The 230,686-nt window shown below is 39.4% G+C and carries 211 protein-coding genes and 2 tRNA genes (1 of these 213 running past the window's edge); 87 read left to right on the top strand and 126 right to left on the bottom strand.

What is annotated here, in order from left to right; all coding sequences use genetic code 11:
* The 3 genes from EHQ52_RS14850 to EHQ52_RS14840 all read right to left on the bottom strand — a co-directional run.
* Positions 1-585: the beginning of a hypothetical protein gene (locus EHQ52_RS14850; RefSeq protein WP_244244909.1), read on the bottom strand. 11,748 nt of this gene lie to the left of the window's left edge; 585 of the gene's 12,333 nt are visible here — the first part of the coding sequence; it begins with the start codon at positions 583-585; the stop codon falls past the left edge of the window.
* Entirely contained in the window at positions 582-1,397 is an 816-nt protein-coding gene (locus EHQ52_RS14845) for a hypothetical protein (protein ID WP_135615964.1), read from the bottom strand. The genes EHQ52_RS14850 and EHQ52_RS14845 overlap by 4 nt, the downstream gene beginning before the upstream one ends.
* A 183-nt stretch (positions 1,398-1,580) precedes the next feature.
* The gene (locus EHQ52_RS14840) at positions 1,581-1,928 is read right to left on the bottom strand and encodes a hemagglutinin (RefSeq protein WP_244244908.1); all 348 of its coding nucleotides are present in this window, start codon (positions 1,926-1,928) and stop codon (positions 1,581-1,583) included.
* 213 nt (positions 1,929-2,141) lie between these two features.
* Between EHQ52_RS14840 and EHQ52_RS14835 the strand changes: the two genes are divergently transcribed.
* From EHQ52_RS14835 to EHQ52_RS14825, 3 genes are read left to right on the top strand one after another with little or no spacing between them, the layout of a single operon-like run.
* A complete protein-coding gene (locus EHQ52_RS14835) occupies positions 2,142-2,843 on the top strand; it encodes a lipoprotein (protein WP_135615962.1) in 702 nt (233 codons plus the stop codon).
* A gap of 27 nt (positions 2,844-2,870) precedes the next feature.
* Entirely contained in the window at positions 2,871-4,292 is a 1,422-nt protein-coding gene (locus EHQ52_RS14830; RefSeq protein ID WP_244244907.1) for a TolC family protein, read from the top strand.
* A gap of 14 nt (positions 4,293-4,306) precedes the next feature.
* Positions 4,307-5,680, top strand: a complete 1,374-nt coding sequence (locus tag EHQ52_RS14825) for an efflux RND transporter periplasmic adaptor subunit (protein ID WP_135615961.1) — start codon at positions 4,307-4,309, stop codon at positions 5,678-5,680.
* A 2-nt stretch (positions 5,681-5,682) separates the two neighbouring features.
* Here the strand turns inward: EHQ52_RS14825 and EHQ52_RS14820 are convergent, their stop codons facing one another.
* From EHQ52_RS14820 to EHQ52_RS14790, 7 genes are all read right to left on the bottom strand, one after another.
* Entirely contained in the window at positions 5,683-8,904 is a 3,222-nt protein-coding gene (locus EHQ52_RS14820; RefSeq protein ID WP_135615960.1) for an efflux RND transporter permease subunit, read from the bottom strand.
* A 2-nt stretch (positions 8,905-8,906) separates the two neighbouring features.
* Positions 8,907-11,993: an efflux RND transporter permease subunit gene (locus EHQ52_RS14815; RefSeq protein WP_135615959.1), complete on the bottom strand. Its 3,087-nt coding sequence runs from the start codon at positions 11,991-11,993 to the stop codon at positions 8,907-8,909.
* 10 nt (positions 11,994-12,003) lie between these two features.
* Complete coding sequence (locus tag EHQ52_RS14810) at positions 12,004-13,569, bottom strand: Ig-like domain-containing domain (RefSeq protein ID WP_244244906.1); 1,566 nt, start codon at positions 13,567-13,569, stop codon at positions 12,004-12,006.
* 25 nt (positions 13,570-13,594) lie between these two features.
* The gene (locus EHQ52_RS14805; RefSeq protein ID WP_135615957.1) at positions 13,595-15,190 is read right to left on the bottom strand and encodes an Ig-like domain-containing domain; all 1,596 of its coding nucleotides are present in this window, start codon (positions 15,188-15,190) and stop codon (positions 13,595-13,597) included.
* A 26-nt stretch (positions 15,191-15,216) separates the two neighbouring features.
* On the bottom strand, positions 15,217-15,891 hold the full coding sequence (locus tag EHQ52_RS14800; RefSeq protein ID WP_135615956.1) for a tetratricopeptide repeat protein: 675 nt from the start codon (positions 15,889-15,891) through the stop codon (positions 15,217-15,219).
* The gene (locus EHQ52_RS14795; protein ID WP_244244905.1) at positions 15,891-16,472 is read right to left on the bottom strand and encodes a hypothetical protein; all 582 of its coding nucleotides are present in this window, start codon (positions 16,470-16,472) and stop codon (positions 15,891-15,893) included. Before EHQ52_RS14795 ends, EHQ52_RS14800 begins: the two co-directional genes overlap by 1 nt.
* Positions 16,473-16,562: 90 nt before the next feature.
* A complete protein-coding gene (locus EHQ52_RS14790) occupies positions 16,563-17,123 on the bottom strand; it encodes a tetratricopeptide repeat protein (protein ID WP_135615954.1) in 561 nt (186 codons plus the stop codon).
* A 338-nt stretch (positions 17,124-17,461) separates the two neighbouring features.
* On the opposite strand from EHQ52_RS14790, the gene EHQ52_RS14785 reads away from it, so the two are divergent.
* Complete coding sequence (locus EHQ52_RS14785) at positions 17,462-17,971, top strand: MORN repeat-containing protein (protein WP_244244904.1); 510 nt, start codon at positions 17,462-17,464, stop codon at positions 17,969-17,971.
* A gap of 310 nt (positions 17,972-18,281) precedes the next feature.
* On the opposite strand, the gene EHQ52_RS14780 is transcribed toward EHQ52_RS14785, so the two are convergent.
* Together EHQ52_RS14780 and EHQ52_RS14775 are read right to left on the bottom strand one after the other, a co-directional pair.
* Complete coding sequence (locus tag EHQ52_RS14780) at positions 18,282-18,809, bottom strand: hypothetical protein (protein WP_135615952.1); 528 nt, start codon at positions 18,807-18,809, stop codon at positions 18,282-18,284.
* Positions 18,810-19,377: 568 nt separating this feature from the next.
* On the bottom strand, positions 19,378-19,707 hold the full coding sequence (locus EHQ52_RS14775; protein ID WP_135615951.1) for a hypothetical protein: 330 nt from the start codon (positions 19,705-19,707) through the stop codon (positions 19,378-19,380).
* A gap of 258 nt (positions 19,708-19,965) precedes the next feature.
* On the opposite strand from EHQ52_RS14775, the gene EHQ52_RS14770 reads away from it, so the two are divergent.
* The 5 genes from EHQ52_RS14770 to EHQ52_RS14750 all read left to right on the top strand — a co-directional run bounded on the left by EHQ52_RS14770 (position 19,966) and on the right by EHQ52_RS14750 (position 26,320).
* Complete coding sequence (locus EHQ52_RS14770; RefSeq protein WP_135615950.1) at positions 19,966-21,852, top strand: PAS domain S-box protein; 1,887 nt, start codon at positions 19,966-19,968, stop codon at positions 21,850-21,852.
* Between the two features lie 89 nt (positions 21,853-21,941).
* Complete coding sequence (locus EHQ52_RS14765; RefSeq protein ID WP_135615949.1) at positions 21,942-23,819, top strand: alpha/beta fold hydrolase; 1,878 nt, start codon at positions 21,942-21,944, stop codon at positions 23,817-23,819.
* Positions 23,820-23,879: 60 nt separating this feature from the next.
* Positions 23,880-24,455, top strand: a complete 576-nt coding sequence (locus EHQ52_RS14760; RefSeq protein WP_008592198.1) for a bifunctional nuclease domain-containing protein — start codon at positions 23,880-23,882, stop codon at positions 24,453-24,455.
* A gap of 97 nt (positions 24,456-24,552) precedes the next feature.
* A complete protein-coding gene (locus EHQ52_RS14755; protein WP_135615948.1) occupies positions 24,553-24,906 on the top strand; it encodes a phasin-related domain-containing protein in 354 nt (117 codons plus the stop codon).
* 97 nt (positions 24,907-25,003) lie between these two features.
* The gene (locus tag EHQ52_RS14750) at positions 25,004-26,320 is read left to right on the top strand and encodes an MFS transporter (protein WP_135616048.1); all 1,317 of its coding nucleotides are present in this window, start codon (positions 25,004-25,006) and stop codon (positions 26,318-26,320) included.
* Here EHQ52_RS14750 and EHQ52_RS14745 read toward each other — a convergent pair.
* From EHQ52_RS14745 to EHQ52_RS20095, 7 genes are all read right to left on the bottom strand, one after another.
* Complete coding sequence (locus EHQ52_RS14745; RefSeq protein WP_135615947.1) at positions 26,317-26,925, bottom strand: hypothetical protein; 609 nt, start codon at positions 26,923-26,925, stop codon at positions 26,317-26,319. The two genes, EHQ52_RS14750 and EHQ52_RS14745, sit on opposite strands and share 4 nt — an antisense overlap.
* Before the next feature lie 165 nt (positions 26,926-27,090).
* Positions 27,091-28,311 carry an Lsa36 family surface (lipo)protein gene (locus tag EHQ52_RS14740; RefSeq protein ID WP_135615946.1) on the bottom strand — a complete coding sequence of 407 codons (1,221 nt, stop codon included), beginning with the start codon at positions 28,309-28,311 and terminating at the stop codon, positions 27,091-27,093.
* Positions 28,312-28,345: 34 nt separating this feature from the next.
* Positions 28,346-29,476 carry an acyl-CoA dehydrogenase family protein gene (locus EHQ52_RS14735; RefSeq protein ID WP_100709626.1) on the bottom strand — a complete coding sequence of 377 codons (1,131 nt, stop codon included), beginning with the start codon at positions 29,474-29,476 and terminating at the stop codon, positions 28,346-28,348.
* Positions 29,477-29,490: 14 nt separating this feature from the next.
* Positions 29,491-31,641: a cAMP/cGMP-dependent 3',5'-cyclic-AMP/GMP phosphodiesterase gene (locus EHQ52_RS14730; protein WP_135615945.1), complete on the bottom strand. Its 2,151-nt coding sequence runs from the start codon at positions 31,639-31,641 to the stop codon at positions 29,491-29,493.
* Positions 31,642-31,673: 32 nt separating this feature from the next.
* Positions 31,674-31,988, bottom strand: coding sequence for a thioredoxin (trxA, locus tag EHQ52_RS14725; RefSeq protein ID WP_086446488.1), 315 nt, complete (start codon positions 31,986-31,988; stop codon positions 31,674-31,676).
* A gap of 53 nt (positions 31,989-32,041) precedes the next feature.
* Entirely contained in the window at positions 32,042-32,851 is an 810-nt protein-coding gene (locus tag EHQ52_RS14720; RefSeq protein WP_135615944.1) for a hypothetical protein, read from the bottom strand.
* Positions 32,852-32,856: 5 nt separating this feature from the next.
* Positions 32,857-33,024 (bottom strand): hypothetical protein, encoded by a 168-nt coding sequence (locus EHQ52_RS20095; RefSeq protein WP_167492217.1) that lies wholly within the window; start codon positions 33,022-33,024, stop codon positions 32,857-32,859.
* 117 nt (positions 33,025-33,141) lie between these two features.
* Between EHQ52_RS20095 and EHQ52_RS14715 the strand changes: the two genes are divergently transcribed.
* The 4 genes from EHQ52_RS14715 to EHQ52_RS14700 all read left to right on the top strand — a co-directional run bounded on the left by EHQ52_RS14715 (position 33,142) and on the right by EHQ52_RS14700 (position 36,592).
* A complete protein-coding gene (locus EHQ52_RS14715) occupies positions 33,142-33,387 on the top strand; it encodes a Sec-independent protein translocase subunit TatA/TatB (protein WP_135615943.1) in 246 nt (81 codons plus the stop codon).
* A 56-nt stretch (positions 33,388-33,443) separates the two neighbouring features.
* On the top strand, positions 33,444-34,241 hold the full coding sequence (gene tatC, locus EHQ52_RS14710) for a twin-arginine translocase subunit TatC (protein ID WP_135615942.1): 798 nt from the start codon (positions 33,444-33,446) through the stop codon (positions 34,239-34,241).
* 1 nt (position 34,242) lies between these two features.
* Positions 34,243-35,343 (top strand): Arg-Lys translocation region protein phosphatase RktP, encoded by a 1,101-nt coding sequence (gene rktP, locus EHQ52_RS14705; protein WP_135615941.1) that lies wholly within the window; start codon positions 34,243-34,245, stop codon positions 35,341-35,343.
* A gap of 202 nt (positions 35,344-35,545) precedes the next feature.
* Complete coding sequence (locus tag EHQ52_RS14700; RefSeq protein WP_135615940.1) at positions 35,546-36,592, top strand: NAD(P)-dependent alcohol dehydrogenase; 1,047 nt, start codon at positions 35,546-35,548, stop codon at positions 36,590-36,592.
* Positions 36,593-36,715: 123 nt separating this feature from the next.
* On the opposite strand, the gene clpX is transcribed toward EHQ52_RS14700, so the two are convergent.
* From clpX to EHQ52_RS14660, 8 genes are all read right to left on the bottom strand, one after another.
* Complete coding sequence (clpX, locus tag EHQ52_RS14695; RefSeq protein WP_135615939.1) at positions 36,716-37,987, bottom strand: ATP-dependent Clp protease ATP-binding subunit ClpX; 1,272 nt, start codon at positions 37,985-37,987, stop codon at positions 36,716-36,718.
* A 12-nt stretch (positions 37,988-37,999) separates the two neighbouring features.
* Positions 38,000-38,593: an ATP-dependent Clp endopeptidase proteolytic subunit ClpP gene (gene clpP, locus EHQ52_RS14690; RefSeq protein WP_008592146.1), complete on the bottom strand. Its 594-nt coding sequence runs from the start codon at positions 38,591-38,593 to the stop codon at positions 38,000-38,002.
* Positions 38,584-39,972, bottom strand: coding sequence for a trigger factor (tig, locus tag EHQ52_RS14685; protein WP_135615938.1), 1,389 nt, complete (start codon positions 39,970-39,972; stop codon positions 38,584-38,586). Before tig ends, clpP begins: the two co-directional genes overlap by 10 nt.
* Positions 39,973-40,009: 37 nt before the next feature.
* Positions 40,010-40,081 (bottom strand) — tRNA-Gly (locus EHQ52_RS14680).
* 62 nt (positions 40,082-40,143) lie between these two features.
* Positions 40,144-40,755: a molybdenum cofactor guanylyltransferase gene (locus tag EHQ52_RS14675; RefSeq protein WP_135615937.1), complete on the bottom strand. Its 612-nt coding sequence runs from the start codon at positions 40,753-40,755 to the stop codon at positions 40,144-40,146.
* On the bottom strand, positions 40,742-41,179 hold the full coding sequence (locus EHQ52_RS14670) for a molybdenum cofactor biosynthesis protein MoaE (protein WP_135615936.1): 438 nt from the start codon (positions 41,177-41,179) through the stop codon (positions 40,742-40,744). The genes EHQ52_RS14675 and EHQ52_RS14670 overlap by 14 nt, the downstream gene beginning before the upstream one ends.
* Before the next feature lies 1 nt (position 41,180).
* Complete coding sequence (locus EHQ52_RS14665) at positions 41,181-41,423, bottom strand: MoaD/ThiS family protein (RefSeq protein ID WP_135615935.1); 243 nt, start codon at positions 41,421-41,423, stop codon at positions 41,181-41,183.
* The gene (locus tag EHQ52_RS14660; RefSeq protein WP_135616047.1) at positions 41,424-42,368 is read right to left on the bottom strand and encodes a radical SAM protein; all 945 of its coding nucleotides are present in this window, start codon (positions 42,366-42,368) and stop codon (positions 41,424-41,426) included.
* 79 nt (positions 42,369-42,447) lie between these two features.
* Here EHQ52_RS14660 and EHQ52_RS14655 point away from each other — a divergent pair, with 79 nt between their 5' ends.
* A complete protein-coding gene (locus tag EHQ52_RS14655; RefSeq protein WP_135615934.1) occupies positions 42,448-43,506 on the top strand; it encodes a HesA/MoeB/ThiF family protein in 1,059 nt (352 codons plus the stop codon).
* Here EHQ52_RS14655 and EHQ52_RS14650 read toward each other — a convergent pair.
* Positions 43,503-44,093, bottom strand: coding sequence for a DJ-1/PfpI family protein (locus tag EHQ52_RS14650; RefSeq protein ID WP_135615933.1), 591 nt, complete (start codon positions 44,091-44,093; stop codon positions 43,503-43,505). The two genes, EHQ52_RS14655 and EHQ52_RS14650, sit on opposite strands and share 4 nt — an antisense overlap.
* 101 nt (positions 44,094-44,194) lie before the next feature.
* On the opposite strand from EHQ52_RS14650, the gene EHQ52_RS14645 reads away from it, so the two are divergent.
* The 4 genes from EHQ52_RS14645 to EHQ52_RS14630 are packed head-to-tail and all read left to right on the top strand — an operon-like array spanning position 44,195 to position 45,944.
* On the top strand, positions 44,195-44,575 hold the full coding sequence (locus EHQ52_RS14645) for an ArsR/SmtB family transcription factor (protein WP_135615932.1): 381 nt from the start codon (positions 44,195-44,197) through the stop codon (positions 44,573-44,575).
* Position 44,576: 1 nt separating this feature from the next.
* Entirely contained in the window at positions 44,577-45,086 is a 510-nt protein-coding gene (locus tag EHQ52_RS14640) for an SRPBCC family protein (protein WP_135615931.1), read from the top strand.
* Positions 45,087-45,091: 5 nt separating this feature from the next.
* Complete coding sequence (locus EHQ52_RS14635; RefSeq protein WP_135615930.1) at positions 45,092-45,487, top strand: hypothetical protein; 396 nt, start codon at positions 45,092-45,094, stop codon at positions 45,485-45,487.
* Positions 45,488-45,491: 4 nt separating this feature from the next.
* Positions 45,492-45,944: a VOC family protein gene (locus tag EHQ52_RS14630; protein WP_135615929.1), complete on the top strand. Its 453-nt coding sequence runs from the start codon at positions 45,492-45,494 to the stop codon at positions 45,942-45,944.
* Positions 45,945-45,986: 42 nt separating this feature from the next.
* Here the strand turns inward: EHQ52_RS14630 and EHQ52_RS14625 are convergent, their stop codons facing one another.
* Positions 45,987-48,101, bottom strand: a complete 2,115-nt coding sequence (locus EHQ52_RS14625; protein ID WP_425269399.1) for a molybdopterin-dependent oxidoreductase — start codon at positions 48,099-48,101, stop codon at positions 45,987-45,989.
* A 139-nt stretch (positions 48,102-48,240) separates the two neighbouring features.
* Positions 48,241-48,921 carry an arylesterase gene (locus EHQ52_RS14620; protein ID WP_135615927.1) on the bottom strand — a complete coding sequence of 227 codons (681 nt, stop codon included), beginning with the start codon at positions 48,919-48,921 and terminating at the stop codon, positions 48,241-48,243.
* A gap of 105 nt (positions 48,922-49,026) precedes the next feature.
* Between EHQ52_RS14620 and EHQ52_RS14615 the strand changes: the two genes are divergently transcribed.
* Positions 49,027-50,811 (top strand): glycoside hydrolase family 3 protein, encoded by a 1,785-nt coding sequence (locus EHQ52_RS14615; protein ID WP_135615926.1) that lies wholly within the window; start codon positions 49,027-49,029, stop codon positions 50,809-50,811.
* Position 50,812: 1 nt separating this feature from the next.
* Positions 50,813-51,985 carry a radical SAM family heme chaperone HemW gene (gene hemW / locus EHQ52_RS14610; protein WP_135615925.1) on the top strand — a complete coding sequence of 391 codons (1,173 nt, stop codon included), beginning with the start codon at positions 50,813-50,815 and terminating at the stop codon, positions 51,983-51,985.
* Here the strand turns inward: hemW and EHQ52_RS14605 are convergent.
* The 4 genes from EHQ52_RS14605 to ilvB form a co-directional block, all read right to left on the bottom strand.
* Positions 51,982-54,057: a methyl-accepting chemotaxis protein gene (locus EHQ52_RS14605; protein ID WP_135615924.1), complete on the bottom strand. Its 2,076-nt coding sequence runs from the start codon at positions 54,055-54,057 to the stop codon at positions 51,982-51,984. The two genes, hemW and EHQ52_RS14605, sit on opposite strands and share 4 nt — an antisense overlap.
* A 122-nt stretch (positions 54,058-54,179) precedes the next feature.
* A complete protein-coding gene (locus EHQ52_RS14600; protein WP_135615923.1) occupies positions 54,180-56,255 on the bottom strand; it encodes a methyl-accepting chemotaxis protein in 2,076 nt (691 codons plus the stop codon).
* A 226-nt stretch (positions 56,256-56,481) separates the two neighbouring features.
* Positions 56,482-56,961 carry an acetolactate synthase small subunit gene (gene ilvN / locus EHQ52_RS14595; RefSeq protein WP_135615922.1) on the bottom strand — a complete coding sequence of 160 codons (480 nt, stop codon included), beginning with the start codon at positions 56,959-56,961 and terminating at the stop codon, positions 56,482-56,484.
* Positions 56,958-58,667, bottom strand: a complete 1,710-nt coding sequence (gene ilvB, locus EHQ52_RS14590; protein ID WP_208653512.1) for a biosynthetic-type acetolactate synthase large subunit — start codon at positions 58,665-58,667, stop codon at positions 56,958-56,960. Before ilvB ends, ilvN begins: the two co-directional genes overlap by 4 nt.
* 249 nt (positions 58,668-58,916) lie before the next feature.
* On the opposite strand from ilvB, the gene EHQ52_RS14585 reads away from it, so the two are divergent.
* Complete coding sequence (locus EHQ52_RS14585; protein WP_135615920.1) at positions 58,917-60,035, top strand: tetratricopeptide repeat protein; 1,119 nt, start codon at positions 58,917-58,919, stop codon at positions 60,033-60,035.
* A gap of 44 nt (positions 60,036-60,079) precedes the next feature.
* On the opposite strand, the gene EHQ52_RS14580 is transcribed toward EHQ52_RS14585, so the two are convergent.
* On the bottom strand, positions 60,080-60,994 hold the full coding sequence (locus EHQ52_RS14580) for a metallophosphoesterase (protein ID WP_244244903.1): 915 nt from the start codon (positions 60,992-60,994) through the stop codon (positions 60,080-60,082).
* A gap of 98 nt (positions 60,995-61,092) precedes the next feature.
* Here EHQ52_RS14580 and EHQ52_RS14575 point away from each other — a divergent pair, with 98 nt between their 5' ends.
* Complete coding sequence (locus EHQ52_RS14575) at positions 61,093-63,639, top strand: methyl-accepting chemotaxis protein (protein WP_135615919.1); 2,547 nt, start codon at positions 61,093-61,095, stop codon at positions 63,637-63,639.
* A gap of 86 nt (positions 63,640-63,725) precedes the next feature.
* A complete protein-coding gene (locus EHQ52_RS14570) occupies positions 63,726-63,998 on the top strand; it encodes a hypothetical protein (RefSeq protein WP_010515454.1) in 273 nt (90 codons plus the stop codon).
* A gap of 139 nt (positions 63,999-64,137) precedes the next feature.
* Here the strand turns inward: EHQ52_RS14570 and EHQ52_RS14565 are convergent, their stop codons facing one another.
* Positions 64,138-66,141, bottom strand: coding sequence for a helicase (locus EHQ52_RS14565; RefSeq protein WP_135615918.1), 2,004 nt, complete (start codon positions 66,139-66,141; stop codon positions 64,138-64,140).
* Positions 66,142-66,335: 194 nt separating this feature from the next.
* Between EHQ52_RS14565 and EHQ52_RS14560 the strand changes: the two genes are divergently transcribed.
* From EHQ52_RS14560 to EHQ52_RS14535, 6 genes are all read left to right on the top strand, one after another.
* Positions 66,336-67,637, top strand: coding sequence for an ABC1 kinase family protein (locus EHQ52_RS14560; protein ID WP_135615917.1), 1,302 nt, complete (start codon positions 66,336-66,338; stop codon positions 67,635-67,637).
* Entirely contained in the window at positions 67,634-67,867 is a 234-nt protein-coding gene (locus EHQ52_RS14555) for a FeoA family protein (protein ID WP_135615916.1), read from the top strand. Before EHQ52_RS14560 ends, EHQ52_RS14555 begins: the two co-directional genes overlap by 4 nt.
* A 3-nt stretch (positions 67,868-67,870) precedes the next feature.
* On the top strand, positions 67,871-70,012 hold the full coding sequence (gene feoB, locus EHQ52_RS14550) for a ferrous iron transport protein B (RefSeq protein WP_135615915.1): 2,142 nt from the start codon (positions 67,871-67,873) through the stop codon (positions 70,010-70,012).
* Between the two features lie 2 nt (positions 70,013-70,014).
* Positions 70,015-71,970, top strand: coding sequence for an LTA synthase family protein (locus EHQ52_RS14545; RefSeq protein ID WP_135615914.1), 1,956 nt, complete (start codon positions 70,015-70,017; stop codon positions 71,968-71,970).
* 76 nt (positions 71,971-72,046) lie between these two features.
* Positions 72,047-73,060, top strand: a complete 1,014-nt coding sequence (locus EHQ52_RS14540) for an N-acetylneuraminate synthase family protein (RefSeq protein ID WP_135615913.1) — start codon at positions 72,047-72,049, stop codon at positions 73,058-73,060.
* Between the two features lies 1 nt (position 73,061).
* The gene (locus tag EHQ52_RS14535; protein WP_135615912.1) at positions 73,062-74,168 is read left to right on the top strand and encodes a M23 family metallopeptidase; all 1,107 of its coding nucleotides are present in this window, start codon (positions 73,062-73,064) and stop codon (positions 74,166-74,168) included.
* Here EHQ52_RS14535 and EHQ52_RS14530 read toward each other — a convergent pair.
* Both EHQ52_RS14530 and EHQ52_RS14525 read right to left on the bottom strand, forming a co-directional pair.
* The gene (locus tag EHQ52_RS14530; RefSeq protein ID WP_135615911.1) at positions 74,165-75,046 is read right to left on the bottom strand and encodes a DUF4349 domain-containing protein; all 882 of its coding nucleotides are present in this window, start codon (positions 75,044-75,046) and stop codon (positions 74,165-74,167) included. The two genes, EHQ52_RS14535 and EHQ52_RS14530, sit on opposite strands and share 4 nt — an antisense overlap.
* A gap of 30 nt (positions 75,047-75,076) precedes the next feature.
* Positions 75,077-75,817 (bottom strand): TrmH family RNA methyltransferase, encoded by a 741-nt coding sequence (locus tag EHQ52_RS14525; protein ID WP_135615910.1) that lies wholly within the window; start codon positions 75,815-75,817, stop codon positions 75,077-75,079.
* 243 nt (positions 75,818-76,060) lie between these two features.
* Between EHQ52_RS14525 and fliF the strand changes: the two genes are divergently transcribed.
* From fliF to EHQ52_RS14485, 7 genes are all read left to right on the top strand, one after another.
* Positions 76,061-77,761, top strand: a complete 1,701-nt coding sequence (gene fliF / locus EHQ52_RS14520; protein WP_135615909.1) for a flagellar basal-body MS-ring/collar protein FliF — start codon at positions 76,061-76,063, stop codon at positions 77,759-77,761.
* Positions 77,761-78,729, top strand: a complete 969-nt coding sequence (locus EHQ52_RS14515) for a FliG C-terminal domain-containing protein (RefSeq protein WP_135615908.1) — start codon at positions 77,761-77,763, stop codon at positions 78,727-78,729. The genes fliF and EHQ52_RS14515 overlap by 1 nt, the downstream gene beginning before the upstream one ends.
* 1 nt (position 78,730) lies before the next feature.
* The gene (gene fliH / locus EHQ52_RS14510; protein ID WP_008592071.1) at positions 78,731-79,654 is read left to right on the top strand and encodes a flagellar assembly protein FliH; all 924 of its coding nucleotides are present in this window, start codon (positions 78,731-78,733) and stop codon (positions 79,652-79,654) included.
* Between the two features lie 198 nt (positions 79,655-79,852).
* Positions 79,853-81,217, top strand: coding sequence for a FliI/YscN family ATPase (locus tag EHQ52_RS14505; protein WP_135615907.1), 1,365 nt, complete (start codon positions 79,853-79,855; stop codon positions 81,215-81,217).
* A 3-nt stretch (positions 81,218-81,220) separates the two neighbouring features.
* The gene (gene fliJ / locus EHQ52_RS14500) at positions 81,221-81,793 is read left to right on the top strand and encodes a flagellar export protein FliJ (RefSeq protein ID WP_135615906.1); all 573 of its coding nucleotides are present in this window, start codon (positions 81,221-81,223) and stop codon (positions 81,791-81,793) included.
* A gap of 157 nt (positions 81,794-81,950) precedes the next feature.
* The gene (locus EHQ52_RS14490; protein ID WP_135615904.1) at positions 81,951-82,592 is read left to right on the top strand and encodes a periplasmic-type flagellar collar protein FlbB; all 642 of its coding nucleotides are present in this window, start codon (positions 81,951-81,953) and stop codon (positions 82,590-82,592) included.
* A gap of 4 nt (positions 82,593-82,596) precedes the next feature.
* Positions 82,597-82,992 carry a TOBE domain-containing protein gene (locus tag EHQ52_RS14485; RefSeq protein WP_135615903.1) on the top strand — a complete coding sequence of 132 codons (396 nt, stop codon included), beginning with the start codon at positions 82,597-82,599 and terminating at the stop codon, positions 82,990-82,992.
* Between the two features lie 120 nt (positions 82,993-83,112).
* Here EHQ52_RS14485 and EHQ52_RS14480 read toward each other — a convergent pair whose 3' ends face one another.
* The 19 genes from EHQ52_RS14480 to EHQ52_RS20090 all read right to left on the bottom strand — a co-directional run bounded on the left by EHQ52_RS14480 (position 83,113) and on the right by EHQ52_RS20090 (position 100,318).
* On the bottom strand, positions 83,113-84,147 hold the full coding sequence (locus tag EHQ52_RS14480; protein WP_135615902.1) for a DUF3089 domain-containing protein: 1,035 nt from the start codon (positions 84,145-84,147) through the stop codon (positions 83,113-83,115).
* Positions 84,148-84,217: 70 nt separating this feature from the next.
* Entirely contained in the window at positions 84,218-84,751 is a 534-nt protein-coding gene (gene gmk / locus EHQ52_RS14475; protein WP_135615901.1) for a guanylate kinase, read from the bottom strand.
* A 14-nt stretch (positions 84,752-84,765) separates the two neighbouring features.
* Positions 84,766-85,047 (bottom strand): DUF370 domain-containing protein, encoded by a 282-nt coding sequence (locus EHQ52_RS14470; RefSeq protein WP_100709579.1) that lies wholly within the window; start codon positions 85,045-85,047, stop codon positions 84,766-84,768.
* A complete protein-coding gene (locus tag EHQ52_RS14465) occupies positions 85,047-86,255 on the bottom strand; it encodes a hypothetical protein (protein WP_135615900.1) in 1,209 nt (402 codons plus the stop codon). The genes EHQ52_RS14470 and EHQ52_RS14465 overlap by 1 nt, the downstream gene beginning before the upstream one ends.
* Before the next feature lie 63 nt (positions 86,256-86,318).
* On the bottom strand, positions 86,319-86,684 hold the full coding sequence (locus EHQ52_RS14460; protein WP_135615899.1) for a hypothetical protein: 366 nt from the start codon (positions 86,682-86,684) through the stop codon (positions 86,319-86,321).
* Positions 86,685-86,689: 5 nt separating this feature from the next.
* The gene (locus EHQ52_RS14455; protein ID WP_135615898.1) at positions 86,690-88,672 is read right to left on the bottom strand and encodes a FapA family protein; all 1,983 of its coding nucleotides are present in this window, start codon (positions 88,670-88,672) and stop codon (positions 86,690-86,692) included.
* 101 nt (positions 88,673-88,773) lie between these two features.
* Positions 88,774-89,574 (bottom strand): RNA polymerase sigma factor WhiG, encoded by an 801-nt coding sequence (gene whiG, locus EHQ52_RS14450; RefSeq protein ID WP_086446535.1) that lies wholly within the window; start codon positions 89,572-89,574, stop codon positions 88,774-88,776.
* A gap of 282 nt (positions 89,575-89,856) precedes the next feature.
* Positions 89,857-90,342, bottom strand: a complete 486-nt coding sequence (locus EHQ52_RS14445) for a hypothetical protein (RefSeq protein ID WP_135615897.1) — start codon at positions 90,340-90,342, stop codon at positions 89,857-89,859.
* Positions 90,339-91,244 (bottom strand): MinD/ParA family protein, encoded by a 906-nt coding sequence (locus EHQ52_RS14440; RefSeq protein WP_008597222.1) that lies wholly within the window; start codon positions 91,242-91,244, stop codon positions 90,339-90,341. The genes EHQ52_RS14445 and EHQ52_RS14440 overlap by 4 nt, the downstream gene beginning before the upstream one ends.
* 41 nt (positions 91,245-91,285) lie before the next feature.
* Positions 91,286-92,563, bottom strand: a complete 1,278-nt coding sequence (flhF, locus tag EHQ52_RS14435) for a flagellar biosynthesis GTPase FlhF (RefSeq protein ID WP_135615896.1) — start codon at positions 92,561-92,563, stop codon at positions 91,286-91,288.
* Between the two features lie 39 nt (positions 92,564-92,602).
* Positions 92,603-94,720 (bottom strand): flagellar biosynthesis protein FlhA, encoded by a 2,118-nt coding sequence (locus tag EHQ52_RS14430; RefSeq protein ID WP_135615895.1) that lies wholly within the window; start codon positions 94,718-94,720, stop codon positions 92,603-92,605.
* A 15-nt stretch (positions 94,721-94,735) separates the two neighbouring features.
* On the bottom strand, positions 94,736-95,935 hold the full coding sequence (locus EHQ52_RS14425) for an EscU/YscU/HrcU family type III secretion system export apparatus switch protein (protein WP_244244901.1): 1,200 nt from the start codon (positions 95,933-95,935) through the stop codon (positions 94,736-94,738).
* A 20-nt stretch (positions 95,936-95,955) separates the two neighbouring features.
* Positions 95,956-96,735, bottom strand: coding sequence for a flagellar biosynthetic protein FliR (gene fliR / locus EHQ52_RS14420; RefSeq protein WP_135615893.1), 780 nt, complete (start codon positions 96,733-96,735; stop codon positions 95,956-95,958).
* A gap of 9 nt (positions 96,736-96,744) precedes the next feature.
* Positions 96,745-97,008 (bottom strand): flagellar biosynthesis protein FliQ, encoded by a 264-nt coding sequence (fliQ, locus tag EHQ52_RS14415; protein ID WP_086446542.1) that lies wholly within the window; start codon positions 97,006-97,008, stop codon positions 96,745-96,747.
* Positions 97,005-97,781, bottom strand: coding sequence for a flagellar type III secretion system pore protein FliP (gene fliP, locus EHQ52_RS14410; protein WP_135615892.1), 777 nt, complete (start codon positions 97,779-97,781; stop codon positions 97,005-97,007). Before fliP ends, fliQ begins: the two co-directional genes overlap by 4 nt.
* A gap of 144 nt (positions 97,782-97,925) precedes the next feature.
* On the bottom strand, positions 97,926-98,714 hold the full coding sequence (fliO, locus tag EHQ52_RS14405) for a flagellar biosynthetic protein FliO (protein ID WP_135615891.1): 789 nt from the start codon (positions 98,712-98,714) through the stop codon (positions 97,926-97,928).
* Entirely contained in the window at positions 98,711-99,787 is a 1,077-nt protein-coding gene (gene fliN, locus EHQ52_RS14400) for a flagellar motor switch protein FliN (RefSeq protein ID WP_135615890.1), read from the bottom strand. Before fliN ends, fliO begins: the two co-directional genes overlap by 4 nt.
* 160 nt (positions 99,788-99,947) lie before the next feature.
* Positions 99,948-100,148, bottom strand: a complete 201-nt coding sequence (locus EHQ52_RS14395; protein WP_135615889.1) for a DUF2283 domain-containing protein — start codon at positions 100,146-100,148, stop codon at positions 99,948-99,950.
* The gene (locus EHQ52_RS20090; protein WP_167492216.1) at positions 100,145-100,318 is read right to left on the bottom strand and encodes a hypothetical protein; all 174 of its coding nucleotides are present in this window, start codon (positions 100,316-100,318) and stop codon (positions 100,145-100,147) included. The genes EHQ52_RS14395 and EHQ52_RS20090 overlap by 4 nt, the downstream gene beginning before the upstream one ends.
* A gap of 278 nt (positions 100,319-100,596) precedes the next feature.
* On the opposite strand from EHQ52_RS20090, the gene EHQ52_RS14390 reads away from it, so the two are divergent.
* The 7 genes from EHQ52_RS14390 to ilvA all read left to right on the top strand — a co-directional run bounded on the left by EHQ52_RS14390 (position 100,597) and on the right by ilvA (position 105,989).
* The gene (locus EHQ52_RS14390; RefSeq protein ID WP_135615888.1) at positions 100,597-100,956 is read left to right on the top strand and encodes an ArsR/SmtB family transcription factor; all 360 of its coding nucleotides are present in this window, start codon (positions 100,597-100,599) and stop codon (positions 100,954-100,956) included.
* 62 nt (positions 100,957-101,018) lie between these two features.
* Positions 101,019-102,578 carry an MFS transporter gene (locus EHQ52_RS14385; protein ID WP_135615887.1) on the top strand — a complete coding sequence of 520 codons (1,560 nt, stop codon included), beginning with the start codon at positions 101,019-101,021 and terminating at the stop codon, positions 102,576-102,578.
* A gap of 30 nt (positions 102,579-102,608) precedes the next feature.
* Positions 102,609-103,064: an SRPBCC family protein gene (locus EHQ52_RS14380; protein WP_135615886.1), complete on the top strand. Its 456-nt coding sequence runs from the start codon at positions 102,609-102,611 to the stop codon at positions 103,062-103,064.
* A 68-nt stretch (positions 103,065-103,132) separates the two neighbouring features.
* Positions 103,133-103,603, top strand: a complete 471-nt coding sequence (locus EHQ52_RS14375; RefSeq protein WP_135615885.1) for an SRPBCC family protein — start codon at positions 103,133-103,135, stop codon at positions 103,601-103,603.
* A 132-nt stretch (positions 103,604-103,735) separates the two neighbouring features.
* On the top strand, positions 103,736-103,957 hold the full coding sequence (locus EHQ52_RS14370) for a hypothetical protein (RefSeq protein ID WP_135615884.1): 222 nt from the start codon (positions 103,736-103,738) through the stop codon (positions 103,955-103,957).
* A 32-nt stretch (positions 103,958-103,989) separates the two neighbouring features.
* Complete coding sequence (locus EHQ52_RS14365) at positions 103,990-104,424, top strand: DoxX family protein (protein ID WP_135615883.1); 435 nt, start codon at positions 103,990-103,992, stop codon at positions 104,422-104,424.
* A gap of 32 nt (positions 104,425-104,456) precedes the next feature.
* Positions 104,457-105,989, top strand: coding sequence for a threonine ammonia-lyase, biosynthetic (gene ilvA / locus EHQ52_RS14360; RefSeq protein ID WP_341867185.1), 1,533 nt, complete (start codon positions 104,457-104,459; stop codon positions 105,987-105,989).
* Between the two features lie 48 nt (positions 105,990-106,037).
* Here ilvA and EHQ52_RS14355 read toward each other — a convergent pair whose 3' ends face one another.
* From EHQ52_RS14355 to asd, 3 genes are all read right to left on the bottom strand, one after another.
* Positions 106,038-106,445, bottom strand: coding sequence for a hypothetical protein (locus EHQ52_RS14355; protein ID WP_244244900.1), 408 nt, complete (start codon positions 106,443-106,445; stop codon positions 106,038-106,040).
* A 185-nt stretch (positions 106,446-106,630) separates the two neighbouring features.
* Positions 106,631-106,960 carry a DUF971 domain-containing protein gene (locus tag EHQ52_RS14350; RefSeq protein WP_135615882.1) on the bottom strand — a complete coding sequence of 110 codons (330 nt, stop codon included), beginning with the start codon at positions 106,958-106,960 and terminating at the stop codon, positions 106,631-106,633.
* Position 106,961: 1 nt separating this feature from the next.
* Entirely contained in the window at positions 106,962-109,184 is a 2,223-nt protein-coding gene (asd, locus tag EHQ52_RS14345) for an archaetidylserine decarboxylase (protein ID WP_135615881.1), read from the bottom strand.
* Between the two features lie 63 nt (positions 109,185-109,247).
* Here asd and EHQ52_RS14340 point away from each other — a divergent pair, with 63 nt between their 5' ends.
* Positions 109,248-110,183, top strand: a complete 936-nt coding sequence (locus tag EHQ52_RS14340) for an LIC_11366 family protein (RefSeq protein ID WP_244244899.1) — start codon at positions 109,248-109,250, stop codon at positions 110,181-110,183.
* Between the two features lie 11 nt (positions 110,184-110,194).
* On the opposite strand, the gene EHQ52_RS14335 is transcribed toward EHQ52_RS14340, so the two are convergent.
* From EHQ52_RS14335 to EHQ52_RS14310, 6 genes are all read right to left on the bottom strand, one after another.
* On the bottom strand, positions 110,195-110,833 hold the full coding sequence (locus EHQ52_RS14335; RefSeq protein WP_135615880.1) for an START domain-containing protein: 639 nt from the start codon (positions 110,831-110,833) through the stop codon (positions 110,195-110,197).
* 107 nt (positions 110,834-110,940) lie between these two features.
* A complete protein-coding gene (locus EHQ52_RS14330; RefSeq protein ID WP_135615879.1) occupies positions 110,941-113,112 on the bottom strand; it encodes a 7TM diverse intracellular signaling domain-containing protein in 2,172 nt (723 codons plus the stop codon).
* 87 nt (positions 113,113-113,199) lie between these two features.
* Positions 113,200-114,381, bottom strand: a complete 1,182-nt coding sequence (locus EHQ52_RS14325; RefSeq protein ID WP_135615878.1) for an acyl-CoA dehydrogenase family protein — start codon at positions 114,379-114,381, stop codon at positions 113,200-113,202.
* A 203-nt stretch (positions 114,382-114,584) separates the two neighbouring features.
* Entirely contained in the window at positions 114,585-116,813 is a 2,229-nt protein-coding gene (locus tag EHQ52_RS14320) for a hypothetical protein (protein ID WP_135615877.1), read from the bottom strand.
* A gap of 718 nt (positions 116,814-117,531) precedes the next feature.
* Positions 117,532-118,716 (bottom strand): sterol desaturase family protein, encoded by a 1,185-nt coding sequence (locus EHQ52_RS14315; RefSeq protein WP_135615876.1) that lies wholly within the window; start codon positions 118,714-118,716, stop codon positions 117,532-117,534.
* Positions 118,717-118,734: 18 nt separating this feature from the next.
* Entirely contained in the window at positions 118,735-119,517 is a 783-nt protein-coding gene (locus EHQ52_RS14310) for an SDR family NAD(P)-dependent oxidoreductase (protein ID WP_167492221.1), read from the bottom strand.
* 177 nt (positions 119,518-119,694) lie between these two features.
* On the opposite strand from EHQ52_RS14310, the gene EHQ52_RS14305 reads away from it, so the two are divergent.
* Together EHQ52_RS14305 and EHQ52_RS14300 are read left to right on the top strand one after the other, a co-directional pair.
* Positions 119,695-120,348 (top strand): glutathione S-transferase family protein, encoded by a 654-nt coding sequence (locus EHQ52_RS14305; RefSeq protein ID WP_135615874.1) that lies wholly within the window; start codon positions 119,695-119,697, stop codon positions 120,346-120,348.
* Between the two features lie 120 nt (positions 120,349-120,468).
* Positions 120,469-120,705 carry a hypothetical protein gene (locus tag EHQ52_RS14300; RefSeq protein ID WP_135615873.1) on the top strand — a complete coding sequence of 79 codons (237 nt, stop codon included), beginning with the start codon at positions 120,469-120,471 and terminating at the stop codon, positions 120,703-120,705.
* A gap of 5 nt (positions 120,706-120,710) precedes the next feature.
* Here EHQ52_RS14300 and EHQ52_RS14295 read toward each other — a convergent pair whose 3' ends face one another.
* Positions 120,711-122,675, bottom strand: a complete 1,965-nt coding sequence (locus EHQ52_RS14295; RefSeq protein WP_208653510.1) for a M3 family metallopeptidase — start codon at positions 122,673-122,675, stop codon at positions 120,711-120,713.
* Positions 122,676-122,766: 91 nt separating this feature from the next.
* Here EHQ52_RS14295 and lsa23 point away from each other — a divergent pair, with 91 nt between their 5' ends.
* Complete coding sequence (gene lsa23, locus EHQ52_RS14290) at positions 122,767-123,366, top strand: surface adhesion protein Lsa23 (protein WP_135615871.1); 600 nt, start codon at positions 122,767-122,769, stop codon at positions 123,364-123,366.
* Positions 123,367-123,440: 74 nt separating this feature from the next.
* A complete protein-coding gene (locus tag EHQ52_RS14285; RefSeq protein WP_135615870.1) occupies positions 123,441-124,616 on the top strand; it encodes a MaoC family dehydratase in 1,176 nt (391 codons plus the stop codon).
* Between the two features lie 144 nt (positions 124,617-124,760).
* Here the strand turns inward: EHQ52_RS14285 and EHQ52_RS14280 are convergent, their stop codons facing one another.
* The 3 genes from EHQ52_RS14280 to metK are packed head-to-tail and all read right to left on the bottom strand — an operon-like array spanning position 124,761 to position 127,236.
* Positions 124,761-125,075, bottom strand: a complete 315-nt coding sequence (locus EHQ52_RS14280) for an ATP-dependent Clp protease adaptor ClpS (RefSeq protein ID WP_135615869.1) — start codon at positions 125,073-125,075, stop codon at positions 124,761-124,763.
* Positions 125,076-125,116: 41 nt separating this feature from the next.
* Positions 125,117-126,076, bottom strand: a complete 960-nt coding sequence (locus tag EHQ52_RS14275; RefSeq protein WP_135615868.1) for a transketolase family protein — start codon at positions 126,074-126,076, stop codon at positions 125,117-125,119.
* The gene (gene metK, locus EHQ52_RS14270) at positions 126,076-127,236 is read right to left on the bottom strand and encodes a methionine adenosyltransferase (protein WP_100709548.1); all 1,161 of its coding nucleotides are present in this window, start codon (positions 127,234-127,236) and stop codon (positions 126,076-126,078) included. The genes EHQ52_RS14275 and metK overlap by 1 nt, the downstream gene beginning before the upstream one ends.
* 195 nt (positions 127,237-127,431) lie before the next feature.
* On the opposite strand from metK, the gene EHQ52_RS14265 reads away from it, so the two are divergent.
* The 3 genes from EHQ52_RS14265 (at position 127,432) to EHQ52_RS14255 (ending at position 130,952) form a co-directional block, all read left to right on the top strand.
* Positions 127,432-127,830, top strand: coding sequence for a ParB N-terminal domain-containing protein (locus EHQ52_RS14265; protein WP_086446566.1), 399 nt, complete (start codon positions 127,432-127,434; stop codon positions 127,828-127,830).
* A 235-nt stretch (positions 127,831-128,065) separates the two neighbouring features.
* Positions 128,066-128,872 carry a major surface lipoprotein LipL32 gene (gene lipL32, locus EHQ52_RS14260; protein WP_135615867.1) on the top strand — a complete coding sequence of 269 codons (807 nt, stop codon included), beginning with the start codon at positions 128,066-128,068 and terminating at the stop codon, positions 128,870-128,872.
* Positions 128,873-129,197: 325 nt separating this feature from the next.
* Positions 129,198-130,952, top strand: coding sequence for an acyl-CoA dehydrogenase family protein (locus EHQ52_RS14255; RefSeq protein ID WP_135615866.1), 1,755 nt, complete (start codon positions 129,198-129,200; stop codon positions 130,950-130,952).
* On the opposite strand, the gene EHQ52_RS14250 is transcribed toward EHQ52_RS14255, so the two are convergent.
* Complete coding sequence (locus tag EHQ52_RS14250) at positions 130,944-131,705, bottom strand: SDR family NAD(P)-dependent oxidoreductase (protein ID WP_135615865.1); 762 nt, start codon at positions 131,703-131,705, stop codon at positions 130,944-130,946. The genes EHQ52_RS14255 and EHQ52_RS14250 overlap by 9 nt on opposite strands.
* 281 nt (positions 131,706-131,986) lie before the next feature.
* Here EHQ52_RS14250 and EHQ52_RS14245 point away from each other — a divergent pair, with 281 nt between their 5' ends.
* Entirely contained in the window at positions 131,987-134,275 is a 2,289-nt protein-coding gene (locus tag EHQ52_RS14245) for a PP2C family protein-serine/threonine phosphatase (RefSeq protein WP_135615864.1), read from the top strand.
* Between the two features lie 7 nt (positions 134,276-134,282).
* Here the strand turns inward: EHQ52_RS14245 and EHQ52_RS14240 are convergent, their stop codons facing one another.
* Positions 134,283-134,972, bottom strand: a complete 690-nt coding sequence (locus EHQ52_RS14240; protein WP_135616043.1) for an oxidoreductase — start codon at positions 134,970-134,972, stop codon at positions 134,283-134,285.
* A gap of 166 nt (positions 134,973-135,138) precedes the next feature.
* Here EHQ52_RS14240 and EHQ52_RS14235 point away from each other — a divergent pair, with 166 nt between their 5' ends.
* Positions 135,139-136,482: an adenylate/guanylate cyclase domain-containing protein gene (locus EHQ52_RS14235; RefSeq protein ID WP_244244897.1), complete on the top strand. Its 1,344-nt coding sequence runs from the start codon at positions 135,139-135,141 to the stop codon at positions 136,480-136,482.
* Positions 136,483-136,487: 5 nt separating this feature from the next.
* Here the strand turns inward: EHQ52_RS14235 and amt are convergent, their stop codons facing one another.
* The 3 genes from amt to EHQ52_RS14220 form a co-directional block, all read right to left on the bottom strand.
* Positions 136,488-138,761 carry an ammonium transporter gene (amt, locus tag EHQ52_RS14230; protein WP_135615863.1) on the bottom strand — a complete coding sequence of 758 codons (2,274 nt, stop codon included), beginning with the start codon at positions 138,759-138,761 and terminating at the stop codon, positions 136,488-136,490.
* A 218-nt stretch (positions 138,762-138,979) separates the two neighbouring features.
* On the bottom strand, positions 138,980-139,315 hold the full coding sequence (locus tag EHQ52_RS14225) for an Mpo1-like protein (RefSeq protein ID WP_135615862.1): 336 nt from the start codon (positions 139,313-139,315) through the stop codon (positions 138,980-138,982).
* A 79-nt stretch (positions 139,316-139,394) separates the two neighbouring features.
* The gene (locus EHQ52_RS14220; protein WP_135615861.1) at positions 139,395-140,906 is read right to left on the bottom strand and encodes a cryptochrome/DNA photolyase family protein; all 1,512 of its coding nucleotides are present in this window, start codon (positions 140,904-140,906) and stop codon (positions 139,395-139,397) included.
* Between the two features lie 340 nt (positions 140,907-141,246).
* On the opposite strand from EHQ52_RS14220, the gene groES reads away from it, so the two are divergent.
* Both groES and groL read left to right on the top strand, forming a co-directional pair.
* Positions 141,247-141,534, top strand: coding sequence for a co-chaperone GroES (gene groES, locus EHQ52_RS14215; RefSeq protein ID WP_100707090.1), 288 nt, complete (start codon positions 141,247-141,249; stop codon positions 141,532-141,534).
* Between the two features lie 18 nt (positions 141,535-141,552).
* Entirely contained in the window at positions 141,553-143,193 is a 1,641-nt protein-coding gene (groL, locus tag EHQ52_RS14210) for a chaperonin GroEL (protein ID WP_135615860.1), read from the top strand.
* Between the two features lie 65 nt (positions 143,194-143,258).
* On the opposite strand, the gene EHQ52_RS14205 is transcribed toward groL, so the two are convergent.
* The 5 genes from EHQ52_RS14205 to lipB form a co-directional block, all read right to left on the bottom strand.
* Entirely contained in the window at positions 143,259-149,633 is a 6,375-nt protein-coding gene (locus EHQ52_RS14205) for an LA_1737 family protein (RefSeq protein WP_135615859.1), read from the bottom strand.
* Between the two features lie 65 nt (positions 149,634-149,698).
* Positions 149,699-151,288: a murein biosynthesis integral membrane protein MurJ gene (murJ, locus tag EHQ52_RS14200; RefSeq protein ID WP_135615858.1), complete on the bottom strand. Its 1,590-nt coding sequence runs from the start codon at positions 151,286-151,288 to the stop codon at positions 149,699-149,701.
* A 37-nt stretch (positions 151,289-151,325) separates the two neighbouring features.
* The gene (locus EHQ52_RS14195) at positions 151,326-152,030 is read right to left on the bottom strand and encodes an STAS domain-containing protein (RefSeq protein WP_135615857.1); all 705 of its coding nucleotides are present in this window, start codon (positions 152,028-152,030) and stop codon (positions 151,326-151,328) included.
* Between the two features lie 6 nt (positions 152,031-152,036).
* On the bottom strand, positions 152,037-153,014 hold the full coding sequence (locus EHQ52_RS14190) for an LIC_12071 family protein (protein WP_135615856.1): 978 nt from the start codon (positions 153,012-153,014) through the stop codon (positions 152,037-152,039).
* Between the two features lie 65 nt (positions 153,015-153,079).
* Entirely contained in the window at positions 153,080-153,769 is a 690-nt protein-coding gene (gene lipB / locus EHQ52_RS14185; RefSeq protein ID WP_135615855.1) for a lipoyl(octanoyl) transferase LipB, read from the bottom strand.
* Between lipB and EHQ52_RS14180 the strand changes: the two genes are divergently transcribed.
* The 4 genes from EHQ52_RS14180 (at position 153,747) to EHQ52_RS14165 (ending at position 156,102) form a co-directional block, all read left to right on the top strand.
* A complete protein-coding gene (locus EHQ52_RS14180) occupies positions 153,747-154,280 on the top strand; it encodes a type II toxin-antitoxin system antitoxin SocA domain-containing protein (RefSeq protein WP_100709536.1) in 534 nt (177 codons plus the stop codon). The genes lipB and EHQ52_RS14180 overlap by 23 nt on opposite strands.
* Positions 154,281-154,286: 6 nt before the next feature.
* Positions 154,287-154,643 carry an aspartate 1-decarboxylase gene (gene panD, locus EHQ52_RS14175; RefSeq protein ID WP_008592788.1) on the top strand — a complete coding sequence of 119 codons (357 nt, stop codon included), beginning with the start codon at positions 154,287-154,289 and terminating at the stop codon, positions 154,641-154,643.
* A gap of 186 nt (positions 154,644-154,829) precedes the next feature.
* Positions 154,830-155,678: a hypothetical protein gene (locus tag EHQ52_RS14170; RefSeq protein ID WP_135616041.1), complete on the top strand. Its 849-nt coding sequence runs from the start codon at positions 154,830-154,832 to the stop codon at positions 155,676-155,678.
* A gap of 220 nt (positions 155,679-155,898) precedes the next feature.
* Positions 155,899-156,102: a type II toxin-antitoxin system HicB family antitoxin gene (locus tag EHQ52_RS14165; protein ID WP_244244896.1), complete on the top strand. Its 204-nt coding sequence runs from the start codon at positions 155,899-155,901 to the stop codon at positions 156,100-156,102.
* 36 nt (positions 156,103-156,138) lie between these two features.
* Here the strand turns inward: EHQ52_RS14165 and EHQ52_RS14160 are convergent, their stop codons facing one another.
* Both EHQ52_RS14160 and EHQ52_RS14155 read right to left on the bottom strand, forming a co-directional pair.
* Positions 156,139-156,381 (bottom strand): hypothetical protein, encoded by a 243-nt coding sequence (locus EHQ52_RS14160; protein ID WP_135615854.1) that lies wholly within the window; start codon positions 156,379-156,381, stop codon positions 156,139-156,141.
* A gap of 150 nt (positions 156,382-156,531) precedes the next feature.
* Positions 156,532-156,819, bottom strand: a complete 288-nt coding sequence (locus EHQ52_RS14155; RefSeq protein ID WP_135615853.1) for a hypothetical protein — start codon at positions 156,817-156,819, stop codon at positions 156,532-156,534.
* A 114-nt stretch (positions 156,820-156,933) separates the two neighbouring features.
* Between EHQ52_RS14155 and EHQ52_RS14150 the strand changes: the two genes are divergently transcribed.
* Both EHQ52_RS14150 and EHQ52_RS14145 read left to right on the top strand, forming a co-directional pair.
* On the top strand, positions 156,934-158,415 hold the full coding sequence (locus EHQ52_RS14150; protein WP_135615852.1) for an HDOD domain-containing protein: 1,482 nt from the start codon (positions 156,934-156,936) through the stop codon (positions 158,413-158,415).
* A complete protein-coding gene (locus EHQ52_RS14145) occupies positions 158,402-159,202 on the top strand; it encodes an ABC transporter ATP-binding protein (RefSeq protein WP_135615851.1) in 801 nt (266 codons plus the stop codon). The genes EHQ52_RS14150 and EHQ52_RS14145 overlap by 14 nt, the downstream gene beginning before the upstream one ends.
* 278 nt (positions 159,203-159,480) lie before the next feature.
* On the opposite strand, the gene topA is transcribed toward EHQ52_RS14145, so the two are convergent.
* From topA to EHQ52_RS14120, 5 genes are all read right to left on the bottom strand, one after another.
* On the bottom strand, positions 159,481-161,325 hold the full coding sequence (topA, locus tag EHQ52_RS14140) for a type I DNA topoisomerase (protein WP_135616039.1): 1,845 nt from the start codon (positions 161,323-161,325) through the stop codon (positions 159,481-159,483).
* Positions 161,326-161,363: 38 nt separating this feature from the next.
* On the bottom strand, positions 161,364-162,212 hold the full coding sequence (locus EHQ52_RS14135) for an oxygenase MpaB family protein (protein WP_135615850.1): 849 nt from the start codon (positions 162,210-162,212) through the stop codon (positions 161,364-161,366).
* A 368-nt stretch (positions 162,213-162,580) separates the two neighbouring features.
* Positions 162,581-163,510 (bottom strand): cysteine synthase A, encoded by a 930-nt coding sequence (gene cysK / locus EHQ52_RS14130; protein ID WP_135615849.1) that lies wholly within the window; start codon positions 163,508-163,510, stop codon positions 162,581-162,583.
* 123 nt (positions 163,511-163,633) lie between these two features.
* Positions 163,634-164,704, bottom strand: coding sequence for a hypothetical protein (locus tag EHQ52_RS14125; protein WP_135615848.1), 1,071 nt, complete (start codon positions 164,702-164,704; stop codon positions 163,634-163,636).
* 51 nt (positions 164,705-164,755) lie between these two features.
* Positions 164,756-165,313 carry a gamma carbonic anhydrase family protein gene (locus EHQ52_RS14120; RefSeq protein WP_135615847.1) on the bottom strand — a complete coding sequence of 186 codons (558 nt, stop codon included), beginning with the start codon at positions 165,311-165,313 and terminating at the stop codon, positions 164,756-164,758.
* A 101-nt stretch (positions 165,314-165,414) separates the two neighbouring features.
* On the opposite strand from EHQ52_RS14120, the gene lepB reads away from it, so the two are divergent.
* The 8 genes from lepB to EHQ52_RS14080 all read left to right on the top strand — a co-directional run bounded on the left by lepB (position 165,415) and on the right by EHQ52_RS14080 (position 172,424).
* Positions 165,415-165,972, top strand: a complete 558-nt coding sequence (gene lepB / locus EHQ52_RS14115; protein ID WP_135615846.1) for a signal peptidase I — start codon at positions 165,415-165,417, stop codon at positions 165,970-165,972.
* Positions 165,973-166,109: 137 nt separating this feature from the next.
* Complete coding sequence (gene gap, locus EHQ52_RS14110; protein ID WP_135615845.1) at positions 166,110-167,117, top strand: type I glyceraldehyde-3-phosphate dehydrogenase; 1,008 nt, start codon at positions 166,110-166,112, stop codon at positions 167,115-167,117.
* Between the two features lie 3 nt (positions 167,118-167,120).
* A complete protein-coding gene (locus tag EHQ52_RS20280; RefSeq protein ID WP_135615844.1) occupies positions 167,121-168,305 on the top strand; it encodes a phosphoglycerate kinase in 1,185 nt (394 codons plus the stop codon).
* Between the two features lie 24 nt (positions 168,306-168,329).
* Entirely contained in the window at positions 168,330-169,082 is a 753-nt protein-coding gene (gene tpiA, locus EHQ52_RS20275) for a triose-phosphate isomerase (RefSeq protein WP_135615843.1), read from the top strand.
* Positions 169,083-169,216: 134 nt separating this feature from the next.
* A complete protein-coding gene (secG, locus tag EHQ52_RS14095; RefSeq protein WP_135615842.1) occupies positions 169,217-169,597 on the top strand; it encodes a preprotein translocase subunit SecG in 381 nt (126 codons plus the stop codon).
* Between the two features lie 43 nt (positions 169,598-169,640).
* A complete protein-coding gene (gene lenA / locus EHQ52_RS14090; protein ID WP_135616038.1) occupies positions 169,641-170,297 on the top strand; it encodes an endostatin-like outer membrane lipoprotein LenA in 657 nt (218 codons plus the stop codon).
* Between the two features lie 5 nt (positions 170,298-170,302).
* The gene (locus tag EHQ52_RS14085; protein WP_086446598.1) at positions 170,303-171,427 is read left to right on the top strand and encodes an LIC_12097 family sensor histidine kinase; all 1,125 of its coding nucleotides are present in this window, start codon (positions 170,303-170,305) and stop codon (positions 171,425-171,427) included.
* 1 nt (position 171,428) lies between these two features.
* On the top strand, positions 171,429-172,424 hold the full coding sequence (locus tag EHQ52_RS14080) for a response regulator transcription factor (protein WP_135615841.1): 996 nt from the start codon (positions 171,429-171,431) through the stop codon (positions 172,422-172,424).
* 183 nt (positions 172,425-172,607) lie between these two features.
* Here EHQ52_RS14080 and EHQ52_RS14075 read toward each other — a convergent pair whose 3' ends face one another.
* From EHQ52_RS14075 to rpsF, 14 genes are all read right to left on the bottom strand, one after another.
* The gene (locus EHQ52_RS14075; protein ID WP_135615840.1) at positions 172,608-173,696 is read right to left on the bottom strand and encodes a hypothetical protein; all 1,089 of its coding nucleotides are present in this window, start codon (positions 173,694-173,696) and stop codon (positions 172,608-172,610) included.
* Positions 173,693-174,949, bottom strand: a complete 1,257-nt coding sequence (locus EHQ52_RS14070; protein WP_135615839.1) for a CinA family nicotinamide mononucleotide deamidase-related protein — start codon at positions 174,947-174,949, stop codon at positions 173,693-173,695. Before EHQ52_RS14070 ends, EHQ52_RS14075 begins: the two co-directional genes overlap by 4 nt.
* Entirely contained in the window at positions 174,946-176,712 is a 1,767-nt protein-coding gene (argS, locus tag EHQ52_RS14065; RefSeq protein WP_135615838.1) for an arginine--tRNA ligase, read from the bottom strand. The genes EHQ52_RS14070 and argS overlap by 4 nt, the downstream gene beginning before the upstream one ends.
* An 18-nt stretch (positions 176,713-176,730) precedes the next feature.
* The gene (locus tag EHQ52_RS14060; protein ID WP_135615837.1) at positions 176,731-176,988 is read right to left on the bottom strand and encodes a hypothetical protein; all 258 of its coding nucleotides are present in this window, start codon (positions 176,986-176,988) and stop codon (positions 176,731-176,733) included.
* Positions 176,981-177,754 (bottom strand): DNA repair protein RecO, encoded by a 774-nt coding sequence (gene recO / locus EHQ52_RS14055; RefSeq protein ID WP_135615836.1) that lies wholly within the window; start codon positions 177,752-177,754, stop codon positions 176,981-176,983. Before recO ends, EHQ52_RS14060 begins: the two co-directional genes overlap by 8 nt.
* The gene (ybeY, locus tag EHQ52_RS14050; protein ID WP_244244919.1) at positions 177,727-178,128 is read right to left on the bottom strand and encodes an rRNA maturation RNase YbeY; all 402 of its coding nucleotides are present in this window, start codon (positions 178,126-178,128) and stop codon (positions 177,727-177,729) included. Before ybeY ends, recO begins: the two co-directional genes overlap by 28 nt.
* Before the next feature lie 82 nt (positions 178,129-178,210).
* On the bottom strand, positions 178,211-180,619 hold the full coding sequence (locus EHQ52_RS14045) for an HD family phosphohydrolase (protein ID WP_135615834.1): 2,409 nt from the start codon (positions 180,617-180,619) through the stop codon (positions 178,211-178,213).
* Complete coding sequence (locus EHQ52_RS14040; protein ID WP_135615833.1) at positions 180,619-181,587, bottom strand: PhoH family protein; 969 nt, start codon at positions 181,585-181,587, stop codon at positions 180,619-180,621. The genes EHQ52_RS14045 and EHQ52_RS14040 overlap by 1 nt, the downstream gene beginning before the upstream one ends.
* Before the next feature lie 4 nt (positions 181,588-181,591).
* Entirely contained in the window at positions 181,592-183,397 is a 1,806-nt protein-coding gene (gene aspS, locus EHQ52_RS14035) for an aspartate--tRNA ligase (protein WP_135615832.1), read from the bottom strand.
* Between the two features lie 121 nt (positions 183,398-183,518).
* A complete protein-coding gene (dnaB, locus tag EHQ52_RS14030; protein WP_135615831.1) occupies positions 183,519-184,841 on the bottom strand; it encodes a replicative DNA helicase in 1,323 nt (440 codons plus the stop codon).
* Between the two features lie 12 nt (positions 184,842-184,853).
* Positions 184,854-185,318, bottom strand: coding sequence for a 50S ribosomal protein L9 (gene rplI, locus EHQ52_RS14025; protein ID WP_135615830.1), 465 nt, complete (start codon positions 185,316-185,318; stop codon positions 184,854-184,856).
* A gap of 10 nt (positions 185,319-185,328) precedes the next feature.
* A complete protein-coding gene (gene rpsR, locus EHQ52_RS14020; protein WP_135615829.1) occupies positions 185,329-185,643 on the bottom strand; it encodes a 30S ribosomal protein S18 in 315 nt (104 codons plus the stop codon).
* A 14-nt stretch (positions 185,644-185,657) separates the two neighbouring features.
* Complete coding sequence (locus tag EHQ52_RS14015) at positions 185,658-186,098, bottom strand: single-stranded DNA-binding protein (protein ID WP_135615828.1); 441 nt, start codon at positions 186,096-186,098, stop codon at positions 185,658-185,660.
* Positions 186,091-186,366, bottom strand: coding sequence for a 30S ribosomal protein S6 (gene rpsF, locus EHQ52_RS14010; RefSeq protein WP_100709504.1), 276 nt, complete (start codon positions 186,364-186,366; stop codon positions 186,091-186,093). Before rpsF ends, EHQ52_RS14015 begins: the two co-directional genes overlap by 8 nt.
* Before the next feature lie 316 nt (positions 186,367-186,682).
* Here rpsF and EHQ52_RS14005 point away from each other — a divergent pair, with 316 nt between their 5' ends.
* On the top strand, positions 186,683-186,961 hold the full coding sequence (locus tag EHQ52_RS14005; RefSeq protein ID WP_135615827.1) for a FitA-like ribbon-helix-helix domain-containing protein: 279 nt from the start codon (positions 186,683-186,685) through the stop codon (positions 186,959-186,961).
* A complete protein-coding gene (locus tag EHQ52_RS14000) occupies positions 186,945-187,349 on the top strand; it encodes a type II toxin-antitoxin system VapC family toxin (RefSeq protein ID WP_135615826.1) in 405 nt (134 codons plus the stop codon). Before EHQ52_RS14005 ends, EHQ52_RS14000 begins: the two co-directional genes overlap by 17 nt.
* Here the strand turns inward: EHQ52_RS14000 and EHQ52_RS13995 are convergent.
* The 4 genes from EHQ52_RS13995 to purU all read right to left on the bottom strand — a co-directional run bounded on the left by EHQ52_RS13995 (position 187,346) and on the right by purU (position 192,477).
* Positions 187,346-188,554: a CapA family protein gene (locus tag EHQ52_RS13995; RefSeq protein WP_135615825.1), complete on the bottom strand. Its 1,209-nt coding sequence runs from the start codon at positions 188,552-188,554 to the stop codon at positions 187,346-187,348. The two genes, EHQ52_RS14000 and EHQ52_RS13995, sit on opposite strands and share 4 nt — an antisense overlap.
* A gap of 47 nt (positions 188,555-188,601) precedes the next feature.
* A complete protein-coding gene (locus EHQ52_RS13990) occupies positions 188,602-190,041 on the bottom strand; it encodes an SBBP repeat-containing protein (RefSeq protein ID WP_135615824.1) in 1,440 nt (479 codons plus the stop codon).
* 127 nt (positions 190,042-190,168) lie between these two features.
* A complete protein-coding gene (locus EHQ52_RS13985; protein WP_135615823.1) occupies positions 190,169-191,575 on the bottom strand; it encodes an SLC13 family permease in 1,407 nt (468 codons plus the stop codon).
* 38 nt (positions 191,576-191,613) lie between these two features.
* Entirely contained in the window at positions 191,614-192,477 is an 864-nt protein-coding gene (gene purU, locus EHQ52_RS13980) for a formyltetrahydrofolate deformylase (RefSeq protein ID WP_135615822.1), read from the bottom strand.
* A 266-nt stretch (positions 192,478-192,743) separates the two neighbouring features.
* On the opposite strand from purU, the gene EHQ52_RS13975 reads away from it, so the two are divergent.
* From EHQ52_RS13975 to EHQ52_RS13965, 3 genes are all read left to right on the top strand, one after another.
* Complete coding sequence (locus EHQ52_RS13975; RefSeq protein WP_135616037.1) at positions 192,744-193,151, top strand: Hsp20/alpha crystallin family protein; 408 nt, start codon at positions 192,744-192,746, stop codon at positions 193,149-193,151.
* A gap of 11 nt (positions 193,152-193,162) precedes the next feature.
* Positions 193,163-193,558, top strand: a complete 396-nt coding sequence (locus tag EHQ52_RS13970) for an Hsp20/alpha crystallin family protein (protein WP_135615821.1) — start codon at positions 193,163-193,165, stop codon at positions 193,556-193,558.
* 87 nt (positions 193,559-193,645) lie between these two features.
* Positions 193,646-193,987, top strand: a complete 342-nt coding sequence (locus EHQ52_RS13965; RefSeq protein ID WP_135615820.1) for a DMT family protein — start codon at positions 193,646-193,648, stop codon at positions 193,985-193,987.
* Here EHQ52_RS13965 and EHQ52_RS13960 read toward each other — a convergent pair whose 3' ends face one another.
* From EHQ52_RS13960 to EHQ52_RS13905, 12 genes are all read right to left on the bottom strand, one after another.
* A complete protein-coding gene (locus EHQ52_RS13960) occupies positions 193,988-194,596 on the bottom strand; it encodes an SCO family protein (protein ID WP_135615819.1) in 609 nt (202 codons plus the stop codon).
* On the bottom strand, positions 194,593-195,612 hold the full coding sequence (locus tag EHQ52_RS13955) for a multicopper oxidase domain-containing protein (protein WP_135615818.1): 1,020 nt from the start codon (positions 195,610-195,612) through the stop codon (positions 194,593-194,595). Before EHQ52_RS13955 ends, EHQ52_RS13960 begins: the two co-directional genes overlap by 4 nt.
* 16 nt (positions 195,613-195,628) lie before the next feature.
* On the bottom strand, positions 195,629-195,943 hold the full coding sequence (locus tag EHQ52_RS13950; RefSeq protein ID WP_135615817.1) for a PLDc N-terminal domain-containing protein: 315 nt from the start codon (positions 195,941-195,943) through the stop codon (positions 195,629-195,631).
* A 51-nt stretch (positions 195,944-195,994) separates the two neighbouring features.
* Positions 195,995-198,001: a right-handed parallel beta-helix repeat-containing protein gene (locus tag EHQ52_RS13945; RefSeq protein WP_135615816.1), complete on the bottom strand. Its 2,007-nt coding sequence runs from the start codon at positions 197,999-198,001 to the stop codon at positions 195,995-195,997.
* Positions 198,002-198,189: 188 nt separating this feature from the next.
* Positions 198,190-199,638: a Na+/H+ antiporter NhaC gene (gene nhaC / locus EHQ52_RS13940; protein ID WP_135615815.1), complete on the bottom strand. Its 1,449-nt coding sequence runs from the start codon at positions 199,636-199,638 to the stop codon at positions 198,190-198,192.
* Complete coding sequence (locus tag EHQ52_RS13935) at positions 199,635-200,624, bottom strand: pseudouridine synthase (RefSeq protein ID WP_425269397.1); 990 nt, start codon at positions 200,622-200,624, stop codon at positions 199,635-199,637. Before EHQ52_RS13935 ends, nhaC begins: the two co-directional genes overlap by 4 nt.
* Entirely contained in the window at positions 200,599-201,816 is a 1,218-nt protein-coding gene (locus tag EHQ52_RS13930) for a PilZ domain-containing protein (RefSeq protein WP_135615814.1), read from the bottom strand. Before EHQ52_RS13930 ends, EHQ52_RS13935 begins: the two co-directional genes overlap by 26 nt.
* Positions 201,817-202,025: 209 nt before the next feature.
* Positions 202,026-204,290, bottom strand: a complete 2,265-nt coding sequence (locus EHQ52_RS13925) for an alpha-hydroxy-acid oxidizing protein (protein ID WP_135615813.1) — start codon at positions 204,288-204,290, stop codon at positions 202,026-202,028.
* The gene (mnmA, locus tag EHQ52_RS13920) at positions 204,287-205,441 is read right to left on the bottom strand and encodes a tRNA 2-thiouridine(34) synthase MnmA (protein ID WP_135615812.1); all 1,155 of its coding nucleotides are present in this window, start codon (positions 205,439-205,441) and stop codon (positions 204,287-204,289) included. The genes EHQ52_RS13925 and mnmA overlap by 4 nt, the downstream gene beginning before the upstream one ends.
* On the bottom strand, positions 205,434-206,453 hold the full coding sequence (locus EHQ52_RS13915) for a retropepsin-like aspartic protease (RefSeq protein WP_135615811.1): 1,020 nt from the start codon (positions 206,451-206,453) through the stop codon (positions 205,434-205,436). Before EHQ52_RS13915 ends, mnmA begins: the two co-directional genes overlap by 8 nt.
* 108 nt (positions 206,454-206,561) lie before the next feature.
* Positions 206,562-206,792: a hypothetical protein gene (locus EHQ52_RS13910; RefSeq protein WP_100707036.1), complete on the bottom strand. Its 231-nt coding sequence runs from the start codon at positions 206,790-206,792 to the stop codon at positions 206,562-206,564.
* 65 nt (positions 206,793-206,857) lie between these two features.
* On the bottom strand, positions 206,858-207,922 hold the full coding sequence (locus EHQ52_RS13905) for a sensor domain-containing diguanylate cyclase (protein ID WP_100709759.1): 1,065 nt from the start codon (positions 207,920-207,922) through the stop codon (positions 206,858-206,860).
* A 198-nt stretch (positions 207,923-208,120) separates the two neighbouring features.
* Between EHQ52_RS13905 and EHQ52_RS13900 the strand changes: the two genes are divergently transcribed.
* Positions 208,121-208,193 (top strand) — tRNA-Met (locus EHQ52_RS13900).
* 118 nt (positions 208,194-208,311) lie between these two features.
* Here EHQ52_RS13900 and proC read toward each other — a convergent pair.
* From proC to EHQ52_RS13885, 3 genes are read right to left on the bottom strand one after another with little or no spacing between them, the layout of a single operon-like run.
* Positions 208,312-209,091 (bottom strand): pyrroline-5-carboxylate reductase, encoded by a 780-nt coding sequence (gene proC, locus EHQ52_RS13895; protein ID WP_135615810.1) that lies wholly within the window; start codon positions 209,089-209,091, stop codon positions 208,312-208,314.
* Entirely contained in the window at positions 209,088-209,753 is a 666-nt protein-coding gene (locus EHQ52_RS13890) for a YggS family pyridoxal phosphate-dependent enzyme (protein ID WP_135615809.1), read from the bottom strand. Before EHQ52_RS13890 ends, proC begins: the two co-directional genes overlap by 4 nt.
* Before the next feature lie 2 nt (positions 209,754-209,755).
* Positions 209,756-210,448, bottom strand: a complete 693-nt coding sequence (locus tag EHQ52_RS13885; protein ID WP_244244894.1) for a hypothetical protein — start codon at positions 210,446-210,448, stop codon at positions 209,756-209,758.
* Positions 210,449-210,547: 99 nt separating this feature from the next.
* Here EHQ52_RS13885 and EHQ52_RS13880 point away from each other — a divergent pair, with 99 nt between their 5' ends.
* Positions 210,548-211,288 carry a flagellar filament outer layer protein FlaA gene (locus EHQ52_RS13880; RefSeq protein WP_135615807.1) on the top strand — a complete coding sequence of 247 codons (741 nt, stop codon included), beginning with the start codon at positions 210,548-210,550 and terminating at the stop codon, positions 211,286-211,288.
* On the opposite strand, the gene EHQ52_RS13875 is transcribed toward EHQ52_RS13880, so the two are convergent.
* On the bottom strand, positions 211,260-211,877 hold the full coding sequence (locus EHQ52_RS13875) for an HAD family hydrolase (RefSeq protein ID WP_135615806.1): 618 nt from the start codon (positions 211,875-211,877) through the stop codon (positions 211,260-211,262). The two genes, EHQ52_RS13880 and EHQ52_RS13875, sit on opposite strands and share 29 nt — an antisense overlap.
* Before the next feature lie 6 nt (positions 211,878-211,883).
* On the opposite strand from EHQ52_RS13875, the gene EHQ52_RS13870 reads away from it, so the two are divergent.
* Together EHQ52_RS13870 and nadE are read left to right on the top strand one after the other, a co-directional pair.
* Entirely contained in the window at positions 211,884-213,119 is a 1,236-nt protein-coding gene (locus tag EHQ52_RS13870; protein ID WP_135615805.1) for a 3-deoxy-D-manno-octulosonic acid transferase, read from the top strand.
* Between the two features lie 145 nt (positions 213,120-213,264).
* The gene (gene nadE / locus EHQ52_RS13865; protein WP_135615804.1) at positions 213,265-215,154 is read left to right on the top strand and encodes an NAD(+) synthase; all 1,890 of its coding nucleotides are present in this window, start codon (positions 213,265-213,267) and stop codon (positions 215,152-215,154) included.
* A gap of 121 nt (positions 215,155-215,275) precedes the next feature.
* On the opposite strand, the gene EHQ52_RS13860 is transcribed toward nadE, so the two are convergent.
* A complete protein-coding gene (locus tag EHQ52_RS13860) occupies positions 215,276-215,908 on the bottom strand; it encodes a TetR/AcrR family transcriptional regulator (RefSeq protein WP_135615803.1) in 633 nt (210 codons plus the stop codon).
* Positions 215,909-215,983: 75 nt separating this feature from the next.
* Between EHQ52_RS13860 and EHQ52_RS13855 the strand changes: the two genes are divergently transcribed.
* A complete protein-coding gene (locus tag EHQ52_RS13855) occupies positions 215,984-216,862 on the top strand; it encodes an alpha/beta hydrolase (RefSeq protein WP_135615802.1) in 879 nt (292 codons plus the stop codon).
* A 172-nt stretch (positions 216,863-217,034) separates the two neighbouring features.
* On the opposite strand, the gene EHQ52_RS13850 is transcribed toward EHQ52_RS13855, so the two are convergent.
* Positions 217,035-217,754 (bottom strand): LIC_20245 family lipoprotein, encoded by a 720-nt coding sequence (locus tag EHQ52_RS13850; protein WP_167492215.1) that lies wholly within the window; start codon positions 217,752-217,754, stop codon positions 217,035-217,037.
* A 77-nt stretch (positions 217,755-217,831) separates the two neighbouring features.
* Between EHQ52_RS13850 and EHQ52_RS13845 the strand changes: the two genes are divergently transcribed.
* From EHQ52_RS13845 to recJ, 6 genes are all read left to right on the top strand, one after another.
* Complete coding sequence (locus tag EHQ52_RS13845) at positions 217,832-218,539, top strand: LIC11073 family putative lipoprotein (protein WP_167492220.1); 708 nt, start codon at positions 217,832-217,834, stop codon at positions 218,537-218,539.
* Complete coding sequence (gene rsmI / locus EHQ52_RS13840; protein WP_135615800.1) at positions 218,536-219,285, top strand: 16S rRNA (cytidine(1402)-2'-O)-methyltransferase; 750 nt, start codon at positions 218,536-218,538, stop codon at positions 219,283-219,285. The genes EHQ52_RS13845 and rsmI overlap by 4 nt, the downstream gene beginning before the upstream one ends.
* A gap of 12 nt (positions 219,286-219,297) precedes the next feature.
* The gene (locus EHQ52_RS13835) at positions 219,298-219,621 is read left to right on the top strand and encodes a flagellar biosynthesis anti-sigma factor FlgM (RefSeq protein WP_008592868.1); all 324 of its coding nucleotides are present in this window, start codon (positions 219,298-219,300) and stop codon (positions 219,619-219,621) included.
* A gap of 82 nt (positions 219,622-219,703) precedes the next feature.
* On the top strand, positions 219,704-220,873 hold the full coding sequence (locus EHQ52_RS13830; RefSeq protein WP_135615799.1) for an iron-containing alcohol dehydrogenase: 1,170 nt from the start codon (positions 219,704-219,706) through the stop codon (positions 220,871-220,873).
* Between the two features lie 73 nt (positions 220,874-220,946).
* A complete protein-coding gene (locus EHQ52_RS13825; RefSeq protein ID WP_010515397.1) occupies positions 220,947-221,267 on the top strand; it encodes a bactofilin family protein in 321 nt (106 codons plus the stop codon).
* 2 nt (positions 221,268-221,269) lie between these two features.
* A complete protein-coding gene (gene recJ, locus EHQ52_RS13820) occupies positions 221,270-223,174 on the top strand; it encodes a single-stranded-DNA-specific exonuclease RecJ (protein ID WP_135615798.1) in 1,905 nt (634 codons plus the stop codon).
* A 6-nt stretch (positions 223,175-223,180) separates the two neighbouring features.
* Here recJ and pcnB read toward each other — a convergent pair whose 3' ends face one another.
* The gene (gene pcnB / locus EHQ52_RS13815) at positions 223,181-224,656 is read right to left on the bottom strand and encodes a polynucleotide adenylyltransferase PcnB (protein WP_135615797.1); all 1,476 of its coding nucleotides are present in this window, start codon (positions 224,654-224,656) and stop codon (positions 223,181-223,183) included.
* Positions 224,657-224,715: 59 nt separating this feature from the next.
* Between pcnB and EHQ52_RS13810 the strand changes: the two genes are divergently transcribed.
* Entirely contained in the window at positions 224,716-225,732 is a 1,017-nt protein-coding gene (locus EHQ52_RS13810) for a M23 family metallopeptidase (RefSeq protein WP_135615796.1), read from the top strand.
* Between the two features lie 71 nt (positions 225,733-225,803).
* Positions 225,804-226,766, top strand: coding sequence for a prolipoprotein diacylglyceryl transferase (locus EHQ52_RS13805; protein WP_135615795.1), 963 nt, complete (start codon positions 225,804-225,806; stop codon positions 226,764-226,766).
* Between the two features lie 147 nt (positions 226,767-226,913).
* Here the strand turns inward: EHQ52_RS13805 and EHQ52_RS13800 are convergent, their stop codons facing one another.
* Together EHQ52_RS13800 and EHQ52_RS13795 are read right to left on the bottom strand one after the other, a co-directional pair.
* Positions 226,914-228,320, bottom strand: a complete 1,407-nt coding sequence (locus tag EHQ52_RS13800) for a cytochrome c biogenesis protein CcdA (RefSeq protein WP_135615794.1) — start codon at positions 228,318-228,320, stop codon at positions 226,914-226,916.
* Between the two features lie 230 nt (positions 228,321-228,550).
* The gene (locus EHQ52_RS13795; protein ID WP_244244892.1) at positions 228,551-230,398 is read right to left on the bottom strand and encodes an alginate export family protein; all 1,848 of its coding nucleotides are present in this window, start codon (positions 230,396-230,398) and stop codon (positions 228,551-228,553) included.
* Positions 230,399-230,686 lie beyond the last annotated feature (288 nt).

Here is a 230,686-nt window from a genome sequence, read left to right as displayed (position 1 = left end):
TTTGTCTATATTTTCAAGAGTATCTTCAAGACTACCAGAGGCTACTTTAGCCTTCCATTGTCCTTTTCTGTTCTCGATTTCTTCTTGAACATCTTCTTCCCACTCGCTCCTAACTAAAGCTTTCTCTTGTAGAAGTTGATCCTTTAACGCTGTATTGGAACTGCCCCCGTTTTCTAATAAGTTTTTCTCAATCGCTCGATCTGCGGATGCTTCCCAATCAGCTCGTAATAATGAAAATCCTTTGTTTACTGAATCATTCCAATCTGCTTCTGAACCTGAGTTATTCGCTCTTTCATACTGTCTTTCTAATTTACCATCCGAACCATTCTTCCAAAGATCTCTGAAGATAGTTGGATCAGCGCTAAGAGGCGCTATTCCAATCTCGAGCATTATAATAGTAACAAATATTTTCTTAAGACTCGAAACCGCAAAACGAAGTATAAACTTAAATAAAATTCTTCTTGTTTTAATATTACGCGATCTTTTCAGAAATTTTGAAGCTAAAGATTGAAATTTTTGAAAAGAAAATTCCAACTTCTTAAGATTTAATTTATTGAGAGCTTCTTGAATTTGTTGATTCATCATGTGTGTTCCCTTTGTTCTAAAGGCAGAATTAAAATAGAAAATTGCGAGAGAGGCGAAATCACTGATACGCCTATAGATTGCCCTACTATAGAGCAGGTCTTATTAAGATGTGGAAGTTGTAAGATTGAAAAAGATTGGAAGAAAAAACTTAAATCTAAGTGGGAAAAATCGAAAAGATCAGAAACAAATGATAAATATTTTTTATCACTATCTGGATCAGAATGAGTTAGTTTAGCCAAATACCTTCTGAACTTCTTTATCGATCTTAAGTTTACATTTGTTTGCCAGTAAAATTTCAAATCAGAAGAAGAAAGAGAATCAGGATATACATACCCAATTGACTGATCTAATCTGTCCGAACTTTTATCCTTAAAATATTCCCCTGAAAACCATTCGAAAAATAATAAATTAAGAGTCTCGAAATCGCCTATTCCACCTTTGGAGGACTTTTCAGGTCCATTAGGATTATGTAATGAAATAGTATCGAAAAAACCAATTGGACGAAGACTAATTTCTCTTTCTCTTTCAAGAAGTAAATTTAACTCAAACGCCTCTTCTGCAAACAAGATAGCAAGAGAAGCAGAATTTTCAATTTCAGATATATCATTCTTTCCAAGACGGAAAGATATAAGATTCGAGTTCTTTTTCTGATTAAATGATACTTCGATTCTCTCTTGTGCATCGTCTTCCCAGGATACGCGAAGTGGTCGAGAGTCGTTTACAATATCTGCGGATAATTGCCATAATGAAGGGATCAAAAAGGAAATGAATACAAAAATGGATAAAATATTTATCCGAAAAATCCATCCCATTTGTCCCAAAGTCATATAAAAATAGAAGAGTCCTATATACTTAAGCTTTTGTTGCAAACGTGGCAAAAATATGCAAGGAAAAGTTCATTCTGACCGATATATTTATTGGAATATCCAAAATGGAATATGCGTTCCGTTTACTTCGAAACGTTACCTTAGGGATGATTTAGGGGTGAAAATAACTTAATTACAAAGAACAATAACGCTAGTAACGTTAGCTCCTTGTATTGAGCCGTTTTGATTTGCTAATGAACAAGTTTGTCCGACTGGCTGGCTGGTAACGGAAACAGCATACGTTACGTGATTTTCATACGAAAATGGGAAAGAAAAAGGACCATTAAAAACGAAAACGGAAACTTCGAATAAATTATTCGCAAGGGTAATCGTCTTTCCTCCATCCATGCCAGAAATTGTTCCACCAACTGTGTAAAAGGAATTATTGCCGTCGGAAGAACCACTGGATGATGGAGTAGCGACTCCATTTACGAATTCTTTTAGAAGTTTATCCGTTGAGTTGCTATCGTCTTTCAATTCACACCCAAGGCTAAACGAACACACGAATATGATTATTACCAATTTGAGATATATCACAACTCGGTTGGCTGACCTTAAGGCACAAATTTCCATACAAATATACTATCTAATATTTATTTTCGAATGCAAAACAATTTTTCAATAAGAAAAAAGGCAAGCTTCCGAAAATTATAAAAAGACAAAGAGGAAATACTCAAATAACGGACAATTATGGCATCATTAATTTCATTCTCTAAACTTTGTATTTTTTTCGTTTTACTTACAATTTCTTGTTCAAGTTATCAAATAACTAAAGTGCGCTTCGCATCTGAAATTATAGAGGCCAAAAATCCTTCTGAAAAATTTCCAAACATTAAGCGAATTGCAATTAATCGGATCCAAACTAAGCCGAACTCCTTTGCCACTTTTGCAGGTGAGAACTTTACAAATAATCTCCGTTTCTACTTACTTAAAGAAGGGATTGAGGCTTTCATCCAAGAAATTCCTTCCGAAACAAAACAAGTTTTGCAAAATACGAATGATACTGTTGGAAACACAATTAGCCCCTCTCCCACCGCTACTCCCACTATGTTTTCATCAAACTTAGTTCTTGAAACTAGTGATAAACCAATCGAGCCCAAACCTGAATCTATTCAAAAAGCATGCACTTTATCAAAATGTGATATATATTTAGATGGATATATTTACGAAAAGAAATTGGGAAATATTTTAGACGAAGAGATTACCACCGGAATTTTCATTCGCATCTATTCACAAGGTGGCAGCTTAATAGGTCAACTAAAGCTTAGCTCTCCTGTAACGACAGAAATCTTTTTAAATAATTCAACATTAGCAGAAATGATGGCGAGAAAAATTGCAACAACTGTTGGCTTCTCAAGCAAGTCCGGATTCAATTGGAAATTTTGGGAATAATTTAATCACTAATCTTATATCCAAAATATGAACAAAGAGAGAGATACTTCATTTAAAATAGAGTGTATTATTGTATATACACTAATTTGTTTTTTATTTGGGCCAGTATCTGTTCTAGGAGAAAATGAACTTTTAATACTCGATCAACAAAAAGCAGAAGATATAGCTATTGAAAATAGTCCTGATCTAAGATTACTTGGTGGTCAGCAAAAAATCAAAGCCTTGCTTGTTAAGGAAAATTGGAGATCTTATTTCCCTACAGCTTCCGTCTCCTGGTTTAGAAATGCAAATGTAATCGAAAACGATTCAGAAAGTAGATCCCAAAGATTAGCCCTCACTTTAGACCAAGTAGTATACGACGGCGGAAGAAGACATTTGGCTCTCCAAGCCGCTTTAAACGATTTAAACTTATCGAAATACGATTTCTTGTTAGGTATTAACAATTTAAAGTTTAAAGTACGTTCTGCTTACTATACTCTCTTGAGCAATAAAGCTCAAATGGAGATCCAAAAAAGATCTATTGATAGACAAAAAGAACAACTTCGATTTGCAAAAAGAGAAAAACAATTAGGCGACTCTACGGAACTTCAAGTTCTTCAAATTGAAAACCGGTTAAATGAAATTCAATTGCAGTATAAACGAACCGAAACATCCTTCTTAAGTGGGATAGAAGAATTCAAAATACAATTAAGACTACCGAGTACAACAAACATCTTACTCGCTGCTGATATTCTTAACGGTATTACTTTTTCTTTTAAAGAAATACCTCTTGATCAATTAATAAGCATAGCTTTTCAATCCAGAGTAGAGTTCGAAAGAAATAAGGCGGCGGAATTACAGGCCCTTTCTGAATTTGAAATAGCAAAATCTTTTTACATTCCCACCTTATCAATTGGTGGATATTACGCTGGATCTGGAGATCGATTCGAACCCAAACAAAGAGAATACGGTTTTAATTTTAAACTTAGTATGCCAATCGGAGCAAATACTCTACAAGACACTTCTAATTATATTTCCAGAAATGATGATACGAATAAGTCCCTAACTTCTACAACTACAATGAATATTATGGATAATCTGCAATACAAAAGGAAAATCGCATCAACTGGAATAAGTGCAGAACAAGCCAAAATTACTCGAAAACAGCAAGACGATATAGTTAGAATAGAAGTTTTAAAAGCCATTCAAAACTATAGACAATGTTGGGAATCCATGATACTCGCTGACGATAACGCAAAACTTTTTGAAAAAAGATTAAAAATTAAAGAAAAAGAAGTTTCACTTGGAGACGCAAAACGAGTCGATTTAGCTGAAACAGAGATTTTTTATTTACAAGCGGTTAATACGATGATAACAAGCCGTGTTCAATATTTGACTGCTGTTTCTCAACTCGAAATGGCTACAGGCACAAGTCTCGATAGCCTAGAACTGATTAAAGTTAAAAAATAAGGTAAGTCCCTAAAATGACAAAAAGTAAAACCATTCTCGTAATTATATTAATTTCGATCCAAATATTAACCTGTGGAAAAAAGAAAAAAGAAACGGTAGAAGAAGATATTGCTCCGCCTTTCGAGATGACCCCACTTGAATTAAAAAAACAACAAATTATTGTAAGTCTTCTTGGAAGTGTTTCACACTTTCAAAAGGCGGAAATTTCCTCCAAAGTTTTGGGACGGGTGGAAAAAATTTTTCGGGAAGAAGGTGATCGTATTTCTAAAGGCCAATCGTTGGCTAAAATCGAAACTCTAAATCTAGAGATTCAGTTAAAAAAAGATTTAGCTTCTTTGGAAGTTCAAAACAAACAAATCGACCTAAGTCGTTCTAGATATATTCAAGCGAAACAAAGAGTAGAAAGGGAAATTTCCAATATTGAAAAAGCAAGAGCGGACGTAAACGATTCAAAAGCTACTATGGAAAACCTCCAAAGAACTTATTCAAATAAACAAGAATTATTTAAAATAGGAGCAGTTTCAGAAACAGAGCTAAAAGGAGTCGAAACTGGGTTAATCTCTGCACAAACAAATTATTTCAAGGCACAAAAAAGTCTAGATACGATCCAAATCGGATACAGACCAGAGGATCTAAAAAAGGCTGGAATGCAAATTCCAACTGATAAGAACAAATTAAATGACGCTCTTTTGGAACTAAATACGATCGTAGAAAAATCCGAATTAGACATTGCCATAGCTAACTTAAAAAGTATTCAGGCAAGTATTGATTCCACTACATTACTTATAAAGGAATCCACAATATTATCTCCTATTAAAGGGATCGTTGCTGCTCGTTCGATATTTGTAGGTGAGGCAGTAAAAGAAGGCCAGGCTATATATGTTGTTGTCGATGACTCGGAAGTTCTTTTGAAATTCTCAGTCAATGAATCGGATCTTAGTAGAATAACTCCCAACCAAGATGTCGATTTTACTGTAGATGCCTTTCCAAAAAAGAAATTTAAAGGAAAAATCTTGATAATCAGCCCACTTGTGGATCCACAAAGCCGAACTGCAGAAATCAAAGTAATATATAAAAATGAGAAAGACGTATTAAAACCTGGAATGTTTGCTAGGGCAGAAATCCAAGACTTACATCCCGTTCCCGCTTTCTATATCCCATCCAAGAGTATTCTTTCCGGTAAAGAAAAAGACGAAGGATTTATTTTCGTTGATAACAAAGGTTTACTCTTTAAAAAGAAAGTAAACATTGAAGGGGTAAGCGGAGAGCTATCTCGCATCTCGGGAGAATTATCCGTAGGTGAATTAGTGGCGACTGGCTCGGTTGGAAATATAAAAGAAGGCGAATCTACTCCAAAGCCAAAAGACAAAAGTATTCCTTCAAAATAAAATTAGGATAACGGAATAGTCCGAAACTGCTTTTGCTTGCGAAACAGGCGAATTATTCCCCCTCCTCCAACTATCGTCCTTCTTTGAAAGTGATAGAAGAGAACTGGGACAAAAACTAATGTTAATGCGGTAGAAATACTAAGTCCCCAAAAAACCGTAATTGCTAAAGGCCTCCATAACTGACTACCCTCCCCAAAATCCAACATAGTTGGAACTAAAGCAGTCGTGGTTGTAAAAGTAGTCATTAAAATCGGACGCAATCGTTCCGACGCAGATTGAATCGTCGCACGAAGTAATGCAAATTTTTTATTATCAATCTTACTATTTCTATATAAGTGCAAAGATTGATCTACGAGCATAATGGAGTTATTGATTGCAATTCCAGCAAGCAATATAAAACCAATATAGACTGAGATATTCAAACTCATCCTAAAACAAAATAAGATCAAAAGATCAGCGAAAATTCCTAGCGGAACTGAAATCATTAGTAGCCACGGTAACAGCAAATCTTCGAATAAAGAAGCCAATATGCAGAATATCAAGAATACGGCTAAAAAAATCATGAATAACATTTCAATTCTGTTCTTCTGTAATTTTTTAAAAGAACCTCCAAATTCAAAATAATAGTTATTTGGTAAATCAAGTGCAGTTAAAGAATCTCTAATTTTTTCTACAGCTGAACCGAGATCAAGAGAACCCAATTTTGCAGTTATAGTAACCATTCTTCTCTTATTTTTACGATAAATTTTTGTTTCGCCTTCCTTTTCTTTTTGAATAGAAAGTTCCGCAATGGAAATGGTAGATCTATCTCCTGGAATTTTATAGTTAGGAATTTGTTCGATATTTAATCGGTCTTCTTCTCGAAACCGAACCCTTATATCAACTTCTTTGGAATCTTCTATAAACTTTGTAGGTATAGATCCTTGAATCGCTGTACGAACATAATTTCCGACCTCCTCGGAAGTCAGTCCGGTTAAAGCCATCTTGTCTTGATGAATATCTAACAAAAACTCCTGTTTTCCATCTCTAAATCGTAATACAGTTTCTTGAATCCCTGGAATCTGCTGGATAGTTGAGGCTGCGTCTTTTGCTATTTTCTTTAATACTTCTGTATTATCTCCGATAAATTCGATATCCAATTCTCTACTGCTGTCCATAGAAGAATTTTCGACGTAGTAAACAAACACGTCTTTTAAAGGTGAAGTCAATTCCTTAAATTCAGCAATCAATACTTCAGAAGATTTACTCCTTTGATCTAAAGGTTTTAACTTTATATAAAGATCAGCATGCCACTTTTCAATTTTGGAATTTATTTTTTCAACTTCTGGAATCGTCTTAAGTAATTCTTCAATACGTTTGACATGGTGACTTGTTGCATCCAAGTGAGTTCCTGTCTCTAATTCGACGCTGGCACGAATTTCTCCTGCATCCACAGGATCAATATATTCTTGTTTAAGAAATGGCGTAACGCCTACACCTGCAATACAAAGAGATAAAAGAAGAGAATAGATCCATTTGGGATTACGGAAAAGCCAAACAAGACCACTAAGATATTTTTTTCGAACGAAATCTAATCGAAAATATTTTTGGAAGTTTATGTAAGTATTCTTAACGAAATAGAGCCGACCTTGAAACAAATTCAAATTGAGTCTGATAGGACTACTTTTTAAAATCGAATTTACACTCTTATAAAAATCGTTTAGGCCGGTATTTTCAAAATGTTCAGGCTTATTCAAAAATAATTTTGCTAATTGAGGTAAAAAGAAAAGTGAAACAACAAGAGATATTAAAATGGAAAAGCTTACCGTTAAAGCCATTCCTCCATATAATTGTTTTAACTCTCTAGAACCGAAGAAAAATGGCAAAAAAACTGCAATATTCGTCAAGGTAGAGGCTGCCAATTCCTTATAGAGACTTATAACAGATTCGTCAGCAATCGTGGATAGATTCAATTTGTTTGTATTTTTCGCATCACTAAATGCAGATTGGCGAATTCTAAAAATGCGATCCAAAACAACTATGGAGTTATCAATCAAAAGTCCGGCACCAAGAGCGAGGCCCGCCAAGGTCATCACGTTTAAACCGATTTTCCATATAAACATGAAGGCGAAAGTTACAATTATAGATAGTGGTATGGAGGCCCCTACGATCAAAGTAGCTCTCATATTTTTTAGAAATAGAAAGATAACGATAACTGCGATAATTCCGCCTGTAAATGCAGAACCCGCGACCCTATCTATAGATACTTGAATATACTCAGATTGATCGTATGTGATTTCTGATTTTACTTCAGGGAACGAAACTTGCGATAGCTCGTCTTTCAGACCTTCACATACGGAAATTGTGTTAGCATCACCGGCTTTCTGAACATAAATCGTGACATTTTCATTTCCGTTTTCCCGAGAAATATCCTCACGATCCCGGTGACCGTCATAAACACTTCCTAATTCTTTCAGCTTTACCCATTTGTTTTGAGAAGGAGATCTTATAATAATCTCCTCCATAGTTCGCATCGCAGAAAATTTTCCAAGAACGCGAACATTTATCCAACCGTTAGCTTCTGCAATTCTGCCTGCAGGAAGGTCAACGTTTGATGTACGTATACTTTCCATTACTTCCGATAATGAAATGCCTAAGAAATTTAGGACGTTACGATTAACCTCAACAAGAATTTCCCTATAACGGCCACCACCTACTCGTACTTCGCTGACACCATCTACTCTCTCTAATCTTTTTTTAATTTTATTTTCAGCGATTTCTCTTAATTCTTTCAATGAATAGGCAGAAGATTCTAATTTGACAATAAATATTGGACGATCACTCGGATCATAACGAATTACAGTAGGCTCTTGGACTTCTCTCGGAAATGTGTGCCTTATTAAATCTATTTTAGATTTTAGTTCAACGGACTTTAAAGTTATATCTTTAACATCGGAAAAGATAACGTTAATTCTCGATTCCCCTTCTTCCGAAGTAGAGTATATAGATTCCAAGCCTCCAACTCCGACTATCTGCTCTTCCATTGGTTTTGTAAGGATTTCTTCTATCCGAGAAGGGGCTACTCCGGGATATTTTGTTACAATGCTCAAGGCAGGAGAATCCGTTGGAGGCATTAAGGAAACCGGAAGAAGTTTTACTGAAAGAAGACCCCAAAAAAAGAATCCTCCAAAAATCATGAACGTAGTTATTCTTCTTCTCAAAAAGAAAGATAGAATAGCATTCATAATCACTTACTTCCTTTAAGAAAGCGGAGATAATACCATCGATATGCTAAAGGAACAAAAAGAAGTGTAAGAGCAGTAGAAACCAAAAGTCCTCCCATTACGGAAGCAGCCATTGGCCCTTGAGGAGAAGGTGGTCCAAATGTGATAATTAAAGGGAACAATCCGAAGATTGTAGTGGCAGTAGTACTTAATATTGGATTTAAGCGTCTTCTCCCGCCTGCAATAACAAGCTCATCAATACTTTTAAAATCCTTCTCATGCAATTGATAAAACTCTATAAGTATAATCGCATTGTTTACAACCACACCAGCAAGTAATATGATTCCCATTAATGAAATTATATTTAAAGTATTTCCCGTTAGAACTAACCCTAATCCAACACCGGCACCTGAAACAAATATCGAGAATAAAATTATGAAAGGAAGCCCTAAGTTTTCCATATTAGAAGCGAGGACCATATAAACTAAAACAATTGAAAGGATCACCGCAAACGTTAGAGACTGAATTGATTTCTCCATTATCTTTTGGGTTTCGCCAGGCAGTATGGATATATCTTTTTTATTTGAATACTTTTCTAATATTGGCTCAACAATCTTTAATGCTTCCGAATAAGTTGTCGAAACAAGCGGAGCCTTTACTAGACCAACTCTTTTCCCATCGTATCTTAAAATTTTTCTATTCGAATTTCCAGATACTATCGATGCAAAATCCTGTAACCGAATAAGAGATCCAGAAGAGATTTTAAAAAGTGTATTAGCTAAGGAATCTGTTCCGGAACGATCATTGAGTCTATGTCGAATTAAGACTGGTATCTCTTCGTCGTTTCTCTTAAATCTGGTAGCAGCTTCTCCTTTAATCACTGACCTCAAAGTTTTAGCTACCGCTTCTACTGAAAGTCCAAACGTAGCCATTTTATCTCTATCAATTAGAACACGAATTTCCGGAGTATCTTCTCCGAAAGAAGTCGTCGCTTCTCCAAACTTTCCTGTTTTTTGGATTTCTGATTGGATTTCCTTACATATTTCCCGAACTAAAAAAAGATCCTGCCCAGATACTTCTAATACCAATCCCTCATTGGTTTCCGGCAAAAGATCAGAAAGTAAATCTTTCGCAGGAACAAAGACCAATTGGGCCCCCGTTCTTCTTTCTATCTCCGAGATATCCTCTTTAGTAGATTCAAATAGATCTTCTGCGGCATCATATCGAATTAATTGCAGAAAAAGTTCGGCCCGATTCAACCCAAAATCTCCTCTCGGGTTAATTACAAGATCTCGTTCCTCGTAGCCTACTTTTAAGAAAGCATTTTCAACAAAACCTGATTTTTGCAAATCCTCTAAAACTTCTTTAGTAACTTCTTCAGTTCTCTGTAAAGAAGATCCAGGTGGAAGAATGATCTTCGCATTTAAATCGGCTTTTTGAACTTGAGGCATTAATTCTGTTGGAAGGAATTTGAAGAATACAACTGTAAAGAGAATAAGTACAGAGATAGAAAGTAGAATAACTTTCGGTCTTTTTAAAATAGTTTCGATCCCAAATACATAAAGCTTTTCTAAAACATTTAAGATCCTTTCTCGAAAAGCCCAGAAAGGGCGAAATATCGCAAGTCCTTCTGACTGCGAAGAGAACATCGGCAAGGTAGTTAATACAGGAATAAAAGTTACTGAGACAAAAAAGGAGGAAATAAGCGAGTAAGTAATAGAAAGTGCAAACTCTCGAAAAATTGAAGCTGCGATGCCTTCCAAGAATAGAATCGGTAAAAAAACTACAATACTTGTAAGTGTAGAAGCGAATAGAGATCCGAAGACGTCCTGAGTACCTTCTAACGCGCTTTCAAAAGCACTTTTTTTAGACTTCCTAAAACCATAAATGGACTCTAAGACTACAATAGAAGAGTCCACCATCATACCTACGCCGACGGACAACCCTCCAAGAGACATTGTATTTAATGTCATCTTTTGAAAGTAGAAGAAAACAATAGTCACTAATATCGAGATCGGAATTGAAAGGGTTACAATTGCCGACTCTCGAAAAGTACCCAAAAAGAAGGATAATACAAAAAAACAAATTATTATCGCCTGAAATCCCGCAGAAGCAACTCCTGTCACTGACTCGCGGATAAATCTGCTTTGATCGGAAACTACGATAAGTTTCACTTTGCTACCAAATTCTTGATTCAAAGAATCGATTAATTCTTTTGCTTCATCTGCAATGATTACGCTATTTTTTCCAGCTTCCTTTTTTAGGACTATAGCAACACATTCATCATTATTAAAATAACTGACACTCGTTCTTTCTTTATAAGAATCTAATACTTCGGCAACATTTCGCAGATAAATTGGGGCACCTTTTTCGGATAAATTAACTACAAGTTCAGAAATCGCGTCTACATTTTCATACGCGCCCATCGTTCTTACTAAAATTTCACGATCTTCTCTCTTTATATTACCGGCAGGAAAATTAAAATTATTTGAAGCAACACCTTGTACGATTTCCTGGGGACTCAAGCCATAAGCATTAAGCTTTCCTCTATCTATATTTACTAGAATTTGTTTTTCATATCCTCCTGTAATAGATACTGCTGCAATCCCATCCACTCTCTCAAAGTATGGAGATAGATTTTTCTTGATAAAACTACGAAGCTCTTTAGGATCAATTCCGGTTGAAATCGCTGCAATCTGAAGCAAAGGAGCATCATTTGGATCGAATTTCAGTACAATTGACTTTTTTGCATCAATGGGTAGACTTCCTTTTACAAGATCTACCTTCTCCCTAGTCTGAATAGAAGCTGTGTCCATATTTGTACCCCAGCGAAATCTAATTTTCACTAAAGATACACCCTCTAGGGATTCTGAGGTGATTCGATCTACCCCGTTAACTGATGAAACAATTTCTTCGATAGGCTTCGTAACAAGCGTTTCTATCTCGGAGGGAGATACGTTTTCGTAAACGGTAACGACAGTTAACGTAGGATATGAAATATCTGGCAAGAGGTCGATCTTAAGATCCCTCATGCTTACAAACCCGACGAGAAGGATCAGCAACAAAACGACTAGGGTAGTGATTCGATTCTTTAAAAAATAAAGTGTCATTTAATAAAGATCAAAATCTTACCCGAACTGTATAATCCTGATCCATAAGATTCCCATAGTTGTCAGTTATTCCGGAAGAACCACCCTTTACACGAATTAAGTAAGTACTTCCGATGTCCAAGCAAGCAGCTGTAGTACTGAATACTAAGACACTAGCCGGCGTATAAGCGACAGGAGTTACATCGGTAATATTACTAACGTATTCCAAACATCCGACTGAAGTTGGACCAAACTCTTTTTCGATGGAGACCTTAAGGGAACTCAAAAACAAAATTGATCCAGTTGTTAAAGTATAAGGTGAGCCAGGACAGCTGCTTGTTCCATCATCATAGCAAAAATGAAGATATAATTGCTGGGTACATTCTTGAGCATTGCATGAACTTGTATTCAATTGAGGAGCATTTGTATTGATTTGATTCGTAAAAAGTCCGTTAGAAAATCCAGAATCGGAAAAGATTGCTCGCATCCTTATTTTCTGGGAAAATGATCCGTCAATTTTAAAATAGTAACTATAGTTTTTATCTAGTTTGTTGTTCTGTAAATCGACTATAGAAGTAGTAATCTTGAAATTATAAACCTGGTATACATCTAAAGGTTCATCAAACGTAATAGAATAAGAACTTCCAGGGCCATTTAGTTGGTTCACGCGGTAGCTTTGCGAAGGAGAAATTGAAATAGCTTCTAAAAGAGATGAAGGACGGACTGGCTCAGAAAAATCCAGTATTATAGAATCAGTCTTGTTCATTCCGGAAATAACGTTAAACTCGTTAGTCAAATGATTTGTTGGCAGGCTTGAAAATTGTATCGAAGACAAAGTAGGAGTAGTAAAGTCATCCCCTACGGTAAAACTAATATTTGATGATTGAGCCATCTGGTTTCCCGAGGCATCCTTTACACTAGAAGGAATGGTTACAGTATAAACAGTCCCATATGCTAAGTCTGCGGCTGGGTGAAATTCGAATCTAGTATTATTATTAGAAATTACAGTAGCTGGTATTTGTAATCCCATATCTGGACTTGTACTTATCCCACTAAGGACTGAAGTGACATTCATTGGTTTATCAAAAATGATTGTAAAAAATGTGTTCGGAGCAACAGCGGTAGCATGATCAGCAGGTATTGTTTGGCTTATTTTAGGCTGAGTAAGATCCGAATTATAACTAAAATTAATCCTTAAATCATCTAGCAAATTTACTCCTGATATACTTTCCGCTCTAGATTTAGTTACTACATAAGTATATAAACCTGGGGAAGACAAAGGTTTTGCCGGTTTGAATACCATTGTATTTTCAACCCATTCAAAGATACCGTCAATCGTCTGCCCATTATTAGAAAGAGAAAATGAACTTTCGGTATAATTTGTATTCATCTCTTTCGAAAAAGTAATGATTACATGACTTGCTGGATCTACTCCTGTTGCTCCCTGTATTGGAGACGTAAATTTTACAGTTGGAGGATTAAAATCATTTAAAACATCAAAGGAAGGTAAAAATGCGAAAGGTCCGTCCGCATTATCCAATAGCTGAGAGCACTGAACTAATGATAATAAAAATAAAATTGAAATTCCCTTTCGCATACGAATTCCGGAGAATAATTTAGCTTTAGTTTCCATAAAATATAAATTGCAAATCCTTACTAAGATAATTTCCGTAAGCGTCTTGTATACCGCTAGACCCGCCCTTAAGTGTAAATTTATACCTTAGCCCACTACCTGGATTTCCGGATAAGAGAACCTTAAGTACCTGCGGATTAGGACTTGGAATATAATTAATTTGATAAATATTTAAAGCTGGGGATGCAGGACCTCCATACATATAATCAACTGAAATATTTGAGCTCGAAAAAACATCTCCATCACCGGAAGTTTTTAAGGCACCTCCTCCAGCTGTATTCACTCTAATCTCGAATTGGTAAACGGATGTACAAGCTACCTGTGGATTAATCACATTCTCTATAGATTGATTCGGAAAAGTCGGTCCTGAAATAGTAAGATCCGAAATTAAAGTTACACAATCTGATATTGAAAGTGTTTTCCCATCTACACTATTAAATGCAATAGGAACACTCGTGAAGGGGTCATCCACAACGAAATCAATTACATATCCGTATTGTAATAATTGGCCCTGGGATGATTTGGCCGTTGAATCTATTTTTAATCTGTAAGTTTTACCTTGAGTTAATGAATTGTTTGGAGTAAATTTTAATAAGGATGGTCCAATCCAACTATAAACACCTGAAATAGAAGGTTCGAAAGCTATAGCGTCAAGAACGCTTTGCCGATCCATTGTCTCTGTGAACTGAAAAGTAAAACTATCAAATTTAGAAACTCCGTGATAAGGAGAATTCACTGCTGGTAAGGGACTTGGAAGAGGAGAATTCCAAGAGGTCCCAACAGTTACGTCAGCCAGAACGTCTGGTCTCGTAAAAGTTGATCCAGTACTAAAAACGACTAAATATTCGGATGCCAATGCTATTCCGGCACTACTTTTTGCCGAAGTCCCTATTTTTAATGTATACGTAGTTCCTACTTCTAAGTCTGATTTTAACTGTAAGGTCAATTGAGTCCGATTGCCGTTCCACACTGGAACATATAAGGCAGCACCACCGCTCAAAGAAACGGCCGAATTCGTGGATGCTTCATCCATTGGTTCAGAGAAATTTATAATAATATTTCCATTTACTGCCCAACCAGTAACCACACTTCCGTTAGGCTGAGGACTAGAAGAAGAAATAGTTGGGACATGCCCGCCTCCTTCAGTATAAAAATGAAAATTATAGTTTTTAGGAAGGAAATTACCGTCTGAATCTTTTACTCCAGACCTATTTAAAGTAATCTCGTATCTTTTCCCTTCGGTTAATCCACTAGGAAATTCTAAAATTAAACGAGAATCAAAGATCCAAGCTGGATTAAATGTGGTGTTTCCCCCATTTGCAGCAACCGAAACCCCGCCTTCGGTAATGATTGTGTTCATCGATTTGTTAAAATCTATAATAATCCTTGAACTGGAAGACACTTCTAACGCGCCATTAGGCGGATTTGTCAATGTTATCTCTGGATATTGAAAAGAATCTGTCCATTGGAGGCCGAGTTTGGAAAGCATTTCTGTTTCATTTAGCCCGTCATGACAAGACACACAAAGAAATAAACTAAGGATCAAAAAAATAGGTATATTAAATTTATTGAATATTTTTCGCATTGAACTACAGAACCCTTCCTAACACCCTACTTAGAATTTTTTTTCTTTCCCTTCTTTTGATTCGATTCGACTTCATAATTCTCCTCAGGAGGTCCTGAAACAACGCGATCAGATAGAGATGTTGCTCTCAAGTGTTCTTGAGCCCTTTCATCCAAGCCTGCTTTTTTATAAAGAATTGCTAAATCCTTATGCACGCGACTCAATTGACCGCCGAGTTTAAGCGCATTGTTGTATTCTAATAAGGCGCTCACTACATCGCTTTCATACTCAAAAAGTTTAGCTAAGTGATAATGAGCGTCGGGATTTGAATCATCTAATTGTATTGCGTTAAATAAATGTTCTTTCGCTTCTTTAACTTTTTCTGCATTCGTATTCTCATACATTAAAATCCTTGCGATCCATACATGAGCAGAGGAATTACCTGGATAATCTTTTAGAAAGTTCTCATAAATCTCTTTGGACTCCTCAAATCTCTGGGTGTAATAATATGATTTTCCAAGCATAAGTCGGGCTGCTATATTCTTCTTATCCGAATCGACTGCCTTTTCGAAATTCTCAGTAGCTACCTTTAGATTTCTTTCAGAATATGCTTTTAGACCCGAATTATAAAATTTTTGAGCCTCTTCTTGAGAAGAGCAAGAAACGATTAAGAACAAAAACACTATGAGGCCAGCGCGATGAATGGGGTTAAATTTTATCATTATTCAGATCCTAACTTATTAAATTCGCCTTCCCGAATCAAGACCGTATGCCTTTTTCTTAATGTTCCCAAAATGTCTTTCTTCGAATCGTTTTTTAACTCATATAATTTTTTCCATTTCGCAAACCTGGCAGAATTGGAAATTCTCAACAAAGATTCTTTTTCTGACATTCCTTTAAACGAAGAGGCATGTTCTTTATAAAAAGCCTCTAATTCTTTTTCAGGAACACTTATATCTTCATAGTTATTATTTAGTTCGAAAACTCCTGACTTTTTATCCAAATAATATGACACTAACCCTCTGCGAATAAAGGGCCAAAGATACGCAGCAACTTCTGGATTATTCAGATCTAAATCGGATAACGCTTCATCGAGAATAACGGATTCTTCAACGTATTGGTCTAAATAACGTCGCAACTCTTGTGGAGGAGGAAAATCTTGCTTAGTTTCAAAATGACTTCTCTCAAAAAGAAGTTCTGATCTAAATGTCTCCGCAGAAAAAGAAGTTCCATCCAGTGAAAATAAATTTGGTTTACCTTCTCTGTTTTTGAGTCTTTTTTCCACAAATTCCTCTAAATTCAAACCTCCTTTACACCCAAACCCAACTGTAGATACTATTATTAGAAATGTATATATGATAAATTTATATTGCCTAAGCTTCATCCTAAACTATTAATCCTTTCCAAGTTCTATTAATTTTAACTTTGCATCTTGAACTGGACCTGAATATTCAGGAGGAGCGATTGCAATAAATTTCTTATAAGAAACGATGGCTTTTTTCTTGTCTCCTACTCGCGAATAAACTATTCCTAAGTTATAAAGCGCTTCCGGCCAGTTCGGTGAAAGTGAAATTGCTTTTTCATAACTTGAAATTGCTTTATCATTCTCTCGAAGAGCCTGATAAGCTACTCCAAGATTATAATAGGGACGAGGTAAATTCGGCTCAACTTCCGTTGCCTTGGTAAAGTAATCAATTGCAGGTTTTAGCTGACCGGCATTCAAATATGTCACGCCGATATTATTCACATATTCTCCCACTACAGGATCCGCCTTGGCTGCCTTTTCGAAATTTTCCCTGGCGGCTTCAATGTTTTTCGCCTGCAAAAGCTGAACTCCTTTCATGTTCAATTCAGAGGCCTTCGTTCTATCTTCCATACTAGGTTGTGATTGACTGAAACAATCTACTCCAAAAACAATCATTCCGACTAACGCAAATTTTTGATAAAAACCCAAACTTTCAATCCCCCAAAGGTTTATTAATTCATTCTCTATATCGAATTAGTAATTACAAAAAACTATAAGAACATACAATAGCACAATTGAAGCGCGGCAAATTAATTATATTATCGAAACATCTTAACCTGAGTTTGAATAACATGAAGGAAATATTAAATAATTCTCTTAACAAATTAGCATCACTTTTCAGATTGCTTGGTTCATTATCGTCGAAACAGCAAGGCATTTTATTTTCTAGCCTTTCCGTAATTGTATTTTCCATTTTAATAGCCCTTGCCTATTGGAAATTTAGTCCCGAATGTATTTATGGAAATTGCCATACTGGTTTCGGAGCATTGAAATATTCGGATGAAACCCTTTATACTGGAAACTTTTATAAGGGAAAATATCAGGATTTTGGAATATTGCGCTCGCCTGACGGTCTCTTCTACGAAGGAACCTGGAAGGCTGGAAAGAAACATGGTATAGGAAGACTTCATAATATAGATAATAGCTCTTTCGAAGGAAATTTCATAGATGACCAAGTTGAAGGAAAGGGAACTTATACTTGGCCGGATAAATCGATGCTCTCAGGCATATATGTTCACGGAAAAGCAGAAGGTAAATGCCTTCTCGTCCTTGGAAATGGGATCTCCCTACTCGGAATCTATAATAACGGGCGAATTGTTGAAGGAGGCGGCTTGTATATTTTTGAAAATGGAAGCAAGTATATAGGCCAATGGAAATTAGGAAAAAGAGAAGGAAAGGGTACTCTTTTTGATTCTCGCGGTGCAATAATATCCGTTGGGGAATGGAAAGAAGATCGTTTAGAAAAAAGCTTTGCCGAGCAGTTCTTTCATAAGTAAAATTTATTTCAGCTTGCTGATTTAGTTTCTTTTTCACAATTTTCAATCCATATAACGATCAGATTATACATATGGGATATTTCGTATCCTCTAGGTAACGTTATACTTTCTTACTTACTTAGCCAGTTTCATTCTGATAAAATGAAAGTCAAATTAATTCATTTTGAACGAAGGCAATTTATAGTCATTTTTGACATTTTTTGTTTAATCAGCTTCTTTGAAATTCTTATCCCTAAAGTGTACCAAAACCTATACATTTCTTCTTAAAGAGCATTATGTCTAAAAAGCTGCGTAAGCTTTTTAATAGATCTTATTTACTTTTCTTTAGTTTTTCAAATAATTCGTCTTCGATTCTTATCGCTTCTTTTAATAGAGCCTTCTGATCTTTAGCAGGAAGTAGAGATACAATAGAAAAAAGACTTCGAAGAATTTTAGATTCCGGATTATTAATTAAAGAATTTGCTACCTGAATTATTAGCTCTTGATCTGCAAACTCCATTAGGTTTGCTTTATGATCTATCCTATTTAACTGGAGATTCGACAATAATAATGACTTATCAAATCCCAATTGTAAAAGTCTTTGGAACACTCTTAAAAATTCTTCTTCTGAAGCTTCATGTCCCCCTTCGCCTGTTCTGACATAGTCTATAGATAATCCCGTTGAAATTAAAAGAAGTATAAGTTCAGGATCTGGAATACTTAGTTCCCCTACTTTCCATCTCCGAACAGTAGAAAGAGATGCACCAGTAATATCTATTATATCTTGAGGGGAATATCCTAATTTTTTCATTCCTTCGCTGAATCTTACAGCTTCTTTTATTAGATCATTTTGTTTCATTATATCGATTAATTCCCTATTGCACCGAAACGACTATTTATTACTCAAGTATTTCCTTTTTGGGTATTTCTTGAGTAGACATTGTCTGTTTTCTATAAAAAAAATCTCAAAATTCCTGCCAGACCGCAATATGGGATAAAGATTTATGGAGATCAAGCCTTTAATCGTGAATATGTGAGAACATCTTTTGAAGTTTATGTTTGCTTAAAGTGGAAATCTAAGCAGAAAACAGCTATTAGAACATGTGCTTTGGATGCGAAGAATAGAAAATCTGTATGCTTTAACCTATCGGGATAATTTCTATCTTACTTGTAATAATCATCTGAAGTAAGTATTTGGCTTAAAAAGAGAGTCATAAACACATTAATTGAATAAGACTCTCCATACCAAATGAGAAATATATTAATCTATTTGATATATTCTACTTTTATGCATTTCTAATAACAGCCGAGCTAATTTCTGGATTATCCAATATCGGTTAACTTCAAATCAGAAATTTCAGCTCGCATCAATGAAAGTAAATGGTGTCGACCTAAAACTTTCCCCTGCGTAATTGACATCTATAATATTACCCACCCACTCCATGATCCAAATTCGTTCTCAAAAACCAATCTACTCCAAAATACAAAAAGATACTTCCTGCATAGAATAGAAGGAAGAAGATCCATTTCAATCTGGAACCATACCCTAATCCAAAGTAGATGAACACAAACACATTCAAAATATGTTGAATGCCTACGATTAGATAGAGCCAAAGAAATGCGTGATCTAGATCAGTGAGATGTCCGTCTGGAAAACCGATCAGTGATCTTTCGTAGAAAAAATACACCGAGAGAAATATTGAGATACATCCAAGATAGATCGCTGTTGGTAAAATTTGTTTTTGGAATGTGTTCATGTTCTCCTCGAAATTTAGCGTGTAGGATCTTCGACGAATAGATCTCAAACAAGACATAAACTCTTTAATGAGACAGAATAAGGTGAAGAATTCTTAATATTATGTCTTTTACATTAGATTTTCCGAAGACCAAGTCTATTAGAAGCCAGTCTAAATTTTTCAGTTTTGCTTGCTCTCTTATTTGGGATAACGTAAATTGTGTCAGAATAACTAAATTAGTCAAAACTTTGACACAGTTTACGTTAGGAGAAATTCGGGATGATCCAGACTGTAGAGAAAATTTTTAGAGAATACTTCCCCATCCCGGAAGAAAGAAAAAAAACCATTCTTCTTGTGGAGGATGAGGCGATCATTGCGCTTTCCGAAACCCAAAGATTGAAAAAGAATGGGTTCAGAGTTGTCTCAGCTTACAACGCAGAAGAAGCGGTCCAAATAGCAACTAACGACTACACCATCGACTTGGTCCTCATGGATATTGATCTTGGACGGGACGAAGATGGAACAGATGCTGCCGTTCGTATTCTAAAAACAAGGGACATCCCTATCGTATTTCTCTCTAGCCATATTGAACCTGAGATTGTTGAAAAAACAGAGAAGATCACTTCTTACGGTTATGTTGTTAAAAATTCTGGAGAAACTGTTCTAATCGCTTCTATCAAAATGGCTTTCAAACTTTATGAATCCCATCTTCGTTTAAAAAGAAGTGAAGAATCCTTAAAAGAAAACCAAGAACTTCTAAAAGCAACATTAAGATCCATTGGAGATGGTGTTATCTCCGCAGATGAGTTAGGCAATATCACTGATATGAATTACGTTGCTGAAACTTTGACCGGTTGGACTAGGACTGAAGCGATCGGAGAACCTATAGAAAGAGTTTTTAAAATTGTTAATGCAAAAACCAAAAGAAGAATGAGAAATTCTGTAGATGCACTCACGCCTAATAAAGAAAAAAATATGGGCCTGGAAAACCAAGCACTACTCATTTCTAAATCAGGTTCCGAACATAGGGTCGCAGAAAGTTCCGCTCCTATTCGTTCTGAAAAAGGATACACTATAGGTTCCGTTTTGGTTTTCAGAGATATTTCCAAAGAATATAGTCTACTGGAGAATATTAAAGAAAGCGAAACTAGGTTTAAAAGTGTTGCGAACGCTGCTCCAGTAATGATCTGGGTTTCCGGCCTGGATAAAAAATGTAACTGGTTCAATCAAACTTGGTTGAATTTTACAGGAAGAAGTATGGAGCAAGAGATGGGAGACGGTTGGGCGGAAGGTGTGCATCCAAATGATCTAGAAGAATGTATCCAGATCTATTCCAGCCATTTCGATACAAGAGAAGCTTTCAGTATGACCTATCGTTTAAAAAACAAAAACGGCGACTGGAGATGGATCCAAGACAATGGTCTTCCGATTACTAACGAATCTGGGATTTTTACTGGGTTTATTGGTTCCTGCGTAGATATCACAGAAGCAAAAGAAGCTCTGGAAACATTGGCAAAAGATCTTCACGAAAGAGATTATCTATATAAGGAACTCCAACATAGGGTCAAAAACAGCATGAGTATGATCAGTTCTATCGTAGAGATAGAAGCATCCAGATCTTCTGATACTAGGCTTGGAAGTACTTTGGAGAATTTAGTAAATCGCATCCATTCCGTTGGAAATTTGTATGAGATGTTATATACTTCCAATAATTCCCATTCTGTTCGTTTAGATCGTTATATCCAAAAGATCACCGAAAATTTACTGAATGCATTCCAAGAAAAAACAAAAGAGATCTCTTTACAACTTGATCTGAATGATTTGGAGATAGATGTTAAGAGTGCAATTCCTCTCGGACTCATCTTAAATGAATTAGTCACTAATATTTTTAAATATGCATTTCCTAAAAAGCAGGAAGGTAAAATTTCCATCCGACTTTTTAAAGAAGATACTTTGGTGAACCTAGTAGTCTCAGACAATGGAGTTCCTTTTCCAAAAGGATTCCGCACTGATTATTCTCCAGGACTCGGACTTCAACTTGTAAATATGTTAGTTGATCAGTTGAAGGGAAAAATCCAATGGAAATTGAATGGAGAGAAGGAAATTTCTATTCGCTTCTGCAATAAAGAAGAACATTCAGATCAATTTACATTCGTAAAATCTTAGAAATTTCTTCCCGATTTTTCTAAATTTCGGGCCAAAATTAGCCAGAATTCCAGATTGCCAGAGTAAAGGGCGAAATGGAAACTTAAACAATGGACCAGACCCTAGCCCGAAAGGTCAACCCCAAGCCCCGCAGGAAAGGGGGCGCTTATACGGTGGGAGCGGAAGATATTTATATCTTTCCACTTTCTGAAAGTACGAACTTATTTCTCCAAAAAGTTTGGACTGCATTCGTAAACAAGATGGTCTCCATGACCCTTCCGAATGGAAAACCTGTATTCCAATATGCAATTTTCGAGGCGATCCAAGATAAAAACCTGAAGATCGTAGCATCTTCTACCCATTTCAGAATGAAACAGGTGACTGATCGAATCGGTCTCCAAAGTATCGAGGACTTCATCCGAAATACAATCCCGATCTCTATCCAAGATCCAGGAAATCTTTCTGCTAAGTATTTAAGAGAAGCAATTCTTTCTGTAGAAAAGAAAGCAAGGCCAGAAGTTTATTTCCATAGCCTTGACGATGAAAGGGTCCATCCCAACTTAAAACAACTTCTTACCAAAACCATGAACTATGCTGCGGGCATTCCATTGTTCGTTAAGGGTTTTCCAATCGGTATGTTATGGGGGATCCGCAGGGACAATATGAGTCCCGAACAGGAAGAAGAAGTTCGCCAGCAATTATACAGTCTTTACGATGTAGTGGACTTTGTGATCTCCAAGGAGATGGATCTAAAAGGAGATCCATATTACGCACGTAAGAATATCGAAAAGTCAGATCTTCATTCCAGAGCAAAACATCTATTTTACACCAGAGGTTTCGGCCAAAACGAACCTGTTACTACAATCGTATTCGATTCTCATACCTACCAAAGGTCCTACCGTTTGGACGCGAGTTTTCTAATCCCCTCTGGGGATGGATACTCTGTCAGTTTGAAACGTTTCGAACCTAAGGAAAGGAATGATACTGGTAAGAACCTTCTTCTTATCCCTGGTTTTTTTTGCAGAAGGTCCGTAATGGACAAGGTTGCCAGAGAGTTATCACTCCGCCATGGTTATAGAGTTTTCTCAATGGATATGCGGGGAAGATCCAGAAGGACCCTACCACTTTTCGGTATTCGAGAAGGCTGGACTGTTGATGATTTTATCCAAGAAGATTTTCCAGCAGTTCTAAACTGGATCAAAGAGAATTTTCCAAATGAACAACTTGTAGTAGTTGGACATAGTATGGGGGGAATGATCCCTCGCTTTTATTGCTCCGCTTACGAAGAGATCGTAAAACGTAAACCGAATCCTACAGTTCCACTTCTGGATCCTAAGGAATTGATCTCAGGGATTGTTTCTATCACTTCTCCGAATTTTGTGAGATTACAGGCTCAGATCCCCGGCCTGGACATTCTAAAGATGGGACTGAAATTGGTTCCTTCTAAAACGATCTCCGATTTTCTTTTTGATCTGACTTCTTTTTCTTTGCAGACAACTCTTCCCACTGTGGATCTAAATAAGTTTTTCAAATTTCTTTTAGGATTACATTCTTCTTTGAGAGCAGTTTCTTTTGATCTTCATGCAAAAGTTGTAAATTTAAGAGACTTCGTAGGATACAAACAGATCTCTCCTCCTGAATGGTATTTTTTGATCGAGGATATTTTCTGCGAAGAATCTACAAAAGTAGTTCTTCAATTTTTAAGATCTCAATTGAGCCAAGACAGATCTTTTCTTTCCTACGACGGAACTTTGGATTATACTGCGCTCCAAAAAAATCTGCAGATCCCACTTTTTTCAGTTTTGGGTTCCGTTGACAAAGTTGTTCCGAGTGAGACAATCGAGAATGATCTTGCTGCACTTCCTCACAAAAAAAATAAGATTCTTTCGTACGAGCAGGGTCACTTAGGTATCGTTTTCCACATGCCGGTGGTGAAAGAAATGTGCTCGGAAATTGACTCCTGGATCAAAGGATTGGACTCGACTTGAGCCCCAGGTTTAGAACGCTTGACATTTCGGGAAACGAAAGATAGGTTCAAATACTAGGAAATGGATCTTTTGGAAGCGACCATATATAATATCTCTCTCACGAATGTGGGCTTTGCCGTATTTTTGAAGGCGAAAGACGATTCGGATCAGAGAGTTGTTCCGATTTTTATTGGTCCTTTAGAAACACATTCTATCACTTCCGTTTTAGAAGGTACAAAACCTCCTAGACCGATGACACACGATCTAATGACAATTCTACTCACCACTCTGGGAGTGCAGATCGTAAAAATCGCAATCGAAGAAATTATAGATAATACTTTCTACGCAAAGATCACTCTACGTAAAGACGAGGAATTAATCGTTCTAGATGCAAGACCGAGTGACTCAATTGCACTTGCTCTTCGCGCGAATGCTCCTATTTATCTGGCAAAAAAAGTCATCGAAGAAGCTGGGATCGTAATGAAAGACGACGAGATCCCTGGTGAAACCATCGGAAAAGAAAAAATTTCTCAGCTTCCTAAGTCCCAGTTGGAGATCCTACAAGATTCTCTAGACAATGCTCTAAAAGCTGAGGATTACGAGACCGCAGCAAAGATCAGGGACCAGATCCGTAAACTTCTGGAAAACCCCTCCTAATTTCTTTTCAAATCAGTAAAAAATCGGATTTTTCCTCCGAACATACTGGACCTAAGTCCTTTCCTTCTGTATCCTTGGTTCCCTCGGAGCAACAATCATGGAAAAATCTCTAATGGACATCCTAAACGCCGGAATCGCATTATTTCAATCCGGAGAAGATAAACTAAAACAAAGCCTTACCGACCTAGACCATGCCTACCAGGACTTAAAGAGCAAGGGAGCACAGAACCAATCGGAACAAGCAAATAGGCTCAGGGACCTGATCCAGAAAACTGTAGGCGACGCTCAGGACAAACTGCTGAATGCAAACGAAAGTTCTAAAGCTGTGATCAATCAGCTCAAAGAGAATTTCGAAAAAATTTCAGCACAAATCGACGAAGCTCTTCCGGAAGATTTTAAAACAAAGGCTAAGTCCGCTTTAGAAGAGCTGAAAAAGCTTACTAAAAAGTAAAATTCTGAAAATTTGATAAAAGTCATCTCCTAGAAAAATTCGGGACAAACAAACAGGGTCCCGGATACTAGGCCTCATCTTATTCAGGCCACCCATGATGAGGAAACAATCCTTCATATTAATACTTACAGTCTTCATTGACATGATGGGATTTTCCCTCATCTTCCCTATCTTTCCAGAAACTCTAAATCATTTCTTGGCTCAGGCGGGAGATCCAGTCCTGGATCTTTTAGCTGGTTGGACTTCCCGCATTTTAGATGGAAGAACAAGCGACTGGAAACTTTTCGTAGCGCTCTTTGGTGGGATCGTAGCCAGTTTATATTCTATTCTTCAATTTTTGTTCTCACCTATTTGGGGAAAACTTTCAGATAGCACAGGACGTAGACCAGTTTTAGTTTTTACATGCACTGGTAGTTTTTTAGGTTACCTAGTTTGGTTATTCTCAGGAAGTTTTTCCTTATTCGTTCTATCAAGGCTCATCACAGGTCTTATGGGAGGGAATGTTTCCGTAGCAACTGCTGCGATGGCGGATTCCACTTCCGAACAAGATCGTACTAAAGGAATGGGAATGGTTGGAGCCGGGATCGGTCTCGGATTTATCGCAGGTCCATCCATCGGCGGAATTTTAGCTCATACCGATCCTTCTTATCTTCTTCCCTTTTTACCATTGGATAAGATGACTATCTTCCCTTCTGTTGCTCTAATGGCAACTGCTGCGTCTTTTGTAAATTTACTCTTAATACTTTTTAGATTCAGAGAAACTCTTCCTCATAATTTGCGTAAAAAATCTACAGGAAGAATTCATCCTGCATTAGGAGTTTTTGATCTAGGCTCCAAAGAGATCATGTATTTAGGTTTTCTAAATTTATACTTCCTATTGTTCTTCTCTGGATTTGAGTTTTCACTTAACTTTTATTTGGATCAGTTCTTAGGGTATAAACCGGTAAGTATAGGTTACACTTTTGTTTATATAGGACTCATCATCGTATTCGTACAAGGTGGAATTATTCGCAGAATTAGCGGAAAAGTTCCTGAAAAGAAGGTAGGACTTCTTGCTTCTGTATTTTTAATATTCGGATTTTCTTTCTTATATTTTTCGAGTACGTCAGTGATTGCTTCTGAACAATCTACATTTCTATTATTCGTAGCATTGACATTTTTAGCAATGGGAAGTGCATTCTTAAATCCTACTGTATCTTCTATCGTATCCTTATTCTCTTCTCCAAGTGAGCAGGGAAAAAATTTAGGGATCTTAAGAAGTTTAGGATCTTTCGGTCGAGGGATCTCTCCGATATTATTCAGTGTGGTATATTCCCAGAAAGGCCCTCAGGTTTCCTTTTTGTTATCAGGGATCTTAAGTTTTGTATTTTTAGGATTATTCCTGTTTGTAAAACAGCCTGCTCCTAAAAATTAAAGAACTGCGTTTAACGCTTCTTTTAATCTAATAAAATGAAGATCTTCATTCAGCTTGGATCCATTCTCTAGTCTAAGCAAGAATGTATCTCTTACCTGGCCTGAATCCGTTACTGCTTTAAAGGATAAAATATCCACTCCGAATAAAAATAAGATCTGAGAGATCTCAAATAAAATACCAGGTCTATCTTCCATTCTGAGGTCCATCACTGTGGAATCGCTGATCTCTGAATTGAACAGGAAAATTTCAGGAGCAATCTCCACCTTGGCTCTTAAACTTTCCATCTTTTCAGGATGGTTTGCTAAATAGTTCATTACGGACATTCCACCATAAAATAGGTCGTGAAGATCCGCGTGGATCGCATTCAGATGTTCGTCCGTCATAGGTGCGCCATCAATACGTTTCACTATAAAGATATCTTGGATATAACCATCCATGGAGGTTTCGGCAATTGCCTCTTCTATATTCCAACCATGGACATATAGAACAGCCGTGACCCTATAAATGATCCCTATCTCGTTTTTGGAAATATTGACCTTTAGAGCATAAGCCTCGCCCCTAGGGATACAAGAGAGATGTAGAGGTTTTCCTGGAGTAGTGATCATCGGATACCTTTGATGCTAAATGCTGAATTCCTGAACATTATATCTAGTTAAATCCAAGCTTTTGCATTCTACTGACAATATTGCAAAAGGCGTGCCTTTTTTCGATAAGCTTATAATAAAAATAAAAGAAATAGTAAGCCCGATTCCCCGGGCTTAGAACTATTTTTAAAGCGCGAACTTAATACCTAGGTTCGCAGAATAGATCTTATCATCAGTAGCCATAGCTTCTGCCAATACCTTGAACATCAATATGTTCAATTCGAAACCACCCACGAAATAGTTCATCTGAGTCCTAACATCAGCAGAACCACTGGTCCTTAAGGATAATGTACCACCTGCGTTACCATTCATCTGTTGGATAACCTGAGGAGGAAGACCGGATGCATTAGGATCCAGAGCCAGATAGAGAGGCCCACTTACTCCCAAGTTCAATTTGGTATATCCAGTATTATTAGAAATACCTGCTCCCGCAAATAAGGTTAAAAAATAGAAGAGGCGAACTCCAGTTCTAATATCTACAGGAACAGACTGAACTTTAGATTGATAAGCGAAATTAACATCCGCATCCCATTTACCAGTTGCAGGACCAAACTCAACTTTAACTGCATCTGTTCCACTTGGATGATAGTTCATATTGATCTCTTCCCATTTTCTGTGGAAACCGATCCCCAAACTAATTCCAGTAAATCCGAAGAAGTCTAACTTAGTATATCTTTCTCTAGCAATTTGGAATCTGACAGTTACACCGAAACTGTTTACATTCCCGGACATGGATAAGTCCTTGGAAGTTGAATCACTCAGAGATTTTATATCTCCGTTAGCAATATTACCCTGGAATCCGTGAGCATAAATATTGATCCTATGCAAGAAGGACCTATTAGAATCCTTATTCTGATCATTTTTATCCGGTTGGTCAGAAGGTCCCTGCCCAAGCAACCAGCCTAGGTTCACACCTACCATTGCTCCAGGGTTGATCGAAGCTCCTACATTCGGGAACTTAGGAATAGCAATATCACCATATTGAATATTGATATCATCTTTTTGGACTCCAGCGACTCCAAGGCCCGCTCCCACTTGGAAACGATTGATTGTCCCTGGTCCCATCATGGATGAGTTGATATTTGCGAGAACGGAAGCATCCGCCATAGACTTGGTGAGCTCATTCAGGTATTCTTTGCGAATGGTTTCTTCCAAACCGTTGAACTGAGACACTGTGGAGGCAGGAATTATACTACAGACATTGTTTCCGGAAGAAGGAGGTAAACATGTTACCTGTGCTTCTGCAGAAGAAACTGGGATGAAATATACAGAAGAAGCTAAAATAAGGAAGGCGGTATACCTAATACACCGCCTAACTATACTCTTTAAAGGAGCCATTCGATCCATTTTACCCTTGGACGATAGCTATTTCGAGTTTATTTCAGAGTCCTAAACTTCCACCAATAATTTCTTTCATGATCTCGGTGGTCCCAGCGTAGATCGTTTGGATCCTTGCATCCAAATACGCTCTTGCGATCGGGTATTCCATCATATAACCGTATCCTCCGAAGAACTGGAGACAAAGGTCAGTATGACGTTTTTGCATCTCAGTGGAATAATACTTAGCCATAGAAGCCTCTACAGTTAATTTTTTTCCAGCAAGGTGCTCCGAAACCACTTTGTCGACGAAGGTGCGGCACATTTCTAGTTCCGTAGCCATCTCCGCCATTTGAAATTTGATGTGTTGAAAACTTCCGATTTTTTTCCCGAAAGCCATCCTCTCTTTAATATATTTTAGAGTCATTCTCTGAACAAGTGCAGTGGCTTCAACCGCTGCAATTGCCAATACGAGACGCTCTTGTGCGAGTTTCATCATCAAATAACGGAAACCTTGTCCGTCTTTTCCGATTACATTCGTTTTGGGAACTACTACGTCATTGAAGTATAATTCCGAGGTATCCTGAGCTTTTAACCCGATCTTCTCGAGATTACGACCTCTTTCGAAACCTTTCATCCCCTCTTCTATCATAACAAGTGAAATCGTACCGTTTTCATGTTTCACGGCCGTAATTACTAAATTTGCAAGCTGTCCGTTGGAAATAAATGTTTTTTGACCGTTGACCACATAATGATCACCTTTATCCACGGCGCTAGTTCTGATATTTTTTAGATCAGAACCCGCTCCAGGTTCTGTCATAGCAACCGCTAAAATGCTGTCTCCGCTGCAACAACCAGGCAACCATCTCTTTTTTTGCTCATCGTTTGCATAAGCGCTGATATATGGTGCGATCACATCGTTATGAAGTGATACGAAAAATCCGCTGTTCCCTGATCTGGAAGATTCTTCTATTACAACAACGTTATATAGGAAGTCAGCGCCGGATCCACCGTATTCTTCTGGAACGTCTGGGCAAAGCAGTCCGCTTGCTCCTGCTTTTTTCCAAAGTTCTTTCGGAACCATTCCGACTTTTTCCCATTCATGATGATGAGGAGCTACTTCAGTTTCGAAAAACTTACGCGCCATATCACGAAAAGCTTCATGCTCTTCAGTAAATTGTAGGACTCTTTCCATTTATATCTCCCGTGTCAGTAGACGGTATTCATTCTCATGTAAACGCCGGGATTCCGTTTAATGTACTGGATGAGTTCGTTCTGAGAAATAGAGAACAATTCCGTTTCTGATTCTGCTTGGAACGTGTAATTGGACACCAGCTTTTTGGATATAGAGTAAATCTCTCCCACGAAATCTCCGTCGGTCAACTCAGCTAATTTTTTGCCGTGTTGATATACGCTTACTTTTCCATGACGAATAATATATGCCTCGTGGTAAAACGCTTTTTCCGTGATAAGCACTGAACCTTTGTTCACCTTAGAAAGTCTCATGATCATTTCTAATTGAGTGACCTGATGACTTGTAAGCCCTTTGAAATGGCGTGAATCTAACAGTGTTTTCCAAGAGTTACTATCACGAATGCTGTTCAGTCGGATCAAGTTTTGTCTCAGATCTGTATTTCTGATAAATTGTAAGAACTTATTCTTTTCTATTGTAAGAGCTACTACATCTGTTTCTGAAAAAACGTCTGCAGCTCTAGGAAGATCCAGAACGAGAGAAGCTTCTCCGAAATATTCATACTGCCCATATCGTTTAATAGGTGCTATATCGGAATCTCCAAGAAGCCCTTCAAACTTCACGTTTCCAGATGCGATGATATAAAATTTATCACCAGGAGTTCCCTTCTTGATGATCTGATCGCCACGTTTGTATTTTTCTTCGCGAACAATGAGTAGGAATTCCTTTGCCTTCTCTATTGGGAAACCGCTAAAAATATCAATTTGACTTAAGATATCTAAAAGGTTATAAGCCTCCATATGTTTAGGAGGAGTGATTTCTGGATAAACAGTGTTCTCTATTCCGAAACGGGCCAGTTTCAGTTTGGTATCTGCAGGCATATCCGTTTTTGCGATATGATATACAGTGATCTTTTCCTGGATCTCAGGAGGCAAACTTGCCAGATAACTAACTCTTGTGTGAAGAGGAGGAATTCCTGCTTCATGGTAAATAATCCTTCTGTCCCAAGGGAATTCTTTTAAAAATTTCCAGCGAGATTCAGGCAGAACTCCCTTTTCATACATCTTATCGTGAACTTCAGGCTCATTCAAATGATCAGAAGTATATACAAAAGATTGGTCTTGGAAGAAGAACTCGAATCCTACAGAAGGAATAGAATGTAACGCATAATGAAAATTGAATTCTCCACCGTTGATCATCGCAGGTCTTCCTATGATGATTTGTTGGAAATTGAAAAGTTCCAGTAATTCCTTACGAGGAATTTTAGTAAGAGCAGAATATTTACGGATAAAACTTTCCATCACTGTTGCGGTCGCGTGTATCGTGATCTTAGTTTCTTCCATAATTTTTTGGAAGGTCCCTGCGTCATGATCTGCGTGACAGTGAGTTAGGATCACATGGTTGATCAGTTTAGGATTTACGTTAGACATCCTAAGCCACTCTGTAGAGTTCACAGGTGGATCCACCATAATACCTTGGTGATTCAACCATATAATAAAACCGGAAGTGTTATCCTCGGGATCGAATCCATGAGAAGGTCCAAGACATGTAATTCCGAGTAAAGGAGCTTGAAAAGGTTCCTTTAGTCTATGACCGATCTCATATTTAATATTAAATCCAACTTCTCCAGGGATCTCAGTCTCTTTAGTTCCATCAGTAATCCTAAAATCACCAGAAGGAAGTTTACGGACCAAAACCTTTCCTAGGTTGACCATATTATCTTTATCGAATACTTGGAAGTCGACTACATCATCTAATCCCTTATACCCTCTGAAATAACCCATCTCGGCTTTCATATCAGGAAAGCCGAAAGATTCCGCACCATCCAAATATTCAGATTCTAAATTGATCTCTTCAGGACCCATTAAGGATTCTTTAAGTACTGTGATGAGCTGATCTTTTTGTTCAGCAGTACAAATGATTGTGGTCTTTTTTTGTCTTAAGAAGAAGTTAAAGTAAATTGGGAATTCAAGCTCTGCGGTGCTGATCCCTTTTTCAACGTGGAAAAATTTGTTAGGAAGTATAAATACCAGGGGTGTCTTTTTTTCGGCCATCGTGTCTTTGATGGTCTCGGGTGGAGAGCCGATCTGAAAGAAGCCCTCGCTTGTTTCTACTAAATAGCCGCCTCTAGGAAGCTCTATGTATCCCCTGGTTTGTTCTTTTAGCATGGAAAATTCCGCCGCAGTCGAGATCGAATTTTTTATTTATGTCTTTCGATGAAACTTTTGATTTGCGCCTTAGGAAGAGCTCCTATGATCTTATCCACCAATTGTCCGTCTTTGAAAAGTAGAAGGGTCGGCAAGGATTGGATATTTAATTTTTGCGCCGTGTCCTGGTTGTCGTCTACGTTTAATTTTTTAATTTTTAAGATATCGTTCATCTCAGATGAAAGCTCTTCCAGAACCGGGGAAACCATTCTACAAGGACCACACCATTCCGCCCAGCAATCTACTAGAACCATGCCCTTGTTGATCTCGGAACTGAAAGTTGAATCGTTTATTTCGGTCAATGCCATGTGCTAGATTTTCTCCTGTTTTTTTCCCACTCTTTATAACAAATTGGACGGGTCTATTTCTTCTTTTTCTTCTTTTCCTTCTCAGCTTCTATAGACTCTACCTTTTCTTTTAGGGATTCTATCAGGGTTTTTGTCTTCCCAAGGTCCTCAGTTTCGCCCGTGGTTTGCAGGATTTTACGGTTTACCTCCAAAAGGGATATAGATTTTTTCAGATCCCCGGCGTCCTGGGTGGATAAATCGAATTTGGCGCGATATTCCTGAGCGGCAAAGTTACAAAGTTCCAGAATTAAGTTATAATGTTCCTGTCTAGGATAGTAAAACGGATTCTCCAAGTCTCTTTCCTTCTCAAAAGCCCGGAAGTCAAAAAGATTCTTACTAAGTATGGCGATTTTGAAATGTATCTCAGGAAAGCTCCATTTCCATTTGGAGTTAGAACCAAATGCCTCGATTGTGTTTGTAGTGCAGTTCTTAAGCCCCTTTACGTAATTCAGTCTTTGCAAAGGATTAAATTCTAGGATTTTGGCGAGAAGGTCCTTATTTTCTGCCAGACCAGACTCGAAGTCGGTTCCGACTACCTTCTCCATAAATGAGATGGCACTATAAATTTCTTTCCTCCCTTGATTAAGGTAGGTATCCGATTTTAAATCCAAAATCGCTACAGAGATCTCATTGATAAGAAGACAGGTATTTATGTTTTTGATAGAATTTAAGGAAAGTGCTACGTTGAAGTAACCTTCCATTTTAGGATCTTTTCTGGATTGGGCTTTGAGAAGATTTCCTTCCTTCTTCAAATCTTCCAAAAATGCGCGAAAATCCGCCAGTTTCTCCTGGAATTCCTGCTTCTGTTCCTTAGTAAGAGCCATTCTAATTACACCTGCACGTTTATCAGACTTCCGACAGAAAGAGCATACATATAATCGGAATTCGGAGCATTATCTGCCTTTTTCCGATCTTCTTCTTTTTCTTCCTCTCCGCCCGGTTCTCGAACTGGAGGAGGAACGGAGATTGAATCTAAGGAGCTGGATTCTATTCTCATAAACTCGTCCGTTTTGCCTTTCTATTTGAACTGAAGTCCCAATAGAATTATCGGCTTGTTCCTACTAACTATTTGACATATATTACAGAGGCAAAATCCTAACTAAGGAGATAGTATATGTACGCACCACTCGCATTTTTAAATTTAGGCCCTTGGGAAATCTTTTTCATACTAGGTTTAGCTCTCCTGCTTTTCGGGGGCAAGCGACTTCCCTCTTTAGCAAAGGATTTAGGAGACGGAATCCGTCAATTCCGCAAATCTCTTTCCGGAGATGCTGAATCTGAATCCGCTAAAATCCAGGAACCAGAAACAAAGCCTGCGCCCCCTGCTTCTTCCACTAAAAAATCCAAAAAATCCGCTTAAGTAAAGAAGGGCCCTCGGGCCCTTTTATAACCGGGAAGGAATTCCAACCTTTCGATATGCCTTCTAAAAAAAAGATCCTCTCCAGTACTCCTCAGCCAGTAATCTCCGCACCAGAGGAAAGTCTTCCTCATGACAGAGAAAAGTTTATGACCCTCGGAGAACATTTAGAAGAATTACGTTCCGTACTGATCCGTTCTATCCTAGTGTTTACAGTTTTTTTCGTTGTAGCCTTATATTTCGGAGAAGAGCTTCATAAACTAGTTATCAAACCGTACAAGAATATTTTGGGAGAATCTGCAACATTCTACCAAATTAAACTCATGGCTCCTTTTATGGTTTATCTACGAACAGGATTTATGGTATCTATTTTGATCACCTTTCCTTTCGCGTTAGCTTTTTTATGGGGATTTGTTTCTCCCGCATTAGAACCTAGAACCGCAAGACTTGGAAAAGCGCTTATCGCATTTTCTACAGTTCTGTTTTGGTTAGGAGTTTGGCTTTGCTGGGCCCAAGCATTCGAAAGTTTTCTAAAAATATTTTTAGTCACTGTTCGACCTCTAGATATTGAAACTAGACTTCCTATAGATGAATACTATGATGTATTCTTCAATATGCATTTGATCTTTGGATTATCTTTCCAACTTCCAGTGATCATGGTATTATTAGCCGCAGTAGGAATATTAAAACTTTCCTTCCTACTCAAACATTGGAGAGAAGCATTCATAGGGATCGCATTTGCAGCTGCTGTATTATCTCCTGGACCGGATGTGATCTCCATGTTAATGTTATTTGTTCCATTATTGGTCTTATTCGGGATCTCATTGGTACTAATCGCAATTATAGAGAGGAAATGAGTTGTTTCCGAATCTTCAGTCCAAGCATAAATTAGCATTCGCTTCTTTTACCGCTTCTTTCGTATTATTTTTATCTTATCTACTCTTAGATGATTTTCTATTTGGAGAAGAGATCAGAAAAGAATTAAGAGCATTCGTTTGGATCAGGCTTGGAGTTGGACTTTTTTTCTCCGTTATACTTGGAATACTCACCTATTTTCTTTTAAATTTAAGTTTTAAATCTCTCAAATCTATTTCCCAGCTATTACAGAACTGGTCCCAGGATGTGTACGAAGATTCTGGAGAATCAGAAAGAACAGATGAACTGGGAGAACTTGCTAGACATTTCCGGATCGCTCTCTACCAGAAAAAAACAAAAGAAGAAACTGTTTCCCAAGAATCCTTAAACAAAAAAGAAAGAGAACTTTCTGACAAGATCCAAAAGTTTTTCCACAAGATCAGACTTCATAAAATCAAAAATCTGGATATCACTGTATTTCCCCGCTCCTCCGATAGTGGAGAAGCTGATTATGCAAATATCATTCCGACTGCAGACGGTTGTTTTGGAGTATTAGCAGGTTTCCCGAACCACGGAGCAATTGAATCTTCTCTTAAGGCAAGAATAGAAGGTATGATCTCACTTGCTCAGGAAACTACTGGCCTAAGGGGAGAAGATCTACTCTATAAAATAGATAGAGCTCTCAGATCCACACCTATCTCTTATCTAAACCTTACATTATTCTATTTAGAAACTAGAAATGGAGAAGCGGGTATCCTGCAGTTCCAAAAGTTACCTGCACTTGTTCATAAAACTGGAAAAACGAATATATTACCGATCTCTAAACAAGTATTCTACGATTTTAGAAGCACTACAAGAGAAGTAAAAAAGATCCAAGTCAGACCTGGAGAATATTTGGTTTTTTTGAGTGATAGACTGACAGAACTTACTAGCTCCGCAGGTGTTGCTCCACTTCTGATCCAACTCCAAAACTGGAGCGCAGGCAGAGATTATAAAAACTCCAGAGAACTTACCCTAGATTTCGGAAGATTTTTAGAAATGGAATCCGGCAAAAAAGGGCTATCTAAGGCAGCAATCCTGACCGTCGGCCGGGTTAGAGATTAAAGTTTCACACGGGACTAACGGAGCTTTTTCACGCCAAGGCGCTAAGACCGCGAAGGGTTTATGATATTAATAGAAGAATCTTCTTTTCTTTGCGCCTTTGCGTGAACTTTCCTGTCTAACTAGGGAAATTTTCAGACTGAAAATTTTCGAATTTCTCACCACTTGAAATTCATCCAATATTCCAAACCAAACGAGGAAAAAAATGATCCAAGCAAAAGGTTATGCTGCCGCTATTGCAAAGGCTCCTTTAGCACCTTTTCAATTCGATAGAAGAGATGCAAAAGAAGAAGATGTAGTCATCGATATTCAATACTGTGGTATCTGTCATTCGGACATACACCAAGCAAGAGACGAATGGGGAGGATCCATCTTTCCTATGGTACCAGGTCACGAGATCACTGGTGTTGTTTCCAAGGTAGGATCCAAGGTTACAAAGTTTAAAGTAGGAGATAAGGTAGGAGTCGGATGTTTTGTAGACTCTTGCAGAGAATGTGAACATTGCAAAGCAGGTTTAGAACAATTCTGCGAAACAGGAATGAGTGCCACCTATAACGGAAGAGAACAGGATAGAAAAACACCAACCTACGGTGGATATTCCAATAAGATCGTAGTAGATCAAAGTTATGTATTAAGAATTCCTGATAATCTTCCTTTAGATGCTGCGGCTCCCCTACTTTGTGCAGGAATCACTCTTTATTCTCCACTTGCCCATTGGAAAGCAGGTCCTGGCAAAAAAGTAGCCATCATAGGCCTTGGCGGACTTGGGCACATGGGTGTAAAAATCGCTCACGCACTCGGTGCAGAAGTTACAGTACTAAGCCAATCCAACAAAAAAGAAGCGGATGCTAAACGTTTAGGCGCAGATCATTTCTATGCTACTTCTGAAAAAAGCACATTCAGCAAGCTACGAGGAAGTTTTGATCTGATCATCAATACTGTTTCTATGCCTTTGGACTGGAATGCTTATCTAAGTCTATTAAGAGTGGACGGTTCTATGGTAGTAGTTGGTGTTCCAGAAGAGCAAGTTCCTATCGGAGCATTTTCTTTGATTGGTGGCCGTAAAAGCCTAGCAGGTTCTCTAATAGGCGGGATCGCTGAAACACAGGAGATGTTAGATTTCTGCGGTAAACATAATATTACCAGCGATATAGAATTGATCTCAATCCAGAAAGTAAACGATGCTTACGAAAGAGTCGTTAAAAGTGATGTCCGTTACAGATTTGTGATAGATATCGCTACTCTGAATTAAGAGATAATTTCGCACGGAGTTCGCGGAGAACACAGAGGGTTGGATAAGTAGGAATATTAAAAGTATTACTACTTTCTTAATTTCTCTGCGGCCTCGGCGTTCTCTGTGCGAACCCTAATCGTATTAAGCGATTTTTGGTTCTTTTTTCAGAATTAGTTTTGGAGGTTTGGTTCCGGTTACTGAATCTTCTGTGATGATCACTTCTTCTACGTCTTTGCGAGAAGGAATTTCATACATCAGATCCAGCATTAGATTTTCCACGATAGCGCGTAATCCTCTTGCTCCGGATGCCCTTTCGATCGCAAGCTGAGCGATCTTATCGATAGCGGCCTCTTCGAAGGAGAGTTTTACATTTTCCATTTCTAGGATCTTAGTATATTGGCGTAAGATTGCGTTTTTAGGCTCTCTGAAAATACGTTTGAGCATTTCTACACTCAAGTCTTGCAGAGTGGCGATCACTGGCATACGGCCAATAAATTCAGGGATAAGTCCGAACTTCATTAAGTCTTCTGGGATGACTCGAGCTAAAATTTCACCTTTGCTCTCGTCTCTTAAAACTTTACCGTCTTTCTCATCGCTACCAAATCCGATTGTTTTTACACCGGTCCTGGTTTTGATAATATTGTCCAGGTCAACGAATGCTCCACCTAGAATGAATAGAATATTTTTAGTATCTACTTGAAGATATTCTTGGTGAGGATGTTTTCTTCCACCCTGAGGAGGAACGTTTGCGACTGTTCCTTCTATAATTTTTAAAAGTGCTTGTTGTACACCTTCTCCACTCACGTCTCTTGTGATGGATGCACTATCAGACTTGCGCGCGATCTTATCTACTTCGTCTATGTAGATGATACCGATTTCCGCTTTTTTTATATCATTATCAGCGTTTTGGATCAGCTTGAGGATGATGTTTTCAACATCTTCTCCAACATATCCTGCTTCAGTGAGTGCGGTTGCATCTACGATCGCAAATGGAACCTTGATGATCTTTGCAAGAGTTTGAGCGAGCAAAGTTTTCCCGGAACCAGTAGGACCGATCAGAAGAATATTCGACTTTTCTAATTCGATATCCGCTTTTTTGTCTTTAAGATAAATTCGTTTGTAGTGATTATAAACTGCAACGGACAAAGCTTTTTTAGCATGGTCTTGTCCGATTACATATTGGTCTAGGATCGCTTTGATAGCGGCAGGATTAGGGACTTCTCCCAAAAGTTCTGTGCGTTCTTTTTCCTGCTCAGGCTCTTCTGCAATGATCTCATTACAAAGAGAGATACATTCGTCGCAAATATAAACACCTGGACCAGCAACCAGTCGTTTTACGGAGTCTTGTTCTTTTCCGCAGAACGAACAAAATAATTTTTGCTTATTATTGGTTCCGGTCGGTTTCTTTGCCACGTTGATCCCCTATCAGTTCTTTTGACGCTCTATAGAAATTACAGAATCAATGATCCCGTATTTTTGGGCTTCTTCTGGAGTCATGTAAAGATCCCTTTCGGTATCCTTTTGCACTTCTTCCACAGACTTGCCCGTGTGTTTAGCGTACAAACCGTTTAACACCTGCTTCAATTTCAGAACTTCCTTAGCTTGGATCGCAATATCAGAAGCCTGACCGGTAGCTCCTCCGGTTGGTTGGTGCATCATAATTCTGGAATGAGGAAGAGCAGATCTTTTGCCCTTTGCCCCGCCTGCCAGAAGTAGTGCTGCCATAGAAGAAGCCTGACCAATACAAAGTGTACGAACGTCGGCCTTAATATACTGCATAGTGTCGTAAATAGCAAGCCCGGAAGATACATATCCACCTGGGGAATTCAGGTATAAGTAGATGTCCCTGTCTGGATTTTCCGCGTCCAGGAACAATAGTTGCGCGATGATCACGTTTGCGTAATCGTCAGAAATTGCGTCACCTAGAAAGATAATTCTGTCCTTTAAGAGGCGGGAAAATACGTCATACCGCATTTCTCCGCGACCGGTTTGCTCTATAACTGTAGGAATTATTGCCATACTTCTCCAGTTTCCTTATTAGAAAGGAATTCCTTTAGCTGACGGATACTCATCTTCTCGTTGTATTTCTTTTCTACAAGCTGGAAGAGGGTATCGTCTATCTTTTTTGCTAAAAAATTGTCCCGGTAAGTTTCCAGAAGTTTACCTTTTTCCAATTCTTTTTTAAAATCGGCGTCAGGCATACCATATCTTGAGGCAAGGGTCGAGATTTCGCGGTCGAAATCCTCTTCCGTCAAAACAATATTTTCAGTAGAAGCCAGTTTCTGTCTGGAGAAATACCCTTTCAGTCTGTTTTCTGCGATGGTTTTGAAGGAATCTCTTACTTCTTCTAAAGGTTTCGCTACCATTTCTGCGTATTTTTCGATACTTGGGATCTGTTCTTTAGGAATTCTAGCCTGGCCTCTTCCTAAAACATCTTGCATCATATTTTGATACACATGCTCGGATTCTTCAGTAAGATAGGACTCAGGGAATATAAACTTGGAATCTGCTACCAGTTCCTTGTAAATTTCTTCCATCTTCTTATTTTTTACAGCTTCAGTATAATTCTTTTGTAGATCAGTTTTGACCTTATCTTTCAAAACTTGCAAAGAAGAAGAGCCATCATATTCGCTCGCAAGATCATCGTCCAATTCAGGAAGGACTTCTTTATAGATCGCCTTTAAGGTCATGGCGAATTCCATCTTCTTGCCAGCCAGATCTTCTCTTGGATAATCGTTAGGATATGTATAGGTGAAGTCTTTGGTCTCCCCTGTTTTGATACCGTAAAGGTTGTCGTCAAAACCAGGAAGATTATTAGCTTCTCCTAATTTATAATCACTTGAACCGTTCTTAGCGTTCTTAGGTTCCTGCCCGTCTTCCTTCACTTCGAATTCCATATCCACGATATCGCCGTTCTCGGCTCCTTCGCTTGGTTCTCTTAGAAGTTTTCTGGCAAGTTGTTTACGAACAAACTGAAGTTCTTCAGTGATATCCTCGTCGGTCACTTGTACTTCAGGAAGTTTGATCTTGATCTTTTTGTATTTCCCTAAGGAAACTTCTGGATCAGTATCATAGACCGCAGTTGCCACTAAACTTTTTTCCGGAACATAGTCCTCTACGGTAAATTTAGGGAAACGTACAATCTTGTGTTCCAGTTTCCCGGAAAGGTCACTTACAGTTTCTAATAATAGAAGATTGATTGCGTCGTTTGCTACCGAGTCTCCCAAATGGCGTTTTACCATTTCGATCGGTGCTTTTCCAGGGCGGAAGCCCGGGATCTTGAGATCCTTTTGTTTTTCTTTATAAGTCTTTTCGAACGCCTTTTCTAGATCGTTCTTATCAAAGGTTAACTTAAGGTCTACGGATGCGTTTTGATTTTTCTTAGTCTTGAATTCCATGGTCTCAGAAGACAGAAAGCGGAGGACGCCTTCTGTAAGCGGGAAACGGGATTCGAACCCGCGACCCCCTCCTTGGCAAGGAGGTGCTCTACCACTGAGCTATTCCCGCATGGTTGGTAGAACCATTTTTTCTCTCGGGGACCCCATGTAAATCGGTTTTTGATCAGAAACTTAGGACTTTGGAAGGTTTAAATCTTCGGGAGAATTCAGGTTGATAAAGGAGGATTTTTCCATTTCTGGAATATCCAAAAGATTAGGATTTCCGCTTTCGATCAGAGTTTTAGGAGAGACTGAATTTAAACTTCCTTTTTCGAATTCTTGGAATAAATACCGTACATACTCGGAAGAATAAAGACCGCATAACGGCTCGATCCCTTCTTCTGTTTGATAAAAAACTCCAGAGCCGATTATCTCTTTTTTGGAATATAGCCTAGCTAAAGTTTTGATCCGCATATACGGGATATCCACCGCAAGAACCAAAAAGTTTTTAATATTAGGATCGTTTTGAAAAAGAAGAAATGAACTAAAGATCCCTTGTAGTGGACCCGCTAAATTTGGAATGGAGTCTGAAACCAGAAACTCATTCGGCACATGTTTGGAGTATTCTTCTCTTTGTTCTTCTCGAATAGAAACTCTTACATTCTTGCATAAGAATTTTAGTTTTTTATAAGATTCTATAAGAAAAAATTTTTGGCTTTTTAAAGATAAGAAAGATTTATCCCTTCCCATTCTGGAACTTTTTCCGCCAGCAAGTATGATGCCTACTGAATCAATGGCTCTCATGAACACAGCCCTTCGACCACTCGGAAGAACCGTCAAAATAAAATTCTTTTTTCCAGATCGGTACCTCGTGTTTTACTCGGTCTATAATATAACGATTGGATTCGTAAGCTTCTGCCCTATGTATGGATCCTGTTTCCACGATCACCGCTATTTCAGAAATTTCTAATTTTCCAACTCTATGGATACAATTTGTATGAAGAAGATCCCATTTCTTTTTGGCATCCGCAAGAATGGAGCGGATCATTTCATCTGCCATTGGAGCATAAGCTTCGTATTCCAGATGAGTCACCTTCTTCCCTTCGTTTAGATTTCGGACAATCCCCGAAAATACTACAAGACCGCCCATTTCAGGAATATCAGGCAATTGAGAAGATACAAAAATAGGAGAAGAAGAAATATGTGAAGAAGTTTCTAATACTGACATATCAACCACCACTAGAAGGAGGAAGTACTGCGACGACTGAACCTTCTCTCAAAACAAAATCATCATTTACGATTGACTGGTTCACTGCGAATCTACTGACTTTTAAGATAGATGCTGAACCTGGATTTTTATGAGTAAGAATTTCACGAAGATCCAAAATAGAATCTCCTTCTGAGACTTCTATCTTTTTCAGATCTGGAAAATGATCTTTAATAGCGGCGAAAAATAAAAGTTGAATATCCATCTATCCGCCTATATATTTCATAGAAAGTTCACTTCCAGTAAACTCGTTTTTTTTGGTTTTCATAGCAAGATCTAAGGAATTCTGTAACTCCGATTCATCTTCCGAAACTGGGAAAGATCGGAAATCACTTAAGCATCCGTATATTTTTCCTAGATGGTCCATCCTAAGACGATTGCAACCATCACAGAAGGGTTCCGTATGATTTGCAATGATCCCGAATCTATAATTTTCTGAAGTGCGATAATATTTTGCAGTGGATTCAATCGGAGTGATCTCAGATTTAAAATCAAATTCAAGACTCAAATCTTCTTTTATCTTTGCAGCGGAGAAGAATAGCTCAGAATGTTTTGCTCTAAGAGGTCCCATCTTCATTAATTCCAAATAACGGATTGGAAGATTTCTTTCTCCCGCCCAGCGAAGGATGGGGCGGATCTGTTCTTCATTATAACCTTTTAATACAGTGCAGTTGAGTTTAACTTCTAATCCTTCCTGGATGGCTTCCTCTATCCTATTTAATAAACGAAATACTGGAAGATTTTTGCCGGAGATCAAAGAAAAGGATTCCTGGGAAAGTGAATCCAATGAGAAGTTCATTCTATCAAGACCTGCGAGTTTTAGATCTCGGATAAGACCATCTCTGAAAAACCCGTTGGAAGTAAGTGCAATATTTGGGATCTTCTCCTCTTTAGCGACTTGTACTAATTTAGGAAGATCCTTATGAAGAGTTGGCTCTCCACCTGTTAAATGAATTTCTTTAATAGAAATTTTACGGGAAAGAAGAAGTATATTTTTGCGAAGAAGTTCCGCGCTTAAGAAAGAACCATTTGTTCCTTCTCCATTTAACGCAGTACCAGGGGCACAGTAGACACAGCCGAATCCGCAAGAGGATGTAACACTCACTCTAAGCACTTCGAATTTTCGACCGTAAGCATCCACGATGTCCAAGCTTACCATACCCGGACACTTATGAAAGCCAATTAAAAAGTCTTGTCGCGCATGCAAAAATATAAGATGCTTTCTTTTGATGAGTCCGGAACAGAAAAAGTATTTTTCCAGACAAACTAAACTACCGTTTTTAGGAGAATCCGGCCAAAATGGACTTCTCCAAAAATCTGCATTGGTAATCGGCCTCGGAGGTTTAGGCTCCCCTGCTTCTCTACATTTAGCAACTTCAGGAGTGGGAAGGATTGGGCTTTGGGATTTTGATAGTGTAGAATTAAGTAACCTTCATAGGCAAACCGCTTTCACTCTTTCCGATATTGGCAGAAAAAAAACGGATACTACAAAGGAATATATACAAGCCAGGGTTCCAGGCATTCAATTAGAAACATTTACAGAAATTTTTTCAGAAAGAATAGATCCAAGTATATTCAAAAATTGGGATATAGTTTTAGATTGTACAGACCAGATCCAAGCAAAATATACAATCAATCGATTCTGCATCCAAAATTTTCGCCCACTTGTTACAGCTTCTGTTTTTAGGACAAGCGCACAAATCGCGATATTTTCTCCTCATGGAAAACCTTGTTATAAATGTTTGTATCCAAATTTAGAAGGATCAGAACTTCTTTCCTGTGAAGACGGAGGGGTTTTAGGAGTACAAACTGCAATCGCGGGTTTATACCAAGCATCATTTGCAATACAATATCTTCTCTTTCCAGAAAAATCCCCTACTCATTCTGCATTTCAGTTAGAATGGGAATCTCCTCTTCTTTATGAAACTTTTTTAGAAGCAGATCCGAATTGTACGGAATGTGGTTCAGGAAAAAGAGAAGAGGCGCTTAGAGATGAGATTGATCTAAAAGATTGGAAAGAATGGAAAAAGGATCCGAAATACATTCTATTAGATGTAAGAGAATCAGAAGAAAGAAAAGAAACTCCAATTGGTAATTCTATATTTTCTCCCCTTTCAGAACTTTCTGTAAATACTGCGCTCTCTTTATCGAAAGAAAAAATCTATATTACAATTTGTGAATCCGGGATCCGATCCAAAAAAGCAGCAAAAATCTTAAAAGAAGCAGGTCTTACTGCATATTCTTTACAAGGCGGAAGAAAAATTTTAGCTTTAGAAGAGATTATTTAAAGATAAGAATCAAATTCCATTCTTCTTGCAGTAAACTCTGCGATCTTTCTACCCACCAACTTCTCAACCAAATGTAAGGACATTAAAATTCCTCTGGAAACTCCTCCGGAAGTCAGAATATGTCCATGATCTATAAATTTTTCGTTAACTACATTTTTGATCTTAGGATAATTCTTACGTAAAGTTTCTTGGTCCATCCAATGAGTAGTGACTTCCATACCATCCAAGATTCCAGCTTCCGCGAGTAAGAACGCGCCAGTACAGATAGAAGCTAGAATTTTTACCTTAGGTTCCATTTCTTGGATCCAATTCAGAAGTTTCTTATTATGGATCTCTATCTCTTCTGCTCCGTATCCTCCCGGAATAATTAAAATATCAGGAATGCCTGCTTCTTCCAAGGTAAGATGAGGAAAAACTGGAAAACGGTTCCTTGCATGTAGTAGTTCCTTCTTTTCAGCAACTATAGAAACTTTGAATAATTTCTCCTTATTTTCATTCTCTGTGATTGAAAATACTTCGTAAGGACCGGAAAGATCCAAAACCTCCACTTCGTTAAATGCTAAGATATGAACTGAAATCTGCTCCATAATTCCTCTTTGTCACAATCTTAACTACAAACGAATTCGAAAATAATTTCCTAAAAAGTGCTTGCTTATTTCAAATATATAACCATATGGTTATATAAAATATGAATCATGCACTTAATCAGTCGGCTCGATTGGATGCAACATTTGCAGCCCTCTCAGACCCTACCAGAAGGGCAATCCTGGCACGTTTAGCGAATGGAGAGGTTTCCGTAATGGATCTGGCAAAACCATTTTCCATGAGCCAACCGGCAATTTCTAAACATCTAAAGGTTTTGGAAAGAGCAGGTTTGATCTCGAGGATCAAGGATGCCCAAAAAAGATTACGCAAATTAGAAGCCAAACCATTGGAAGAAGCTACTGAATGGCTGGAAAATTATAGAAAATTCTGGGAAGGAAGGTTCAATCAATTGGATTCACTTATTGAAGAATTAAAACTTTCTAAACAACCTTCCCTAAAACGTAAGAATAAAAAAGGAGAATAGAATGAGCAGCTTTGTTGGAACCTTAAAGGTAGAAGCTAAAGGAGACAGGGAAATCGTAATGACCCGTGAGTTTAATGCGGGGAAGGATCTGGTATTCGACTGTTTTACAAAACCTGAATTAATCAAACGATGGTTATACGGGCCAGATGGCTGGAGCCTAGATGTATGCACAGTAGATCTGAAAGTTGGCGGAAAATATAGATATGTTTGGAAATATTTAAAAGACGGCTCTACAATGGGGGCTGGAGGAACTTATAAAGAAATTTCAGGACCGGACAAATTAGTTCAGACTGAATCTTTTGACGAAGCTTGGTATCCAGGAGAAGCATTGCTCACTACTACATTTGTAGAAAAATCCGGAAAAACATATATTACGATCAATATTCTATACGAAACAAAAGAAGGAAGAGATACAGTAGTCAAATCCCCAATGGAAGGCGGAGCTTCTCAAAGTTACAATCGTCTGGAAATTTTACTCGATACTCTTACTGAAGAAGTAAAAGGAAAATAATAATCATGAATCCAAAAACAATTTCTATCCTCCAAAGTATAGGCGCAGTATTAACCGGAATTTTGATCAATGTGATACCTGCTACCGCGATTGATGCAGTATTACATGTTACCAATTGTTATCCGCCAATGGGAGAAAGAATGTCTGATGGTTTATTCCTTCTCGCAATCTCTTACCGGTTAGCTCTTGCGATCTTAGGAGGATTTTTCACAGCGAAACTTTCTCCACATAGTCCGATCAGTCACGTACTCGCATTAGGTATCATTGGTACTATTGCAAGCACAATGGGTCATATCAAAATGGGAGACCTAGGTCCTGCTTGGTATTCTATTGGACTGATCGTAATTTCTATCCCGCTTTCTTGGTTGGGTGGATTTATTTTCCTAAAACGTAAAGGATAAGAATATGCAAAAGGTAATCCCATTTTTAATGTTCGATCAAGGTTTGGAAGAAGCTCTCCAATTCTATTCTGGTATATTCAAAAATATGAAAATAGAAAATCTCACTAAATTAGGCGGAGGAATGGCTTCCGCCAAGTTTGAAATAGAAGGTCAAAAATTTTTGGCTTTTACTGGAGGACCTCATTTTAAATTTACTGAGGCATTTTCCATATATATCAGTGCGGAAACCCAAGCAGAAATAGATGATCTATATGAAAAACTTTCTGCAGGTGGGAGCAAACAACAATGTGGCTGGGTAAAAGATAAGTTTGGTCTATCTTGGCAGATCGTTCCTCCCATCTTGGAAAAATATCTATATGATAAAAACCAAGAGAAGGCCCAAAGAGTCACCCAAGCAATGTTACAAATGCACAAGATAGAAATATCTAAATTGCAAGAAGCTTACGATAAAAATTAAGTTTTAAATCCGCCTGGATCCCCGGGCGGATCTACTGAAAATTTAGGCAGATCTTTTACTTAAGGAAACCGGGATGCCGCTAAATGCCGCATTTCCGGAGAGTTCATCCAAGACCTGATCATCAGTTAGATCATTGATACTGGATCCTGCAAACTTAGAAGCAACTTGTAAAGAGACTCCTTCTTTTGCATGTCCGAATCCATGAGGAATACTCACCACTCCCCTCATCATCTCATCCGTAATTTCTGCAGGTAATCCAATCTTACCAACTCTGGATTCTACAAAAACTTCTTCTTCTTCTTTAATACCGAGTAAGTTTGCGTCTTCTGGATGGATCATGAGTGTACATCTATCCTTTCCAGTCATTAGTTTTGGAAGATTATGCATCCACGAATTATTATTTCTTAAATGTCTTCTTCCTATTAATAAGAAGGAACCGTTCTCTTGTTTATCTGAGAGAAGTTTTTGTCCGTATTTTGCCAATCGATCTAGATCTAAAACAACTTCTTTTGGTACAAGAGCAATCATCTTATCTTCCGTCCAAAGTCTGTCAGGAAAACAAGGTTTCAATGCTCCCAGATCTACTCCATGTGGACTGTTTTTCAGAAGTTCCAAACTCATTCCAAAGGAAGATCCTGATTTTTCTCCATAAGGTCCTGACTTCAAAGCATGATCTATGATCGCAGATGGAGTGATCTTAGTTTTGATCAGATCTTTAGGAAGAGGTTTTTCAGATTTTAGAAGTTCTATTCTTTTCGTAAGATCAGAGAAAATTTCCCAATCATGAAGCATTCCTTCTTCGGGTTCAAATGCAGGTTGGTTATACCTGACAGTATTTCTTACTGCAAAAACATTAAACACTAAATCGTAATGATCATGTTCCAAAGCTGAACTTGGTGGAAGAATATAATGTGCGTGTTTAGTAGTTTCATTCAAATAAAAGTCCACGCTGACCATAAATTCCAAACTAGAAACCGCCTTCTCCAATTGAGAACCGTTTGGAGTTGATAATAAGGGATTTCCCGCAGAAGTAACGAGTGCCTTAACTTGGCCCTGCCCAGGAGTTAAAATTTCCTCCGCAAGTGCTGCGACCGGTAATTCTTCATTAAATTCAGGTAAGTCTCTAACTCTTGAACCATATGTATGGAAACTTCCTGGAGAACTTTTCATCACTCCTTTAGGATCGATCATGTCTACTGCAGGAAGTGTGAACATCGCACCTCCCACCGAGTCCATATTTCCAGTGATACAGTTGATTGAATTGATAAGCCATTGACAAAGTGCACCAAATGCTTGTGTAGAAACTCCTACGCGACCATAACATACAGCACCATTCGCTTTAGAAAATTCCAGAGCAATTCTCTCTACCGTGTCTCCAGAAATTCCTGTCAGTTTCTGTGTTTCATTTGCAGGATACTGTGCAGCGATAGATTTAAGTTTTAGTAAATCTTCTTCTTTGATTAAAGAATTCTTTTTAGTTAAATTTTTCTTAAATAATACATCTATAATGGAGAGTAAGAAAAATGCATCTGTTCCTGGTAGAATGAAATGATGCTCGTCGGCATGAACTGCAGTTTCAGTTTTCCGAGGATCGATTACTACGTATTTCCCTCCTCTTTCCTGGATCTCTTTTAATCTTTTTTTTACATCGGGAACAGTCATTAAACTTCCGTTAGATGCAAATGGGTTTCCGCCCAAGATCAAAAAGAAATTGGTTCTATCTATATCAGGAATTGGTACAAGTAATTGATGACCGAACATCCAATAAGAAAGTAATTGGTGAGGAAGTTGGTCTACAGAAGTTGCAGAATAATTATTTTTAGTTCTTAAGCGCCCTATGAATCTTTGGCCGAATAACATGGAACCGTAATTATGAACGCTTGGGTTTCCGCTATAGACTGCGATGGAATCATTTCCGTATTTATTCTGGATCTCTACAAGTTTTGTAGCGATATCACTGAGAGCTGTGACCCAGTCTATCTTCTCCCATCCGTTCTCTGTACGTTTTAAAGGAAATTTAAGCCTGTCTGGATCTTCGTATAAATTTTTAAGTTCAGGGCCTTTGGCACATAGATGGCCTCTACTGAACTTATCCTCTTTATCTCCTCTGACTGCGACTACTACATCGTCCTCAATCTCTAGCCTGAGTCCGCACATAGCTTCGCATAAAGTACATGATCTATAATGTTGGCGTACCATTTCCTGCCCCTGTCCCAGGAAGGAGTTATCTCCTATCCGAAATCAGAAAGCAAGCATTTACGATATTAGAAGCAGTTTATATGATTGGAAGGTCCAACTATTTCAATAGTTTGTTCAAATAGGGAACCATATGTTTAGAGAGTATTTTATGGCCTTCTGCAGTGGGATGGATCCCATCGTCTTGGTTTAACCTTCTGTCTCCAGCGACTCCTTCTAGTAGGAATGGCATAAACTCAGTTTTTTCTTTTTTGGCAACTCTTGGAAATAGAGCCGCAAATTCTTTCGCGTATTGGGGCCCCATATTAGGAAGTGTCCTCATCCCAATTAATAGAATTTTAATAGAAGGATATTTGACTCTGGCTTCTCGAATGATCCTTGTTAGATTTTCTTCTGTCATCTTTGTAGGAAGTCCTCTCAAAGAATCGTTTGCTCCTAACTCTAAAACGAATACATCATACTTTGTATTCAAAACCCAATCGAGTCTAGCAAGTCCGCCTGAAGTGGTATCCCCACTCACGCCAGCATTTACATATCCCAAATCTGGATATTTTTTTTGGAGTTCTAAAAACGACAGATGAGCAAAAGATTCTTCTGGTCCATTCAAGCCATAACCAGCAGTTAAACTGTCTCCGAAAAATAGGATCTTTTTGCCGCTTGATTTTGTTTCCATTTTGGGAGAGACCTTTGGTTCTTCTTCGGAGCCTTCTTTATTGCAAGAAGTTACGAAAGAAAAGAGTACTAAAATACTAAAAAATCCATAATATGATAAACGGCTCATTTTTTCTCCTATCTACAATCCGACCCTTCTCTTACAAGCAAGGTCCCAAAAACTGGGGCTTAAGTTCTGCTTTACGAATACGCAACCGATTGGGATCTAGTAAGTATGTTCAAACGGTTACTAGTCGCAGGCATTACCGCCGCTTTCTTACTCTTCTTATACTTTTGGTTGGGCCAATTCAGAAGTGAACTCCAAGCCCAGGAAATCCAAGAAGGAATGCTTCGTCAAGCTGAGGAGATTACTTCTAAACTAAAGGCCGAAGAATTAGTAGGACAGGTCATCCATGTTGCAATCCCTGGAACCGTTTTAGATCCGATCGCTAAAAAAGAAATCGAGACCATCAAACCTGGTGGAGTGATCTTATTCGGAAGAAACTTGGGCTCTAAGTCAGAGATCAAATCTTTGAACAAGGATCTTCAAACAAGTGCATTAGAAAATACTGGATTACCGTTACTCATCTCTGTAGACCAAGAAGGTGGAAGAGTGATCCGAGTAAAAGACGGAGTGACTCAATTTCCTGGAGCAATGGCTCTCGGCCAAACCAAGGATAAGGACATGGCTAAAAAAGTCGGCTTTGTTACTTCTTACCAATTGAGAAAACTTGGACTTAATTTTTTATTCGCTCCTGATATGGATATTAATAATAATCCATTCAATCCTGTTATTAATACAAGATCGTTAGGAAGTAATTTAGAAACTGTATTAAACGCAGGAGTTTCTTATGAAGAAGGAGCAAGACTTGGCGGTTCTATTCCTGTAATTAAACATTTCCCAGGACATGGGGACACCAATGTGGACAGTCATTTAGGACTTCCTAAAATAGAAAAAACATTGGAAGAATTAAAAAGTTTCGAACTGATACCATTCCAGACTGCAATCCAAAATGGTGCGGATGCGATCATGAGCGCACATATCGTGTATCCAAAAATTGATCCGAACTTCCCCGCTACTCTCTCTTCTAAAATTTTAGGAGATTTACTTCGCAAAGAATTCCAATACCAAGGACTCATCATCACTGATGCAATGGAAATGGACGCGATAGACGAACATTACCAAAAAGAAGATCCAGGTGTTCTTGCTTTAATTGCTGGCGCAGACATTATCCTTATGACTAGCTGGGGTCCAACCACTCAATCCATGAGAGACCAGATTTTAAAGGCCTATAATAAAGGAACCTTAGTAAGAGAAGGAAAAGATCTTCTTAAAGAAGCAGTCAAAAGACAAATTTATTATAAATTAAAATATGGGATCATAACAGAGTTTGCAGAAGGTCCGAAAAACGGCAGAGCAAATTCACTTTTCCCGAAAGAACTACCTGAAGTATTAAAAAATCATTTTGCAGAACAAGATAAGAATAGAGAAAATTTATTCTCTCAATATTACCAAGATACTCTAAATAGAGATGTAAGCAGAAAGGCGATTGTTTCCTTTCCTAAAACATTTCTTCCAGAAAGTGTATCCATTGAAAACACTACGTTTTATTTAAAAGGAGAAGATTTTCTCTCCGATCTAAGATCTCGTACTATTTCAAATTCGGATCTTGCTACTTTACGTAAAAAATTAGAAAAGAAAGAAGTAAAACGTGCGGTTCTAAATTCATTCACACAAACTGAATTAGATTTAGCTCTTTCTCTGGCTCAAAAATTCCCAGAAGCAGAGATTGTTTGTCTACATTATGGAACTCCATTCTTGGATTTGCCGGATGCACCAAATCTAAAAATATTATTCTCCTTCTCTCCTACTCCAGAATCCAAAAAAGCATTATTATATTCAGTGTTAGACAGAAAAAATGAGATCCCTCTCGTAGATCTAATCTTAAAACCGAATCCTAAAAAATCTTCTGCGTTTACAGAAACGGAAGAAAACACAGTAAGTAAGAATATAAAATAATTTGGAAACAAGACTCCCGGTCATACAAAAAACAAACAGACCGGGAATCTATGTACATTATCCATTTTGCGTTCACAAATGTAGTTATTGCGATTTTTATTCAGAAGGTATCGGACTCGAACCTTCTCCCTTAGAAGAAAATCTATTCACTAAATATAAAGAAGAAGTCTTATTAAGGCTTAAAAATTTCCCCAATTACCGTGATCTTGTTTTTGATAGTTTGTTTTTTGGAGGAGGAACTCCTTCTAAAGCATCTTACACAAGATACGCAGATTTTATAAAATTTTTGAAAGATAATCTAAATCTTTCTCCAGATTCGGAGATCACATTAGAGTGTAATCCTGAAGATGTAACTCAAGAATATCTGCAAGGATTATATGAAGCAGGGATCAATAGAGTTCATGTTGGAATTCAATCCTTCCTCCCTAAAAACCTGAAATTTTTAGACAGATATTTTGATCCAGAAACCTATACTAGAACCTTAGAAGCATTACAAACTTCTAAAATAAAAAACTATGGTGCGGATCTAATGTTCGGAGTTCCCGGACAGACTGAAAAAGAATTTTACGAAGATGCAAATTCTGTTTTGGCCTCCGGAGTTTCTCATATCAGTATTTACGCTCTCACAGTTGAAAAAGGAACAGAATATAGCAGAAAAGTTTCTGCAGGAACAGTAGCCCCACCTTCCGAGGAAGTTCAGGAAAAAATTTTAGAAGATCTACCTGAGTTTCTAAAATCCAAGGGTTTTATTCAGTACGAAGTTTCTAATTATTCCAAGCCTGGGCTTTATTCTCGCCATAATATGAAATATTGGACCTACGAATATTATTTAGGGATCGGACCTGGTGCTCATGGATTTTTACCTTCAGGTAGATATTCTAATCCCAGAAACACTTCTGCCTATATTGGTGGCACAGGAAAAAATCCAACGTCATACGAGACTTCAGATCCATTTGATGAAATCTTAATTTCTCTTTTTAGAATATTTCTTCCGATAGATCTTAAAGATTTTTTGGATTATTTCCCTGATAAAAAGGAAACCATTCTCTCTAAATTAAAACAAAAAGCTTCCGAAGGAAAATGCACCTTGGATGGTACAATTTTTCAATGGAATCCCAAATCAGTTTTATTTTTGGATTCAGAAATTTTAGATCTGGCTGACTCTGAAACTTAGTCCACTTTAAACTTTTCTATCAATTTAGAAAGTTGTTCCGCAAGCATCTGGGTCTCACCTGAGAATGTGGTAAGATCATCTGCACCACCCGCGATCTCTTGGGTTCCTTCTGAAATGCTGATAATTGTTTTAGTGATCTCATTCGTAGCGTTTTTCTGTTCAATGACTGCTTCTTCTATCTGCATACTGAAAGAAGTTAAAGTATTGGAACTAGTTTGGATCTTACCAGTATTTGTTTCCTGCTCTTTTACAGAAACTAATACCTTATTCGCAGAGATCTCAAACTCATTTACACTTTGTTTCAGTTTTTTTAATATTTGAGAAGCTTCTTCTACTTTTGAGTTACCGTTCATCACTGCATCATTTGTGGATTCTACTAATTCACCAATTTCTTGGACTGAACTAGATGTTTGAGAGGCAAGTTTACCTATCTCTTCTGCGACTACAGCAAATCCTTTTCCTGCTTCTCCAGCTCGGGCTGCTTCAATCGCTGCATTTAACGCAAGAAGGTTTGTTTTTTCTGAGATCTCAGTGATAATAGATAAGATTTCCGTAATTCTAGAAGCGCTCTCTCCTATCTCACCCATCGCATTTGTGGAAGCAAACATTGCGTTCTCACCTGTCACAGCCTGCCTTTTAGATTCTACCGCAAGATTGACGAGGCCTTGCATCTCTTGGTTGATACTTACGATCTGTTCTTTCAAGCGCATGGAGTTACCATCTATTTCTTTGGTATTCTCGACTGCCTTTTCCATGGACTTACCAACGTTTTGGGCAGAAGCAGCAAGTTCCTCTACGGCCGCAGAAGACTCTTCAGCAGCCGAAGCCTGAGTTTGTGCGATGTCTGCAAAGTTTCTAGAAGAAATTGCCATCTCTTCCGACTTAGAACCCAATTTTTCAGAAGAAGATCTCATCTCCTTGACCACGTTCAGGAGATTCTCCCTCATCTGATCCATAGAGATAAATAATGTTCCAATCTCATCTTTTACAGGATAATCATTCTTAACCGTGAGATTTCCTTTTGCGATCTCATCTGAAAAACCGATCGCCTTCAATAGGCCGGAACTTACCAGTCGGTCGAATATTAAATTTAAAGAAAGTAATACTACAACTAAGATCAGGAATGAAGAAAGAACCGCTTTTAAAATAATCTGCCCAATACTTTCATAATATACTGAATTTGGAATACTCACCATCAAAGTCCAAAACTTAGGATCTTTACCTATATGGAATGGGAAATAATAAGCAGTGTTCCCACCTGACTCGTATACGAATCTTTTGCCTTCTTTTACATTTTCCAAATATTGTTTTAATTCATCCTCATCTGCGATCTTTTTGCCGAGTAATTCAGGATTTTCTCCATTGATCGCATACAAACCCATAGGAGAGATAAGAGCAATATGCCCCTTGTTCCTAAAAGGTTTTTTATTTCCGATTCTCTCTTGTAAGTTTTTCAGGTCTATGTCCATACCTGCTGCACCATAGAAATGGCCAGGCACACTGATCGGAACCACAAGAGAGATCATCAAAATACTTTTACCACTCACCGTATAATGGTAAGGACCAACCACTGTTGGTTTATCAGTCTTCTTGGTTACTTGATAAAAGTCCCCAGTCCCATCTGTATTATTATAATCTCTTAAAGCTTCTAGATCTACGACGTCCTTCGCGCGAGCCCGATTTAAATAAGGAATAAAACGACCAGATTCGTCATGCCCAGGTCTATTTCTATATAAAACATCCTTACCATCGTATGCATTTGGTTCATAACAAAGCCACATACCAAAATAGTCTTGGTTACGTTTCATAATTTCCTGCAAGGTCTGGATCACCTGCTCTCTTCCCGGAGAAGCATAGATCAAAGGAAAACGAAATCCACGGATCAAACCCATGAGAGTATTTAACTCTTCCATAATTTCGTAGGTCCATCTTTCCGCGGTGACATCAGAACTTTGTTCCACTTCCTCTCTTAGGTTCTGGTAAGAAGAATAGGAATTATAAGCCGCAAGCAGGGAGAATGCGGTGAACAGAACGATGGAAATATATAAAGAAATTCGGAGCCGAATACTCATAAGTGCTCCATTCTGAAATTGGAAAGAAATTTTGGAACGCTTTTTTACAAATTAAAACGGCTCATTCAGAAAGCCGCGATCTTAAATCGCGACTTTCTCATAGTGAGACATATCTAGCAAGATTAGCTAACTTTGAATTTTCCGATCAAATTGGACAGTTGCTCAGATTGACCATGCATATCTCCGGAGAATGTAGTAAGATCATCCGCTCCAGTGGCAATCTCCTGAGTCCCCTCAGAGATATTTACGATGGTTTTAGTAATCTCCTCTGTTGCTCTTCTTTGTTCGGTAACTGCCTCTTCTATCTGTAAACTGAAGGTCATCAAAGAATTAGCACTTTCTGCGATCTCTTTCGTATTGGATTCCTGGGTTTTGACAGAACTCAAAACTGCTTTTGCGGATTTATCGAATTCATCCACCCTTTCTTTGATCCTTTGTAGTATCTGAGACGCTTCGTCCATTTTTTTGTTTCCGTCTAAAACGGCGGTATTGGTAGAATTTACGAGTCCACCAATCTCCTGGACGGAGCTTGAAGTTTGGGAGGCAAGTTTTCCGATCTCTTCTGCGACGACTGCAAATCCTTTTCCTGCTTCTCCGGCTCTTGCCGCTTCAATCGCTGCATTTAATGCGAGAAGATTTGTTTTTTCAGAAATTTCAGTGATCAAAGAGAGTATCTCGTTAATCCGAGACGCACTATCACCAATCGCTCCCATGGCACGGTTAGAAGTGCTCATGGCAGATTCTCCAGTAACGGCCTCGTCTTTGGAAGAAGCGGCCAGACTTACAAGACTCTGCATCTCCGCATTGATACTTGCAATCTGCTCTTTTAATAAGATTACGTTACCGTCAATCTCTCTCATACTAGAGACTGCCCTTTGCATTGACTTACCCACATTTTGGGCAGAAGCGGCCAATTCTTCCACTGCGGCTGAACATTCCTCTGCAGCCGATGCTTGTGTTTGCGCAACGTCTGAGAAGTTCCGAGAAGAAACAGCCATCTTCTCCGCTGTTCCGGCTAACTTATTGGTAGAAGATCCAATCTCTTTTACCACGCCGAATAGATGTTCTCTCATCGTATTCATCGCCGATAATAATGCGCCTATCTCGTCCTTACGATGATAGTCAGAAGAAGCTAGTAAATTCCCTTTTGCGATCTCTTCTGAAAATCCAATCGCCTTTAATAATCCAGCGGAGATCAATTTTTGGAATATAAAATGAAGGACTACAACTATCATACTCACAATGAGTAAAGAAGAAACAGCATTTTGTAGAAGTACAGTAAGTAGTTCCTTCGCAAAAATAGAATTCGGAATGCTAATTTGCATCACCCATTGTTTCTGTCCCTTACCAATCTTGAACGGAAAGAAATGATGAGTATTACCATCAGACTCATACGTAAAACGTTCATGCTCTTCCGATTTAGTTTGGACTAGCTTTAATTCTTCTGCGTCAGGGATAACTTTACCTACTAAACTAGGATCACCACCATTCGCAGCATAAATTCCTTTAGGTGAAATAAGAGCAAGATATCCTAAACCACGAAATGGTTTTATACTTCCCATAGTTTCTTGTAGTTGAGCAGTAGTGATGTCTAGTCCAAGTACTCCCCAAAATTTCCCTGCATTACTTACAGGAACACAAAGAGAGATCATCTGTACTTGTTTTCCACCGGCGGTATAAGTGTATGGATCCGTCACATAAGGTTCCATTGTCTTTTTAGGGATCTGATAAAAGTCTCCACTTCCGTCAGTTGTATCATAATTGATAGAAGGTTCTATTACTGCGTCCGTAACTGATTTTACGGAATGAACGTAAGTGATAAACCTTCCCGTAGAATCATGGCCTTTTTTATTTTTGTATTGGGCATCCAAAGTATCGAAACCATTAGGCTCGTAAACTACCCACATTCCAAACCACTTCGGATTTCGATGTAGGATCTCCAACATAGTATTTATAACTTCTTCTCTTTTAGGATTGGAGAAGATAAGAAGCATTCTGAAACCTCTGGCCATTCCCATCGCGGAATCCAGATAATCTTTCACTTCAAAAGTATATCTTTCCGCACTTAATGCAGAACCGGACTCGATTTCGGAATGCAAACTACGATAAGAGATCACCGAATTGATCGCAGTAAGAACTGCAAAACCTAAAAATAAAACTAAGGAGAGATATAATGAAATTCGGGCCCTGATACTCATAGGAGGGAATTAGAATGTGGAAACTGTAAATTAGGAACAAAAAAATTTATTCCTGATACGAAATTGTAAAAAAGAAAAAGGAGATTTCTAACAATCTCTCGAAATAAACTTTCCAGTAGAAATTGTTAGTAAAGAAATTTCTGGGCGAGATTTCTATTCGTAATCTAATTGTAATAATTTTGTAACAATAGATTCCATTATAAGAATTTGCTATTTCTACACAGAATCAGTTAGATCTGTATTTTAAAGCAATCTGGCCAGTACGGGCGATTTCTTGTATCCCGTACTTCTGCATCATTTCCATAAAATGTTCCACCTGTCTAGTATTTCCGGAAAATTCTATGGTCATTGTGGTCTTAGTCAGGTCCGCAATCTTTGCCTGGAAAACTTCGCAGATAGAAATGATCTCGGTGCGATTTGAATCTTCTACCTTAACTACAACAAGTACAAGCTCTCTGCTAATGCAGTCATGATATGCAAGATCCTCTACTTCGATCACATCAGGCAATTTCAGAAGTTGGCGTTTTACCTGCTCTACTACTGAATCGTCTCCTTTGACAACGATTACCATATTCGAGATTTCAGGATCCTGGGTCATACCTACGGCGATGGAATCTATATTATAACTTCTTCTGGTAAATAGACCGGACACATGGCTCATCACACCCGGATGATTGTTTACCAAAATTTTCAGTATATGTTTCATTTTTTACCGGCCCGAACTGTGTCGGAAAATTCGATCATGTCTTTTTGGGATTTGCCCGCAGGGATCATAGGGAATACTTTTTCTTCCGCAGGGATCATTACTTCTAGGATCCTTGCATCATCATCTTCTAAGAAAAATTCCAAAGCCTTGTCAATCTCAGACTTATTAGAAATTCTTAATCCTTTTATGGAATAAGCCTCTCCTAATTTTACGAAATCAGGATTATAATTCCATTCAGATTCGGAGAATCTTTCCTCATAGAATAGTTCCTGCCATTGGCGGACCATTCCTAGAAAATTATTATTAAAGATAAGGATCTTAACTCCTTTCTTATACATCGCGATGGTTGCTAATTCCTGGATATTCATCTGGATGGAGCCGTCTCCGGAAACACAGATCACTGTTTTATTAGGATTTCCGAATTTAGCTCCGATGGCAGCTGGAAGACCATAACCCATGGTTCCTAGTCCTCCAGAAGTAAGCCAACGATTTGCTTCTTCAAAAAGATAGTACTGAGCGGCCCACATTTGGTGTTGTCCCACATCCGTGGAAACAATCGCCTTTCCCTTACTCTTTTCGTATAATTTCTGTAAGAACCCTTGCGGTTTGATTGTATCAGTAGTATCATCAAACTCTAGTGGATGGTTTTTCTTTAATGTATCTAAGAACCCGACCCATTCTGGACGATCTACCTTATTCACTTTTGGAATAAGAGCCTTTAGGACTTCTTTTAGATCCCCATGTAGAAGATAATCTACGGAAACCCTTTTATTAAATTCTGCAGTGTCTATATCGATATGAGCGCGTATAGCATTCTCTGCAAATTCTCCAGGCTTAGCAACTCGGTCATCGAACCTAGCTCCCAAGTTTAGAATATAATCACATTCTAATACAGCTTTGTTTGCATAAGCTGTTCCGTGCATCCCGAGCATCCCTACGGAAAGTTGATGAGTTCCAGGAAATGCTCCGATCCCCATAAGAGTTGTGGTAACAGGGATATTTCCCTTCTCCGCAAGCTCCCTGATCTCCTTGGAAGCATTTGCATTGATCGCTCCTCCTCCTACATAAAGAAGAGGACGTTTTGCTTTATTCAACGCTGCCGCGAAAGAATCCAGATCTCCACCGATCGGAGGCTTTTGATAATGTCTAGAATCTATTTTAAGTTTATCTACTTTACGAACTGAAGTAAGTTCAGTCTGAACATCTTTAGGAAAATCCAAAAGAACTGGTCCAGGTCTTCCGCCTAAAGCGACTAAGGTCGCCTCTTGGAAATGTCTAGCGATATCATCTGCAGACTTGATAAGTGCGTTGTACTTTGTGATCGGGATAGTGATCCCATAAATATCAGCTTCTTGGAAAGCATCTGTTCCAATCGCGTTGGTCGCTACCTGTCCGGTGATCGCTAAGATCGGAACCGAGTCTAGTTTTGCATCCGTAAGTCCAGTCACAAGGTTGGTAGCCCCCGGACCGGAAGTGGCAATACATACCCCAAGCTTTCCTGTTGAACGAGCATACCCTTCTGCCATATGGATTGCACCTTGTTCATGGCGGACTAGGATATGTTTGATTTTAGTACTTTTATATAATTCGTCGTAAAATGGCAGAATTGCTCCGCCAGGATATCCGAAGACGATATCCACTCCGTATTCTTCCAGGAGTTCGACCATCAAACGGGCACCGGAGATTTTTGCTTCGGTTTTCGGCATCTTTCCCTCGTTAGAATCCATTCCATGTGAAGTAAGGGCCCTGTCAAGAAGGAAGAATGGACTATAACTTTCGTATTATTTTATGCACTGCAAACCCAGATTTCTCTCTTTTTTTCTAATTTCAAATTTTCTTTACGGATTTAGTACCAAGGAAAACCTTTACTCATCCGTCAAAGTAATATTAAATAAAAAATTGAATGAAGGATCTCCCAGATCTTCTTTCTAAATTTAAAAAGGAACTTCGGTCCTATGAACGAGCCTATTGAAAAACCCCAAGCAGGAAAGGAAGAAGAAGATTCACATTTTGCTCAGATCAAAAGTTTAGCAAAAGAAGCCTACCGTTTTCTGGATAGCAGACAATGGGACAAGGCCGAATCTAAATTGAAGGAACTTCTGGCTAAAGAACCTAGTAATACCTATGGTTTAGTCGGAATGGGAGACCTTCATTTTAAACGAAAGGAATTCAGACAAGCTCTGGATTTTTATAACAGATGTATCAAAGAAGATTCATCCAATAAGTTCTCTTTAATGGGACTTATGAACTGCTATAGAGAGATGAACCTACTCAATCGGGTCATCGAAGTAGCAGAAGAATACAGGCATATTACTATCACAGACGCATCCATCTTAAGTAGAGTTGCGGACGCTCATAGAAAACTCAAAAACTTCAAAGAATCAGAAGTATATTATATGCAGGCTTTGCAGATCAATCCTAAGGATCAGTATGTGATCGTAGGTTTGGGGCATTTATTCTTTGCCTGCCAAAGATACAAAGACGCAATCAGCTGGTGGGAAAAACTTTTAGTGATCCAACCGGATAATATTAAGATCCTAACTGAGATTGGTAATAGCTACCGTAAGATCAAAGACTTTGATGAAGCGATCCGTTATTATCGCAGAGCTGCTGATCTAGATCCTAGGAATTTCTTCGCACTGTATGGTTTGGCAGAATCATATCGTGGTAAAAAAGATTTCCGCAAAGCAAATGAATTCTGGGAAAGAATTTTGGAATTCGATCCTGACAATAAACTTATCATCAATAGATATGCAGATAGTTTAAGAGGTATGGGAGAATTCGACAAAGCATTAGAATGTTTTAATAGAATTCTTTCAGAAGGTGAGGACTATTTTGCGCTTCTTGGAAAAGCTTCTTCATTGAAGATGAAAGGTGCAAGAGACAAGGCAGAGGAAATTTATGTGGATCTTCACAAAAAGTTCCCGATGGATCCTCGCCCTGTGGTAGAACTTTCAGAACTCTATTCCGATATGGGAAAAAGGGACGATGCTCTCAAGTTATTAAACGACTTCCACAAAAAGCAGCCTTTAAACGAGGAAGTAAAACAAAAGCTGGATTCTTTCTCGGAATAATTCAGTCTTTTATTTCTATCCGATTTTTCTCCCTCTCTATAAATTCAGGGAGGGGGAAGTTCCTCCACTCCATTCTTCAAATATTTCGCTTCTGCATCCCAAACGCCATTCTTTCTAACGAGCTCTAAATGATGGTGCCATATATTTCCTTCTTTATCTGAAAAGATACGAGGTACTCTTGCTGGATTTAGATACAGTGTACCTTCTTCTTTTCTTTTCCAGATCCTAGTCTTTACTCTTAATTTTCTAGAAGAATGGTGCATATGCCCTGCGATCACTACCTTTGGCTTTTTGCCTTGGTTCGAGATCGTTCTGATAAAATCGCCTAGGTCCTTGTCTCCAAAATCTCCTTCTTCTTTTTTGAAATCGCAGCCCCAAATATCATGAGCTTTGTCTCCAAGACCTGAAGGACCATTATGAGCCAGAATGATCAGATCTTGTTTTTGAAAGTCAAAATCCTGGACTAGTTCATGGAGTTTTTTCTCTGATTCTTCATAAGAAGAGATCCCAAACACAGACTTAATGAATAACTGAAAATTGAATCTGGCTCCCATAGAAAGAGGTCTAGCTCCTAAAATGGAAAGACCATCTCCTGCCCCTGAAAGATTGTACTGGCAAATCTGAGTATCACCCAGGTCCTTAAGCAGCTTTTTATATCTAAGTAAATGAAATATATGACTTAAGTAACCTATGTTAGGTGATGCATTCGTAATCTCCATTAGTAATTGAGGGATAGATGTAGTATCATGATTTCCTAAAATGATATACTTTGGTTTCCGAACTTTAGAGATCAACCGAGCGATCTTATTCGTATTCCCTGGTCTATTGTTCCCAAGATCTCCAGTGAATATCACAGAATCATAATTGCTTTTGGAAAAGTATTCTGTGTCGACCCAAGTCCAGAATCCATGTATATCGCCCACTACAGCGATCCGTTTATCAGAAGAATCAAATATCAATTTTGTTTTCCTAAATTTTAGGTTTCGTTCCTTCGCTCTTTTAAAACAAACTTTTTTAGATCATACTAGGTCGAAAAAAAAATCAACCAGGATCGTGCATGAAAAACATAAACAAAGAAATTTCCGTCTTCTCCGCAAGGTTCCTATTCTTAACAGAAGGTTTAGGTTATCTGATTGGAACTCCATTTGCGATCGTATTTCTGATCCATTTTATGGACCTGGACCTAAAAGGAGCAGACTCTCTTTGGTTTGTCATGGGAGTGATCTTTGTCCTGGGACTCATCACTAGTTCACTTTCTTCTTTTTATAAATTAAAACCATTACGAAAATATTCCAAACAATTTGCAGAAGGCGCAGTAACTAGAGAAACAGTCATGGGCGCTCAAAAAGCGGTATTCCGTCTTCCTGTTATACATGCTCTAGATATACTTGTACGAATCTGGATAGGAGGCGGGATCTTTGTAGTTTCACTCGGGATCTTTCTGCCTATCAGCAAAACGGATTATTCTATTCTTTTAGGACTGATCGTATTTGGAGGACTTGCGAGTGCTGTTTATTTTTATCTGATCACAGATTGGCTAAAGGATAATCTAACTAGAACGGATCTATTCGGCTCTATTTCCTTAGAATCCTTGGTGAAACTCAATCTGACTAGAACCTTGGCATTAATCTTCTTTTCTATTGTTCTAGTTCTGGCTATCGGCGTATCTTTAGTAGTTTATAAACTCAATTATGAATCTTTAAAAAACGCTTATACCAACCAAATGTTGAATGTGGCCCAAACCTTGGACCTTCTTACACAAGGAATTTATGAGGACACAGAAGAAGAAGCTGAACTCATTATTCGCAACAAAACCCTAGGATTTCTAGTTTCTCAGAAAAAATGGAAAGAGGCTGAGAACTTCTTAAATAATTTTTTGGGATCCAGCCAAAGATTCGAAGGAATAGCAGTCTGGAAAGAAGCGGGAGATTGGTTCTCTCATTCTGTTGGAACCGGAAGTTTAGCAAGTAGCGCAATAGTCCCCTTAACTTCCGCATTCCAACTTCCCGGAGCGGATGAAATTCGAAATACAAATAAGGAAAAGGCATTCTTTTTTAGCGAACCTTCTAATTCTACCCAAAATGCTTCTCCAGTCATTTTGTATATTAGAGAATTTGAATTGAATGACGGCTCTAAAGCATTTCTGGTATTCTCTGTTCGAATAGGTGACCTTACAAATAATATCGTTCAATCCATCAAGATAGGAAAAACAGGTTATCCTGGAATTCTCACTCCTAAGATGACCTTCTTAAATCATATTAGCGAAAATATGAGATTGAAAAAAATGGAAGATCTTCCTTTTGCTGAATCATTTGTAGGCGCTCAAGATGGAGTTCCTATCAAGTATGTAATGGACGGCGCTTACAAATCTATGGTAGTCCACACAAATAAAAAGTATGGATTTAGATCTTTCGTAACAATTGTAAATGAAGAAGTATCTAAAGAAGCGATTTCCACTATCTTCTATATGTTAGCGATCTCGTTTAGTGGATTGTTTGTGATTGGGTTTATCATTTATTTCATTCTATCCAAAAGTTTAAAACCATTAAGAGATAGCCAAAACCTGATCGAAAAAATGTCAGAAGGAGATCTGACACATAAGCTCACAGTTCTTTCCAGAGATGAGATCGGAGAAATGGCAATCAGTATCAATGAGTTCAGTCGTAAGGTGAAAGCAGTACTGTATAAAATTTTCGATGCTTCTCATAGCCTCGCAAATTCTTCCGAAGAAATGTCAGGCACCTTAAAAACGATCTCTGATAATGCACAAAACCAAGCGGCTGCCTCCGAGGAAATTTCAGCTTCTATTGAGGAGATTTCCGCAGGGATGGATGCGATTTCTTATAGAACAAAAGAACAGGTTAGTCTTTTAAACTCTTTGGATTCTGAGATGGTAGAATTTTCTTCTTCTATCCAAGCCACTTCTGAAAATCTGGAAAACACTCTAACCCATGTGAAAGAGATTACTGATGATGCAAGAAGAGGCGGAAAATCTTTGGAATTAACTGACCAAAGTATCCGTAAAATTTCCCAAAGTTCAGACCAGATCACAGGTGTGATCGAAATTATCACAACAATCTCTGAGCAAATCCATCTTCTCGCATTGAATGCAGCTATCGAAGCTGCAAGAGCCGGTGCCGCAGGAAAAGGATTTGCGGTAGTCGCAGACGAAATTTCCAAACTCGCGGATAAAACTTCGACCAGCATGAAGGAAATAGAAAATATCATCCAAGCAAACGAAACCGAGATTGGGATCGGAGTCAGCAATATCCAAGACACTGTAAATGTGATTGGTGGGATTATCCAGAGAATAGAAACAATCTATGTCCGGATGAATGAGGTATCTTCCGTAATGGGAGAACAACTGGTCCGAAATAAGGTAGTAAACAAAAAAGGCCAGGAAGTGAAAGAAAGATCAGAAGGTATCCAAACTGCCATCCAGGAGCAAAAACTGGCTATCGAAGAAATTTCGAAAACAATTTCGAGCATCAACGACCTGACCCAATCTAACGCGTCCTCCACAGAAGAATTGAGTTCCGGTTCGGTGGGTCTCGCCCATTTATCCGAGGATCTGAAAAACCAAGCCGAGTATTTTCATTTTTGAAAATGCTCGGGTCCGGAATTTCAAGAGAAAAAGAAGATTTCGAAACTTAGTTGCATTTTAGAGAATTTATTCTAATTTGCGCTTATATGGAATGGGAAAAGATCTTAAGGGACTCAGTAAGGGACGGTTCAATCAAGGAATTGTATCTCAGGAGAGTTCCCACCCTGAAAACCTGCGATGACTGGAATAAGGTAAAGGAAATAGGTCTGATCGATCATAAAACCAAATATGCCCATTATAAGGGTGGATTGGTTAAATTTGGGGAAGGTCTTTTTTTCGTGAGCGAAGAAAGGTTACAAGCCCTGGCTCCATTCCGCAAATGGGAATTCAAAACCAAAATCAAAGTCACTCCAGACTGAAATAAAATCCCGGGTATTTTTTCCATGCCAAGGCGCTAAGGAAAGAAGGTAGAACTCGAGATCGCGAGCCTAAATATCTTTATAAAAAATAGAAAGGAATCTTTTCTGCTTTGCGGCTTCGCGTGGAAACGCTTTCGAATTATCTAGTTAAATTGATGATCAGGTTCAGTTTTTCTGCAACTGTGATCACATCTTGGACACGGGTTTTATCCACAAGTACTGCGGTTGGTCCAATCTCGTCCAGAACGATCTTCTTGCCTTTGATCTGACCAAGTAGAAGTTCCATCACGTTCTGGTCTTTCGTGCGAACAAGAACACAATCTTCTGCGACTTCGACCACTGGCAGGTTTCCGCCCCAGTCTTCTAATAAGAATAGAAGGTTTTGGGCGAGTTCCGCTCTGCTAGAAGCTTTTAAGAAGTCTACGAACTCATTCGTTTTATATCCCAGAAGAATTCCCAATTGGTATGCTTCTTTGGTCAGAACGAAAGTATAAACTCTGTCGTAGTCTTTGAGTTCTGTGAAAGCTTTTAAAAGATGAATTCCGTAAATAGAAACTTTTTCAGGGAACGCGATCACGGAGAAGTCCGGGTTGATCGTGATTCCACCCTTCTCCGTAGCTCCGGCAAGCTCTCCAGTTTGGAAGAAATATTCTCCCAGTTTGGAAAGTGTGAGGAAACGGTTCGGGTATTCTACTTCTAATAATCCGAATAAATGCAGATAGAAGATCGCACTCATGATCTCTTTACGAAGATCCGCCAGATCGGTCTGGAAATTTTTAGTGCGGAAGCCAGGGCTGAAGATCAGATGTTCCCTGATAATATTGGAGAAAATAACAGAAAGATGGATACGTTTGGACTTGATAATCAAGTTCACACATTTGTCCAAGATCATCTTATCATAAAAAGGCATTTCCGTAGGTTGGAACACTTCCGGAGGATTGACTCTTTTCATTCTAGCCTCGTTCACCTCATGGATGACGAGTTTCATGATCTCGAAAATATCCTTACTTAGGAAACCGTCAAGGTCCCCTCTCAGAATAATATTTTCCCCTTTGATATCTGCCAGGTTCAGAAGTTTCAAAATAGGAAGTATAAGTTCCATTTGATAGATCTGGCTTTTTTCAGGAAAAATGCTGATGTCCGGATTTAATAATTCCTGCTCAGTTCTTTTATGATCCGCCTGTTTTACCTTGCCGGACTTTGCAAGAACCAAGCCCTTTCTGCTAATATAAGAAAGAAGCTTTTTGGTATTTAAGAAGAAGTCTAGCTCGTTAGTAGCGAGTTTTTCCTGTCTCTGGCGAGTTCCTTTTTTTACGGAAGGAAGGATCGGATTATTTTGGATATATTTTAAAAGTTCTTCAGGAAGAGCGAAAATTCTTACGAACTTCTCCTCTACAAAACAAACATCAGCGATCATTCCTTTTTCAACTAATGCAGGAATGATTGTCTCGTATTTGCCTCTGCTCATTACGATAAAACTTCTGATATCGTCCGCGTCAGCAGCTCCACCGCTTAGATAGATCCTGACTACAGTATCTCTTTCCAACTCGGATAAGGATTGAATAGCCGACTCATACGCCTCGTCAGAGGTCGCGTGAGTGATAAACTTGCGGATACTGTCGATCTTTGCAGGAGCCTTTACCGCCTTCTTCCATTCATTGGAAATATCAGTCAGTTTCTTGCGATCTAGAAGTTTTTCGACGGAGACTTTGTATTTGTCCCCTTTCAGGTTTTGGTCTAAAGATACAAGTTCAGCCAGCTCGTCATAAGCATGATACTTATCCAGGTTATTGGTAAGTCTCTCTCTGTTTTTTCTTTGGTATACGAGTTGGTATTTGCGGAGAAGGTTAAGTTCCATCTCCACGTTAATTGGAGGAATGTTTACTTTACGAGAGATCTCTCCCAAAGTGAGAACATTCTTATTTTTTAAGATAGAAGTATAAATATTAACTTGGAGAACAGTGAGCTTTTCCAGCACACCTTTGAGGTAGAACTCGTCCAGAAAACTATCGAAAAGGAACTTAACGTTCTTATTCTTTTCTTTGAACGGAAGCTTTGGAATATTCCAAAGAGCGGCTGTCTTCTTTAGGTCGTTCAGTTCGAGTTTTTCTAATTCTTGCAATAATACTGATTCGCCACTCATACTACTGACCGAAATTCTCGTTCGAAAGCCATACTCTAATTCTCGCCGCTCCCGTAAACCAAAATACAGTTTTCTCGACGGAACATGCTCAGGTAGACCCAAGTACCTTTCTTCCGGTTCCTTTATTCCATAGACGTTCTTTTCTCCCTGATTTGGATTGTGTTCCTTTCAAGTTCTCTTAATCTGGAGCTGAAATGCCAGGATTCCTAGACCAACTTCTGCAAGGGGTAAACAGCGCTAGTCGTATAGTGACCAGTAGTTATGTTTTTTCCACCAAAACCCTCCTTCTTTTAAAAGATTTGGCAACAGGGGGAACTAGTTCCCGTAATATTCCAGTTCGATTGAGAGAAGCGTTTGAAGAATTAGGCGCAACGTATATTAAATTGGGCCAGTTCATCGCTTCTGCCCCTTCTCTATTCCCTGAAGAGATCGTAACAGAGATGCAAAAATGTTTGGATTCAGTAAGACCCCTTCCCTTCTCTGATATCCAAAAAGTATTAAAAAAAGAACTGGGTAGAGATTACCAAAAATTATTCCAAAGTATTGACCCAGTCCCAATGGCATCAGCGTCTATCGCACAAGTCCATTCAGCAGTTACAAAAGATGGCCTGGATGTGGTTATAAAAGTGCAAAGACCAGATATAGAAGGCGCATTAGGAGCTGATCTCAACCTTCTATTCTTAGCTTCCAAACTATTCGAAATATTTGTGCCCGGTCTGAATAAATCAGGACTTTCAGAAATGGTGGGAATGTTCCAATCTTCCATCTTAGAAGAAATAGATTTTATAAAAGAAGCAAACAATTGCGAAGAATTTGAGAGATATCTTCTATCTTCTGGAGAAACCAGAGCAAGAGTTCCTAAAATTTACAGAGAACTAAGCACCAAAAAGGTTTTGGTCATGGAAAAATTCTACGGTGCTCCCATCACGGACGAGGTTTCTCTTCGAAAATTCAGCAAAGATCCTTCTAAAACACTTTCAGATGCACTTGAGATCTGGTTTTCTACACTTTCTAAATCTGGATTTTTTCATGCAGACGTACATGCAGGAAATCTAATGATCCTGAGAGATGGAACAGTGGGCTTTATTGATTTCGGGATCGTAGGAAAAATTTCATCCAAAGTCTGGGAAGGTTTGATGATCTTTTTAGAAGGACTTGCATTGAATAGGACCGACAGGATCGCAAATGGCCTGGTCCGTATGGATGGAACTGCCTCGGGCATAGATGAGAAAAAGTTAGCCAAGGATCTCGAGACAGTTTTTGACCAAATGAGCAAGATGGTCCTGGACATACAAATGGGAGAGTTGGACGCCTTCGATGAGAAGAAGATGAATACGATCCTTTTCGAGTTCAGAGACATTTCCGATCGAAATGGATTGAAGATCCCTAAAGAGTTTGGACTTCTCATTAAACAAATCTTATACTTTGATAGATATATCAAATCTTTCGCACCTGAATTAGATCTGATCCGGGACAGGGAAAAATTTATAAAATGAAATCCAAACTTTTCGAATTAGAAGAGGGAGAATCCGGAAAAATTACCGGAATTAAGAATGAATCTGGAAAGACGGGACTTGTCCGAAACCTTTTAGATATGGGTTTTCTTCCAGGAACTAAAATCACGGTGGTCCGAAAATTCCAGGACCAAAACAAAATGATCGTGAAATTGGGCCTTGTCCAATTGGCCATTCGAAAATTAGAAGCGGATCTTCTGGAATTGAATTAGTTTATGAAATTATTAAATACTGAAATAAAAACTCCGGAACACAAAGCTGAGAAGTTCCGAGTTTTACTCACGGGAAATCCAAACTGCGGGAAATCTACATTATTCAATAGACTAACAGGGCTCAGACAAAAAACAGGAAACTATCACGGTGTCACTGTAGAAAAAGCAGAAGGAACCATTCATACGGAAGATAGATCCGTTCACATAGTAGATCTTCCAGGAGCTTATAGCCTAGGCGGAGAATCAGAAGATAAACAAGTAACAACTCGCATCTTGCTCTCGAAAGAAACAGAAGATAAATTAATTTTTGTATTAGATGCAGTTGCAATCGAAAGAGGACTCCAATTTTTATTACAGGTATCTTTTCTCAAGATACCAATGATAGTTGCAGTCACAATGAACGATACCTTGGAAAAGAAAGGTGTTCATTTAGATCTTAAGGTTTTATCCAAAACATTCGGAGTCCATTTCTATTTTGTAAATCCAAGATCGGGAGAAGGTGTAGATATTTTAGAAAAAGTTTTAATAGACCCTTCTTCTTATAAGATCCCTGATCCAGATTTTTCCTGGGACAAAAAAAGGACCGCACTCATTGAATCTGTACTTTCTAAACTTTCAATAAAGGATCCGGATTCTGTTCGTTTCGTTTTAGAAAATAGTTTTAAGGAATTTAGCGGAGAAAGTTTACAAACAGGACTCCCTTCTTCTACTTTTTTCCCGGAAAAAACCAGAGAATTCATTCGTTCCGAATGGGAAAAATCTAAATTAGAATTTTCTTATGGAGAAGAACTAGTCCAAAGATCCATCTGGATCAAAAAACTTTTGTCTAAAGCAGTTTCCGGTTCTGAGATCACCGAAAAAGGGATTTTAGGATTCGCAGATAAAATACTTCTGCATCCAATCTGGGGACTTACGATCTTTTTAGGGATCATGGCACTCGTATTCCAATTCTTATTCACCTGGTCTGAAGTTCCCATGGATTGGATAGAAGGAAGGATCGGAGATCTTGCGGATTGGACAGGAAATTATTTACCAGAAGGTCCAGTGCGATCCCTTATCCAAGAAGGAATGATAGGTGGAGTAGGAGCAGTTTTAGTATTCATTCCTCAGATCAGTTTGCTTTTCCTATTCATAGGGATCATGGAAGAAAGTGGATATATCGCAAGAGCTTCCTTTCTTATGGATAGATTTATGGGAAGATTCGGGCTTTCTGGAAAATCATTCATTCCATTACTTTCGAGCGCTGCATGTGCAGTCCCTGCGATTATGGGGACAAGAACCATCGAAAACAAATCGGATAGACTCACTACGATCTTAGTTTCCCCTCTTATCACATGCTCCGCCAGATATCCAGTTTATATTTTAGTAATTGGAACAGTCTTCTCGGCGGAACCTGTTTTTGGGATCTTCTCCCCTAAAGTTCTAGCGTTATTTGGTCTTTTCTTATTGGGAATGTTTGCATCAATGGGGGCTGCATTCTTATTTAAAAAAACCTTTTTTAGATCTGAACCTGCTTACTTTTTGATGGAGCTCCCTAGATACCAATGGCCTTCTCTCAAAAGTTTATTTTTTACAGTTTATAAGAAGATCAAAGCATTCATTGAAAATGCAGGAAAAGTAATCTTATTTATTTCTATCCTACTTTGGTTCTTAGCTAACTATCCAAGGGTAGAAGGATCCAAAACCGAAAACCTTAGCGCTTCCCAAACAAAGTCCTTACAAATTTCTGAATCTTACGCAGGAAGAATGGGAAAAATGATGGAGCCGGTGTTAGAACCAATCGGTTTCGGCTGGAAGATGGGACTTGGGATCATCACTTCATTCGCAGCGAGAGAAGTAATGGTATCCACATTATCCATCGTATACGGAGTACAAGGAGAAGATTCTGAGGACGAAAATCTCAGATCCGCACTTAGAAAAGATAAGGATCCAGAAACAGGAAAACCGGTTTGGACAATTGCAAGTGCTCTTAGTTTACTCGTATTTTTCGCATTTGCCTGCCAATGTATGTCTACTCTTGCGGTTGTAAAAAAAGAGACAAATTCTTTGTTCTGGCCGGTTTTTATGTTCACTTACATGACAGTTCTTGCATATACTTCTTCTTTTTTAGTTTTCCATTTTTCTAAATTTTTAGGCTGGAATTAATAATGATCAGAAAACTTCCTCTAAACCTTAGGATAATTTTATTTTATTCTTTTTGTTTTTTGATCCTTCTCACTGTTTTTAGATTTGCCCTACTATTTATCTATTTTTCTAAACTGGCAAATTCTCCGATTAGCGAAGTGATTACCTCCTTTTTGATCGGAATACGTTTCGATCTATGTGTGATCTCTATAGTTGTAGGATCGTCTTGGATCTTATCTTCTTTTCATTATCTAAATCGTTGGAAAACCTACAGATATATTTGGGGAATTCTACCCATTCCATTATTCTTATGGATGACGGGACATTTGATAGGAGACACAATCTATTTCGGGGAAGCAGATAAACATCTAGGTTATGAAGGTTTTGTATTTTTAGGAAAAGATCTATTAATACTAATAGAAGCCGCAGTAAAAAATGACACTTTAAAAGTTGTCCTCGGGCTGATCGGAATATTCACGGGACTTCCCGCATTAATTTATCTTTTCATAAAGTATAATGGATACCAATATTCTCCTGAAAACAAAACAAAGGAATTGGCGCAAATCCCCATCTCCATTCTTTTACTACTGCTTCTTTTCCGAGGCGGGGTCCAACCAAGGCCATTAAGATCCACAGAAGCAATCCATTCAGAAAATCCTTTCTTAAACCAACTTCCTTTGAATGGCGTATTCACCACAATCATGGATCTAAAATCCAAATCCATTCTTCCAGAATTACAAATGTCTAAAGAAGAATCGATTCGGATCGTACAAAAAGAAATCGATTATCCAGGCGCGAATTTTATAGATCCTGAATATCCACTTTTAAGAGAAACTTCAGAAACTAGAAAAGAAACTCCTCCAAATATAGTTCTTATTCTTTTAGAAAGCTGGACTGGAAAATTCCTGAAACCAAACGGAGATGGAATCGTAGGAGGAAAAGAACTCGCTCCTAATTTTAATTCGCTTGTAAAGGAAGGTAGATATTTTCCTAGATTTTTTGCAACTGGCGGAAGAACTGTAAACGGACTCATGTCAGTTCTCACTGGAGTTCCTGATCGACCTGGCATCACAGTTGTGAGGACACATCAAGTTTTAGGAAATTTCGGAGGATTAGGCTCCTTGCTAAAAACTTTGGGTTATTCTACTTACTTCGTTCATGGTGGAGATGTAGGATTTGATAATATGAGTTTTCTTTTTCCTCATTGGGGGTTTGACACAATCATTGGAAAAGAGGAAATCGAAAAAACCAGAAAATATAAATCGGGAGCCTGGGGATTCTATGATGGAGATGTATTAGAAGAACTTCATGCAACCATCTCAAAAGCAAAACAACCTTTCGCAGCAGTTAGCTTAACTCTAACGACTCATTATCCGTATCAAGTCCCGGAAACAGGACAAAATCCATATCCGGAAACAATGAAGGATTCTGATTATTTTAATACTTACTCGTATTCGGATGAGTCCATCGGCAAATTTATGGAGAAGGCAAAAAAGTCTCCTTACTTCCAAAATACTATTTTTATATTCGTGGCGGATCATACTCACCATAGAGATCTGAATCCATTCGAAGATCGTAATATTCCACTTTTAATCTATTCTCCTAAATATATTAAACCAGGATTGGACTGGAAAATTTCCTCTCAATTGGATGTGATCCCAACTATCTTAGGGCTTGTAGGAAAGAAGATACAATTTTCTTCCTTCGGCAAGGATCTACTTTCTAATTCGTCTCAGGCCAGAACCGGCAGTTCTTATTTTGCGTTTTCTAGCGTAATCGGTTGGATAGAGAATGAATACGCTCTTTATAGATCCACGGAAGCTGAACTAAGAGAAGTTTATCCTATGCCTTGGAGCGAGAACAAGTCCAAGTGTGCATCCATCAAGGAAACCTGTGACGAGTATGAACAGAAGGCAAAGGCTTTTCTAAATCTAAGCTATGAACTTCTGAATACGAATCGGATCTTTCCAGAGAAGTGAACTTTAATCCTTCCCTTTCCGGCCAGGTATTCCGATCCTAGTCTTAAGGGTGCGCCCTTTTATTTCAGGAGAAAGAATGTCTTTTTCGAAAAGTTTTCGTTTGGAAGAAAAATGGGAAATTGGTCCAGATTTTTCCCCGTTTATAATCGCTGAGATCGGATTGAATCATAATGCAGATCTGGAATTAGGTAAAAAAACGATCCAGGCTGCGAAACAAGCGGGAGCGAACGCTGTAAAATTCCAAACCTATAAGACCGAAAATTTTTTAGATATTAAAAATCCTAAGGCGAAAGTCCTCGTAGATATTTTTCAAACTTACGAACTTTCAGAAAAACTACATATTGAATTCCAAAAAACAGCAAAAGAAGAAGGCCTCTTCTTCTTCTCCACTCCTTTAGACCAGGGAAGTGTAGATCTTTTAGTAAATATAGGAGTGAAAGCTCTTAAGATTGCGAGTGGAGATATAGTAAACAAACAACTTCTTCAAAAATGTGCAATGACAGGACTCCCATTATTTTTATCGAGCGGCGCTGCAGAAGGTTTCGAAGTCATTCGTGCATTAGAATATCTGGAATCTGAAAAAGTAAAAGATCTAGTACTATTCCATTGTGTTTCTCTTTACCCGACTCCTCCTGAAAAAGCAAATTTGCAAACCTTGGAATATTATAAAAATATATTCAATGGCCCTTTAGGTTTTTCAGATCATACCGCAGGAAGTCTCGCGGGTGCATTAGCAGTATCACTCGGTGCAAGCGTTTTAGAAAAACATTTTACTTTAGACAAAGCCCTTCCAGGCCCAGATCATACAATTTCAGTAGATCCTTCTGAACTAAAATCTTATGTAGAAAATGCAAGGATTGCATTTCAAATGAGAGGAGAAAAGAAGAAGGTTGTGCAACCTCAAGAATCAGGCGGCAGATTTTTTGGAAGAAGAGGATTATATGCAGACCAAAACGGAAATCCTATCTCACTTCGCCCTGATCTAAGCCAAGAAGATAAAAGATATTTTGATTCTTGGAAGTTAGATGAGGCAAATTCCCTCGTCAAACAAGGTAAAGGACCAAAACCGGGAGAATCTTTCTTATCTTAATATGATCCGAAAAATCTGTCTTTTATTTACAGCCCTTTCTTTCGGTATATCTGCTGCTCCTAGGTCTTATGGATCCTTGGGTTCCGAAGTAGATTTTTTGGATTTCGGAAAAGTAACTGTAGCGCCCTTTTCTTATTCAGTATCTTCTTCTTACGATGAGGAATACGGTGCATTCAATCTATTTGATTCCAACCCTAAATCCTATTGGTATTCTTCGGGAGAAAATAAACCTGAATGGATTATAGTAGATTTCGGTTCCAAAAGACTGATCAATTCGATCGAAGTTTTAGTTCCCATGTTCCGTGGCAAAAGAGCAACGGATGAATATGAGATCCAGGTTCTTCACCAAGAAAACTGGAAAACTATTTTCAAAAATGATAAAGTCGATCTGGTAAACCAACATAATCTTCCTCCAATTGATGCATCCATTCTTAGATTATATTTTCCTAAAAAAGAAGAAAAGAACATAGTAATCGGTGAATTTAAGATCTTGCTGAATGGAACTGTACTCAATTCAGTTTCCAATAAATTCACAGGATATCAATATCCAGTTCCAGATGGACTTCTTCCTGAAAAAGATTACCAACTTCCTGGAGCGCCCAGAGAATACAGAAATGGGATCCACAAAGGATTAGATATTTATTATAAACGAGAAAAGGTCGGACCGCCTAGACGTTTAACCTTCAACGATGTTTTGGTTTCTCCTGCGGATGGAACAATTATCCGCGCGGATCTAGATTATTCTCCAATGACACTTTCAGAATTCCAAAAATATTCTACATTAGCCCAGAAAAACGGGGTCACTTATGTAGAAAAAGATTTTGGAGGAAGACAGGTTTGGATCGATCATGGAAACGGGGTTATGACCTCTTTCAATCATCTTTCTTCTATCAAAAGAGGGATTAAACCTGGTGCAAAAGTAAAATCAGGCGAAGAGATAGGTAATGCAGGAAACTCAGGTCTAATGGGAGAAGCAAAAGGAAATGATGAAAATATCCATTTGCATTTCGAGATCTGGGCAGACGGAGAATATCTAGGAGCAGGAGTTCCTACCAACCAGATCCGAAAACTTTTGCAGTTTTTCTTTTCTAAATCGAACTTGAATTAAAGAATTCCCTTAGATCTTAAGTAAGCCAGGATTTTTACACCAAAGAACCAGGTGATCCATCCCCCTACTGCTGCAAATGTGTAGAGGAAAGAGAATAATAATCCGTATTTGATAGTCCACTCTAAGGATATTTTACATTTCTTTAAAAAAGTAATAAATCCTCCAGCGACTGCACCTGTTTCTTTTAATGTAAATTTGATCGTGCAAAATTCGTTCTCTTGATCGAATTCTCCTAACTTCACTCCTAGGTCTTGGATCTTACCTTCTATTTCTAAAATTTCTTTTTCTAAAGAAATCAATTCTTCTATTTTACCGTTTCTACCTTTTAAACTCAAAAGTCCTGCTTTAGATTTTTCTAAAGAAATCCTGGTAGCAGTGATATTTTTGTATTCGTTTGTTTTATCTGTTTTATTCACAGAAATTGAATCTATTGTGCCTATAGTCTGTATAGATTCTACCACAGAATCAAACTTGTCTGGGTTAACTCCTATACCCAACTGCAATGTTCTTTTGCCAGCAAGACCAGATCTTTGTTCGTATTGGATCACACCTTTTACATCTTCTACCATCTTACGAGTTTTCTTTTCGTTTTCATCAAACTCAGAAGTTTTGGAAGAAACTGCTGCTACCTTCTCATATTTTTGAGAAGATGCAGAAATTGGAGCCTTGTCCTGAGGCGCATAAAATTTTTCAGAAGCGTAATTCTTACGCCCATAATCAAAATTGATAGAAGAACCTTGTTCTTGGTTTATAATATTTGTTTCAGGACCGACTGCATAACTGTAGATAAGTCGAAATATAAATAGAAATGCAAAAATACCCGCAAATACGAGTGAAAACTTTTTAATAAATTTAGAAACGCTGCTGAATTGTTCCATCCTACCCTACTTTTTGACTGAAAGATCGATTTATTGGACCCTTGCTGCTTCGGATCTGATCCTTTGTAATAGGTCAGATTCTACTAAATTTCCTTTATATAGTACTTTTTTATAATAAGAATTTCGAATATGAACCTGTTCCTCTTCGGTTAAGGACCAGTTCGGAACTTCTTTCCTTAATCTAAATGCAAGGTGGGAAAGTACAATTGCCACTGTAACTGAAATATTATAACTTTCTGTAAAACCGTACATAGGAAGTTTAAGGAATACGTCTGCTTCTCCCATTGAGTAAGAAGATAATCCTTTTTCTTCTGATCCGAAAAGTATGGCACTAGGTTTATCCAAGGGTAAAGTATCTAATTCGTAAGAATTTTCTAATGTATGAGGAGAAGTTGCGATTACACGATAACCCTTCTCCTTTAAACCGCTTATACAATGTCTAGTATTATCGAAATTTGGCTTTTGGTATCGATGAATTTGGATCCATTTTTGAGCGCCTAGAGAGATACCTTCATTAGGTTTATAAGAGTTCCGATTTTCTACTACGTGCATTTCAGTTAAGCCTAAACATTCGGAAGTTCGTACGGGAGCACTAGCATTATAAGGTTGGAATATATCTTCCATTACAATTGTTAAGTACTTTGTACGAAAAGAAGCGACTTCTTGGATCTTGGAGACCTTCTCCGCTGATATTAAAGTTTTAAAATATTCTTCTAACTGTTTTGCCTCTTCTAGATTTATAAAATTTGAATGTTCTTGGGTGAGTTTCATGTTCAAAATGTTTTATTTCCTAGACAATTCCTGAGTGAAAATTGGAAGCAGTCAAAATTTCACTAAACATAAGAATAGCAATTATGTACAACAAGATTTATTTTTTGCTTCGAGGCTGTTTCTAAAAGAGTTAATATAAAAAATCCGGAGAAAATAAAAAAATTCTAAAGTTTTTTTAAAAAGGGATTGTACTTTGTTTCCGAAAATCTATTATGTCCCCTATCTTGTCGGTGGTGAAGGAAAATGCCCGAGCAATTACAAAAGATTCTGAATAATATCAAGGAGTTCTTCAACTCTTTAGATACGACAAAGAAACTGATTTTAGGTGGAGTGGCGATCACTGTGGTCGTTGCCTTAGGGCTTCTGACAACCGTTTCCTCTCAAAAGAACAAGACTATCTTGTTCCAGAACATGACTGCGAAGGATTTCGCAGAGGTTACCAAAAAATTGGACTCCATGGGCTATTCTTATAGCACTGGGGACACAAGTATCGTGAGTGTGGATCCGGAACAAAGGCAAGAGATCATCACTAAACTTGCCCAAGAGAACCTGATCCCTGCGGGTGTGCAAGGATGGGAACTCTTCAACGTGGAGAAATTCACCGAGACACAGTTCGACAAGGACATCAAAAAGTATAGGGCATTAAAAGGAGCCATCGAGCAATCCTTGATGACACTAAGGCCTGTAGACAAAGCATTCGTAAACATTGCAATACCGGAAGATGAACTGTTTAACTCGAATGCTTCTCCAGTAAAAGCCTCAGTCATTTTACATTTTATCCCTGGAGTCGAAGGGATTTCCAAAAAAGAAGTTAAAGGTATCGTAAACTTGGTTTCCAGAGCGGTCCCTAAACTCAAACCGGAAAACGTAGTAGTCGCAGATGCAGACGGCAAGATCATCTCCGACTTCGAAGAAGACTTAGAAAAAGAAAGATTAGAGCTTAGAGTTGTACAAGAAAAATTGAGGATCCAAGAAGAACAAAGGATCCAAAGATTGATCGATGTAAGAAACACTCTTCGTTGGTTTTTAGGCGGAGAAGATAGAGTAGATATCACTCGCTTTGAGTATATGTTGAATTGGGACAAGGAATCTTATAAAGATAACCAAGTTTCTCCAGTAATCGAAAGACCGGATGATCCAAATACTCCTTACTCTGAATTAAAGATCGTAGACGGTTATAGCTTAAAAGTTTCTTCCAAAGAAACCAGCGAACAATTCACAGGAAGAGGTTTCACTCCGGACGGACCAGCTGGAACAGAGCCTAACCTTCCTCCTGGTTATAAAGACACTGATTATCAAAAAGCAGATTATAAGAAAACTGAGAATATTAATAACTTCGAATTTAACAGAAGAGTAAGCGAAGTCCAAAAACAACCTTGGAAGATTGAAAAAGTAAATCTCTCTGTGGTGGTTGACGGTCAGTGGACTAAAAAAGAGAACGCAGACGGAACAGGTTACGACAGAACTTATATCCCAGTTTCTGACGAAGACATTAGAACTGTTCGTAAAAACTTAGAAGCAGCAGTAGGTATAGACAAAGCAAGAGGAGACCAAATCTCCGTAATCAGCATTGCTAAAGATCGCTCCGCTCAATTCGCTGCAGAAGACGAAGAATTAAGAAAACAGAAAGCGATCCGCCAAATGGTAATCGCATCGTTAATCATAGTATTATTCTTAATACTCACTATCCTCATCTACAGAGCGATCAAAAAAGAGATCGCAAGACGCCGCAGACTCCGCGAAGAAGAACTTGCAGCAATGCAGCAGATGATGAGAGAAGCAGCTCTCCGAGTCATGGACGACGGAAGCGCAGAAGTCGAACTCTCTCTGGACGAAAAACTCAGAAGAGAACTTCTCGAAAACGCGATCAATCTCGCCAGGGAAAAACCGGAAGAAGTCGCACAACTTCTACGCACCTGGTTATCTGAAGAGGAAGCGACCTAATGAGTATCCTGTCCGGAAAAAGAAACCGGGCGGGACAGCTCCTCCGAATCCTGGGGGAGCATCTTCCCCCGGAAGTGTTTCGCCACCTTGGGCCTCAGGACACATCGAAACTTTTAGAAAGTTTTCACAAGTCCAGCAAAGTAGAAGCGAAACAAGAAAGAGAACTTTTAGGTCACTTCTTAGAAGGACTCTCAAGCGTCCCGAAAGAAGGAATCGATCAAGACACCTTGGCTTTAATCCAAGAACTCGAAACGATCTTAAAAGAAGATTTGGTTACAGAGCCAGAATGGTCCGAGGAACTCAAATCTTATACCAAGGAAGGACTCTCCAAGATCGTAGCCGGAGAATCTGCAGACAGGATTGCACTCATATTCTGCTACGCGGATCCGGATACTTCTGCCAGAGTATTAGAAGAATTCCCGGAAGAGACCCAGGAGGAGATCCTACTTTCTATCCGAAATTTGGACCTTTCTTCTGCGGGACTTATGGACTCATTGGAGAGGTTTTTACGTTTCAAAAAGGAAGTCCTGAAATCCCCTCAGTCTGGAGTTCCTACCAGAGATAAGGGTGGCAAAAGAGCCGCGGAACTTTTGGGCAAATTGGACCCACAAGATTCCCAGAAATTATTCTCCAGGATACGCGAAAAGAGCCAGTCGTTTGCCGAAAATATAAATAAGCATTTCTTCCGAATGGAAGACCTAATGGATCTAAGCCGAGAGGCCCTAAACAGGTTTATGGGAGATATCCATCCAATCGTGACCGCGACAGCTTTTAAAGGCACCGAACCGGAAACGAAACAGGTTTTACTGGAAAGGTTAGATCCTTCTCTTGCCTCCTCCATTCGTTTGGAAGAAGATTCTATGGGCCCGGTTTCCCTCGCAGAGATTGAAACCGCTCAAAACGGACTACTTGAAATTTTTAAGGAATCCGTAGAATCAGGAAGAATCAAGTTCCGGAGAAAGAACTAATATGGCAAAACTAGTCTTCAAACCTATCCAAATCGCGGACATGCAGGATCAGGTAGAGCTGCAAATTCCGGACAAATATAAAAAATTCCATAGGGACGAAGACGCAGAAGAGTTCGAAGTCGACCAAGAAGGAAATATTATAGAGCAATACCAAGGTCCTTCTATTGAAGAGATTGAGGCAGAGCTTAACCGTTATAAAGAAGAAACGGAAGAAAATATCAAAACAATGCTCGAGGACTCCCGCCGCAAGTCGGAAGAAATCGAGGAAGAAGGTCGTAAAAAAGCCTTCCAAATGATCCAGGATTCCAAAGAGAAGATCAAACTCGAAGAGGATTCAGGTAAGGCCAAAGCGGAACAAATCTTGGAAAGAGCCAAGATGGAAGCCGAAAGAATGATCAAAGAAGCCGAGATGAAAACGGCAGAGATCGAACATGAGGCTTACTTAAAAGGATTTGAAGCCGGACGAGAAGTTGGTTTCAGAAAAGGACAAGGAGAAGTCCGACGCCTTATCGACCGTCTCGGAACAATCGTAGGTAAAGCGATCGATATCCGTGCGGAACTTATCCAAGCATCTGAAAAGCAGATGGTGGAGATGATCCTAATCATCGCTCGCAAGATCATCAAAGATGAGATCATCGAACGTAAAGAAATTGTACTCAATAATATTAGAGAAGCACTGAAACGTATCAAGGACAGGGACCGTGTGGATATCCGGGTCAACTTTGCAGACTTGGAGATCACCACAGCTCACAAAGACGAACTTATCAAACTTATGGAGTCCCTTCGCAAGGTCAATATCTACGAAGACTCTCGCGTCGACAGAGGCGGGGTCATCATCGAAACAGATGTTGGTGCCATCGATGCAAGGATCTCCACACAGCTCAAAGAAATCGAAGAAGCAATTCGAAATGCGGAGCCGATCTAATCTAACATTCACGTCCAAACTTAGTCTCCTACCCGGCCGCCGAAATCATAGGCGGTCGGGTCAGGGGGGTTTTCTTTGTAGGCACTTCGACGGTATTTACATTAGCTCGATAAGTGACATAATTCGGTTATATTCTCATTATCACTTGACTCCGGGTAAAATCCCAGGGACAGTATCCGGTATCTAGAGCCTAAGATCATGATAGAGAAGAAGTTTCACGAAAAGGTAGACGTCATCTCCAAGTATTTCCTGATCTTGGACCGGACAGAAACCATCCGCAAATCCGGACGAGTCGTTCGTGTCTCCGGAAACGTAATCTATTCAGAAGGCCCCCCGGACTCCAAGATCGGAGAGATCATGGAAGTCCAAAAAGCAGGAACAGAAGGCTACCTGCAATGCGAGATCGTCGGTTTCGAAAATCATGTATATACACTAATGCCTCTTGGACCTGTGGAAGGTGTTTATCCTGATGCGTTTGTGTTTTCTTCAGGAAGAAGTTTGAATGTTCCAGTAGGAAGAGAATTACTCGGTCGTGTATTGAATGGTGTAGGACGTCCTATCGACAAAAAAGGACTCATCATCACTTCTGAAGAAAAATCTCCAGAAGGAGAAAGTATCAATCCTCTGGATCGACCAGTGATCCGGGACATTCTTCTTACAGGTGTAAGAGCAATAGATGGAATTTTAACTGTCGGTAGAGGACAAAGATTAGGGATCTTCTCCGGATCTGGTGTAGGAAAATCAAGCTTACTCGGTATGATCGCGAGATTTACTAACGCAGATGTAAACGTGATCGCACTCGTAGGAGAACGAGGCAGAGAGGTTAACGAATTTTTAGAAAGAGACCTAGGAAAAGAAGGTCTCGCAAGATCTGTAGTATTTGCCGCAACCTCCGATGCACCTAAGATGGAGCAGGTCAATTGCGCCCTACTCGCCACTTCCGTCGCGGAATATTTCAGAGAACAAGGACTTCATGTAAACTTAATGATGGATTCCTTGACCAGGTTTGCACATGCAAATAGAGAGATCTCTGTTTCTAACCATGAACCTCCAATCACAAGAGGTTTTAGTTCATCTGTTTTTACTAAATTAGCAAAACTTGTAGAACGTTCTGGTACCTCTAAATCAGGAGGAAGTATCACAGGGTTTTATACAGTCCTAACTGATACAGACGAGATGGAAGACCCTATCGCAGACGCCGTCCGTGGTTATATAGACGGTCATATCATTCTTTCTCGCAAAATGGCCGAAAGAAATCATTATCCTGCAATCGATATCCCTGCCTCTCTTTCCAGGGTAATGCAATCGATAGTTGACGAAGACCAGTTTATGAGAGCTGGTATGATCAGAGAACTAATCTCCACTTATAATTCAGTGGAAGAATTGATCTTATTGAATGCGTACGTAAGAGGATCAGATCCTAAAGTGGATCTTGCCATTCGCAAAAAAGATAAGATAGATTCTTATTTAAAACAAAGACTTATGGACAGAAGTCTTTTTCCACAAACAGTCAGCGGTTTAAGAGATATCTTAAAAGAAGAAAGAGAAGAAGAGGAATTTTAATCCATGAAAAGATTCCAATTCAGACTCGAACCTGTACTTCGTTTAAAGAAGATCAAAGAGGACCAAAAACTCAAAGAACTTTCTGAACTTGTGGCCGAAGTCAACCAAAGACAGTCGGAAATAGATTCCAATGACGCAAGGATACATTCTTTATCTGCTACCACACTTTCAGGAAGTACAGACTTAAGAGAATATTCTTATTTACAAACTTATATGAGACAACTCTTAACTCGGAACTCCGAGTTAGAAAATGAGATCCGTTCCTTCGATGAACCGGTTGAAAAAAAAAGAACGGAAGTCTCAGAGGCAAGAAAAGAGAAGAAGGTACTGGAACTTCTAAAAGAAAACCGCTTCAAGGAGTATATGCACTCCTATAGAAAGGCGGAAAAAATCCAGGCAGAAGAGCAATTTTTAGCAGATCTTTATAGGAAACAGAGGGAGGAAATTTATGGGGATGATAGATCTAAACGGGATCCGAAAGTATTTACCTATGACACGGGAGGCGCTGAGCGCACCGGTACAGAAGATGCGGGACTTTCTGAACTCAGAAAACTTTACGAGCGTTATAAAAAGTGACCTCCCCTTTTTAGAAGTGCGTAAAACAGTCGAATCTTCCGATCCTTTAATCGGAAGCATGGCAAATCTCCAAGATAAAATTTCTCATTTAGAAAATAAGGCGGGAGATTTGGAAAAAAGAATTTCAGGCTCCAGGCTGGACATCCGGGTATAAAAAGTGGCAAGTTTAAGCGACAAAGCAAGAGCAGTATATCTAGTACTTCTGATCTTCTTCCTAGTGTTGATCGGATTTTTTGCGTTCCATTATTTTCAGATCATAGACGCTGCTGAAATTTTCCCTTTCTTAAGAACAGAACCAGGACTCGTAAATGCGGACTCAGAATCCCCTTCCGAATTAGAGAAGTTAGAATTCCGTAAAGAGATGGAAAGACTTGCTAAGGACAGAGATGAGATCTCTCAGAAAGAAGATGAATTAAAAAAGGAAAAAGAGCGCCTGGAAGCAGAACTCGAAAAAATCGAGGAACTCAAACGAGGTCTTACTTCTAAGGAGAATGAGCTCAAATCTTCTGAATCCGAAAGGAATAGCAGAGGTAAATTGGTTAAGGTTATGGCGGAGAAGGTTGCAAATATGCCTCCTGATAACGCAGTGCAGATGCTTACCAATTGGCCGGACAAAGACATCATAGACGTATTCATCCAAATGGATAAGGACGCAGAACAGGATGGTAGACAAACAATCACTACTTACCTTCTCACCTTATTCCCAGCAGAACGTAGGGCAAATATTACGAATAAATGGTTGTCCAGATCCGACGTGATCAAGGCTCCTGAATCCAATTCCGAGTCGGAAGAACTTTAAAATTATGAAAAAGAAAACGATCCTATTTCTTTCACTATTGATAATTTCTACTGGAGCAATTTATGCTAAGAGCAAAAAAGCTTCTGCTCCCACAAAGTCGAAATATGTTTCTGGCGAAGAGTTAGTAAATAATCCAGGCAAAGCAGTAGGAGAAACTGTTCGGGTTGCAGGAACAGTGACTCATGTATTGTACAAAGGGAATTCTATCAGATTCGTAGTCCATTTCTCTGGAAAACCAGTTGTTTTAGATTCAGACGATTACAGTTTAATGAATCGAGTATCTGTTGGTTCTTATGTAGAAGTCTGCGGATTTTATCTAAAAAATAAAAAACTGGATCTAGACGGAAAAAGAACAGATATGCCTTCTATCGTTATAGAACAAACTTACTGTACGAATTAGGATTTTGTCACGCAGAGGCGCAAAGACGCGGAGAAGTTACAGTAATATTTATTCATCTCCTATAATTACAACTCTGCGTTCTCCGTGTGCTCCGTGCGAAAAATAAAATCTTATATTTAATTACTTCTTCTTTTGAAAAGCTTCCAATCTTTCTTTTGCATTTTTTCTAATATTCGCATAGAAAAAATGAAAATCCCCAGTATGTAAATTTCCATCTTTTCCTAGGTTTGGGGTACGCGAAATCTCAGGTTCGTGGATCCACAAAACTCCTGAATTACATTTTGCATCCGCAACACCTGGGACTAATTGATCAAAACTTCGATTCACACTTCCTAAATTTTCAGACTTGGGAGACACCTCTTCATCTTGTTTCCAACTGAGAGGATTCACACATACAGTGTCTTTTCCATATCTGTCCAATAATCTGCCTGGGGAATTTCCCCAAATATAGGAATTCCAACCAACTACACATCCTGTATCTTTCGAACTGGAACACACTGGCAGACCTGCCTCTTCTTGTTTAAATGGAAATCCAATCGAATAACTCACTACCAAATTTTTCTTATATTCTGGATTAGTAGAGATCACCTCTTTTAGTAAACGGACAGAATGCCTTGTGCCCTGGCTATGAGAAGCAATGATATATGGGCGGCCCTTATTCCAATTTTTCATATAATATAAAAAGGAAGCCTTCACATCTTGGAATGCAAAATCTAATGCTGCCTCGCTTTCCGGAACATCTTTTGTAAAAACAAAAAATGCAGCCTGTCTATATCTGGGAGCATAAACCTTACAACATTCATTAAATGCACTTGCTTGGGTTTTGATAGGATGTTTATCAGTTCTATCGTTCAAGTCCTCGTCTTTTAGATCCCCGTTCCAATATTTAGGCCGAAGAAGTAAGGTTGTAGGATGAATATAAAAAGTATCCGCCTCTGCTAAGGATTGATTTTCTTTTAAGCCTGAATTTCCAGGAACAAGATCTGCATTATCTTTTTTATCTGGAAGAGCGGCCCAAAATTCGGACTTAGAATAATCGGGAGAAATTAAATTTTTACTCTCTTCAAAATCCTTTCTGGGCTTGATGAGATAGATACATTGGAAACTAAAAATCGAAATTATAGAAATAAAAAAAGAATTATATAAAAACTTCATATTATCTAATCCTTGGTCTAGATATAAGAAAGCGGCAATCTATTTAGGTTTCCGAATTTAATAGAAATTCTTAAAATAAAATTTCTTCCAAACGAGAAAGTGCATGTTCCAACGTATCATTCACTATAATATGATCGAATTCGTCTTTATGAGCCAGCTCTTCTTTTCCGTTCTTGATACGTTTTAGGATACTTTCTTCTGAATCAGTTCCTCTGCCGCGCAGTCTTTTTTCCCATTCTTCTTCATTTGGAGGAAGTATAAAGATTGTGATCGCTTCTTTTCCAAGCTTTTGTTTTACTTGAGCTGCTCCCTGCACATCCAGATCCATAATCACTGATTTACCTGCAGACATACATTGGTTTACGAATATTGCGGGAGTTCCGTAATAATTATCATGGACCTTGGCCCATTCTAAAAATTCTCCCTTATCAATTCCGGATTCAAATTTTTCTTTGCTTAGGAAAAAATACGTTACTCCTTCCTTGTCTCCTGGACGTGGAGCCCTCGTAGTACAAGAAACTGAAAAAGCCAAATCAGGATGTTTGACTCGGATCATTTGAATAAGTGTGGATTTGCCTCCTCCTGCTACGGAGGATAGAACGATTAGCTTGGGAGATTTCAGTCCTTTTCTTCCTCTTCTTCTGCGATAGAATTATCCCTGCTTTCTATCCTTCTTGTGAGGGCTTCCACTCTTAAGTTGGAAAGGATCAAATGGTTGGAGTCTGTAATTATAATGGACCTGGTCTTTTTTCCCTGAGTCGCGTCTACCAAATTGTTATTACTTTTGGCTTCGTTTCGGATCCTTTTTGCAGAAGCTGAATCCGAATGAATGATACCTACGATTTTGGAAACCATAACTATATTTCCAAAACCAACGTTCAAGACGCTAAATTGGGACATCAGGTCCTCCTATTTCTCTCCAACCTAAATCTTTCAATAATGTCCACTTCACCGGTGGCGAGATCCAAGGCTTCTGAGATTTCTTCATGAGAATATCCTTTTTTCAAGAGGAAAACGACCTTCTCGATCTTACTCGCACCTTCTCCCAGGTCTTTTAGCGCCATTTCAGAGGAAATTTTTACGGAATCCTGTTTTTGAGGAGTGTAACCCGTCATTTTCCTTTCCAGGATTTTTCCGAAGTTCTCTTCCACAGGAATTTTATTGTCAGTTCTTTTTGATTTAGAACTCGTTTTTTTAGGATCTATCTCAGGAGTATAATCAGGTTCTGCTTTTAAAGAACCACCGCTGATATCTTCCGAAAATTGAATTTTATTTTCTTCGAATGGATCTCCATCCAAAGAAATATCAAAGGTAGAACTTGGATTGTACATTGGCTGAGGGGTTCTGGTAGGAGAAATTTCAGACATCAATTCCTGAGAATCTTTCCATCCCATCACATTTTTAATCGTCTTACCGAAGTTTTTCAGAATTCCCAAAGTTCCAGATTCTTCTTCCGAACTAGGAGAAGTTTCTTTTTTGAGATTTTTTCTTTCGGGATCCAAGAATGGTTTTGGATTTTCAGGAGAATAATTTTCTCTCAAATTTTGTTTATAAAGTCTTCCTACACCTTCTCCTGCTTTTGCAGCAAGTTCTTGTTTTCTATTCTCCAAAGATTCGGTCGGAGAAGTTTTAAGTTCTTTTTGTTTTTCACGAATTAGGGTCAGATATTCGTTCTTGAATTTTTCCTCATCGGAAATTTGAACTGTTTCTTGGTGAGTAAGGATAGAAGGTTCCGCACTTTCTAACTCTTCCTCTACCGTTTCGAATTCCAATATTGGCTCAGGAACTATATTCTGTTTTTCTAATTTTTTTCCTTCGGTAGAAAATATTCTGTCCGGAAGTGATTCCAGTTTTTGGAGAATAGATTTGTATTTATCCTCCAAAGTATCAGAACGTTGGACCAAAATTTTATAAGCTTGGATCTTAGAATTTAAAAGTTCTATTTGGCTTTCTGTTTCAGTTTGGATCTCGTCTACTAATGTCCGAATTTCTTCATTGATACGACGGATCATATGAGAGCGGATCCTCTTCGTCACTTGCGCGGACACACCAACGTACAAGCCTATGGCTATAATAATGTTTAAGAATAGGACTGTGAATAATTCCATCGCACAAGCGTCCTTTTCGAGGATATTTCCAACAACATCCTTCGGAAAGCCCGAGCGTTTTTATTAAGCTATATAGTCCACTGTGGAACGAGTAGGTGTCCGAATTTCGGTTTTTCTACCGCTCTTATCATAGGAGAACATTCTCTCCTTTCCACCCTCGGGTTTTGGTCCTTTAAAAGATCGGATTTCTTTTTCTATTTCTCCGATCCTTTGGGTGTATGAGTTACGAAGTCTTTCTCTATATTCTGGAGATAATGAAAAAGTCTCGGTGTACATCTGCACCGCATACTTTTTATCTATAGAATACTCTCGGACCGATTTTTCGTTCTGAGCGATTACGTTCGAAAGAGTGTGTGGGTTCTCCACCATAGTCCTTCGGACCAGATCGTTCGCAGCGCCGTATCCGGAAAGAGGTTCGTTCAGCCTCATATCCTTTATTTTCCTCTAGATCTGTTTTTTCTCCAGTCTTTTTTATCCGGTTCAGGATCTTGGTACGGCAATTGTCGGATAACCCCATTCTCTTCCACAAAGGTCTTATGTTTGATCTCGTTACGGGTCTTAAAGTCCGCACTCTTGATCTTGATAGTAACCCCACCAAATAGGGTCTTTTCTACACTGATCTTTCCGTTTGCGGCTCTTTCTTCTATATAGGACTTGAGGTTCTGGATCTCGTTTTCGTATTCTCTGACTCGTATCTCCAGCTTTTCTGTAGCCTTACTGGTTTTGACCAACTGCTGCTCATGGTCCTGGGTGAAAGAAGCAGGGTCATTTTCCTTTCTTGCCTTGAGAGTTTTAAGACTTTTGGAAATCTGTTCGAACTTATCCTGATTTTCAGCCAGTTTCTCTTCGTATTCAGAGATCTGTTTTAATACCTTAGGATCGGTTCCTACTATAAGTTCAGTTGCAGGGTTGGCAGAAGAACCTATGACCTTCGCTGCGATTGTATCCGAAGCACGAATCGTCCCTCCTACAATCTGTCCCCTCTTACCATTGGAGATTACTTTTCCACCAGCGCTCACAAAGCAGTGAAGAATGCCTTCTTGTACAACCACGTCTTTTTCTGTGACTACAGTTGCGTTCTGGATAAACTTAGCGATTACGTTCCCGCCAGTGGATTCGATCCTAGCCTCGTCTCTTCCGGAAACACCTTGGCGGATGATAATATCTCCGTCTGCTTCCACATTTGCTTTTTGGACAGTGCCATAAATTTCGATATTTCCTGCAGCCTTGACCGAGTAATTGTCTTCTACGTTTCCAGTAATAATGACTGAACCTAAGAATGTAACGTTACCAGTTTTAATTCCAACATCACCGTTGACCCTATAAACTGTTTCGACAGAAAGTCTACCGCTTGCATAGACCACTTGTCCGTTCACCTCTGCAGTGAGTTTGGTTCTGTCTTCGGAAAGGATCGTGCCCTTCCCTTGTTTGAGTTCCGTATCTAACCCGTCTTTTGCAGGCAGAAGTTCGTTAAATAATGTACGACCGTATTTCCCTCTTTCTGCGGGGATTTTTTCTGCCAGAAGTTGTCCTACCACAACGTTCTCTATCAGATCCATGTCCTTATAATCTACTTTTCCGGATTCATCTTCTCTGAAGACTACCTTCTTACTGATACGAACATGGTAGATTACTTGCGCATTTTTTCCGTTAACAGGAGGATCTCCTTCTGCAGCAGTGAAAGGTTGGTTATAAAATTCGTCCTCTAACCTTCTTTGTATCTCTTCTTCTTTTACTCCGTATTTGATTCCTGCGTTTTTGAGATAATTGACTACGTCTTTTACTTCTAGATCTCTTCCTGCAGGTTTCGGAGGGATGAAAGTAATCTTCGCTTTCATCTTATCAGGAGCAATATCCAATACCATTTTACCCTCGGCGCCCTGCCTTGGTTTCATATTGGAAATATAGATTGGTTCTCCCTTGGTCTCTTTTACGATCTTACGGATTTGGTTATCATCTACTTCATTAATTCCTCTGACTGAAAGTCTGCGAGAAACTTCGGAAAGCTCAATTGCTTTTCCTTCGCCGGAAGGTGGATAGATTGTGAGATAAGTTCCATTTCTGAAAATTTGAACGACTGCCCTTCCATCTCTGTCCTTAGGTTGTAGGAACTCCTTCAGATCTTTGGAGACGAGCTTGCCTGATCCGCCTGTGAGTTTTTTGTCTAACTCTGAAAGTTCATCTAAGAATGTATCTTCTGGTAAAATAGAAGCTCTGATATGCCAAGGTTCTGAACCGAAAAGTTTTTTCTTTCCGCGTTTGATTACTATATAGTCTAGTTCGTGAGATTTTCTTTTGAGATGGGATGCTGCTAATTGCAGACATTTTTCCAATGTAGGAGCTATGACTTCGACCTGCTCGTTTTGGAGCTTGTCTAGTTCTTTATTTTGGTCTTTCAGAAAGGATGTAAGACTCAAAAGAAACTCCTCCTGTCAGTCGGTCCGGGGGTTTTGAAAATCGGATTCCCCGGAGATGGGGTGGCCTGAGACCTTGGCTCAGGCCAGGGGAAGGCATTCCCCTACTTTTTACTAATAACTGATTTAACCTTTCCTAATTTACTACGAAGTCTTGCTACAGCTCTCGTATGAAGTTGGGAAATCCTGGATTCGGTAACTTCCAACACTTCTCCGATCTCTTTTAATGTTAGATCTTCGTAATAATAAAGAACGATTACTTTTTTTTCTTTGTCAGGAAGTGTTTTGATCGCTTCCACGATCACATTTTTAATCTCTTCTTTTTCTATGATGGTGTCCGGGTTCATATTCATCGGAGATTCTAATGTCTCCATGAAAGAAACCTCGTCGTTCTCATCGCCGAGAAACCAAATATCATTTAAAGAGACGAGTGACGTGCCGCTGATCTTAGTAAGAAGTGAGTTAAACTCCTCGACAGAGATCCCCATTTCTTTTGCGATCGCCTCATCTTCCACGTGAGCGCCCTCTTTATTCTCGAGCATCCCAATAATTTGCTCCAACTGTTTCGCTTTTTGGCGAATAGAGCGAGGGATCCAGTCGATGGAACGAAGTTCGTCAAAGATAGAACCTCTGATACGAGTCATCGCATAGGTTTTAAATTTGATCTGTCTATCTGGATCGAATTTTTCGATCGCATCAAGAAGACCAAACACACCGTATGAAACTAGATCATCGAACTCAACGTTCTGAGGCATACCGATCGCGATACGACCAGCCACGTGTTTGACTAGAGGAGAATATTTTTCTACAAGATAACTGCGAATATTCTGGTCTTTAGTAGCCCTGTAGGACTTCCAAAGTTCGGTTTCATCCGTATTATTGTATTTTTCGAAAAGTTTGGACATAACAACGGGATGGGCTGGTCCTCTGCTTAAGAGTGTCGTGGACCAAACCGATTTGCAATAGCATTTTTTGTCTCAAAAACGGGAAATCAAGCAGTTTTTTGTCTCATTGGGTTTCTGAGCAGAAAACAGGAATTTCACAGGTGTTGGAGTTCCTACATTCGGGTAATTTGATACTCGGCGGATGGGATTCTGGATGTCAGAGTTCCAACGCAGGAGAATTTTTATACTAAGTTCGGATGTTGGAGATCCAACAAGTCGAGAATTCAGTTGGAAAGATTTTTACTATTTTTCCTGGCTACCGTCGTCTTTTGCGAGCATGGTTCGGATCGCTTCCGCCATCAACTTAGGCTCATTTTTGATCGCGATATTTTCTACGATGATATGATCTCCGAATTTATCTGCTTTTTTGCGAGGAATTCCACTCGCAGCTGCTCGCATTTCGTCCGCGCTACCTGGAGAATCAAAATGAGGGGTAGAAGTATCCATATCAGAATGTTCTGAATAGGAACTGCGCCCCCCACCTTCGAGACCGTCCTCATCTCCGCTGGAATGAGCGCCTGTAAAATTACCCAGAAGTTCTAAAAATTCAGGAACCTTGGAGGCTAAAACGGAATAAACCCCAAATCCGAAAACAGCCATACCGACCGTGGATAAAAAGGTAACGAATGCAATATGACCGAAATAATTTCCGACCATGATGCCACAGACCAGACTTATGATGAGCCCTAAAAGGGAAAAAAAAGCGAGAAAACCAATTTGTAGGTTCACTCTTCCTCGCTCTGTTGTTTTTCTCTAACGTCCACAAAATTGAAAAACTTACGGAAGAATCCGGTGATGCCGGAATCATCTAAATTATCCATTTCTTGGTTCAGTAGAGAATATGTGATCCGATTCAAACAAGCTGCTGCCTTGCTCTTAGGTGAATGGATGATATACGGCTTTTGTTCCCGGATACTTTTTTCCACCTCGTCGTCCTGGAAGATGAATCCTAAATTTTCGACTCTTACTTCTAAGAATTGACCAGAGATATCGATCACACGGTCTGCAACCTTCTTCCCTTCGATAGCGGAACGTACACGGTTCACTACCATCTTAAGATTTTTATCTCTACTTTGGGAAACGATCGCTTTGATCAGTCCATAAGAATCTGTAATTGCAGTAGGTTCTGGTGTAGTAACTACGATCACATCATCTGCAGGAAGTGTGAGCCCAATCACGTTTGAACTGATCCCTGCTCCAGTGTCTATGATCATATAATCATAGGAATCCAGATCAGCGAATCCTTTGATCAAATTATTTCTTTGGGTATCGTTCAAGTTAGCAAGCTGAGAATAACCACTTGCACCCGCGATGATATCCACTCCTTCAGGAGCTTGGATGATAATATCCTTTAAACTTTTATGTCCCTTGACTACGTGATATAAATTGTATTTAGGAATGATCCCTAAGATCACATTCACGTTAGCAAGTCCTAGGTCTCCGTCAAATACTAGGACCTTCTGTCCTGCCTTAGCCATAGAGATGGCCAAGTTTACGGAGATAGTACTTTTACCGACCCCACCCTTTCCGGAAGCGATCGCTATAATCTTAGTCATAGGTTTGGTTGAAGACACGAGTTTCAAACTCGTATTACCCTCGGTAAGTTTCCGCAACTGAGTCGCTTGGTCCATCCTAACCTCTTTCTCTGGGACTTAGGTTTTCTACCGAAACCTTAAGCGGAGAATACTTCTCCACGGATCTCGATGATTTTTTCCGGATTTACTGCGCATTCGGCGAGTTGGTGTTTTTCCGCTGGGATCATATCGAAGGGAACTTCTTGGCCAACACTTAAATGGGTAAAACCCTTATTAAGTGTATCGGCTAGTTCCAGAAATCCACCCAAAAATTCCGCTTCGTCCAGTTTAGTTAATAAAATTCTACGGAAACCAAGAGGCTCGTAGGCTTTCATTACGGAGTGGGTGTGATGATACGAAGATGTGGCGGATAATACAAGGATATTTTCAACGTTGTCCCTTTCTCCGAAAGCAGAAAGGTATCCGTACATTTTGCTAAGCTGGTCCACATTGCGATGGCTATAACCCGCAGTATCTATAAGGATTAGTTCCGATCCGTCTCTCGCCAGGGTCTCTTGAAAACGTTTGAGATCTTTTACCGCATAAAAAGGCATTTCCATGGTATCTGCGTAGCGTTTTAACTGCTCGATTGCGGCGATCCTATAGTTGTCAGTTGTATAGAGAGACACTGATTTTCCCATATGAAGATGGTACTTAGCGGCTAGTTTCGCAATACTAGTTGTCTTTCCGCTGCCTGTAGGTCCCACAAAGAAGACAACTTTTCTCTGTCCTCTTCTAGTTCCTTTAAAAATATCCGGCTCCACCTGCACTCTTTCAGAAAGAACTTCTACAATTTTTTCCTGAACTGAAACTGTACGAGAACGATCCAAAGGAGAAAGTCTCTGCTCAGCCTGGGAAATAATTTCTTCCGCGTAAGCCTCGCTCATTCCATCTTTGACAAGTTTATCCCTCATTTTAAGGATATTGGAATCCTGCTCCTTACGAACAGGTCTTGCAAACTTAGGCTCGAACTCTTTTGAAAAAGAAAGTCCCAGATTTTCTTCTGACTCTATTGCTTCGGAAGTAATATCTATCAGTTCCTTTGGCAAAGAAGAAGATCTGCTCGGACGAGAAGTTCTTTCTTCCCAGCTAGGCAATTCTTCCAGACTTCTTCTTTTCTCAGAACCAAGAGTAGACTTTTGTTTGAGTAATTCTTTTAGGTCCTGGAGTTTTTTCTCCACCTTCTCTCTGGAACTTGCCTTTTCAGGGATACCAACTTGGATCTCCACAACCTTGCGGGCCATTAGTCCTGTTCCGAACATCCCACCCTCGGTCAAAATTCTATGTTCGATGACATGGGCTTCTGGGCCGTATTTCATCTTCATCTGCATTAGGCAATCCTGTAGATCCTTGCCCCTAATCTTTGCGAAATCCATGTTATCCTCCTGTTTTTTCGATTAAAATATTACGTTTTACTAAACTACTTCTGCGGGTTCCGCCGCCTGCGCTTGTGCAATCCTGAGTTCACCAGCAATCACTGTTGGAACAGAGGAATGCACCTCTTCTAATGCCAATACTGCAAAGTTTCTAGGCGGGAATTCTTTCGCTAAGAAATAAGCAAAAGGCATTCTCACTTCTCTATTTACCACATAGATCGGGAATCCTCTTCCTTCTTGGACCCTGCGATTCATATCCGCCACAGATTCGAGTAGTCTTCTTTGGAAATCCGGAGGAAGTACCAAAATATCCCTTCCTTCTAAACGATCCTGTGCCAAAGATTTGTTCAATCTGTCGAGCACTCGGCCTTCTACCACGATGACCTGTAGTTTTCCATCTACCATATAATCTTTTACGATCGTATTGGAGATGGATTGTCTTACAAATTCTGTAAGAACATAAGGATTCGGATACTTGCTCATCTTGTTTGCAACTGTTTCCAAAATTGGGACAAGATTGCGGATTCCCAAACCTTCTCTCAGAAGATTTTGAAGGACTTGCTGGAGCATTCCCAAATTGCCAGGCTTGTCCGCTTCCAATTCTTGGATAAGTGTTGGATATTGAGATCTGTAATGATCCAGTAATTTTTTGACTTCTTCTCTTCCGAGCAAACTGGAAGCGTGAGTCGCAAGTAATTCTCTTAGATATGTTATAATAACTGTAGAAGAGTCCACCACGATAAAACCTTTGGACTCTGCATCTCCTTTCGAATCCGCAGAGATCCATTTTGCGGTCCTTCCATAAGCAGGTTCCATGAAAGATTCTCCTTCGATAGAAGATAGATCCTGGCTTTCCGCAGAAGGCATTGCCATTAGTTTTTCAGGACGGATCGTGCTCGAACCAACTTCCACTCCATTGATCTTAATGGTGAATTGATCAGGAGGTATTTCCAAATTATCTAATATACGGATTGGAGGAATAACGATCCCACTTTCACGCGCAAACTTTCCTCTTAAATTGGAAATTTGATCCATCAATGTTCCACCTTGGGAAGCATCTACGAGTGGCACCAAATGATATCCGAATTCGATCTCGATAGGTTCGATCCTAAGTTCGTCGTAATAATCCCGAGGTTTGCGGTCTCCAACTGCTTCTTTTTCTTTCTTCTCCAAAACCTCGAGCTGTTCTTGCACAGTTCTTTCAAGAGAGTAAGCAAGATATGCAAGTCCACCGGATAGAAGGACCATTGGAATAAAAGGTAAACCTGGGATAAATGCACCTAGTCCCATGGAAGCCGCGACTACATACAACACTTTGGAGTTTGCAAATAGTTGAGTTTTGAATTGTTTTGCAAGATCCGATTCGGATCCAGAACGAGTGACGATAATACCTGTGGCAACAGTGGTAAGAAGTGCAGGGATCTGGGAAACAAGTCCATCACCGATGGTGAATTTTCCGTAAGTTTCTACCGCAGATATGAAAGATTCACCTCGGATACTTGCACCGATGACAACCCCGCCGATGAGGTTGATCGCAGTAATGATTAAACCTGCCCGCACATCTCCTTGCACGAACTTACTCGCTCCATCCATGGAACCGTAAAAGTCCACTTCATCTTCGATCTTCTTTCTACGCTTTCGAGCTTCCGCCTCGTTTATATTTCCTGTAGAAAGTTCCATATCGATTGCCATTTGTTTACCAGGCAATGCATCCAACGTGAACCTTGCTGCCACTTCGGAGATACGGGTCGCACCTTTAGTGATCACGAGCACCTGAACGATCACTAAGATTAAGAAGATAATAAATCCAACTACATATTTACTTAAACCGGATTCACTACCTACGATAAACGCACCGAATGCGTCTATGATCGCGCTGTTTACCGCAGGACCTTTCGACAAAATTTGTCTAGTAGTAGAAACGTTCAGAGCCAATCGATAGATCGTTGTGATAAGTAATAAGCTAGGAAAAATAGAAAACTCAGACGGCTCCTTGATAGATAAAGAAGTCAAAACAATGAGTAAACTTAAAGCTAAACTGAATAAGATCAGAAGGTCTAAAATAAATCCAGGCAGAGGAACTACGAGCATCCCTACAACAGCAACTGCTCCCGCACCCAGGATGAAGTCGGATTGTGTATACCATTTCTTATCCATAATATTCTCCTAGGCTTAAGAAGCGTTTCGGAACGCTTTCCGGAAAGATTCGAGTTTCGTAAAGATCACACTGAGTGCGGTATAGAATTTAGCAGGAACTTCCTGTCCAATTTCTACCTCATCATAAAGTGTCCTTGCCATTGGGCGGTCTTCAACTGTTGCGATATCATTCGCCTTTGCCACCCGGATAATACGTAATGCAAAATCGTCCACACCCTTTGCGATCACAATAGGTGCTCTGTGTTTACTAGGTTTGTATTCTAATGCCACCGCAAAGTGAGTCGGGTTTGTAATGACAACGTCCGCTTTCGGAACTTCTGCCAGCATCTTGCTTTTTTTGATCTGATCTCTGGCCATTTGTCTTCTTCTGGCCTGTAAAGAAGGGTCCCCGTCCTGTTCCTTCATCTCTCTTTTGGATTCAGAAGGAGTCATTTTGAGAGCTTCTTCGTATTCATATCTTTGGAAGAAGTAATCCGCAACGCTGATCGCGAGTAGAAGTATCCCAACTACTATAAAAATTTTAAACGCAGTGTAAGTGATTAATGCTACTGATTCTTCAAGGCCCATGTTTCCGAGCATCAATATCTTGAAGAAGTCCTTCTCTATTACAAAATAAGAAACCCAAGCGATTGCAGCTACTTTGACTAGTGATTTTGCTAAACCAAATAATGTCTGACGATTCGGAAGTACCTTTTTGAAATTAGGACGTATCCGGCCAAAATTGAATGCAAGAGCTCGAGGCGCGAATAAAAATCCTGTTTGAACAACATTACCCACAATCGCAGCAACCACTGTAATTCCCATCAAAGGAAGGAGTAATTGAGTAATGTCCACAAGAGCATTATTCAAAAGTTCACTTACTGCTTCGGAACTAATCACATTTGCAGAACGAATTCCGAAAAAATATTTTCTCAAAAGATAATAAGATCTCATGAAAAAATATTCTCCCATGAGATACATTAGAACAATACCTGCTAATAGAACGATAGCAGAAGCGACCTCAGGACTTTTAGGAACATTTCCTTTTTCTCTTTCTTCCCTTCTTCTTCTTTCGCTGGCTGGTTGTGTACGTCCCTCGTCTTCCGCTGCAAATAATTGCAGGTCGATCCGAAAAGGAACTGCAGCAGGAACTAGCTGTGGATGCGGAATCGCTTGTAGGAACTCCAACACGGCATTAGAAAAGAATCTCCAACTCCGATGTAGGAGCTCCAACATTTTTTTCCAAAAGGACCCCATTAGTTTGGCCATCCTTTTAGCATTAAGTTCATCTTCTCGAAAGAGAGCTGGAATGCATTGTCCATCTGAGTGATCAGAAAAGGAACAATCAAGATCATGACCACAAGACCAATCGCAATCTTGATCGGAAAGCTGAGCTGAAGAATATTTAACTGAGGAGCGGCTTTCCCCATCAATGCTTCAGAAACAGTAACTAAGAATAAAACCCCAAGTATAGGAAGAGAAATTTTAAAAGCGACTAAGAACATCGCACCTATTGCCTCTTCCATAGCCTTATAAAGACCATCCTGGATCTCAGGCACAAGTTTCAAAACTTGCACCTTCTCAAAAGAATATACCAAACTTTCGAATAGAAAACGGTAAGCTCCTAAGGAAAGAAACAGAAGCATACCCAACATATTCTTAAGAGTACTGATCACAGGAAGACTTGTTTGGGAGATTGGATCCAAGATCTCAGCATAACCAAAACCAAGTTGGACGTTAAAAAATTCTCCAGCCATTTGAAAGGAGGAGAATACCAAACTTACCAAAAATCCCATTAGGATACCGATAAGTGTCTCCGCCATCACAACTAAACCGTAATCGGTCATGTTCCCCGGGATCGGAGGAACAAAGGAGGCACTTACAGGAAATAAAATTACAGAGATCAGAAAACCAAGAGTCATCCTTTGAGCAAATGTGATAGAGGCAAAGGAGAACACAGGAGCCACAGATAGAAGCCCCACGATCCTTGCCAGGATCAGAAGAAACACTTGGAAATTTCCGATAAAGTATTCCATTTTTCTAATCTAAAACTTCTCTATCATCAGGAAAAGGTCCCTGGTATAATCTGTCATAGTTTGGAGCATCCAGCCTGCAAAGATCACGATCACTGCAAAAATGGATAATAACTTAGGAACAAAAGCTATCGTAGGTTCCTGTATTGAAGTTGTGGTTTGTAAAATACCGATGATCAATCCTACCACCATTGCAGTAAGCAAAATGGGAGCAGAAAGTTTAAGAGTCACAAACAGTGCATCTCTGATCAGAGTAATTGCATCTACTTCCGTCATTTATAACTCCTTACGAGCTCGTAGACGATCAAGTTCCAACCATCCACAAGAACGAATAAGATCAATTTAAACGGCAAACTCACCATCACAGGAGGAAGCATATTCAAACCCATGGAGAGAAGTGCAGAAGCCACCACAAGATCCACTACGATAAAAGGAATAAATATGATGATCCCAATCCAAAAAGCCTTCTTGATCTCAGAAAGCATGAACGCGGGAATAAGAACGTAATTCGGAACATCGTCGAATGATTCTACATTCTCCACTTTTCCGATCTTTAAAAATAGAGCCACATCCTTGGCGCCACTTGTACCGATCTGCCTCATCATAAATTCTCTGAGAGGGATCATAGACTTATCAAAAAATTCGTTGGTGTCTATCTTACCTTCCATGTACGGATTCAAACCTTTCTCGTACACAATATTCAATGTAGGCGCCATGATGAAGAATGTCATAAATAGCGCGAGGCCCACCATAACCTGGTTAGGCGGAAGGTTCTGAATAGAAAGTGCCCTTCTCACAAAATCTAAAACAATTACTATCTTAGTAAAAGAAGTCAGGGACATCACAATGGCAGGAGCCAAAGAAAGAATTGTGACCAGAAAAAGGATCATCAAAGAAAGACTTGTCTCTCTAGGACCTTTTGCCTCGTTCACATTGATATTCAAATTTGGGATAGGAATTCTAGGCGTGTTTGCTTGAGCGAATGTATCCTCAGGGATCGCAATGATCAAAACGGCAAAAAGAAGGACTCCCGAAAGTATCTTCCGCATAACAGATTTATAGTCCGCCCAAAAGTTAAGGCCTTTTTGAAGAGGTAGATTGCGGGCTTCAATCGCCTGGGACAGGTGATTATGTCTCATACCTTCGGAAAACTTTTCCCCTGCCTGTATAGCCAACCCCACTCCCGTTTCCCCCTAGTTCAAATCGAATAATCCGTTCTCCAGATTATTCCTTTCCTTTTTGATTTCGTCTAACTTCTCTTTGAGTTTTCTCTGTTTCTCTTTTCTTTCACCAGGAGTTTGGCGAAGAGTTTGTTCTTCATCTTCCGATTTTCCGGAGAGACGAATATTCAAATCCTTTAATTGTTCCAAAGCAGTGACCAAAAAACCACCTTCAGGAGGTTTAAATTCGTCTCTCATTCTCTGGAGTCTCGCCTTAGTCTCCGTATCAGTAATCTCGGAGATTAAATTAATACCGTTATCTGCCACACCCAATACGAAAATTTGCCCAGTTACTTCTACAATCTGAAGCTGTTTGTTTGTGCCAAGATTCAAACTTCCCAGAAGATTCATTTCTCCTCTAACGGGAAGAGAACCTTCTCTGGATTTTGCGAGAGTTCTTAAAACCCAATACGCAGCTCCACAAAGAATTCCTAATACAAGAACGATCCTAAATAAGATCCCCGCAAGACTCGGCCCATCGGAAACAGGCTTATATCTTTCTTCCACAGGATTTGGCGCTGATTCAGTGGCTGCTTCCTTCTTCTCTTCTTGTTTAGGAGTAGAAGGAGCCGATGATTCAGGCGTTTTTTTATCAGCCGTGCCCAGTTCTCTTTTAAGAACTTCGTCCATTTGTTCTCTTTCGGAACCTTGGGAATACAAACTCCCGCCAATACCCGATAAAATACAAAAGACTCCGAACGCCAAAGCGAGGGAGCCGAATCCTGAAAAAAACGAATGGATCGTTTGAAAAATTCGGCTCATCCGCCTCCCGACTCCGGCTTGATCCTATCGGCCGGACTTACGATATCCGTTACACGCACACCGAAGTTTTCGTCGATGACCACAACCTCTCCCTTCGCAATCAACTTGCCGTTTACCAAAAGGTCCACTGGTTCACCCGCAAGTTTGTCTAGCTCGATAATGGAACCTTCTCCCAAACCTAAGATATCTTTGATATACATCTTGGTTCTTCCAAGCTCAACTGTCACAGACATTTGAACGTCCATGAGAAGGTTTAGGTTCGGAGTGCCTTGGGCGCCGCTCGCAGTAGCAAGGTTCGGGAAAGAAACTCCTTTCATTCCCACTTGGGAAATTCCGCCGCCGCCCATTCCGCCTTGGTAGCCACCGCCACCATAATCGCCTCCCCCTCCTCCTCCTCCGGACCTTTTAGAAAGAGAGAGAATATCATTCGCCATAGATAAAGAAAGAAGGAACTGAACTCTAAAAGAAGGAAGTCCTTCTATCGCTAAGTTAAAGAAGGTGCGAACAAGAGGATCACCTTCCGGAAGCACTAGTGCAGCTGGAGAAGTTACATGCCTCGTTTCTGCAGGTGAACCATTCACTCCACCGCCAGTCTTAGCTGCGATCTGAGATTGAAGTGCTCCCATAATTGGAGTCAAACTATCTCTTAGAGTTTGAAGTTGGCCCTCGTCCAGACCACCTGAATCGAAGCCACCCATCATCATGTTTGCAATACGAGCCGCATTATCCGCGCCCATTGCAAGAACCACTCTTCCATTCAGATTTCCTGAATAGGTAGAATATAATAAAAACGTGTTGGACTTAAGTTCCGCTTCTACATCCTTCCGAGATTTTGCCTCAGAAGTTGGATTCATAAAGTTAGAAGTTTTGGAAAGAATGGCCGCTAAGGTATTTCCCGCAGTCATAAAACAATGGGAGAGAAAATCGGACAGAAGGTCCCTATCTACCGGAGAAAGACCGGCAGCTTCCTTGGACCCGCCTCCGGCAGCCATGCTACCGCCTGGATCAAATGAATCGTTTGCACCCGCTAAAAGGGCGTCTATTTCTTCCTGGGAAAGGGATCCTTCACCCATCTTGGGCACTCTCTCTTAGTTTTGGATTAGGAGACATAATAAAAAGAAATTTGTCGACCCTTTTTTTTCTTGCTCAGAAAATCGGTGGGAAAAGGCCGGGAACTACTAGATGAAACCCCGATTCGGGACCAAAAACAAGTATATTTTCGTAAAAAATAAATCAGGTCTCGATTGTCTCAATCAAGAAAGAAGAAAGATCCACGTATTTGGACGCATTCCCATGGATATCGATGCCTACGAGTTTTCCGCTTTCATCTAAGTCAATATTTACATCCACATTTATCTCTTGGGTCTCTGCAGAAGGGCGATCGGCAAAATCAATATAGATCGAATCAGTTTCAGGAAAATGCCTAATCTTCATCTTTTAAAACCTCGATCGAAAAACGCATTATGGATCGTTTCTCGATCCTCTAAGGTAATAACTCGAAGGTATTTTTGGGCTCCGTCAATCCATTTCCAATAACGAAATCTTTTATCAATTTGGATGACCTTATAGTCAGGATTAGAAATCGTCTCAATCACCCATTCCATTCTGATCTCTGGCCTCCGCGGTAGCACATTCGTTTCGAAATAACGCGTACATCTCACGCAATTTCATTTCCGGACTTAATGCTCTTGCTCGGAGAATAAATCAGGTCGGTCCCCATATTCCCCCTTCGCCCTGTAATCTTCCTGCGCCTCGTTCGAATTTCCTCTTAGTAAACCTATCCAAAATGCCCCCCTATACCCAATTTTTCCAATTTTTTGCGTAGATTGGACTTGACGGGCGATTGGAAGTCCCGTATTTTACCAAATGGTAAATTAACTAAATGGTTAAATACGACACACAATCTGATCGACTGAGTAATACTTTTGCGGCTCTGGCAGACCCAACAAGAAGAGAGATCCTTCTCTATTTGGTCTCCGGAGAGGCAACTGTTAAGGAATTGGCGGAACCTTTTAATATGAGTCTGCCCGGGATTTCTAAACACCTAAAGGTTTTGGAAAAAGCAGGGCTGATTGAAAGGGGAAGAGAGGCGCAATGGAGGCCTTGTAAGATCCGACCAGATGGCCTAAAGGAAGCTTCCGGATGGTTAGATCATTACCGTCATTTCTGGGAAGAAAGTTTGGATCGTTTGGATGCATATCTACAACAACTCCAAGCTAAAAGTAAAGAGTCAGAAAAATAGATCGGTTCATCGGGAATTTGTCCCGGTGCTATATTAGAATTATATAAAAAGGTACATTCAGAATGTCTGAAACTAAAACTGAAAACACACCAAAGGCCACCAAAAAAGAGTGGATCGGCCTGGCAGTAATTGCGCTGCCTTGCCTGCTATACGCAATGGATTTAACGGTTCTTTATCTTGCGGCCCCTCAACTGACTGCAGATCTGAATCCTAGTCCTTCGCAACAATTATGGATCATGGATATCTATGGTTTCTTAGTTGCAGGTTTTCTTGTAATCATGGGAAATTTGGGAGATAGAATTGGTCGTCGTAAACTTCTTCTTTATGGAGCAGCCGCATTCGGAGTGGCATCTGTTCTTGCAGCATTCTCTCCTAGTTCCGAAATTTTGATCCTGACCCGTGCGATCCTAGGGATCACAGCGGCAACTTTAGCTCCTTCTACCCTATCATTAATTCGTAATATGTTTTTGGATCCGGAAGAAAGGACTTTTGCGATCGGTATTTGGGGAATGAGTTTTTCACTTGGTGGAGCAATCGGTCCTCTTGTGGGCGGAGTCTTACTGGAATATTTCTGGTGGGGTTCAGTTTTCTTAATGAGTGTTCCGGTTATGATCCTTCTTCTTATCGTTGGACCTAGACTTCTTCCTGAATTCAAAGATCCTAATGCAGGGAAGATGGATCTGCCTAGTGCTGTATTATCCCTTGTATCAGTTCTTTCTATCATCTACGGATTAAAACAAATCGCAGAGAATGGCTTCGGGATTATTCCTATTCTTACCATACTTACCGGTATTTTGATCGGAGTAGTTTTTATCAAAAGACAGACTACTCTTACAGATCCAATGATTGATCTGCAGTTGTTCAAACTTCCTACATTCAGCGCTGCCGTTATTGGAAATACGATGACCATCTTTGTAGGACTAGGAGGTTTTTTATTCATCTCTCAATATTTACAATTGGTTTTGGGACTTTCTCCTTTAGAAGCAGGACTTTGGACTCTTCCTGGAGCGGCCGGTAATATCATCGGTTCTCTTACAATACCTATCATCGCTCGCAATATGCGTCCTTTATATGTAATGTTAGGTGGTCTGGTTTTACTTGCGATCGGTATGCTCCTTTATGCTCTGATCAATACTGAGAACGGAATTTGGATGATAATAACCGGATCTATAATCATGTCCTTCGGGATCTGTACTGTTGTGATACTTGGAACAGATATCATCGTTAGTTCTGCGCCTCCAGAAAGAGCGGGAGCTGCAGCTTCTATTTCGGAAACAGCTGCTGAGTTTGGTGGAGTTTTAGGAATTGCAGTGCTTGGAAGTATAGGCGTTGCGATCTTCAAATCCAGGATCAATTCAATCGATCTTCCAGGACTTACTCCTGAACAATGGGAAAGTTCTCATAATACTTTAGCTTCTGCGGTAGCTGTTGCAAAAGAACTTCCGGAGCCAAGCAGACAGATCCTGCTTAGCACTGCCCAAGGTGCATTCACTGATTCATTACATTTTGTTTCTTACTTGAGTGTTGGGATCTCTATCGCTTTGGCATTTGCGATCTTCTTCATTTTGAAAGATAAAAAAGAACCGCAAGCAGCTGCAGAATTAGAAAAAGCAGCCAGATAATATTAATAGTATATAAATAAGGAAAATAGAATGAAAGCAGAAGTTTCAGTAGTTGGAAAAGAAATTATAGGGATTAAAACATTTGATGCCCCAAGAGAATTAGTTTGGGATGCTTGGACTGACCCAAAACACGTGGCGATCTGGTGGGGACCAAACGGTTTTACAAATACCATTCATGAAATGAGTGTAAAACCTGGAGGAATCTGGAGATTTATAATGCATGGCCCCGACGGAGTAGATTACCCTAACCGTATCGAATTCATCGAAGTTGTTAAACCTGAAAAATTGGTCTATGATCATGGAGACGATTCTAATCCAAAACAATTCCATGTGACTGTTCTTTTCGAAGAGGAAGGTTCCAAAACCAAACTTACAATGAGATCCAGATTTCCGAGCGAAGATGATATTAGAAACGTTGCAGATTACGCGTTGGAAGGACTTAGACAAACTCTTGGCCGTCTAGAAAATTTCTTGGAAAAGAAATAAATAGGATTCGGAGAAATCCCGAAGCAGTTTCGAATATAATAATTTTTTAAAACGCGGAGAAGAAGTTTGTGAACGAGATCAAACAACCTGAATTTAAGGAAATGATACTGACCAGAACTCTAAATGCGCCAAGAGATCTGGTTTGGAAGGCTTGGACAGATCCTAATATGGTATCTCAATGGTGGGGTCCTCATGGTTTTACTGCTCCTCTCTGCCAATTGGATCTTCGTCCTGGCGGAAAGATACTCATCCATATGAAAGATCCGGAAGGTGGGATCAATCCTATGAATGGTACATATAAGGAGATCGTTGCCCTAGAAAAGATCGTATTCTCTTCTTATATCGCCTTCGAGATGGATGGTAAAAAACCTGGGGCTGAAATTCAGATCACCATTCTATTTGCGGACAAAGGATCTCAAACAGAACTCCAAGTGCGTGCACTTCCAATCAAGGTGGATCCGGAACTTTATCCTGCTGTGGAAGGTATGGAAGAAGGTTGGACTCAAACTCTTGATAAACTTACAGCAATTTTTGCTTAATTACCCTGGATGGGAAACAAAATAAAAAATAAACATTAAGGAAACAGAATATGAAAATAAATCCGTTGCAGATACTAAGTTTTTGGATCATCATCTTTCCTTTCCAAAAAAGGAAAAGAGCCGGAGCTTAAGATGGACTCAAAAGTGGGAGGATACTCCCACTATTTTCATAAATCTTCCGATAAAAAGGAGATTCGGACGAAAGAAACTCAGAATGATATTTTTCGTAAGAAAAAGATCTTTTTTACGGCCTTATTTTCGGTTCCAGAAAAAAAACAAGAGATAAGCCGATTCTGGGAAGAAGCCTTAGAAAGATTGGCGGAACTTCTCCGCAGGATCCAAGGATCCGAATAGAATAACATTATTAAAATTTAAAGGAATATTGGATGAATTTAGACATATTTAAAAACGAAACCCTGAATATAAAAGCGGATGTCGCAATCTTAATAGCGAGAGTTGTATGTGGATACGCATTCATACTGCATGGCTGGGGAAAGATACAAGATCCTCTTCATTGGATGGGGCCTGATTCTTCTGTACCTGCTATTTTTCAGTTTTTAGCGGCACTTTCTGAATTTGGAGGAGGGATTGCTTGGGTGATCGGGCTTTTAACAAGACTCGCTTCTTTCGGGATCGTATGCACAATGATCGTAGCTGCTTACTTCCATTCGGTAATCTTGGGAGATTCTTTTATTAATTTGACCGGTGGGAGATCCTACGAATTGGCAGGAGTATTTTTCACGATCTCTCTGGTATTCTTAACAGTTGGAGCCGGAAGATTCTCTTTAGATCAAAAAATCTTTGGAAGTAAATCCGAGTAAATTAAATTCTATCCCTGAGAGCGGTTTTGCTCTTGGGGATTTCCTTAGTGATAGATTATATCCGTAAAATTTTAGACGCGAGAGTTTACGATGTCGCGGTCCATACGCCCTTGGACCCAATGATCCGAATGAGCCAAAGATTAAATTCTTCCGTTCTCTTAAAAAGGGAGGATTTACAACCAATCTTCTCCTTTAAAATTAGAGGAGCATACAATCTAATCTCCAGACTTTCACTTGAGGAAAAAAAATCAGGAGTGATCTGCGCTTCTGCAGGAAATCATGCACAAGGAGTTGCACTCTCTTCTCAAAAATTAGGGATCAAGGCAATCATTGTAATGCCTATCACTACCCCATCCATCAAAATAGAAGCAGTTCAATATTTCGGAGCAGAGATAATCCTTCATGGAGATACTTTTGATGAAGCATATTCTCATGCTAGAAAATTAGAAAAGGAGAAGGGGCTAAAATTTATACACCCTTATGATGATCCTGATGTGATTGCAGGGCAAGGAACAGTGGGTCTCGAAATTTTACAACAGTATCCAGATCCTATCGAAGCAGTTTTTATTCCAATTGGAGGCGGAGGTTTAGCAGCAGGAGTCGCTTCTTATATTAAATTTTTAAGACCAGAGATCAAAGTCATTGGAGTAGAACCTTCGGACGCAGCTTCTATGAAAGAAGCAATTTCCGCGGGCGAAAGAGTAATCTTAGATCGAGTTGGATTATTTGCGGACGGTGTAGCAGTCAGACAAGCGGGTGAAGAAACATTCAATATTTGCAAAGAACTCTTGGATGATTTACTAGTAGCAAACACAGACGAAATTTGCGCAGCAGTTAAAGATATATTCGAAGACATGAGAGTGATTGCAGAACCTGCAGGTGCATTATCACTTGCAGGATTAAAATCTTATACGACCCAAAATCCCAATCGAACAGGAGCACTTATCGCAATCAATAGTGGCGCTAATATGAATTTTGATAGGCTGCGACATGTTGCAGAAAGAGCAGAAATTGGAGAATCCAGAGAAATTCTACTCGGGGTCACCATCCCTGAAAAAACTGGAAGTTATTTAAAATTCGTGCAGACTTTAGGGAATAAGATCATCACTGAATTCAATTATAGATATGCAACTGACAAACAAGCACATGTATTCGTAGGATTAAAACTAAAAGGTGCTCATTCCGAAAAAGAAAAGGTAATCTCCGAATTAGAATCCTTAGGCTACGAGGTTCTGGATATCAGTGCAAATGAAACTGCTAAGATCCATATCCGTTACATGGTGGGTGGAAGAGTTTCGGAGCTTAAAGATGAGATCATTCTAAGATGTGAATTTCCAGAACGTCCAGGAGCTTTGCTAAAATTTCTGGAATCATTAGGTACAAACTGGAATATTACATTATTCCATTATAGAAATCATGGAGCAGATTACGGAAGAGTATTAGTCGGATTTCAGGTTCCTTCTTCTGATAGAGAACGTTTTAGAGATAGGCTAAAGAATCTAGGTTATCCTTATGAAGAAGAAACGGATAATCCAGCTTATAAAATGTTTTTACACAATGTTTGATTGAAGCCTGAAGCCAGGAGATGGACACAACGACCTTAAGCTATATTCTCAGGTATCTACTCTGAAATAGGCTTTTTTCACCATTTTTTGGACATCATATCTTTGACCAGGATCTTCTCCCAAACAGAAGAACATGATCCCATACATTACGTTTTCCTTAAATAAGGTGATATGAAGAATATGAAGATTACTTCCTTTATCTTTATAATAGACTCTAAAAGCGGGGCGGCTTGCTACTTCTAATTCTCCGAATTCTATAATCCGACCATTCCCCTTTTTGATAGAGTCGATAATACCAATTTGGAATTCTCGATTTAAGGCGCCGTGATCTATGGTTTCCGTTAATTCTTTTCGAGTAATTAGAACACTTGTAGACTCATTATAATCTTTTGCTGCAAAAATTCCTCCTGCAAATGGTTCCATAGGAAACCAATCGAAAGGAATGGTCAGGTTCAAAGGAGAATTCGGCTCCTTTTTCTTTTCCGGAGAGAGGGACGCAAATACAGAAAATATTAGAAAGACAAAAAGGACCCGATTCAAGAATTTTAAGATCACCCTTTTGTCTCCCTCCGTTAGGCCTTTTATTAATTTCGGCTTTGGAAAGGGCATATTTTAGTTAGAAAGAGTAGTTCGAGACAGAATCAGGGAATTCCCAGATCCCCAGGTTCTCCCTGAGCATACAATCTGAGAGAATCGAAGCTGTAAATCCCAGTATTATGGTAATCTCCCCAGACCAAATTGATCGCGTATCTTCCCACCTTGGAAAAAGATAATAATTTGGCCTCTGTAATACCACCAGTCGTAGCTCCTACTTTCCCGCCATGACCGCCCTTACAAACCACGCAAGGGCATCTTTTCCTGAGTTCTAATAGGGGAAATTCGGAGATAACTCCGTCTTTCCATTCTATTTTTAGAATATTCTCATCGAATTCTATGGTTTCTGGTGTAGTAGCTTTTAAACTAAGACTCATATTATCTCGGAAGTTTTAAGAACTGTTTTCTGAAAGTTCCGATCGTGGTTCCATAAGTCACCTTTTCATTCAGAGGAAGATCCGCGAAATCGAAAGTATCTCTTTCCAAGATCAAAATCACTGTGGAACCCATTTCGAATCTTCCGAGTTCCGCACCTTTTTCGATCATGATAGAAACATCTTTATAATCTTCTTCTTTGGTGGTTCTAATGAGAGTATTCGTGATGATCTTTTTATCGTAAGTCACACGTATACGACCCACGTTGGAAGCTCCCACCTTGATCACTGCAACCAATCCGAATTCGGTCTGTAAGAATGTGATCAATCTTTCGTTTTTAGGGAAAAGTCCTCTGATCCCGAAAACTGCTAATTCATTTACAGGGAAAAGTTTTCCAGGTTCATAATAATATCCTAATATTCTTCCATATGCAGGAGAATGGATCCTATGATAATCTTGAGGAGAAAGATAGAATGTGATATATTTTCCGTTTTGGAATTTAGAAAGGTATTTTTCCCCGCCAATCAATTCTTTTAGGTTATAATCCACACCTTTTGCTTGTAAGATAACCTGATCGTTAATATCTCCAAAACCTGTGATCCTTGCATCTACAGGAGAAACAAGCGCGTTCTCCGCAGAATCTATGATCCTTGCCCCAGCTTTTAATGCTCTGGTGAAAAATTGGTTTAAAGAGTTATACTCTTGGATCTCTAACTCTGCTTCATTCAAATTAATCTTATAAGCTTTTGCAAATGCCTTTAATATTGGGATCATGATAAATCGAGGCAGTCTTAAGGAAGCCAAGATCCCGAATAATAAGGAGACCAAGTTTTTAGGTAAGATAGAAAGAAGAAGAAGATAGAAGTCTTTAAAAATTTCGTAATGCGCCCCACCCTCTAAGAATTTCCGGAGTTCGGCTTGAGCCACCTTAGCCAATAGAACTAAGCTGATCAGAACTGGAACTGCAGTAATAAGTGCGAGCCCATAACCAATACCGAATACTTGTAATAGGAATTCTTCTCCGTATTGAACGTAAGCATACGCAGAACCAAGTAGAGAAGCTATGAAAAGAATTCGATACGCGTTTGCGAATTTTTCTCCAAAAATATATCTAGCGTTTTGTTCTCCTGTATAGAACCATCCGGAAATTGCTACTATTGAGAATAATAAGAAGGACGCCATCAAAGCAAGTCTTGCAGGATCTGTTGGGCCGTTTATCAATACGGATAAGAAGTTTTTAACAGACTCAAGATCTTTTACCCCGAAGGAGAATAATGCATAGATCACTAAAGTAGAGATCACAAATCCTTCGAAAAATGTGGCAAGCATGCTCACGATTCCCTGTTTAGCAGCTGAATCAGTACGAACCACTCCTGCTACCCCGGCACTTTTTCCAATCCCAGTTTCTGTGGATAAGAAGAACATCCCTGTTCCAGTACTGAATATTCTTGCGAGAGAAAATCCTCCTCCAAGTAAGAGAGAGAATGGTTGCATTGCATCTTTAAAGACTGCTTCCAGAAACGCATAAAAGTTTCCTAAATGATCTCTAAACAATAGAACATAACTTAAGAAAAATAGAATTAAACCTATAGGAGCAATATAAGAAGAAACTCTTCCGATCCTTCTGATCCCACCTAATACTACGAATACTACTATGATAGAAACTAAAAACGGAACTGTCATCCCTTGGATGTCCAGTCCATTCTGTGCTAAAAAGGAAGCTCCTAAAATTGGCATAGCACTTCCCATAGAAAGTACTGTTAGTAAGCAGGCCAAAGAAAAAGCGATAGCAAGCCATCTAGCTCTAAGCGCTTTTTCTATAAAATACATTGGGCCAGAAAGATATCTTCCACTTTCCAATTTGATCCTGAATCGGATCGCGAGTGTAGAAGATACAAAACGGAGTGGCATGATCAGAAAACTGGAAAGCCAAATCCAAACTAAAACTCCCGGACCTGCGAGCACCAATGCCAATGCGGAACCAAGCACTGCTCCAGGAAGTAAAGAGGAACCTGTTCCGGCATAGAATGCCTGAGAATGTACCAAACGTCCTCGGGAACCTTTGTAGTCCATGTTCCCGGAAAAAATTTTAAACGCTAAAAATAGGAACCTTACTTGAGGAAACTTCAAACGGAAGGTAAGGTACAACCCTATAAAAACTAAAAAGTAGAAATAAGGTTTTAGGAGATCCAAATCCAGGAACGGAAATAGTTTAGTAGTCAGCATCCCAATTAATCTTTCCTTAAAATAAAGGCTTTTACAATTCTAGGCCCGGAAAATTCTGCTAGCATGCCGGGCTCCTACACAGTTTTCACGCATCCAGTCCCAAAACCACTCCTTTTTAAAAAGCCGTCGGGCCTCAAAGGAAGAAGAGCAAGTTTCTATTCTATCGTTCTAGCTGGAATTCTATTTGGAATGAGTTCCTTAAGTGCAGAAGAAAGTGTCACAACCACGCCTAAACTGAAGGAAATGCCTGAAAACAGAGCTTCTGAGCCGGCGGACAAATGGGAATTTGGAGCCAGATTCGGTTTTGGAATGAGAGGACCGAATAGATTCGATCAGAATTTAAACGGTTTTACTTCCAACTTGAATCCACTAGTAGCAAGCCAAACAAAACAGGAAAACACAAGAGGAAGTATCCAAGGAGAATTTTTAGCCAGGACCAGACTGAGCGAAAATTTTAAGATCGGGATTATAGGTGGATACAGATATTTCGATCCATTTCATCTTACAAATCTAACCTCTGAACCTTTTTACACAAATCTGAATTTCCAAATGGAAAGTTTTTATATTTTAGGAATGGTCTGGCAAGAAGGTAGACTGAACAGATACTTTCGCTGGGAAACCGGGCTCGGACTCGGGATCACAAGAGCATTATGGGTAACAAAAGGTTACGCCACGGATGGAAAAGAATATTACCAACAAAATGGAAATATGAGAGGAAGTGGATTAGAATTTAGATTAGAAGGTTCCTTAATCCACCCGATCAATGAAAGAGTCAGCTTAAGTTTCGGAACTTATTTAGCTTGGATCAATATCACTTCTTTTGATGGATCCTTTAACGGAAATACATCCGCTTTCTATGTGAGACAGGACGGAAGAGTTTCTCCTCTTACCGAATCTGCAAACCAAGACAATATATTACTCTCTAATCAATATTCCAGAAAGCTGGATATGCAGTCCGCATATGGCGGACTGTTTTTCGGCGTGAATTATAAATTATAAAATCCTAATACCTATTTAGAAACCGGAAGAACCAGATCAGGGTGTTTGGGAGAATTGATATATTTAGACTCAGTCACCTTCTCTTTCATTTTTTTTAATGTTTCGTAGGGGATATCTACTACTACAAAATTTGCAATAGAACTTGGGATACTTCCTCCCGGGTTGCTTAAGATCTGGTAGGTGACTTCTATTTCATCTCCGACCGGTACCAATCTCCAAAATCCTTTGAGAGTACCTCTTACGAGTCCTTTTTTCTCTGCTACTATACTATCAATAGACCGAATCGAATAAGTCACCGCTCCAGTATTTTTATCCTGACTGAAAACTGTATGGACCACAAAGTCTCTATCATTCACTGGCCATGGAGCGCCATTTTGGATATAAATATACTTTTCTCTTGTATTCAAAACTTTAACTGCTTCTGCATATTTGCAGTCCTTGAACCAAGTCACGTAATTCGGATTGTCTTCTATTAAAGAGACCACTGTATTCAGATCCGCTTTCAATTTTACTTTACCACGGAATTCTTTTAACTCAGAACCTTCTACTTCTCTGGTATGGACGGTGATCCCATTTTTCTCCTTCTCCAAATCCCAAGAAAATAACTGCATTGGGATTAAAAGAAAAACAATAAGATATAATTGTTTCATAAGAATATTAAACCTCTCGGCGACGCTCAAAATCGAACCAATGATTTAACTGGATCTAAGAACAGATCAACCGTAAAATAGGATGAAATTTTATAAGTTCCTAAATATTAATCAATATCTAAGGAACTAGGTTCTCTTTTGTATTTCAGAGGTTTTTGGAGATATTTGATCAGAAGGACCTTATTTCCTTTTTCGTTAAACTTCACCACATCGAAAACTTTTCGAGTCATCATGATCCCACGTCCATGGGTATAACTTTCCTCGTTCAGTTTTTCTCCGTCCAAGTTTAACATCTTCTTAAAGTCAAAACCATCGCCCTCATCTTCTATCTCAAAACCGATCCGTTTTAAATTTAAGGAATAAGCCACTTTTACGTTCCTTGCCCCGTAAAAAGCCTCTCTCTGTCTTTTCTGGATAAACTCCATATAATTTCCGGATTTCATCGCTTCCGTTTTTTCATCGAAGCTGATCCCTAGGTTTCCATGCTCAATTGCATTGATCAAAACTTCTCTAAGACAAGTGCGTATCGCAGTAATCACTTCTGAACCTGCAAACTGGCTTAAATGAGAAGTGAGCTGTCTACTCAAGATATCCGCATTTCTAAGATAATTATTCACTGTGAAATGCATACTCTCAGAGACCAAAAATCGAGATAGAATATCCTCAGAGATCTCTGAAACTTTACCTAATACCTTTCGTCCCGCCTCACTTTCAAATGACTGAAGTCGGATCTTTACTGGCTTAGGTTCCATTACATATTTCTGTTTGAATTCAGAATGGAATTCTACTGTCTTTCTTGTCCGTAAATGTTCTTCTAATTTTTCTTTTGCAAGAAGAAGAACGATAGAACCTTCTTGTGTGTCCAAAGTGTAAATCAGATCTAAGAAATTTTTACCTTCGACTTCTGCAGGCTTATAGCCTGTGAGCCTGGAAAGAGTACGATTTGCGTCCTTAATATTTCCTTCTTGGTCCAATGTAAGAAGAAGTTCTTCAGCACCTTCAAATAAATTCCTAAATCTAAGTTCGGATTGTTCAATCGCTTGTTTTGCCTCATTCAAATCCTCTACCTTGGAAGAAAGATCTTTGGACAGATCACTCACTCTATCCGCTAATGCTAACGCTAAAAGAAGAATATGCATTGCAGTTCCAAGCTCCACTCCCCAATAAGCCAAAGAAATAGTATGAGGAATGATCCCCGAAAAACGTAAAATGAATACAAATGCTCCAGTAACTAACGCAAGCCAAGCTCCCAAAAAGAAAAGTGCAGGTCTTAAATTTCTTGAAAATCCCTGGAAGCCCAGATATAAGATCGCAACCAAGGTAACTGTGGACAAAAACACGTACAGCGCTAATGCAAAACCAAATGGGAAAAAATATCCAGCCACCACAAGTATATAAGATAAAATTGATATTCCTCTTAGTAACTTATTAAAATTCGAATAATTATTAGGTGCGTCGAAATATAAGCGGATAAAATCTGCAGTGGTCCCGGAAACTAAAAATGTAAAAGAAGTGATGATATGGCTTGCCCAAACAACTGAGTTCGGCCAAAAAAATTGGAAAGAATATCCATGAAGTGACCATTGAGCGAGCACCCCAGCGCCCACGTATCCGAAAAATGCTAAGTACGTTTTTTCTTTTGTAGATAAGAACAAAAACAGATTGTATAAAGCCATTACCAAAAGAGATCCGAAATAGATCCCAAGTAAAATCTGCTCATTACTTATATTAGAAAAAAAGTCCTCTGATTTATAAGCGAAGGCAGCAAAATTCACGGAACTTTTAGTTTGGATCTTTAGATAAACTGTGTCCTTCTCCCCTGCTTTTAGTTCTAAGGGAAAACTTGGAAATCTATATTGGATAGGCCTTTCACTAAAAGGGATCCGATCTCCCCCACGAAACAAAACCTTGTCCCCTTTGGAAGCCAGGTATAATTCTGCCTTGTCCAATTGGCTATAATGGATTTCCAAAATCCAATAAACAGTATGAGAAGATTTATTTTCTAAAGGGATCTTGAACCAATGAGCTTGGTCCGAATAACCTAAACTCGCCGAAGTGAGTGGATAAAACTCCTTCTTTTGCATTTTGTCGAAGTTGGTATCCCCATCTTCGTCCGCCCAGACCTCAGCGTGAGGGACCAAAGAAATTCCATCGTACGGAAGAGAAGAAGGATCGAACGCGAAAATCGGACTGAAAAAGGAAAAGGTTAAAAGAATGAACGAGAGTTTACAAAAAACTCTCCAAGGTAAAAAATTCTGGATGTCCAAAAACCTTTTCACTCTTTCTAAAAAACCGGAGGGAAAAGTTTGACTGTACCTTGTCGGCAAGCAAGTCAAAATTCTCCCTTCAGAGACTAAAAGAGGATTTTAGCCTTTTTTGGTTTTAGATGCTGCATCTTTTATGAGTCCTGCAGCAATTTCATTCCTCTGGATCTGGCTTGTGCCTTCGTAGATCTGAAGGATTTTAGCGTCCCTATAAAATTTTTCCACAGGGTATTCTTTCGTGTATCCGTAACCCCCAAAAATTTGCACTGCGTCGGACGCAACTTGGACAGAAGAATCGGACGCATAACATTTTGCCATTGCGGAAAATTTCGCAGCGTCTTTATGGAAAGTTTCTGCGTAAACTCCTGCTTTGTAAGTTAGAAGTCTGGAACCTTCTATCTTGATGGCCATGTCTGCAAGCATATGTTGAATTGCCTGGAAAGAAGCAATTGTAGTTCCAAACTGTTCTCTTTCTCTTGCATATTCAATTGCGGCATCGAATGCACCTTGCATTAAACCAACTGCACCTGCTGCAACTGCAGGTCTAGAAAGTATAAGAGTCTTGAACGCATGCAAGAATCCCATATTCTCTTTTCCACCCAAAAGATTTTCTTCAGGGATCTCGCAGTCTTCCATGATCAACTGTCTTGTTTCAGAACATCTGATCCCCAGCTTGTCTTCTTTCTTTCCGAAAGAAAAACCTTTGGTACCTTTTTCTATGATAAAACAAGAAATCCCTCTTGGACCTCTCCCTTTATCAGTCATTGCAAACACAGTATAAATATCAGCTTGGCCTGCACTACTGATCCATTGTTTGGTTCCGTTTAGAACATAACGGTCCCCTTTTTTTACTGCAGTAGTCGCCATCGCAGGAACATCGGAACCTGCCCCAGGTTCAGATAAACCAAATGCAGCAGTTTTTTCTCCAGAAGCAAGAAGAGGAAGCCATTTGTCTTTTTGAGCTTTGGTTCCGCCTACGTCGATTGGCAGAGCTCCTAGTTTGGTAGAAGTGAATGCAGTGTTTACTCCCAAACATCCCCAGGAAACTTCTTCTGCGAGGACAATCCCTCCCATCATTCCATAACCTAGTCCACCATGTTCTTCGTCGAACAATGCCTGGTATAATCCAGCTTCTTTAAATTTTTGTAAAATAGCTTTTGGATACTCGTTATTTTCGTCGTAATGCATTCTGTTCGGAACGACTTCTTTTCTGACTACGTCCCTGACCAGTTCTCTGAGTTGTTGTAATTCCTCTGGTAATTCGAATTGAAGCGGTGAATTCAAGCTTGCCTCCCGATGATATTCTTTTTCAAATTTAGATTTTGATTCCTTTGCAATCTTTAGAAGAAGGTATAGAATGATCAAGCGAAGCTTTTCTCTTCGCTTGCGAGAATCATTGGATTGTTTGTTACACGAACTAAAGGAGAAGTTCTAAATTATTATTTTAGATTCCAAACTAGGACATTTAGCAATATAAATTTAAGGCATTATCTAGAAACACAAATTGTACGGAGTGGTTCACTTACTTTAACATTGGACTCAATGCCTTTTTCTAAAGACCAATAATACCCTTTCGTTTCCATATTGATCGGTAGTTTGAATTTTCCACCTTTGGCAACCAATTCCTCTAATTCGGATTCCTTTATTAATTCCAAACCTAGATTAGAACAATATTTTTGGGCCTTTTCATAGTTTTCATATGATAGAAAAAACTTTCCTTTGATTGTTTTAAAAGTTCCGAAATCCAAAAGATCGTCTTGAGGAAAAGTAAAATAAACTTCCTCCTCCTTGAATTTTGTAGTGATACTCGATAAGAATGTATTCAAATTTGTTGGCCTACATTCTGCTTTCCAGGAAAAAGTTCCTGCAACAATGATCTCAAACGGCTCTGAAATCGTGTTTCCTAAATAAGCGGAAGTAAGCACGTTCTGGCTTATAAACTCATTCACAGTCTCATCAGTTGAGACATTGGAAAAATCAAGCTCGTAAAAATCGAAAGGGAAAACTGAGAGATACGCATATTCTTCTGTAGATTCTACCTTTCCGAGTCTCATTGGAATTCTGACTTTTCTTTCCATTAAACTCCATGAAAGACTACCGGAAGTGGGTTTATATTTTTGTTTCGTAAGATCACAATATTTTTTCGCATTCTCATACAATTCTTTCGATGAAACTTCTTTCTGATCTGCAGAAATTAATGGATAATCCGACGGTTTTAAATTCGAACCTGCTTCTAGTAAAGAACTGAAAACCCAACCTCCAGCATAAAAATACCAAACTCCCGATTTACCATTCCATTCTGAATTTTTTCTTAAACGGACCTTAGGATGCAAAACCATTCCCTTGAGTAAGGTAAGAATTTGTTTAGAACCCTCTTTCGGCTCTGAATAGAGTGCAATATTTTCAGGCACAACAAAACTGATATCATTCACCGGCTCTACTTGGGAAAAAATCGCCGAATCAAGAATTTTATTTTTAACACCGCGACCAAGATTAGAATATAGCTGGCAAGTTTTGGAATTTTGACCAACGGAGAGATAAGTGAGTAAAACATTCCGTTTCACATTCCAATACGAGAAAGTAACAGGCAGAATCCCAGATTTTCCAAGTAAGGGTAGATTTAAATAAAGAGGTCCACCTTCTCCCGGATTAGAATCCTCGTCTTCTGTATAGGCAGCGACATTGGATTTCGTAATTAACTCTCCTAAACTTTCAAGGCTTGGATTAGGAGTGTCCCAACCAGAGACACCATTCCATTCTATGTCTAAGGCTCGAAAGGGATGATACGGATAGTTTTTTAAATCAGGATATGGTCGTACGGTTATCCCGCTGACAAGTTGTTCCTTATTCTCTCCACAGGAACTTTCCGTCGTATTGAATTCCAACAAATATGAATAACGAGGTTCTTTCTCACTCGAATTGACGGGTCCACCATCAATTAATATTTTATAATATTTCAAAGTTCCGTTATCCTCCAGATCTGGAGTTCCTAAAACGGATTTAATTTTCTCAACACTCGTTCCGACTCCAAAATCCGTTCCAAGGGAAACTTTCCTTTGATTGGGTAAAAATGAGAGTAAGCATGAAAGGAATAGTAAGACAACCGGAACAGATTTTGAATAACTTTGTATCCACTCTTTCGGAGAAGAAAGGATTTCCAATCTCGAAGAAAATAGATTTGGGATCGTCAAACCCAAAAGTAAAAAAATGAGATGAACAATAAGGCTGTGAAAAACTCCTAAACTCGCCGTATATATTCCCGAATGGAATTCACTATAAAGCGCAATCCCAGAATAGAGAATCACAAAGAGTGATTCCCAAACAAACAAGATCTGACCCCAAAGCGTATTTTGTTTAAAACTTTTAATTTCCTGAAACAAAACGGAGTATCTCCAGGCACCTAAGAAAAATAAGACAAAGGAAACATGATGAGGGAATTGATAAACAACATAGTCCTTCATCGAATGAACCCAATTCAAACGATAATGAGAAATACAAACTGCAAACGTTAGAATAAAAATCGATTGTCCCCAGTCCGATTTTCTTTTTTTAGAAATCAGGACCAGAAGGAAAGGTAGGATAGCAATTCCAAGTCCATAGAAAAGATTAAATTTTTCGAAAAAAGTAACGATTAACGCGATCAATAGACAAGAAATTATGATGACTATATTACCCTTGCCCTCTCGTCTTATAAATTTAAAAACTCGATAGAGCAAATACGAAAATCCTGTATAAAAGGGATATAAATACGTTTCCGGAATCGTTTCGGACGAACCCATATTTTCGGAAGAAATATAGAGGTGTTGAAATCTAATTAGAAAAAGAAAGACCCCCATCCCTAAAATTACCCCGAGAAATTCTAGGCCATCCCTGGTTTTAGCGAATATTCCATTATCTTTATGTAAATAATCGTAACTATAGAAATATATGGTGATTGCCAAAAATAGGACCAGACTACCTAAAAAAGCCAACCCAACAAAATTTTTTGGGTCTTCACCATATTTCGATTTCGAAAGAACAAATTCATTGTCTAGAAAATATATAAAACTGATCGAAACGATAATTAACATTCCGAGTAAGTTCAAACCGTTCACAAAACGCCAGGCAAAACCCCACGATTCTTCTAAAGAGGATTTCCTAGAAAGGATAGGTTGCAAAACTCCTTGCAGGAACATTGTCCCGCATATTGAGGTCAGAATAAATTTGGGATCAAATCCGTAGTCCTTCGCGGTTAAAGTCAATAGCAAAGGAACAATAAATGGAAGAAGAAGAAAAAATAGAAATAATAGCGTCTGAAAAACAAATTTGCGATTCATAGAATGCTTAAATCTCTATAAATCGCAATGTATGTCGATTCATTTTAGAATGTATTAAAAAAGATTTAGATAGAAAAGACCAAAACCGATTTGTCTTAACGTTTCGAATAAATCATATTTAATAAAAAATATAAATCAAAACACTTAAGGCTGCAAACTTCAGGACTTCCCATTTTTCCATCTTAGTTCTTCCATTCCATACAAGACCTAAACTTAAAAATGCAAAAAAGAACCAAACTCCAAAACCTGAATATAATACAAAAGACATCTTTCCGAGTTTTATAAGTTTCAATAGATATACAGAAAGTCCCGCAAGAAGGATAAACTGCAATACTCCATATACCTTTCTGGAATTAGAAATTATCGGATCGAATTTTGTATATGTGGATCTGTTTATTTCAGGGACCTTCTTCTCTCCCCCCAAAGACTCAGGTCTCCAATCAGGCTTTTTTATAAGAAGAAGAAGTTTATCTTTCCAACTAGGAGTAGCCTTTACCAAATTCCAAAGAGAAATATATACATGCAAATTTGCCCAGATAGGATTGAATGTAGGAAGAGGTTCTGTTAATCCGTAGATGGGTTCCTTCTTCTCTTCAGCATACGTTCCAAACCAGCGGTCCCAAAGGATGAGTATTCCACCATGATTCTTATCTAAATATTCAGGATCTCTTCCATGGTGAACTCTATGATGAGAAGGAGTCAGAAGCACTTTTTCCATCCAACCTAATTTTCCAATCAATCTAGTATGGACCCAGAATTGGTAGATCTTCAAAATTCCATGGCAGATAAAGAACATCCACCAAGGAATTCCAAGCAATGCCAAAGGAAGATTGAAGGCATATTCAAAAATCCTTTGGAACATAGATTGTCTAAGCGCAACTGTTAGATTAAATTCCTCACTGGAATGATGGGTCACATGGCATGCCCATAAAAAATGGATCTCATGAGTTGCCCTATGAAACCAATAATAAATAAAATCCACAGCAAGCAGAACAAATGTCCATGCAAGAAACGACTCTAGGTTAAATTGCCAACCCTCAGTTGTTTTTAGCAAAGGAGAAGAAGATGGAAATTCTCCAAAATGAAAAAGACTTTGGACAGAATAATATATTCTGATTTTATCATATAGAAGAATAGCTCCTAAAGTAATTATAACTCCGGTAAAAGAGTATAAAATCCCGGTCGCCAGATCAGAAACAGAATCATTCCATCTATAAACTGATTTCCTTCTTCCCCATATAAATTCTATCAAGGCCAGTCCCAGGAAAAAAGGAACCGCCTTGTCCAAAATCGTTTCTTGCATATCCCCACACTCTTCTATCTAGTTTACTGTATTTAAAAATTTTGCCAATTTACGGACCAAGAACCTAGGAGAGATCCGAACAGATTGTGCCATTACTTTGTTTGCTACTCCAGAGATCACTACAGCTCTACCTGCTTTCACTCCTTGGTAACCTACTTTAGCTACATAAGCCGCATCTGCCTTAGGAACAAGACCACTATTTAAGATCGCGGACTTATCCATTTCTGCTCGTTTGAAAAATTCCGTTTTAGTTGGTCCTGGACAAAGACAGGTAACATTCACACCATCTTTACGAACTTCTTCTGCAAGACCTTCTGAGAAGAATAGAACGTACGCCTTAGATGCATAATAATTCGTCATCATTGGCCCTGGTTGAAAAGCAGCAGTAGAAGCCACATTCAAAATTTTTCCAGAATGCCTTTCTCTCATATCTTTCAAAAAAAGATGAGTTAACTCAACAAGAGATATTACATTGACTTGGATAAGGTCTAACTCTTCTTTCAGATCTAATGAATGGAATTTTCCGTTTGTTCCAAAGCCTGCGTTATTGACTAAAAGATCTACGATGGCTTTTTTCTTTTTGGCGAAGTCGTAAATTTTTTTAGGAGTTTTTGGGTCGGATAAATCTGCGGAAAGGACTTCTACGTTTGCTCCCAAACTTTCCATTTCCTTTTTTACTGAGTTTAAGGTTTTGAGATTTCTTGCTACGAGTATTAGATCGTAACCATCTTTAGCGGCCAATTTAGAAATTTCGTAACCGATGCCTACACTTGCTCCGGTAATTAATGCTGTTTTTTTCATGATCTGTAAGATTCCTTTTTGAAAGAGTATAATTTCTTTTTTCGCAGCCAATTTTAGATTTAGATTTCCTTTCAGGAAAGTAGAAATTAGAAATTCATCCAAGTTCCTATTCTTTCTTAACGAATACTTGAAAAAGACTTTACCATCCTGCTTCTAAATGGATGATCCTAGGCTCTTATGATAAAACTACACGGTTATCCGATCAGCAATTATACGAATAAGGTCAAATTGGCACTTTTAGAAAAAGGTTTGGAGTTCGAAGAAATTCGCACTCCCTTCTCCCAAGACGAGGAGTTCCTACAAAAAAGCCCCATGGGAAAAATTCCTTACCTGGAAGTAGATGGAAAATACCTGGTAGAGTCCCAAGCAATTTTGGAATTTTTAGAAGACGCTTATCCCAATACCAAACGTTTGATCCCAGCAGATCCATTCGAAGCGGCTCAAGTTAGAACGATTATATCCTTTATCGAAAATTATATAGATATTCCTGCGCGCAGATTGTACGAGTCGATTGTAGAAGGAAAAACTATCACACCTGAAACTGTGGAGCTCACAAGAGCTTCCATCCAAAAAGGAGCAAAGGCTCTTTCCAGAATGGCAAAATTTTCTCCTTATATTGCAGGCAAAGAATTCACTGCAGCAGATTGTTCTGCGTTTGCCACCTTTCAGATCATAAATGATCATATCGCGGATTGGATCTCTCCAAATCCACTTTTCGAAATTCCAGGACTACAAGCGTATTTGGATATGATGATGCAAAATCCAAACGCTGCAAAAGTGGACAAACCAAAGTCAGTCGTGATGAAAGCTTTAAAAAGACTCCGCAAATAGAGAGGATCTAAACTTAGATTTTGTGCGCCGCGTTTTTATTTGAGAAAAATTCGGATCAAACCTAGTTGCAAAAAATCTGGTTGACTGGTTCGGTTCGCAAATTAACCTGCTGGTGTCTTTATGGAAGCAGAGAAAGTCATTTCGGTCCCTATCAAAGAACTTCCTCACTTAAAAGTGATCCTAGCCGGATGGTATAATTTTTTAAAGGATAGTTACGATCAGAAAGCGATAGACGCAAACGCCTTTAAAGACTCTTTAAAGACGAATGTGGTCTATAATATTGATTCCGATCAGGTAGAATTACTACTTTCAGGCACGGAACAATTGCTTCAAAACTTCCGCAAAAAACTTTCTTAGTCGCTTTAGGCTACTAAATCATATAGTTTTAATAAAGCATCTGGCTCTGGATCTCTTCCTAGAAAACGTTTGAATAGAACCATTGCGTTTTCAGAGCCTCCCTTTTCCAAAACCTCAGTTCTGTATTTTGCCGCAAGATCCGTATCAAAAATTCCCTTGGATCTAAATGCAAAAAAAGCATCCGCTGCTAAAAGTTCTGCCCATTTATAACTATAATAGCCTGCTGCGTACCCACCTGAGAAGATATGACCGAATCCATTCTGGAACTTGTTATATCCAGGAGGGAACAGAACACTTACTTCTTTTCGAACAGTATCCAGAATATTCTGCACTTCCGTTTCTGAATATTTTTGGAGATGGATCCTTATATCAAAAATTCCGAATTCTAACTGTCGAACCACTCCCATTGCAGCCAAAAAGTTTTTAGTATCCTTTAATTTTTGAGCAAGTTCCTTCGGGATTGGTTTTCCAGTTTCATAATGAAATGCGAAGAAGTCCAAAACCTCAGGTTCGTAAGCGAAATTTTCCAAAAACTGAGAAGGGAATTCCACTGCGTCCCATTCCACACCATTAATTCCACTCACAGGAGGTTCTTCTATTTTTGCGCAAAGATGATGAAGTGCATGTCCCATCTCATGGAAAAATGTTACTACATCCGAATGATTTAAAAGAGAAGGAGCAGAATCCTTAGAAGGAGGAAAATTACAAACCACAAATGCAGAAGGTAGAATTGTTTTACCGGAAAGTTTATTTCTAGTTTCCCAGTGATTCATCCAGGCCCCACCCTGTTTGTCCTTTCTTGCTTCCAGATCCAAATAAAGTCTTGAGATAATTTCGGAGCCATTTTTTACATGATAAACTTCTGTTTTAGGATCCCAGATGGGAGCATTCGTCTTCTCGAATTTTAATCCTAATAGTTTTTCTAAAAAGGAGAAGGTCCCTTTTACCACAGTATTCTTTTCGAAATAAGGACGGGTCAGCTCTTCATCAAAATCGTAGTCTCTTTTTTTTAATTTTTCAGAAACATAAGCGCTGTCAAAAGCTTGGAAGTCAGGAATACCAAGTGCCTCTGCAAATTTTTTGAGTTCTGATATTTCCTTCTCCGCTACTGGTTTTGCAAGTTTTCCAATTTTCTGTAGGAAGTCCAACACCTGCTCTGGAGAATCTGCTACCTTAGTCGCCAAAGAAGATTCTGCATAATTTTTATATCCGAGTAATTTTGCAGATTCATCTCTTAAAGCAAGGAGCTCTTCTAAAATTTTTCCGTTTCCTGGGGCGCGGGTTACATATGCTTTATATAATTCTTCTCTTTTAGAACGATTGGTTCCATAAGTCATATAACAATTATAACTTGGAAATTGAAGAGTGAAGGTATAAGTCCCATCTTCATTTTTGTACAATGCTTTGTCTGACTCAGGAATTTCTTTTACATCTTCTTCAGATTCGATCTTCATTTCGAAAGAATTTGTAGAGTCCAAAAGATTTTGAGAGAATTGGTTGGAAAGATCTGACAACCTCAGTTGGATTTCTTGGAGACGATTTTTTTTATCTTCAGGAAGTCCTACTCCACCCAGTTTGAATTGTAGGATTGCATCTTCCAGAACCTTGTTCTTAGGCCTGTCTAAGGAAGATTTTTCTTTCTCATATATTTGAGTGTATAATTTGAACAGTTCTTCGTTCTGTCCTAGTTCCGTATAAAATTCAGTGATCTCAGGAAGTATCTCGGTATAATGCTCTTGTGTTTCTTCACTATTCTTAACACTATTTAGGTGGGAAAGTACAGTGAACTCTTCCTGTAATTCCTCCATAGAATCATTCAGAGGTCGTATTACAGACTCGTAATTTACATCCTTCTTCTGAATAACATCTTCCAAAACCTTTTTAGTGTTTTGGATCTTTTCTCTCACCTTCTCCTTTTGGGCAGAAAGTGCAATTTGGGGAAATTCTCTAAATAGAACTGAAGAACTCATCGGTTCCAGACTTTCTCTTCCCGAATGGAAAAGCACCTATTTTCCATCTTGACAAGATTGAAAAACTGATTCGAATTCCCCCATCTTTCCTATGAAATCTTATCTTCTTATCCCGGTATTTATTCTTTGTATTGGCTGCACGAGCCCCCCTTTGCCCGTATTCCAAACCACGGAAGGAATCTGTCCCAAGTCGGATCTATTTGTTTTATCCCAACCTGAGATAGATGTGCAGACTGGAAATGATCTGGTAGGCATCTATTGTAAGGCGAATATCACTCCTGCTGGATTTGAATGGGAGATTAGCCTTGTGTTTAGAGATGAGATACATCCAAGCACATGGAAGGATTTTTTCTATAGAATTTACAGAAGGATACGTTATGGTAGGACCTACGACATTGAATCCTTTTTAGTTCGGTTGGAACCCGATAGTAAAACTTTCCAATTGGATCTGAAGAATGTTTATTCTGGAGATCAAATCTTCCAACAAGACCCGGTCGTTCATAAGGACAGGATACTTTCTTCTTCCCTTTTGGAAAATAGGAATTCTCTGCCAATTATCTATGTAAACACTTGGAATCATATGTTTGGGGAGAAGGATAATAATCCTGAGCTTTCCAAACAAGAGATCCAAATTTCAGAGTTTCGTTTCGGATCCAGAACCCAATTGGACGGGTATTTCGGGACTTATTGATAGGAAAAAGCCTTTTCCGACCGGAGGATCTCAAAATCCTGGAAGAAACTAAAAACGAAGCAGGAGTTCTCACTATGGCTAAAATCCCTACTTCCCCCTTCGCGGAACTAGGTCCCAAAACTCCGGTGGAAACCGGAACCGTAAAACGGGGTATTTACGGTAGATATCTGGAAGAATTTACAGAAGGTGCAATTTTCGAACATCCAAGAGAACTGACAATCGATCGTTCTTTTGCACAAGAGTTTGCTACCACTTTTATGGAAGCAAATCCACTTTATCTTTCTGCTCCTTATGCACAAGCTCACGGATTTAAGGATCTATTAGTTTCTCCTTTGATGGTGTTCAATATAGCACTTTCTTTGGGAGTTCAAAACGATTCAGAAAAAGCACTCGCGAACCTTGGATACTATGACGTTCAATTCCTGAAACCTGTATATCCAGGAGATACTCTTTCTGCCAAAACCAAAATTATCAAAATTGATGATAAGGGAGCGGATAAACCAGGGATCGTTCATGTTCGTACGATCTGTTTGAACCAAAACAAGGAACTAGTACTTCAATACGAAAGAAAGATCATGATCTATCACTCTAACGGAAAACCGAAAGGAACTCCAAAACCAGTGATCAAAGAAGCTTTCTTCCCTGAAACTGATAGCCCAGTGATCGAACTTCCTGAGTTAAAATTCCCAAAAGGTTTCGAAACGGCTACCTGGACAGATACTTATTTCGAAAATTTCGCAGCTGGTCAGATCTATATCCACCAAAATGGAAGAACTATCACTGACGAACATTTCCCTTGGACCTACAGAGTTGGGAACACTCATCCACTTCATTACGACAAACTTTACTCTTCCGGAATTTCCGGACCGATGGGTGGAGAACCTGTTGTTTATGGAGGACTCGTATTTGCATGGTTATGCGGGCTTTCTTCCAGAGATGTGACTGAGAATGTTATTTGGGATCTTGGATTCACCGAAGGATATCATACTCAACCTTCTTTCAGCGGAGACACTGTGACTGCGATCACTAGAGTTCTATCCGTAAAAGATAGAGGAACAGAGTTTGGGATCCCTGCGGGAGAAGTTCATCTTCAGTTCATCGGTCTGAAAAACATCAAGGCAAACGACGCCTTCGAAAAATTCGGAGCAGATCTATTCTTAAAAGAGAACGATAAGAAAAAACACGGTAAGGAAAAACTTCCTGAGAAAATTTTCGAAATCGAAAGAAAGATCCTAGTTAAGAAAAAGTAACACTAACTTCAAATTAACGATCAAATTTAAAAACCCGGCTCTGCCGGGTTTTTTATTGGTTCGCACGGAGATCGCAGAGTTCACGGAGTTTTTGGGTTTAGTAAATTTTAATCCCTCAGCGCTCTCTGTGAACTCGGCGCGAAACTAACCTTCTAACGTTGCGCTCATTGAGCCTTTGGATGCGGGAAGAAGTGGATCCGGCCCGTAATTTAAAATTAGATCTTGGATATGTTCTGCGTGTTCTAATTCGCCAGCAAACACTACAGTCTTTTTTTGGGCGTCTACTTCTACAGCGTGACTGAACGCTTGCTCTGGAGTCATCTTACAAACATCCATAAGCATCATGATCACATATTCGTAAGTATGTTCGTTATCATCCCATAAAACCACTCTCCAGGGTCCCCCGATTTGCACCGGATCTTCTGTGGTGATTTCTTCTATTGAGGGTGAGTTAGGCATGGCACGAAAAACTTAAGACCCGGCAAACACCGGGCTATTTGTTATTTGGATTGGACTGCTTTTTTCGCCAGTTCCACTATGTTTTTGGATCTAAGCCCGAAATAATCCAGAAGTCCAGACCAAGTACCGGATTTACCGAAAGTATCTTTCATTCCTAATTTCAGAACTCTAACTGGATGTTCTTCAGATAAAAATTCGCTGACTGCAGAACCGAGTCCACCGATCACATTATGCTCTTCGCAAGTTACAACTGCACCGCAAAGTTTAGCATATTTTAATATAGCTTCTTTATCGATAGGTTTGATGGTCGCCATGTTCAAAAGAGTAGCTTGGATACCTTCTGCTTCCAGTTCTTTTACTGCGATCATTGCCTCGTTGACCAGAACTCCGTTTGCAATGATAAGAACGTCTTTACCTTCTCTCATCACTTCTGCTTTTCCAATCTCGAATTTATAATTTTCTCTTTCGATCAAAGGAAGATTAGGACGGCCGACTCTTACATAAACCGGTCCTTTATAATCTGCGATTGCATGAATGATCTGTTTAGTTTCGTTATAATCAGAAGGACAGATCACTACCATTTCAGGAATTGCTCTCATTGTTGCGAAATCTTCGATACATTGGTGAGAAGCTCCGTCCTCACCTACAGTAATTCCACCATGAGAAGCTACTAATTTTACATTTAAGAAAGGATAAACTATGCTATTACGAACTACTTCCCAGGCTCTTCCGGATAAGAACATCGCGAAAGAAGAAGCAAATGGAACGTAACCTGCAAGAGCGAGTCCGGCTGCATGTCCCACTAAATTCTGCTCAGCAACTCCTACGTTGAAAAAACGGTCAGGAAATGCCTTTGAGAATTTATTGGTTTTAGTAGAACCGGAAAGATCCGCGTCTAGTACTACGATATCGGAACGTTTTGCACCTAATTCGTGCAATGCGTCTCCATAACCGTCTCTGGTTGCTTTTTGGTCTGCGCTAGATGCGGATACTGCTCCCATTAACCTTTCAATGCTCCTGCTTTATCAGTTCTTTCCCAGGTGAAAGTTTCTCCACTTCTTCCGAAATGCCCGTAAGCAGCGGTTTCCCTGTATTTTCTTCCCTTCTCCAATAATTGTAAGGATTCAGTAATCCCTCTTGGAGTCAGTTTGAAGTTTGCTTTAATTCTTTTTACAATCTCTTCTTCGGAAAGTTTACCAGTTCCGAAAGTGTCAACGTGAACCGAAACAGGCTCAGCAACACCGATCGCATATGCCAACTGCACCTCACACTGAGAAGCAAGTCCTGCAGCTACCACGTTTTTCGCGATATATCTTCCCATGTAAGCTGCGGAACGATCCACTTTGGATGGATCTTTTCCGGAGAATGCTCCACCACCGTGTCTTCCGTAACCACCATAAGTATCTACGATGATCTTACGTCCTGTAAGACCGGTATCTCCGTGTGGTCCACCAATGATGAACTGTCCAGTTGGGTTGATAAAATATTTCGTATCTTTCAAAAAGTTCGCAGGGATAACCTTCTTAATACATTCTTCAATTACAGATTCTTCAAGCTGTTTGTGAGAAACGTCTGGAGAATGTTGGGTAGAAATTACAACGGTGTCAATACGAGTAGGCTTTCCGTTTTTGTATTCTACAGTTACCTGAGACTTTGCGTCAGGGCGTAACCATTTCAATTTACCGTCATGACGTAATCCAGACAAATATCTGACTAACTCATGAGAGTAATAGATAGGCATAGGCATAAGTTCTGGAGTTTCGTCGATAGCGAACCCGAACATCAAACCTTGGTCACCTGCTCCTTGCTCTTTAAAAAGACCTTCTCCCTCAGTAACACCTTGAGAAATATCAGGACTTTGAGCATGGATATGAGAAGAAACTACAGCGAACTCAGCGTCAAAACCTAAAGAAACATCGTTGTATCCGATATCCTTGATCACATTTCTTGCGATCTCTACCGCGTCGATCTTGCCCTTGCTAGTTACTTCTCCGGCAACTACTACTAGGTTAGTAGTCACTAAAGTTTCGCATGCTACCCTGGATTTAGGATCCTGAGCTAAATAAGCGTCCAGAATTGCGTCGGAAATTTGGTCGCAAACCTTGTCCGGGTGTCCTTCCGATACGGATTCCGAGGTAAAGATGAAGTCTTGAAGGGACATTCGATTGTAATTCCTGTTAAAATTAATTCGAAGGGGAGAATCTTCCCCGCCTAAAACTATAAACCTATGCAAGTCGTCACTGTCAAGTGAATCCGACCCAACCTTTTCCAATCCTAGAAGGGTTCTTTAGGAAATTTAGTCAAAACTTCTGAATTTGGTTTGTAGGATTTATACGGTGAAAAAAGCATTTCTTAGATGAAAATTCGGGTCTCCGATATTAAGGTAAAGAACCGCATTCGTAAAGATTTGGGCGACTTACATGGTCTCAAATCTTCCATACAAAACTTAGGGCTTTTGCATCCGATCATTATCGACTTGGACAATAAATTAGTCTCTGGCGAAAGACGCCTGGAATGTGTGAAACTTCTGGGCTGGGAATATGTTGATGTACGAATCGTAGATGTACGAAGTAAAAAAGAAAGAGTTTTGATCGAAGCCGAAGAAAACAATGTACGGCTACCGTTTACCCCGGAAGAACAAGAAAGGGCTCAAAAGCTATTAAGAAGATATTCCCATACTGGGATCCTTGGTAGATTGTTTGCCTGGTTATTGGATCTTTGGGAATGGTTTTGGTCCTGGCTTTTCAAAAACTAAACTAAATCAAACCTATCCATCATCCCCTCATTCAAAACGTTTCTGTTAAGAGACCTGGAAATTTTTTTACTCACCAAATGGAACTTGTTATATGATCCTGGTGAGGTGTAAAATTACCCCTTTGTAAAAATTTTGCACCGCAAAAGAGGGGTAGGAAACAAAAATTTATTAATTAGATTTACAAAAAGGAATCTCTTCTCTATCTTGAGCAATCCATACCAAGGAGATCTCTCGAATGAAAAAATCTTCGATCCTTATAATCTCCGCCGCTATAATGGTCAGCTTTGCTGCATGTATCGGTGGACTTCCCGGCTTAAAAAGTAATTTCTCGGTCGGTGAACAAGACATTCCAGGAGTAGGAGTTAAGAAGCTTTTCGCACCTTATTCTGAAACTGTGAACTATTGGGGATACATCAAACCAGGACAAGCCGCTGACGCAGTAGTAAACGGAAAGAAATCATATTTCCTTTATATTTGGGTTCCAGCAGCAATCGTTGAATTAGGTGTTCGTCTAATTTCCCCTACCGGAGAAATTGGTGAGCCATCTAGCGACGACTTCCAGAGTGAGGCTTTCAAAGCTGCAACTGCTGAAGAAAAAAGCATGCCAAACTGGTTCGATACTTGGATTCGCATAGAGCGCTTAGCAGCTATTATGCCAAACCAAATTGAAGGAGCGGCTAAAGGAAAAGCACTTCAAACTCTTGGAGACAATGATGATGGAGACGATACTTACAATGAAGAGCGTCACAATAAGTACAACTCTTTACTTCGTATCCAAATTCCAAACATTCCAAAAAGCTTAGATGAACTTAAAAACATCGACACTAAAAAACTTTTAGTTCGCGGTTTATACAGAGTAACTTTCACCACTTACAAAGTGGGAGAAGTGAAAGGTTCTTTCGTAGCTACTGTTGGAGTTCTTGGCCCTCCAGGTGTTCCAGGTCTTTCTCCTATTCTTCACGCAAACCCAGCTGAATTGCAAAAATTGGCTACTGATGCAGAAGAAAAATTGAAAGCTGCAATTGCTGGAGATAAGAAGTAATACTTCTTTTTCCTGCTTTGCTTAAAGCCGAAAGCCGTCGGGTAAAACCGGCGGCTTTTTTTATACCTTTTTCCCTTACCTCTTTTTTCACGCAGAGGTCACGGAGAACACGGAGTTTTTTGATTCATTAAAATTAACACATACCCCCGCTCCAAGCCTCTCGGTGATCTCTGTGTGCTCTGTGCGAAAAACTTAATAGTGTTCAGCTTTAAAAAAGTATCCATTCTACTCTTTTTTCCCTTTCCAGATATAAATCATAAATTAAGGCTTCCTTAAGAAACGTAATCACACTGAACAAAAGTTCATTTATATTCGGAGAATATCCATGCTCGAAAATAATTATTTCCTAGAGAACGAAGACTTAAAACAATATTTTGAATCCTTAATAGACTGGGAAGAAGTGGTAGAAGCATTCGAACAAGGGTTTTCAGACAAAAAAGAATACGAAAAAACCGGAAAAGAAGAATTCGCATTAGCCCCAGGAAGTAAAGAAGAAGCTATCGAATTCTACAGATCCGTATTGGAATCCGCCGGAGAACTCGCTGGAAAAGAAATAGCTCCCTTCGTCCAAAAAATGGATGCAGAAGGTTTAATATACGAAAAAGGTAAAGTTCGCTTTCCTAAAGAAATGATAAACGCTGTCAATCAGGTCAAAGAGGCAGGAATTCTTCCCTACTCTATTGGCCGTAAACATGGTGGATTAGGACTACCTTGCACTGTGCAAGCAATGCTTATGGAAATATTCTCGAGAGCAGATGGATCAGTCGCAATTGCTCTCGGATGTATGAATCTTGCAGAGACAATAGAAAGATTCGGTTCAGAAGAAATGGTAGAAGCTTACGTCCCTAAAATGGCGGCAGGAGAACTATGTGGTGCAATGGCACTCACAGAACCAAATTATGGATCCGATCTCCCCAACTTACAAACAAAAGCAATCAAAGGAGAAGACGGAGTCTGGAGAATTACAGGCGCAAAAAGATTTATCACCCATGGTTGTGGATTCGATGATAAACCTTCTATCATTCTTACATTAGCTAGAACAGGAAGTCCAACGAGTGGAGCAAGAGGACTCTCCTTTTTCATAGTAAAAAGTGAAGACGTAGAGATCGCTGGAATAGAGAAAAAAATGGGACTACATTGTTCTCCTACTTGCGAGGTAGTTTATGAAAACTCTCCGGGTATATTAATCGGAGAAGAAGGTTACGGACTAGTCAAATATTCAATGGCAATGATGAACGGGGCAAGACTTTCTATCGCAGGACAGGCGATGGGGATCGGAGCTGCAGCTTATTACGAAGCTAAAAAATATGCAGATGAAAGAGAACAATTCGGCAAGAAGATCAGAAATATCCCAGCAGTGAAAAAGATGTTGGATCTAATGGACAGAGAGATCTTAGCGATGCGATCCATTCTGCAAGAAGCTTCCAGATCTATAGATCTATATCACTGGAAATCAGAAAAAATGAAAGAGTCCGGTGTAGATGAAAGAGAGATCAAAAAGGACGAAAGTATTAAAAAATGGGAAAAACTCGCCAATCTATTCACTCCATTATCTAAATATTATATTACGGAACAGGCAAATAAGATCGCATTTGACGCACTCCAAATCCATGGAGGAGCAGGATATACCTATGATTACGATATTTCCAGGATCTATAGAGATGTTAGGATCACAAATATCTACGAAGGAACCACACAATTGCAGGTTGTAGCAGCGATCGGAGGGATTGTCACTGGACTCGGAGCAAAAGGGATCTTAAGACAATATTTGGATGAAGAAATGTCCAGCTTCTCCCCTTCCAGAGAGCTTATAGAAAATCGCAAAAAATTAGAAGAATCTCATTCTATTTATGCTTCTTTAGAAAATGGAATATCCAAAGACGAGGTAGCGTTCGAGTTAGTAGAATCTGCAACCAGAGTTATCATCGGAGTGATTTCAGAAAGAGGTCTGAAAAAGCTAGATGAAAACTCCAGAAAGGAAAGAGCCGCCCTGATTCATTCTTATAATCTGGATAGCTCGGCTTTATTAGAATATAATAAAATCCGTATCGAAAATAAGAAGAGCCCGGCCTTAGTTTAGGGCTCTTTTACGTTTCCAATTTTCTATAACCTGATACATACGCAGTGGATAGATGAGAAATCTATCCAAGAACATCATTAGAGAAAATATTTTAGAAGGTAATACTTTCTTTTTATTCCAGCGGATCCCAGATACAACTGCCGAGGCAACCTGCTTAGGTGTCTGAGAAGGAAATGGTACCGGCACCTTCTTACCGGCCGAGTCGAAAAAGTTCGTTCGAGTAGCGATCGGATAAACGATCATAAGTTTATGAGGTTTTTTCAATTCAAACTGAAAAGCTTCTGCAAAAGAATGTACAGCTGCTTTGGTCGCGGAATACAACGCATAACCAGGAATCGAAAGAAAGCTCATAGCAGAAGCTGTGATGATATAATAAACAGGATTAGAATATTCTGCCTGGACCTTTTGTAAGCCATAGATAGCAGAGAAAACATTTGTTTGGAAAATTTTTTCGATACGTTTCCAATCTGGCTTTTTGATCTCTTCGTAGTACGCAAAACCTGCATTTGCATAAAAGATATCAATACCACCCAAAACCTTTTCGGCTTCCTTAAAAATTTTGTCTACGTTCTCGGAAGAGGAAACATCACATTTAAATTTTTTCACTCTATCGTCAGAAACTTCAAGGCGAGAAGGATCCAGATCCACCGCTAAAATTTTAACACCTTCGAATTTGAGAAGTTTGAGGAGAGTTTCCTTCCCTATTCCGGAAGCTGCCCCGGTGATCACGATACGTTTTCCTTTGATATCCATCTTCCCTTCCTATTTAGATCTTGGAGAAATTAATTTAATCGTACGATTTGGAAAGCAAAATTACTTTTTCCTATATCAAAGTAAACATATGTTCACGAAATAAAACAGATCACTTAAAGGTCATAATCTAAATAAATCCTAAAGAGATAGTAAATTATTTATTCACACTTTCCTGGAAGGTTCTAAAAATCTCTTTCCTTTCAATATATCTTTTAAACAATCGTAACGTCTTATTCTAAGATGTTATTTATTCAATCTGGATGTGTTCCAGGATACTTTAAATGATACAAAGGAATTTTTATCACCTTTTCGAAACTATTCATAGAAAAGTTTCTTACACATTTTCTATCGTAGCTTTTTCTTTAACCGGTGGATGGTTCGGAGCAGTTTACGCCTATTTTTTCGGTCAGGCAACTATCCCGATGTTTTCTGTACAGACACATTATCCGATCATTCTGTCATTTTTCTTAGCAACAATTTTAGTCACTATCCTGCATGGGATCCAATATGGATTATTAGCTCAGGTAGGTTTTCCTGGATTTGAAACTCATATAAAAAGAATTAATAAGGCCTTAGATCATAGTTCTTCTTTAAGAAGACTCGCTTCGGAAGAATTAGATCATATATTATCCGATCTAATTAAATTACCCACTCATAATATGATAACTGCATTCGGCTACGGATGTTTCGTATTTCTAGTTAATGTAATATCCTATTTAGTATTCAATTATGATCTAAAAGAACTTTGGTATATCTTTTTAGGATGGTCGGCTGCTATTTTCGTTTATTGCGGCTTTAGTTATATCATCACGGATTATATCACCGGTCCCAAAAGAGTAATGCTAAAGAAAGTCCTATTAAGCAGATCCTATTCTTCTAATTTTCCAGCAGGTTTTTTGGGTTTGAAAGGAAAGTTCGGATTTCTACTTTCTTTAGTATTACTTTCTCTAAGTATATTAGCAGTTTATGTAGGACTAAGACCAAATTCTTATTTGGAGATCGTATTCTTTATTGGACTCACATTTTTTGCTGCGACAATACTCATTATATTATATTTTCAATCTATTTCAACTACCTTAGAACAAATCGGAAAATCTGCAAATGATCTAGCCGCAGGTGGCCCTGGAAAATTACCCTTAGTCTCGAACGATAAAGAATTTTTAGGATTTGCACGGGATTTCGCCAAAGCAACAGGAGAGATAGGAAGGATCAGAGAACATCTACAATCTTTGGTAGAGGAAAAAACTTCAGAGCTCAGAGAAACATTACGCACTGTAGAAGAGCTCAAAAAACAACAGGATGGGGATTATTTTCTCACTTCTCTTTTGATCAAACCTCTCGGTATCAATCGAACCACCGGAAGAAAAGCAAAAGTTGATTTTCTAATTAGACAAAAAAAGAATTTCGTGTTTAAGGGAAAAGAAAGCGAGATAGGCGGAGACATCTGTATCGCGCAAGAAATCCTTTTGAGAGGAAAAGAATACACTGTATTCTTAAACGCGGACGCAATGGGAAAATCTCTCCAAGGAGCAGGAGGTGTTCTCGTTCTTGGCGCAGCATTCCACTCTATTCTACAAAGAACTCTTACAAACGAAAACACCTACTCTCTTTACGCGGAAAAATGGATCAAAAATGCATTTACCGAATTGCATAAATTATTCCAGGGATTTGATGGAAGTATGTTGGTTTCCATGGTATTGGGTGTTTTAGATGAAGAAGCAGGTATATTATACTATATTAATGCAGAACATCCTTGGTCCGTTTTATATAGGGACGGAAAAGCCTCCTTTTTAGAAGAAAGTTTACAATACAGAAAATTAGGAACTCCAGGCATGGAAGGAAGTTTAAGTGTAAAAATTTTCAGACTCCAGCCTGCTGATATTTTAGTGATCGGGTCCGACGGAAGAGATGATTTAGAGATCTCTACAAAGTCAGGAGAAAAAGTTATGAACGAGGATGAGTCCTTGTTTCTGAAACTAGTAGAATCTTCTGAAGGCGATCTTCAAACAATTCTATCCAATTTGGAATCAAAAGGAAGGATCACCGACGATCTTTCTCTTTTACGAATTGAATATGATCCTGGCAAACCTTCGAACAAAACGAAGGCAGGAAAAGAAGTCCAAAATCTAAGTAAGAAAGCGAAAGAATTTTTAAAGAATAAAAATATCCCAGAAGCAATTCTTACGATAGAAGCGGCCTTAAATCTTTCTCCTGAAAACCAAATATTAAAGAGAGATTTGATCAGGCTTCATTATCGAAATGGAAATGATCAAGAAGCTTGTTCACTTATGGACACTTATGTAGAAGAAAATCCTGGTGATACAGATATGATCTATACTGCTTCTTTCTGTTTCAAAAAGATCGGAAATTATAATCGATCCTTAGAACTCGCAGAAAGGATCCAGCTTCGTAATCCAGGGATCCCAGCAAATCTAGCTCATATTGCCGATTTAAATCTAAAATTAGGAAGATCCGAAAAAGCATCTAACTTTGCAAAACTAAGCCTCGAATTAGATCCGCAAAATGAAAACGCTTCTGAGATCTTAAAAAGATTAAACGGAAGTTCCTAATTACAAACTATATTAAATTTTCTAGATTTCCTCTTGCGGAAGAAGATCCTAATGCTGCAATTTTATCCGATTCGATGATATGATTTCCTTTTTTGCCAGACCAAGCTAAATTCAACATAGACTTAGCAACAGTCTTAACATGAATAGATCTGTATTTTTTGAAAGGACCTAAAAGTAAAGGATTGATCAAGAAAGCAAGTTTAGACCCGATCTTCTCCCCTAACCTGAATTCTTTTCTATCCCCCTCCAAAAGAGAAGGTCTGAAAATTCCAAAAGTTTCAAAACCAAGTTTTGAAATTTCGGTTTCTACTTCTCCTTTTACCTGATTATAGAATACGATAGAATTTGGATCTGCTCCCAGTGCCGTCACTATAAAGAAAGATTTTACACCCTTCTCCTTTGCTGCTTTTGCAAATCGTATCGGATACTCTAAGTCGACCTTTTTAAAATTTTCCTTAGAGCCTGCTTTGCCAATTGTAGTGCCCAAAGTGCAAAATGCATCTGTAACACCTTGAGGAAACTCAGTTAGTTTTTCCCAATCAGTAAGGATCAATTCCAATTTGGAATGAGTCCATTCCAGAGGTTTTCGGACCAGAAGATATACCTTATCCCAGGATGGATCTATCAATAATTCTTGAACAAGTTCTCCGCCGACGAGCCCAGTTCCACCCGCAATGATTGCAACTCTATGGTTCATTCTTCCATCCTGCTTATCCAAGGTTTGATCGATCTTGGTTTTATGTAAAAGTTCCACTGATTCTGATATTTATTTCGGAATTATAACATTCCTTTTGTTATTCGATTCAGTCGAAAACAATAAGAAACGATTGAATCAAAAATTGAAAGGAGTATTTTAGGGAGCTATGCCTATCAAAGATTATCTACCTAAGTTTCTTTGTAATATTCTGGAAATAACAGATCGAAGTAAAATGGACGATTCGGTCCGTAAGGTTTTAGAAAACGAAGAAATCATAGGCGCCTATGTATCCAACGCCTTCCGATATCTGCTTCTAATATTTTTTGCAGCTCAGTTGGCCTTAAACTGGAAAAATGGAGATGCTCTGGTTAACGGGATCGCATTTACAATTTTCACTGCAGTTACGATTGGACATTCTTACGTAATCAGGACCTGCACTCATTGGGCTATTAAAGGATTTTCTTATTTAGCACTCGTCTCTGATTTTTTCGTGATCAGTTCTTTATTATTATACTATACTCTTCACCAAAATTCATTCGATCTTGGATTCGCGATCAAAAATCCGATCATGAATTTTCTATTCTTCCCTCTTGCGTTCTCATTGATCCAATTCAGATTAAGATACGTGGTTTTAAGCGTTATCTTATTCTATCTAGTTTATTTCGGGATCTTCTCCTATGCTCTGATATACGATAAGATGGTATTCGCAAAAGATTGGGGAGATTATGTGATGGGACCGAATGTTTTGGTCACTGACGCATTATTCGGAAGACCTATGGTTTATCTGATCTTGGCTTTCTTCTTTGCTTTTGGGATCTTAAGAACTTTGATCATGATCAGACGGATTGGAGAAGGAGAAGCACAAAGATCCTTACTTTCTCGTTACTTCTCCCCCGGAATGGTAGAAGAAATGATGACCAACCCAGATGTATTGGAGGGCAGAAGACAAACTGCCACAATATTATTCACTGATATCAGAAATTTCACTGCACTATCAGAAAATATGGATCCATTAGAATTGAGCAGATTCCTTTCCTCTATTAGAGAAACATTAACTGATTGTGTTTTTGAATTTGGTGGGACTTTAGACAAATATATAGGCGACGCTGTAATGGCTACATTTGGAACTCCTTATCCTTCCGCTGATCCTGCATCAGATGCAATTCGTGCATTACAATGCGGACAAAGGATGTTAGAAAAATTAGGAGAATTTAATAATGCCAGAGGAGCCAAAGGATTAGAACCGGTAAGGATCGGAATAGGCATCCATACTGGAGAAGTTTTCTCTGGAAATATTGAAACAAGCAGAAGAGCAGAATTCACAGTGATAGGAGATGCGGTTAACACTGCCTCTAGAATTGAATCTCTTACCAAAAACTTCGGAAAAGAGTTACTAGTCTCCGAAGAAACTTGGAAACTTGCAGGTGCTAACTTCAGAGGAGAAACTCTTCCTCCAGTCCAAGTAAAAGGAAAAGAAAAACCTGTAACTGTAGTTGCAGTTGGAGCCTAAGAAATTTAACCAGTCGTAGGCTCTATTCTGAAAATATCCACTACTCGGTGCATTCGGATTGTTTGGCCACTTAGCATAAGGCTCATCTTTTGTAAGTCTTCTAATAAGGATCCGATCCGAACTGCGCCGTCTTCGATCTCACAGAAAAAGTCTCTCATTCGATTCAATTCGGAATAACGTTTTTCCATATCCGCAGCAACTGATTCACTCATTTCAGCTACACCTTGGATAGAAGTTTCTAAATCATCTGATCTAGAAGAATAATCTCGGACCGAATCAAAAGCACCCTTCATGGTTTTAGAAAGTTCTGGAATTTTGACTAAGATCGATTTAAATGATTCTACAGTTTCGGCTAACGATTGTAAAGATCCATCTACAGTTTCCCAAATCTCTCTTAAATACATATTTGCTTGTTTAGCATTAGAAGCAGTTTTTTCAGAAAGAACTGAGATTTGGTGAGCAACGACTGCGAATCCTTTATCTCCTCCTCTTGCGGACTCAATCGATGCATTGATAGATAACATTCCGAGTTGTTCTGCTATCTTTTGGAGAATTCCAACAAGCTCTTCTACCTTTTTAGCAGAACCATTCAAACCTTGCATACTTCTGACAGTCTTTTCTAACTTTTTTTCTCCAGCGAATGCAATGGATTGTATAGAATCACTGATTTGGTCTGATGTTAAAATATCGGTTTGGAGTTCCTTCATTCCCTGGGACATCTCTTCCGACATTCTTCTCATTTCCGATGATCTTCTTCTTTCTTCTCTTACCAGATCTAAAACTGCTTTTAAGGAAGTTTCTAATATGTCTGAAGTTTCCCTTATTAAAGTCGTTTTTTCTTTTTGGTTTTCGATCTCTTTGGTAATAGCAAGAGTGGAGCTTTCTAAATTGCCGGATTCATTTTCGATCTTATCTGAGTTTTCTTTTACAACTCCTATAATTTGAGTTAAACTCAAAAGTAAACGATTGAATAATTCTGCAACTGCTCCAGATTCTACTCCCGGATCTACATCTATCCTTTTTCTCAGATCCTTAGAGTCGGCCACGTATTTCATCGCGTTCATCAAATCCAACCAAACTGTCTTAGCACCATGTTCAGATTCGTTTAGACCTCTATCTTCTTCTTCCGAAGACACACGAATTGATATAGTAAACTTCATTAGGAAGAATAGAATGAGTCCCATACTGAAAGACCATATTGCACAAACTGCGACACCAGTAAGTTGGGCCTGCCATTGATTCCAACTGCGCAACGACTCTTCTTGTGCAAATAAACTCACAGCCAAGGTTCCCCAAATACCTCCAACTCCATGAACGGGAAACGCGCTAACTACATCGTCTAACTTTAAAAAATTCTCCATGATCCAGACTGCAACTTCTGCAAGTATACCTGCGATCAAGCCAATGATCAAAGAAGAAGCAGGGCTCATCACATCACAACCTGCGGTGATTGCGACTAAACCTGCAAGCACTCCGTTGATTGCACCTCCTACATGAGGAACACCTTTTGTAATATAATCAAATATGATAGCAGCACTACATCCTGCACAAGCAGCAAGACTAGTATTTACAATGATCTTAGGAACTGAGTCAGTAAGAGAAAGTGTACTTCCTCCGTTAAATCCGAACCAGCCAAACCAAAGGATAAAAGTTCCTAAAACGGAAAAAGGAAGATTATGACCGTATAACTCTCGAGGTTTTCCATCCGAATCGAAACGATCCTTTCTAGGCCCAAGAACGATCACTCCAGCCAAAGATACCCATGCCCCGACAGAATGTACGACCGAACTTCCCGCAAAATCATGAAAGCCGGATTGACTTAACCAACCTCCTCCCCAGGCCCAATGACCAAAAACAGGATATATGAATAAAGAAACAAAAAGGGAACAGACCAAATATGCTTGGAATCGTATCCTTTCTGCAACTGCGCCGGACACGATAGTCGCCGCCGTTCCCATAAAGGTAACTTGAAACAGAAAGAAGGCAAATTCTTTGCCAGTGCTTAAGCCCTCTAAAAGAAATATGTCCTTACCGAACCAACCATTGAAGCTAGTCCCATACATTAAACCATAACCGAGCAAGAAGAAACAAATTGTTCCTACAACGTAATCGAGTAGGTTTTTGATCGCTACATTGATCGAATTTTTTGATCTTACTAATCCGGATTCTAAAAGTAGAAAACCGGCTTGCATAAAAAAGACAAGTGCTGAGGCAAAAATCACCCATAGGGTGTCTACATTCTTTGCTAATTCTTTGGCGGCGGGAAGAACGGGATCCAATCAGAACCTCTTTTCGTTCTAAGAATGAGCATGTGTATGATTGATTCAGTATTGAGAAAGAAAAAAACGTAAGCCGACAATAATTTATAACGTTACTTAATAAACGAACTACGCTTATGGCGCTTTAGTAACAGATGAGTATCCCTCAAATGAGGTAATAGTCGCGAAATCGCAGGTAACGTGAAATTCCAATCCTGCGAATTCGCAACCTAGAGAACTTACTTAACTCCTGCTTTTTGTAATTCCTTACCGAGTTGTCCGGTGATCGTGCAAAAATACATTCTCCAATCGCTTACAAAAGATTTGAACGGATAAATGAATGTAGCTGGACGGTTTTTTTCTAAGAAGAAATGCCCGATCCATGCGAAAAAGTATCCGCTAAACAATGCTCCCAGCAAATACCAAGCATTTAGATAGAAGATTGCAGAAGCGATAAACACTAGAGCACATGTAGTTCCTATAAAATGAAATACACGGTTCATCTTGTTTGAGTGTTCTCTTAGGTAGAATGGCCAGAATTCCTGTAGGGTTTCATATTTTTTGTTTTCAGTCATCTTTGTCCCTCCGGAACTACATAATACGGCAGGGAAAAAGAATCCGCAACAACTTCTCTCTCAGTTATAATAACGGGCGTTATTTAAAAAGTCGGAGTTCCGACAATCCTTCCAAAGATTGGATGTATTCCAGATAAGGTTTTATTTTGAATTTTTTAGAAGTAGAGTCCGAGGACATATAACGGATATTTCCAAGCACTGCTCTTTCCGGAGACCAAGGCCGATCGAACGCTCCGAAACACCAAAGAATCCCTGTATAAGAATTCGGATCCCTTCCATCATACGCATATTTGTGATTCAAATCTTCTAATATACGAAATGCTTCTTCCGGTGAAGAAGACCATTCTATTACTTTTTTACCCCAAAGCATTCGGAGATAATTTTGGATTGTCCCAGTCAGAACTAATTCTTTCTGAGCTGCATTCCAGATAGGATCATGGGTTAACGCATTCTCAAATTGTTCTTTAGAATAAGTATATTCTCTTTTATCTCCCCTATGAGCCTCTAAAGAAAGTTTAGCCCAATTCGGAAGAATGGAGAGATCTTTCCTAAAACTCGGCTCCTTATAAAACAAAAGATAACCGAGCTCTCTCCAGGTTAGAAGTTCATCTAAAAAAGAATTTATATTTGGATTAGGATGAAAGAACCCCTCGTTCTTTCCTCTATAAGAATGATTTAATATATCAGGACTCCAATCGATTTTAAGATCAGATCCTAAAACTGTAGTAACGATCTCATCTACTGAGATCATTCCAAAATGTAAATAAGGAGATAAGTAGGAAGATTTTGTTCTTTCAGGCGGTCTTGGTTCACTTCTCTCTTCCGAATAAAATGGAAGTCCTTCTTTTAGGAATTTTTTCAGAAGTTTGAGACCTTCTTTTCTTCCTCCAATCTTGCCCGAAACAGGAAGAACATTCGAGAATTGAGAATTCATCTTTTTAAGATAAGAAGAGATGTCGTCCTTCTTCCCAGAAAATAAAAATTTCGGTTTTTTTAATTTATCAGAACTTGGAATTCCTTTAGAACTCGGCTTTGGATTGGATCTATGAATATAAGATTCCACAAATTTATCATGAAGTTTTGGGCGAAGAACCCTGGCATATCCGAAAAATTTTTCATAAGAAGCAAGTGGAGTAATGGAATTGGAATCCACGAGTAGCAGTTTACAATTTAGGATTTCGGAAATCTTCTCCGCATGTTCCGGAAGAAAAAAACAAGGGAAATCATCCGTAATCACTATAGAAGCTTTTTCTAAAATGTTTGGAACAATCTCAGAAAGTGAATGTTCCTTTGTTTCCACAAAAGACCAATATGTAAAGCCAGCGCGGGCTGCGTCTTCGGCAGTATCACAAATTCCTTCTAAAAGAAATTGTTGGAGCCTAGGAGAACTCCATTCAAAATCCATCATGACAGATTCAAAAATGACCAAAGGTTTCTGGAACTTCTTCGCCAAATGAATCGAGTAATCCAAAGAATGATTCCAGGCCATTCTTCTATTCGCACGGAGCCAATAGAGAATATATTCTCCTTCTTCTAAGATGGGCTTTTTATTCCCTTCTCTTACCCGAATTAAATTTTTCTCTGAGAACAAATATTGTATCCTTATTTAATTTCGCACAGAGGACGCGGAGAACACCGAGAGATTACATTTATAAATAAAATAATTACCAAACCTTCAAGGAACAATCTATCGATACAAAATACTCCGTGAACTCGGTGGTCTCTGTGCGAAAGCCTTTACGAACTTTAAGTTTCCCCTTAGACATCGTTCTTCAAAAAACGGGAAATGAAAAATTCGGGGGTTTAAGCGGAATTTGAACGATATTTTAGCACTCTATGATTCAAAGTGCTTGACCGCCTACCCCTGTTTCGGATTTCCTGGAATTTATATTCAAGCACTCATTTATTTCAAGTGCTAAAAGGAGAAAGTCATGGCGATTAAACCGCTAGGTGACCGTGTTCTGGTCGAGCCTAAACAAGACGCTGAAGAAAAAATCGGCAGCATCTTCGTTCCTGATACGGCTAAAGAAAAACCGCAAGAGGGAAAGGTTGTAGAAGTAGGAAGCGGACGTTATGAAGACGGAAAGCTTATCCCACTAGAAGTTAAAGCTGGTGATGTCGTTCTATACGGCAAATATTCCGGAACTGAAATTAAATCCGAAGGTAAAGAATACTTAATTATCCGCGAAAGCGATATTCTTGCCATCGTGAAAAAGTAATAGGCCGAGGAAATAAAAATGGCAAAAATTATCGAGTATGATGAAACAGCTAGACGTAAACTTTTAGAAGGCGTTAACAAACTTGCAAACGCTGTAAAAGTTACCCTTGGTCCTAAGGGAAGAAACGTAGTAATCGACAAAAAATTCGGATCTCCAACCATCACTAAGGACGGAGTTACCGTAGCAAAAGAAATCGAGTTAGAAGATTCCATCGAGAACATGGGCGCTCAGATGGTAAAAGAAGTTTCCACAAAGACGAATGACGTTGCTGGAGATGGAACCACCACTGCTACTATTCTTGCTCAATCTATCGTTAACGAAGGCTTAAAAAACGTTACCGCTGGTGCAAACCCTATGGCACTTAAACACGGTATCGATAAAGCGGTTAATGCTGCAGTAGAAAGTATCAAAAAACGTTCAGTTAAGATCGAAAACAAAAAAGATATCGCTAACGTTGCAACTATCTCCGCAAACAACGACAAGGATATAGGAAATCTGATCGCAGATGCTATGGACAAAGTTGGAAAAGACGGAGTTATCACTGTTGAAGAAGCAAAATCTATCGAAACCACTTTAGACGTGGTAGAAGGTATGCAATTCGACCGTGGATACGTTTCTCCTTATATGGTAACTGATCCTGAAGCAATGATCGCTACTTTAAGCGATCCTTATATTCTAATCTACGACAAAAAGATCTCTTCTATGAGAGACCTTCTTCCAGTATTGGAAAAAGTTGCTCAAGCAGGAAGACCTTTAGTGATCATCGCAGAAGAAGTAGAAGGAGAAGCATTAGCTACTATCGTAGTAAACACTCTTCGTAAAACTATCTCTTGTGTGGCTGTTAAAGCTCCTGGATTCGGAGATCGTCGTAAAGCGATGTTGGAAGATATCGCAATCCTTACCGGTGGACAAGTGATTTCTGAAGACCTCGGAATGAAGCTGGAAAACGCAACAGTTCAACAACTGGGACGTGCTAAAAAAGTAACCGTGGATAAAGAAAACACCACCATCATCGAAGGACAAGGTGCTTCTAAAGATATCCAAGGCCGCGTAGGTCAGATCAAAAAACAGATCGAAGATACTACTTCTGAGTACGATCGTGAAAAACTACAAGAGCGTTTAGCTAAATTAGCTGGCGGTGTTGCAGTGATCCATGTTGGTGCAGCTACTGAAGTAGAAATGAAAGAGAAAAAACACCGTGTGGAAGATGCACTTTCAGCTACTCGCGCAGCAGTAGAAGAAGGAATCGTTCCTGGTGGTGGATTAACTCTTCTAAAAGCTCAAGAAGCAGTTTCCTCTCTTAAATTAGAAGGCGACGAAGCTACTGGAGCAAAAATCATCTTCCGTGCATTAGAAGAGCCGATCCGTATGATCACTTCTAACGCTGGTCTGGAAGGATCCGTAATCGTAGAACAAGCAAAAGGTAAGAAAGGAAACGAAGGTTTCAACGCTCTTACTATGGTTTGGGAAGATCTACTACAGGCTGGAGTCGTTGACCCTGCGAAAGTAGTTCGTTCTGCACTCCAAAACGCTGCTTCTATCGGATCAATGTTGTTAACTACAGAAGTTACAATCACCGACAAACCTGAAAAAGACGGCGGCGGAATGCCTCCTATGGGTGGAATGGGCGGTATGGGAGGAATGGGCGGCATGATGTAATCTTGCCCTCTTTCCTTTCGGAAAAGTTAAAAGCCGAGGTTTTTCACCTCGGCTTTTTTTATATATTATAACATAATCCCAAAAATTCTATGTATTTCCTTCGCCTCATCTTTACTACGGCTATACACCCCGAACAATACAGAATACTTGTTAAACGGCCCTTGTACCTCATATTCCCAGTTCCATAAAAGCCCGGCCAAAACACCCATAGATCGAATCGTATATAAAGGATTATAAGGAGCAATAGATTGTTTATAATAATATAATAGACCTCCAGCGACCAAAAGAGTATCTTCCGATCTAGAAATCTTTTCATTACGATAATATAACAAACCTAATCCTAACATATCAAATCTTCCATCTTTTCCGGAAGAGAAATATCCAAGAACTGGCGGAATGACACTTGTTGTTCCTGCCATATCATGGTGATAATAAAAAACGGGCAGGACATTCGCAATAGTTTCATCAGGAGTAGATTTCCATCTCAACCATAAAAAATTTGAGTCGGAATAATTCGGACGTCCCTCATAACCTCCCAATATTCCACCCAAAAGCGCGACTCTGGTCCGTTCTTCCTCTAATTCGGTATGAATTAGTCCGAGGAAAAGATTAAAGTTAGTTCTCTTATTTTTCTCTTCTCTATAGGTATCAAAAATCCCCGCAAATCCCCAGCGGTTCCAATCTGAATCTTTATAACCGTAAAAGCCCAAAAGAAACCAAAATTTAGAATCGTAATTTTTCGAATAAAAGCCCAAAGGCAAAAGTCCAAATTTTTCAGAATTAGTTTCGGAAAAATAATAATACGGCCCGAGGATAAGGCGGGATTCTTTTCGATAATCATCTCTAGCATAATCAAAAAATATTAAGAAATTAAAATGTTTATTAGAAACATTCTGCCCGGATTCCTTAGACCACCAGTAAATCGGGAACAAATAAGAACTGCCAGACGAAGTGATAGTCCCATTTTCAGAATTGCTGGATATTCTCGATTTTGCTGAGAATATGAAAAATGATGAAAATTCAAATCCGTCTGATTTACCTGATTTGAGATTTTCAGAGCTACTATAATTAATCAATTTTAAGAAAGTATAACTTTTATCGGAAAGTCCACTGCTATAAATATTTTTCTCATAATAAAAGAACGGAAGAGGTAAAAATAAAAACCAAGTCTCCCTATCTAAACCGCTTTTAATATCATTAGTAAAAATCCCAAATAGATTAACATTCGTCTTTTCAATAACTCCATTCGCATATTCCTTTTTATTATAGTAATATGGAATTCCAGATACTGTAATTTCTTTTTTAAAATTCGGAATAACTGACTCCCTTCTAGAAAAGAAAGGATATATCCCTACATGATTTTCCAACGGGGAATTAGAATAATTAAATATTCCTAAGACGTTCCACCCTTTTTGATTATTATCCTGAAATCCATAATAAAGAAGCGGTATAACCGTATAACTATTCGTTATTTGCCCATTTTCTTTCTCCTCTTTTCCGGAAAAATACAAAGGGAAAATATGAAAGGAAGTCTCTAGTTTCCCGTAAGGGGTTTTTTCCTCAGAAGACTGAACGAGACCCAGAACGCTGAATTTGGAAACTTCTGCATCTTTTTTGCTGTATATACCGAAAAGAAAGAAAGTATGAGCTTCTGGATTTCTATACCAATAAAACCCCGGAATCAGAAGAAAATCCGTCTTTTCCAAATTGCCATTCTTAAAACGAACCCTCTCCTTATAATACAATAGAGAAAAGAAGTTAGAAAATTCAGATTCGTCCTTAGCAATCGAACTTCTATATTTAAAGAAAAGAGAATATATATTCCTTTCTTCAAATTCCACTTCTTTATTTTTTTCTTTGGTATGAGTTCCGTAAAAAATCGGGAATAAGACTTGGTAAGATTCGGCTCCGAACGATTCTTTTCTTGGATAGGTTTTCGTACCGGAAAAATAAAAAGGGAAAATACGAAAGTATTCATCGGAATCTCCCGCTTCGTTAATACTTTTGCCTGAATGGATCAAGCCGAGAAAGCTCGATTTAGAGGAATTAGCATCTTTTCCGCTATAAAATCCAAGAAAAAAGAAACTATGATCCGTCTCGTTTCTCGACCAATATAATCCTGGAACCGGTAAAAAATCCGTTCTGAAAACCTTTTCTTTCCCATCTTCGCTTTTTTTTGTTTTTTCAAAATAATATAACAAAGATAGAAAACTCGAATATTCTCCATCCTTTACCCTAGTATTCTGATATTTAAATAAAGGAGTATAGATCTCCTTACGAATGGATTCACCTGATTCGTCCTTAAACGAATGCTGACTTGTATAATAAAGAGGAAAAACAATTTGGTGAGATTCCTCATATTTGGAATCCAAACTAGCTGCTTTGCTAGTAAAAAGAAAAGGTAAGATCCTGAACGATTCGTATATACCACTTATCTTTGAATTTTCTTTAGTCGAAGCGAGTAAGCCTAAGAAATTAAAATGAGAAGATTCAGGATTTTTACTTCTATAAAACCCGAGTAAGAAAAAATCACTGGAGACTAAATCCCTTCTCCAAAAAAATAATGGTATCGGCAAAAAGTCCATTTTCGAAATATTTTCTTTCCCATCCAAATTTTGACTCTTCCTACTCATAAAATAGAGAGGGGAAAAAAAGTTAGTCGCCTTTTCACCTTCGGGACTACTCCGATGCGTATAAAAGGAAAAAAGAGTATAGACTTTACTTGTTAAATTCTCTCCCCTATTCGTTGTAGATCTTTCCTTTGTACGGAAGTACACAGGTAAAAATGTATCATATCCTTTTTCTCCTACTCCTTCTGGCGAAGTAATCGAAATGCTGGAAGAGTGATATAATGGAACCAGGATAGAATGAAATTTGTTTGTGACAGAATTTCCTTCCGTCACACGGTTTCTGTAATAAAGAGGAGAGATTGTCCTGGATTTTTCATATGATTGTTCATGTGAGAATAGCGGAAAAAATCTCATTCCCCAGGAATTATTTGAATAATAAAATCTAGTGAGTGGCCAGAGAATAGAATAGTCTCGAACTTCTCCCTGTTTTCCCCTTAAGAATCCGAATAATAGGTATGATTCTAAAAAATCGGGACCTTTACTTTGACGACCGTAAAATGGAAATATTACGAAATAAGATTCGTCTTTGATCTGGCTAGAGAAAAAGAACGGGGCTGCATATATTTTTTCCTCCGTTTTTTTAGACCAAGAGAACCAGCTCAATGGAAGTAACCTTAAATGCCTACGATCATCTCCTTGTTCATAACTAAAAATCCCAAAAAGTGCGCTTACGCCCCAGAAAGACCTTACGCCCTCTCGGTTTAACGTTTTATATTTATTTAATCCTTCTTTTTCTTCCTGAGTGACCGTTTCGGTTTTTAGTTCCTCCACAGTAGATTTTTCTTCCGGGGGACGTGTGGATTTCCAAAATACCATTTTTTCTTTGGAAATAGAAGTCCTTGAGGAAATGCTAAAAAGATTATAAAAAAGAGAAATATCCGTATCTAGATAATATTCTTTTTCTTTAGATCCAATCTCTCCAGAAAAACTACCTAAATTTTGGGAAGAAGAATAAGCTAAGACCAACTCTAGAGTCTTATCAGCTTCTTCATATTTGAGATAAAAAGGAACTGCAATTTTTCCCTTACTTTTAGGATTATCCCAATCCCAAAATAGAGGAAACCAGGTGGTAAAACTTTCTTTATTCTTACGATCAATATTTGAAAACCATAATAAAGGCCATATCCAAGTATTGTCCTTATCAGGAGAACGATTCCAATAATGAAAAATTCCAAAATGTTTATAATGATCTTCGTCGTACCCTAATCGGAAGAAAAACGGTATCGCCACCCTATAACTATCTTTTTTATAAAAATAAAAAGGAAAAAGATAACTGTATTTCGCCTCGCCTTCTTTATCGAATCCTCTTCCTGCAAATCCCAAAATGTTCCAATATGAACTCTCGGAGTCTTTTCCGGAATAAAATATAGGATATACTCGACGAGTGCTGTATTTTTCAGTCACCTTCTTTTCATATAAGAGGTAGAGAGAATAATCCTCTTCGGAACTCGTTGATTCGTAATGTAAAGGAGAAAGAGTGAATTTAAGATCAGGAGATACTTTTTTATAAAAGAACGGAAATAATAAATAACTAACAGTATCTTTACTTTTGTTGTACCACCAAAATGGAGCTACATAAAACTTTCGATACAATCCAGAAACGGAGTCCTTATCCGAATAAGTATTTAAGATCCAAGTCTGCTCCTTATCCCAATAAGTAAAAAAAGCAGGTAGATACGTATATTCGTTTCCTACTTGATTCCCCTTTACCAGAAAAGGTATAAAACTGAAATATTCCTGGGACTTATAGAATAAAAAAGGAAAAAATATAGACCTATCTAATTCTCCTTTTTCATTCCAAGAGAAGTAAGTATTTAAGAAATAGTTCTTAGAACTTTTCTCAAAAGAATACCTATAATATAGAGGGGCGACAGTAGTATTTCTGTTATTCGACTCAGCATGGTAATACAAAGGAAAAAATAAATAACTCCAATCATACTTGGAATCACTACGATATAAGGAGTTTAGGATATAAAAAGTTTTTGATCCTGAATTATCATAATAATAGAAAGGGATAGGAACAAGTCCCACATGATGATCCGTATAGTTGAAGTATACAGGCAGAATATATAAATAATCTTTCGGACTAAAGAATATAAAAGGGAAAACAACAAGTTTAGAAAGACTGCCTTCCTGATTTTTAGAAATATAAGTATTTAAAAAATATGTTTGCGAAGCATTTGTTTCTTTGCTTTTCGACCTATAATAAAGTGGAGCTAACGTCGTATCTTCCTTTAGATCAGAAGAATAATAATAAAGTGGAAAGAAAACAAAGCGATCCAATTCCCCTTTGGGATTTCTTGAATAATAAGTATTCAAGAAATAATTCTTAGACTCTTCCGTACTTTTACTTTTATTACGATAAAACAAAGGGCCCCAAGTAACAGCACTTACTCGATCTGATGAATGATAGAATACCGGAAAAACGATACTCTTGTTCAGTTCCCCTTCCTTATCCCAGGAAAAGTACGTATTCAGAAAATAATTCCAAGAACTTTGGCCAAAAGAACCCCTAGCGTATAAAGGCATTAAGGTAAGATTGCCGTCCGATTTGACTGATCTATAGAATAACGGGAAGAATAAGAACGACGAATCATTACTTCCTTCCGATTGGTAATATGAATTTAGTACATAGAAACTTTTAGACTTTTCCGTTTTCGAATAAAAAAAAGGGATCGGTAAAAATCCGAATTTTGTATCTTGCGACTCGAAATAGAACGGAACGATCGCTAAAGATTCGTTCTTAGTATGAAAGAACAGAGGAAAAAGGTAAGAACTCTTATAATCTCCATTCTTATCACTTATCCAACCGCTTAAGAATAAAAGATTAGTATTCCACCCTACAGATTTTTCATATCTACGATGAACTAAAATGGGAGCGAATAACCTATATTCCAAAGTTTCAGAGTTATTTGTCCTACTCGAATAAAAGAAAGGAAGTAAATACGAGAATTTCTCCCCTGTCCCTTCCGTTAGCGAATTTTTCCAAGATTTTCCGAATAAAGGGGTGAGCAGTGATCCTTCGGACCCATCCTTTTCAGAATTATAATATACTAATGGAGCTAAAGTAAAATGGCTATTTTTTTCTCCACTTCCCCAGTAAAGTAAAGGAAGTGCGGCCCCATAAGAGGATTCCTTTTCTCTTCCCCAATGAAATATAAGAAACTGGGTCCAATTAGATTCAGAAGTTTTGTTTTGAAAAAATAACAGAGGAAGCGCGTATCTGAAAGTTTCCTCTTTACCTTGTGAATCTTTAGTATAATTAGATCCAGCCAACGGAAAAAAAGAAGGAAACCTAAGAGTTCTATCTATACTTCCATTAGCTAAAGTATCGGAGGAATAATAATGCAATATAGATAGATTTGTCTCAGTTAAGGTCCCATTTTTAAGCTTACTCTTCCCGTAAAAAAAAGGGAACACATAAGCACAATACGTATTGTCCTGCTTGGACCAAATCATATCCGAAATCGGATTCAAAATTGAAAGCTGCTTGAACTTAGGATAGTTTACATATCGTACTAAATGATAGTCCGAGATCCCCAAGGACTCTACTGCGAAATACTTTCCATTACCCCAAGATTCAACTCTTGCTAGAGGAGGTAGTCTGAACTTATATTTTTCCTCCTTCTCTCTTCCGATTATAGGCTTACGTTCCTCTGTTAAATCATCGAAAGCGTCCCCACCACAGTCGGCGGCGATCTCAGTTGCATAAAAAAAGTGAAATATTACTGCGAAGATAAATCCGCTCTTCAAAAGATGAAATGAAATTGAAAGCGCTCTAGTAATGATAAACGTAATATTCCTCATCATTTTCTAAAAGTTTTAACTTACTTTTTCTTCCTTGAAAATTTTCACCGCAGATCTTCCGGGCAAAATTACTTCTTACGAAATATTTTTCCAGCTATTAACCTTATCTCTTCTATACCGAAAAGCAGACTGATCAGGAAAAAAATTGACATCCCTGGGAGGACTGCGGCGCAAAGAGAGATCCTGGAAGAATTCGCGTAACTTAGGCCTTTTTCGGAGAGAAAAGCCAATGCCTGAGGATGGACCACTTCTTTATAAAAAAATAAAAATGCAGCCATTCCTAAAAGTGGCAGGATCAATTTTACAATTTTAGAAAGAAATCCTTCCCAAGGAAAAGTTACCTTATGTTTTCTTAAATAACTGGAAAGTAAGGTCCAGGTCACTACTGTCGATACCGCGGAAGACAATGCGATTGCAGAATGTTTTAGATAGAATATCAGAGAAAGATTCAATGCAAGATTAAGAATGAATGTAGACGCCTGAACTAATAAGGGAGTTTTAGTATCTTGAAAAGCATAATAGGTAGAAATTAAAACTTTGTTCATACTGTAAAACGGAACTGCAAGAGAATAAAAAACTAACGGTAAAATTGCAGTTTCCGTAGCTAGATGACCCCATCTTCCTCCATAATAAATGGAATCCAAGATCGGTCCTGTCAAAATACCCATTCCTATAGCGGCAGGAGCTGTTAAAAAAATAGCAAATCCCAAAACTCCCAACATTTCCTTAGGAACCTCAGAATGTTTGTTTTGTTTTAAGGAAGAAAGTAACGCAGGCAGAGTTGTAGTAGCAAGTGCAACACCTATGATACCTGTAGGAAGTTGCACTAGTCTCTGTGCATAATCTAAACTGACCACAGCCCCAAGCCCAGGATTGTCGTTCTGGACCCGGATTGCAAGACCAACGTCCACTAACAAACCAAGTTGATAAAAGCCTCCTCCTATCGCAGCAGGTAGCATCAACTTGAAAATTTTAGAAATTGCTGGATGTTTATAATTAAAGGAGAAGATTGGGCCTTCTCCATTTTTAGAAACATACCAGGATTGCACTAATAATTGCACAACTCCTCCGGCAACAATCCCAAAACAAAGTATTCTAGCTTTGGTCAGTAAATCCCAGTCAACAAATGGAAAAATTCCCAAAAAGACAATAAGGTAACTTAAATTCAATATTATTGGAGAAAGAGAAGGAACAAAAAAGCGATTTTTTACATTAGAAATCGCCATATAAATTGATGAAAGACTAGCAGTTACAATTAAGAAAAATAGAATATAAGTAAATTCTACTATATACCCTGTCTGTTCAGGGTTTCCGCCAGATAGTATCGGAACAAACCATGGAGTGAAGGTGAATACCAATAATACAAAAGCGAGAAGGACTAAGAAAAGAAAACTTAATACAGCACCACTCATTCTTCTCGCAGCTTCTAAACCTTCCTTATTTGAATCAGAATAGAGCGGCATAAAAGACTGGGAAAGAGTCCCTTCCGCTAGTAGGTTCCGAAACATATTAGGTAACCTATATGCGACTACGAATGCAGAGGCCACTGTGCCTGTCCCGAAAGACACGGCCATAAAATGGTCTCGGAACACTCCTAAAATTCTGGAAATGAGGGTGTAAAAAGAAAGAGCGAAACTTCTTCTGGCTGCTTGGGACAAGAGATCCTACGTGGTCGGAGTTTCCGACAGACTGAAACTAACCTAATAGTTTCTCCAAGTATCGAACTCCACCGGTGCGACTCACGTCAAACTGAATTCGGCAATTAGGACATTGATGGCGACCAAGAGTTTTGATCCTAAGTCTTGCTCTGCAAGATTCGCAGTATAAGATCCTTTCCTGGATATTTCTTGCCTGCTCCAAAGAATGATCCAGATCTTTTCCGATCTTAGTCTTCTCTACAGGTTCTTGTCCAGGAATAGGAACAGTACTTATCTCAGGAACATACACGTCTGACTTGCTGAGACTAGAAGAAGGACTAGAATAAAACTGGATCGGTTTAGTTTGTCTGAGAGAAGAAATACTTTCCGATTTCTCGGACAAGGTCCTTCTATCTTCAATTTTCAAAGAGGATAGCCAGACTTCTGCTTCTTTTTCATGAGCAAAGAAGTGGGAGCTCTTATTCAAACCGAATAATCCTAAAACCAGTAAACCTTCTTCATTCCAATCGCTAAATGCAATATTGCCGCCGAATTTTTCGAAAAAGTTTTTTAATTCTACAAGTGCGGAAATCCCATCTTCTTCTATATATTCCACAAGACGAGAATTGACTAGAACAAGTCTTTCCCCTTCTTCCCAGCGAGTTTTAATAAAACGCACCAGATCGAATGCAGAATAAGAATCAAGAACTCCCTTAGGAGTTACCTTCAATATATGTCCCAGTTTTGTAGTATGAATTTCCAAAAAAGTTTATCCTAGATAAATAGCGTCTATAATTTCCGCTTTCTCACGATTGACTGCTTGCGCAGTAGAAGGAGCCGAAACCGCTTGCGCAGCCGGAGCATAGCTTGTAGCAGGCGCCGGATTTTGGCTTTGGTAAGAAGGAGTAGAAGAAACATTTTCTCTCCAACGAATAGGCCCTTGAGTTTGTGCAAAATCAACCTTCTCCCATAAAGGAGGTGCAGAAGGATCTGCAATATATCTTCCGTCCTGAGTAAAAGAAGTGCGAACACTCTTAATGAGTAAATGAGCAAATCCTAATATAAGAGCACAAATAAGGGCGATGATCGCGTTATTCTGCAAGGTCCACCAGAAAAGTTCAGTCTGTATCTTTACAAAATGTGCAAAATTTCCTCTTTCATATTTCATATGAAGAGAAGCCACTCTTTCCAATTTTTCTGGATGATACACCGCCATGGAAAGAAGAACACTTGGTTCAGAAATTTCAGGGAAATAAGGAGAAACAATCTGCATCAATTTATCATTCTGAAAAGTATTCTTATCTCCCAAAAGAATTGGAGTTCCAATCTGCCATTTTCTCAAATGATGTGCAGCTGTATAATTAGTAGATAAAAACTTAGGTTCTGGCTTTCTTTTCGCTCTCGCATCAGACACATAATCTTCGTTAGAAGATGCAAGAACTACTCCTGAATCATCAGTCATACTGATCTCGGAAATGATAAATCCCTCTTTATCTCCAGAAGTCACTTTCACAAGTCTTGTGAATGCAAAATTCAGATCTTCTAATCTGTCTTTGCTTAATTTTCCTTCGCTAGATTTAGAAATAGCACCGATTGTATCTCTGGCTCTTTGGTCCGAAAGATTTTTGATCTGCTCAAAGGATGCAAGAGAAGATTCCAAAAAGGACCATGCAGAGGCTCCTGCAGCGATCCCTTCGCAAATCAAAAGTGCTAAAATGAAAAATAGAATATGTTTGAAAATTTGCACCTGAGAACCTCTCTTCTTTTAAAAATCGGCCGATTTCGGCTTTTTTCTATAGAATAAAAATCCATTTAGGTGCGGATCTTGTCTTTAATCGGCCTTAAATTTTCCAGGAATTTGGACTGAAAAGCTTGGATCCATTCCTTCTTCTTATCTTCTCCGCTTGGAAGTCCCAGCTGAGAGACCGAAATCATGGATTTCCAGTCCTGCCCGCAAGGGTGGATGCACTGAAATGCGGAAAAATCATTAGAAACATTGAGAGCAATCCCGTAACTAGTGAACCAGGACTTGAACAAAACCCCCATGGAAAGAATTTTGCGATTCGGAGAAGTGGAAAGATAAAGCCCAGGAGCATTCGGATTTTTTACAAGATCCAAACCCCAAACAATCTTTGTGGAATAAATTGCAGATTCCAGGACCCAATCCAAAAATTCTGATATAGAAATTTCTCTTTTTTTTAAGTCCAAATGTACATAGGTAACGATCTGTCCGGGCTCATGGGCGGTATAATCTCCTCCTCTTTTTATGTATTGAAGAGAGATCCCGTGATCAGAAAGGAAGTCCTCATTTCGGAGAAGATTGTCGATATTATAATTGATCCCCCCGGTAATCGTAAGAGGGTGTTCCAAAAATAGAATCGATTCCCTTCTATTTTGCCGGGACTTTTCCTGGAAGAGGACGTAATCTTCATACGGAAGGGGATTTTTCAGGGAAAAAGCCTGCACACTCGTATTATTTATGGAAAAGCTGCTCGAAGTCATCTCCTTTATACTCCAAAGATCTCCGCGAGGAAGAAACCGTCAGGAACTTGCAAAACTGGTTTATCTTTCTGACGGAGTATTCTTCCAAAAATACGCCAAAGTGATTACGGAGCAAAAGTACATCCATTTGGAAGACTCTCCTTATCCGATGGAATTAAATCAGGCACTTCTTCACCTGAAAGAAAATCGTCTAATAGATGTGACCCCAAAATTGACCGAGACCGGGATCTCGGGTTATTTATTAACCTGGGTCGGAACGGAGCATGAGGACGAGATAGACCTGAACCGCCAAGAAAAAAGAATTCTTCGCAAGGTCCTGGAAAATTTCAAAGGAAGTGTTTACGACGAAAATAGAGTGTATCCGAATTTATATGAGAATTACGTGATCACTCCCCTTTTCTCGGAAATTAAGTTTAGCAAAGAAACTATTAACACGAAAATCCATTTCTTTAAGAGAAAAACGCTTTTGAATATTTCGGGCAAAATATTTAAGGTACTTTTTAGCGAGTAAACACGAATGCTCATCACTGTTTGTAAAGGTAAAATCCATAGAGCCACCGTAACCGACGCGGACCTTAATTACGAGGGAAGCCTGACGGTAGATATGGATTTGGTAGATGCCGCTGGAATGTTTCCTTATGAAAAAGTTTCTGTTGTGAATGTAAACAACGGATCCAGATTCGAGACATATCTGATCGAAGGCAAACGAGGTTCTGGGGAGATCTGTTTGAACGGCGCTGCTGCCCGTCTCGGAATGAAAGGAGACAAAGTAATTATCATCTCCTACGGCTCCTTGGAAGAAAAAGACCTTCCAAAAGGTTATAAACCACAAGTCGTTCTCGTAGACGACAAGAACCATATCAAAAAAGCCTAATTCCTTTAGGCTTTTCTAAAAACTTAATCCGCTGGACTAAATTTCCTAGTTTAGATAGAATCGATCCGTTCTGCTCCCGGAGCAAATTCTTCTCATTTTTTTGAGGAAAACGAGAAGGAACGGCTAAGTTTCGGGACTTTTAAGTCGATATTCAATATGAAGAACCGTACTGGGACAATGAATCGCATGAAATCCGTCGCAAAATTTTCTTTTATCCTATTATTCTTAATTTTGGGAAATGGCGTTTCCGGCCAAAACAATGCAGAAAAGGAAAGTAAAGGTTCCGAAGGAGTGGAATTTTATCCACTCGCTTATTACGACGATAGACTCTTAGTCAAAGAAGTTTCCTTCTTCCGTAGACATGCGGATAACGGAAAAGGCGAGTTCATGGACGTAATGGTTGAACTCGAGAATAGAGACTTCGACGCAGCAAACTTCTCCATTTATATTTTAGCAGTAAATGAAACTTCTCTTTCGAGAGTAGATGACCGCAGAGAACTGGTGCCATTCCCTAAATGGAGACAGTACGATGTGGAAGAGCAGACTAAGGTAGTAAACTTCCAAAACCTGGTTCCAGTTAAACTAGACAGTAAAAATGTTTGGGGAGAAAAGAAGTACGGGGAAGTGAAGAAGAGTTACGACGAAAAGATCGCGAAAGGAGAAAAAGTAAAATTCCCTAACCCGAATCTGGACACTCTAGTTCATTATCTTACTAATAATCCTAAGGATGCACTTCCTATCGTTCTTTATGGAGAAGAAGGTCCAGCAAAAGACAAAGTTCTGATCAGTAACTTTGTGCCTCAAACTGCAGAAGATCTTCAAAAACAAAAGCATGATACTTTGAGTAAACATACTTATACCGTTTACAACGCTAAGTACAAATCCACGATATTCTCTCACCACTACACTGAGTATCGTCCTGGATATTTTACTTTTAACAAGGTTGTAGTTTTGATCTTCAATCCTCAAAAAGAGAAGAACAAACTAGTCTATCGTAAGATCATAGACATCAACGGTTTGAAATTAGTGAACTAAGACTTATCTCTTATTAACAATCTCAGTATGAAAGAAGGATCCGAAAGGGTCCTTTTTTATTTTAGGCACGCTAAGGCACAAAGAGCGCAAAGATCCCTGTTTCTAAATTTATATCTTCTTTCCTTAGCGGCTTCGCGTGAAATCTAAATATGAAAATAGCACTGGACATTCCAGATACTTTGAATAGTACCTAACGCAATCAGGGCTAAAGTAATCATTTATGGAATATCCAGTTATCATTGAAAAAGGCCCAACAAACTTTGGAGCCTACGTTCCAGATCTGCCTGGTTGTGTTGCAGTCGGAGAGACAGAAGAAGAAGTTACAAAACTAATCAAAGAAGCTATTGAGTTTCATTTAGATGGATTGAGAAAAGACGGAGAACCTATTCCCGCCCCCTCGAGGGTAACACTCGTATCCGTATAATAAAAAAGGACCCGTAAAAAGGGTCCTTTTTTGTGCTCAGGGACTTTGACCAGACCCAGGCCGACGGTAACGATCTATGCTGCCAGGAACGAATCTTGTGGTCCAAAGTCCTCGGTCGATGTTTTTCTCCACCCAACCTTTTCCATGATCCCATCTACCATCCGATATAAAATCGAAAAAGTAAGAGGAGTTCATGTAGCGGTAGGAGTCCATGATATCTAAGATATCTCGACTCTCCGAGTCCTCAGGAGCCTCTTCGAAGAAGAAGTTGCTATCCATTCGCCTCTACCATGAATCTTTCCATCCAAATGTCCATCTTTATTTATAATCCGCCCTAAAACTTATGTCATCAATGAATAACAGGTCGCAGGCTTCAAGAGCCTGAATAGGCTTTTAGCCAATGAGAAAATAATCTGGGAAGGTCTCATTCTAAGATTCATCCCCTGATACTTTAGACTCCGGCTCTTCCCTATTCCCCTCCTTTTGGTTGGAAATGGAATAGAGAAAAGGCAAAAACCCCTGGTTTTTTTCTGGAATAGACTCCTTTCTCAAAAACTTGGATCTGGTCTTTCTGAAAGATTGTTTGGTCTGCCTGAACTTCTCCGCCTCGTCCAAAAGCCCATCCAATCGATTTTCCAGAAAAAATCTGAGTTCTTCCTGTAAATCCTCTCCGATTTTTTCGGATCCTTGTTCTGAATTTTTTGGCTCCTTCTCCATTTCCGGCCCCCATATGATATTTTAGGTTCTCCCCGGACAAACAGGTGCCCAATCCGAAGAATGGAGCGCATTTTTTTTCTTGCGACAAGGGAGTTTAGACCCAAATTTGAGGGAATGCTAAATCCGACAGAACTCACAGAAACTCTCGTCTCTGGAAAAGATATCGAACTGGAATATAGATTTATTTCGGACGAGGACCACCAGCAGATATATCTCCTACTACTTCAGGTTTTAGGAAACCTGGACAGGTTATTTCTTACGGAAGTGGTTTCTACCATTCTAAAAGAACTATTGATGAATGCGAATAAAGCGAACGCCAAGAGGCTTTTCTTCCTGAGTGAGGGGCTGAATATTAACGAGGCATCTCATTATAATAAAGGGATGAAACGTTTTCTGGAAGATATCATTCATAAATGGGATGAACAGGAAAAGATACTCAAAGGTTCCAATCTATCTGTCCGTCTTCGCGCAAAGATCATGAATCAGAACCTGATCTTTTTGATCGAAAATGATTCGGCACTTCTCCCACAAGAATCAGAAAGGATAAAAGCTAGATTAGAATCTGCAAGTAAATTCAATGATCTATCAGATGCATTTCTTTCCATGGCGGATAGCCAAGAAAGCGCGGGCCTTGGACTTGTACTCATACAGTTATTACTAAAAAACTCAGGCATAGGCTCTGATAAATTTAAGATAGAAACAGATGGAAAGATCACAAGAGCTACCTTAGTGATACCAAAACAAATTGTTCCATTGGATGTTGCTACAAAACTCAAAGACAGGATCTTGGCAGAAGTAGACGGACTTCCCCCTCTTCCTCATACTCTTACAAGGATAATAAATCTTTGTAACAATCCTGATTCAGATCTCGGTGTGATCGCAAACGAAATAGAAAGAAACCCTGCCATCAGTGCTGATCTTCTTAAACTTTCTAACTCAGCAGGTTTCGCGAGTAGGAATAAGGTAAATACAATCGTCCAAGCTGTTAAGGTTGTGGGACTGAAGAACGTCCGAAATCTTTTGTATGTATCAGGCGTGCGAAAGATCATGGAAGGAAGATATTCTAAACTACAAGAAGTATGGAATCATTCCAACCTTGCGAGTTTTTTCGCGAGGCAGGTTTCTCAAAGAGCGGGACTCGGAAAACTTTCTGATATCGCTGCAGTCGGTGCCTTACTCCATGATTTAGGAAAATTCATTTTGCTTTCATTGGATCCAACATTATTCAAACGTTTGGCATCTTACCAAAAGCATAGAGATCTTTCCAATTCCACGATCTTAGAAGAAATTTCTACAGGTATTTCTCATCCAACTCTGGGAGCAATGCTTGCCAGAAAATGGGATTTCCCTCCGGACCTTGTTCATATGATCGAATTTCATCATAGAGCCTTCATGGCAACTAACACGATTTATACGGATTTAGTTGATTCTGTATACGTCGCAAATATGATGTGCGATTATCTGGATAAAAAAACCAGCTATTATGCAGCTGACTCGAGTATACTAAAAAAATTCCAGTTAGATGATAAGGCAAAGTTCGAAGAGACCTGCGAAAAATTAGCAAAGGCCTACGTGATCGCGAATGAAGAAAACTGAATCCAATAATCTACTCAATTTACACGGAATTAAGTTTTATAGATCGGGGACTCCTATTCTGGATGGGATCGACTTTCAGATCAATTCCGGAGAACACTGGGTACTCTTAGGTCGGAATGGTGCAGGAAAAACCACGCTTGTAAATTTGATCTATGGTTCTGTTTGGCCGACTGCAGGTAGGATCAATCTTTTTGGAGAAACATTCGGAGAAACTCCACTCCAGATCTTACGAAATAAGATTGGTATCTTAGATTCTTCCCAACAAGAAAGCGCACTCCAAAAAAGTCTTACAGTTTATGATGTTCTTCTCACTGGTTTTTTTCATACCATAGGTTTTTATAGAGAATCAAATGCTTGGGAAGAAAAAGAAGCAGAACGAATTTTAGAAGAGAACGGTTTCGGCGCTAAAAGAAACCAATTATTCCGCACTCTATCATCAGGAGAAAAGAAGAAGGTACTTTTCTTAAGAGCAATGTGCACTTCTCCTGAATTTGTGATCTTAGACGAGCCTTGCTCAGGATTAGACCTAACTGCAAGAGAGGAATTTATAGACTTCTTAGATGAATATAAGAAGAATCGCAACTTCACTTCTATCTATATTACTCATAGGATCGACGAGATCCCTCCATTTTACGAAAATGCAGCTCTTCTAAAATCAGGCAAAATTTTATTTTCTGGAGATATTAAGGAAGCATTCACTTCTGCAAGACTTTCAGATCTATACGATCGTAAGGTAGAAGCAGAAAATCGAAACGGCACCTGGGTCGCAGTAACCGAGAGAAAGTAGGAACGGAGACGCGGAGTTTAGAGAGACTCAGAGTTTTTCTCACGCCGAGGCACAAAGTCACAGAGAGATCTGGAATGTAGGAACTCCTACAAAGCGCAAATTCTCTATAAAGTCTTACTATTTCAAAAACGCTTACGAAACAATCTCTAGGATTAAATTCTTTACCTGAGAGCGAAGCCAGGATGGCAAAGCGACCCGTAGCTCTGCACAGGATGTGCAGGCGGAGGGGAAGGCAAAGAATTCAATCCAAAGTATTCTTATGTATTTTTGAAATAGATTTATAGATACTCCGCGTAGTCGCAGGCGGGAAATCGAGAACAGATATAATATTCTTTCTTTTTAGATGATTTTTTTCTAACTCTCTCCCCTTCTTTACATACAGGACAAATTCCATATTTGGGAGTTTTTGGTCTTTCTTTTAGCTGCTTATTGATGGCGGTTATATTCGTTTTCTTTAATTGAGTATCTAAGACTGAATAAAATTCAGAAAGAACCTTAGATCTGCTTTCTTCTCCAGAAGCAATAGAATCTAATTTTTGTTCCATTTCAGAAGTGAATTTTTCTCTGAACAGATCAGCGAACGCTGCCTGCAAGAATGCATTCACTCTTTCTCCCAGAGTTTCCGAATATAATTTTCCTTTTTCAGAATACACATACTTTCTTTTGTATAATGTTTCCAGAATAGAAGCGAATGTAGAAGGTCTGCCGATCCCTTCCTTTTCGAGCTTGGAGACAAGACTAGCTTCTGTATATCTGGAAGGAGGTTCTGTGGTTTTTTCTTGGATCTCCCAAGGCTCAGGAGTTAAACTTTCTCCTTTTTTCCAAGTGGGGAGAATGTCTGAGCTTATATTATAGATCTTCTTATAACCTGGATCGATTGTAAAAAGTTTTTCTCCTTCCCAAACTTCTCCTCCTCCGTTTGCTATAAACTCTAATCTTTTCCATGTTTCAGGTTTCATCTGAGAAGCGATTGCTCGTTTCCAGATCAGTTCGTATAATTTTTTGGAATCTTTACTTAGATTACGATCAGTAACATCGAATACAAAAGAAGGTTCTAAAAAAACATCCACAGGACGGATTGCTTCATGAGCATCCTGTGATTTCCCTTTTGTTTTTTTGAGCCTATATGTTTGGATTTTATCTGATATGAATTCTTTTCCGAATTTTGAAGCTATTTTTCTACGAATGGAATCTCTCGCATCTTCGCTCATCCGGACTGAATCAGTCCTCATATAGGTGATGAGTCCTTGGGACTTTCCTTTTCCTAGATCTGTTCCCTCATATAATTCTTGGGCCAGTTTCATTGTTTTGGATGCAGGAAATTTTAAGACTCTAAACGCTTCTTGCTGTAAAGTTGCAGTAGTAAAAGGAGGTGGAGGTAAAGTTTCTCCTAACTTCTCTTTTCTTTCCGCAATCTCTAATACTTTCGTTTTTTTTAATATAGAACCCAAAAATCCAGATGCTTCTTTTTGAGTAGAAAATGGGTCTCTTTTAGGATAAAAAATGATCTTATCATTCTCTCCGGATCCATAAAATACTGTTGCGGAAACAAGCCAAGTGGTGACTGGAATAAAACTGCGGATCTCTTCTTCTCTTTCGCAGATCCATTTTAAAGCGACTGACTGCACTCTTCCTGCTGACAGACCCTCTCCACTTACTGCTCTCCATAAAAATGGACTGACCTTATATCCAATCAGCCGATCTAAGATCCTTCTTGCTTTTTGAGAATCTACTAGATCCAGATCGATCTCATCAGGTTCCGAAATTGCCTGTAAAATTTTATCCTTCTGTATTTCTTGGAAACGAATTCGGGCGATATTCGCCTTCTTCCCTAATTTTTGGGCCAGGATATATCCTATAAATTCTCCTTCTCTATCCGGGTCGGTTGCGATGAGTATGGAAGAATGAGACTTTGCTTCTTTTAAGATAGAAGATAGGACTTTCTTTTTTCCTTTGAGAGGAACATATTCAGGCTCAAAATCTTTTTCTATTTTGATCCCGATACGATCCGTAGGAAGATCCAAAATATGCCCGAAGGTGGCGAGCACCTTATATTCTTTTCCCAAATAGGAAGAGATTGTTTTAACTTTGGTAGGAGATTCTACGATTACTAGGACAGACATTTTGGAAAGGACCACAAATACGGCCCTTCCGTATTTTTCTAATGTGGTCCTAACTCTTCAATCAAATATCCATTTGGATATGTAGGGTTATTTCTTTTGGTAACGTAATAAGGAGTTTTCCTAGGCGGCCAAAAATAGCGCAGGAAGAATGCTCTAAGTTTCAAAACAGCATATGTCAATGCGGCAACGATCGGATTTGCTTTCGGAAATCCCATTGCTTCTCTAAGAGGATTGTCCATAAGAGAATACACTGCATTATAAACCAAATATTCTAAACCAGGGATTTTAGGAATTCTAGCAGAAGCAATCTTCATTGTTGCAAGCGCAACTTGTTCTGAATCAGGAGTGCGGCGGAATTTTTCCTTTTCGAATTTTAGATTGAACTCTAACATTTCTTCGTAAGTTTCCGGAATATTTTTGATATTCATCATTTTTCCGATCCGTTTCCAAAGATAGAAGTTGGCTAGCCTTTCTTTTTCAGTGCTCTTTCTCCAACCGAACTTTTGGTTCCAACGATCCGGCTCGAATATGAAAGTTGTAAGAGTATAAAGAAAATCTTCATTCTTGATATTATATTCTTTATGGATCTGGTTCAGCCTTCTCATGGCTTCTCTTCCTCTTTCGCTATCCAGTCCATTCTCTATAAATTCTGCGAGGATGAGTGCCGTATCATCGTATCTTTTTTGTCCTGCAGATTCAAATCGTTTGGTTGTATTTAATATTTTAGAAATAGAAGGAATTGCAAATGTCCTGAAGAAGGAAATAGCTAGGGAGATCTCCACATCCTGAGGAAAATCATAACTTCCAGAAAGAAATACGATCTTCTGCGCATCCTTCTCCGCATCTAACCCATTAATTTGTTTTAATATTTTCAAACGGTTGAACATCTGTTTATTTTTCCCTTTGATAACGAACTGTTACTTTTTCCACTTTTTCGCACAGATGTTCGATTAAATTTGAAAGGCAAGCCTTTTATTAGAATGATTTTATTTCAAACAAAAGGTTCGCACGGAGATCACTGAGTTGGACTCACGCAGAGTCGCGGAGCTGCAGAGAGTTTTGTGACGTAGGAGTTCCAACCGTGCTAGTAATTGTAATTCTTGCACGCGAAGACACAAAGATAGGAAGATTTTTTTTATAACTAGAAGAAAGCTCTTTTTTCCTTAGCTAGCGGCTTTGCGTGAAAAACCGTGCTTAAATAAAAAATCCCGGTGGTTTAGGCCGGGATTCTCAAAACTTAGGCTTTGATTAAATCTTAGCCGTTAGAAGGTACTGGGAAAAGTCCTTCGATAGAAAGATATCTTTCTCCAGTGTCGTAGTTGAATGTAAGAACTGTTGCACCTTCTGGAAGCTCAGGAAGTTTTTTAGCAACCGCTGCAAGAGATGCACCGGAAGATACTCCTAAGAAAATTCCTTCTTCTTTTGCTGCACGAAGTGCATATTGAAAAGCCTCGTCCTTAGAAACTTGGATCACTCCGTCTAGTAGATCTGTGTGTAAGTTTTTAGGAATGAATCCAGCTCCAATTCCTTGGATTGGGTGTGGTCCAGGTTTTCCTCCGGAAATTACAGGAGAAGCTTCTGGCTCAACTGCGAATACTTTAGTTTTAGGGAACTTCTCCTTTAAAACTTTAGCAACTCCAGTGATATGTCCACCTGTTCCTACTCCAGTGATCAGAACATCTACTCCGTTAGGAAAATCTTTTAGGATCTCTGCTGCAGTAGTTTCAACGTGTACTTTAATATTTGCTTCGTTCTCGAACTGTTGAGGCATCCAAGCTTTTGGATTTTCAGAAACAAGTTGTTTTGCTCTTTCGATTGCTCCAGGCATTCCTTTTTCACGAGGAGTAAGATCGAATTCAGCACCGTAAGCAGCCATAATTCTTCTTCTTTCCACACTCATAGACTCTGGCATAACCAGGATCAAACGGTATCCTTTTACTGCCGCAACAAGAGCTAAACCGATTCCAGTATTTCCAGAAGTTGGCTCGATGATTACTGTATCCTTAGTGAGTTTCCCGCTTTTTTCAGCGTCCTCGATCATAGAAAGCGCGATACGATCCTTGATAGAACCGCCTGGATTGCTACGCTCTAATTTAGAATATACATTGTATTTGGATCCAAAGAGTCGGTTGATCTTTACATGTGGAGTATTACCGATAGTCTCTAAGATATTATTTGCTTTCATTAGGAATTCCTACCTCTGCAGCTGGATTTTTGTGAACTTGTCAATATATTAAACATCTTTTTCAATATATCAAATGCGATCAATGAAAAAAGATCAAAACTGTCTGGATATTTCTAAGAAGATCTAAACTTCTTTCAAGACAATTCCGGCTAAAAAGGCTTCCGTTTCTGGACCGAAAGAAAGTCCCAATCCTTTATAAACCGCATAGATACTTGAAATATGAACGTTCGAATCTCCAGGTGTGGCAGCATATCCTCGAACTTCTTTTCCATTCACTTCCAAGGCAGAGAGAGGAAATACAGCATGAGAGAAAATTCTGCCATATAATCCACGATCTCTTCCGGAGGAGAAGATTGAGTTCGTGGAAACAAGTTCAGTGATACTTAAGAATGGATCATTATTGATCTTAGAAACCAACCACTCTTTAGAAACTTCTCTCTTTAAGCGGAGATGAAAACGGATCAAATGCATATAAGGTGAATTGATCGTTACGGAAGAAGATCCCAATTTGATCTTAAACCCAAGATCCGCATATACTTCGTTCAATAATCTTCCATGGTGGGTTCCTGTTTCAGATTCAGGAAGAACAAGTAAAGGCCCAGTCACATGAGGGTCATTTTTTGCCATATCCGCATCTCTACGGATCACAAAAAAGTCAGCCTCTTCTAATATATTGGTCAACTCTTGTGGTCTTTCTGAGTAGAAGGGCCTAAGTATTCCGGCTAACGTATGGGTATTACATGTGGAAACATGTATAAACTTAGGAGGATTTTTTTCTAAGAGTGGTGAACTTTCCGGATACAAAAACTGAGGTCCGAAAGAATGTTCACTTCCTTGGGCGATAAAAATCCGGATCTGATCGTAAATTGATTCTGAATATTCAGATTTTCTTTTGTCTGCAACCCCGGGCGGAGAAGAATCGCATACAACAAAAGACTCGGACAATGCGTCCTGTTTAGAGATCCATTCCGGAAAAAAGTCGCGGACTCCATTAGAACCATCGTCTACTATGATCCCACCTTTTTCGAGCAGGGAAAGTATTTGAGGTATTTCTGATTTTTGTAATTTGTACGGTTCTACAAATACTTGGAAACTGCCAAATTTATTCTTTAATAATAATAACAAAGAAGCCAGAGGCCAACCTATGACCCCTGTCCCTCTTAAATATACACCTGGAACTTTTGTTTCGCCCACATAGTAAAGTATTCTGCATATTCCCTAAACGTATAGGAAAATTTTGAAAAATTAAACTATACTGATCCTATAAGAGAAATCTTGCAGATAATTGTTCTTATAGCTAACGTAATTTGCAGCGGTTCTCTCGATCAGGTTTCTTTCTTCTTCCGTAATGTCTCTTACTATCTTTCCAGGAGATCCCATCACCATCACTCCAGGTGGAATGATCTTACCAGGGGTAATCATTGCGCCTGCAGCCACGAAGGAGTATTCTCCTAATTCCACTCCATCCATAATGATCGCACCCATTCCTACGAATGAATTATTTTTAAGTTTGCATCCGTGAAGAACGGCTCTATGACCTACGGAAACATTATCTCCGATCTCCACCGGATGGGTATTTCTGGAAACATGGACCACTGTCATATCCTGTATATTTACATTATCTCCAATTCGAATATAATTTACATCTCCACGGATCAATGTTTGGAACCAAATAGAGGAATCTTTTCCAATCACAACATCCCCTACTACCAAAGAACCTGGAGCTAAGAAAACTCCGTCTTTGAAGATAGGACGTTTGCCCATGTATTCTAATATATTTCCAGCCACATGTACTTCTTGCATATATTTTCCCTCAATCGCGGTTCAATCTTACAACATTCCCGAAGCTGCACAAGTCCAAAATATGGATGCTTTCTTAGGCAGTATTCATACCTTAGCCCATAATGTTCTCATTGAAAAAAGAGTTCGGAGAGAAGGAAAAAAAATTTGACCGAAAGAAATTCGCTCAGGTAATTTCTATATCTCTTGTGGTGGGATTTTTATTCGCGGCCGCTATTCGGATCTGGTTTGTATTTCCATTCGTCCCAGAAACGGAAGAGATGTCTCCGGCATTCGCCAAAGGAAAAAGAATTTATATCTCACGATTTGTTCGGGATTCATCTTTATTTTTAGGTGATGTGGTACTTGTCGAACATCCTACACAAAAAGGAAAAGTAACTCTCGTCCGCATCATGGGAAAATCAGGAGACCAGATCTCAATCAAAGATAAGGTCCTTTATAGAAACGGTATCTCCGAGGTTCAGGAAAAATCAGACTTCTCCTTACAATTCAAGGACGCAAGACCCGCATTCTCCGGAACATATTCTACTCGTGACAATCTTTCTAACCTAACGATAGAAGATCGAAATTACTTTCTTCTATGTGATAACCGAGATGACTGCGTGGATTCCAGAGATTTCGGCCCCATTCCTTTCGAAAAGATCATCGGCAAAGCCCTTTAATCCGTTCCCACCTTAGAATCCGTTACAAAATCTTCAAAAAAACGGATTTTCAGGATGGTTTTGTTATAAAAACATGTATTTGAAGAGCCAAAGGCTCCTGTTTTATCAAATAACATTAAGGAAATAAAGGGAAGAAAATGACAAGAATCGCTATCAACGGTTTTGGCCGAATCGGTCGCTTGGTATTCCGTTCAGGGATCAAAGACCCAAATATTGAATTTGTAGCAATCAACGACCTAGTAACTCCGGACAACCTAGGATATCTTTTAAAATACGATTCTACTCATGGACGTTTTAACGGCACCGTAGAGCATACTGAAGACGCACTTATCGTAGACGGCAAAAAAGTTCTTTGTGTATCCGAAAGAGATCCAGAAAAACTCCCTTGGAAAGATCTGAAAGTTGACTATGTAATTGAATCTACTGGTCTATTCACTGATAGAGTCGGCGCTGAAAAACATATTAAAGCCGGAGCTAAAAAAGTGGTGATCTCTGCTCCTGCAAAAGATAAGGACATCCCTACTTTTGTAATGGGAGTGAATAACGAAAAATACGATCCAAGCAAGGATCATGTTGTTTCTAACGCTTCCTGTACTACTAACTGTCTTGCTCCAATCACTAAAGTGGTTCTAGACAATTTCGGGATCGAAGAAGGTCTGATGACCACTATTCACGCGACTACTGCAACTCAACCTACTGTTGACGGTCCTTCTAAAAAAGACTGGAGAGGTGGAAGAGGAGCAATGCAAAACATTATCCCAGCTTCTACTGGTGCTGCGAAAGCGGTTGGTCTTTGTATTCCTGAAGTAAACGGAAAACTAACTGGTATGTCTTTCAGAGTTCCAACTCCAGACGTTTCTGTTGTGGATCTAACTGTTAGAACTACTAAAGAAACCAGCCTAAAAGAAATTTCTGCAAAAATGAAAGAAGCTTCTGAAGGAGCTATGAAAGGAATTTTAGGATATACTGATGAGATGGTTGTTTCTAACGACTTCTTAAGTTCTACACTTTCGTCTATCTATGACGCGGATGCTTGTATCGAATTAAATTCCAGATTCTTTAAATTGGTTTCCTGGTATGATAACGAGATGGGTTACTCTAACAGAGTTCTAGACCTTATCCGTTACATGGTTAAAAAAGGCTAATCGATGCAGCAATTACCCAGACTCGAAAACGAGGACGTCAAGGGGAAACGAGTTTTTCTGAGGGTCGATTTTAACGTCCCTCTGGATAACGGTAAAGTTTCCGACAAGACTAGAATTGAAAAGACACTTCCTACCATTGAATTATTGGTAAAAAAAGGTGCTCGCGTTATTATCGCGAGCCACCTTGGCCGCCCTAAAGGTAAACCGGATCCTCAATATTCTATGGAACCTGTTTACGAAGTTTTTAAAGGTTTAGTTAAAACTTCTGTAATATTCTCCAAAGACGTAATTGGAGAGAATGCCGTAAAACTTTCCAAAGAACTCAAAGATGGAGAGATCCTGGTTCTGGAAAATTTACGTTTTCATAAAGAAGAAGAAGAGAATAATGCTGCCTTTTCCAAAAGTTTAGCTGCTCTTGCTGATGTGTATGTAAACGACGCATTCGGTGCGGCTCATAGAGCTCACGCTTCTACGGAAGGAATTGCACATCTTCTGCCTTCTTTTGCAGGTTTGTTGATGTACAAAGAGATCACCGAACTTTCTTCTCTTCTTTCCCGCCCTGCAAAACCTTTCGTTGCGATCATCGGAGGTTCCAAGGTTTCTTCCAAGATCAGTGTGATCAAAAACCTGATCGAAAAAGTGGACCATATTTTGATCGGTGGAGGAATGGCTTATACCTTCTTAAAATCCAGAGCGATCCCTGTTGGAAATTCATTAGTAGAAAGAGATTTCGAAGTAGAAGCTTTCCAACTGATCGAAAGAGCTGGAGTTGCAGGTGTAGATTTCCAACTTCCTGTGGATCATGTGATCGGTGATAAATTCGACGCGAACGCTAAGACCAAAACCGTAGACAAGATGGGAATTTTGGACGGTTGGATGGGAATGGATATAGGTCCTAAAACAATCTCTAATTACGAAAAAGTAATTAAGAATGCAGCAACCATCGTTTGGAACGGTCCTATGGGAGTTTTCGAATTCGATAAATTTGCACCTGGAACTATGGCGATCGCAAAAGCGGTTTCCAAGTCCAAAGCCAGGACTGTTGTAGGTGGAGGAGATTCCATCGCTGCGATCAATAAGGCTAAGGTAGAAGATAAGATCACTCACGTTTCTACTGGAGGAGGAGCCTCCTTAGAATTTTTAGAAGGTAAAAAACTCCCCGGAGTTGTTGCTCTTCTAAATCAATAATCTAAAGAACAAAAGGAAATATATATGCGCCCAAAAATTATCGCTGGTAACTGGAAAATGAATCTTTCCGAAAAGGAAGCATTGGCACTCGCAAGCGGCCTGAAAGAAAAGTCTTCTTCTCTTCCTGATAATAAAAAGGCAGTTGTATTTCCTTCTTCTATCCATCTGGCTGCGGTTGCTCGAATATTAGAAAATTCGAAAATTGCAGTCGGAGCTCAGAACATCTACCCTGCTCCTCTCACTGCTATGACTGGAGAAACCGGTCCAGACCAACTTTCCGAAATAGGTATTAAATTTGCTCTTGTTGGCCACTCAGAAAGAAGACAATTCTTAGGAGAAACAAGTGTATTTTGTAACCAAAAGATCTCATATCTAACTAAACATGGTTTTACTGCTGTATATTGTGTGGGAGAAACTCTGGCTGAAAGAGAATCGGGCAATACTTTCGAGGTCTTGAAAAAACAGATCCAAGAAGGTTTAGGTTCTATTGAAAGCGACCAATTCTCTCGTATCTGGGTAGCGTACGAACCAGTTTGGGCAATTGGAACTGGAAAAGTAGCAACCCCTGCTCAAGCACAAGAAGCACACGCATTTATCAGAAAAGAAATTTCTGGATTATTCCAAAATGGAAAAACAATCTCAGACGCTATGCCTATCCTTTATGGCGGTTCAGTAAAAGCCGATAATGTGAAGGAACTCCTATCCCAAGCGGATATAGATGGCGGGCTCGTAGGTGGGGCGAGCCAAAAACTGGAAAGCTTCTTAGCTTTATTCTAATTTATTCCTACCGTCATACAAGCCGATTAGGAATGTACTAAACGGCTTGTCAGCCTAGGGCTTGGCGGTAGTTTGGATTTAAAGCGGATTATTTCGCCAAAAAACATACCTTTTTACCTTTAGGAATTCGACTCATGGGCTTTATCACCGGAACCATTCTTGTTCTTTTCGTTTTCGTCAGTCTATTTCTGATCCTTCTTGTTATGATCCAAACAGGCAAAGGTGGAATGGGTGGAGTTCTTGGTGGAGGAGCAAGCCAATCTGTTTTTGGTTCCTCTACTGCGGATGTTTTGACTAAAGCAACCAGAGTTGCTGGACTCACTTTTTTGGCCCTATCTCTGATTCTTTCTTTCCTTTTTGCGAAGACTAGCGGATACAATACCACTCCAACGCCTGAGATCCTTCCTCCACCTATTGCGGAAGAGGCCCAGGGCAACCAAGGAGGGACAAATGCCCAAGAATCCGCGCCTAATACCGCACCAAGCACAGAAGCTCCAGCGCAACCTAAGCCTTAATTTTTATTCCTCTCCGAAGGCGGCAAGTAAGGCCGTCTTCGTTCTGCTCCTTCTTCTTTCCTTTGTTTCCTTAAACGCTCAGAACCAGGATGGGACAAAATCCCAGAACAATTCCTCGTCTTCTTCTACCCAAATGTTGAACCAACGTATCTTACGTGCTTATGAAAGCCTGAGTGTTGCGAGAGAACTTTTGAAATTCGAAAGAATGGATGCTCTTCCGATTGGGACCTTGGTAACTTGGGTGGGAAATTATCCAAACCGTAAAGGTGTGAAGATCACTAAGTTTTCCGTGACCCAATCTCCTACTCCAGGCGGGATAGAGAGAGCGGAAGAAAAGTCCATTCTTCTGGAATTTAACGGTTCTACTCTTTCTAAGGTGGTTTCTGAAATTAAAACTGCGAATTATTCTGCGGAAGACACGATCATGATCCGAATGACGGACACGACTCCTTTAGATAATAATGTGGATGATCTGGTGATTTACGCGGATAAGAACGGTAGAGAGGCAGAATATCCTCTGAATTACCTACCTGATGAGGGGGTAAACCGGGATAGATCGGAGTTTAAGAAAGAATTTTACTTAAAACTGATCGAGGATTTTTTTGTTCACGTTCTAAGACTCCAAGAAATGCAGTCTCAACATTCTTCCAGAAATCAAAAAAAATTACTGCAAAGTTATAAAGAATCCCTAGAATATTGATCCGGATGTCATCCCTAATGGAAAACCTCCACGAAAGAGCGGAGGAACTCCAAGCAATTCTGGACGGAATCACAGAGCCCCTAGTTTTAATAGACTCGGGCTTCAGGGTCCGTCGTGTAAACAAGGCCACTCTTGAATTTTCGAGTGAGCCTGACTTCCCTTCTATCCTCGGCAGAAAATGTTACGAAATTCTGTACAACCGTTCTGCAGTTTGTCCTTACTGTCCAATGAAGGATCATCACGAAAACGAACCTGACTTCGACGCACAATTCGAAGGAAAGGGAGAAGTTGGACGTGAAATTTTTCACGTTGCGAATGACCAAAAGGAAACATTATACTTAGATTTTTTCCCAATTCGTAAAGACGGAAGTATTGTTTCCATAGTGGAGAAGATCAGCAATATTACTCGTATCAAAGAAAAAGAAGAAGAGAATCTTAGGATACGTAACCTTGCTTCTCTTGGTATTTTTATCTCCGGTGTTGCTCATGAGTTGAATAATCCACTCACAGGAATGAGTCTCACACTTCAAAACTTGATGAATAATTTATCCAGTATGGATCCTGCTTTTTTTCGGAAACGATTGGAGATGATCAAAGAAGATCTGACTCGTGCAGCGATGATCGTTTTAGATGTGATCAGTTTTGCTAAACCTGATAAATTAGTAACTACAACCGCAGATATTCATGAAACCATAATGAAGGCTAAAGACTCAGTTACATGGGTTTATCCTGTTCTTTCTAAAAACACTGAATGGGAAATTTTGAGCGAACCTGGTATGACCTTCCAATTTAATCCGGTCAAGATGGAGAGATTATTCATTAATCTTTTCAAAAACTCTCTACAAGCTTACGATTATGGAGAAGGTAAGATCAAAGTAGAAGTCAGACGCACTCGTAATATGATGCATATTTTTGTGGAAGATACAGCGGGAGGAATTCCAGAAGATATGCTGGATAAAATTTTCTCCCCGTTCTTTTCCAAAAATAAGTCAGGGATCGGAACTGGTCTCGGACTTTCTATCTGCCACTCCATTGTAAGAGAACATTCAGGAGAATTGACTGTTCGTTCTTATGATAGAAGGACCAGATTTAAAATTTCTCTTCCATTAGTACAGCCAAAAGGAAACTAAATTGTCCAATCATCGTATCTTAGTAGTAGAAGATATACACTCCATCCGGGAAGCGGTAAAAGATATCCTGGTCAGAGATTACGAAGTTTTCGACGCAGAAAATTACGATGAAGCAGTCAAAATCCTTTCTAACGAGCATGTGGATCTGGTTATCACAGATATTCGTATGCCAGGAAAATCGGGATTAGATCTGATCAAAACAATCCAAAAGGAATACCCAACAGTTCAGTATTCCTTGATGACTGCTTATAATATTAACGATTATATAAACTTCGCCTACCAACATGATATCTGGAATATCATTCCTAAATATTCATTCTTGGACATCAATCTGATCACTGTGATGGTCAAAAAACTTTTGTACAAAGATATATTCGGAGTAGAAAAATACTTCGGCCCAGATTTCAAGATATTAGAAGGAAACATAGAAGAAGAATTCTTAGTTCCACCTGAAAACGGAATTGTATTCCGTAAAATCAGTTCCGACAAGGACCGCAATTATATCTGTAATCGTGTTGGCAAATTCCTGATCGAAAAAGGAGCACCGAATGCGGTCCAGCAAATCTTAGAAGAGCTTACTTCTAATGCGATGATCCGTGCGCCAAGAGACTCCAAAGGAAATTCTAAATACCAATATGAACTTCCTTCTAGAGACTTACTCGTTCCTTTAGAACATATACAACTCGCAGAAACTGATTATTTTGAGATTGGATACGGCATCGCAGAGAATTCTTATATTGTGGTAGTCCGAGATCATTTCGGTTCTTTGAACAAAAAAGAGATTTTAAAACGTTTGGACAGACATATCACTGTGGATAGTCCAACAGGTTTGCCTGCAGGTCTTGCAGATTCTCATGGTCGTGGTTTGTATATCTGTAGAGAGATCTCGGATCAGTTGATCTTTAATATAGAAAAAGACACAAGGACAGAGATTATCGCCCTATTAGATAAACAGACAAATAAGGGTTATAAGTCTCTTTCTATTTATGAGGTTTGAGACGCAGAGGAAGAAGAGTCGCTGAGATTTTCTCACGCAGAGCCGCTGAGACGCGGAGCTTTTAAAACATATAAAGGTGAAAAAAACTCAGAGGAATCCGCTGTTGGAACTCCTGCAAACTTAGTTAGTTAACTCTCTGCGCCTTGGCGCCTCTGCGTGCCAATAAAACCGCGTCTCTAAAATCTATCTCTCTAATTCCCTATAAAGAACAATATCAGAGCCGCCTTCTAAGAACGCTTCTCCATTGCGGCCAGAAGAATAAAAACGAAACGGTTTTTCTCCAGTTCGGATCTTTTCTTCTTTAAGGATATGACCTTCTTCATCTAAGAAGACTAAGTTTCCTTCCCATTCACCAGCAAACCAAGTTCCAGAATGAAATACAGTTTGGTAAACAGATTGTGCCTTATTTCGGTTCTTTTCGAAGATCACTTTTCCCGATTTAGAATATAAGGTAAGTTTATCAGAGAAACCAGCAAGTACTCCCCCATCATTCGAAACTGCAAGATTCACTTTATAAGGGATCACTCTACCAAGATTCCATTCTTCTGATTCGGATCCGTCTCTATCATATACTCGGATAAAGTCTCTATTGTTTTTTAGAAAATGAACTGCTATCTTTTGTCCATTAGCGGAGATAGAAAGACTTTTTGCAAATACCGGCTCCTTCTCCCCTAACCTCTCCTCAAAAAGTTTTTCTCCCTTTCCATCTAAAAGAAATAATTCCCCGCCAGAAAATAAAACAGCAGTTTCTCCATTAGAAATTCCTTTTGGAGCAAATGAGATATCAGTTAAAAATCTACCGTCAAGTTTTTTGGCGCCTAAAGAATTTCCGTTAATATCAGAAACTAAAACTTGGTTATTATCTCCAGATAAGAAGAGCACAAGATTTCCATCAGGATGGATACGAGGATAACTTTTATAATCTTTGGTCCAAAGAAGTTCTCCTACTTCTGAAAAAAACTCTACAGAACTTCCGATCTTTTTGTAAGCCAAATATCCTTTGGCTCTGAGCGGATATTCTATTCGGATGGAATCGTCTGTCGGAATAGTTTCTCCCCAAGGAATTCTAATATAAGAAGTTTTAGTTTTGTATCCGTTAATGGTTCTCTCTGGATCAAAATCACTACGAGGATCAGGAAAACTTGCAAGCTTAGATTCTTTATTCCAATACCAGGTTTTCTGGACGGTTCTTGCAGACTCGTATGGATTTCCTAAAAAATAATAAAATCCTAAAAAGAATACTAAACTTAGGGCCAAAATCCTATAGATCATACGAGTTTCCTCAATCGATTGTACATTAGATAAAGAGAAGTAGCGGCCACCACTTCTCGGAAAAGCTCTCTCTTGAATGGAAGAAAGAGTTCCTTCACTTCTGTTTTTTCACCCTTGATATGGGTTCCTATAAATACAGTTCCTACTTTTTTTGTAGGAGTTCCACCGCCTGGACCTGCAATACCAGTAATACTGATCGCCAGATCCGTTCCGAGAAGTTTTGCTCCGTTATCTGCCATCTCTATTGCGGTTTCTTCGCTGACTGCTCCGTGAGCTTCCAAGGTCTCTTTTTTAACCCCAACTATATTTTCTTTGATCAGATTCGAATAACTTACCACAGATCCCAAAAAATAATCTGAAGAACCTGCACGGTCCGTAAGTATCTTAGCAGCCAGTCCGCCAGTACAACTTTCTATCGTTCCGATGGTGAGTTTTCTTTCTGAGAGAAGTTTGGGAAATTCTTCGAATAAATCTCCGGTGCAAAGTCCGCGATATTTCTCTTTTGTTTTTTGGATTAGTTCTTGTACTAAATTTTTGTCTTCAGATTGGTAAGTGACTCGGATAAATCCTTTTTTAGCGGCCACTCCCCAAACTGCTTTACCATTCTTTAATGGTTCAATCCCTTCTATAAATTCCTGTTGGAATAAAGACTCACTCATTCCCCAGATAAACAGAAAATCTGAATGTAGTTCACCTGAATGGAATTGTTTTTGGATTAAAGGGACCAATTCCTCTTTGAACATGGTCACCATTTCGGATGGAACACCCGGCATACAGGCTAAGTAAGCACCTGGTTGGAGTTCCGACCAGAACCCGGGAGCAATTCCTACAGAATTATTCAAAACGGTAGAATTAGATGGAATAGAAACCTGTCTTAATGCTGTAGTCAGCGCTTCTTGGAATCCTTTTCCGCGAAGACGATATAATGCTTGGAGCCTGTCATGAGCTTTTTCATTCAGGACGGCTTTCGAAGAAGTGAGTTCACATACCACTTCTAAAGTATAATCATCTTCAGTTGGCCCAAGGCCGCCTGTCATCACAAGAAGGACTGGATTTTCCTTAGAAGCCTCGGAAGCTAAGTTTTTTAGTTCATCGGTGATCAATTTAGGATCATCAGGCAGGACCAGGAACTTTTGAGTAGAATATCCTAATCCGAAAAGTTCGTTTGCAATCCAGGAAGAATTTGTATCTTGGCTTCTTCCTGCTGTCAGTTCTGAACCTGTGGAAATGACTGTGACCCTAGGTGAATTCAATCTTCTTTCTCCAATCTTTCTGGAGCAGAAACTCCAAGTAGAGCCAAACCTTCTGCAAGAACTACGCGAGTAGCTTGGCAAATTCTTGCGAGTCCGAGTCTTGTAGACTCATCCGAATCTTTCAGTCGATTATTCTTTGCTATATAGAATTGAGTGAATGCTCTTGCAAGATTCTGTAAATAATTTGCAATTCTATGAGGTTCTAAAGTCGCAGCAGCATCCAAAACTTCTTCCGGAAAACGAGAGATCCAGAAAAGAAGTCTTTTTCTCTCTTCTGTCATTTCAAGATTTTCTAATGCTTTTGCTTCGGAGTTAGTTCCTACTTCTCTAAAAATAGAGCAAACTCTCGCGTGAGCATATTGCAGATAGAATACTGGATTTTTATCAGACTCATCCTTTGCTAGATCCAGATCAAAATCAAGAGGAGAGTCCAGGGACCTCATTGTGAAGAAGTAGCGTGCAACATCTTTTGCATGTTTTCCCAAATAACCCAGAAGATCTTCCATGGTCTGAAATTCTCCCGCACGTTTACTCATCTTCATCTTCTGGCCAGCCATGAGAAGATTGACTTGTTGAGCAATGATCACTTGGAAATTTTCTTTAGGATAACCTAGTGCCTGGACTGCGCCCGCAAGCCTTGCGATATACCCGTGATGGTCCGGTCCCCAGATATCTATGATCTTCTCATAACCTCTGGAAATTTTATCATTATGGTACGCTATGTCTGCGAGAAGGTATGTAGGACGTCCATCATCACGGACCACTACACGATTTTTGTCGTCTCCATAATCCTCGGATTTAAAGATCTGTTTACCTTCTTCTTCAAATACTTTGCCGGATTTTTTTAGGTTTTCGAGTACACCCAAAACTTTTCCGGATTCGTGAAGTGTGGTCTCAGAGAAAAATCTATCAAAACTTACTCCGAATAGATCCAGATCTTTTTTCTGCCAGATCAAATTGGATTCTACAGTCCAACGGGAACATTTTTCAGCGAGTGCAGAATATTCCTTCTTTTCAAGATGGGCTTTGATCTCTTTTTCAGTATTCGGATTTTCTAATAATTGTTTAGCGATGATATTGAGGTAATCTCCTCTATATCCTTCCGCTGGGATCACATTCTGAGAAAGTATTTCTTGGATGGATCTTCCATCTTCTGCATTCTCTTGGATAGAATAAGATTCTCCCAGAGCCTCTCTGATCCGTACCATAGTGGAAACACCAAGTAAAAATACCTGATTTCCATAATCGTTTACGTAAAATTCCTTATCTACCGAATGACCTACTGCCTTGAGTAAGTTTGCAAATGCTTCTCCAGTAGCCGCAGCTCTTGCAGATACAATATTCAAAGGTCCAGTTGGATTCGCACTTACGAATTCCAAGTTTATTTTTTTAGGATTTTCTAATTTAGGAAATAGTTCTTTTTTCTGAATTGTGTTTTCTAAGAACTGGATCAAAAAGGAAGGGGATATCCTGAAATTCACAAACCCCGGAGGAGTAAAATCCACTTTTTCGAATAGATCAGTCTTGGCTTGTAGATAACTCACAAGAAGTGCAGCCGAATCCAAAGGTTTTTTACCCAGAAGTTTGGAATTTTCTAAAGCGAAAGAAGTGGAATAATCTCCGAAGGATTCTTCTCTGGAATATTCTACTCGGATCCTTAGATCAGAAAAAGAAACGTTAGGCGCTTCTTTTTCACAATAGAGTTTTACTCCTTCCTTTAAAGCTTCTAAAACGAGTTGTTTAAGAGTTTCCGTTTCTTTCATTCTGTCTTTTGTAATGTCCTATTTTTTAGAGGAGTTATCATCCCAATCCGGAAACAATCTTTTGCTTCCGATCAGCTTCCAACTTTTATCCAAGGCCCCAAGAACCAGGTTTTTCTCCCTGAGGATACATTCAAGATATTGGCAATTTCTAGAAGCCTCGGCCATTACAGGACGAGGTGGAATATCTTTCTTCCCCCATCTTTCCTGAAGAATGATCAGAAAAACCAGACCCACAGTATAGATAAGTAAAAATGCAGTTTTAAAAAGTTTATCCAAGATTTTCCCCTAAGGAATCGTACAACATAGGTTCCGATTTAAGTCTTCTGCCAAGAAGTGGTTTTAAGGCCCGGTTACTTAAGCTATCCGCCTCCTTCAGGAGTTCAAGGGAAATCTTTTTATCCTTTAGGTCCCTATATCTCAAAGCCAAACAATCTTGAACGAATAATACAAGACCATACTTGTCCGGTTTAGGATTTCCACAATCCCCACAGACTATCTCAAAATGTGTTTCGTCCAAACTGCAGGATTGGATCTCTGCGAGATTTTTTCCGCAGCTTGCACATTCCATTTCTTTGGATAAGAAGCCACCCACATATAATAATTTTAGTTTGAAAAAAGGTAAGAATACAGGTTTGTAACCGTCTTCATCTAATTCTTTTAAGGCGCCCAGAAGAAGTTTATACTCCATTGGATGAGAACCACCTTCCGTCAAAAAAGAAGAAACAAGTTCCACCAGATAAGAAACTAAAACAGTTCCTGAATATCCTGTCTTTGCTTTATCGAATCTTCTGATTAATCCAATCTCTTTTACGTTAAACGTGTCTCTTCCTTGGGTGAAATAATAATCTAATACAGTGAGAGATCCAGGTTCCACAGCGGCGATAGGTCTTGTTTTACTTTTTTTGATCCCTTTTACTCGGAAACTCCCTACTTCTCCTTCTTCAGGTAGAAGTCGCAAAAATGCATCTCCTTCGGGAAGGATGCGGCTTTCCATTACGATGCCAGTGGTTTTTTTTAAGGCCCCAGGACTAGATCCAGGCATAGATCCTCCTTCTCTTTCATTAGAGCCTCATCTTCTTCTCCTCGTTCATGATCATAACCGATTAAATGTAAAAAACCATGCACGAATAATCTAAAAAATTCATCTTCTTCACTATGACCTATACTCTTAGCTTGGGCTTTGCAAGTATCCCAAGAGATCACGATCTCACCTAAACTTAAGATGGGTCCGAAGTTCTCTTTTTTGTTTGGGGGAAGTTCCCAAGGAGTCAGATCAAAACTTAAAGGAAAGGAAAGAACATCAGTCGCATAATCTTTTCCTCTTCTGACACGATTCAGCTCTTGGATAGATCCATCGTCCGTCAAAACAAGAGAAACATGAGTATTAATAGTAGGAAAAGAGAATTTACTTAAAATTTCCCAGCGAGATTCCAGAGAAGATTCGGACAACCAAGAAGGAAGAGAATCCGGATCGAAATCCGAAGAAAACTCAAACAAGTCAGTGGCTCTTAGGGGCGTGTTTCCCCAAAATATTTTTGTTCTTCTCTTCTAAAGCTTTTGTATCCTCAGGTTTAGGATATTTAGGTCTAGAGTGAAGACTAGAAAGAAGAACTTCCTTGAAGGAATATTTTACAACTTCCAGATCCCCTAATGTGAGTCCACATTCATCCAATTGGTTCTCCGCCAATTTTCCGTTTACGATCTTTGTGATAAGTGCATCTAAGGCTTCTGGAGTTACTTCTTCCAAGGATCTACTCGCAGCTTCTAAACTATCTGCAATCATCACAATCGCAGTTTCTTTTCTCTGTGGTTTAGGACCTGGATATTGGAAATCTGCTTTTTTCAGTTTTTTCTTCTGAGAAGGAGAAAGTTCTGCAAGTGCCTTATGATAGAAAAATGCCATGGTAGAAGTTCCATGATGTTCCGGAATAAAATCGATTACTTCTCTTGGAAGTCTCGCCTTCTTAGCCATTTCTATTCCGTCTAAAACGTGATCGATTACGATCTTAGCAGCCTTTGCAGGATTATTCTTATCGATATTTTCTTTCTTAGGGATCAAGTGCTGGTTCTCTACGAAAAATCCTGCATTTGGGATCTTACCTATATCGTGGAAATATACACCAACCCTAGTCAAAAGCCAATCCAGTTCCAGATTTTGAGCGGCTCTTTCAGACATAGCCGCCACTAAAAAAGTATGGGTATAAGTAGAAGGTGCTTTGGTCAGTAGATCCTGCAGCAATGGATGACCAGTGTCTGCAAGTTCCAGCAATTTAAATCGAGTAGGTATATTGAATACATACTCATAAATAGGCAGAAGTAATTGAGTCAAAGTGGAGCAGACGAATCCATTCACTAAACATAATAAATACAATCTGAATATATTTGATTCCCAAAGGTCTCTAAAATGAGAACCGGATGGAACTGCTACCCAATAATTCCTGGAATCAAACAAATATCCGGAAGAAGAGATCAACATCTGGACCAAAGCCATATAGAATCCGGCTTTGATAAAATCGATCCTCTTTCTCATCTTTCTTCCGTAAGTTGCCGCAACAACGGTCATTACGAAAGCTAAAATGAAAGAAGTAGGATTATATCTGGATGCAGCAAACACAAAGAAGGAAAGGAAAAAACCAATCGCAATTGACAGTTGTTCATCATAGATCATTGACAAGATTAGACAAACCATTCCAGTCGGGATCACAAGTGCGAAGTAAAATACAGAATCGTAACTATTCTCAAAACTAAAAAAAGCCTTGGATGCCAAGTAAGCCCATAACACCAAGGACCAGATCAATGTAAATACGATCACGTTACTGGATACATCATTCAAACGTTTCGGATTATACTTCTTCAAGAACGCATATACAATAATTACAAAAATAGATTGGATTAGAAGTATAGATGTGATAGATGCAATATTCGCCCGAGTCGCATATCTATTTACTATTAATAATTTCTGATAGATATCGGGAGTGATTGTCTCCCCCGCTTTTACTATGGTTTCCCCTGCATTGATCCTGCTACTTACAGGTTCCGTCCTATCCATGACGGCTTGTTTTTGATTTTTGGTTTCTTCCGCATTATAAGTACAAGCTGGATTAGAATACACATAAGTCAGTGCAAGTTTTTGGATAATAGAAAGAAGCTGAGGATCTGTGGCTTGTAACTTCTCCGCAGCCAAACGATTCAAAGTATCGATAGTAGCACTATCTCTATACAAATACATACGAGGAATTACAAATGCACCCTCTACAGAAGAAATCTGCTCTTTATTTCCGCTGGCGCCAGAGTTACGGATCCTTGCTTCAGCTGCACGGATCGCGGAATAATCCACCGGTTGATCCCTTAAAATACAAAAATTAGAAAAAACTAAATTACTATATTGTTGAACAAGATCCCTAACCCTGGATTTTCCAGGAGTTTTAAGTAGGAGTTCTAATTCTTCTTTGGATCTATTCTTCCATCTTGGAACTGCAGTCAGTAATTCTGTGGAAGTTTTCACTTCTCCAGTTGGTTTTGGCTCCCTATACTTCTCCATATCTTCCTGGATAGCAGGGCGAATTATATCTATTAGAACTCTATAATCTCTATCAAAAAAATTCGGAGCAGATTGGAATGACTTAAATTTTTTGGCCTTCGTTTTTTCTTCGTCTTCGTAAACTATATCTTTAGTAGATACAACCTTATCTAAAGCATTCTTGCCTTCTGAATAAGGACCGTCTTGAGATAGATTAATTTTATCCTGACCGAAAAATGGGATGGCAAGCATCCAAGTCACGATGATCAAAGTGATAGCAGTGAGGATGACCTGGAATTTTCTCACGAAAGAAATTGGACGGATCTTGGTCAAGGTATCCGTGATCCAAGCCATTCCTCTTTCTAAAAGTGATCCCAAGGGAAACATTACAATTCCTCGAACTTCCTCACGATGGTCTCAACCAATGGATGTCGGGTGATATCTTCTTTTCCGAAAAACACTTGGCCAATTCCTTCTGTCTGTCTGAACAAGTTTACCACACGATCGAAACCGGATCTACCATGTTCTAAGTCAATTTGGGTCACATCCCCGGAGATACACATCCTGGAATTTCGGCCCAAACGGGTCATAATCATTTTAAGCTGAGCAAGAGTACAGTTTTGGGCCTCGTCCAAAATGATAAAACTTTTGGAAAGAGTCCGACCTCTCATAAATGCAACTGGTGCGATCTCAATTTTAGTAAGTGCGATATATTCTTGGGTTTTTTCAAAACCAATACATTCGTTCAAAGCATCATACACTGGACGAAGATACGGATCCACCTTTTGGTTTAGATCCCCAGGTAAAAATCCAAGATTCTCCCCTGCTTCTACCGCTGGTCTTGTTAAAACGATCTTATCTACGATCCCATTTTGCAAAAATCTGCAGGCCATTGCAACGGATAGGAATGTTTTTCCTGTTCCGGCAGGGCCGATCCCGAAAGTGATCAGATTATTTAAGAAAGATTGAATATACTTTTCCTGGTTTTTAGTCCTGGAATAAAGATGTTTTCCCTTATATGTGGTAAGAATTTTTTCGTTAGGTTTGAAGGGCTCGTCGTCCGACTTACGCTCTTCCTTCTTCTTTTCTTTAGTAGCTTGTTTAAGAAGATAACCGAAATCGAATTGGTCCGTAAAATCCCGATCAGGTCTGTCGCGGTAATTGGTTTCCAATAATCTGAAAAAATCTAAGGCGAATTCTACCTTTGTAGGAATTCCTTCTACCTGGAAACCGTTCCCTCTCGGGATTAGATCGATCTCCAATTGTTTTTCCAAATTTTTGACACCCGTATCGTTGATCCCACAGATCTTACGATACAGGTCTTGGTTTTCGAAAGTAAATTGTTCTTTCCTGATACGATTAAACCTTTATCAACCTAAGCTTCAATTCTTGGAGCTGTTTCTCTTCCACTTCAGACGGACATTCACTCATCAAACAAACACCCTTCTGCGTTTTAGGGAATGCGATCACATCTCGGATGGATTTTCCGCCAGTCAAGAGCATCATGATCCTATCGATACCGAACGCGATCCCTCCATGAGGAGGTGCCCCATATTCCAAGGCCTCCAATAAGAAGCCAAATTTTTCCTTAGCTTCCTCTGGTCCAATCCCCAAAGTGGAGAAGACTCGAGTCTGCACATCTTTGGAATGGATACGAATGGAACCTCCACCGATCTCCACACCATTCAGCACTAGATCATAGGCTTTTGCGAGCGCATTTCCTGCTTCTTTTTGGAGTCTTTCCTCGGAAGAAAAAATTTCCAAACTGGAATCTCCAGGAGAAGTGAACGGATGGTGCAAGGAATCCCAGCGTTTGCTGTCCTTATTCCATTCGAACATCGGAAAGTCCACGATCCAGGAAATATGAAAGCTTCCTTCTGCAGGTTTGTCAAATCTTTCCGAAAGTTTCAGACGAAGTGCACCTAGAGAATGATTTACAATTTCTCTTTCATCCGCTCCGAAAAAGACCATGTCTCCTTCTTTAGAGCCGACTAAACTTGCAATTTTAGAAAGAGCTTCCGGAGTGAATCTTTTTGTAATAGTAGATTCGAGTCCTTCTGCCCCGTGTTTCATGTATGCGAGGCCTTTTGCTTTATAATCTCTGTTCAACCAGGCGGTTAGATCTTCGATCTCTTTTCTGGAAATTACAGAACCGCCAGGAACGCAGACTGCTTTTACGACTCCACCATTTGCGACTGCACCTGCAAATACTTGAAAGTCTGAATCTTTTACGATTTCGGAAACATCTACCAGTTTCATTCCAAAACGAAGGTCCGGTTTATCAGAACCATATTCTTCCATCGCTTGTTTATAAGGCATTCTAGAGAATGGACCTTTAAAATCCAGACTGAAGACGTCTTTCATTATTTTGGAGAATAGACCTTCGATCTCGGAGAGAATTTCTTCTTGGGAAACAAAAGAGAATTCCATATCCAACTGAGTGAACTCAGGCTGTCTGTCCGCTCTTAGATCCTCGTCTCTGAAACATTTTACGATCTGAAAATATCTCTCCATTCCACCCACCATCAGGATCTGTTTGAAGATCTGAGGAGATTGAGGAAGAGCATAGAATGAATTCGGGTTCAGGCGAGAAGGTACCAAAAAATCACGTGCTCCTTCCGGAGTGGACTTATTCAGGATTGGAGTCTCAATCTCTACGAATTTACGAGAATTTAGATAATTACGAATCGCGAATACGAACTCATGACGTTTTATCATTCTGTTCTTAAGTTCGTCCCTTCTAAAATCCAAGTATCTGTATTTCAGGCGGTTTTCTTCGGAAATCTCTTCGAATTCGTCCAGAGAGAATGGAGGAGTTTTTGCAGAATTCAGAATGATGAGTTGGTCTACAACAAGTTCAATCGTCCCAGTTTTCATCTTGGGATTGATACTTTCTGCATCCCGTTTTTTAAGCTTTCCTTGGACTGCGATCACATACTCAGAACGGATCTTTTCCGCAGCAGCAAAGTTTTCTCCCAGGATTTCTTTACGTAATACTACTTGCAGGATCCCTGTCCTATCACGGAGATCCACAAAGATAACTCCGCCTTGGTCTCGGAATCGAAAAGACCAACCGAATAAAGTGAGAGTTTTTCCTTCTTGGGCATCAGTTACTTCACCTGCCCAGGCTCTTGATTTATAACCTTCTAAAATCCAATCTTCCAAAGAAATTCCAGTTCCTTATTTATTAATATAATAACTCGTTCCGAATATTTTTCAGAACAGACACACCGAGCCGTCATTTCGATTAATAAAGACGGTTCCGTAAATTCCGGCCTTGCCGGGACTACACGTTATCAAATCTGGAAAGTTCAGGTCGGAAGGCAAGTGGAAAAGAGCCTGTTGGTCCGGACCTGTTTTTGGCGATGATAATCTCCGCCATTCCTTTCATTCTAGGATCTTCCTCTTCGTCCTTTCCCTTCTCTCCACGATAGATGAATGTAACAATATCCGCGTCCTGCTCGATTGCACCTGACTCTCTTAAGTCGGCAAGTTGAGGTCTTTGGTCCTTGGATCTCTGCTCAATGGAACGGTTCATCTGGGAAAGTGCGATCACAGGGCATCTTGCTTCTTTGGCCATCTGCTTGAGTGCTCTGGAAATCGAGGAAACCTCTTGTTGTCTTCCCCCATCCCTGTTTTTGGGATCGTTCATGAGCTGAAGATAGTCCACGATGATGAGCCCAAGATTTTCGTTGGTAAGAAGTTTACGAACCCTTCCCTTAAAATCGTCCACACTCAGTGCACCAGAGTCATCTATATAAATGGGAGAAGAAGTTACCTTAATGATTGCTTCGATTAGCTTTGGGGCATCTGACTTAGTTACTTCGGAACGTTTTAATTTATTGGATTCCACCTGCGCATAAGAGCATACAAGTTTGAGTAAAAGTTCCATTCTACTCATCTCTAATGAAAAGATCACCACTGGTCTGTTATGGATTAGTGCAACGTTGGATGCAATATTTAGAGCCAAGGTAGTCTTACCGTTACCAGGTCTCGCTGCTAGGACCATCATCTCATATTCTTTTAGACCGGAAGTCATCTCATCGAATTGAGTAAAATTGGTTCTGAGACCCTTGATCTGGCCTCTACTCTCCATAATATCTTTGATATATTCAGAAAGAGCCGCCTTATCCCCAGAAACAGGAAGAAGTCCTTTTACATCCGCAGACCTAGAAACATCTGTAAGACTTTGTTCGATCTGATTGAATACAGATTCGTTTTCGCCCGGCTCTTTCTGGATAAGCTCTAGGGCGTTCATTAATAATTTAGAATATTTTCTTCTTTCGGAAAGACGTTTGATCCTTTCCGCATAATAACCCAGTGGATGGGAAACTACAGAATCCTTATAGAGAGAATAAATATATTCATATTCTCTTTCGGGATCTTTGAGTAGGGAGTTTTCTTTTAAGAAGTTTAGGACTGAAACCGGATCTACTGCGATCCTTTTATCCACAAGGTCCAGAATTGCCTTGTAAATCCTTCTGTTTGTATCTTGGTAAAAATCCTCAGGAACGAGGGGGATATCGATTAGATTATCCGCTCCTTTAAGAAGCAGAAATCCGAGAAAAGATTTCTCGGATTCCAGTTCAAACAAGGAGTCGGCTTGCATTTTTGCTCCGGCTTACGCTTCTGTAGAAACGACTTCCTCTTTCTTCACATGAACTGTGATAGTCGGGAGGATACCTTCTGCAAGACGCACTTTCAATTTATAGGAACCTAGGTTACGGATAGGTTCTGCAAATTCGATTTTACGTTTGTCAATTTCGAATCCTGCAGTTTTTAACAGAGCAGCTACATCAGCTGGAGTTACCGCTCCAAAAAGTTTATCCCCACCTCCGGTTTTAACGGAAATTTCGAATTCTTTTCCGTTCAATCCAGAAGATACAGATTCCATATCTTTCTTACGTTTGTCTTTTTTAAGATCTGCAAGTTTCTTTTGGTGAAGAGCCATTTTGGTCTTACCTTCAGAAGCTCTTACAGCGAGTCTTTGAGGGAAAAGAAAATTACGAGCGAAACCGTCCGCTACTTCCTTAACGTCTCCAGCGTCTCCTAAGTTAGAAACATCTTTTTGTAATATTACTCTCATTAGTTTCTCCTTAGTTTACTTTGAACGGTAGAAGACCGATGCTGCGCGCTTTGCGGATCTCTCTAGCAAGTATTCTTTGATACTTTGCAGAAGTTCCAGTAATTCTTCTTGGAATGATCTTACCACGGTTAGTGATAAATCTTTCTAGAAGTTCGGTATTCTTATAATTAATTTGTTTAGCAAGTTCAGGGTCTGCAGTAAAACGGCAAACTTTCTTCTTATACTTGTTTTGTTTTTTAGGGGGGCGTCCTCCGTCTTGATCTAAAGGCATGCCCTCAGCAGCTACATCCTGCTTTAATTCTTCTTGTGTTTCATTATCTGACATGAATGTTGTCCTCGTTAAAAAGGTATATCGTCGTCCATTGCAGAACTTCCCATATCATCTTGAGCAGATGAATAAGAAGAAGATCCGCTATTAGCGGAAGAGCCGTACTCTCCGCCTCCATTCTCCCTTGCACCACCGATCATCTGGAAATTTTCCACAACGATACGAATGCGGGAGGCCTTCTTGCCTTCCATGGTTTCCCAGGTGTCCTGCTTAAGGCGTCCCTCGATCACGAGTTGTTTGCCTTTCTTGCAGTATTGCTGGATGATATCCGCGCCTTTTCCCCAAGCCTCGCAGTCGAAAAAATGAGTTTCCTCTTTTTTCTCTCCGCCGGTTACATAAGTGCGACCGTTAGCTAAGGAAAAATTCACAAGAGAAGTCCCGTTTACGGTTTTGAATTCCGGATCACGGGTCAGGCGCCCAACAAGGGTCACCCGATTGATATCGTTAGCCATTGAGGCGGACGATCATAGAGCGAAGTAAATTTTGGTTAAGACCAAAGTCACGCTCTACCTTTTCTAAGGCGGATTGTTCTGCATTCACTTTGAAGTGTGTGAATATTCCGTAGTCTTGGTGTTGGATTGGATGCCAAAGTTTCTTTTGACCCCATTCTTCTTCAGCGGTAACGTTGATGGAATGCTTTTTGAAGATCTCAAGGACTTCAGTTTTAGCAACTTCCTTCGCGGTTGAACGCGTGATTGTAGTAATCTCGTAGTTTCTCAAAAGTTTCTCCTATGGGAAAATGCCCGTCTGCGCAAATGCGGCGAGCAGAAGAACCGAATTTTGTCCTATTTTCGGCCTTAGGGGCAAGGGGTCAAGTGGAATAGATTTGGGCGTCTTAGCTCCCAAAATGGCGCTAAGGCGTAATTAGAATCAATATTCCACTAACCTTCTCTATTTCTAATTCCAATTTTCTTAATCCATTCTTTGACTTTCCAAAATGCGAGGGAATGTCTTTTCCGCCTTACGATCCCGGGTTTCATGAATTCTGCTTGCGATTTCATGAAGTTGGCGCACCATAATCTGAGAGGTTCAGGTTATGGCAAACTTACAAGTCAGGGACATAGACGACAGACTCTACGAAGCATTAAAAAGGAGAGCCGAAATGGAACACAGATCCGTTAGCCAAGAAGTAGTTCTTTTAATAGAGAACTATCTAGCACACGACAATAAAGAATCCGAACGTAAGACCTTGGGTTTCTTAGAATTATCAGGTTCCTGGGTGGACGACAGAGGTCCTGATAAGATCGCAAAGGACATACGCTCCTCTCGAACCAAAAACACATTAGGGAAAGATGCAGATGAGCTATTTGATTGATACTGATATTATCATCTATAGCTTAAAAGAAGATCCAATCGTTCGGCAAAATTTTTTGGACCGTAAAAATTCCATCAAATCAGTTTCCGTAATCACTTATGGAGAATTGATCTTTGGTGCCCAGAAATCTACCTACAAGGAAAGAAATCTGGCGACGGTCCGAAGGATCGCCGAACTTTTTCCAGTGATAGAATTGACCGAAGGAATTATGGAAACCTATGGAGAACTCAAGGCTATTCAGCAGAAAAAAGGAAATACAGTAGAGGACTTTGATCTACTCATCGGATCTACAGCTTTGTATTTGAACTATACTTTAGTTACGAATAACGAAAGACATTTTCAAAAAATTCCAGGATTGAGAATAGAAAACTGGGCTCAGGTAGCTTAATCCAACTCTACCCAAGCTCTGTCTCCGTCGATCCGAATCTTAGTACCCAAGTCTTGGGAAAGGACCGCGACTTCTTTTAAAAAATTCTCTGCTTCCTTTCCTTCAAGCGGTCTTACCAAATGATCCTCGTTCTGGAACTTTCCGAAAATAGGAACAAGTTCGATATTGATCAATTTGCTTTTTTTAATATGGAGTATTACGATTAAGTTATGGTTTAAGTAGGCATTTCTACTTCCGAAGATCAAATTTCCTAAGGAATAAAATACGATTGTGTTCCCTATCTTCTCAATACCTTGGGGAATATGAGGATGATGCCCTACTATAATATCTAATCCACCGTCTGCTAAAGTTTTTGCGATCTTTCTCTGTTCAATCGTTGGAAAAGGAGAATATTCCACTCCCCAATGTAGAGAAAGTATCCTGAATTGTTTCCCCGGAAGAAGTGGTTTAGATTTTTTATCTCTTTTAGAAGTTTTAGATGAATTCAGTTGGAATTTTTCTATCTGGAATTTTTTCAGGATCAGTTCTGGATCCAAAGGCATAACACCTGGAGTTTGTCCTGCATAATGAGATCTACCTTCTGCAACATTCGTTGCAGAATACACTCTAAGATAAGTATCCTTTCCTTCCCAGATCCAAGGACGAAAAGCAAACTCTAAATTTTTTCCGGCACCGATAGATGCGATCTTTCTATTTCCTAAAAACTTGAGTGTCTCTTCCAATCCTTCTGGACCATGATCCATTGCATGGTTGTTTCCCAGAGAGACAAGATCCACTCCTAAAAAACTCATAGTTTCTAGATCAGATTCTTTTGCTTGGAATACGTAAGCTTTGCCGTGATCCCAACTTTTTTCGGATACAACTGGAGTTTCTAAATTTAAAACTCTTAGGTCTGCGCTTTCAAAAACTGATTTAAGACCTTTAACTGGGGCGAGTTCTCCTTTGGACTTGATTGTATCCCGGATCCCCCAATTAAACATGACGTCCCCACCGAGTAGTACTTTTACTAGCTCTGGATCTTCTTCTTTCCCAAACAACTTTTCTATTTGGGTTTCTATCTTATCTACTATACTTGCCTGTGATTCCGGAGGTTTTTCAGAACCGGAAGAAATTTCGGGGACCCCTGCGCAGGCAAACGTGAGTAAAAACGGAAAATAGAAAAGTATCCGAATCCTAATAATGAGGTGTTTTCGAAAAAACAACATGTTTCGGGACAGTTTTAAGTCCCGATTCGTTTTCGGAAATAAAATACTTAAGGAGTTTCTTTAGAAATAAACAGGCTATTGATACCATTCACAGGATCTATTATATTCAAAAGACAGGAAGTGTAACCTACTACAAAAAAGGAATCATTCAAACCTAAGACTACATCTTGGGCGCGGACCTCACATTTAGTGTCCTTTTCCATATATTTCAAATTCGACCAGATTAAATTCCCATTCGTGTCGAATTTTGCTGCGAATGCACTATTGATCGAATTAGTAAAAAGTATTTTTACCGCAGAGATTGTTCCTGCGATATACGAATTCCCATTCGGATCCACAGTAATTCCGAAACCTTGGGTTTCTGATCTGAAAAAACTGGAATAATCTGGATTTCCAATAAGTCTGGTCCACAATTTGTTTCCATCTTTATCGTATTTTACTATAAAAGTGTCAGTTGTTCCAATCGGCGTTTGACCATCCAGCTCTCCGGACGTAATCCCTACTATGTAAATGTTTCGATCCGTATCTATGCTAACTTCATTCGCAACTGAAATTTGACCAGGAACTCCTAATAACCGGACCCAAAGTTTATTTCCGTCAGAATCATACTTAATTAGAAGAGCGTCTTCTATCCCGATCTCAGTCTGATTATCAAAACCGCCTTGAGCAGCTCCTACAAAATAAATTTCTCCATTCGAATCTATTGTAAGATCTCCTGCGATCGATTCATGATTATCCGGATTGGTATTGCGAGCCATTCTTGCCCATACTTGGTTTCCGTCCGGGTCATATTTAACTATAAAATATCCATTCTGTCCGCCGGGATTTGTTTCGCCAAAAAATGTATCCGCATTTGTAGTTCCATTCACATAAATATTTCCAAACTGATCAGAGGTAACACCTCTTCCTGCAGAAGTTCCAAAATGAAAATCGGTGTTACTTCCTCCACCAATCATTCTAGTCCATTTTTTGTTTCCGTCTTTATCATATTTCGCTAAATAAGCATCTTGGAATCCAATTTTATTCTGGCCGTCTAATTTCTCCACGACAGTCATTCCTGTACTTAGAATATTTCCGTCCTTGTCTGTTTTTACGGCAAGACCATAAGTACTTCCTTTAGAAAAGTCTTTAGGACCTCCGCCTAAATGTCTCGTCCAAAGTTTTTTGCCTTCTTCATCGTATTTCGTAATATAAGAATCCATTTTGCCGAGCATAGGTTGCCCGCCCAAATTCCCTTCTGTAAATCCGGTAGCTATTATATTTCCATCGGGATCTACGTTAGCGCCACTCGCGAAAGTCATTTTACCAAAAACTCCTAAAAATTTAGGCCAAGGTTTTTGGGGATCAGGAGGAGAAGGATTTGAATTCTCTGTAGCTCCTCCAAAAAGCAAAACTAATTCAGACGGAATGGATTGGTCCGAGGAGGAACAAGAAAGAATAAGAAAAAATAGAATGGAAATATTAAATCTTCTAAGGGAGAAGTTCATACCTTAAGTAACATTCAGACCGATGAATTTTCGAATTCTTTTCGCCTAACGCAGTATAGATTCATTCCCCATTTTTTATCATCCATTCCGAATTAATAGCATTCCGTGGATGAATTTTCAGGATCTATTATTTAAAGATCAAAAATCCCAAAAGAACAAGTATTAGACCGAAGATCCCGATCCTCACACCGACCTTAGCCATATCTTTGATCTCAAAACCTCCTACAGCATAAGCCACTGCATTCGGAGGAGTAGATACAGGTAAAGACATCGCAAGAGAAGCACCTAACGCAGATCCTAAAACTAATTGGATCGCGTAAGATTCATTTCCAGGAAGCAAAAGTGCAGCCACAGGAAGAGCCAAAGGAACCAGAAGATTTGCAGTAGCAGTATTAGATAAGAATGTAGAAAGAAAAAGTCCGATAGAGAAGAAGATCCCAAGCACCCAAAGACTTTCTCCTGGACCCGCTTGTTTACCGATCAATTCACCAAACCAGATCCCTGCCCCACTTTTTTCTATTCCTGTTCCAAGAGCGATCCCTCCTGCAACTAAGATCAAAACATCCCATTCCAAAGAACGTAAATCATTAGATTCTAATATTCCAAAAGAAGTAAAAAGAAGAAGTGGAAATAAAGCCACAACTCCTGCAGGGATTCCATGAAATGACTCAGTCAACCATAGAAGTACAGTAGCCAAAAAACCAAACAAAACAAATCTCAATTTTTTCTCGGAACCCTCTTCGGAAATGGTTTCATAACGAAGAGAAAGAGTTAAACCTTCACTCGCAGGAAATGTACGAAGAAGCCAAAACCATGCCGCAAAAAGTAAAATGATCAAAAGAGGAACTGCAAGAAGCATCCAGGTCCCGAAAGAAATAAAATCCCCATACCCTTGGTTTTTTAAATTTGCAAATGCGATCACATTGGGAGGAGAACCGATTGGAGTTCCAATCCCTCCTAAATTTGCAGCAAATGGAATTCCGATCAAAACTGCTTTTCTAAATTTTTCATTCTTATCCAAAACCATGAGTAATGGAAATACCAATGCGATCATCAAAGAAGCCGTAGCAGTATTACTCATCCAAAGAGAAATTGTAGCAGTGATACACATAAGCCCAAGCAGAACATATTTGGGAGAAGTTCCGAAATAAGGCAAAACTCGATTCGCAAGCCAGCGATCCACACCTACTTTTACGCAGGACTTGGCTAATGCAAAACTTCCTAAAAATAAAACAACTGCTGAATCCGCAAGTGATGCTAAAAATACTGCAGGAGGAGTCGCCTTTCCAGGCCCTGCATACTGTTTTAAAAATTCCCATTTACCAGGATTAGAAAATAGGATGATCTCTGAAAATATGATCAAAATAGAAGTGGCATGACCTGGAATAATTTCAAAAATCCATAATCCTGCTGAGATCAGAAAAATAAAAAACATCCCTCCCACAGAAGGAGGAACGTAACCGTAAAAGGAAAATAACGGAGGAACACAAGCAAGTAGTATCGAAAAAATAAAGCCGATGTATTTTAATTTCATGTATGTTCTAAAAACCTAATATTCTTTTCATTTCTAACCTATTCAAAAATAATAGTTCTGTTTTGAAAGATCATCACTCTATCTTCCAAAAGCAGGCGAAGAGCCTTGGACAAGACTACCTTCTCCAGATCCCTTCCGTATAAAACCAAACGTTCAGGGGAATAACCATGATCCACATGACAAACATCTTGGACTAAGATTGGCCCCTCATCCAGATTTTCTGTCACTATATGAGCTGTTCCACCTATGATCTTAACTCCACGTTTATATGCTTGTTCGTACGGCTTTGCCCCTACGAACGCAGGTAAAAACGAATGATGGATATTTAATATACGATGCTCCCATTTTTTTACAAAATCAGAAGTAAGTATCCTCATGTATTTTGCGAGAACGATCCAATCTGGTTGGAGCTCCTTCAGATATGAATCCAATTGGTTTTCATGTTCTTCTCTACTCATCCCTTCGCTGGAAATACAATGAAAAGGAAGTTTAAAATCCCGGACAAGATCCTCTAAAATTTCGTGATTGGAAACCACTCCCAAAAGTTCCATGGGCAATTCTCCGTATCTCCAACGAAGAAGAATATCTCCCAAACAATGAGGCTCTTTAGTAGCGAGTAAAACTACCTTAGGAAGCCTTGGGTTGGATAAAGTAAGCTCAGCATCTTTAGGAAGGATTTTTGCAAGTTCGGAGATGAGACCTTCTTCTTTTGAGCTGTTCTCTAAAGAGTATTCGGTTCTCATGAAGAATACCTTTTCTAAGGGCTCTACGAACTCTTGGTTCCCTACAATATTGGCACCGATATTTGCTAAAAATCCTGTGATACGATGGATCAGCCCCGCTTCATCTTTGCAGCGGATCAAAAGTATTCTGTTCTTTTTCAGATTGGGTTCCGAATTCAAAATTTCTCCTTTCTGGTCCGAGGAATCGCCTAAGAAGCCTAAAATTTCGGCTAATCTTCCCCTTGAACCAGAAAAGGAATATCTTCTTTTTTCCTCCCTAAAGCTTGTTTTTGGCCAGAATCAGCCGATTCCTGAAAAAATATGGGCACTTCTACCCTTTAGCACTCTTTACAAAAAAGTGCTAAATTTTATAAAAATTGATGGAACCTTTTTGCAAATTTAGCACTCTAATCATTAAAGTGCTAAATGAGCCCAGGAGGCAAATGATGAGAAACCCAAATTTTTTTAGCGAAGTAAGAAGAATTCAAAATAGATTCCATAATTTATTCGATCCAGTCTGGGAAGGCGGACAGGTATATCCTGCGCTAAATGTTTATACAGACCAAGACAAAATAACAGTGACTGCAGAGGTTCCTGGTCTTTCTCCAGAAGATCTGGATATCACAGTGGCTCATAACCTTCTCACCATCTCAGGTGAATGGAAGGAATACACACAAGATAAACCTCGTAGGATAGAAAGAGCCAGAGGAAAATTCCAGCGTAGACTAGAACTGCCAGTTGCGGTAGATTCAGAAAAAGTAGAAGCGTCCGTGAAAGACGGAGTTTTAACCTTAGCTCTTCCAATTCTGGAAAGCGAAAAACCAAGAAAGATCCGTATCGAAGCAAAGGCATAAGGAGAAAAAAAATGAGCGTATCAGAATTACTAAAATCAGAAGAAAATATCACAACAGAACAAGAGAAAACCCAAAGGCCGAGAGCGATCTACACTCCTTCTACAGATCTTTATTCAAATGAAGAAGAACATCTTCTTGTCCTGGATCTTCCAGGTGTAAAAGAATCCGATCTTGAAATTTCTTTGGAAAAGGACGAGCTTAGGATCTCCGCGAAGACCAGTGTTTCTGAACCGAAAGGAAACTTAAGATATTCGGAATACGGAACTGGAGATTATAAAAGGACCTTCCTCATATCTGAGCCGGTGGAAGAGGATAAAATTTCCGCTATTCTCAAAAATGGGGTTCTACAACTCAAACTTCCAAGGAAGAAACCTCTGAGTAAAAAGATAGAGGTAAAAACTAACTAATTGTTTTTCAGCAAATCCTTACTTGATAACCGGGCATCCGCCCGGTTTTTTTTTGCCTCTATTCTTCCATTCGGGTTTCCTGGATTTATGAGGACTTTTGTATTACTCACTCTTTCCAATTTATTCATGACCTTTGCCTGGTATGGTCATTTAAAGTTCTTTAAGGACTTTCCACTTTGGAAAACGATCCTGATCTCTTGGGGGATTGCGTTTTTAGAATATTGTCTGATGGTTCCTGCAAATCGGATCGGATATGCAGAAGATGGATTAAGTGGTTTCCAACTCAAGATCTTACAAGAAGTGATCACGATCACTATTTTTGTTGGATTTGCAATTCTGGTATTAAAAGAAAAAATGAAATGGAATCACGCAGTTAGTTTTTTTCTGGTGATCCTTGCTGTTGTATTCGCTTTTTATGATAAAGAATGATTACAATAATTCCCGGATCTCTTTTGCGAGCTCTTCTCCCTTAATGCCTGTAGGATAAGCTCTTAGTATATTTCCAGTTCTATCTACCAGGTATATAAAGAGAGTATGATCCATTCCATATTCTCCATTTCCTTTAGGAATTTGGGTCTTTTGCGAGTATACTCCAAATCCTTTCTGTAACTCTCCGATCTGATCCTTTCCACCAGTTAAAGCTACGAGTTCTTTTCCAGGAAAATGAGAAATATATTTTCTTAATACTTCTGGAGTGTCTCTTTCCGGATCGATTGTGATAAACACAGGAGTAACTGTTTCAGAATCTTCCTTTAAGGTTTTGAATGCGTTCTCTATATCATTCAAAGCCATTGGGCACATATCAGGACAATGGGAAAATCCAAAATAAACAACAAACAAATTCCCAGTTAATTCTGCAGGACGAACAGACTTACCTTCTGTATCCTTTAGGATAGCAGTTTTCCATTCTGCCACAGGACCTTCAGATGCGAATTTAGAAATAGGTTTCTTCTTTAGATAAAAACCCACACCAAAGCCGACCCCCAGAATTAATAGAGAATAGATTATATTTTTATAATTTGATTTTAAAAAATTCATACTGCTACGATCCAGCCCATCGCTCCTCTATCCGCCATATGGGTCTGGTGAGGATGGAACATATATCTTCCTCTTTTAGTAAGTGTAAATTCTACAATTGCTCTTTCCGTTTGTCCCAGAGTGATCACATCCGTATGCTCATCAGGTACAAGTTTGGTCCCTGTTCTATATACATCGAATGTTTGGGAATGAAGATGGAAAGAAGCAACTGGATCATGTTCAGTCATATTTGCTATATACAATCTTACTTTTTTTCCAACAGGAACCTTGATCGGGAAACGATCATAATAACCTGCGATACCATTCCAAGCATAGATATCATTTCGGCCTGTTTCATTCAGATCCCAGCCAGCAAGTATTAACATGAACTCCAAAGCAGGAGGTCTTCCTCCTGGAGGATCAACTATGAATCCGCCATACAAACCTTTGGACATATGACTCGCTAAAGGAGGAACATGACAATGGTAAGGATGAAAACCAATCGGACCAGCAGTAATTTTATAAATTCTCTCTGCCCCAGGAGCGATCGGCTCCCAGCCGTCTTGCTGAGGATCATGAGTACCATGAAAATGGACTGAGTGGGGATGATTGGAATGGTTCCTAAAAGTGAGTTCCATTTCCTGACCGAGTCTTGCGCGTATTACTTTTCCAGGAACAACACCATCAAAGGTCCAAGCATCCACGACTGTATTATGGGCCACAGTCAATGGCATTTCTATAATATTGACTTCGGAACGAAATTTAGAACCAGAAGGAGCCTGGGGAATCGTACTATGTAATTCCATCCTAGACAAGAACGCGGCATCCGCGAACATCGGAGGATGGATCATACTTCCATAGGAATTCCCACCTATGGACCCTGGTAGTCGGATAGAAGGAATCTGCCCAGGAATAGAAGATCCTGTCCTACAAAGCGGATCTTCTTTTTTGCCTGAGGTTATTCCGGCGATCCCAGTACCCGCTGCGAGTCCGGCACCGCCTATTCCTAACCAACGAAGGAAATCCTTCCGATTCATATTACCTTTCCGTTTATTAGAATCTTGCGATTGTGGAGATCAGAAGTGTTAAAACCAAAAGTCCGATCCCTCCATATACAAGACTGTTCTTTGCCCAAGATGGGATTTTAGAACCGCCAACTATATGATATGCTCCTGCCCCAAATAGAGGGACAAGAATAATAGCAGCAGTCCATAAACTTCCTTTTTTAGGATCCACATCGTCTCTTTTAGACAAATCGATCAGGGCCAACGGTGCCCATAATGCGAATAAAATGTAGAAAATATAGTATCCGTAAAAGTTGAAAAGTAAGGTAAAAAATCCTGGATCGTAAAATTGAGTAGTTTCCATAAATAACTCCTTATTATATTCTAAAATTGTAATGTATTAAGTTTCCTGAGATCAACCTGCTCCGACGTTCCCCACGATGGTGAATCCAAGGTAGAGAATGAAGGCAAGAGAAGCTCCGAATCCTGCAAACACAAGAGTAAATCTCAAGTATTTAGGATAAGAAGATTTGCCTGAAAGAAGATAAGCTCCTCCTCCGATATAAGGCACTAAGGAAACGAACGCCAACCATACGTATTTGCCTGGGCTAATTTCTGATTTAGAGACCAGATCATAAACACTTAAGCTGACCAAGCATACGTAAAGAAGAAGTGGAAGCAAATATCCGAACCAACGGAAAATCACTATTTGGATATCCAAAGGTTTAGGTACAGAGAATCCACCCAGAACGTCTCCGAACTTAGGTTTTCTTTCCGCTAAGATCTTAGCAGCTTCTTCCGGAAGTTTTACCTTATCCAAATCTAAACCGAAATCTTCAAAAGGATGAATAGCAGGTTTGACCTGGGCCGCAACTCCTCCAGGAATATTTGCTTGAGGAGCTGGAATCGGTTGGTTCTTCCAATCTCCGCTTGGATAAATTCCATTAGTTGCATCCACCATCAAAGAAAGCGCATTATATGCCGTGAAAATTTCTCCGCCCATTGGAAATCTGATCCCTGAACCGCAAGAATTCGTTTTTTCTAATAAAGGAGGAACAGAAGTTTGGAATTTATTATTTGAGAAACAATTTCCAATGCTGATCGGCCCTGCAAGAGTCAAGTCTCCAAAACCAGAAGAATGAACAATGTTCCCTTCCACAATATTTCTATGAGAGAACCAGAAATTCTCATCAAGATTCGGAAAGATCGCAATCCCGTGGTTATCATGTCCGATCACAACATTATTTTTGATCACGTTATGTAATCCACCTGCAATCAAGATCCCTGTTCCGTAAGTAGGATATTCCAAAGGTTTGATAGGAGCAGTCAGGTTATTATTATCGTAGATCAAATTCCCAATAATATAGGTTTCTCTTTCCGGAGGAAGAAGTTCCCTATCCAAGGAATTTGGTCCTAAACCTACGATATTATTTCTCCATATAGAACTGAGGATGTATAATTCTCCTCCTGCGTTCGTTCCAGAATAACCAAGAGCACTATTCTCGGAGATCACATTATAAAGAATTGCCTTACAAGGATAACATTGGCCTACGTAAATCCCAGCATCAGGAGATCCGGAAGCATAAGAATGTTCTAATACTCCGTTCACAGAATCGAATGCATAGATCCCGTAGTCTCCGTTATTATAAGCGGTGAGATAAGAACCTCTATATCCTTTTACACCAGTCCAAAAGAATCCGTTTAAGGTTGCGTTCCTTGCAGTCATATTCTCTACTGCAACACCGTTTGCCCCAACTACGATGACACCATTCGCTCTTTGGAACTGACCATCTAAGATTACTTTGTTCCTATCTGTTCCTCTTAAGGTAAGAGAAGGAGTAGTAACCACCACTTCTTCGTAATATATACCTTCGCTGATCAGGATAAGATCTCCAGGAGAAGCAGCATCGACTGCGTTTTGGATAGTAGGATACATTTGTGGAACCTTACGAGTGGTTCCTGAAAATTTTTCAGCGACCTTCCAATCTTTACCTGCTCTTGCAGCCGGATTATAAGCGGCATTTCCTACTACGATGTCAGCAACCATTCCGCTTTTTCCATCAGGAGAAGCGTGGAAGCTACAATAATAAGGAAAAACTCCTTCCTTAGGATAACTGATCTTTATCTTGGCGCCCCTTGGCATCACGATATTACCGAAACTTTTTTCGGTAGACCAGGACTTATCCACTGCGATCGCATTATGGGGGTTAGCCCCTGAATTTATAAATTCGATCTGACCGCCGATTGGGATCTTTTGCATAGGGGGAGAAAATGCATTATCCACCATTACCACATGGGCAAAACCTTCTACCGCCTCTCCCTCTTTGCTACTGCAAGAAGAAGCGAAGGCTCCCATCAAAATTCCCAGGACCAATAGGCCTATAACGGGAATATACCTTTCTTTTAAATGGAATTTAGGCATCGCAACTCCTCTCCTCATATTCGAAGTGTCTCGGAATTTCACCCAAGACATGCCTTTTTCAAAATGTGAGCTTTTGCTCACTTTTTTAGTATTTTCGCATATCGCTGTAACGACACAAGCATTTTTCTAAGATTTATAATCGAGCAAATGTTATAGAAACCTTCTTCTTCTTAAAAGCTAAAAAGAGTTTAAGAAATCTCTTTTTTAGATCCAGGATCTTGTCCCGCCAGGCCCCAACCGGTCCATCCAGTAACCAAAGAAAACAAAGGAGAAAGTAAATTTAAGAATGCGTAAGGAAGATACACCAGTGTAGGAACTCCTAATGCAGTGGCCATAAAGGAACCACAGGAATTCCAAGGAACTAAAGCAGAAGTCATTGTCCCGGAATCTTCTAAACATCGAGAAAGATTTCTAGGATCCAGTCCTCTTCTGGTATAAGCTTCTTTGAACATTTTACCTGGGACCACAATCGCAAGATATTGGTCCGCGCAGAATAAATTGGTCCCCATACAAGTAAAGACTGTAGCTGCGAATAAAGAACCTCTGGCCTTTGCCCAGTTTAAAACCTTGTCTGCTAAAACTTGGGTCATTCCCCCACCTTCCATGATCCCAGCATAAAACATGGCAGAAATGATAAGCCATACTGTGGGAAGCATAGAAGACATTCCGCCTCTGGATAATAATCCGTCCACGACCATATGTCCTGTTTTTACTTTTGTACCTTCCGAGGCGGCAGAGACCAAATTTTTAAAAGCAGAAGACGCAGCATCTTGAAAGTTTAAAGAATTTGCATATATATTGGTTTGGGTCAGGAGAAAACAAACTCCTCCACTCAAAATCCCAATGAAGATAGAAGGAATTGCAGAAACTCTAAAATAGATGAGAAAAAATGTAAGTAAAGGCGGGAAAAGTAAAACCCAAGAAATATGAAACTCCGCTTTTAGTGCGGCGATCACTGGTCCAGTTGCGGTTTCTGTTTCTCCCTGACTTCCTCCCCAACCCAAAAACCCGAATACCAAAAGACAAATTCCGAAAGCAGGTAATGTGGTCCTGGCCATATTACGTATATGTGATAGAAGTGAAACCCCAGTGATGGAAGATGCAAGATTTGTAGTTTCCGAAAAAGGAGAAAGTTTGTCTCCGAAGTAGGCTCCTGAGACTACAGCTCCGGCCACCATTCCCAAAGGTTTTCCGAGTCCTGCTCCGACTCCGATCAATGCGACACCAATAGTTCCTGCAGTAGACCAAGAACTTCCTGTGGCTAAAGAAACAACAGAAGATAAGATGAGTGCAGAAGGTAAAAATATCTCAGGCTTCAATAGTTCCAATCCCCAAACTATTAGTGCAGGAACAATCCCGGAACGGATCCAAATCCCGATCAGCGCACCGATTAAAAGTAAAATGAGTATTGGTTGAAGAACATTTCGTAGAGAATCCAGAACAGTATTCTCTATCTTCTCCCAAGAAATTCCTCTGAGTCTAGAAATTCCTGCAGAAATTGCGCCTGCACTAAATAATAAAATTTGAGCAGGTCCTTCTGCGATACCACCACCGAATAAATATCCTGCGATACTTAGAGAAAGGATCAAAAATCCAAGAGGAAATAAGGAAATCCAAAATCCTGGTTTTTCATTCATTTCGGAAAATCCTCTGGTAAATTAGATCTGATCTTTGTTTTGATCCCAGTAAAAGGATGAATAAATTTTAAAGAACTGGAATGTAAGGCCTGTCTATTCATTCCGAGTTTAGAAATCAAATCAGGATCTTTTCCTTCTATAAATTCCAGAAAAGCACCCTCATCCTTTCCATAAATTTTATCTCCAAGTAGTGGAAATCCTAAAGAATATAGAGTGGCCCTGATTTGATGAAGTCTCCCGGTTTTTGGAAAACAATACACTATAGAAAAGACCATTCCCTGAAACGTACCTTCTCCAATTTTTCTAAAATTGGTTTCGGAGGTTTCTGAATCTTCTTCCGGAGTTTCTAATTTTTGAAAAGCACTCTCATATACGAATTTTCTTTTTTTACGGACCAAAGAAGAAGGATCCGATATCAGAAATCCTTTCGCTCTAAATCTGGTCGGAAAATTTCCCCAAACAAATGCAATATAGGTTTTATTTATTTTCCTTTTGGAAAATAGATCTGCCAATTTAGAAGCTGCTTCTGAATCTTTTCCAAAAACAACTACTCCAGAAGTTTCTCTGTCCAGTCTATGAATGGTGTAAATTTTTTCGAAACGGGGATCTTCTTGGATCAAATCCGTGAGATTATTCTTTCTATATCTTCCAGCGCTATGAATTGGGATATCTCCCGATTTTTCTACTGCGATATAACGAGAATCTTCATATAAAATTTTAAAGTCGGTTAGGACGGGAGGTTCGAAACTTTCTCCAGGAAGATAAAGTATCTCATCCCCTTCTTTGATGGAGTAAGAAGGTTTTGCGACTTTTCCTTGTACTAGTATTTTACCTTCTTCTAATATTTTTCTCCAATTGGATCTGGATTGGTAAGTAAATCTGGAAGCAAGAAACACATCAAGCCTGGCGCCTGCCTCTTCTTTTCCAATCTTTGTTTTAAGACCTTCCTGTGTAGAAGAATTAGACAGACTCTTCTTCTCCTTCAAAACCCATATCAGGCACTTCTTCAGAAACTGTTTCCATTTCAGGAGCAGATTCGGATTCCTCTTCAGAAGGAGGGCCTGGATCTTGGACAGTTGATTCTGGTGCTTGGGAACCTTCTCCCGGCCCGAGTCTTGAATCTACAAATTGGTTTAATATCTCCTCTTCTCTGGAGTTTAAATTAAAGAATTGTAAACCGATCCGGAACATTTTATCCGTATTCGTGATATTTCGGATAACTGCTCTATAAGTTCCTTTCAACTCTTGGTTTAATTGTATATCGCAGAGTAAAATTTCTCCGACCGCAAAACTTCTGGAAAAGAAAATAGATTGTGGATGAAAAAATCCAAGTCCACTTCTACTGATATCTTCTGCCATACATCTTTCTTTAGACTCTTGGAAAAATCCGGAGGCAATCACATCTCTGGAAATTGCAGCGGCAAATAAGGTGATCTTATTATAATCTTCTGTATCTAATGGCCTATCAGATAACACCTGCACATATCCAAGTGGAGTATAATTTTTATAACGTATTAAAACTGAAATTTCAGAAACAAATCTAGATTCTATTTTATTCAATGCCAAAAGTTTTAGATATTCTTCGATCGGCACAAAGTCTTGTCCTGCTCCGCCGGAACTTCTTTCTAAACGATTGGTAACAAAAATAGACTGTTCAAAATTGTACATGATCCTGAGTCTATTATCCATTCTATCTGAAAAATAGATCAAAGAATCAGGATAGGTTTCCTTCATTTTTTTAGAATGTTTCTGTAGGATTGTCTCTACGATTTTATCAATAAAACCTAATGAACGTCTTAAATGTAATTGGTTGATAATATTGGTGAGAACGATAGGCTCTCCGCCTCCGCCTTCCAGCTCCACCCTGCCTTGGGCACGTTTAGCTTCGCTGACTTTTACAGCCTGGATGCGAAGCAATTCTAAACCATTAACCGCATTCCTTTGTACAACGGTAAAAACACCATGGAAAAAATGATTATTATGAGTGAGAAATAGGATCCGAGTCTTCTCCCCATCCGGTTTTCCAGGAAGAGAAGCAAGAAGATAGACACCGTCTTTGATCCCTACAATTTTTGCAGGATAAGATCTGCCCTTAATTTCCACAGAAACAGGCAGTCTCGCAAACAATGTTTGGAGGATTTTAGTCAGAGCCTCTGTTTCTTTGACTGTCCTATCCAAACTTTCCTCCTAAAGGATCGCTTACCCTTTAACAAGGAATCCGAGTTTAACGAATCCCTCGTTTAGGGAAAGGAAATTACTGGTTCCAAGGGATTTTCCGGGTCATTCTTTTTGCATTATATTCTACTAATACGTTAAGGGGATTGTTCGGAAATCCTTTTGTGGAATTATATCAAAAGTCTGGCAAAAAGAAAAATCTAAGTAAGATTTCAGGAGGAAGTTTCTTCTTTTTTTCTGAAAATAAATTCTTTCCTAATCTCGGAAATTCTGGAAACCCCCACGGTATTCATTGCCTGTGCCAAACCCTCGGTGTACTGGCTCACTAAAAAACGGACTCCTGCAACTCCTCCGCCCACAGCGGAAATCGCCATAGGTCTTCCGATTAGAACATTGTTCGCGCCTAATGCATGCATTTTGAAAACGTCTGCACCACTTCTTACCCCTCCGTCCACAGAGATAGGAAAATCAGGGCCTAAAGCCTCACGGATCATAGGGAGAACTCTGGCAGTCCCAGGCATATCGTCGAGCACTCTGCCTCCATGATTGGAAACAACAATTGCATCTGCTCCCGCTTCTTTCGCAAGGATCGCATCTTCCGGACTCATCACACCTTTTAAGATAAAGGGAAGTTTTGTATAAGAACGTATTTTAGAAAGAGCATCTACTCCTCTCGTGACAGAAGGGATTTTTTTCTGGACCAGAGTTTTGAAATTCACCGCATCTATGTCCATACCTAGAGCAAGAATACCTTGTGTCTCTGCCTCTTGAAATCTCTCTTTGATCAGTCCTTCGTCTTCTCGAGGTTTGCAGATAAGGATCCCCTTACCTTCTACTTTTTTGAGAGCTTCCAGGATGATCAGATATTTTTCAGGACTTGCGCCATCACCTAACCATGCTAAGCTGCCAGAAGCCAAACATCCTTCCAATAAAACCGCAGCCAAAGTATACTCATCCATGGCTCCGCTCATATTTGTGATTGCACCTGTCATGGGCGCACACATGAAAGAAGTAGATAATTTCTGTCCTAAAAATTGACTTTCAGTGCTTGCCTGAACATTTTCTCGGATATATCTGGGTAGAATGGAATATTCTTCTAATGCCTTAGTGTTGTCCTGGAAGCTAAGCATTCTTCCAACTCCGCCCATTCCAGGAACTCCGGAAGCGCAGTCTGTTCCATCGCAAACTTTACAGACCCAACAAATCTCTTTTCCGAAACGGATCCTTGCATTAGCTGCTATTTCTTTTTCAGAAATAGAATATAATTCATCACAAGTAAATTGAATCGTTTCTAATACTTTGGAAAATACACTCTCTGCTTGGATTAAATTTTCCGCAGAGATGATCACATGCCCTGTTTTTTCAATATTGTTTGTGGGCACAGGGATAATATCTCCCACTTTGTGCAATAGATAGATATCAGTTACACCTTCTATCTTCTTCGCTTCTTCCAATCCATCGATCGCAAGAAGTTTCCCCTTAGGTGCAAGTAACGCTCTCTCGATAGAAACTCTATGAAATAAAGGCTCTAAATTATCTGGCTCTTCACCAAGTGCGATGAGTATCGCGGCTCTATTTAAATTGATACCGCTGGATAAAGGAAAAGTAAATGCAGACATGAATCCGCCGGAAAGTCTTGCAGCGATCTCTCCTACTTTGACACCGGTTGGAGTTACTTTAATATCTCCCTTTCCTGCACCTCTTCTGATCCCAAGAGCCTGCATTCCGCGGAACATCACATCTTCTATTTCTTTCTGGATCTCAGGAGAAAGAGCAGAAGGCATATTATGGCCCATCTCTATAAAATAAGGTTCTCTTTCTATGATACGATCAGCAAGACCTGTGATCATATATTTTCCGTCCCATGCAAGTGCATCCACAGAAACTTCAGGACCAGGCATATATTCTTCCAGGATCATCTCACCTGTAGGAGAATATTTTTTTGCATGTTTGAATGCAGCCTGCAATTCTTCTCTATTATTTACTTTTACAACTCCGCGAGCGCCCATATTGTCCGCCGGTTTCATTACCAATGGGAATTGTAGGAATTCCAACGCGTCACGAGTATCTTGGATACTCCATACAGGAGCAAATCCAGGAATAGGAACGCCTGCTTTTTTCAGACGCTCCCTCATCTTTACTTTATTAGAAGCAGCTTCTGCATCTACGAAACGGATCCCAGGAAGATCGAGCGCATTAGCAACTGCGGCAACAGTCATGCTTGCATCTGTTCCAGCGGTAATGACTCCATCTATCTTAGTAGTTGCAGACAATTTTTTAGCCTCTCTCACCATTCCTTCTATGTCTTTAGTGGACATGATAAGGGGAAGATCACAAATTTTCAGACCAGGTGCATCCGGATTCATATCCGCCACCACTGTCCTAAGAAGCATCGTTTTTGCTGTTTGGATGATCGGGACTTGTAAAAGTCCTCCGCCTATAATTAGGATCGTTTTCCCTGCGATTTTTTTACTCACGGAAGAACGCTTACTCCTAAATCCGAATTTTCTATGATAGTAAGATCAGATTTTTCGTAAGTAGTCACACTTCCTTTTCGGATGATCCCGCCTGCGAGTAAATAATCAGAATCATTCGGATAGAAGACTGCGGATTGGCCTGGAGCCACACCTTTCACTTCTTCCAAAGGAAATACTTCTATAAAGTTTTCGTTACGTACCACTTTTGCTCTGATAGGACGAGAACGATATCTTACTTGAACTCTACATTCAGAAGTTTCAGATTCGAGAACAGGAGCCCAAGCTTGCAAGTTTAGATCTTCTACAATAAAAGATTCTACAAAGGTTTGTCTCTCTTCTGCCAAAACAACTGTTCCGTCGTCTTGGATAGAGATCACATATAAAGGTGCCTTCCAAGCAATGCCTAGACCTTTTCTTTGTCCTATGGTAAAGTTTTCTTTTCCAGAATGTTCTCCGATTACTTGTCCATTCTGTAATTTGAAAACTCCAGGAGTGAAATCAATATTCTTCTTAGCTAAAAACTTTCTGTAATCATTTTCAGGAATAAAACAGATCTCTTGGGATTCTGCTTTTTCAGCAACTGGAAGTCCCATTTTTCTTGCGATCTCGCGCACTTCAGGTTTAGTCATTCCACCTAAAGGAAAAACTGTATTTTTCAGATTTTCTTGGGACAAACCATATAGATAATATGCTTGGTTCTTATTCATGTCCTGAGCATTGGACACAGCATATCTTCCGTCTATCTCAACGATATTTGCATAATGCCCTGTAGCAATTTTATCAATTCCTAATGCTTGCGCTTTTTCGAATAAGGCACCGAACTTAACAAAAGTATTACATTCCACACAAGGGTTCGGGGTCTTTCCTTCCTTGTAATCATTTACAAATCTGTCTATGACCTTCTCTTGGAAAAGTTTCTCCATCTTGATCACATAAAAAGGAATGTTTAAGGAGAGACCAACATCTCTCGCGTCTCGAATATCTTCTGGAGAGCAGCAGGATTTTTTAGTGGTATCGCAGGCAGGTGCTTCATATTCCCAGGTGCGCAGGTTGACCCCGATCACTTCGTAACCTTCTTCCATGAGTAGGCCTGCAGTGACAGCACTGTCTACCCCTCCACTCATCGCTACTATGATCTTACCCTTATTCATTTCCTGGGACCGATTCCTTTCCTACTATACCAATAAGACTCCTTTTTGTGTCCAAAAGAATTCGATAGTTTTCCATCCAATTCCGGCCCAAGATCCCGACGATCCCTCGTCTATAGTCCGAATGCAAAGCGTCAGGGGGAATTCCTCCAGGAAAGACCTCCAATTCAGGAGTGCAGAAACCTATCCCCTCAGAATCGTTTTTCACAAAAACAGGACAAAAAGGCCGAAGAGTCCTGATCTTTGCCTTCAGTCTGCCTCCGCCAAAATTGAATACTGTGGCCTCTTTTCCTTCTACATATTCTGTGGGATGATCCGACTTGATTGTGTCCCAGTCTAGAACGCTGTATTCTGCTCCTGTGTCCAAGATCCAAGATTCTTTTCTGGTTCCGGGTGGACGAAGAAGTACCGCAGAAGGTTGTCCAGACTTCAAATACATAGGAAATAAATTTTCTTCCAAAAAACCAGGAGCGGGACTAGAGGTAGAAGATCTCCAAAGAGATATTTTATCCGGCAAATCAAGAACAACAACTGAACCTAAGAAAGCATTCATTCCTAAAATTCCATCCACCCTTAATTCTTTAGGGAATTCATGAGAATAAAATTCCACAGACTCGAATGGACGAATTCCTCCGATGAACAGATCATTTCTGATTGTTCTCCTTACGGATTGGACGGAACCTCCAGGGAAGCTAGCACTTAAAACTCTTTTAGGTGAATTTTCAGGAACATGATCTTCTGAAAGAAAGGAAACAAATGCTCCGGTATCGATCAGGAATCTAAGAGGTTCCCTGTCTTTGTCCAAAGAGAGATAAATTACAGGAAGATGGTCCACTTCTTTTAAAGGAAGTCTGATCCAGATACCACCTGCATCTTTTTCGTAACGAATATAACCAGAGAATAAATTCCGAAAATCAAAAGTAGTACATCCTGCTACATAAAAGAAGAATATCCCAAGGATGATCCTTGCAAGAATAGTCTGTTTTTTGAATGTACGATTTGGAAGAAAAAGCATCGGAATGATTTGAAAACCCGATTAGGATTTCAAATTTGAGGAAAAAATCGATTCTTTTTTATTAGGAAGAAATTTGGAAAAGCGAACTCCTAAGAGTTCGCTTTAGAATTACAATAGTTTTTTGATACAGCGAGAATTTGGACAGCGAGTGTAATCGATTACACAATCTCTGTATTCAATTCCTGTCTGGACATCCTTTGCTTTATATTCTATAAAGCAGGAATAAGGAGAAAAATCGAACTCTTCTCTTCCTAAAGCACGGTTACGGATACGTTTTCCGAGCTCCGCCTCTTCGATCTGGCTGATATAATAATGGTCCAGCTCAAGTTGTTTTTCCATGATAGAGGTTTCGGTCGAATTTTAGAATTCGATAAGCCCGAAATCCCTGAGAATATGGGAAAAAACTAGTTCTGGACCGGGATTTGGAAGGAAATGGTCTTATTTTTACCCGAGTGTTTTGCCTCGTAAAGCGCCTTATCCGCCCTTTCTATCAGATCCTTATTGTTTCGGTCGCTTGTCCAAAACTCAGAAACTCCTATAGAAAGAGTCACTTGGAAATCGGGGCCTCCGTTCGGATTCGGGATAGAAGCAGTTTCTACCGCTTTTCTCAAACGTTCTCCCATTTCAAAGCCTCGTTTTAAGTCTGCTCCAGGCATGACCAAACAGAATTCCTCTCCACCATATCTGGCGGCGATATCATGTTTGCCCGCACATTGGATGAGCCTTGCAGCAACTTCGATCAAGACTTGGTCCCCTGCTTGGTGGCCATGAGTATCATTGAACTTTTTGAAATTGTCCACATCGGTAAATAAAAGAGCAAGATTCGTTCTTTTTTTACGACAACGTTCCATCTCTTCTTTGAGTTTAGTCTGGAAGTAATGATGTACTTTCAAACCGGTCATCATATCTACAGTAGCAAGTTCGTACAGTCTAGAGTTCTCTACTGCAATTCCTGCAAGAGTGGAAAGAGTTGTGAGGAAGTCTCTGTCCTCTTCCATCCATTCTCCCATGGTGATCTTTTCACCCAAGAGAAGAAGTCCGTTCACTTTTCCTTTTGCATTCAAAGGAATGATTAGGTCTCCGCCTATCCTTCTTAAAAATTCCAGTTCTGGACTTAAGCCCATGGACTCTTCTACTTGATCAGGAGTCATTGCCTTAAGTTTGGTTTCTAAAAAAGTAACTAGAGGTGCATCTGTTTTGATCTTAAATCCCGCATCATCTTCTGCAAGATCGAATCCTTTAAAGCTAGGTTCCAATTCAAAATAATTGGAGTCAGCTTCTGGAGCTAAAAAGATAGCCGCGCTCAAAGTTTGCAATTGAGCTAAACAAATATTTAAAATAGCATCAATTAGATACTTATAATCCAGTGTGGAATTAAGAGCCTTACTGATCTCGAGAAGTTGTTTCTGATCATAGATCTTCTTCTCATAATATTCGATCATCAATGGGTCATTGTCTTTTCCGATCAACTGTGGAATCTCCCAATACTAAATTGAAAAGATAATTTATTTCGCTAATCCGTTTCTTCGCCTACGGACTCTAAACATTTTCCGTGAAGTCGATCCGCGAGAGGTAGTAGCATCAAAAAGCTTTCCTCGGGGAAATCAAACTCTTTTTCTTTTTCATTTGACTTTCAGCCTGGGGTACGGAAACATGGTTTTAGACGCCGCGCGGTGGAGCAGCCGGTAGCTCGTTGGGCTCATAACCCAAAGGTCACAGGTTCGAATCCTGTCCGCGCTAGAGCGTTTTACATCAAATCATTATCCCCAAAAGTAGACAAAGAGACGTTTAATTTCTACCTTTTCTACTCTTTCCTTATAAAAAAGAAACAAATCTCTTATTTGCTAATCCTTTCTATTTAGTTTCCAAGCTCTTTAGAACGTTCAGTTGCTCTTTTCACTGCAGAGATAATAGCAAACGGGAACTTATTCTTTTCCAATTCTTCTAAACCTGCGATAGTTGTTCCGCCTGGAGAAGTTACTTTGTTTTTCAAAACTTCCGGATGAGTATCAGGATTCTTTTCCAATTCTTTTGCAAGTAATTCAGCGCCGCCTATCACAGTTTGTATGGAGAGTTCCAATGCTTGGGAGTATGTCAAACCAGAGGCAACTCCACCTTCTGCCAAACTTTGTATAAACCTAAGTACGTATGCTGGTCCCGACCCGGAAAGTCCAGTCACTGCATCCACTAACTCTTCTTTAGAAAGTTCCAAACAATAAGAGATGGGTGAGAATATTTCTTTCAGGCTTTCATATAATTCCTTATCTCCGTAGTAGCCCAAAGCTCCCTTTCCTACAAGAATAGGAAGATTTGGCATAATACGGACCACTTTAGATCCAGCAGGAGCAGAAGAAGAAAGTACCTTTGTATCAATACCTGCTGCAACAGATAGAATTGCTTTAGGAGCCTCTAAGGATCTAAGAGTTTTAGAAACCTCTGCAGGCTTTACTGCTATGATTAGAAGGTCTGCTTTCTTTTGAAAATTAGACCAATCAGATTCTAAAACCATTCCTTCGGATTTTTTAGGATCAAGATAAGGATCGAATCCGATCACATCTATTTTTCTAGAGAGAAGAGAACGAAATATCGCTCCTCCCATATTTCCGCAGCCTACGATACCTATCTTATTATATTTCATGTTCTTTCTCCGAATATTGCGGTCCCAATCCTAAGATAATCGCTACCTTCTTCCAATGCAATCCTGTAATCGCCTGACATTCCCATGGATAATTTTCCTTGGGGAAAAAATTCTTTTCGAAGTCCGGCAATCTCTCTAAACACTTTACGTGTTTCTTCCGGATCTCCTGAGCTTGGGCCCATCGTCATAAATCCTTCTAATATACAAAACTCTGAGCTGAGAGTTTCTTTTTTACGAAGAAGTTCCAAAACTTCTTCTTTCGAAAATCCTGATTTTGAATCTTCATGAGTTAGATTGACTTGTAGGAAGTAACGAATCTTCCAACGATCTTGGTCCATTCTTCTTTTCAATTCTTCTAGGACTTTTTGCGAACCTACTCCATGTACAAAAGAATATAGACCTGCATACTTTCTGATATGAGAAGATTGAACAGGACCTATATGATGTAGTATAAAATCTTTTTCGGGTTTTCCCAAGGAAGAAAATTTTTCTATCCCTTCTTGGACTCTATTTTCTCCGAAATGGATCACGCCACCAGAGATTGCTTCTTGGACTTTCTCTTTGGGCTGGTATTTGGAAACTGCGATGAGTGTTGGAGTTCCCACAGGTTTTAGGGACTCCAGTTCTTTTACTATAGATCTATAATTTTCAGAGACACCCACGCCTAATCGGCCTTGGACTTTTTTTTCAGACCAGAAACTTCTTGTTCCAGGATTTCCACACGTTTACGTAAAGAGACCTTAGTCTTCTTCTTTGGAGTTCCGTTTTTCATTCCTAATTTTTTTTCTAAACGCCCTACTCTTTTTTCCAAAGAGCTAATCTTAGCATTTACAGAAGAATGAGTCGCTCTTCTTTTTTTGTACTTTTTAGAATGACGTTTTTCTTTTTTGAGTTTAGGACCATCGTCGTATTCTACTAAACTTTCATCTCTTTGTTTGGTCCTTGGTAGATCCATCTCCTCTTTTTTAGGAAGATCAAAAGTTTCAGTAACCTTTGTCTCTGGCTTCTCAGAAATTTTGCTAGACGTATTTGAGTCCTTTTCCTTCTTCTCCTTTCCTAAACCTGGAACCTCATAGTCTTTAGGCAAAGGTTGGGAAGAAGGTTCAGTAACCGAATCCTTAGGTTTGGAAAAATCAGAGTCGAAGTTTTGATTCGGAGAAGAAAGATCTTTTCCGTCAGGTACTTCTTCCGGTGTCAGGATGGTTCTTTCAGGCTGGGACTTCTCCTCTACTTGAAGATTTTTGTCCTTATACCAAGCAGCAATCCGCTCCCTCTCTACATATAAATAAAATGCAAGAGATCCAAGTAGCAGGATTAAAAGTCCGCTCAGTAGGATTTTGAGAATATCCCGGTTCATAAAATACCTTTTAGAATTATCGGCTTCGAAAACACCGGAATTCGGCAAAAAACCCGCCTTCTTATTAGGAGATCCACAAAATCTACCGAAAGATCTAGAGTGATCCGGACCATTCTATTCTGTTTTTGCCTAAGTTTATGGATACTTCCTAAACCGACCTGGGCACCTCCGGTCAAAAGAGACCAAGACGAGGCAAGCAGAGTCCTTCAATTAGAAAAAGTACTAGTCGATTGGAAGCATTACAATCTTTTTCTAGTAGATTCATTCGAAGGAGAAAGACCCTGGGAAGTGTATAGAGGAGTTTCCTTCTTAAATAGGATAGACTATGTTTCTCAAGTTCCAGACTCACAAGCTTTCCTAAAAGAAAGAGAATTATATAAAGCATCTCCTAAAGAAGAATACAGGTCCATGATGGTCCAAACATTCTTCGAAAATCCTAAACATGAACATCTAGAGATCAGACCTAAGGAGCCTATACGACTTCCGATTGGAATTCCAACAAGAGTGTTTTTCTGGGCTTATTCCAATAATCATAACGTGGTTTTAGAATTAGTATTTCGCCAGAAAAAATCTAAAGAGATCGTCCTAGAACTTGGAGACCTAAAGTTTGATGGTTGGAAAAGAATAGAGACCCAAATTGCTGTGCCTGCAAAAAATATCAGGCTAAACCAATCTCTTAGATTTCCTTTGGAGTTAATTTCTATCCGGATCAAACCGAATCCTTTCCAGCCAAAAGGTGAATTTTATTTTTATATGGACCGCTTGGGAATACTGATCGATAGCAGAGAAGAATCTTATCCCGGAGCTGAGGTCAAAGACAATTGGGGTACTGCTCTGTAAGGAATTCCTTCAGTTCTCCCGGTTTTTTAGGATTAAACTTAAAAGCATTCCAATTCATATAACCCGCGACTTCCACATTGGTTGGGTTATCATCTACGAACACATAATCTTTCCCAGGAAAATCAGTCTCTATCCATTGGTAATATTCTTGCGCAGGTTTTCGAACACCCATCTCGCAGGAAAAATACAAAGCATCCAAAGAATGTAGAAGTTCTCCTATCTCTGGAAATTTCATAACCTCTTTGTACCAGATCGAATAGTTGCTCGCGAGAACGACTGCAAAACCTTTGGATCTTAAACTTTTTACGATCTCTAAAGTTTCGGGAATAGGATTAATCTTGGAAAACATCTTTTCCTTTAGATCTTTTGGATGAGGAAGTCCTTTATCCTTATGAGAATCCAAATAAAATCTCTGGAAAAAATCCTCTTCTTCGATTCTTCCCATTTCGAAATCTAAGAAGGCTTGCTTTTCCCGGCCGTTCTTAAAATCTTCCCAATGTTCTCTGGGCAAAAGTTCTTTTAAGGCCAGATGGAATGGGTCCTGGATCAGGGTATCCATTAGGTCGAATACAAAAAGAGGAGATCTCATACCACTATGCTAATAACGTATCGGATTTTGACGATCCTTCTTTGGCCCTGGGTTTTCGTTTTCTCACTGCTCATTCCTGGGGCAAAAAATTTTCTCAAAACCAGAAACGAAGATAAGCGCAGAATACTCTCCTACCCTTTTGCACCTAAAGCACAAAAAGTAGTATGGTTGCATGCTGCATCCGTTGGGGAACTGGACCAATGTAAGGCACTCGCATTAGTATATAAGAAGAAGGAGCCGGAAACTTTTATTCTCCAAAGTGTATTCTCAGACTCAGTCAGAGATTCTAGCCTCGAGGCATTTCCAGCTGATCTGAAATTTCGTCTTCCTTTAGATTTTCCTTGGAGTTATGATTTTATCTTAGATAAATTTTCTCCCCAAGTTTTAGTTTGTATGGCCTGGGATCGTTGGCCTAATTTACTTTTAGCAGCCAAAAGAAGAAGGATCCAAACCGTCCTCGCTTCTGCAGTTATCACTGTCCCAAAAGGATTGTTAAAGAAGAAGTTTTACAAAGCAGCATTTTCATTATTCGATAAAATTCTAACCTCTCATTCTTCAGGAGAAGAGAAGTTTAAAGAATTACTCGGAGAGAAAAAATTCATCAAGACTCTAGGAGATTCCAGATTTGATTCTGTGATCCAAAAAATAGAAACAAGCCAAAGAGAATTTAAAAGACCAAACAATTATCCATTCTCCCAGGTGTTTCTACTCGCTTCTACTTACGAACCTTGTGAAAAATTACTTCTTCCTCTTCTGCAAGAACCTTCTCTCGAAAATACTGCATTCTGGATCTTCCCCCATAAAACAGATCCTGCTAGGATCACTCAGTTAGAATCTGAGATTAAATCAGTCACGAACGATTATACTTTATATTCTCGAACTGAGTTTGATTCCATTTCATCAAGAGTGATATTATTTGATGTGCTTGGGATTTTGGCACATGCATATAGAGCGGCTGATTTTGCATACATAGGCGGAGCGCTACATAATAGAGTGCATAATGTTTTGGAGCCTGCTTACTTCGGACTTCCACTTCTGAGCGGCCCAAGGATTACACATGCTCCAGAAGCAATCGAACTAAATCATAGAGGCGGACTATTCATTATCCGCACAAAAGAAGAAGTTTTAGAAATATTGCAATTAAGCTCCGAAAGAAAAGAGGCCATCCGTTTTTCCAATCGCCAATTTGTGGAAACAGGCAGAGGAGCAGCAGAAAGGATTTACGAAGAGATAAGAGATTAGGTTCGCACAGAGAACGCTGAGATCGCCGAGTTTTGTCTCGTAGGAACTCCTACATCATTAACTCCCCTCTCTGCGTGCTCTGTGAACTCTGCGCGAAGCAAAAAATCCTTTTCTCCCATTCCTAATAGAGGATACTAGGAAGGAAATGTCCGTCTACCGTTGTACAGCAGTAAGTTTAAAAACGACCGCCTTAGATTTTAAGGGAAATCGAGAGAAGATCCTGGCTGCAATCCAGGCCAACGAAAATTCTTCTCTCATACTTTTTCCAGAACTCTGCATTTCCGGTTACGGTTGTGAGGACACTTTTTATTTTCCTTGGGTTTGGGAACAATCTTGGAAAAGTCTTTTAGAGATCGCAAAAGTTACATCCGGCAAAACAGTCATTGTTGGACTTCCATTCTTCCAAAGCCCTTATCTATTTAATGTGACTGCTGTTTTGCAGAACGGCAAAATACTTGGACTCGTCCCAAAACAAAACCTGGCACAAACAGGAGTACATTACGAAAACAGATGGTTCACAAAAGGAGAAGAATCCAGAAATTACGCGATCACTCCCGATGGATCAGAACTTCCTTTTGGCTCCTTACTTTTTGAAAGTGCAGATTTTAATTTTGGAATAGAGATCTGCGAGGACTCCTGGGTCCAAGTTCGACCAGGTCAATATTTGGTAGAAGCAGGAGCAGATCTTATTCTTTCTCCAGGTGCTTCTCATTTTGCTTTGGGAAAACAAGATGTTCGTAAAAAAATGTTCTCTGAGTCTTCACGAAATTCTTCTACCGCAATCCTATATGCAAATTTAGATGGAAATGAGTCTGGCCGTTTGATCTTCGAAGGCGGATGTATGGGGATCGTAGACGGAAACGTAAAACAGGAAGGTCCCAAACTTCATTTTACTGATTTTGAAAGTACTCATTTGGATCTGGATTCAACAGAACTCAGATCCAATCGCGCAAGAAACTTTAGATCTTCAGGCACAAGAGAATTTAGATCTAGAGGGAAAGGTCTGCAAAGAATAGAGATACTTCCTCTAAAAACCCAAAAGAATTTAAATAATTCAGTCCAAGTCTCTAAATCAGATCTATTCCAAGAATTTACCAGAGCAGCTTCTCTCGGCTTATTCGATTATCTGATCAAATCCAAAACGAACGGTTATACTTTATCACTTTCCGGTGGAGCTGATAGTGCTGCATGTGCACTTCTCGTAAAAGCAGGAATTCTATTCTCCCAAAAAGAATTGGGACCTAAATATTTTGAATCCTTAGGTCTAGATCCTAAAAATCTGTTATTCACACTTTTCCAAGGAACTGAAAACAATTCAGAACAAACCAAAAATTCTGCAAAACAACTTTCAGAAGAATTAGGTTTTACTCATGCAGAGATCACTGTGGATTCAGAAGTAAAATCCATGCTGGAAAAAATTTCTTCAGTGAAAGGTCTTATTCCAAACTGGAAAGACCATAATCTTGCACTCCAAAATATTCAAGCCAGGGTTAGATCTCCTCTTATCTGGTTACTTGCAAACCTGAATGGACATCTTCTTCTTTCTACAGGGAACAGAAGTGAGGCAAGTGTAGGGTATACTACAATGGACGGGGACTCTTCGGGTTCTGTTGCTCCACTCACAGGTGTGAGTAAGGAATTTATACTTTCTTGGCTATTGAATGTGTATGAAGGAAAAGATATTATTCTTCCTAAAATAAATGCGCTCGAAGGAATTGTCCATTCCAAACCTACAGCTGAACTTAAACCACTTTCTGAAAAACAAGAAGATGAGAAAGATTTAATGCCTTATCCTCTTCTCCAAAAATTAGAAAGAAATTTTGTGTATTTAGGTAAATCTCCTGATAATCTTTTAGAGTCCCAGGAATGGTCTGATGCAAAAGAAGCAGAAGAAGGCAAAAAGAAATTTTTAAAATTGTTCTCCGCAAGCCAATGGAAAAGAGAAAGGCTTCCGCCTTCTTTTCATTTGGATGAATACGGCCTGGATCCTAAATCCAGTTTCCGTTTTCCGATCTTGAGCGAGATTTCGTTTTAGTTTTTTTCACGCAGAGGCGCTAAGACGCGGAGGGATTTAGAAAATGTTGGAATTCTAACACGCGATATAACAGCACTTGTAGGGACTCCAACGTCCCTTAACTCTCTACGACTCCGTGCCTCTAATCAGAGTTCAAACCTTTCAAAATTATATTCAAACCAGTAAGAAACTCTTTTTCAGGACTACTAGACAGAGAGGCTTTTGCAATCTCGATTAAACTTGGATATTTATCATTTGATAAACTTTGAAAACGCGAGATTGTTTCTTCCTTACTTTCCCCTTGGTTAGCTAAAGGTCCGGCAAGTTCTGCTTGTGCAATCCCCATTGAGAATCCAGAGATAGTCCTAAAGGCAATCAGCATTTCTTCTCCCCTTCTTCCGCTCTTAGCCAATGCTTTTAAAAGAGCTTCTGTCGGATCTAAAAAAGAAGGAGAGAAACTTCTGCGAGTTAGGATCAGAGGAATTACGTTCGGATGTAACCGAGCTGCTCTCCAAAAGGCCAAAGCGATTTCTTTTACTTCTTCCTTCCAATCAGACTTTTCGGACCTATCCCAAGAGGCCTTTGACATTACAGCTTCTACAAGAAGTGCCTCTAATTCCATCCTGTCTGAAACATAATTATAGATCGTCATCGCCCCCGTTCCAAGAGAAGAAGCCAAAGTCCTCATGGATAAAGCCCCTAACCCCTCCTGATCTACGATTTCCAAGGCCGCGGCTTGCAATTGTTCTCTAGTAAATTTAGAAGGTCTGGGCATTTTTTTACTTGATTTACGTACACCGTACGTAAATATTCCATCTTATTACGTACACCATACGTATTGGAGATTTATATGACAACAAAAACTAAATTCAATTCGGGAGATAGCTTTTGTACCTCCTGGCTCACTCTTCCTACTGGAAAAAAACCTTTTCCGGTGATCATCTTAGTTCATGGCGGAGGAGCTACCCATGATATGATGTTGGAACAATATGAAAGGGAATTTTCCAATGAAGGATATGCAGTCCTTTCATTCGATTTTAGGCATTTAGGAGAATCCGGAGGAAATCCAAGACAGTATCTAAACATTTCTCGGTATTTAGAAGATATAGATTCCGCGATCAAATTCGTGAAAGAAATTCCGGAACTAGATCCAACCAGGATCGCGTTATGGGGAACCTCCTTGGGCTCGAGTCATGTAGTTGCTTCTGCGGCAAAACATCCTGAATTAAAGGCTGCAATCATACAATGTCCTGTCTTACAAGGGAGGGCACCTGCTCTTAAATCAGGACTTACAAATCTACTTCGTTTGACTTTTCCTATTTTATCAGACACTTTCCGCTCCTTCTTCCAATTAGAAAGAAGGTATGTTCCAATTGTAGGGCTTCCGGGAGAAAAAGCATTCGTCACCGTTGCTGGTGCCTTAGAAGGATGGAGATCCGTAATGCCGGAAGGATACAAATTTGATAATAGGATCACAGCTGGATCAGCAATCGGGATGTTATTTTATGATGCTTACAAATATGCAAAAAGAGTAAAATGCCCTTTACTTGTATGTGTGAGTGATAAGGAAACTTTAATGGACCCTAAAATTGCAGTCCGATGTGCAAATGAAGCACCTTTAGGTAAGGCAATACATTACCCGGCTGATCATTTCGATGTATATCATTCTCCTTTATTCGAAAAACTCATACGTGATCAGATCGAATTCTTGGACCAGCATATGAAATAATCTTGAAAGAATTTAATTCACACAGAGCCACAAAGACACTGAGGGTTTAGAATTATTGGAACTCCTACGTGTTATGAAATTGAACTTGTAGGAGCTCCTACATCGCAATTTACTCTCCGTGACTCAGTGTCTCTGTGTGAGAATAACTCTGAGACTCTCCCCAGTCCGCACCTTATAATCCGGCTTGTTCGTAAGCTCTTTGTTTATCCTTTTGCACTTGTTCCAATTGTTGTATCATAGTTTGTTGGATAGTTTCTAACTTCTTCTCTTGTTCTGGATCCCCGGATCCTTTTTGGAGATCTACCAAGTATTTTACGATCTCCAATCTGTCCTTGGATTGTTTCTCCATATAATCGTAATATGTTACTGTTTGGTCCTTGGATGCAGATCGGCTTAAAATTGCTCGAGTCGCCTCAGATACCTTTTGTTCAAAAACTTTTCTTTGTTCTTTTTCCGCAGGAGTCATACGGCTAGGAAGAAGTGAGTTATTCGGAAACTTTTCTTTTAGTTGTGCGAATCTTTCCATCTCTTCGTTTGTATATGGTTTTCCAGTTTGGGGATTTACTGGGTTATTCGAATCTGCTGCAGGCGCTCCAGGTTTATTTTCGGAAGAAGGTTCTCCCGCTTCTGGTTCACGGTATTCCGCTTTTCCGGCCTTATAAAAATCCGAATTGGAATCGAAAAGAGAAGGATCTGCGCCTGTTTTTCCGTAAGAAGAATTTCCCGAATTGGTCCCTGATCCACCACCGAAAATACTAGCGAGTGCTTCTGCCTCGCTTTGTTTATTTTTGGAGGAGGAACTTTCGTCGTCGGTCCAAAATAGGACCACGAGCAAGAAGATGAAAAAAACTATAAAAACTACTGAAATTAATAATGTTCGAACTCTAGTCACGATGAGGAAGCCCCATATTTTTTAGTTGTAAGACCACTCCAAGGTCGAATTCTATCCTTGTGGGTTGTAAATTTAGAATCCAACATACCCTAAAGGCAGGCAACCTAAAAAACCCTGCCGTTCAGGCGGTTTTATTTTCGGTTTTTTTGTTTTTCGCATCTTGCGGAACGAATACTGATGTAACCCAGTCCCCTTACGTATTCTTAACTCCTGTGGGAGTTCCTCAGATTTTTTCTATTACAGCTAAATACGATAATATAGATACTCATAGGCCTGAGTATGATCTGAAATATTATATCACCAACATGGAACCTCAGTTCGTAGGCTATAATCTTTATATCACTTTTGCCATCCCTTCAGCGGGAGAAACACTTAGTAGTGCAAATCTATATTTAGAAAATGGGGTCCAGCCTTCTTTTCCTCAGCTGGCAATCCAAGCTTCCACATCCAATGTAGTCACAAATACTATCGAGAATTACCAACCTTTCTCTCCTGTGCAGATGTTCCAAAAATGTGAAGTTTACACTTTCACATTAAGAGCATTATTGAATACAGGGATTACTTCTAATATGTCCACTCCGGTCACGAGATGTAGTTCAATCTATCCGGACCATTGTGGAACCAATACAAGTTGTAATCCTACTGCATGCACCGTGGCAAGCTGCTCTACTTCTACCCAATCTCTATGTCCTGTCGGAACTGCTTGTAACCCTTGTACCAAGGGAGTTGCCGCTACAGGTTGCGCCTGCCCTGCGGGAGAATCTCCGCCGGGTTGCAATCTATGAGCGAAGTTCCTAATTCCAAATTTACTGTCAAACCTGGAGCCGCTTACGTAGTCGCCACTCCTATAGGAAACTTAGAAGATATTACTTTCAGAGCGGTGCAAGTCCTGGGACAAGTAGATATAATCTATTGCGAAAACTCTTCTCATAGCAGAAGACTTTTACAAACCTACGAAATTTCTACCCTAACCAGGACTTTATATAAAGACCAAGGCTCTGAACCTTATAAAGGTATTATAGAAGATCTGAAATCAGGAAAGACCTTGGCTCTGGTTTCAGATGCAGGAACTCCTGGAGTTTCTGACCCAGGCTCACAATTAGTTCGGATCTTAAGAGAAGAGAATATTCCAATCGTTCCTATTCCTGGAGCAAGCGCACTCACCTCCATGCTTTCTGTTTCTGGATGGCAGGTGCAGCCTTCACTCTTCTTAGGTTTTTTATCAGAGAAAAAGGGTAAAAAAAGAAACCAACTAAAAGATTGGGAACAGTTTGAAGGAGTTCTTACAATCTTCGAATCTGTTCATAGGATCAGGGATACTCTCTCTGCAATCAGAGAAATTTTTCCGAATTCTCCGATTCTTTTAGGGAGAGAATTAACCAAAATCCATGAGGAAATCCTGAAAATAGAACCTGTTCAGGCTTTAGAATCCCTGAAATTCCCGGAAAAGGGTGAATTTGTAGTATTAATCTATACAAATCCGAAAAAAATGCTTAACGGACGTGTCGGAGATGCCGATACTTTGGAGTGAGAGGGAAAACCCATGACTATCGATAAAATAGGCGGCATTGGCGGAGGATCTTACGAGCCACGTAAGTCGACTCCTGTACGCAAATCTGAATCTAAAGAATCATTTGATAATATTTCTATTTCCGACACTGCTAAACAAAAAGCTTCGGAAGCTCGTATCCAAGCAGAAGTGCAAACAATCGCGCAAAAGATTGTAGCAAGCCCTGTAGATTCTGAGCGTTCCACTAAACTGAAAGAAGTTAAGGAAAAACTTAAGAACGGAGATTACGATAATCTCAGCCCTGAGATCTTGAACGCAGTTGCTGATCGTATCGCAGAATCTTTCTTAGGCCGTTAATCCAAACTTAAATCCGGAATTGTTTCCCTTGGATTCCGGATTTTTCATACTTCCTCTCAATTAAAAGGGAGAACGACACACAATGCCGATACTCCCCGACTGGATCAATTTTAGTTTTCCCACCAAAATCCATTTTGAAGTCGATTGCGGCTTTAAAATGGGAAACTTCGTTAAGAACGTAGGCAATCGTGCAGTCATTCTTTCGACTCAAAGTGAGTTGGAAAATATGGACGAGTTCTCCATCATCAAAACTTCTTTAGAGAAACATATAGATGGCGTTATTCTATATGACAATATAGAGAAAGAACCTACATTAAAAGAACTAGATACTGCAGCTTACTTCGCCAGGATCTCAAACGCAAATTGTATTATAGGTTACGGTTCTTACGAAAGTTTAAACACTGCAAAGTTAGTTGCACTTCTCGCAAATAACGATGCTTTTGCAGAAGATGTTTTTATACTGAAAAAAAATCTTAGGCTTAAAAAACCGATCCCTCTTATTTTGATCCCTACTCATCCGGTCATGGGACTCGAATGTTCTCCTACCGCCACAGTTTACATGGATGACGACAGGACTGTTCGTTATTTTTCTAATGAGTTTCTTTTTCCTGAGATGGTGATCGCTGATGCTAAGATCAGTAGTTTTATGACTTCTGCAGACGTTGCAAAGGTAGGAGTTGGGATTTTAGCTGCCGCAGTGGATAGTATTCTTTCTAAATATTCTAATGAACTTACAAACTCTTCTTCTTTAAGAGCAATAGAGATCATTTATAAAAACCTAGTTCCAGCAATCAGGGATCCTAAAAACTTACAGTATAAAAACTCGATCTTTGGTGCAAGCTTGCTTGTAGGAATGTCACATTCTTCTAGCTCATTAGGACTTTGTTATGCACTTTCTTTGGCAGCTTCTAACCTAACGAACCTGGATGTTTTCCAGGCAATGTCCATTCTTCTTCCCCATGTGATGGAATATAACCTTACATCTTCCGCAGGTAAATATGTGATGATCGCAAAAGCTTTGGACGAGGACATCACCAATATTTCGGTGATCGAGGCGGCCATCAAAGCGGTAGAAGGTATCCGTAAAATTTATATAGAACTCAAGATCCCTCAAAGGCTTTCTGAATACGAAGTTCGTAAGATAGATCTGCCTGGGATCGCAAGTCTTGCTTCTTCTTTTCCTTTCCTGGATTCCCTCCCTCGGGAACTTCCTAAAAACGAGATCGAAACGATTCTTGTAGCAGCATTCTAATTTCGCGAAAAAACAGATTTATGTCTTCGAAAAACATTTGAAAGGCCTGGTTAGGGTCCAAGAATGGAGACTCATGAGCGAAGAATCCATAGACACGATTATCGGGGAAGACATCCAATTCCGAGGCAAACTACGTTTCAATAATGCACTGAAGATCAAGGGCCAATTCAAGGGCACCATTGAGACCACAGGCTCATTGATCGTGGGAGAAACCGGAAGAGTCGAGGCCGATATCGAAACAGGAACCCTGGAAATAGAGGGAGACCTAAAAGGAAATATCAGCGCTGCCTCCAAAGTTTCTGTTCGTAAGACAGGAAAGCTGGTTGGAGATGTTCGCACCCCGGATCTTGAAATAGAATCAGGAGCAAAATTCAGCGGGAATTGCATCATGTAATTATGCCCCAGCATGGACCGGATTTTCATAACCTACCAAATTCTTCCATCCAAGGCCTAACCCCTCTCCAGTCCCATGTGTTCGGGACGAAGTTCGGAGGGGCCTCTGATCCTTCAAAAATACTTACCCAAAATATTTCAGATCTTCCTTCTCCGTTTTTACTACCGGATATGGATGAATCTATCCGCATTCTCCAAATAGCAGTTAAAGAAAATAGATCCATCTTGCTCTACGGAGATAGAGATAGCGATGGTGTATGTTCCACAAGTTTACTCGCTAATTTTTTAAGAGGAATCCATCCAGGAAAACTCACGGTCAAAACTTCCAGCGAAGAAGATTACGGGCTTTGTGAACCAGCGATGAAATATGTGAGAGAAGTTAAACCTGACCTACTCGTGACACTTGACTTTGGGACAAGCAATAGTACAGAAATAGAAGAATTAAACAAAGAAGGAATGCAGGTGATCGTTCTAGACCACCACGAAATTCCGGAAAGGATACCTTCTGCCTGTAAATTGATCTCTCCTAAAAGAGGAGATTCTCTTTATCCTACCGAAAAGATCTGCACTTCTGTTATTTCCTGGAAACTGATCACTGCCTGGCTTTATACTACATTAGATAACTATAATACATTGGTCTGGATCCCAGATGGAGAAACATTCTTCAGTGGCTCTCTCGTAAAAAACGGGATCAAACTTTTCCAAGGAGATAAGTTGGAGGCAGAAAAACGTTTTTCTGGACCTTTTATAGATTGGCCGACTACCTCTAAAACTCAATTTCCAGAGAGGGAAGTTTTCTATTCTCAAATTTCTTCTTCTCCTGCTATTTGGGAACAGGTTTTGAAAAATCTGGATCTTGCTTCTATTGGAACGATTACGGATATGATGCCTCTCGTAGGAGAAAATAGGATCATAGTCAAAGAAGGTTGTTACACTTTACAAAAGATCAAAACAGGAGAATTTGCTCATCGTCCCGGTTTGGAAAAACTTTTGGCTCAATTAGATCTAGATAAGAAGAAGGTACTCTCCAGAGATTTAGGCTGGAGTATCGGTCCAGCATTGAACGCCGCAGGCAGAATGCAAAAAACAGAAGCGGCACTTTCTCTTCTTCTTTCCAACTCAGATAAAGAAGCGGAAACACTCGCAACAGACCTTCTAAAATTAAATGATGAAAGAAGAGAAAGAACCAAAAGAAATTTATTCAGGGTCGAAGGTTTTCTAAAAAGAAAACGAGAAAGAACAGAAAGGCCTATCCTATTCTGTTACGAACCTGATTTCGAACCTGGTGTCTCAGGGATTGTAGCAACAAAACTTGTGGAACAATACAAAAGACCTGTTGTATTCATTGCTCCAGATCATGGGCACGCAAAAGGAAGTGTAAGAGCTTACGGTCGAGAGAATGTTCTAAATCTTCTTAAAAAAGCGGAGAATATTTTTCACCAATTCGGCGGTCATAAAGAAGCAGGAGGATTTTCTCTTTCAATCGATCAAATCCCGAAACTTGCAGAAATTCTTTTCCAAGAAGCAGGAAGTTGGTTGGAATCTGAAAAAGTTTCCGGCTTACAGGAAGAAACCAAAAGTTTAGTGAGTTTGAGACCCCAAGAGTTAAGAGAAAATTTATATACTGAGCTTGGACTATTCGAACCCTTCGGTATGGAAAACCCTGCGCCATTGCTTTCCATCAAAGGTGCAAGAATACTTTCTTATCGTCCTTTATCAGACGGCAAACATGCAAGATTCAAAATTTTAGCGTCTTCTGAATCCATCCAAGCAATCATCTGGAATAAAGCGGAAGAGTTCTCGGAAAGGTTAAGAGAAAAAGGTGAGTTGGATCTTTGGGGTAGTTTAGAAGAGAACACTTTCAGAGGAAAGACCAACCTTCAGTTCGTGGTCCAATCCTTCGAATAATCAATATCAATCCGATTCGTTAAAATCAGAATCCTCTGAACTTGCTTCGGGTTGCTGCTTTGCACTTTCTCCGTTTTGGCGACCGCCTTTTCTGTTACGATCTTTAAATCGACCGCCGCCGCCTTCTCTTTCTTTGCGATTTCGGTTTGGACGTGAACCCTGTTGTCCACCTTCTCTTCTGGGACCGCCGCCGCCAATACTATTTGGTAGGACCGGTCTTTTGCGAAGAGAGATTTCCCAGAAGAATGCAGATTGCAGAGCCTTATCATTATTATCCGCAATCGCATTGATCTTATACACGTAAAATGCGTCGTAGAAGAAGTCTTTCTTGCGGAAGAAATTGTTCTGAGAGGCTTTATCGTCTTCAATATGAGTGAATCTTTCTTGAGACGCGAATACCTTGATCAGTCTTTCTTTATCTTTTTTAGGAGTTCCCAATCTCTGGAAAATAGGCTCCAAAGATTGTTTTAAGGAAGCAACCAAATGCCCCCCACTCTTCTTAGTTAAAGACTCTTCTGCAAGGTCGGAAAATAAAAGTGCATAAAATATCTGAGGAGTAAGCTCTTCTCTTTCGGAAAGAAGTTTGTCCGCGATCGCCAAACGTTTCCCAACTCTGGTTTCCAAAAACTTTTCACCGAAGTCTGGGTTCTTTCTACGTTCTTTTTCGAAAGCTTCCTTAAGAAGTACTTCTAAAAGAGAATTTTGAGCCATCCCTTGGAATATAAGAGAAGTTCTCCAGGTACGGAAAATTTTATTATATTCTTCCAACATACGGGAAGAAGAAGCTTTTTCCAACTCATGGACATTCTTCTTAATAGATTTAGAAGTTCCCTTATCTATTTTTAGGCCAAGAAGTACTGCAAACTTTACTGCACGCAACATTCTGACAGGATCTTCCCTAAATGAGATATCCGGATTTCCAATTACTCTGAGTTGTCTGCTTTGGATGTCTTCGTATCCGCCTACATAATCCACGATGGAATCATTACGGATATCATAGTATAACGCGTTGATCGTAAAATCTCTTCTGGCAGCGTCTTCCTGAGGAGTTCCGAATTTATTGTCCCGTTTGATCAGATAATCCTGATCTTCTACAGGTTTTTCAAAACGATGCTCTGGAAGAGAACGAAAAGTACTGACCTCGATCACCTTTCCCTTAAAGAGAATATGAACGATCTTAAATCTGCGGCCGATGATACGACAGTTATTAAAGATTTTCTTAATTTGATTCGGAGTCGCGTTGGTGACCACGTCGAAATCTTTTGGCTTTCGTCCCAAAAGAAGGTCGCGGACTCCTCCACCCACGATATAGGCCTTGTATCCGAATTTATGAAGACGATGGATGATCTTTACCGCATCCTCGTCGATCATTGTCTTGCGGATCGGGTGAGCATCCCGGTAAAATCTCTTTCCCTCCGGATAAATAAGAATGTCGTCGACGGATCCTATTTTTTTCTTGAAGAGATTGGACAGAAATTTCATATGATGGGATAGTTAAGTCCTATAATCCCCGTCGGACCCCTACCTGCAAGTAAAAATCTATGAACAACGAGGCAAAGTTCGAAGACCGCCCCAGAGCCGCAGAAAGGCTGAAGATCAAGTATCTTCGCCTACGTTCTTCCTGGCTAAAAATCAAAGAAAAAGGCTCTCGCAAAATTTCTTTTTTGCTTGTACCTCACGATCACGAAGCAGTGCTGAACGTGGAGCTAAGTGTCTTCATGGCCGCATTCTTAGGAGTACTTTCTGTCCTACTTTTTCTGCTCGCAAGTGCATTTGTGGTGTACATGAACTTCTTCTTTGTACCAAATCGGGAGTTGATCAGAGAGACTGACAATAATGTCGGGCTATTTCTTTATTATAACTCTCTTCTCAAAGACGCTAAGAAAGAAATTTCCGGATTAGAAAGAAAGACGGAGCAGTTAAATCTAGTCGCTTGGGAAGAAGTTCCCTGGAAAAGAATTCTCACCTTCGATTATGTACCTGAGTTTAGTTTGAAAAAGAATGTTCCAGAATCTTCGACTAACATGGATTTATATTCCGATACAGTCGAAGGTTTTGCAGAAAGAAATATTGAATTATACAAGATAAAACATGCCTTCCAAAACGCTTTTGATTATTTGGAAGAAAGAGAATCCATTCTATACGCGATGCCAAGAGGTCGCCCTTTAAAACCTGGAGTAGGATTTGTGACTTCTACCTTTGGAGGAAGAGTGGATCCATTTGGTTTAGTAGAGATGGGAGAGTTCCACTCAGGTATAGACTTTGCTGCAGGCGAAGGAATTCCTATCTATGCAACTGCTCCAGGCGTGATAGAAGATAATGGACAATCTGCAGGTGGACTCGGAAAAAGTATCCGCATCAATCACTTGAACGGATTTTATACAGTGTATGGACACTGCTCCGTAGTCTTTGTAGAAAAAGGACAATTAGTTACTAGAGGCCAGCATATAGGTAATGTAGGATCCACAGGAAAGGCCACAGGGCCTCACGTACATTACGAAGTCCATATAGGTTATGATCCTCCTATGGACCCTGCAGAATTCGTAAATATGGAATAAATTTTAATCTCTCCGAAACTTTCCCGATTCGGGGAACGAATATAAGGGAAAAAAGATCCAAAGAAGGAACCATGTATAAAGTCATAGAAATCGATTGGTTAAAACGACTCGTTCAAGCCACGATCAGCAGCGATTGGGAAGGAATTTCCACATTCAGCATTTTAGTAGTCATCGCATTCTTAGCGGCTTCCTATCTTCTACCAAAAGAACTTGAAAGAAGAAAATTAGAACCATCTCATGCAGATTGGCTTTTGATCTTAGGAGTTTTCGGAACATTCGTAGGTGCTAAGATATTTTTTATATTCGAGATCTGGGACCAGATTTTCGTAGATACTCCTGGTTTTGACGGAATATACCTGTATCCACTCACACATTTTTACGGCTTTCCTGGTCGTCCTGGGCTTTGGTCCAGTTTATTCTCCGGAAGCGGTTTGGTATTTTATGGAGGATTCCTATTTGGGATCTTATTCATCAGCTTATACATGATCCAAAACAAATTGGATGTAAAAGCTTACTTGGACGCTACAATTCCAAGCATGGCATTAGGTTATGCAATCGGTAGATTGGGATGTTTTGTTTCAGGAGATGGTTGTTATGGATTTGCAACTCACCAGCATATTCCTCTCTTAACATTCACCTACTGGCCAACAAGCGCAGTTCCAAGTGGTGTTCCAGTTTGGAATACTCCGGTCATGGAAGCAGCAGTATCTTTTCTATTCTTCATGTACTTCCAAAAATGGGCGAGATTCCAAAACTTCAAAAAGTTTAGCTTAGGTGCTCAGTATCTAGTTTTACATGGACTTGCAAGATTAGCGATAGAATTCTTAAGAGTGAATAAGGCAGTGATCCCATTCTTTGATCCTCCTATCCAAGCAAACATTCCAGGAGTGAACGGAGAAACCACTACCTTCTTAAATGGATATTACTGGCACGGATTTTCTCAATCTCAGTATGTATCGATCGCGATCATACTGGTTGGTCTATATTTCTTAGTGAAATGGAAACTATGGGAGAAGGAACCAGTCCCAGCTTAAGGTTATGAAAACTATTTCGCACGGAGAGCACTGAGGTCACAGAGGGTTTTGTTTTTACTCCAAGTTGCAAGTTTATAAGATTGTAATATAGGAACTCTAACAAACTTATCTCTGCGTTCTCCGTGTGCTCTGTGCGAACCCTTTGAGCTATTCACCTGAGGCGTGGAACTTCTCACCTTTGATCGTTCTGATCATATCTGCAGTATTCAAATAATTCGTAGTTTTAAAAAGAACCTTCCCATCGGAAGAGAAGATCACAAAGAATGGAAGCCCGATTTTTAATTCAGGAAATCTAGGATCATTCTCATATATTAGAAAATCCTTATCATCGTCCTTAATTTTTAGAAGAATAGTTTTACCAAGAGCTTGGTTTAAATTAGGGTCAGAGATGGTCAATTCTTCGAAGGCCTTACAATTAGAACACCAATCTGCATAAAAATCTGCGAATACCAAACGATCTTCGCTCCGAGCAGTTTCGAATGCTGTATCAGAAATTCTATGCCACTCTAGATTTCCATGCTCTTCTACAAGATCCTTCTTGATAACGCCAGGAACAACTCCCCAGCCTGCAAGTCGGATCAGGATCGCGCTAGAACAAATCAGTCCAGTAAGAAGTAATGCCTTCTTCATTCTTTCTGTGCGAAGAAGTGATGTTGACTGGTAAAAATATGCTGTGGCCAAAACTCCTAGAGAAGCAGCCAAGATCCCAAGGCTCAAATCAGTAGGAACAGACCATAATTGCATTGCCTTATTATAATAAGACCAAGCAAAGTAGAAGACCACAAATCCTAGAACGATCTGAATCCATCTAGTCCATTTTCCTCCACGAGGAAGAGAAAGTCCAAATACACCTAAAAATAAAAACGGCAATCCTAAACCGAGTCCGAATAGCGCCATCTTGAATGCGGAAACCGCTAAAGAATAAGCACTAATACTTTGGACTCCAGCAGTTACTTGGATGAGAATCGCAACTACGATCGGACCAACACAAGGAGAAGATAAAAAACCCGCTCCCATTCCCAGAAGGAAAGTTCCCTTCCAGCCTTGGCATCCTTTCCATTCTTTCACGGGAAAAATTGGTAAATGCAAAATTCCTAATGAAGCAAGTCCCAATAAAAAGATAATTACGGCTAAGAATAAATTTGTTCCCGGAAATCTTAGAACAGTATTAAATGCGCCGCCTGAAACTCCGGCCACGAGTCCGAAGCAAAAATACATGGAAGCAAGCCCAGCATAATACACCAGAGGATGGAACATTTTGTTCGTAGCGGTTTCTCCCCTTGCTTGTATGATCCCGACCGTGATTGGATACAAAGGATAAACACAAGGAAGAAGACTTGCACAAAGTCCACCCAGGATCAGGAAAATTGCGGAATGAAATCCGAACTCTGAGCCTGAAATTCCCGTCTCCAACCATTTGTTGAGAGAAGACATCCAGGATTCAGAAACTACCTGGGACTGGGCTTGCAAGGAGCTAGTTAGGAAAAAGAAGAATATTAGAAGTCCGGCTCTTAGGCCAAACATTGAGGAGAGAAGGATCCGAATTTTCTTCATGAGATGAACGATTAGACCCAAATAGGATTTGTCTTTCTCCTAAGATTCATTATCGGTTCCATTACCTCGAAACCAAGTTGCGATTTCTAAAAGTATGGTCAATCCTGAATTCCCGGATCGGTGACACCCTAGATTTGGTCCGTACTTGTTTGGACGAGTTAGAATGGGAGAAAGGAGAGAAAAAGCCCGATCCTTTTCTAAAAAAAGACCGGGCTCGAGAAGGATCTACCTCAGATGGCGAACTGAAGTGTGAGTGAGAAATAGGTACTATTTCTATCGATATTGAATTGTTTTTGGTTTTTGATCGCGTCTCCAGCGTAAAGAACAGTAGCTCCCGCCCAAATAGAGAAGTAATCATTGACCTTCTTGATATAAATCAGGTCATATTCTAACAAAAGTCTGTGTCCAGGTTGCCAATTTTTCAGGAAGGGATTATTGGCATAGTTTTCGGTGCTTCCTGTAACAGTTTTGTTGGCAAGGAAATCTCCGTTTGCATCGAATCCTGAGCTTCCTGTAACCGCGTTCCTGTTACCGTCATACCAAGCGTCTTGGACTTTGTCCTTGCGAATATCGTAAATTGCGAAAATGAATCTTCCCCAGGTATCATCATAATATTGAAGATGAATGGAAGAAGTTCTTACGTTCGCCCAGAAAGCAGCGTTTGCGATACCGTTCCCTGAATCGAAATAAGGGAATCCACCGGATCTTGTAGCAAATAAAGGATCCCAGGTTGCGGATTTTCCGTCAGCTCTATTCGGATCCCCGGAAGCTCTTGCAAATTGAACTCCCACACGGAAACCTTTATAGTTATATCCTGTTTGAGCTAAGAAGAAGGATGCGTCATGCTGAACAGTTTCCTTGTAAGCGGCATGTTTGTTTGTTCCAGATCCGATTTGAGTATTCAGAGTATCCCAAGAAGCATCTATTGTTTGGCCAGTACTTCCTGTTTGGGCTGCGTATTCTAAACCCCAGTCCCAGGATTTTCCTGCAGGAAGACTTCTGCCAGAAGCTGTTCTGTTACTCAAACGAATACCGGTTGTGAATAAATTGTCTCTACCGTTTGTTCTTTCGTTTGGATCTACAAGAGGACCAGTAGCTGTAGTAGTATTATACTTTTTGATAACACCAATCTCATAAATATCTAACACTAACTCTTCAGAAGGTTTCCAAGTATTGTATAAGAAAGCAAGATATGTATCGTTAAGAGATTTTGCTCCACCAACTTTCTGGCTATTTGCAGTTACAAATCCGTTAGGACCATTACTCTCTTCTGCAAGAACAGTATAACCAGCATGAGTAGACCAAGTCTTAGTATCGAAGGCCACTCTAACTCCATCAAAAGAGTTACCGATCTGGCTATCGTTACGAGCACCTATGATCCTGGAATCTCCATAAGAGAAGACCTGACGACCTAAATACAATTTTGTATAAGGAAGAAAATCTTTCCAGATCACATAAGCTTCTCGGATATCAGTATTATTTTTTACTGGGACCTGGCTACCAGGAGCATATGCTGTTCCGATAGAATTTGTAAAAGAAGTTGGACCGTATCCAGTTCCACTTGGGTCTTTATATTGTCCATACAGACGAGTATCTTGGATGGTCAATTTTACCGCAAAGGATTCATTGATATCTAAAAGAGTCCAGAACTGGCTGTTTTGCGTAACGTAGTTCTTGGAATCACTTGTGGACTTATCAAAATCTTGGTTATTAAAATTTTCGAATCTAGGACGGATCTGCAAACCAAAACGAAGGTTATCAGTGATCCAAAGATTAGAACTTTTTTTAACTGAATCTTGGTGTTCAGGAGTTAAGAGTAAAGTTCCAAGCAATTCCCCATCTAACTTACCTTTCCAAGGACTTTTATATGGAGCAGCAGGAATTTTATCCTTCTCCTTATCTTTGTCCTTAGTATCCGCGTTAGCAGCAGGAGTTTGGGTAGAAGGAGCAGTAGTCTTCTCTTCAGTAGCAGTAGGCTTGACTGGAGTAGGCTCAGCCTGAGTCACAGTATCTGCTGGCTTAGAAGGCTCTGCGCCTTGGGCCCAAAGGGTCCCTAATCCTAAAAGTCCGAAAGACAAAAAGAGTCGGACTGGCAAGAGTGAATATTTTTTGTTCCGACTCTGTCGGCTCGTAACTGTATTTTTTAACATATAGGGAGTCCCTTATTTTGGATTAAAATCCAATATAGCGGATATAAATCGGAGTTTAACAGATTTTGTAAACAATTTATTTGATATTTTCTAATATTTTTTAATCCTTGGTCGCTTTTTGAAACCAAAATTCCTCATTTAATATGACAAATCGGCATTCCCTCTGTTAAAGTAGAATGTTCCGAAACTTCTTTTCCGTCCAGGATTGTGTAGAAA

Source organism: Leptospira koniambonensis (genome assembly GCF_004769555.1).
Classification (GTDB): Bacteria; Spirochaetota; Leptospiria; order Leptospirales; family Leptospiraceae; genus Leptospira_B; species Leptospira_B koniambonensis.
Note: the sequence above shows the minus strand (reverse complement) of the source record. Positions and strands in the feature narration are given on the sequence as shown.

What these genes read in the sequence shown, in the direction of transcription:
- EHQ52_RS14485 (WP_135615903.1), top strand. Translation starts at nt 82,597, where the DNA reads ATGAAAAAGAAAACGATCCTATTTCTTTCACTATTGATAATTTCTACT.
- fliO (WP_135615891.1), bottom strand. Translation starts at nt 98,714, where the DNA reads ATGAGCCGAATTTTTCAAACGATCCATTCGTTTTTTTCAGGATTCGGC.
- EHQ52_RS14370 (WP_135615884.1), top strand. Translation starts at nt 103,736, where the DNA reads ATGGACTCAAAAGTGGGAGGATACTCCCACTATTTTCATAAATCTTCC.
- EHQ52_RS14745 (WP_135615947.1), bottom strand. Translation starts at nt 26,925, where the DNA reads ATGATCACTACTCCAGGAAAACCTCTACATCTCTCTTGTATCCCTAGG.
- EHQ52_RS14815 (WP_135615959.1), bottom strand. Translation starts at nt 11,993, where the DNA reads ATGACACTTTATTTTTTAAAGAATCGAATCACTACCCTAGTCGTTTTG.
- EHQ52_RS14650 (WP_135615933.1), bottom strand. Translation starts at nt 44,093, where the DNA reads ATGGAGCAGATTTCAGTTCATATCTTAGCATTTAACGAAGTGGAGGTT.
- whiG (WP_086446535.1), bottom strand. Translation starts at nt 89,574, where the DNA reads ATGTCCAAACTTTTCGAAAAATACAATAATACGGATGAAACCGAACTT.
- EHQ52_RS14085 (WP_086446598.1), top strand. Translation starts at nt 170,303, where the DNA reads ATGTCATCCCTAATGGAAAACCTCCACGAAAGAGCGGAGGAACTCCAA.
- EHQ52_RS14830 (WP_244244907.1), top strand. Translation starts at nt 2,871, where the DNA reads ATGAACAAAGAGAGAGATACTTCATTTAAAATAGAGTGTATTATTGTA.
- EHQ52_RS14605 (WP_135615924.1), bottom strand. Translation starts at nt 54,057, where the DNA reads ATGAGTATTCGGCTCCGAATTTCTTTATATATTTCCATCGTTCTGTTC.
- EHQ52_RS14180 (WP_100709536.1), top strand. Translation starts at nt 153,747, where the DNA reads ATGGAAAAGCTGCTCGAAGTCATCTCCTTTATACTCCAAAGATCTCCG.
- EHQ52_RS14515 (WP_135615908.1), top strand. Translation starts at nt 77,761, where the DNA reads ATGAGTATCCTGTCCGGAAAAAGAAACCGGGCGGGACAGCTCCTCCGA.
- EHQ52_RS14075 (WP_135615840.1), bottom strand. Translation starts at nt 173,696, where the DNA reads ATGATCTATAGGATTTTGGCCCTAAGTTTAGTATTCTTTTTAGGATTT.
- EHQ52_RS14630 (WP_135615929.1), top strand. Translation starts at nt 45,492, where the DNA reads ATGCAAAAGGTAATCCCATTTTTAATGTTCGATCAAGGTTTGGAAGAA.
- ilvB (WP_208653512.1), bottom strand. Translation starts at nt 58,667, where the DNA reads ATGCCGAAAACCGAAGCAAAAATCTCCGGTGCCCGTTTGATGGTCGAA.
- clpP (WP_008592146.1), bottom strand. Translation starts at nt 38,593, where the DNA reads ATGGCAATAATTCCTACAGTTATAGAGCAAACCGGTCGCGGAGAAATG.
- proC (WP_135615810.1), bottom strand. Translation starts at nt 209,091, where the DNA reads ATGAAATATAATAAGATAGGTATCGTAGGCTGCGGAAATATGGGAGGA.
- EHQ52_RS14265 (WP_086446566.1), top strand. Translation starts at nt 127,432, where the DNA reads ATGAAAATTCGGGTCTCCGATATTAAGGTAAAGAACCGCATTCGTAAA.
- EHQ52_RS14640 (WP_135615931.1), top strand. Translation starts at nt 44,577, where the DNA reads ATGAGCAGCTTTGTTGGAACCTTAAAGGTAGAAGCTAAAGGAGACAGG.
- EHQ52_RS14625 (WP_425269399.1), bottom strand. Translation starts at nt 48,101, where the DNA reads ATGTGCGGACTCAGGCTAGAGATTGAGGACGATGTAGTAGTCGCAGTC.
- EHQ52_RS13910 (WP_100707036.1), bottom strand. Translation starts at nt 206,792, where the DNA reads ATGGAAAAACAACTTGAGCTGGACCATTATTATATCAGCCAGATCGAA.
- groL (WP_135615860.1), top strand. Translation starts at nt 141,553, where the DNA reads ATGGCAAAAATTATCGAGTATGATGAAACAGCTAGACGTAAACTTTTA.
- lsa23 (WP_135615871.1), top strand. Translation starts at nt 122,767, where the DNA reads ATGAAATCTTATCTTCTTATCCCGGTATTTATTCTTTGTATTGGCTGC.
- EHQ52_RS13995 (WP_135615825.1), bottom strand. Translation starts at nt 188,554, where the DNA reads ATGTTGTTTTTTCGAAAACACCTCATTATTAGGATTCGGATACTTTTC.
- EHQ52_RS14005 (WP_135615827.1), top strand. Translation starts at nt 186,683, where the DNA reads ATGGCAAACTTACAAGTCAGGGACATAGACGACAGACTCTACGAAGCA.
- EHQ52_RS14835 (WP_135615962.1), top strand. Translation starts at nt 2,142, where the DNA reads ATGGCATCATTAATTTCATTCTCTAAACTTTGTATTTTTTTCGTTTTA.
- EHQ52_RS14720 (WP_135615944.1), bottom strand. Translation starts at nt 32,851, where the DNA reads ATGGCTCTTACTAAGGAACAGAAGCAGGAATTCCAGGAGAAACTGGCG.
- EHQ52_RS14135 (WP_135615850.1), bottom strand. Translation starts at nt 162,212, where the DNA reads ATGTTCAACCGTTTGAAAATATTAAAACAAATTAATGGGTTAGATGCG.
- EHQ52_RS14000 (WP_135615826.1), top strand. Translation starts at nt 186,945, where the DNA reads ATGAGCTATTTGATTGATACTGATATTATCATCTATAGCTTAAAAGAA.
- nadE (WP_135615804.1), top strand. Translation starts at nt 213,265, where the DNA reads ATGTCCGTCTACCGTTGTACAGCAGTAAGTTTAAAAACGACCGCCTTA.
- dnaB (WP_135615831.1), bottom strand. Translation starts at nt 184,841, where the DNA reads ATGCAAGCCGACTCCTTGTTTGAACTGGAATCCGAGAAATCTTTTCTC.
- secG (WP_135615842.1), top strand. Translation starts at nt 169,217, where the DNA reads ATGGGCTTTATCACCGGAACCATTCTTGTTCTTTTCGTTTTCGTCAGT.
- EHQ52_RS13835 (WP_008592868.1), top strand. Translation starts at nt 219,298, where the DNA reads ATGACTATCGATAAAATAGGCGGCATTGGCGGAGGATCTTACGAGCCA.
- EHQ52_RS14825 (WP_135615961.1), top strand. Translation starts at nt 4,307, where the DNA reads ATGACAAAAAGTAAAACCATTCTCGTAATTATATTAATTTCGATCCAA.
- EHQ52_RS14730 (WP_135615945.1), bottom strand. Translation starts at nt 31,641, where the DNA reads ATGCTAAAAGAACAAACCAGGGGATACATAGAGCTTCCTAGAGGCGGC.
- EHQ52_RS14275 (WP_135615868.1), bottom strand. Translation starts at nt 126,076, where the DNA reads ATGGGAGCAGTATCCGCATCTAGCGCAGACCAAAAAGCAACCAGAGAC.
- EHQ52_RS13915 (WP_135615811.1), bottom strand. Translation starts at nt 206,453, where the DNA reads ATGCTTTTTCTTCCAAATCGTACATTCAAAAAACAGACTATTCTTGCA.
- EHQ52_RS14425 (WP_244244901.1), bottom strand. Translation starts at nt 95,935, where the DNA reads ATGTTGGAGCTCCTACATCGGAGTTGGAGATTCTTTTCTAATGCCGTG.
- EHQ52_RS14225 (WP_135615862.1), bottom strand. Translation starts at nt 139,315, where the DNA reads ATGACTGAAAACAAAAAATATGAAACCCTACAGGAATTCTGGCCATTC.
- recJ (WP_135615798.1), top strand. Translation starts at nt 221,270, where the DNA reads ATGCCCCAGCATGGACCGGATTTTCATAACCTACCAAATTCTTCCATC.
- EHQ52_RS14525 (WP_135615910.1), bottom strand. Translation starts at nt 75,817, where the DNA reads ATGAAACTCACCCAAGAACATTCAAATTTTATAAATCTAGAAGAGGCA.
- flhF (WP_135615896.1), bottom strand. Translation starts at nt 92,563, where the DNA reads ATGGATTTCGCAAAGATTAGGGGCAAGGATCTACAGGATTGCCTAATG.
- EHQ52_RS14615 (WP_135615926.1), top strand. Translation starts at nt 49,027, where the DNA reads ATGTTCAAACGGTTACTAGTCGCAGGCATTACCGCCGCTTTCTTACTC.
- EHQ52_RS14585 (WP_135615920.1), top strand. Translation starts at nt 58,917, where the DNA reads ATGAACGAGCCTATTGAAAAACCCCAAGCAGGAAAGGAAGAAGAAGAT.
- EHQ52_RS14285 (WP_135615870.1), top strand. Translation starts at nt 123,441, where the DNA reads ATGGCTAAAATCCCTACTTCCCCCTTCGCGGAACTAGGTCCCAAAACT.
- EHQ52_RS14460 (WP_135615899.1), bottom strand. Translation starts at nt 86,684, where the DNA reads ATGAGGCTGAACGAACCTCTTTCCGGATACGGCGCTGCGAACGATCTG.
- EHQ52_RS14295 (WP_208653510.1), bottom strand. Translation starts at nt 122,675, where the DNA reads ATGAGTTCTTCAGTTCTATTTAGAGAATTTCCCCAAATTGCACTTTCT.
- tpiA (WP_135615843.1), top strand. Translation starts at nt 168,330, where the DNA reads ATGCGCCCAAAAATTATCGCTGGTAACTGGAAAATGAATCTTTCCGAA.
- EHQ52_RS14390 (WP_135615888.1), top strand. Translation starts at nt 100,597, where the DNA reads ATGGTTAAATACGACACACAATCTGATCGACTGAGTAATACTTTTGCG.
- metK (WP_100709548.1), bottom strand. Translation starts at nt 127,236, where the DNA reads ATGTCCCTTCAAGACTTCATCTTTACCTCGGAATCCGTATCGGAAGGA.
- EHQ52_RS13810 (WP_135615796.1), top strand. Translation starts at nt 224,716, where the DNA reads ATGAACAACGAGGCAAAGTTCGAAGACCGCCCCAGAGCCGCAGAAAGG.
- EHQ52_RS14340 (WP_244244899.1), top strand. Translation starts at nt 109,248, where the DNA reads ATGCCGGGCTCCTACACAGTTTTCACGCATCCAGTCCCAAAACCACTC.
- rplI (WP_135615830.1), bottom strand. Translation starts at nt 185,318, where the DNA reads ATGAGAGTAATATTACAAAAAGATGTTTCTAACTTAGGAGACGCTGGA.
- EHQ52_RS14250 (WP_135615865.1), bottom strand. Translation starts at nt 131,705, where the DNA reads ATGGATATCAAAGGAAAACGTATCGTGATCACCGGGGCAGCTTCCGGA.
- EHQ52_RS14380 (WP_135615886.1), top strand. Translation starts at nt 102,609, where the DNA reads ATGAAAGCAGAAGTTTCAGTAGTTGGAAAAGAAATTATAGGGATTAAA.
- pcnB (WP_135615797.1), bottom strand. Translation starts at nt 224,656, where the DNA reads ATGAAATTTCTGTCCAATCTCTTCAAGAAAAAAATAGGATCCGTCGAC.
- EHQ52_RS13965 (WP_135615820.1), top strand. Translation starts at nt 193,646, where the DNA reads ATGAGGACTTTTGTATTACTCACTCTTTCCAATTTATTCATGACCTTT.
- EHQ52_RS14735 (WP_100709626.1), bottom strand. Translation starts at nt 29,476, where the DNA reads ATGGAAAGAGTCCTACAATTTACTGAAGAGCATGAAGCTTTTCGTGAT.
- EHQ52_RS13855 (WP_135615802.1), top strand. Translation starts at nt 215,984, where the DNA reads ATGACAACAAAAACTAAATTCAATTCGGGAGATAGCTTTTGTACCTCC.
- EHQ52_RS14645 (WP_135615932.1), top strand. Translation starts at nt 44,195, where the DNA reads ATGAATCATGCACTTAATCAGTCGGCTCGATTGGATGCAACATTTGCA.
- topA (WP_135616039.1), bottom strand. Translation starts at nt 161,325, where the DNA reads ATGTCTGTCCTAGTAATCGTAGAATCTCCTACCAAAGTTAAAACAATC.
- EHQ52_RS14385 (WP_135615887.1), top strand. Translation starts at nt 101,019, where the DNA reads ATGTCTGAAACTAAAACTGAAAACACACCAAAGGCCACCAAAAAAGAG.
- EHQ52_RS13970 (WP_135615821.1), top strand. Translation starts at nt 193,163, where the DNA reads ATGAGCGTATCAGAATTACTAAAATCAGAAGAAAATATCACAACAGAA.
- EHQ52_RS14600 (WP_135615923.1), bottom strand. Translation starts at nt 56,255, where the DNA reads ATGAGTATCAGGGCCCGAATTTCATTATATCTCTCCTTAGTTTTATTT.
- lipB (WP_135615855.1), bottom strand. Translation starts at nt 153,769, where the DNA reads ATGACTTCGAGCAGCTTTTCCATAAATAATACGAGTGTGCAGGCTTTT.
- EHQ52_RS14570 (WP_010515454.1), top strand. Translation starts at nt 63,726, where the DNA reads ATGGAATGGGAAAAGATCTTAAGGGACTCAGTAAGGGACGGTTCAATC.
- EHQ52_RS13945 (WP_135615816.1), bottom strand. Translation starts at nt 198,001, where the DNA reads ATGCCTAAATTCCATTTAAAAGAAAGGTATATTCCCGTTATAGGCCTA.
- tatC (WP_135615942.1), top strand. Translation starts at nt 33,444, where the DNA reads ATGCCTTCTAAAAAAAAGATCCTCTCCAGTACTCCTCAGCCAGTAATC.
- EHQ52_RS14545 (WP_135615914.1), top strand. Translation starts at nt 70,015, where the DNA reads ATGATCAGAAAACTTCCTCTAAACCTTAGGATAATTTTATTTTATTCT.
- EHQ52_RS14155 (WP_135615853.1), bottom strand. Translation starts at nt 156,819, where the DNA reads ATGGAGAAGGAGCCAAAAAATTCAGAACAAGGATCCGAAAAAATCGGA.
- cysK (WP_135615849.1), bottom strand. Translation starts at nt 163,510, where the DNA reads ATGAAAGCAAATAATATCTTAGAGACTATCGGTAATACTCCACATGTA.
- trxA (WP_086446488.1), bottom strand. Translation starts at nt 31,988, where the DNA reads ATGGCATTGACCGAAATAAACGATTCAACTTTCAGTTCCGAGATCAAC.
- EHQ52_RS14775 (WP_135615951.1), bottom strand. Translation starts at nt 19,707, where the DNA reads ATGAACACATTCCAAAAACAAATTTTACCAACAGCGATCTATCTTGGA.
- EHQ52_RS14670 (WP_135615936.1), bottom strand. Translation starts at nt 41,179, where the DNA reads ATGTCAGTATTAGAAACTTCTTCACATATTTCTTCTTCTCCTATTTTT.
- fliQ (WP_086446542.1), bottom strand. Translation starts at nt 97,008, where the DNA reads ATGACGGAAGTAGATGCAATTACTCTGATCAGAGATGCACTGTTTGTG.
- groES (WP_100707090.1), top strand. Translation starts at nt 141,247, where the DNA reads ATGGCGATTAAACCGCTAGGTGACCGTGTTCTGGTCGAGCCTAAACAA.
- EHQ52_RS14150 (WP_135615852.1), top strand. Translation starts at nt 156,934, where the DNA reads ATGCTAAATCCGACAGAACTCACAGAAACTCTCGTCTCTGGAAAAGAT.
- EHQ52_RS14245 (WP_135615864.1), top strand. Translation starts at nt 131,987, where the DNA reads ATGATACAAAGGAATTTTTATCACCTTTTCGAAACTATTCATAGAAAA.
- EHQ52_RS14120 (WP_135615847.1), bottom strand. Translation starts at nt 165,313, where the DNA reads ATGCAAGAAGTACATGTGGCTGGAAATATATTAGAATACATGGGCAAA.
- EHQ52_RS14045 (WP_135615834.1), bottom strand. Translation starts at nt 180,619, where the DNA reads ATGTTTCCCTTGGGATCACTTTTAGAAAGAGGAATGGCTTGGATCACG.
- EHQ52_RS14635 (WP_135615930.1), top strand. Translation starts at nt 45,092, where the DNA reads ATGAATCCAAAAACAATTTCTATCCTCCAAAGTATAGGCGCAGTATTA.
- recO (WP_135615836.1), bottom strand. Translation starts at nt 177,754, where the DNA reads ATGCCTGGATCTAGTCCTGGGGCCTTAAAAAAAACCACTGGCATCGTA.
- EHQ52_RS13950 (WP_135615817.1), bottom strand. Translation starts at nt 195,943, where the DNA reads ATGGAAACTACTCAATTTTACGATCCAGGATTTTTTACCTTACTTTTC.
- EHQ52_RS14560 (WP_135615917.1), top strand. Translation starts at nt 66,336, where the DNA reads ATGCCAGGATTCCTAGACCAACTTCTGCAAGGGGTAAACAGCGCTAGT.
- EHQ52_RS14675 (WP_135615937.1), bottom strand. Translation starts at nt 40,755, where the DNA reads ATGAGAGCCATTGATTCAGTAGGCATCATACTTGCTGGCGGAAAAAGT.
- EHQ52_RS14255 (WP_135615866.1), top strand. Translation starts at nt 129,198, where the DNA reads ATGCTCGAAAATAATTATTTCCTAGAGAACGAAGACTTAAAACAATAT.
- EHQ52_RS14365 (WP_135615883.1), top strand. Translation starts at nt 103,990, where the DNA reads ATGAATTTAGACATATTTAAAAACGAAACCCTGAATATAAAAGCGGAT.
- EHQ52_RS14820 (WP_135615960.1), bottom strand. Translation starts at nt 8,904, where the DNA reads ATGAATGCTATTCTATCTTTCTTTTTGAGAAGAAGAATAACTACGTTC.
- fliF (WP_135615909.1), top strand. Translation starts at nt 76,061, where the DNA reads ATGCCCGAGCAATTACAAAAGATTCTGAATAATATCAAGGAGTTCTTC.
- EHQ52_RS14145 (WP_135615851.1), top strand. Translation starts at nt 158,402, where the DNA reads ATGAAGAAAACTGAATCCAATAATCTACTCAATTTACACGGAATTAAG.
- EHQ52_RS14470 (WP_100709579.1), bottom strand. Translation starts at nt 85,047, where the DNA reads ATGTCCCAATTTAGCGTCTTGAACGTTGGTTTTGGAAATATAGTTATG.
- EHQ52_RS14165 (WP_244244896.1), top strand. Translation starts at nt 155,899, where the DNA reads ATGGAATATCCAGTTATCATTGAAAAAGGCCCAACAAACTTTGGAGCC.
- panD (WP_008592788.1), top strand. Translation starts at nt 154,287, where the DNA reads ATGCTCATCACTGTTTGTAAAGGTAAAATCCATAGAGCCACCGTAACC.
- EHQ52_RS13985 (WP_135615823.1), bottom strand. Translation starts at nt 191,575, where the DNA reads ATGAAATTAAAATACATCGGCTTTATTTTTTCGATACTACTTGCTTGT.
- fliH (WP_008592071.1), top strand. Translation starts at nt 78,731, where the DNA reads ATGGCAAAACTAGTCTTCAAACCTATCCAAATCGCGGACATGCAGGAT.
- EHQ52_RS14740 (WP_135615946.1), bottom strand. Translation starts at nt 28,311, where the DNA reads ATGGATCGAATGGCTCCTTTAAAGAGTATAGTTAGGCGGTGTATTAGG.
- EHQ52_RS14505 (WP_135615907.1), top strand. Translation starts at nt 79,853, where the DNA reads ATGATAGAGAAGAAGTTTCACGAAAAGGTAGACGTCATCTCCAAGTAT.
- EHQ52_RS20095 (WP_167492217.1), bottom strand. Translation starts at nt 33,024, where the DNA reads ATGAGAATAGAATCCAGCTCCTTAGATTCAATCTCCGTTCCTCCTCCA.
- EHQ52_RS20090 (WP_167492216.1), bottom strand. Translation starts at nt 100,318, where the DNA reads ATGGAATGGGTGATTGAGACGATTTCTAATCCTGACTATAAGGTCATC.
- EHQ52_RS14535 (WP_135615912.1), top strand. Translation starts at nt 73,062, where the DNA reads ATGATCCGAAAAATCTGTCTTTTATTTACAGCCCTTTCTTTCGGTATA.
- EHQ52_RS14665 (WP_135615935.1), bottom strand. Translation starts at nt 41,423, where the DNA reads ATGGATATTCAACTTTTATTTTTCGCCGCTATTAAAGATCATTTTCCA.
- EHQ52_RS14780 (WP_135615952.1), bottom strand. Translation starts at nt 18,809, where the DNA reads ATGAAACAAAATGATCTAATAAAAGAAGCTGTAAGATTCAGCGAAGGA.
- EHQ52_RS14205 (WP_135615859.1), bottom strand. Translation starts at nt 149,633, where the DNA reads ATGATGAGGAATATTACGTTTATCATTACTAGAGCGCTTTCAATTTCA.
- EHQ52_RS14655 (WP_135615934.1), top strand. Translation starts at nt 42,448, where the DNA reads ATGAGTCCGGAACAGAAAAAGTATTTTTCCAGACAAACTAAACTACCG.
- EHQ52_RS14760 (WP_008592198.1), top strand. Translation starts at nt 23,880, where the DNA reads ATGGATCTTTTGGAAGCGACCATATATAATATCTCTCTCACGAATGTG.
- EHQ52_RS13955 (WP_135615818.1), bottom strand. Translation starts at nt 195,612, where the DNA reads ATGAATCGGAAGGATTTCCTTCGTTGGTTAGGAATAGGCGGTGCCGGA.
- EHQ52_RS14350 (WP_135615882.1), bottom strand. Translation starts at nt 106,960, where the DNA reads ATGAGTCTTAGTTTAAAAGCTACTACACCAGAAACCATAGAATTCGAT.
- EHQ52_RS13830 (WP_135615799.1), top strand. Translation starts at nt 219,704, where the DNA reads ATGCCGATACTCCCCGACTGGATCAATTTTAGTTTTCCCACCAAAATC.
- EHQ52_RS14810 (WP_244244906.1), bottom strand. Translation starts at nt 13,569, where the DNA reads ATGCGAAAGGGAATTTCAATTTTATTTTTATTATCATTAGTTCAGTGC.
- EHQ52_RS14845 (WP_135615964.1), bottom strand. Translation starts at nt 1,397, where the DNA reads ATGGGATGGATTTTTCGGATAAATATTTTATCCATTTTTGTATTCATT.
- EHQ52_RS13860 (WP_135615803.1), bottom strand. Translation starts at nt 215,908, where the DNA reads ATGCCCAGACCTTCTAAATTTACTAGAGAACAATTGCAAGCCGCGGCC.
- EHQ52_RS14240 (WP_135616043.1), bottom strand. Translation starts at nt 134,972, where the DNA reads ATGAACCATAGAGTTGCAATCATTGCGGGTGGAACTGGGCTCGTCGGC.
- EHQ52_RS14310 (WP_167492221.1), bottom strand. Translation starts at nt 119,517, where the DNA reads ATGAAAAAAACAGCATTAATTACCGGAGCAAGTGTAGGCATCGGTTAC.
- rpsR (WP_135615829.1), bottom strand. Translation starts at nt 185,643, where the DNA reads ATGTCAGATAATGAAACACAAGAAGAATTAAAGCAGGATGTAGCTGCT.
- EHQ52_RS14480 (WP_135615902.1), bottom strand. Translation starts at nt 84,147, where the DNA reads ATGAAGTTTTTATATAATTCTTTTTTTATTTCTATAATTTCGATTTTT.
- EHQ52_RS14440 (WP_008597222.1), bottom strand. Translation starts at nt 91,244, where the DNA reads ATGGACCAAGCGACTCAGTTGCGGAAACTTACCGAGGGTAATACGAGT.
- EHQ52_RS14765 (WP_135615949.1), top strand. Translation starts at nt 21,942, where the DNA reads ATGGACCAGACCCTAGCCCGAAAGGTCAACCCCAAGCCCCGCAGGAAA.
- EHQ52_RS14160 (WP_135615854.1), bottom strand. Translation starts at nt 156,381, where the DNA reads ATGGATAGCAACTTCTTCTTCGAAGAGGCTCCTGAGGACTCGGAGAGT.
- EHQ52_RS13825 (WP_010515397.1), top strand. Translation starts at nt 220,947, where the DNA reads ATGAGCGAAGAATCCATAGACACGATTATCGGGGAAGACATCCAATTC.
- fliP (WP_135615892.1), bottom strand. Translation starts at nt 97,781, where the DNA reads ATGCGGAAGATACTTTCGGGAGTCCTTCTTTTTGCCGTTTTGATCATT.
- EHQ52_RS14395 (WP_135615889.1), bottom strand. Translation starts at nt 100,148, where the DNA reads ATGAAGATTAGGCATTTTCCTGAAACTGATTCGATCTATATTGATTTT.
- EHQ52_RS14430 (WP_135615895.1), bottom strand. Translation starts at nt 94,720, where the DNA reads ATGGATAAGAAATGGTATACACAATCCGACTTCATCCTGGGTGCGGGA.
- EHQ52_RS14305 (WP_135615874.1), top strand. Translation starts at nt 119,695, where the DNA reads ATGATAAAACTACACGGTTATCCGATCAGCAATTATACGAATAAGGTC.
- EHQ52_RS14280 (WP_135615869.1), bottom strand. Translation starts at nt 125,075, where the DNA reads ATGCCTAACTCACCCTCAATAGAAGAAATCACCACAGAAGATCCGGTG.
- nhaC (WP_135615815.1), bottom strand. Translation starts at nt 199,638, where the DNA reads ATGAATGAAAAACCAGGATTTTGGATTTCCTTATTTCCTCTTGGATTT.
- EHQ52_RS13960 (WP_135615819.1), bottom strand. Translation starts at nt 194,596, where the DNA reads ATGAATTTTTTAAAATCAAATTATAAAAATATAATCTATTCTCTATTA.
- EHQ52_RS14015 (WP_135615828.1), bottom strand. Translation starts at nt 186,098, where the DNA reads ATGGCTAACGATATCAATCGGGTGACCCTTGTTGGGCGCCTGACCCGT.
- fliJ (WP_135615906.1), top strand. Translation starts at nt 81,221, where the DNA reads ATGAAAAGATTCCAATTCAGACTCGAACCTGTACTTCGTTTAAAGAAG.
- EHQ52_RS13885 (WP_244244894.1), bottom strand. Translation starts at nt 210,448, where the DNA reads ATGAACCGGGATATTCTCAAAATCCTACTGAGCGGACTTTTAATCCTG.
- argS (WP_135615838.1), bottom strand. Translation starts at nt 176,712, where the DNA reads ATGAAAGAAACGGAAACTCTTAAACAACTCGTTTTAGAAGCTTTAAAG.
- EHQ52_RS14465 (WP_135615900.1), bottom strand. Translation starts at nt 86,255, where the DNA reads ATGGAATTATTCACAGTCCTATTCTTAAACATTATTATAGCCATAGGC.
- EHQ52_RS14565 (WP_135615918.1), bottom strand. Translation starts at nt 66,141, where the DNA reads ATGAGTGGCGAATCAGTATTATTGCAAGAATTAGAAAAACTCGAACTG.
- tig (WP_135615938.1), bottom strand. Translation starts at nt 39,972, where the DNA reads ATGGAATTCAAGACTAAGAAAAATCAAAACGCATCCGTAGACCTTAAG.
- EHQ52_RS14235 (WP_244244897.1), top strand. Translation starts at nt 135,139, where the DNA reads ATGCCTATCAAAGATTATCTACCTAAGTTTCTTTGTAATATTCTGGAA.
- EHQ52_RS14620 (WP_135615927.1), bottom strand. Translation starts at nt 48,921, where the DNA reads ATGAGCCGTTTATCATATTATGGATTTTTTAGTATTTTAGTACTCTTT.
- EHQ52_RS14530 (WP_135615911.1), bottom strand. Translation starts at nt 75,046, where the DNA reads ATGGAACAATTCAGCAGCGTTTCTAAATTTATTAAAAAGTTTTCACTC.
- EHQ52_RS13990 (WP_135615824.1), bottom strand. Translation starts at nt 190,041, where the DNA reads ATGAACTTCTCCCTTAGAAGATTTAATATTTCCATTCTATTTTTTCTT.
- EHQ52_RS14335 (WP_135615880.1), bottom strand. Translation starts at nt 110,833, where the DNA reads ATGAAACAATTATATCTTATTGTTTTTCTTTTAATCCCAATGCAGTTA.
- EHQ52_RS14555 (WP_135615916.1), top strand. Translation starts at nt 67,634, where the DNA reads ATGAAATCCAAACTTTTCGAATTAGAAGAGGGAGAATCCGGAAAAATT.
- asd (WP_135615881.1), bottom strand. Translation starts at nt 109,184, where the DNA reads ATGCTGACTACTAAACTATTTCCGTTCCTGGATTTGGATCTCCTAAAA.
- EHQ52_RS13805 (WP_135615795.1), top strand. Translation starts at nt 225,804, where the DNA reads ATGTATAAAGTCATAGAAATCGATTGGTTAAAACGACTCGTTCAAGCC.
- EHQ52_RS14715 (WP_135615943.1), top strand. Translation starts at nt 33,142, where the DNA reads ATGTACGCACCACTCGCATTTTTAAATTTAGGCCCTTGGGAAATCTTT.
- EHQ52_RS14700 (WP_135615940.1), top strand. Translation starts at nt 35,546, where the DNA reads ATGATCCAAGCAAAAGGTTATGCTGCCGCTATTGCAAAGGCTCCTTTA.
- lepB (WP_135615846.1), top strand. Translation starts at nt 165,415, where the DNA reads ATGTTCTCATTGAAAAAAGAGTTCGGAGAGAAGGAAAAAAAATTTGAC.
- EHQ52_RS14770 (WP_135615950.1), top strand. Translation starts at nt 19,966, where the DNA reads ATGATCCAGACTGTAGAGAAAATTTTTAGAGAATACTTCCCCATCCCG.
- EHQ52_RS14805 (WP_135615957.1), bottom strand. Translation starts at nt 15,190, where the DNA reads ATGCGAAAAATATTCAATAAATTTAATATACCTATTTTTTTGATCCTT.
- gap (WP_135615845.1), top strand. Translation starts at nt 166,110, where the DNA reads ATGACAAGAATCGCTATCAACGGTTTTGGCCGAATCGGTCGCTTGGTA.
- EHQ52_RS14575 (WP_135615919.1), top strand. Translation starts at nt 61,093, where the DNA reads ATGAAAAACATAAACAAAGAAATTTCCGTCTTCTCCGCAAGGTTCCTA.
- EHQ52_RS14755 (WP_135615948.1), top strand. Translation starts at nt 24,553, where the DNA reads ATGGAAAAATCTCTAATGGACATCCTAAACGCCGGAATCGCATTATTT.
- EHQ52_RS14540 (WP_135615913.1), top strand. Translation starts at nt 72,047, where the DNA reads ATGTCTTTTTCGAAAAGTTTTCGTTTGGAAGAAAAATGGGAAATTGGT.
- EHQ52_RS13800 (WP_135615794.1), bottom strand. Translation starts at nt 228,320, where the DNA reads ATGAAGAAAATTCGGATCCTTCTCTCCTCAATGTTTGGCCTAAGAGCC.
- rsmI (WP_135615800.1), top strand. Translation starts at nt 218,536, where the DNA reads ATGAGCGAAGTTCCTAATTCCAAATTTACTGTCAAACCTGGAGCCGCT.
- fliN (WP_135615890.1), bottom strand. Translation starts at nt 99,787, where the DNA reads ATGGGTGAAGGATCCCTTTCCCAGGAAGAAATAGACGCCCTTTTAGCG.
- EHQ52_RS20280 (WP_135615844.1), top strand. Translation starts at nt 167,121, where the DNA reads ATGCAGCAATTACCCAGACTCGAAAACGAGGACGTCAAGGGGAAACGA.
- mnmA (WP_135615812.1), bottom strand. Translation starts at nt 205,441, where the DNA reads ATGAATAAGGGTAAGATCATAGTAGCGATGAGTGGAGGGGTAGACAGT.
- EHQ52_RS14300 (WP_135615873.1), top strand. Translation starts at nt 120,469, where the DNA reads ATGGAAGCAGAGAAAGTCATTTCGGTCCCTATCAAAGAACTTCCTCAC.
- EHQ52_RS14750 (WP_135616048.1), top strand. Translation starts at nt 25,004, where the DNA reads ATGAGGAAACAATCCTTCATATTAATACTTACAGTCTTCATTGACATG.
- EHQ52_RS13975 (WP_135616037.1), top strand. Translation starts at nt 192,744, where the DNA reads ATGAGAAACCCAAATTTTTTTAGCGAAGTAAGAAGAATTCAAAATAGA.
- EHQ52_RS13875 (WP_135615806.1), bottom strand. Translation starts at nt 211,877, where the DNA reads ATGAGATCTCCTCTTTTTGTATTCGACCTAATGGATACCCTGATCCAG.
- EHQ52_RS14315 (WP_135615876.1), bottom strand. Translation starts at nt 118,716, where the DNA reads ATGCAAGAAACGATTTTGGACAAGGCGGTTCCTTTTTTCCTGGGACTG.
- EHQ52_RS14170 (WP_135616041.1), top strand. Translation starts at nt 154,830, where the DNA reads ATGAAATCCGTCGCAAAATTTTCTTTTATCCTATTATTCTTAATTTTG.
- ilvN (WP_135615922.1), bottom strand. Translation starts at nt 56,961, where the DNA reads ATGAAACATATACTGAAAATTTTGGTAAACAATCATCCGGGTGTGATG.
- fliR (WP_135615893.1), bottom strand. Translation starts at nt 96,735, where the DNA reads ATGGAATACTTTATCGGAAATTTCCAAGTGTTTCTTCTGATCCTGGCA.
- feoB (WP_135615915.1), top strand. Translation starts at nt 67,871, where the DNA reads ATGAAATTATTAAATACTGAAATAAAAACTCCGGAACACAAAGCTGAG.
- lipL32 (WP_135615867.1), top strand. Translation starts at nt 128,066, where the DNA reads ATGAAAAAATCTTCGATCCTTATAATCTCCGCCGCTATAATGGTCAGC.
- EHQ52_RS13870 (WP_135615805.1), top strand. Translation starts at nt 211,884, where the DNA reads ATGCTAATAACGTATCGGATTTTGACGATCCTTCTTTGGCCCTGGGTT.
- EHQ52_RS14800 (WP_135615956.1), bottom strand. Translation starts at nt 15,891, where the DNA reads ATGATAAAATTTAACCCCATTCATCGCGCTGGCCTCATAGTGTTTTTG.